The organism is Exiguobacterium sp. 9-2, from assembly GCF_036287235.1.
GTDB lineage: Bacteria > Bacillota > Bacilli > Exiguobacteriales > Exiguobacteriaceae > Exiguobacterium_A.
Genome location: NZ_CP142850.1, coordinates 2,443,329 through 2,674,014 on the forward strand (window position 1 = coordinate 2,443,329; position 230,686 = coordinate 2,674,014).

Annotated in this window: 220 protein-coding genes, 1 tRNA gene, 1 pseudogene, 2 riboswitches and 1 other annotated feature (1 of these 225 running past the window's edge); of the genes and pseudogenes, 69 read left to right on the forward strand and 153 right to left on the reverse strand. The window is 47.9% G+C overall.

The window, feature by feature from the left end:
- Window positions 1–99 precede the first annotated feature (99 nt).
- Together VJ374_RS12850 and VJ374_RS12855 are read right to left on the reverse strand one after the other, a co-directional pair.
- Window positions 100–360, reverse strand: a complete 261-nt coding sequence (locus tag VJ374_RS12850; RefSeq protein WP_023469219.1) for a glutaredoxin family protein — start codon at window positions 358–360, stop codon at window positions 100–102.
- Window positions 351–1,493, reverse strand: coding sequence for an RNA polymerase factor sigma-54 (locus VJ374_RS12855; protein ID WP_329468999.1), 1,143 nt, complete (start codon window positions 1,491–1,493; stop codon window positions 351–353). Before VJ374_RS12855 ends, VJ374_RS12850 begins: the two co-directional genes overlap by 10 nt.
- A gap of 153 nt (window positions 1,494–1,646) precedes the next feature.
- On the opposite strand from VJ374_RS12855, the gene VJ374_RS12860 reads away from it, so the two are divergent.
- Both VJ374_RS12860 and clpP read left to right on the forward strand, forming a co-directional pair.
- Window positions 1,647–1,722: transfer RNA gene (locus VJ374_RS12860), tRNA-Arg, on the forward strand.
- Window positions 1,723–1,904: 182 nt separating this feature from the next.
- Window positions 1,905–2,489 (forward strand): annotated as a pseudogene (gene clpP, locus VJ374_RS12865) (ATP-dependent Clp endopeptidase proteolytic subunit ClpP); the annotation flags it as partial.
- 120 nt (window positions 2,490–2,609) lie between these two features.
- Here clpP and VJ374_RS12870 read toward each other — a convergent pair.
- From VJ374_RS12870 to hprK, 11 genes are all read right to left on the reverse strand, one after another.
- The gene (locus tag VJ374_RS12870; RefSeq protein ID WP_035409978.1) at window positions 2,610–2,846 is read right to left on the reverse strand and encodes a hypothetical protein; all 237 of its coding nucleotides are present in this window, start codon (window positions 2,844–2,846) and stop codon (window positions 2,610–2,612) included.
- Between the two features lie 82 nt (window positions 2,847–2,928).
- Entirely contained in the window at window positions 2,929–3,885 is a 957-nt protein-coding gene (whiA, locus tag VJ374_RS12875) for a DNA-binding protein WhiA (protein WP_035409981.1), read from the reverse strand.
- Window positions 3,882–4,880: a gluconeogenesis factor YvcK family protein gene (locus tag VJ374_RS12880; RefSeq protein WP_035409984.1), complete on the reverse strand. Its 999-nt coding sequence runs from the start codon at window positions 4,878–4,880 to the stop codon at window positions 3,882–3,884. Before VJ374_RS12880 ends, whiA begins: the two co-directional genes overlap by 4 nt.
- Complete coding sequence (rapZ, locus tag VJ374_RS12885; RefSeq protein WP_035409987.1) at window positions 4,880–5,749, reverse strand: RNase adapter RapZ; 870 nt, start codon at window positions 5,747–5,749, stop codon at window positions 4,880–4,882. The genes VJ374_RS12880 and rapZ overlap by 1 nt, the downstream gene beginning before the upstream one ends.
- Window positions 5,750–5,861: 112 nt before the next feature.
- Window positions 5,862–6,824 (reverse strand): thioredoxin-disulfide reductase, encoded by a 963-nt coding sequence (gene trxB, locus VJ374_RS12890; RefSeq protein ID WP_023469225.1) that lies wholly within the window; start codon window positions 6,822–6,824, stop codon window positions 5,862–5,864.
- Window positions 6,825–6,885: 61 nt separating this feature from the next.
- The gene (locus VJ374_RS12895; RefSeq protein ID WP_329469004.1) at window positions 6,886–8,370 is read right to left on the reverse strand and encodes a tetratricopeptide repeat protein; all 1,485 of its coding nucleotides are present in this window, start codon (window positions 8,368–8,370) and stop codon (window positions 6,886–6,888) included.
- A 96-nt stretch (window positions 8,371–8,466) separates the two neighbouring features.
- Window positions 8,467–8,847 (reverse strand): sporulation phosphorelay system protein KapB, encoded by a 381-nt coding sequence (gene kapB, locus VJ374_RS12900; RefSeq protein ID WP_023469227.1) that lies wholly within the window; start codon window positions 8,845–8,847, stop codon window positions 8,467–8,469.
- A 30-nt stretch (window positions 8,848–8,877) separates the two neighbouring features.
- A complete protein-coding gene (locus VJ374_RS12905) occupies window positions 8,878–9,360 on the reverse strand; it encodes an acyltransferase (protein WP_290752368.1) in 483 nt (160 codons plus the stop codon).
- Window positions 9,344–10,000, reverse strand: a complete 657-nt coding sequence (gene ppaX, locus VJ374_RS12910) for a pyrophosphatase PpaX (RefSeq protein ID WP_329469006.1) — start codon at window positions 9,998–10,000, stop codon at window positions 9,344–9,346. The genes VJ374_RS12905 and ppaX overlap by 17 nt, the downstream gene beginning before the upstream one ends.
- Window positions 10,001–10,003: 3 nt before the next feature.
- Window positions 10,004–10,834, reverse strand: coding sequence for a prolipoprotein diacylglyceryl transferase (gene lgt / locus VJ374_RS12915; protein WP_329469007.1), 831 nt, complete (start codon window positions 10,832–10,834; stop codon window positions 10,004–10,006).
- The gene (gene hprK / locus VJ374_RS12920) at window positions 10,834–11,769 is read right to left on the reverse strand and encodes an HPr(Ser) kinase/phosphatase (RefSeq protein WP_329469009.1); all 936 of its coding nucleotides are present in this window, start codon (window positions 11,767–11,769) and stop codon (window positions 10,834–10,836) included. Before hprK ends, lgt begins: the two co-directional genes overlap by 1 nt.
- 123 nt (window positions 11,770–11,892) lie before the next feature.
- On the opposite strand from hprK, the gene VJ374_RS12925 reads away from it, so the two are divergent.
- Window positions 11,893–12,279, forward strand: a complete 387-nt coding sequence (locus VJ374_RS12925; protein WP_329469012.1) for a hypothetical protein — start codon at window positions 11,893–11,895, stop codon at window positions 12,277–12,279.
- A 200-nt stretch (window positions 12,280–12,479) separates the two neighbouring features.
- Here VJ374_RS12925 and VJ374_RS12930 read toward each other — a convergent pair whose 3' ends face one another.
- The 16 genes from VJ374_RS12930 to VJ374_RS13005 all read right to left on the reverse strand — a co-directional run bounded on the left by VJ374_RS12930 (window position 12,480) and on the right by VJ374_RS13005 (window position 32,394).
- On the reverse strand, window positions 12,480–13,589 hold the full coding sequence (locus VJ374_RS12930; RefSeq protein WP_056062976.1) for a DUF4097 family beta strand repeat-containing protein: 1,110 nt from the start codon (window positions 13,587–13,589) through the stop codon (window positions 12,480–12,482).
- A 100-nt stretch (window positions 13,590–13,689) separates the two neighbouring features.
- On the reverse strand, window positions 13,690–16,545 hold the full coding sequence (gene uvrA / locus VJ374_RS12935; protein WP_329469015.1) for an excinuclease ABC subunit UvrA: 2,856 nt from the start codon (window positions 16,543–16,545) through the stop codon (window positions 13,690–13,692).
- A 1-nt stretch (window position 16,546) separates the two neighbouring features.
- Complete coding sequence (gene uvrB / locus VJ374_RS12940) at window positions 16,547–18,514, reverse strand: excinuclease ABC subunit UvrB (protein WP_023469235.1); 1,968 nt, start codon at window positions 18,512–18,514, stop codon at window positions 16,547–16,549.
- Between the two features lie 207 nt (window positions 18,515–18,721).
- Window positions 18,722–19,885 carry a PDZ domain-containing protein gene (locus tag VJ374_RS12945; protein ID WP_329469018.1) on the reverse strand — a complete coding sequence of 388 codons (1,164 nt, stop codon included), beginning with the start codon at window positions 19,883–19,885 and terminating at the stop codon, window positions 18,722–18,724.
- 22 nt (window positions 19,886–19,907) lie between these two features.
- Window positions 19,908–21,332: a S41 family peptidase gene (locus tag VJ374_RS12950; RefSeq protein ID WP_056062985.1), complete on the reverse strand. Its 1,425-nt coding sequence runs from the start codon at window positions 21,330–21,332 to the stop codon at window positions 19,908–19,910.
- A 93-nt stretch (window positions 21,333–21,425) separates the two neighbouring features.
- Window positions 21,426–22,847, reverse strand: coding sequence for a peptidoglycan DD-metalloendopeptidase family protein (locus tag VJ374_RS12955; RefSeq protein ID WP_329469021.1), 1,422 nt, complete (start codon window positions 22,845–22,847; stop codon window positions 21,426–21,428).
- 40 nt (window positions 22,848–22,887) lie between these two features.
- Entirely contained in the window at window positions 22,888–23,787 is a 900-nt protein-coding gene (ftsX, locus tag VJ374_RS12960) for a permease-like cell division protein FtsX (protein WP_329469022.1), read from the reverse strand.
- The gene (gene ftsE, locus VJ374_RS12965) at window positions 23,777–24,463 is read right to left on the reverse strand and encodes a cell division ATP-binding protein FtsE (RefSeq protein WP_035410018.1); all 687 of its coding nucleotides are present in this window, start codon (window positions 24,461–24,463) and stop codon (window positions 23,777–23,779) included. Before ftsE ends, ftsX begins: the two co-directional genes overlap by 11 nt.
- Before the next feature lie 194 nt (window positions 24,464–24,657).
- Window positions 24,658–25,032: a cytochrome c551 gene (gene cccB, locus VJ374_RS12970; protein WP_329469025.1), complete on the reverse strand. Its 375-nt coding sequence runs from the start codon at window positions 25,030–25,032 to the stop codon at window positions 24,658–24,660.
- Window positions 25,033–25,147: 115 nt separating this feature from the next.
- Window positions 25,148–26,017 (reverse strand): YitT family protein, encoded by an 870-nt coding sequence (locus VJ374_RS12975; protein WP_023469242.1) that lies wholly within the window; start codon window positions 26,015–26,017, stop codon window positions 25,148–25,150.
- 97 nt (window positions 26,018–26,114) lie between these two features.
- Window positions 26,115–26,618: a GNAT family N-acetyltransferase gene (locus tag VJ374_RS12980; RefSeq protein WP_329469028.1), complete on the reverse strand. Its 504-nt coding sequence runs from the start codon at window positions 26,616–26,618 to the stop codon at window positions 26,115–26,117.
- Window positions 26,618–27,385: a class I SAM-dependent methyltransferase gene (locus tag VJ374_RS12985; RefSeq protein WP_329469030.1), complete on the reverse strand. Its 768-nt coding sequence runs from the start codon at window positions 27,383–27,385 to the stop codon at window positions 26,618–26,620. The genes VJ374_RS12980 and VJ374_RS12985 overlap by 1 nt, the downstream gene beginning before the upstream one ends.
- 60 nt (window positions 27,386–27,445) lie before the next feature.
- Window positions 27,446–28,546 (reverse strand): peptide chain release factor 2, encoded by a 1,101-nt coding sequence (prfB, locus tag VJ374_RS12990; RefSeq protein WP_023469245.1) that lies wholly within the window; start codon window positions 28,544–28,546, stop codon window positions 27,446–27,448.
- A 68-nt stretch (window positions 28,547–28,614) separates the two neighbouring features.
- Complete coding sequence (secA, locus tag VJ374_RS12995) at window positions 28,615–31,134, reverse strand: preprotein translocase subunit SecA (RefSeq protein ID WP_329469032.1); 2,520 nt, start codon at window positions 31,132–31,134, stop codon at window positions 28,615–28,617.
- A 216-nt stretch (window positions 31,135–31,350) separates the two neighbouring features.
- Window positions 31,351–31,914: a ribosome hibernation-promoting factor, HPF/YfiA family gene (hpf, locus tag VJ374_RS13000; RefSeq protein ID WP_035410035.1), complete on the reverse strand. Its 564-nt coding sequence runs from the start codon at window positions 31,912–31,914 to the stop codon at window positions 31,351–31,353.
- Between the two features lie 279 nt (window positions 31,915–32,193).
- Complete coding sequence (locus VJ374_RS13005) at window positions 32,194–32,394, reverse strand: cold shock domain-containing protein (protein WP_023469248.1); 201 nt, start codon at window positions 32,392–32,394, stop codon at window positions 32,194–32,196.
- Between the two features lie 251 nt (window positions 32,395–32,645).
- On the opposite strand from VJ374_RS13005, the gene VJ374_RS13010 reads away from it, so the two are divergent.
- From VJ374_RS13010 to VJ374_RS13040, 7 genes are all read left to right on the forward strand, one after another.
- Complete coding sequence (locus tag VJ374_RS13010) at window positions 32,646–33,152, forward strand: competence protein ComK (protein ID WP_029342501.1); 507 nt, start codon at window positions 32,646–32,648, stop codon at window positions 33,150–33,152.
- 108 nt (window positions 33,153–33,260) lie between these two features.
- Window positions 33,261–35,114, forward strand: coding sequence for a hypothetical protein (locus VJ374_RS13015; RefSeq protein WP_329469034.1), 1,854 nt, complete (start codon window positions 33,261–33,263; stop codon window positions 35,112–35,114).
- A gap of 14 nt (window positions 35,115–35,128) precedes the next feature.
- Window positions 35,129–35,419: an EscU/YscU/HrcU family type III secretion system export apparatus switch protein gene (locus VJ374_RS13020; RefSeq protein WP_029342503.1), complete on the forward strand. Its 291-nt coding sequence runs from the start codon at window positions 35,129–35,131 to the stop codon at window positions 35,417–35,419.
- A complete protein-coding gene (locus VJ374_RS13025) occupies window positions 35,416–35,808 on the forward strand; it encodes a flagellar export chaperone FliS (protein WP_290752416.1) in 393 nt (130 codons plus the stop codon). Before VJ374_RS13020 ends, VJ374_RS13025 begins: the two co-directional genes overlap by 4 nt.
- A complete protein-coding gene (locus VJ374_RS13030; RefSeq protein WP_329469035.1) occupies window positions 35,805–36,695 on the forward strand; it encodes a flagellin N-terminal helical domain-containing protein in 891 nt (296 codons plus the stop codon). Before VJ374_RS13025 ends, VJ374_RS13030 begins: the two co-directional genes overlap by 4 nt.
- A gap of 13 nt (window positions 36,696–36,708) precedes the next feature.
- Window positions 36,709–37,149, forward strand: a complete 441-nt coding sequence (locus VJ374_RS13035; protein WP_058705025.1) for a YaaR family protein — start codon at window positions 36,709–36,711, stop codon at window positions 37,147–37,149.
- A 24-nt stretch (window positions 37,150–37,173) separates the two neighbouring features.
- On the forward strand, window positions 37,174–37,836 hold the full coding sequence (locus VJ374_RS13040) for a DUF2225 domain-containing protein (protein ID WP_329469037.1): 663 nt from the start codon (window positions 37,174–37,176) through the stop codon (window positions 37,834–37,836).
- A 78-nt stretch (window positions 37,837–37,914) separates the two neighbouring features.
- Here the strand turns inward: VJ374_RS13040 and VJ374_RS13045 are convergent, their stop codons facing one another.
- The 11 genes from VJ374_RS13045 to VJ374_RS13095 form a co-directional block, all read right to left on the reverse strand.
- Complete coding sequence (locus VJ374_RS13045) at window positions 37,915–38,091, reverse strand: hypothetical protein (protein WP_290785581.1); 177 nt, start codon at window positions 38,089–38,091, stop codon at window positions 37,915–37,917.
- Between the two features lie 27 nt (window positions 38,092–38,118).
- Window positions 38,119–38,472, reverse strand: coding sequence for a hypothetical protein (locus VJ374_RS13050; protein ID WP_329469040.1), 354 nt, complete (start codon window positions 38,470–38,472; stop codon window positions 38,119–38,121).
- Window positions 38,469–38,837 (reverse strand): flagellar export chaperone FliS, encoded by a 369-nt coding sequence (gene fliS, locus VJ374_RS13055; protein ID WP_035410054.1) that lies wholly within the window; start codon window positions 38,835–38,837, stop codon window positions 38,469–38,471. The genes VJ374_RS13050 and fliS overlap by 4 nt, the downstream gene beginning before the upstream one ends.
- A gap of 15 nt (window positions 38,838–38,852) precedes the next feature.
- Window positions 38,853–40,424, reverse strand: a complete 1,572-nt coding sequence (gene fliD, locus VJ374_RS13060) for a flagellar filament capping protein FliD (RefSeq protein ID WP_329469043.1) — start codon at window positions 40,422–40,424, stop codon at window positions 38,853–38,855.
- A gap of 17 nt (window positions 40,425–40,441) precedes the next feature.
- Window positions 40,442–40,798, reverse strand: coding sequence for a flagellar protein FlaG (locus VJ374_RS13065; RefSeq protein WP_035410058.1), 357 nt, complete (start codon window positions 40,796–40,798; stop codon window positions 40,442–40,444).
- Between the two features lie 505 nt (window positions 40,799–41,303).
- The gene (locus VJ374_RS13070; RefSeq protein WP_329469046.1) at window positions 41,304–42,668 is read right to left on the reverse strand and encodes a flagellin N-terminal helical domain-containing protein; all 1,365 of its coding nucleotides are present in this window, start codon (window positions 42,666–42,668) and stop codon (window positions 41,304–41,306) included.
- 214 nt (window positions 42,669–42,882) lie between these two features.
- The gene (locus VJ374_RS13075; RefSeq protein ID WP_329469047.1) at window positions 42,883–44,166 is read right to left on the reverse strand and encodes a methyl-accepting chemotaxis protein; all 1,284 of its coding nucleotides are present in this window, start codon (window positions 44,164–44,166) and stop codon (window positions 42,883–42,885) included.
- A 164-nt stretch (window positions 44,167–44,330) separates the two neighbouring features.
- A complete protein-coding gene (locus tag VJ374_RS13080; RefSeq protein ID WP_329469049.1) occupies window positions 44,331–45,839 on the reverse strand; it encodes a peptide ABC transporter substrate-binding protein in 1,509 nt (502 codons plus the stop codon).
- Window positions 45,840–45,937: 98 nt separating this feature from the next.
- Window positions 45,938–46,175 (reverse strand) — a binding site (T-box leader).
- 62 nt (window positions 46,176–46,237) lie between these two features.
- Entirely contained in the window at window positions 46,238–46,630 is a 393-nt protein-coding gene (locus tag VJ374_RS13085; protein WP_035410070.1) for a hypothetical protein, read from the reverse strand.
- Between the two features lie 184 nt (window positions 46,631–46,814).
- The gene (locus VJ374_RS13090) at window positions 46,815–47,645 is read right to left on the reverse strand and encodes a GNAT family N-acetyltransferase (protein ID WP_035396223.1); all 831 of its coding nucleotides are present in this window, start codon (window positions 47,643–47,645) and stop codon (window positions 46,815–46,817) included.
- 63 nt (window positions 47,646–47,708) lie between these two features.
- Window positions 47,709–48,191 (reverse strand): hypothetical protein, encoded by a 483-nt coding sequence (locus VJ374_RS13095; protein WP_035410076.1) that lies wholly within the window; start codon window positions 48,189–48,191, stop codon window positions 47,709–47,711.
- Between the two features lie 137 nt (window positions 48,192–48,328).
- On the opposite strand from VJ374_RS13095, the gene VJ374_RS13100 reads away from it, so the two are divergent.
- Entirely contained in the window at window positions 48,329–48,832 is a 504-nt protein-coding gene (locus tag VJ374_RS13100; protein ID WP_023469278.1) for a hypothetical protein, read from the forward strand.
- Between the two features lie 258 nt (window positions 48,833–49,090).
- Here the strand turns inward: VJ374_RS13100 and VJ374_RS13105 are convergent, their stop codons facing one another.
- Both VJ374_RS13105 and VJ374_RS13110 read right to left on the reverse strand, forming a co-directional pair.
- Window positions 49,091–50,356: a HAMP domain-containing sensor histidine kinase gene (locus VJ374_RS13105; protein WP_329469055.1), complete on the reverse strand. Its 1,266-nt coding sequence runs from the start codon at window positions 50,354–50,356 to the stop codon at window positions 49,091–49,093.
- Window positions 50,353–51,009: a response regulator transcription factor gene (locus VJ374_RS13110; RefSeq protein ID WP_329469056.1), complete on the reverse strand. Its 657-nt coding sequence runs from the start codon at window positions 51,007–51,009 to the stop codon at window positions 50,353–50,355. Before VJ374_RS13110 ends, VJ374_RS13105 begins: the two co-directional genes overlap by 4 nt.
- A 130-nt stretch (window positions 51,010–51,139) precedes the next feature.
- On the opposite strand from VJ374_RS13110, the gene VJ374_RS13115 reads away from it, so the two are divergent.
- The 5 genes from VJ374_RS13115 to VJ374_RS13135 all read left to right on the forward strand — a co-directional run bounded on the left by VJ374_RS13115 (window position 51,140) and on the right by VJ374_RS13135 (window position 57,388).
- Entirely contained in the window at window positions 51,140–52,294 is a 1,155-nt protein-coding gene (locus VJ374_RS13115) for a hypothetical protein (RefSeq protein WP_329469057.1), read from the forward strand.
- A 197-nt stretch (window positions 52,295–52,491) separates the two neighbouring features.
- Window positions 52,492–55,317, forward strand: coding sequence for a sensor domain-containing protein (locus VJ374_RS13120; RefSeq protein ID WP_329469058.1), 2,826 nt, complete (start codon window positions 52,492–52,494; stop codon window positions 55,315–55,317).
- Window positions 55,318–55,403: 86 nt separating this feature from the next.
- On the forward strand, window positions 55,404–56,285 hold the full coding sequence (locus VJ374_RS13125; RefSeq protein WP_035410093.1) for a YitT family protein: 882 nt from the start codon (window positions 55,404–55,406) through the stop codon (window positions 56,283–56,285).
- Window positions 56,286–56,308: 23 nt separating this feature from the next.
- Window positions 56,309–57,205, forward strand: a complete 897-nt coding sequence (locus tag VJ374_RS13130; protein WP_290752469.1) for an alpha/beta hydrolase — start codon at window positions 56,309–56,311, stop codon at window positions 57,203–57,205.
- Window positions 57,206–57,220: 15 nt separating this feature from the next.
- Entirely contained in the window at window positions 57,221–57,388 is a 168-nt protein-coding gene (locus tag VJ374_RS13135) for a hypothetical protein (protein WP_329469061.1), read from the forward strand.
- A 49-nt stretch (window positions 57,389–57,437) separates the two neighbouring features.
- Here VJ374_RS13135 and VJ374_RS13140 read toward each other — a convergent pair whose 3' ends face one another.
- From VJ374_RS13140 to VJ374_RS13205, 14 genes are all read right to left on the reverse strand, one after another.
- Window positions 57,438–58,262: a squalene/phytoene synthase family protein gene (locus VJ374_RS13140; RefSeq protein ID WP_035410098.1), complete on the reverse strand. Its 825-nt coding sequence runs from the start codon at window positions 58,260–58,262 to the stop codon at window positions 57,438–57,440.
- 194 nt (window positions 58,263–58,456) lie between these two features.
- On the reverse strand, window positions 58,457–58,681 hold the full coding sequence (gene csrA / locus VJ374_RS13145; RefSeq protein WP_035410102.1) for a carbon storage regulator CsrA: 225 nt from the start codon (window positions 58,679–58,681) through the stop codon (window positions 58,457–58,459).
- A complete protein-coding gene (gene fliW, locus VJ374_RS13150) occupies window positions 58,681–59,121 on the reverse strand; it encodes a flagellar assembly protein FliW (protein WP_056063060.1) in 441 nt (146 codons plus the stop codon). Before fliW ends, csrA begins: the two co-directional genes overlap by 1 nt.
- Window positions 59,122–59,125: 4 nt before the next feature.
- On the reverse strand, window positions 59,126–59,704 hold the full coding sequence (locus tag VJ374_RS13155) for a DUF6470 family protein (protein ID WP_329469067.1): 579 nt from the start codon (window positions 59,702–59,704) through the stop codon (window positions 59,126–59,128).
- Between the two features lie 13 nt (window positions 59,705–59,717).
- Entirely contained in the window at window positions 59,718–60,656 is a 939-nt protein-coding gene (gene flgL / locus VJ374_RS13160) for a flagellar hook-associated protein FlgL (RefSeq protein WP_214852452.1), read from the reverse strand.
- Window positions 60,657–60,663: 7 nt separating this feature from the next.
- Window positions 60,664–62,190 (reverse strand): flagellar hook-associated protein FlgK, encoded by a 1,527-nt coding sequence (flgK, locus tag VJ374_RS13165; RefSeq protein WP_329469069.1) that lies wholly within the window; start codon window positions 62,188–62,190, stop codon window positions 60,664–60,666.
- A gap of 12 nt (window positions 62,191–62,202) precedes the next feature.
- A complete protein-coding gene (locus VJ374_RS13170; protein ID WP_329469071.1) occupies window positions 62,203–62,610 on the reverse strand; it encodes a flagellar protein FlgN in 408 nt (135 codons plus the stop codon).
- A gap of 96 nt (window positions 62,611–62,706) precedes the next feature.
- Window positions 62,707–62,955, reverse strand: coding sequence for a flagellar biosynthesis anti-sigma factor FlgM (gene flgM, locus VJ374_RS13175; RefSeq protein WP_035410118.1), 249 nt, complete (start codon window positions 62,953–62,955; stop codon window positions 62,707–62,709).
- Between the two features lie 36 nt (window positions 62,956–62,991).
- Window positions 62,992–63,270 (reverse strand): hypothetical protein, encoded by a 279-nt coding sequence (locus VJ374_RS13180; RefSeq protein ID WP_155960182.1) that lies wholly within the window; start codon window positions 63,268–63,270, stop codon window positions 62,992–62,994.
- A gap of 144 nt (window positions 63,271–63,414) precedes the next feature.
- Window positions 63,415–63,891: a ComF family protein gene (locus VJ374_RS13185; protein ID WP_329469074.1), complete on the reverse strand. Its 477-nt coding sequence runs from the start codon at window positions 63,889–63,891 to the stop codon at window positions 63,415–63,417.
- Window positions 63,892–64,052: 161 nt separating this feature from the next.
- Window positions 64,053–65,264: a helicase-related protein gene (locus VJ374_RS13190; RefSeq protein WP_290785632.1), complete on the reverse strand. Its 1,212-nt coding sequence runs from the start codon at window positions 65,262–65,264 to the stop codon at window positions 64,053–64,055.
- Window positions 65,265–65,507: 243 nt separating this feature from the next.
- A complete protein-coding gene (locus VJ374_RS13195; protein ID WP_290752500.1) occupies window positions 65,508–66,356 on the reverse strand; it encodes a DegV family protein in 849 nt (282 codons plus the stop codon).
- 134 nt (window positions 66,357–66,490) lie between these two features.
- On the reverse strand, window positions 66,491–67,183 hold the full coding sequence (locus VJ374_RS13200; protein WP_029342537.1) for a response regulator: 693 nt from the start codon (window positions 67,181–67,183) through the stop codon (window positions 66,491–66,493).
- Window positions 67,180–68,322 carry a sensor histidine kinase gene (locus tag VJ374_RS13205; protein ID WP_329469080.1) on the reverse strand — a complete coding sequence of 381 codons (1,143 nt, stop codon included), beginning with the start codon at window positions 68,320–68,322 and terminating at the stop codon, window positions 67,180–67,182. The genes VJ374_RS13200 and VJ374_RS13205 overlap by 4 nt, the downstream gene beginning before the upstream one ends.
- 129 nt (window positions 68,323–68,451) lie before the next feature.
- Here VJ374_RS13205 and VJ374_RS13210 point away from each other — a divergent pair, with 129 nt between their 5' ends.
- From VJ374_RS13210 to VJ374_RS13220, 3 genes are all read left to right on the forward strand, one after another.
- Window positions 68,452–69,093: a YigZ family protein gene (locus VJ374_RS13210; protein WP_329469082.1), complete on the forward strand. Its 642-nt coding sequence runs from the start codon at window positions 68,452–68,454 to the stop codon at window positions 69,091–69,093.
- A gap of 135 nt (window positions 69,094–69,228) precedes the next feature.
- Entirely contained in the window at window positions 69,229–70,194 is a 966-nt protein-coding gene (locus tag VJ374_RS13215; protein WP_329469084.1) for an LCP family protein, read from the forward strand.
- Window positions 70,169–70,585, forward strand: a complete 417-nt coding sequence (locus tag VJ374_RS13220; RefSeq protein ID WP_329469086.1) for a GNAT family N-acetyltransferase — start codon at window positions 70,169–70,171, stop codon at window positions 70,583–70,585. The genes VJ374_RS13215 and VJ374_RS13220 overlap by 26 nt, the downstream gene beginning before the upstream one ends.
- 49 nt (window positions 70,586–70,634) lie before the next feature.
- Here the strand turns inward: VJ374_RS13220 and chrA are convergent, their stop codons facing one another.
- The 4 genes from chrA to VJ374_RS13240 are packed head-to-tail and all read right to left on the reverse strand — an operon-like array spanning window position 70,635 to window position 74,505.
- Entirely contained in the window at window positions 70,635–71,786 is a 1,152-nt protein-coding gene (gene chrA / locus VJ374_RS13225) for a chromate efflux transporter (protein WP_329469088.1), read from the reverse strand.
- Between the two features lie 52 nt (window positions 71,787–71,838).
- On the reverse strand, window positions 71,839–72,942 hold the full coding sequence (locus tag VJ374_RS13230; RefSeq protein ID WP_290785647.1) for a DUF418 domain-containing protein: 1,104 nt from the start codon (window positions 72,940–72,942) through the stop codon (window positions 71,839–71,841).
- A gap of 58 nt (window positions 72,943–73,000) precedes the next feature.
- Window positions 73,001–74,044 (reverse strand): glycosyltransferase family 4 protein, encoded by a 1,044-nt coding sequence (locus VJ374_RS13235; RefSeq protein ID WP_035410148.1) that lies wholly within the window; start codon window positions 74,042–74,044, stop codon window positions 73,001–73,003.
- A gap of 59 nt (window positions 74,045–74,103) precedes the next feature.
- The gene (locus VJ374_RS13240; RefSeq protein ID WP_035410150.1) at window positions 74,104–74,505 is read right to left on the reverse strand and encodes a Rok-like winged helix domain-containing protein; all 402 of its coding nucleotides are present in this window, start codon (window positions 74,503–74,505) and stop codon (window positions 74,104–74,106) included.
- Between the two features lie 293 nt (window positions 74,506–74,798).
- On the opposite strand from VJ374_RS13240, the gene VJ374_RS13245 reads away from it, so the two are divergent.
- A complete protein-coding gene (locus tag VJ374_RS13245; protein WP_329469094.1) occupies window positions 74,799–76,283 on the forward strand; it encodes an N-acetylmuramoyl-L-alanine amidase family protein in 1,485 nt (494 codons plus the stop codon).
- Between the two features lie 91 nt (window positions 76,284–76,374).
- On the opposite strand, the gene pgmB is transcribed toward VJ374_RS13245, so the two are convergent.
- A complete protein-coding gene (pgmB, locus tag VJ374_RS13250) occupies window positions 76,375–77,046 on the reverse strand; it encodes a beta-phosphoglucomutase (protein ID WP_035410155.1) in 672 nt (223 codons plus the stop codon).
- 278 nt (window positions 77,047–77,324) lie between these two features.
- Here pgmB and secA2 point away from each other — a divergent pair, with 278 nt between their 5' ends.
- The gene (secA2, locus tag VJ374_RS13255) at window positions 77,325–79,688 is read left to right on the forward strand and encodes an accessory Sec system translocase SecA2 (protein ID WP_329469096.1); all 2,364 of its coding nucleotides are present in this window, start codon (window positions 77,325–77,327) and stop codon (window positions 79,686–79,688) included.
- Window positions 79,672–80,433, forward strand: a complete 762-nt coding sequence (locus VJ374_RS13260; RefSeq protein ID WP_329469099.1) for an SLAP domain-containing protein — start codon at window positions 79,672–79,674, stop codon at window positions 80,431–80,433. Before secA2 ends, VJ374_RS13260 begins: the two co-directional genes overlap by 17 nt.
- Before the next feature lie 38 nt (window positions 80,434–80,471).
- Here the strand turns inward: VJ374_RS13260 and VJ374_RS13265 are convergent, their stop codons facing one another.
- Together VJ374_RS13265 and VJ374_RS13270 are read right to left on the reverse strand one after the other, a co-directional pair.
- Window positions 80,472–80,804: an Asp23/Gls24 family envelope stress response protein gene (locus tag VJ374_RS13265; RefSeq protein ID WP_029342549.1), complete on the reverse strand. Its 333-nt coding sequence runs from the start codon at window positions 80,802–80,804 to the stop codon at window positions 80,472–80,474.
- Between the two features lie 56 nt (window positions 80,805–80,860).
- The gene (locus tag VJ374_RS13270; RefSeq protein ID WP_035410164.1) at window positions 80,861–81,922 is read right to left on the reverse strand and encodes an acyltransferase family protein; all 1,062 of its coding nucleotides are present in this window, start codon (window positions 81,920–81,922) and stop codon (window positions 80,861–80,863) included.
- 42 nt (window positions 81,923–81,964) lie between these two features.
- Between VJ374_RS13270 and VJ374_RS13275 the strand changes: the two genes are divergently transcribed.
- A complete protein-coding gene (locus VJ374_RS13275) occupies window positions 81,965–82,705 on the forward strand; it encodes an SGNH/GDSL hydrolase family protein (protein ID WP_214852417.1) in 741 nt (246 codons plus the stop codon).
- A gap of 344 nt (window positions 82,706–83,049) precedes the next feature.
- Window positions 83,050–83,517, forward strand: a complete 468-nt coding sequence (locus tag VJ374_RS13280) for a hypothetical protein (protein ID WP_329469103.1) — start codon at window positions 83,050–83,052, stop codon at window positions 83,515–83,517.
- Window positions 83,518–83,576: 59 nt separating this feature from the next.
- Here VJ374_RS13280 and VJ374_RS13285 read toward each other — a convergent pair whose 3' ends face one another.
- Together VJ374_RS13285 and VJ374_RS13290 are read right to left on the reverse strand one after the other, a co-directional pair.
- Window positions 83,577–84,173 carry an alpha/beta hydrolase gene (locus VJ374_RS13285; RefSeq protein ID WP_290752535.1) on the reverse strand — a complete coding sequence of 199 codons (597 nt, stop codon included), beginning with the start codon at window positions 84,171–84,173 and terminating at the stop codon, window positions 83,577–83,579.
- Window positions 84,170–85,108 carry a VOC family protein gene (locus tag VJ374_RS13290; protein ID WP_329469105.1) on the reverse strand — a complete coding sequence of 313 codons (939 nt, stop codon included), beginning with the start codon at window positions 85,106–85,108 and terminating at the stop codon, window positions 84,170–84,172. Before VJ374_RS13290 ends, VJ374_RS13285 begins: the two co-directional genes overlap by 4 nt.
- A gap of 179 nt (window positions 85,109–85,287) precedes the next feature.
- Here VJ374_RS13290 and VJ374_RS13295 point away from each other — a divergent pair, with 179 nt between their 5' ends.
- From VJ374_RS13295 to VJ374_RS13305, 3 genes are all read left to right on the forward strand, one after another.
- Window positions 85,288–86,181 (forward strand): ABC transporter ATP-binding protein, encoded by an 894-nt coding sequence (locus tag VJ374_RS13295; RefSeq protein WP_035410178.1) that lies wholly within the window; start codon window positions 85,288–85,290, stop codon window positions 86,179–86,181.
- A complete protein-coding gene (locus VJ374_RS13300) occupies window positions 86,171–87,370 on the forward strand; it encodes an ABC transporter permease (RefSeq protein ID WP_035410182.1) in 1,200 nt (399 codons plus the stop codon). The genes VJ374_RS13295 and VJ374_RS13300 overlap by 11 nt, the downstream gene beginning before the upstream one ends.
- 66 nt (window positions 87,371–87,436) lie before the next feature.
- On the forward strand, window positions 87,437–87,868 hold the full coding sequence (locus tag VJ374_RS13305) for a hypothetical protein (protein WP_035410184.1): 432 nt from the start codon (window positions 87,437–87,439) through the stop codon (window positions 87,866–87,868).
- A 47-nt stretch (window positions 87,869–87,915) separates the two neighbouring features.
- Here VJ374_RS13305 and VJ374_RS13310 read toward each other — a convergent pair whose 3' ends face one another.
- The 8 genes from VJ374_RS13310 to VJ374_RS13345 form a co-directional block, all read right to left on the reverse strand.
- Entirely contained in the window at window positions 87,916–88,545 is a 630-nt protein-coding gene (locus tag VJ374_RS13310; RefSeq protein ID WP_035410187.1) for a helix-turn-helix domain-containing protein, read from the reverse strand.
- A gap of 30 nt (window positions 88,546–88,575) precedes the next feature.
- Window positions 88,576–90,507: an FtsX-like permease family protein gene (locus VJ374_RS13315; RefSeq protein WP_329469107.1), complete on the reverse strand. Its 1,932-nt coding sequence runs from the start codon at window positions 90,505–90,507 to the stop codon at window positions 88,576–88,578.
- The gene (locus tag VJ374_RS13320; protein WP_035410192.1) at window positions 90,473–91,237 is read right to left on the reverse strand and encodes an ABC transporter ATP-binding protein; all 765 of its coding nucleotides are present in this window, start codon (window positions 91,235–91,237) and stop codon (window positions 90,473–90,475) included. Before VJ374_RS13320 ends, VJ374_RS13315 begins: the two co-directional genes overlap by 35 nt.
- Window positions 91,230–92,222, reverse strand: coding sequence for a sensor histidine kinase (locus tag VJ374_RS13325; protein WP_329469109.1), 993 nt, complete (start codon window positions 92,220–92,222; stop codon window positions 91,230–91,232). Before VJ374_RS13325 ends, VJ374_RS13320 begins: the two co-directional genes overlap by 8 nt.
- The gene (locus tag VJ374_RS13330; RefSeq protein ID WP_035410198.1) at window positions 92,219–92,905 is read right to left on the reverse strand and encodes a response regulator transcription factor; all 687 of its coding nucleotides are present in this window, start codon (window positions 92,903–92,905) and stop codon (window positions 92,219–92,221) included. The genes VJ374_RS13325 and VJ374_RS13330 overlap by 4 nt, the downstream gene beginning before the upstream one ends.
- 94 nt (window positions 92,906–92,999) lie before the next feature.
- Entirely contained in the window at window positions 93,000–94,919 is a 1,920-nt protein-coding gene (locus VJ374_RS13335; RefSeq protein WP_308101939.1) for an ABC transporter permease, read from the reverse strand.
- Window positions 94,906–95,667 carry an ABC transporter ATP-binding protein gene (locus VJ374_RS13340; RefSeq protein WP_035410204.1) on the reverse strand — a complete coding sequence of 254 codons (762 nt, stop codon included), beginning with the start codon at window positions 95,665–95,667 and terminating at the stop codon, window positions 94,906–94,908. Before VJ374_RS13340 ends, VJ374_RS13335 begins: the two co-directional genes overlap by 14 nt.
- 157 nt (window positions 95,668–95,824) lie before the next feature.
- A complete protein-coding gene (locus VJ374_RS13345; RefSeq protein ID WP_035410206.1) occupies window positions 95,825–96,328 on the reverse strand; it encodes a PTS sugar transporter subunit IIA in 504 nt (167 codons plus the stop codon).
- Between the two features lie 178 nt (window positions 96,329–96,506).
- Between VJ374_RS13345 and VJ374_RS13350 the strand changes: the two genes are divergently transcribed.
- A complete protein-coding gene (locus tag VJ374_RS13350; RefSeq protein WP_442899609.1) occupies window positions 96,507–98,210 on the forward strand; it encodes a M3 family oligoendopeptidase in 1,704 nt (567 codons plus the stop codon).
- A gap of 290 nt (window positions 98,211–98,500) precedes the next feature.
- Here VJ374_RS13350 and VJ374_RS13355 read toward each other — a convergent pair whose 3' ends face one another.
- Together VJ374_RS13355 and VJ374_RS13360 are read right to left on the reverse strand one after the other, a co-directional pair.
- Window positions 98,501–101,287 carry a putative bifunctional diguanylate cyclase/phosphodiesterase gene (locus VJ374_RS13355; protein WP_329469115.1) on the reverse strand — a complete coding sequence of 929 codons (2,787 nt, stop codon included), beginning with the start codon at window positions 101,285–101,287 and terminating at the stop codon, window positions 98,501–98,503.
- A gap of 138 nt (window positions 101,288–101,425) precedes the next feature.
- On the reverse strand, window positions 101,426–101,848 hold the full coding sequence (locus VJ374_RS13360) for a CBS domain-containing protein (RefSeq protein WP_035410212.1): 423 nt from the start codon (window positions 101,846–101,848) through the stop codon (window positions 101,426–101,428).
- Window positions 101,849–102,019: 171 nt separating this feature from the next.
- On the opposite strand from VJ374_RS13360, the gene VJ374_RS13365 reads away from it, so the two are divergent.
- From VJ374_RS13365 to VJ374_RS13375, 3 genes are all read left to right on the forward strand, one after another.
- Window positions 102,020–104,227, forward strand: coding sequence for a methyl-accepting chemotaxis protein (locus VJ374_RS13365; protein ID WP_329469117.1), 2,208 nt, complete (start codon window positions 102,020–102,022; stop codon window positions 104,225–104,227).
- Between the two features lie 115 nt (window positions 104,228–104,342).
- Window positions 104,343–105,500, forward strand: coding sequence for a helix-turn-helix domain-containing protein (locus VJ374_RS13370; protein WP_035410218.1), 1,158 nt, complete (start codon window positions 104,343–104,345; stop codon window positions 105,498–105,500).
- A 102-nt stretch (window positions 105,501–105,602) separates the two neighbouring features.
- Entirely contained in the window at window positions 105,603–107,744 is a 2,142-nt protein-coding gene (locus VJ374_RS13375; protein WP_081780410.1) for a bifunctional glycosyltransferase/CDP-glycerol:glycerophosphate glycerophosphotransferase, read from the forward strand.
- Between the two features lie 123 nt (window positions 107,745–107,867).
- Here VJ374_RS13375 and rlmD read toward each other — a convergent pair whose 3' ends face one another.
- From rlmD to VJ374_RS13420, 9 genes are all read right to left on the reverse strand, one after another.
- Complete coding sequence (rlmD, locus tag VJ374_RS13380; RefSeq protein ID WP_308101944.1) at window positions 107,868–109,226, reverse strand: 23S rRNA (uracil(1939)-C(5))-methyltransferase RlmD; 1,359 nt, start codon at window positions 109,224–109,226, stop codon at window positions 107,868–107,870.
- A gap of 25 nt (window positions 109,227–109,251) precedes the next feature.
- Window positions 109,252–110,214, reverse strand: coding sequence for a diacylglycerol kinase (locus tag VJ374_RS13385; protein WP_035410224.1), 963 nt, complete (start codon window positions 110,212–110,214; stop codon window positions 109,252–109,254).
- A gap of 147 nt (window positions 110,215–110,361) precedes the next feature.
- Window positions 110,362–111,795, reverse strand: coding sequence for an Asp-tRNA(Asn)/Glu-tRNA(Gln) amidotransferase subunit GatB (gene gatB, locus VJ374_RS13390; RefSeq protein WP_329469121.1), 1,434 nt, complete (start codon window positions 111,793–111,795; stop codon window positions 110,362–110,364).
- Window positions 111,796–111,809: 14 nt separating this feature from the next.
- Window positions 111,810–113,252, reverse strand: a complete 1,443-nt coding sequence (gene gatA, locus VJ374_RS13395; RefSeq protein WP_329469123.1) for an Asp-tRNA(Asn)/Glu-tRNA(Gln) amidotransferase subunit GatA — start codon at window positions 113,250–113,252, stop codon at window positions 111,810–111,812.
- Window positions 113,253–113,267: 15 nt separating this feature from the next.
- Window positions 113,268–113,558, reverse strand: coding sequence for an Asp-tRNA(Asn)/Glu-tRNA(Gln) amidotransferase subunit GatC (gatC, locus tag VJ374_RS13400; protein ID WP_023469336.1), 291 nt, complete (start codon window positions 113,556–113,558; stop codon window positions 113,268–113,270).
- Window positions 113,559–113,758: 200 nt separating this feature from the next.
- Window positions 113,759–114,976, reverse strand: a complete 1,218-nt coding sequence (locus VJ374_RS13405) for an Nramp family divalent metal transporter (RefSeq protein WP_329469126.1) — start codon at window positions 114,974–114,976, stop codon at window positions 113,759–113,761.
- A 140-nt stretch (window positions 114,977–115,116) separates the two neighbouring features.
- Window positions 115,117–116,628, reverse strand: a complete 1,512-nt coding sequence (gene putP, locus VJ374_RS13410; protein WP_308101946.1) for a sodium/proline symporter PutP — start codon at window positions 116,626–116,628, stop codon at window positions 115,117–115,119.
- Window positions 116,629–116,706: 78 nt separating this feature from the next.
- Complete coding sequence (pruA, locus tag VJ374_RS13415; protein ID WP_029342578.1) at window positions 116,707–118,251, reverse strand: L-glutamate gamma-semialdehyde dehydrogenase; 1,545 nt, start codon at window positions 118,249–118,251, stop codon at window positions 116,707–116,709.
- A gap of 130 nt (window positions 118,252–118,381) precedes the next feature.
- Window positions 118,382–118,669: a HesB/YadR/YfhF family protein gene (locus VJ374_RS13420; protein WP_035410238.1), complete on the reverse strand. Its 288-nt coding sequence runs from the start codon at window positions 118,667–118,669 to the stop codon at window positions 118,382–118,384.
- 121 nt (window positions 118,670–118,790) lie between these two features.
- On the opposite strand from VJ374_RS13420, the gene VJ374_RS13425 reads away from it, so the two are divergent.
- The 4 genes from VJ374_RS13425 (at window position 118,791) to VJ374_RS13440 (ending at window position 122,993) form a co-directional block, all read left to right on the forward strand.
- Window positions 118,791–119,630, forward strand: a complete 840-nt coding sequence (locus tag VJ374_RS13425; protein ID WP_056063160.1) for a hypothetical protein — start codon at window positions 118,791–118,793, stop codon at window positions 119,628–119,630.
- A gap of 13 nt (window positions 119,631–119,643) precedes the next feature.
- On the forward strand, window positions 119,644–120,093 hold the full coding sequence (gene bcp / locus VJ374_RS13430) for a thioredoxin-dependent thiol peroxidase (RefSeq protein ID WP_329469129.1): 450 nt from the start codon (window positions 119,644–119,646) through the stop codon (window positions 120,091–120,093).
- 330 nt (window positions 120,094–120,423) lie between these two features.
- Window positions 120,424–122,073 (forward strand): peptide ABC transporter substrate-binding protein, encoded by a 1,650-nt coding sequence (locus VJ374_RS13435; RefSeq protein WP_056063166.1) that lies wholly within the window; start codon window positions 120,424–120,426, stop codon window positions 122,071–122,073.
- Window positions 122,074–122,342: 269 nt separating this feature from the next.
- Complete coding sequence (locus VJ374_RS13440) at window positions 122,343–122,993, forward strand: homing endonuclease associated repeat-containing protein (RefSeq protein ID WP_035410251.1); 651 nt, start codon at window positions 122,343–122,345, stop codon at window positions 122,991–122,993.
- 97 nt (window positions 122,994–123,090) lie between these two features.
- On the opposite strand, the gene VJ374_RS13445 is transcribed toward VJ374_RS13440, so the two are convergent.
- Window positions 123,091–124,788 (reverse strand): GGDEF domain-containing protein, encoded by a 1,698-nt coding sequence (locus VJ374_RS13445; protein ID WP_035410254.1) that lies wholly within the window; start codon window positions 124,786–124,788, stop codon window positions 123,091–123,093.
- Between the two features lie 134 nt (window positions 124,789–124,922).
- Here VJ374_RS13445 and VJ374_RS13450 point away from each other — a divergent pair, with 134 nt between their 5' ends.
- Window positions 124,923–125,531, forward strand: coding sequence for a YktB family protein (locus VJ374_RS13450; protein ID WP_035410258.1), 609 nt, complete (start codon window positions 124,923–124,925; stop codon window positions 125,529–125,531).
- 31 nt (window positions 125,532–125,562) lie between these two features.
- Here VJ374_RS13450 and VJ374_RS13455 read toward each other — a convergent pair whose 3' ends face one another.
- The 6 genes from VJ374_RS13455 to VJ374_RS13480 form a co-directional block, all read right to left on the reverse strand.
- Window positions 125,563–126,075, reverse strand: coding sequence for a hypothetical protein (locus VJ374_RS13455; RefSeq protein ID WP_035410262.1), 513 nt, complete (start codon window positions 126,073–126,075; stop codon window positions 125,563–125,565).
- 162 nt (window positions 126,076–126,237) lie between these two features.
- Window positions 126,238–127,308 carry an ABC transporter substrate-binding protein gene (locus VJ374_RS13460; RefSeq protein WP_056063175.1) on the reverse strand — a complete coding sequence of 357 codons (1,071 nt, stop codon included), beginning with the start codon at window positions 127,306–127,308 and terminating at the stop codon, window positions 126,238–126,240.
- Window positions 127,309–127,311: 3 nt separating this feature from the next.
- Complete coding sequence (locus VJ374_RS13465) at window positions 127,312–128,112, reverse strand: ABC transporter permease (RefSeq protein WP_035410268.1); 801 nt, start codon at window positions 128,110–128,112, stop codon at window positions 127,312–127,314.
- Complete coding sequence (locus VJ374_RS13470) at window positions 128,112–128,918, reverse strand: ABC transporter permease (protein ID WP_081780411.1); 807 nt, start codon at window positions 128,916–128,918, stop codon at window positions 128,112–128,114. Before VJ374_RS13470 ends, VJ374_RS13465 begins: the two co-directional genes overlap by 1 nt.
- Window positions 128,918–130,012, reverse strand: a complete 1,095-nt coding sequence (locus VJ374_RS13475) for an ABC transporter ATP-binding protein (protein ID WP_035410273.1) — start codon at window positions 130,010–130,012, stop codon at window positions 128,918–128,920. Before VJ374_RS13475 ends, VJ374_RS13470 begins: the two co-directional genes overlap by 1 nt.
- 13 nt (window positions 130,013–130,025) lie before the next feature.
- Complete coding sequence (locus VJ374_RS13480) at window positions 130,026–130,571, reverse strand: helix-turn-helix domain-containing protein (RefSeq protein ID WP_081780412.1); 546 nt, start codon at window positions 130,569–130,571, stop codon at window positions 130,026–130,028.
- A 187-nt stretch (window positions 130,572–130,758) separates the two neighbouring features.
- Here VJ374_RS13480 and VJ374_RS13485 point away from each other — a divergent pair, with 187 nt between their 5' ends.
- Genes VJ374_RS13485 through VJ374_RS13495 form a run of 3 tightly spaced genes read left to right on the forward strand, consistent with a single transcriptional unit; the run spans window position 130,759 to window position 132,791 of the window.
- Window positions 130,759–131,604 carry a DegV family protein gene (locus VJ374_RS13485; protein WP_329469135.1) on the forward strand — a complete coding sequence of 282 codons (846 nt, stop codon included), beginning with the start codon at window positions 130,759–130,761 and terminating at the stop codon, window positions 131,602–131,604.
- Window positions 131,605–131,663: 59 nt separating this feature from the next.
- Window positions 131,664–132,392, forward strand: a complete 729-nt coding sequence (locus tag VJ374_RS13490; protein ID WP_329469137.1) for a tryptophan-rich sensory protein — start codon at window positions 131,664–131,666, stop codon at window positions 132,390–132,392.
- Window positions 132,393–132,443: 51 nt separating this feature from the next.
- On the forward strand, window positions 132,444–132,791 hold the full coding sequence (locus VJ374_RS13495) for an iron-sulfur cluster biosynthesis family protein (RefSeq protein WP_035410282.1): 348 nt from the start codon (window positions 132,444–132,446) through the stop codon (window positions 132,789–132,791).
- Between the two features lie 233 nt (window positions 132,792–133,024).
- Here the strand turns inward: VJ374_RS13495 and VJ374_RS13500 are convergent, their stop codons facing one another.
- The 3 genes from VJ374_RS13500 to VJ374_RS13510 form a co-directional block, all read right to left on the reverse strand.
- Window positions 133,025–135,067 carry a bifunctional diguanylate cyclase/phosphodiesterase gene (locus VJ374_RS13500; protein ID WP_329469140.1) on the reverse strand — a complete coding sequence of 681 codons (2,043 nt, stop codon included), beginning with the start codon at window positions 135,065–135,067 and terminating at the stop codon, window positions 133,025–133,027.
- A 179-nt stretch (window positions 135,068–135,246) separates the two neighbouring features.
- Complete coding sequence (locus VJ374_RS13505) at window positions 135,247–135,984, reverse strand: anti-sigma factor (RefSeq protein ID WP_329469142.1); 738 nt, start codon at window positions 135,982–135,984, stop codon at window positions 135,247–135,249.
- Window positions 135,965–136,528: an RNA polymerase sigma factor gene (locus tag VJ374_RS13510; RefSeq protein WP_029342596.1), complete on the reverse strand. Its 564-nt coding sequence runs from the start codon at window positions 136,526–136,528 to the stop codon at window positions 135,965–135,967. The genes VJ374_RS13505 and VJ374_RS13510 overlap by 20 nt, the downstream gene beginning before the upstream one ends.
- Window positions 136,529–136,754: 226 nt before the next feature.
- On the opposite strand from VJ374_RS13510, the gene VJ374_RS13515 reads away from it, so the two are divergent.
- The 3 genes from VJ374_RS13515 (at window position 136,755) to VJ374_RS13525 (ending at window position 138,860) form a co-directional block, all read left to right on the forward strand.
- Window positions 136,755–137,018: a metal-sensitive transcriptional regulator gene (locus VJ374_RS13515; RefSeq protein WP_035410294.1), complete on the forward strand. Its 264-nt coding sequence runs from the start codon at window positions 136,755–136,757 to the stop codon at window positions 137,016–137,018.
- Window positions 137,019–137,198: 180 nt separating this feature from the next.
- Window positions 137,199–138,005: an SMP-30/gluconolactonase/LRE family protein gene (locus VJ374_RS13520; RefSeq protein ID WP_329469146.1), complete on the forward strand. Its 807-nt coding sequence runs from the start codon at window positions 137,199–137,201 to the stop codon at window positions 138,003–138,005.
- 126 nt (window positions 138,006–138,131) lie between these two features.
- Window positions 138,132–138,860: an MBL fold metallo-hydrolase gene (locus tag VJ374_RS13525; protein WP_329469150.1), complete on the forward strand. Its 729-nt coding sequence runs from the start codon at window positions 138,132–138,134 to the stop codon at window positions 138,858–138,860.
- 62 nt (window positions 138,861–138,922) lie between these two features.
- Here the strand turns inward: VJ374_RS13525 and VJ374_RS13530 are convergent, their stop codons facing one another.
- Window positions 138,923–140,533, reverse strand: a complete 1,611-nt coding sequence (locus tag VJ374_RS13530; protein ID WP_329469152.1) for an alpha-glucosidase — start codon at window positions 140,531–140,533, stop codon at window positions 138,923–138,925.
- A gap of 148 nt (window positions 140,534–140,681) precedes the next feature.
- Between VJ374_RS13530 and VJ374_RS13535 the strand changes: the two genes are divergently transcribed.
- The 4 genes from VJ374_RS13535 (at window position 140,682) to VJ374_RS13550 (ending at window position 144,632) form a co-directional block, all read left to right on the forward strand.
- Window positions 140,682–141,869: an aminotransferase class I/II-fold pyridoxal phosphate-dependent enzyme gene (locus VJ374_RS13535; RefSeq protein ID WP_329469153.1), complete on the forward strand. Its 1,188-nt coding sequence runs from the start codon at window positions 140,682–140,684 to the stop codon at window positions 141,867–141,869.
- Window positions 141,870–141,931: 62 nt separating this feature from the next.
- Window positions 141,932–142,036, forward strand: a riboswitch (SAM riboswitch).
- 84 nt (window positions 142,037–142,120) lie between these two features.
- Window positions 142,121–143,134: a methionine ABC transporter ATP-binding protein gene (locus VJ374_RS13540; RefSeq protein WP_329469154.1), complete on the forward strand. Its 1,014-nt coding sequence runs from the start codon at window positions 142,121–142,123 to the stop codon at window positions 143,132–143,134.
- The gene (locus tag VJ374_RS13545) at window positions 143,124–143,789 is read left to right on the forward strand and encodes a methionine ABC transporter permease (RefSeq protein ID WP_056063199.1); all 666 of its coding nucleotides are present in this window, start codon (window positions 143,124–143,126) and stop codon (window positions 143,787–143,789) included. Before VJ374_RS13540 ends, VJ374_RS13545 begins: the two co-directional genes overlap by 11 nt.
- A gap of 27 nt (window positions 143,790–143,816) precedes the next feature.
- Window positions 143,817–144,632 carry a MetQ/NlpA family ABC transporter substrate-binding protein gene (locus VJ374_RS13550; RefSeq protein ID WP_056063203.1) on the forward strand — a complete coding sequence of 272 codons (816 nt, stop codon included), beginning with the start codon at window positions 143,817–143,819 and terminating at the stop codon, window positions 144,630–144,632.
- Window positions 144,633–144,692: 60 nt separating this feature from the next.
- Here the strand turns inward: VJ374_RS13550 and VJ374_RS13555 are convergent, their stop codons facing one another.
- Complete coding sequence (locus tag VJ374_RS13555; RefSeq protein ID WP_329469158.1) at window positions 144,693–145,190, reverse strand: GNAT family N-acetyltransferase; 498 nt, start codon at window positions 145,188–145,190, stop codon at window positions 144,693–144,695.
- Between the two features lie 88 nt (window positions 145,191–145,278).
- Complete coding sequence (locus VJ374_RS13560; protein WP_329469159.1) at window positions 145,279–146,157, reverse strand: CAP domain-containing protein; 879 nt, start codon at window positions 146,155–146,157, stop codon at window positions 145,279–145,281.
- 350 nt (window positions 146,158–146,507) lie between these two features.
- Here VJ374_RS13560 and VJ374_RS13565 point away from each other — a divergent pair, with 350 nt between their 5' ends.
- On the forward strand, window positions 146,508–146,864 hold the full coding sequence (locus VJ374_RS13565) for a hypothetical protein (protein ID WP_329469161.1): 357 nt from the start codon (window positions 146,508–146,510) through the stop codon (window positions 146,862–146,864).
- A 17-nt stretch (window positions 146,865–146,881) separates the two neighbouring features.
- Here VJ374_RS13565 and VJ374_RS13570 read toward each other — a convergent pair whose 3' ends face one another.
- Together VJ374_RS13570 and VJ374_RS13575 are read right to left on the reverse strand one after the other, a co-directional pair.
- Window positions 146,882–149,632 (reverse strand): FN3 associated domain-containing protein, encoded by a 2,751-nt coding sequence (locus tag VJ374_RS13570; protein ID WP_329469162.1) that lies wholly within the window; start codon window positions 149,630–149,632, stop codon window positions 146,882–146,884.
- 129 nt (window positions 149,633–149,761) lie between these two features.
- On the reverse strand, window positions 149,762–149,941 hold the full coding sequence (locus VJ374_RS13575) for a DUF2188 domain-containing protein (RefSeq protein ID WP_035410333.1): 180 nt from the start codon (window positions 149,939–149,941) through the stop codon (window positions 149,762–149,764).
- Window positions 149,942–150,541: 600 nt separating this feature from the next.
- Here VJ374_RS13575 and VJ374_RS13580 point away from each other — a divergent pair.
- Entirely contained in the window at window positions 150,542–152,572 is a 2,031-nt protein-coding gene (locus VJ374_RS13580; protein ID WP_329469165.1) for a thioredoxin domain-containing protein, read from the forward strand.
- Between the two features lie 201 nt (window positions 152,573–152,773).
- Window positions 152,774–156,361, forward strand: coding sequence for an SH3 domain-containing protein (locus VJ374_RS13585; RefSeq protein ID WP_329469167.1), 3,588 nt, complete (start codon window positions 152,774–152,776; stop codon window positions 156,359–156,361).
- Between the two features lie 331 nt (window positions 156,362–156,692).
- Here VJ374_RS13585 and VJ374_RS13590 read toward each other — a convergent pair whose 3' ends face one another.
- The 6 genes from VJ374_RS13590 to VJ374_RS13610 form a co-directional block, all read right to left on the reverse strand.
- Window positions 156,693–157,781, reverse strand: coding sequence for a universal stress protein (locus tag VJ374_RS13590; RefSeq protein ID WP_056063215.1), 1,089 nt, complete (start codon window positions 157,779–157,781; stop codon window positions 156,693–156,695).
- Entirely contained in the window at window positions 157,778–158,299 is a 522-nt protein-coding gene (gene kdpC, locus VJ374_RS13595) for a K(+)-transporting ATPase subunit C (protein ID WP_290784486.1), read from the reverse strand. The genes VJ374_RS13590 and kdpC overlap by 4 nt, the downstream gene beginning before the upstream one ends.
- Window positions 158,300–158,313: 14 nt before the next feature.
- The gene (gene kdpB, locus VJ374_RS13600; RefSeq protein WP_442899610.1) at window positions 158,314–160,380 is read right to left on the reverse strand and encodes a potassium-transporting ATPase subunit KdpB; all 2,067 of its coding nucleotides are present in this window, start codon (window positions 160,378–160,380) and stop codon (window positions 158,314–158,316) included.
- A gap of 20 nt (window positions 160,381–160,400) precedes the next feature.
- Entirely contained in the window at window positions 160,401–162,041 is a 1,641-nt protein-coding gene (gene kdpA / locus VJ374_RS13605; RefSeq protein WP_329469171.1) for a potassium-transporting ATPase subunit KdpA, read from the reverse strand.
- A 23-nt stretch (window positions 162,042–162,064) separates the two neighbouring features.
- On the reverse strand, window positions 162,065–162,145 hold the full coding sequence (locus VJ374_RS16005; RefSeq protein WP_081780413.1) for a potassium-transporting ATPase subunit F: 81 nt from the start codon (window positions 162,143–162,145) through the stop codon (window positions 162,065–162,067).
- Between the two features lie 221 nt (window positions 162,146–162,366).
- Window positions 162,367–162,520: riboswitch (cyclic di-AMP (ydaO/yuaA leader) on the reverse strand.
- A gap of 241 nt (window positions 162,521–162,761) precedes the next feature.
- Entirely contained in the window at window positions 162,762–162,956 is a 195-nt protein-coding gene (locus tag VJ374_RS13610; RefSeq protein ID WP_023469379.1) for a hypothetical protein, read from the reverse strand.
- A gap of 170 nt (window positions 162,957–163,126) precedes the next feature.
- Here VJ374_RS13610 and VJ374_RS13615 point away from each other — a divergent pair, with 170 nt between their 5' ends.
- Complete coding sequence (locus tag VJ374_RS13615) at window positions 163,127–163,606, forward strand: glutathione peroxidase (RefSeq protein ID WP_035410348.1); 480 nt, start codon at window positions 163,127–163,129, stop codon at window positions 163,604–163,606.
- 46 nt (window positions 163,607–163,652) lie between these two features.
- Here VJ374_RS13615 and VJ374_RS13620 read toward each other — a convergent pair whose 3' ends face one another.
- Both VJ374_RS13620 and VJ374_RS13625 read right to left on the reverse strand, forming a co-directional pair.
- Complete coding sequence (locus tag VJ374_RS13620; protein WP_329469172.1) at window positions 163,653–164,222, reverse strand: hypothetical protein; 570 nt, start codon at window positions 164,220–164,222, stop codon at window positions 163,653–163,655.
- Window positions 164,223–164,285: 63 nt separating this feature from the next.
- On the reverse strand, window positions 164,286–165,359 hold the full coding sequence (locus tag VJ374_RS13625; protein ID WP_329469174.1) for a glycerate kinase: 1,074 nt from the start codon (window positions 165,357–165,359) through the stop codon (window positions 164,286–164,288).
- 133 nt (window positions 165,360–165,492) lie between these two features.
- Here VJ374_RS13625 and VJ374_RS13630 point away from each other — a divergent pair, with 133 nt between their 5' ends.
- Together VJ374_RS13630 and VJ374_RS13635 are read left to right on the forward strand one after the other, a co-directional pair.
- On the forward strand, window positions 165,493–166,182 hold the full coding sequence (locus tag VJ374_RS13630) for a hypothetical protein (protein ID WP_035410353.1): 690 nt from the start codon (window positions 165,493–165,495) through the stop codon (window positions 166,180–166,182).
- Window positions 166,179–166,799: a hypothetical protein gene (locus VJ374_RS13635; protein WP_329469175.1), complete on the forward strand. Its 621-nt coding sequence runs from the start codon at window positions 166,179–166,181 to the stop codon at window positions 166,797–166,799. The genes VJ374_RS13630 and VJ374_RS13635 overlap by 4 nt, the downstream gene beginning before the upstream one ends.
- Before the next feature lie 67 nt (window positions 166,800–166,866).
- Here the strand turns inward: VJ374_RS13635 and VJ374_RS13640 are convergent, their stop codons facing one another.
- Window positions 166,867–167,778: a Gfo/Idh/MocA family protein gene (locus tag VJ374_RS13640; protein WP_035410358.1), complete on the reverse strand. Its 912-nt coding sequence runs from the start codon at window positions 167,776–167,778 to the stop codon at window positions 166,867–166,869.
- A gap of 172 nt (window positions 167,779–167,950) precedes the next feature.
- Between VJ374_RS13640 and VJ374_RS13645 the strand changes: the two genes are divergently transcribed.
- Together VJ374_RS13645 and VJ374_RS13650 are read left to right on the forward strand one after the other, a co-directional pair.
- Window positions 167,951–169,204 (forward strand): SH3 domain-containing protein, encoded by a 1,254-nt coding sequence (locus VJ374_RS13645; RefSeq protein ID WP_329469177.1) that lies wholly within the window; start codon window positions 167,951–167,953, stop codon window positions 169,202–169,204.
- Between the two features lie 145 nt (window positions 169,205–169,349).
- Complete coding sequence (locus VJ374_RS13650) at window positions 169,350–169,955, forward strand: AmiS/UreI family transporter (protein WP_329469179.1); 606 nt, start codon at window positions 169,350–169,352, stop codon at window positions 169,953–169,955.
- Window positions 169,956–170,230: 275 nt separating this feature from the next.
- Here VJ374_RS13650 and VJ374_RS13655 read toward each other — a convergent pair whose 3' ends face one another.
- Genes VJ374_RS13655 through VJ374_RS13715 form a run of 13 tightly spaced genes read right to left on the reverse strand, consistent with a single transcriptional unit; the run spans window position 170,231 to window position 184,665 of the window.
- Window positions 170,231–171,121, reverse strand: a complete 891-nt coding sequence (locus VJ374_RS13655) for an LCP family glycopolymer transferase (protein WP_329469181.1) — start codon at window positions 171,119–171,121, stop codon at window positions 170,231–170,233.
- Between the two features lie 29 nt (window positions 171,122–171,150).
- Complete coding sequence (locus VJ374_RS13660; RefSeq protein ID WP_035410371.1) at window positions 171,151–171,894, reverse strand: hypothetical protein; 744 nt, start codon at window positions 171,892–171,894, stop codon at window positions 171,151–171,153.
- Between the two features lie 23 nt (window positions 171,895–171,917).
- Complete coding sequence (locus VJ374_RS13665) at window positions 171,918–173,069, reverse strand: aminotransferase class I/II-fold pyridoxal phosphate-dependent enzyme (RefSeq protein WP_329469184.1); 1,152 nt, start codon at window positions 173,067–173,069, stop codon at window positions 171,918–171,920.
- Entirely contained in the window at window positions 173,066–174,136 is a 1,071-nt protein-coding gene (locus VJ374_RS13670; protein ID WP_290752710.1) for a lipid II:glycine glycyltransferase FemX, read from the reverse strand. The genes VJ374_RS13665 and VJ374_RS13670 overlap by 4 nt, the downstream gene beginning before the upstream one ends.
- On the reverse strand, window positions 174,117–174,737 hold the full coding sequence (locus VJ374_RS13675) for a sugar transferase (protein ID WP_035410380.1): 621 nt from the start codon (window positions 174,735–174,737) through the stop codon (window positions 174,117–174,119). The genes VJ374_RS13670 and VJ374_RS13675 overlap by 20 nt, the downstream gene beginning before the upstream one ends.
- Window positions 174,738–174,752: 15 nt before the next feature.
- Window positions 174,753–175,862, reverse strand: coding sequence for a glycosyltransferase family 4 protein (locus tag VJ374_RS13680; protein ID WP_329469188.1), 1,110 nt, complete (start codon window positions 175,860–175,862; stop codon window positions 174,753–174,755).
- Window positions 175,850–177,193, reverse strand: coding sequence for a nucleotide sugar dehydrogenase (locus VJ374_RS13685; protein WP_308101972.1), 1,344 nt, complete (start codon window positions 177,191–177,193; stop codon window positions 175,850–175,852). Before VJ374_RS13685 ends, VJ374_RS13680 begins: the two co-directional genes overlap by 13 nt.
- A gap of 12 nt (window positions 177,194–177,205) precedes the next feature.
- The gene (locus VJ374_RS13690; protein ID WP_290752719.1) at window positions 177,206–178,555 is read right to left on the reverse strand and encodes a phenylacetate--CoA ligase family protein; all 1,350 of its coding nucleotides are present in this window, start codon (window positions 178,553–178,555) and stop codon (window positions 177,206–177,208) included.
- On the reverse strand, window positions 178,545–179,579 hold the full coding sequence (locus VJ374_RS13695) for an NAD-dependent epimerase (protein WP_035410391.1): 1,035 nt from the start codon (window positions 179,577–179,579) through the stop codon (window positions 178,545–178,547). The genes VJ374_RS13690 and VJ374_RS13695 overlap by 11 nt, the downstream gene beginning before the upstream one ends.
- Window positions 179,569–180,855, reverse strand: a complete 1,287-nt coding sequence (locus tag VJ374_RS13700) for a hypothetical protein (protein WP_329469191.1) — start codon at window positions 180,853–180,855, stop codon at window positions 179,569–179,571. The genes VJ374_RS13695 and VJ374_RS13700 overlap by 11 nt, the downstream gene beginning before the upstream one ends.
- 12 nt (window positions 180,856–180,867) lie before the next feature.
- A complete protein-coding gene (locus VJ374_RS13705) occupies window positions 180,868–182,127 on the reverse strand; it encodes an oligosaccharide flippase family protein (protein ID WP_329469193.1) in 1,260 nt (419 codons plus the stop codon).
- A gap of 15 nt (window positions 182,128–182,142) precedes the next feature.
- On the reverse strand, window positions 182,143–184,008 hold the full coding sequence (locus tag VJ374_RS13710) for a polysaccharide biosynthesis protein (protein ID WP_290752731.1): 1,866 nt from the start codon (window positions 184,006–184,008) through the stop codon (window positions 182,143–182,145).
- Between the two features lie 21 nt (window positions 184,009–184,029).
- A complete protein-coding gene (locus VJ374_RS13715; protein WP_231496901.1) occupies window positions 184,030–184,665 on the reverse strand; it encodes a YveK family protein in 636 nt (211 codons plus the stop codon).
- Between the two features lie 338 nt (window positions 184,666–185,003).
- Between VJ374_RS13715 and VJ374_RS13720 the strand changes: the two genes are divergently transcribed.
- Together VJ374_RS13720 and VJ374_RS13725 are read left to right on the forward strand one after the other, a co-directional pair.
- Window positions 185,004–186,272 (forward strand): O-antigen ligase family protein, encoded by a 1,269-nt coding sequence (locus tag VJ374_RS13720; protein ID WP_329469195.1) that lies wholly within the window; start codon window positions 185,004–185,006, stop codon window positions 186,270–186,272.
- A 29-nt stretch (window positions 186,273–186,301) separates the two neighbouring features.
- On the forward strand, window positions 186,302–187,060 hold the full coding sequence (locus VJ374_RS13725) for a homing endonuclease associated repeat-containing protein (protein WP_290752739.1): 759 nt from the start codon (window positions 186,302–186,304) through the stop codon (window positions 187,058–187,060).
- Window positions 187,061–187,125: 65 nt separating this feature from the next.
- Here the strand turns inward: VJ374_RS13725 and VJ374_RS13730 are convergent, their stop codons facing one another.
- On the reverse strand, window positions 187,126–188,121 hold the full coding sequence (locus tag VJ374_RS13730; RefSeq protein WP_329469197.1) for an ATP-grasp domain-containing protein: 996 nt from the start codon (window positions 188,119–188,121) through the stop codon (window positions 187,126–187,128).
- 16 nt (window positions 188,122–188,137) lie between these two features.
- Window positions 188,138–188,662, reverse strand: coding sequence for a VanZ family protein (locus tag VJ374_RS13735; RefSeq protein ID WP_290752745.1), 525 nt, complete (start codon window positions 188,660–188,662; stop codon window positions 188,138–188,140).
- Window positions 188,663–188,869: 207 nt separating this feature from the next.
- Here VJ374_RS13735 and VJ374_RS13740 point away from each other — a divergent pair, with 207 nt between their 5' ends.
- Complete coding sequence (locus VJ374_RS13740) at window positions 188,870–189,289, forward strand: helix-turn-helix domain-containing protein (protein ID WP_035410414.1); 420 nt, start codon at window positions 188,870–188,872, stop codon at window positions 189,287–189,289.
- A gap of 36 nt (window positions 189,290–189,325) precedes the next feature.
- Here VJ374_RS13740 and VJ374_RS13745 read toward each other — a convergent pair whose 3' ends face one another.
- From VJ374_RS13745 to VJ374_RS13760, 4 genes are all read right to left on the reverse strand, one after another.
- Complete coding sequence (locus VJ374_RS13745) at window positions 189,326–189,637, reverse strand: hypothetical protein (protein WP_290752749.1); 312 nt, start codon at window positions 189,635–189,637, stop codon at window positions 189,326–189,328.
- Between the two features lie 141 nt (window positions 189,638–189,778).
- Window positions 189,779–190,516, reverse strand: coding sequence for a class I SAM-dependent methyltransferase (locus tag VJ374_RS13750; protein WP_329469199.1), 738 nt, complete (start codon window positions 190,514–190,516; stop codon window positions 189,779–189,781).
- Window positions 190,509–191,714, reverse strand: coding sequence for a hypothetical protein (locus tag VJ374_RS13755; protein ID WP_329469200.1), 1,206 nt, complete (start codon window positions 191,712–191,714; stop codon window positions 190,509–190,511). Before VJ374_RS13755 ends, VJ374_RS13750 begins: the two co-directional genes overlap by 8 nt.
- A 79-nt stretch (window positions 191,715–191,793) precedes the next feature.
- Window positions 191,794–191,940, reverse strand: a complete 147-nt coding sequence (locus VJ374_RS13760; RefSeq protein ID WP_290756601.1) for a hypothetical protein — start codon at window positions 191,938–191,940, stop codon at window positions 191,794–191,796.
- Between the two features lie 147 nt (window positions 191,941–192,087).
- On the opposite strand from VJ374_RS13760, the gene VJ374_RS13765 reads away from it, so the two are divergent.
- The gene (locus VJ374_RS13765) at window positions 192,088–192,966 is read left to right on the forward strand and encodes a helix-turn-helix domain-containing protein (RefSeq protein ID WP_329469202.1); all 879 of its coding nucleotides are present in this window, start codon (window positions 192,088–192,090) and stop codon (window positions 192,964–192,966) included.
- Window positions 192,967–192,970: 4 nt separating this feature from the next.
- Here the strand turns inward: VJ374_RS13765 and VJ374_RS13770 are convergent, their stop codons facing one another.
- Entirely contained in the window at window positions 192,971–193,405 is a 435-nt protein-coding gene (locus tag VJ374_RS13770; RefSeq protein WP_329469203.1) for a hypothetical protein, read from the reverse strand.
- 292 nt (window positions 193,406–193,697) lie between these two features.
- Complete coding sequence (locus VJ374_RS13775) at window positions 193,698–193,871, reverse strand: hypothetical protein (RefSeq protein ID WP_200934380.1); 174 nt, start codon at window positions 193,869–193,871, stop codon at window positions 193,698–193,700.
- A gap of 78 nt (window positions 193,872–193,949) precedes the next feature.
- Here VJ374_RS13775 and VJ374_RS13780 point away from each other — a divergent pair, with 78 nt between their 5' ends.
- Complete coding sequence (locus VJ374_RS13780) at window positions 193,950–194,531, forward strand: LOG family protein (protein WP_329469206.1); 582 nt, start codon at window positions 193,950–193,952, stop codon at window positions 194,529–194,531.
- Window positions 194,532–194,683: 152 nt separating this feature from the next.
- Here VJ374_RS13780 and VJ374_RS13785 read toward each other — a convergent pair whose 3' ends face one another.
- The 3 genes from VJ374_RS13785 to VJ374_RS13795 form a co-directional block, all read right to left on the reverse strand.
- The gene (locus VJ374_RS13785) at window positions 194,684–195,637 is read right to left on the reverse strand and encodes an ABC transporter ATP-binding protein (protein WP_035410435.1); all 954 of its coding nucleotides are present in this window, start codon (window positions 195,635–195,637) and stop codon (window positions 194,684–194,686) included.
- A gap of 15 nt (window positions 195,638–195,652) precedes the next feature.
- Window positions 195,653–196,450 (reverse strand): ABC transporter permease, encoded by a 798-nt coding sequence (locus VJ374_RS13790; RefSeq protein ID WP_290784557.1) that lies wholly within the window; start codon window positions 196,448–196,450, stop codon window positions 195,653–195,655.
- Between the two features lie 334 nt (window positions 196,451–196,784).
- Window positions 196,785–196,907 carry a hypothetical protein gene (locus VJ374_RS13795; RefSeq protein WP_290752773.1) on the reverse strand — a complete coding sequence of 41 codons (123 nt, stop codon included), beginning with the start codon at window positions 196,905–196,907 and terminating at the stop codon, window positions 196,785–196,787.
- A gap of 371 nt (window positions 196,908–197,278) precedes the next feature.
- Here VJ374_RS13795 and VJ374_RS13800 point away from each other — a divergent pair, with 371 nt between their 5' ends.
- Window positions 197,279–199,375, forward strand: a complete 2,097-nt coding sequence (locus tag VJ374_RS13800; protein ID WP_329469208.1) for a 5'-nucleotidase C-terminal domain-containing protein — start codon at window positions 197,279–197,281, stop codon at window positions 199,373–199,375.
- Between the two features lie 62 nt (window positions 199,376–199,437).
- Here VJ374_RS13800 and VJ374_RS13805 read toward each other — a convergent pair whose 3' ends face one another.
- Window positions 199,438–200,871, reverse strand: coding sequence for an ankyrin repeat domain-containing protein (locus VJ374_RS13805; RefSeq protein WP_329469209.1), 1,434 nt, complete (start codon window positions 200,869–200,871; stop codon window positions 199,438–199,440).
- 387 nt (window positions 200,872–201,258) lie between these two features.
- Between VJ374_RS13805 and VJ374_RS13810 the strand changes: the two genes are divergently transcribed.
- On the forward strand, window positions 201,259–201,453 hold the full coding sequence (locus tag VJ374_RS13810; RefSeq protein ID WP_290774616.1) for a hypothetical protein: 195 nt from the start codon (window positions 201,259–201,261) through the stop codon (window positions 201,451–201,453).
- Window positions 201,454–201,505: 52 nt separating this feature from the next.
- On the opposite strand, the gene VJ374_RS13815 is transcribed toward VJ374_RS13810, so the two are convergent.
- From VJ374_RS13815 to VJ374_RS13825, 3 genes are all read right to left on the reverse strand, one after another.
- Window positions 201,506–202,018 carry a VanZ family protein gene (locus VJ374_RS13815; protein WP_329469213.1) on the reverse strand — a complete coding sequence of 171 codons (513 nt, stop codon included), beginning with the start codon at window positions 202,016–202,018 and terminating at the stop codon, window positions 201,506–201,508.
- Window positions 202,019–202,173: 155 nt separating this feature from the next.
- The gene (locus VJ374_RS13820; protein ID WP_035410452.1) at window positions 202,174–203,193 is read right to left on the reverse strand and encodes a Delta(5) desaturase DesA; all 1,020 of its coding nucleotides are present in this window, start codon (window positions 203,191–203,193) and stop codon (window positions 202,174–202,176) included.
- 234 nt (window positions 203,194–203,427) lie between these two features.
- Window positions 203,428–204,885, reverse strand: coding sequence for an FAD-dependent oxidoreductase (locus tag VJ374_RS13825; protein ID WP_329469216.1), 1,458 nt, complete (start codon window positions 204,883–204,885; stop codon window positions 203,428–203,430).
- A 271-nt stretch (window positions 204,886–205,156) separates the two neighbouring features.
- Here VJ374_RS13825 and VJ374_RS13830 point away from each other — a divergent pair, with 271 nt between their 5' ends.
- Window positions 205,157–205,603, forward strand: a complete 447-nt coding sequence (locus tag VJ374_RS13830) for a hypothetical protein (RefSeq protein ID WP_329469218.1) — start codon at window positions 205,157–205,159, stop codon at window positions 205,601–205,603.
- A 44-nt stretch (window positions 205,604–205,647) separates the two neighbouring features.
- Here VJ374_RS13830 and uhpT read toward each other — a convergent pair whose 3' ends face one another.
- The 7 genes from uhpT to VJ374_RS13865 form a co-directional block, all read right to left on the reverse strand.
- Window positions 205,648–207,057, reverse strand: a complete 1,410-nt coding sequence (gene uhpT, locus VJ374_RS13835; protein ID WP_329469221.1) for a hexose-6-phosphate:phosphate antiporter — start codon at window positions 207,055–207,057, stop codon at window positions 205,648–205,650.
- A gap of 35 nt (window positions 207,058–207,092) precedes the next feature.
- Window positions 207,093–208,082: an ABC transporter substrate-binding protein gene (locus VJ374_RS13840; RefSeq protein ID WP_329469223.1), complete on the reverse strand. Its 990-nt coding sequence runs from the start codon at window positions 208,080–208,082 to the stop codon at window positions 207,093–207,095.
- On the reverse strand, window positions 208,079–208,855 hold the full coding sequence (locus tag VJ374_RS13845) for a DUF3919 family protein (RefSeq protein ID WP_290788546.1): 777 nt from the start codon (window positions 208,853–208,855) through the stop codon (window positions 208,079–208,081). Before VJ374_RS13845 ends, VJ374_RS13840 begins: the two co-directional genes overlap by 4 nt.
- Before the next feature lie 95 nt (window positions 208,856–208,950).
- Entirely contained in the window at window positions 208,951–210,336 is a 1,386-nt protein-coding gene (locus tag VJ374_RS13850) for a sensor histidine kinase (RefSeq protein ID WP_290788548.1), read from the reverse strand.
- Window positions 210,333–211,004, reverse strand: a complete 672-nt coding sequence (locus tag VJ374_RS13855; RefSeq protein WP_214805523.1) for a response regulator transcription factor — start codon at window positions 211,002–211,004, stop codon at window positions 210,333–210,335. The genes VJ374_RS13850 and VJ374_RS13855 overlap by 4 nt, the downstream gene beginning before the upstream one ends.
- 122 nt (window positions 211,005–211,126) lie before the next feature.
- On the reverse strand, window positions 211,127–212,032 hold the full coding sequence (locus VJ374_RS13860) for a hypothetical protein (protein WP_214805524.1): 906 nt from the start codon (window positions 212,030–212,032) through the stop codon (window positions 211,127–211,129).
- A gap of 18 nt (window positions 212,033–212,050) precedes the next feature.
- The gene (locus VJ374_RS13865) at window positions 212,051–213,274 is read right to left on the reverse strand and encodes a hypothetical protein (RefSeq protein ID WP_056063343.1); all 1,224 of its coding nucleotides are present in this window, start codon (window positions 213,272–213,274) and stop codon (window positions 212,051–212,053) included.
- A gap of 86 nt (window positions 213,275–213,360) precedes the next feature.
- Here VJ374_RS13865 and VJ374_RS13870 point away from each other — a divergent pair, with 86 nt between their 5' ends.
- The gene (locus VJ374_RS13870) at window positions 213,361–214,116 is read left to right on the forward strand and encodes a zinc ribbon domain-containing protein (protein ID WP_214805526.1); all 756 of its coding nucleotides are present in this window, start codon (window positions 213,361–213,363) and stop codon (window positions 214,114–214,116) included.
- The gene (locus VJ374_RS13875) at window positions 214,113–214,796 is read left to right on the forward strand and encodes a hypothetical protein (protein WP_214805528.1); all 684 of its coding nucleotides are present in this window, start codon (window positions 214,113–214,115) and stop codon (window positions 214,794–214,796) included. The genes VJ374_RS13870 and VJ374_RS13875 overlap by 4 nt, the downstream gene beginning before the upstream one ends.
- A gap of 46 nt (window positions 214,797–214,842) precedes the next feature.
- Here the strand turns inward: VJ374_RS13875 and VJ374_RS13880 are convergent, their stop codons facing one another.
- From VJ374_RS13880 to VJ374_RS13890, 3 genes are read right to left on the reverse strand one after another with little or no spacing between them, the layout of a single operon-like run.
- On the reverse strand, window positions 214,843–216,573 hold the full coding sequence (locus VJ374_RS13880) for a zinc ribbon domain-containing protein (RefSeq protein ID WP_329469232.1): 1,731 nt from the start codon (window positions 216,571–216,573) through the stop codon (window positions 214,843–214,845).
- Entirely contained in the window at window positions 216,570–216,992 is a 423-nt protein-coding gene (locus VJ374_RS13885; RefSeq protein ID WP_313122259.1) for a zinc ribbon domain-containing protein, read from the reverse strand. Before VJ374_RS13885 ends, VJ374_RS13880 begins: the two co-directional genes overlap by 4 nt.
- A gap of 20 nt (window positions 216,993–217,012) precedes the next feature.
- Complete coding sequence (locus VJ374_RS13890) at window positions 217,013–218,398, reverse strand: TcaA 3rd/4th domain-containing protein (RefSeq protein WP_329469235.1); 1,386 nt, start codon at window positions 218,396–218,398, stop codon at window positions 217,013–217,015.
- A 498-nt stretch (window positions 218,399–218,896) separates the two neighbouring features.
- Between VJ374_RS13890 and VJ374_RS13895 the strand changes: the two genes are divergently transcribed.
- From VJ374_RS13895 to VJ374_RS13905, 3 genes are all read left to right on the forward strand, one after another.
- A complete protein-coding gene (locus VJ374_RS13895) occupies window positions 218,897–219,502 on the forward strand; it encodes an Ltp family lipoprotein (protein WP_329469237.1) in 606 nt (201 codons plus the stop codon).
- A gap of 340 nt (window positions 219,503–219,842) precedes the next feature.
- Window positions 219,843–220,277 carry a sigma factor gene (locus VJ374_RS13900; protein ID WP_029342674.1) on the forward strand — a complete coding sequence of 145 codons (435 nt, stop codon included), beginning with the start codon at window positions 219,843–219,845 and terminating at the stop codon, window positions 220,275–220,277.
- A complete protein-coding gene (locus tag VJ374_RS13905; protein WP_329469240.1) occupies window positions 220,274–221,107 on the forward strand; it encodes a tyrosine-type recombinase/integrase in 834 nt (277 codons plus the stop codon). Before VJ374_RS13900 ends, VJ374_RS13905 begins: the two co-directional genes overlap by 4 nt.
- Here VJ374_RS13905 and VJ374_RS13910 read toward each other — a convergent pair.
- Window positions 221,088–221,906 (reverse strand): tyrosine-type recombinase/integrase, encoded by an 819-nt coding sequence (locus VJ374_RS13910; protein ID WP_329469242.1) that lies wholly within the window; start codon window positions 221,904–221,906, stop codon window positions 221,088–221,090. The two genes, VJ374_RS13905 and VJ374_RS13910, sit on opposite strands and share 20 nt — an antisense overlap.
- Window positions 221,907–222,136: 230 nt before the next feature.
- Here VJ374_RS13910 and VJ374_RS13915 point away from each other — a divergent pair, with 230 nt between their 5' ends.
- Complete coding sequence (locus VJ374_RS13915) at window positions 222,137–222,580, forward strand: hypothetical protein (protein ID WP_329469245.1); 444 nt, start codon at window positions 222,137–222,139, stop codon at window positions 222,578–222,580.
- Between the two features lie 426 nt (window positions 222,581–223,006).
- Here VJ374_RS13915 and VJ374_RS13920 read toward each other — a convergent pair whose 3' ends face one another.
- The 4 genes from VJ374_RS13920 to VJ374_RS13935 all read right to left on the reverse strand — a co-directional run bounded on the left by VJ374_RS13920 (window position 223,007) and on the right by VJ374_RS13935 (window position 227,912).
- On the reverse strand, window positions 223,007–224,227 hold the full coding sequence (locus VJ374_RS13920; protein WP_329469246.1) for a phospholipase D-like domain-containing protein: 1,221 nt from the start codon (window positions 224,225–224,227) through the stop codon (window positions 223,007–223,009).
- A gap of 11 nt (window positions 224,228–224,238) precedes the next feature.
- Window positions 224,239–225,261, reverse strand: a complete 1,023-nt coding sequence (locus VJ374_RS13925) for an exodeoxyribonuclease VII large subunit (RefSeq protein WP_329469248.1) — start codon at window positions 225,259–225,261, stop codon at window positions 224,239–224,241.
- A gap of 402 nt (window positions 225,262–225,663) precedes the next feature.
- Window positions 225,664–226,236, reverse strand: a complete 573-nt coding sequence (locus VJ374_RS13930; RefSeq protein WP_214805550.1) for a zinc ribbon domain-containing protein — start codon at window positions 226,234–226,236, stop codon at window positions 225,664–225,666.
- 38 nt (window positions 226,237–226,274) lie between these two features.
- Window positions 226,275–227,912: an Ig-like domain-containing protein gene (locus VJ374_RS13935; protein WP_329469249.1), complete on the reverse strand. Its 1,638-nt coding sequence runs from the start codon at window positions 227,910–227,912 to the stop codon at window positions 226,275–226,277.
- A 245-nt stretch (window positions 227,913–228,157) separates the two neighbouring features.
- Here VJ374_RS13935 and VJ374_RS13940 point away from each other — a divergent pair, with 245 nt between their 5' ends.
- The gene (locus tag VJ374_RS13940) at window positions 228,158–228,427 is read left to right on the forward strand and encodes a hypothetical protein (protein WP_329469250.1); all 270 of its coding nucleotides are present in this window, start codon (window positions 228,158–228,160) and stop codon (window positions 228,425–228,427) included.
- Between the two features lie 71 nt (window positions 228,428–228,498).
- Here VJ374_RS13940 and VJ374_RS13945 read toward each other — a convergent pair whose 3' ends face one another.
- Both VJ374_RS13945 and VJ374_RS13950 read right to left on the reverse strand, forming a co-directional pair.
- Entirely contained in the window at window positions 228,499–229,713 is a 1,215-nt protein-coding gene (locus VJ374_RS13945) for an EpsG family protein (protein WP_329469251.1), read from the reverse strand.
- 37 nt (window positions 229,714–229,750) lie between these two features.
- On the reverse strand, window positions 229,751–230,686 hold the 3' portion of the coding sequence (locus VJ374_RS13950) for a nucleotide sugar dehydrogenase (RefSeq protein ID WP_329469253.1). Its footprint extends 231 nt past the window's final position; only the last 936 of its 1,167 coding nucleotides appear in the window; its start codon lies beyond the right edge, outside the window; the stop codon is at window positions 229,751–229,753.

Below are 230,686 nucleotides of genomic sequence, written 5' to 3' on the forward strand. Positions count from 1 at the left end.
TCAAGTAGCTGGACGCTTTTTGTCCCGCATGTCATAACGTGTCCCACTTGGTACACCGTTATCATAACAGTCCATTTCTCGCCTTGCAAGTCTCGTTTCTCAAGTTTTTTGAAGTAAGCGGTTTCTTATCGTTTCCGTCTCAAATTTGCCATAACTCCAGATTTCCTCGTCATGCATGACGACCGGAATTTCATATAAGAACCGTAGACTGAGCGCTTCATCCTGATCGATGTTGACTTCCTCGAATGTCCATTCCGGAAACTCATCGAGTACGAAGTCGAGTAAGATGGCGGCCTCTTCACATAGCGTACATCCCGGACGTGAATAGAGTGTTAAGTGTCTGTGTCGTTTTAATCCCATTCTGATTGCGCCTTCCTTTGCTGCATCGTTTTTTTCGTTAAACCAAGTGCTGCCCGATATTTCGCAACCGTCCGTCGCGCGACTGTCAGACCGTCTGCTTGCAGACGATCCGTCAATTGCTGATCACTTAACGGACGATCGCTATGTTGAATGTATTCGGCGATCCGCCGTTTAATTAAAAAACTCGAATCTCCGGTTGTCGTCCGTGAGACGAACAAGTCTTCTAAAGCAACGAGACCATGAACCGTCTCGACATACTTCGCAGCAATCGCTCGACCAATCGTTGACGGATGATGCCCCGTCGCCTCAGCGACTTGTTTTTTCGTCAGTGGCTCAAGATGCAGTTCTCCCTTGAACCAGCGTTCTTGTCGCTCAAGCAAGACCGAGAGGATAGCATGCATCGTAACGCGACGTCGTTCGTACGCGCGCAAAAAAGGCGTTGCCTCTTTTAATCCGAGCCACTTCTGATCCATGTCGAGTGTCATCCAGTCGATCTGAAGTTTTCCATCTAACAGGTGAATCCGTGCTTCTGCCATGACCGGTCGTTCTTCTTTAGGAAGATCCGGTGTCCGGCTCAGGCGCGTCAATCGTTTTCGCAACCGTGCTCGATCCTGTTCACTGAACTGCGCGAACACTTGACTCGCCGGTTCATGTCGTAACCGATCCGTCAGTCCGATCAATTCTGCGTCGTCTAGCTCGATCGCCTGTAACCATTGGCACTCGCGCTCCGAGCGGGCAGCAATGCCGACTGGTTCACATTGTTGTAAGAGTGTCCGTGCTTCTGTAATCGTTGCGACATCGGTCGAGAAGGATGCAGCGAGCTCCTCGTCCGATGTCCGCAATAAACCGTCCGCTTCTAAATACACGATGAGTTGTTCCGCCATATATCCTATTTCCTGTCTGACTGATTCTAAACGTATTTGTGCAAGAAGCTCGTCTTCATAGGATGCCAAATGTCCTGCCATCTGCTCGGCCTCTAACGAAACCTGATTCGGGTAATGGCGGTGCAATCGTCGTTTTAACCGCCGCCATTCCTCCTCGAGTTCTGCCGCTGGTTGCTCAAGTACGTGTAACTGATACTGTTGTGACGCCGATAACGTCATCTGTTGCGTTTGTTCCTGGCGTTGATCCATCGATTTCCCTCCCTCACTTCTTATTATAGAAGAAACGTTTTGAAAAACATGCTCTGAACCCCTTTTGAGTCGCTAGAGAAAAGAAAAGTCATCCTTCCCTATTGCTTTTCTGAAAAAATGTCGCTATACTATTAATTGTTCAGTACATCAGATGCACCCGTAGCTCAGGGGATAGAGCACTGGTTTCCGGTACCAGGTGTCGGGAGTTCGAATCTCTCCGGGTGTACCATTTATTCAACCACAAGGCAATGCCAGCAATGGCATTGCCTTTTTTCTATACTGATATGTTTCGTTTGCCCTTGTAATGGAAAAATACCTAAAAGTCGCATCGTATCTTTTGACCAATATTGACCAAAGGATTATGATAAGGATAAGTCGAATAGGAAGCTACATACCAACTATAAGGAGGCAAAGACTATGTTAATTCCAACAGTCATCGAACAAACAAACCGCGGGGAACGTGCTTACGATATCTACTCACGTTTGCTAAAAGACCGCATCATTCTTCTCGGGAGCGCGATTGACGACAACGTCGCCAACTCAGTCGTTGCCCAACTTCTGTTCTTAGCAGCAGAAGATCCAGATAAAGAAATCTCGCTTTACATCAATAGTCCAGGTGGTTCGATCACTGCCGGTATGGCGATTTACGATACAATGAACTTCATCAAACCACAAGTCTCAACGATTTGTATCGGTATGGCAGCATCGATGGGTGCGTTCTTGCTACAAGCAGGCGCAAAAGGAAAACGTTTCGCGTTACCAAACGCTGAAATCATGATCCACCAACCGCTCGGTGGTACACAAGGTCAAGCATCGGATATCAAAATCCATGCGGAGCGTATCATCAAAATGCGTGAGCACCTCAACAAAATCATGGCTGAAAACACAGGACAACCACTTGAAGTCATCGAACGCGATACAGAGCGTGACAACTTCATGTCAGCACAAGCTGCTGCTGATTACGGTCTCATCGACCGCGTCATGGAACGTGCATAAGTCATCCAGAGTGTCTTCTTCGGGAGGCACTTTTTTTGTATCCATAGAAAATCGAAGCCTTGTCGGTTATCGTTACATACAAAAAAACCTCCCGTTCCTTATAGAACGAGAGGGCGATGATCAGTCGATCAAGTCTGTGATGTCTGAAACGATATCGTGGTTTTCACGAATCAGCGAGTAGATCGCGTTCGCATGTGGCGAAAGCTCTTCTTCTGCTTGTAATTGTTTCAGGAATAAAGATGTTGCGAACGCAACGAGTGTGCTTTTCGGTACACCGATTGCTTTTGCTTTTTTTGTTAACACTTCATCAAACTTCGCATCGACTGTCAGCGAAATACGTTTCTTTTCGTTAGCCATTTCAAAAACTCCTTAATTCGAACATTTAGTTGCATCGACTATATATTATAGTAGACTATGGTTCATCCCGCAAGCGACCCTCTTATATGGCCCCTGTCATCGACTCGCCATTTCGTACTTTTTCAGCGATTTGATCAATCTTCCGCAACCGGTGATTGATCCCTGATTTTGAGATGGAGCCGCTTTCGACCATCTCACCAAGCTCTTGCAACGTGACGTCTTGATGTGTCACGCGCAAGATCGCGATCTCTTTCAATTTATCCGGTAAGACATCGAGTCCGACCGTTCGCTCGAGGAACTTAATATTTTCGACTTGGCGTAATGCTGCGCCAACCGTTTTGTTGAGGTTCGCTGTCTCACAGTTGACGAGACGGTTGACCGAGTTACGCATATCTTTTAAGATCCGGACGTCCTCGAACCGTAGCATCGATTGTGTCGCATCAACGAGCTTGAGGAAATCAGAAATCTTCTCGCTCTCCTTGATATAAAGGATATGTCCCTTTTTCCGTTCGATTGCCTTTGCGTTCAAATCAAAAACGTTTGATAGACCGCGGAGCGCCGCATTGTGTTCTTCATATAAGCTGAAGATCTCCAAGTGATACGACGACGTCGCCGGATTGTTGAGCGAACCCCCGGCGAGGAACGCCCCTCGTAAATACGCGCGTGCTTTTCGTTCATCGTTTAAGATCGTGTCACTGATGGAACGAATCATCGTGAATCCTTCTCCTAAAATCCCGAGGTCTTGCAAAATCTTATCCGCCTGTTGTTTGACGCGGACGATGTAGACATTATTCTTTTTCAGACGCATTTTCTTCCGAACGAGCAGATCGAGATGAACCCCGTATGCTTTTTTCAAAAGCGAATAGATCCGACGGGCAATCGAGGCATTCTCGGTCGAGATATCGAGTGTCAGACCACGTCCGAGACCGAACGAGATCGCACCGTTCATCCGGGCAAGCGCCGCGAGTTCCGCCTTCATCTCGTGATCGGTGATCGGAATCTGCGTTAATTCTTTTTTGACTTCTGAGGCAAAGCTCATGTCAGCTCCTCCTTTCCTTCGAGTTGACGCATCCGTCGAATCGACAACACTTTTCGCATGACGAGGCTTGCGACAGCATCTGAGTCATGACGGATGAAGTGATGATTGTAATCGACGATATCGTCCGCAAGCACTTCAACGCCTGCTAACTCGAATTGTTTTTCATTATAGGTGACGATGTCAGCGTGATCCTTTTGGTATTTCTTCAGGTAACTCGCATCGATCGATTCATTATTAACGATGATCGTATCGACGACTCCTTGTCCGAGGAAGCGTTCGAGTGCCGCTAAATGTTCATTGGCTGTGAACGCCGTCGTCTCACCGGGCTGCGTCATGACGTTACAGATGTAGACGACTGGAGCTAGCGATTGCTGGATTGCTTCCCGGATTTCGTCGATCAGAACGTTCGGGATGATACTCGTATAGAGACTACCCGGACCAAGGACGATGACATCGGCATCAAGAATCGCCTGAATCGCTTCCGGTACTGGACGGACATCTTGTTCTTCAAGGAATATCCGTTCAATCTTCTTACCGACCTTCGGAATCAACGACTCGCCTTTGACGATCGTCCCGTCCTCAAACTCGGCACAAAGTGTGATCGTCCGTTCCGTCGCCGGATAGACTTTTCCTTCCGCGTTCAACAGTTGCCCCATGACACCGATCGCTTCAACGAACGAACCGTTACAAAGTTGGGTTGCTGCCGTCAACATCAGATTTCCGAGTGAATGACCATGCAGTCCTTCCCCGGTCTCGAACCGGTACTGCATGATCCGGTCCATCAATGTCTCTGACTTCGATAAGGAGACGATGACGTTTCGGATATCGCCCGGCGGCAACATATTGAATTCCGTCCGCAAACGACCAGAACTGCCCCCGTCATCAGCAACGGTGACGATGGCTGTGATGTCAAGCGGGTAATGTTTCAGTCCACGAAGAAGCGTCGAGAGTCCTGTTCCACCACCGACAGCGACGACTTTACGTTCCCATTTCATCACTTCTCCCCCTTCGCATACACATAATCCCGGTGATTCGTCTCAATATGATACTGCGTCGCAAATTCTTTACTGATCGCTTCTGCAAACGTGATTGAGCGATGTTTCCCACCTGTACAACCGAGGGCGATGACGAGTTGCGACTTCCCTTCCCGCTCGTATTGCGGAATCAGGAATTCGAGCAGGTCGACGAGTTTTTTATAGAACAGCTTTGCTTCCGGCCATTGCATGACGTACGATGCCACTTCCTCGTCAAGTCCAGTTTTTGGACGCAACTCTGGAATGTAGAACGGGTTCGGTAAGAAGCGCAGGTCAAAGACAAGATCCGCATCAAGCGGTAAGCCATGTTTAAAGCCGAACGACATGACGTTGACCGTGAACGGAATCCGTGTGCCTTCCGTGAACTCCTTTAAGAGACGTTCTTTCAGTGCAAGCGGCTTGATGTCACTCGTATCAATCAGCATCTGTGCTTTATCGCGGAATCCTTCGAGCAACGTCCGTTCACGTTCGATTCCAATCAATGGTGAATCCGTCGGGGCAAGTGGATGCGAACGACGCGATTCCTTATAACGGCGGACAAGGACATCGTTTCGTGCATCAAGGTACAGCATCCGGATTTGTAAGTCCGTTTTCTTTAAATCCTCATAGACGACAAAAAAGCTGTCGATGAAATCACGCGCGCGGGTATCGATGGCAACGGCGATTTTAGGACGCACTTGTCCAATGACTTCGATGAGATGCGGCAGTAACGTCGGGGGTAGATTGTCGACACAAAAATAGCCTAAGTCCTCAAAGCTGTTCATTGCGACAGTCTTCCCAGCCCCACTCATACCCGTGATGATGACAAGTTGCGGTTGATTCTGTTCCATCTTTTCGCCCTCCAGACAACAGTTCCGTGTGTATTTTTTCGCTTCTTTTTCAGTATATCATAAAAAAAGAGCCAGCTTCACTGAAGTCTCCTTCAGTGAAACTGGTTCGATATTATGCGTGTGAGGATTCTTGTAATTCTTCAAGCAACGCTTCAATGAAATGCTGTGCATTTTGCGCGGCAATCGAACCATCGTTCGTTGCTGTAACGACTTGGCGCAATGTTTTTTCACGCACGTCACCAGCAGCAAAGATACCTTTGATGTTCGTTTCCATCGCTTCGTTCGTCACGACGTAACCTTGGTCGTTCAAAATACCGAGATCTTGGACGTAACCTGTGATTGGGTTCATTCCGATGTAGATGAAGACCCCATCAATCGGATGCGTCGTCACGTCAGCTGTTTTTGTATTAATTAGCTCGATACCGCCGACTTTCCCGTCTTGTTCGTTGATCTGTTTAACCGTATGGTTCCAGATGAAGTCGATTTTCGGGTTGTCGAACGCACGTTTTTGAAGGATTTTTTGAGCGCGGAGCTCATCACGACGGTGAACGATCGTGACTTTTTTCGCGAAACGTGTCAAGTAGACACCTTCTTCTACCGCAGAGTCCCCGCCACCGATGACGAAGAGTTCTTTTTCTTTAAAGAATGCGCCATCACAAACGGCACAATACGAGACACCGCGACCGCCGAGCTCTTCTTCTCCCGGTACGCCGATTTTTTTATATTGTGCACCAGACGCGATGATGATTGCCCGTGCGTAGTAATCTTTGTTGTGTGCATGAATCGTTTTGTATGCTTTACCGTCTTCGATGCTTCGAACATCTCCGTACGCATATTCTGCGCCGAATGCTTTCGAGTGGTCGAACATTTTTTGTGAGAGATCTGGTCCGAGGATGCTATCGTATCCTGGGTAGTTCTCGATATCTTCTGTGTTCGCCATCTGACCGCCCGGAATCCCGCGTTCGATCATCAATGTCGAAAGGTTCGCACGTGATGCATAAAGTGCGGCTGTCATCCCAGCAGGACCTGCCCCGATGATGATGACGTCATAAATTTTTTGTTCTGTTTCCGCCATGATTCCACCCCATTTATCGTAATCGTTGTAGTTTGAGTATAGGTGAGAATCCCCTAAACGTCTAACACTTTGCTTGCAGCGGTGCCAGCATCCGTTCATGTGTCCGGATCATTGACGCGACATGATCGAACGAACAATCGACGAGCGATGCGCATTCCTCGATCAACATTCCGTCTCGTAAATCATGGAACAGGTAAAGCAGTGATGCCGCGGATGCTTCAATTGAATCGAACGATTCTCCACTTAAGACGAGATGTGCGAAACGCTCATAAAAGTCCCCTTCAAGACTCATCCGTTCTTCGTCTGAAACGAATCGTTCTGCAAGACGGATCGTCTGCAATGCCCGGTGAATGCGTTCATCCACGACATCGGTCCGTCCTTCCATCTCGATGACAATCTGTTCCGTCAGTAACAGGACGTCTTCCCGGTCCGTTACTTCTGGCATCATCGACAATGCAAGCCGTGCTTCGGCATCGTTCAGCTTGCCAAGAAGAAGTGCCGTGAAGATTCGCGAGACGTCATCTTCCGTCTTCAACGCTTGGATGAGTGCCGAGCGAAACTGTAGGTTGTGGCGGATGTCATACGTATCCGTTTCTTCCTTTAACGCTTGTGCTTCGTCTGACTTTAAGAAAGCGGCTGCCTCTTCGACATGTCCTGTCTTATAAGCAGAGATCGATAACCAGTGCCCAAAGAGGGGATCTCCTCGGTACCCGCGACGCTCGAGTAATTTCAACTCTTCATAGGCGATATCGTACCGTCCGATGATCGCAAGTGTTGATGCGACCTTATAACGTGTCTCAAGATGCACGGAACGGACGTGTTCGAGCTGACGAGAGAGACGATGCGCCTCTTCATCCTGTCCCATCTCGTGTAGCAAGACGAGCGTGTTACAGAGGGCATGCAAATTCCCCGGGTTTCCTTCAAGGACCCGTTCGAGGGAAGCGAATGCCTGATCATTCTCTCCTAAATAAAACTCGACGATCGCGAGGTTGTTGTAGGCAGGCCAGAACGTCGGGTACTGGGCAATCAGTCCAGTCAACGTCTCCTGTGCCGCGAACAGCATCCCTTTATCGATCTGGCGTTGTGCTTGACCGTGCAGACGAATCAATTCGTCCTCTTCGTCGTCTTCCATCTCTTGTTCGAGATCAATCAGTTCCACGAGTGCGGCCGATGCCTCCGCGTGTTTACCGTTTGGTGCTTGCTCTAAATATTCCATCGCATGCTGTCGCGCTTCTTCATAAAGTGAGACGTGTGCGTAGTTATTCGCTAAATAAAAGAGTGCTTCCGTATTTGATGCGTCGAGTGCGCGTACTTGTTTCAAGACATCATTCGCATGATTGATTTCTCCTGTCTCGAATAAGACACGGGCATAACGGAGCAAATAACGGATGTCCGCTGGCTGAAGTGTCGTCGCCTCATCTAAATGATAGACGGCTTCATCCAGTCGCCCTTCCCGGTGCGCCTTCCGTCCGCGGAAATAAAAAAGTTCCGCTTGGCGCGCTGTTATCGCAAAGGGGTCTGCTTTGTATTTGGTTAATTCCATCATGATTCAAGCCCCCATAAATAGTAAACTGGTTTCGTAGTTGCAGACACAAGAATACCCTATCTCTAGAAGGCATGCAACAGAAAAAAACGCCGGAGTTCATCCCCAGCGTTTCGCATAAATCGATTCTAGTTCTTTGTAATTCTCTAAGCATTTTCGTACAAAAGCATCCGTCTCTGGATTCAGTCCTTCAAGACGTGCCACGTCCTTGTCATATGCCTGCCGTAAGCTCGTCGCATAATCGGGAATCTCTCCGTCATACGCATAAACGACTGCGGGCGAAACCGTGATCTTTTCGTGCTTATGCAAGGCGGTCCGAATATGAAAGAGCGGGACATCGACTTGGTTCGGTTGATGAAGATCTCCTTGAACCGGATGCTTTTCGACAGCCAGCACCTCCACGACGAGACCTTGTGGACGTTCGGCGAATAATCTTCCGAAATACTTTCCTGTCTTATACGTAAAGCGGATGTGCGTCATCTTTTTTCCTTCTTCCTTCTCACAGTTTTGTCACATTTCGTGCCGGCGAAGCGGCTGACTCGAGACGCGTTCGTTCGGAGCGATGTCCCGATGAACGACCGATCCGGCACCAACGACGGCACCATCTCCGATCGTCACGCCCGGTAGGATCGTCACGTTCGCACCGATCAAGACGTTACTTCCGATGACGACGTCACCTAAACGGTACTCCGTCGTCAAATATTCATGACAAAGAATCGTCGTATTGAAGCCGATGATCGTATTGTCACCAATCGTGATCCGCTCCGGGAACATCGTGTCTGGCATCACCATCAAGGCAAGTGCCGTCTTCTCCCCGATTTTCATCCGAAGACAAGTCCGGTAGAGCGTGTTCTTGAAGCGTAACGACGGGGCAAACCGACCAATCGTGACGATCGTAAAGCACCACATCACTTTAAAGAACGACACCGTCCGGTACATATGCCAGAGTGGATTCGTCGTTCCGACCTGAAACCGATCAGTTCGCCGTGCCATTTTGTTCCTCCAGCCAAGCTGCGAGATGATCCATCGAATCAATGATGACATCCGGTTCGAGAGCTTCTAAGTAAGCACGTCCTTTGATCGCCCAACCAACCGCGACCGTCTTCACTCCTGCGTTCTTGCCCCCAAGGATGTCCGTATCGTTGTCACCGACCATGATCGTCTCGTCTGGTGTTGATCCAAGTAACTGCATCGTTTTCTCAAACGGCTCGACGGCTGGTTTTTCTTCCGTTACGTCGTCCGCTGCGATGACAGCGTCAAAGAGTGACGTCAATCCGAATAACTCGATCCCGCGTAAGGCAACGCGACGACTCTTCGACGTCACGACCGCCATCTTATAGCCTGCTTCATGCAAACGGCGTAATCCGTCAAGCACACCTGGATACTCGAGTACAAGCGCGTCATGCATGGCAATGTTGTAGCTCCGGTAAAAAGCAACCATCTCTTTCCACTGTTCCGCGTTCATTGCTGAGAATGACTTTTCAAGCGTCGGACCGATGAACGGAAGCAGTTCCGCTTCCGTGAACGTCCGGTCGGGGTAATAGTAACTGAGCGTATGCTCGAAGCTTTTTAAGATCAATGGATTCGTATCAATCAACGTTCCATCTAAGTCAAACAAAAGTGTGCGAATCATCGATTACTTCGCCTCCTTTTTTGAACCGTCCAAGTAACGAACGGCATTGCGACGAATGACAAGCATGATCACACCGAAGATGACTAAACAAATCGAGACGACTTGCGCCGTCCGCAGTCCGTCAGCCATCAGACTATCCGTCCGGAGTCCTTCGATAAAGTAGCGTCCGATCGAATACCAAATCAAATAACCGAGGAAGACATATCCACGACGTGGGTTGAACTTCATCCGCCAGACGATTAATAGAATGACACCAATGATGTTCCAGACGCTTTCATAGAGGAATGTCGGTAAGTAGTATGTCCCGTCGATGTACATCTGATTGACGATCCAGTTTGGTAAGTGCAACGTATCTTGTAAGTACGACCATGTCGTCTCGCCGCCGTGTGCCTCTTGGTTGAAGAAGTTGCCCCAGCGTCCGACGGCTTGACCGAACAAGAGCGACGGTGCCAGGATATCAGCGATCTGCCAGAACGAGATCTTTTTCTTCCGCGTATAGATGATGACCGTCAAAATCGCGCCGATGATCGCGCCATGGATCGCGATCCCACCTTGGCGGATGTTGATGATTTGATCGAGATGCTGACTGTAGTAGTCCCACTCGAACGCGACGTAGTAAATCCGGGCACAGATGATACTGATCGGAATCGACCAGATGACGACATCGACCGCATACTCTTCATTGAAGCCGATCCGCTTCGATTCGAAGATCGCGATCAACAGGCCGACGACCGCACCGAGTGCGATGACGATCCCGTACCAGTAAATCGGTACCGGTCCGAGATTGATTGCGACGCGATCAAATGTTGGTTGTACAGAGGCTAGAGTTCCCATCAAAGACCACCATTCCCATCTTCAATTGCTTGCGCGAGACGTCCCGCGAATTCTTCTGCTGTATTAATGCCCATGTTTTTCAGGCGATAGTTCATCGCTGCCACCTCAATAATGACGGCGAGGTTTCGTCCGGGACGAACCGGAATCGTCAAGAACGGGATTTCCGTATCGATGATTTGAAGCGTCTCTTGATCCAGACCAACGCGGTCATAGATTTTCGATTGATCCCAAATCTCGAGGTTACAGACGAGGCTGATCTTCTTGTGCGAGCGAACAGCACCTGCACCGAACAACGTCATCACGTCGATGATCCCGATTCCACGAATTTCAAGCAGATGTTGAATCAACTTCGGTGCCGTTCCGACGAGAATCCCGTCACCCGTTTGACGAATCTCGACCGAGTCGTCTGCGACCAGACGATGACCCCGCTTGACGAGTTCGAGTGCTGTTTCCGATTTACCGACGCCACTTGCTCCTTTGATGAAGACGCCGACACCATAGATATCAACAAGGACACCATGCATTGCCGTCGTTGGCGCGAGTTCCGCTTCGAGGAAGTTCGTGATCTGTGACTCGACCGATGTCGTATGCCCTTTTGTCGTCAACAGTGGCACGTTCGTCTCGTCCGCAGCTTGGATGATCGCTTCCGGCACTTCAAATCCACGTGTGATCAAAATACCAGGTGTTTCATCTGTACAGAGGACGTTCGCTCGTTCACGTTGTTCCTCGTACGTTAAATTATTGAAGAACGTCAATTCTGTTTTTCCGAGAATTTGAAGACGTTCTGCCGGGTAATAAGCATAATAACCGGCAAGCACAAGGCCAGGTCGGCACAAATCAGCCGTTAGAATCGGGCGATGTAAGCCTTCTTCTCCCGTGACGATGTGGAGATTGAATTGTTTTACGATTTCAGCTGTTCGCACTTTTGGTTGCACGCTTCGTCAGCCCCTTTCACTTGAAGTATTGTACCATATTTTTATTCGGTTCATGGAATTGGATTAGAAGCATGATTTCTTGGGAATGGAATAAAGAGTTAATATTTTGAAGGAGGTTTTGCCATGATGTCAGGTGGCGGTATTTGGTTCGTTTTAATACTTATTTTATTCGGAATCCTCGCGATCGCCGGTTTCGTTTATCTCGTGATTTCGCTGATCGATATGTGGAAGGCTTACTCCCGGAATCAAGATCAAACAGCTCTCTTATTCTTTATTATTTCCATCATCGGGGTCTTCATCAGTGGGTCTTTCATCTCGTACGTCTTAGCCATCATTTTCTATTGGAATCGCGCACGCGGAAAGAGTTGGCTCGGCATTGGTCTGATTCTCGTTTCGATCGTTCTTGCAATCATCGGTGTCATCGCCTTACTCTCGTTCGGTTACGATATGAATAATATCGAGAACATGAACTTCGATGAACCGATGATGGATCAAGACTACAACTATTGATTTATGCTACACCCATCCACTTATGAGGATGGGTGTTTTTACATGTGCAGACGAAGTCGTTCCGCATGTGTGACTCCTACAGGAAAAAGCGCGGTCATCCACGCTGTCAGAAACAAACGAGCCTGAGGAAAGCATGCACAGCGGATACGATGTCATAAGAAAAGCGCAACCTCTTTTTCAAGAAGTTGCGCCGAGTATGCTTATAACGCTTGTGGACTGAGGTGAACACCGTGCGTGACTGAAATCGTACCAGTCTTCGTATCCGCTTCGACCTCAATTTTAGGTGAACGACCGCGCCCTGAGACGAAATGGAGTTTCCGGTTGACGATCTCTTTTTGATCCCGAATCAATTCCATATCGTCAAGATTGCAGTTGAGACCACCAAAGTTCGTCTCAAGTTCTCCGTAGACTTCAGCGCCATGCGGCAACATCAAGGCGATGCTTCCAGCAAGTGACGAGGCTTTGACTTTCGCATTTTGCGCTGTCTTCAGCTCGCAACGTACGTTTCCGTTCGCTGTTTTCAATTCTGAACGTTCGAAGACACCAGTCGTGATGATTTGACCGTTGGCTGTCTTCGCTTTCAAGACCTTCAACTCCGACTCTTCGATTTCGATCGAGCCGTTCGCTGTCGATACTTTGACATCTTCACTGAAGAGGTCACGGACGTTGACCCGACCGTTCGCCGTCATCAGTTGAGCGGACGTCGTATCGAGTGACGATAACGAAATCTCCCCGTTCAACGTCTGTAAGACGAATGACTCGTAATGACGGCGTGGTACTTTCAGGTGGACTGTCGCACGAACACTCTTATCCTTCAAACGAATTGAGAGTGTATTCGCCGACACTGCGTGCTGAACAGCAGCTTGTAGTTGCTCAAGCGCCTGTTCTTCCGTCACCTGTTGGCGGCGGAGCGGACGTCCTGTCACCGTTAATTCGCATTCTTCGAGATCACTCGGTTCAACGACCAAGTTCGCATTGAACAGATCGACGTGAACCGTCTCACCGCTGAACGGGAATTGTTTGACGTAGGTGACGTTCGGACCGGACGCCTGATTAAGCGAAAGATCACTGTCCTTGATCCGGCTGACGAGATTATCGAACGCTGACATGACTTTCGTCGTCAACGAATCGACGGAATACTGGTCGACCCGATCATATTGTTCTGGTTCATCGACGTACTTATGTTCACTGGCAGAAGTTGCACGTTCGTCGATCGCTTCGAGCCGCTCGAGTTTATCGAGTGCCTCATCAATCGTTAACTTTCCTTCTTTGACTTGCTCCAATATCAATTGACGCATATCTTGCTTCATGAACCGTTCCCTCCTATTCTTGAACCTCAAACGTGTGTTACATGATACTTTCGTTTAAGTTCCCTTAGTTCCTTCCTACGAATCCTCATCCACAAAAGTTTCACGATTCAATTCGTGCCGCGTCGCGTTCAAGGACAGGCGCGAGGTATCGTCCCGTATAAGACGCTTCGACTTCGGCGATGTGTTCCGGTGTACCGGCAGCAACGATTGTTCCGCCACCGTCGCCACCTTCAGGTCCGAGATCAATCAAATAGTCTGCTGTCTTAATGACGTCTAGATTGTGTTCGATGACGAGTACTGTATCACCATTGTCGACGAGTCGTTGTAAGACTTTCAGGAGGCGCGCGATATCATGGACATGCAGTCCTGTCGTCGGTTCATCGAGGATATAGATCGTCTTCCCGGTCGAACGTTTATGCAGCTCGGATGCCAGTTTAACGCGCTGCGCTTCCCCACCAGACAGTTCCGTCGCGGGTTGACCGAGACGCATGTACGTCAGACCGACGTCAGCGATCGTCTGCAGTTTCCGCGTGATTTTCGGAATGTTCTCGAAGAAGGCGAGTGCATCTTCAACCGTCATCTCAAGCACGTCGGCAATCGTTTTGCCTTTATATTTCACTTCGAGTGTTTCGCGGTTATAACGTTTACCGTGACAGACTTCACACGGAACATAGACGTCCGGTAAGAAGTGCATCTCGATCTTGATGATCCCGTCGCCACGACACGCTTCACAGCGTCCACCCTTGATGTTGAAACTGAAACGTCCTTTTTTGTAACCACGGAGTTTCGCTTCGTTCGTCGAAGCAAAGACGTCCCGAATATCATCGAAGACACCCGTATACGTTGCAGGGTTCGAACGCGGTGTCCGACCGATTGGTGACTGATCGATATCGATGACCTTATCGATTTGATCCAGACCGGTGATCCCTTTATGGGCGCCTGGTTTTTCCTTCGCCCGGTTCATCTCGTGGGCGATCGTCTTATAGAGAATTTCATTGATCAACGTCGATTTACCAGAACCGGATACTCCGGTGACGGCGACGAACAGCCCTAGCGGAATGTCGACATCGACGTTCTTCAAGTTGTTTTCCGATGCTTTGTGGATATGAAGCATCCGACCGTCTGGCTCTTTGCGTGTCGACGGAACAGGAATGAACTTCTTCCCGGACAAATATTGACCAGTCAACGAGTTCGCATCCTGCATCAACTCTTCCGGTTTTCCGGCTGCTGTGACGAATCCACCATGATCCCCGGCACCTGGTCCGATATCGATCAAGTAGTCGGCTGCCATCATCGTATCTTCATCGTGTTCGACGACGATCAGCGTATTGCCGAGATCACGCATCGCCTTCAGCGTATTGATCAGACGATCATTATCGCGTTGGTGTAAGCCGATCGATGGTTCATCCAGAACGTAGAGGACGCCCGTCAGACGCGAACCGATTTGTGTCGCAAGACGAATCCGTTGCGCTTCCCCACCGGATAATGTCCCCGCTGCGCGTGAGATCGTCAGGTAATCGAGACCGACGTTCTCAAGGAACGACGCCCGTTCATGAATCTCACGGACGATCATCCGCGAAATCGTCTGATCCTTCTCACTTAATTTCTCCGGTAGTTCGTCGAAGAACATGACCGCTTGTTTAACAGACATCTTCGTCACTTCACCGATATGGTGATCGGATACTTTGACGGCGAGCGATTCCCGTTTCAAGCGATGTCCTTTACACGTCGGACACGCCTTCTTCGCCATGTAGCCTTCCATCTGTTCCCGGATATAATCAGACGACGTCTCCTTGAAGCGACGTTGTAAGTTATTGAGAACTCCTTCGAAGTAGAGGTTCGTATTTCGGACCATCCCGAAGTCATTCTCATAACGGAAGTGAATCTCTTCCTTCGTGTTTCCGTTCAAGATCGTTTCGCGATGTTCTTCTGACAATTGTTCGAACGGTGTATCCATATCGATTTTAAAGTGGTCACACACCGCTTTGAGCAATTGTGGATAATACTGCGAGCTCGTTGGTTCCCACGCCACGATTGCCCCTTCGTTCAATGACTTATCGGGATGCGGCACGACGAGATCAACATCGACCTCAAGCTTCGTTCCGAGACCATCACATGACGTACAAGCACCAAACGGTGAGTTGAACGAGAACATCCGTGGTTCGAGTTCGCCGATTGAGAAGCCACAAATTGGACAAGCATGATGTTCACTGAACAATAGTTCGTTGCCGTCCATCGTATCGACGATGACCCGACCATCCGCGAGGCGAAGTGCAGTCTCAAGTGAGTCCGCAAGACGGGCTTCGACGTCTGGTCGCACGACGACACGGTCGACGACGACTTCGATCGAGTGTTTCTTGTTTTTCTCAAGCGTGATCTCTTCGGCGAGATCCATCGTCTCTCCGTTGACACGGACGCGGACGAAACCTTCCTTCTTCAAATCGTCGAGCACCTTGACGTGCGTTCCTTTGCGTCCGGAAACGATTGGCGCGAGAATTTGCAGACGCGTCCGCTCTGGTTGTTCCATCACTTGGTCGACCATCTGACTAATCGTCTGGCTCGAAATCTCGATTCCGTGATTCGGACAGATCGGCTTCCCGATCCGTGCGTATAACAGACGCAAGTAGTCATAAATCTCCGTGACCGTTCCGACCGTCGAACGTGGGTTTTTACTCGTCGTCTTTTGATCGATCGAAATTGCCGGACTCAGTCCTTCAATCGTATCGACATCCGGTTTATCCATTTGTCCGAGGAATTGACGAGCATAGGCAGACAAACTTTCGACATAACGACGTTGTCCTTCAGCATAAATCGTATCGAAGGCAAGCGACGATTTCCCCGATCCAGACAAGCCCGTCAAGACGACGAGCTGATCGCGGGGGATTTCGACATCGATGTTTTGTAGATTATTGACGCGAGCGCCTTTGATGATAATCTGATTCTTCTTTTCTCCCAACTTAGGCACCTGCTTTCAATTCTAATATGAGATCGCGGAGCTCGGCAGCTCGTTCGAACTGCATGTCCTTCGCCGCTTGACGCATCTCTTGGTCGAGCTGTTCAAGCAACGTTTCGCGCTCCGGTTTTTTAAGTTTGTTGAACTTCTCGAGTTTTTCGACGGTATCGTCGCTCTCGATCGTCGTACTGATAACACCACGCACGTCTTTTTTGATCGTCTGCGGCGTGATGCCATGTTCTTCGTTGAACGCCATCTGGATCGCGCGACGACGTTCCGTCTCATCGATCGCCCGTTGCATCGAATCGGTGACTTTATCAGCAAACAAGATGACGTGTCCTTCCGAGTTCCGAGCCGCCCGACCAATCGTTTGAATCAGCGAACGGTCCGACCGGAGGAACCCTTCCTTATCAGCATCAAGAATCGTCACGAGTGAGACTTCCGGAATATCGAGTCCTTCTCGTAACAAGTTGATCCCGACGAGGACATCGTATTTCCCGAGCCTCAAGTCACGTATGATTTCAATCCGTTCCAGCGTCTTGATCTCCGAGTGCATGTAGTTGACCTTGACGCCATTCTCTTTCAAGTAATCGGTCAAATCTTCTGCCATCTTCTTCGTCAGTGTCGTGACGAGAACACGTTCGTTCTTCGCGACCCGGTCACGGATGTTATCCATCAAGTAATCGATTTGTCCTGTGATCGGATGAATCTCGATCGTTGGATCAACGAGACCGGTCGGACGGATGATTTGCTCGACCATCTCTTTCGAATGTTCGAGTTCATACGGTCCTGGTGTCGCCGAGATATAGATCGCCTGACTGACTTTTTCCTCGAACTCCTCGAACCGTAACGGACGGTTGTCTTTTGCCGACGGAAGACGGAAACCGTGATCGACGAGGACTTGTTTCCGTGCCTGGTCCCCGTTATACATCCCGCGAATTTGTGGCAATGTGACGTGTGACTCATCGGCAACGAGTAAAAAGTCCTTCGGGAAGTAATCGAGCAATGTATACGGTGTTGCCCCTTCCGGCATCAAGTTCAAGTGACGCGAGTAGTTCTCGATTCCGGAACAATAGCCCATCTCACGCATCATCTCAAGATCGTAGTTCGTCCGTTGTTCGAGCCGTTGCGCTTCAAGCAACTGATTGTCTTCACGTAACTTCGCAAGCTGCACTTCAAGTTCCTTCTCGATGTTCGCGATCGCTTTCTGTAGACGGGTATCCCCCGTCACGAAGTGGGACGCCGGGAAGATCGAGATGTGCTCGCGGTCCGCGACGATCTCACCTGTCAGCGGATCCATGTCACGGATCCGTTCAATCTCGTCACCGAAGAACTCGACCCGGACACACTGTTCGTCGCGTGACGCCGGGAAGATTTCGACGACGTCTCCGCGGACGCGGAACCGTCCGCGCTGGAAGTCGATGTCGTTTCGCTCATACTGGATGTCGATCAGACGGCGAAGCATCTCGTTTCGCCCCATCTCATTGCCGACACGCAGGGATAAGACGTGGTTGTTGTACTCTTCCGGATTACCGAGACCATAGATACACGAAACGGACGCGACGATCAAGACGTCTTCCCGTTCGAACAAGGCGGACGTTGCCGAGTGACGCAACTTATCGATCTCATCGTTGATCGAAGAGTCCTTCTCAATGAACGTATCCGTCGACGGAACGTACGCTTCCGGTTGGTAATAATCATAAAAACTAACGAAGTATTCGACCGCGTTGTTCGGGAAGAATTCCTTGAACTCCGAGTAGAGTTGTCCCGCTAGTGTTTTGTTATGGGCAAGGACGAGCGTCGGTTTCTTGATTTCCTTGATGACGTTCGAGACCGTGAACGTCTTCCCGGTACCGGTCGCCCCAAGCAACGTCTGATGTCGTTCGCCTTGTTTTAGCCCAGTCACCAATTTTTCGATTGCCGTTGGCTGATCACCGCCTGGTTCAAATGGTGAAACGAGTTCAAAATCCATCGTTTGCTTCCCCCTCATCACGTTAAAAAATCTATTTCTATTGTATCACTTTACGAACAAACATTCGATTATGAAGTGCTCCTTTTAGGAAGTTACCCTTTTTTTCGAAAATGCAAAAGTTTCTTTTTACTTCGAGTGCTGATCTTCGATTTTTCTGCCGACAAAAAAATCCCTGTCACGGCTGTTCCGTGACAGGGATGTACTAGTTTAATGCAAAGAGCGTACCTTCGTCCGACCGTGGACCGGTTCGTTGACGAAGAGGATACCGAGCTCATGATGATCTTGTTCATAAAAGGCACGTTGCGCAAAACGGATGTCTCCGTTATGGTTCATGACTTCAAGACGCAGATACGGTTTGTGTTTTTGGATGGCTTCATAGAACGATGCTTCCGAGTCGACCTTTTCACCGTTGACCTTATAGATCGCTTCACCCGGAATCAAGCCCATCTCGGCAGCTGGTTTATCAGGTAGCGTTCCGAGAATGACGGCACCACGCGTTCCATTGAGGAACAACGGCGTTTGCGCCCGGTTCAAGCGTTTGACCCGCTGGTGCAACAAAATGTGCAGGACGAGCAACAAGACGATTCCGTAGAGCCATTCAGCTTGACCAGTCACGTACGCAAGAACCGTCAATAAAACTGCAACAAGACTCGTGATCAAACGTCCTTGAACGAGCGGACGCATCAATTCTTTCGGCAACTTACCCGTAAAGAGGAAACTGAAACCGATCGGTAACCAGAGAACGACCGGAACGAGTTCCGGGAAGCTGTAACGTGGCCACCAGGCTTCAAGCACGTCGCCCGGAACAAAGACGAGCAAAGGCAATAGCCAAAGTTTATTTGCCGACAGCCCACCGATGAAGCGACCGCGCTTTGAGACGACGAGTGACGGTGACAGACGCCGTTGCCCGCGCCACCAGACGAAGAGACATTCCGCGACGAGCGTTAACGTCGCAAGCAATAAAATCATTTTCGGCTCAACCGCTCGAACCGGATCAAGACGTGAATCCATTAGGAACCAGCCGGCAAGTCCAAGCAAGACGATCGGCCAGAGTGGCAGGTTCAAACGAACGACACCAATCAACAGCAGGACGCTCGAAAGTCCAAGCAACAGTAGAGCGTACTGCGGTGTCACTGTCAATCCGAGCCATCCGCTGACGACGGACAAGACGAGACCGACGAGTAGGCCTGGTAAAAGTGTTTCGAGGACATCGCTTCGTTTACCGTGTGTCCGGGAGCGAAACAGTCCGCGTTCCCGTTTGACACGCCGGATGCCGATGACCCAACTGACAAGGAGTGCTAACCACAAGGTCGGACTGGCGATGAGACTAATCGCGGTCCAACCAATTTCATCGAGTAATTCCACGCGCATTCAGACCTCTTTCCATTCCTTATTATTGAGCAGCGACCTCGAGTGCTTTTTTCCGCTGGACGTCATTCTTATCGTCCTGGAGTTTCTTCAGGAGACGCGTCTCCATCTCACCCGCTGTCTGCTGATCGATTTTTCCAGTGACGTCAAGTTTCGCATCCTTTTGCAAAGCCTCGACAGCTTGTTTCATCGTGTCACCGAAATAGCCGTCCTGTCCTTTTGGCTCATAACCGATCGCTTCGAGGACGAGGTGGGCATTCTCGACTGATTTTCCGTAATCGCCGACAGCGAGTGACTTTTGATCAGTCAAAATTTTCGTGACGTTGAAGTACGCCGGTTGTTTGACTTCGACCGTCGGCTTGACCCCTTTTTTGTGGATCCAGTTTCCGTCTGGTGTCAGCCATTTGTTCGTCGTTAACTTCAGGTCGCTACCGTCCTTCAAATCATACGCACTTTGGACGATCCCTTTCCCGAACGACTTCGTACCGACGACTTCGGCGCCAGCTCCTTCCTTCAGACCGGCTGCAAGGATCTCGGACGCTGAGGCCGATCCGCCGTCTTCTAAGACGACGATGTTATATGGTTTCTTCTCGTCTGCCTTCCCGAATTCCTGCTGGCGCTCGCCTTTATTGTTCTCGACTTGATAAATCGGCACGTCTTTCGGAATGAACGGAGCGATCATTTTCGAGACAGCCGTCAAAAGACCACCCGGATTTCCGCGTACATCGATGACGAGTCCATCAATGTTCTGACTCTCGAGTTTCGTCAACCCCTTCTCGAACTCTTCTGCTGTCGGTTCCGAGAACTGTGTTACTTGTAAGACACCGATCTTCTTGCCGTTGACATTCTCCGTTGACGTATAGACCGTCTCGATTGGAATCGTATCGCGTTTAATCGTGATCTCCATCGCGTCTTGTCCGCTACGCTGAATCGTCAGGACGACATTCGTTCCTTTTTCACCACGAATTTTTTTAACGGCTTGATCCGTCTTTTGACCTTTTGTCGACTTACCATCGATTTCTAGGATGACGTCGCCTGGTTTGATACCAGCTTTTTCAGCAGGTGATCCTTTGATCGGCGAGACGATGACGATCGACTCACCTTTTTGTTCAAGCGTCGCACCGATCCCTTCAAACGAAGACGACAGATTTGTGTTGAACGAGGTCGTTTCCGACTCATCCATATAAACGGAATATGGATCGTTAAGCACTTCTGTCATGCCAGATAACGCACCATCGAGTAACTCTTTATCTGTCACGTCTTTTAGATAATTTTGTTCGATCATCTGCCGGACCTGGTCGATTTTTTTCCAATCACCTGTCGCATTCGAAGATGATGACTGCGTTGCAACGGAATCTGTTCCGCCAGCCGCTAACATACCGACGGCACCTGCCCCTAAACCAAGCCCGAAGGTACTGACCGCAATCACTGCTGTTGTAGATTTTTTCACGCTTGATTCCCCACTTCCATTAAAAACGCATTATTTTTTTCAGTATAGCAAAAAAAGATAGGTTACCCTATCTTTTCAGTATTCTGTGGGATGTCAAAAGATGTACGGTGCTGGGTCAACTGCATTCGGTTGTCCGACTGCCCACTCTCCCTTATGCAATTCGAAATGCAAATGCGGACCTGTCGACCAGCCCGTTGTACCTAATGTGCCGACCGTCTTACCCGGCATGACTGTTTGACCGGCGGAGACGCTGATCGAATCGAGATGTGCATAGACGGTCGTGTAGACCTGTCCATCAATCAAATGCGTCACCATGACGACGTTCCCGTAACCTGTTGCACTACCGGCACGTAGAACGATACCACCTGCCGCTGCATGAATCGGTGTTCCTTTTGCATTTACGAGATCAATCCCTTTATGAATCTCCGGCTTCCCTGTCAACGGATTGTTTCGGGGACCGAACGGCGACGAGACATATCCTTGAACCGGTAAATGGAACGGACGACTCGTCACGGCATCTGCCGGTTGCTCCGGCGTTGCAGTCGGTGACTCGACTTCAGGAATGGTCGGTTCCGCACTTGGAGCATCGGATTTTTTCTTTTTTGCCTCTGCTGCACGTGCCGCTTCTGCCGCTTCCGCTTGACGTTTTGCTTCTGCTGCCCGCGCCGCTTCTTCCGCTTCCGCTTGACGTTTTGCTTCTGCTGCCCGCGCCGCTTCCTCCGCTTTCCGTTTCGCTTCTTCTTTTGCTTTCCGTTCGGCTTCTTGCAGGGCAATCAATTCGTTTTGAATCAGACGGCGCTGATCCGCGAGAATTTCTGCTTCCTCGGCTTTAGAGAACTGCTCTTGTTGCAGTTCCTTGACCTTCGTGTTCAACTGGACGACAAGCTTTCGCTTGAGCTCAGATTCCGCAATGATTCGTGTCTGGAGCACGAGCAACTTCCGTTGTTCCCGTTTCATGCTTTCAAGCAATAGTGCTTGTTCCGACCGTTGTTCGCTCAGTTGTTTGACGTTCCCCTTGTAAGCTTGTAAGACATGATCATCTTGTTTGATGATCTCACTGACCGTACTGAAGCGCGAAATCAAATCACCAAAGTCTTTTGCGTCGAGCAAGACCTCGATGTATTTGACGTCTCCTTTTTGTTGGACGGCACGCAATCGGCTTCCAAGCAACTCTTCTTGTTGATGCAGTTCCTTGAGCGTCTCGGAAATCGCTGCTTCCGTCAGACGCAATTGTTCTTTAGATGCAGCAACAGCCGCTTGTTGATCGGCTATCTTAAGCGCTAAATCATCCAAACGGCTGTTGACTTCATTCAGTTGCGCACGGGCTTCCTTACGCTCCTGTTTCGTCAAGTTCAACTTCTCTGATGTCTGATTCTGTAATCGTTCCGTCTCTTTCAGACGGCTTTCGACCTCCTGTTGTTCCTTCAGCAAATCTTCTTTCGACGTGGCATCAACGGACACACTAGTTCCAATCAAAGCTAAGCTCAGGACGGCAGAATAGAATCGGACTTTCATGAGAAGCATCTCTCCTCTATTTTATTTTTGGGTAACTGATTTAAATCTTCAAGAAACGACCGAGTGATGTCGTTGATCCCCATACACCGATGAATGCACCGAGTCCGAGCAGGATTAAGACGACTTGTGCCGACAATTCACCTGGTGGAATCAACGAGAATATTCCCGCATTCACGGTAGAAAGTTGGGGTTGGATCGCGTTGTATGAGACTTCGTAACCGAAGTAGACGACGACGATCGGGATGATGGCACCTAATATGCCCATCAATAATCCTTCGACGAAGAACGGTGCACGGATGAATCCGTTTTTCGCTCCGACGAGGCGCATGATCTCGATTTCCCGGCGACGGGAGAAGATCGTGACTTTAATCGTGTTCGAAATAAGGAACATTGCCATGAACGTCAATCCGACGATCAGGATGATTCCACCGATCCGAACTCCTTCAAGGAAGTTAAACATCTTTTTAACATAGTCCTTACCATATTCGACACTATCTACATTTTCCATTTTTTTGATGGAATTTGCAAGTGTTTCTGTCTCTTTTGGTGAGGTAGCTTTGACGATATATCGGTCGTGAAGCGGATTGTCTTTTTCAACCGACTGGTAGGCTTGAGAACCTTCGCCAAGTTGCTTCTTGAAGCGGTCCAGTTCTTCTTCTTTTGAACTGTAACGAACAGTGTTGACGCCCGGCATCTGCTTGAGTGCTTCACCGACTGCATCGATCTTCGACTGGTCTGCTTCTCGTTCGACGAATACTTGGATTTCAACGTCTTTTTCGACGTTATCGGAAATCTTGTTGACGTTGAACATGAGCATCGCGAATATTCCTACGAGAAGTAACGTGACGGTAACGGCACTGACAGAAGCGAATGTCATCCAGCCGTTCCGGACGAGACCTTTTGCCCCTTCCCGTAAATGACGGAATCCATTAAACTTCATAGCCGTACATTCCTTTCTCTTCGTCTCGGACGATTTTTCCTCCATCGATCGCTAAGACACGATGACGCATCTTGTTAACGATGTCCCGGTTGTGTGTCGCCATTACGACCGTTGTCCCACGGCGATAAATCTCTTCGAATACTTCCATGATCTCCCATGCTGTATCCGGGTCCAGGTTTCCAGTCGGCTCATCGGCGATGACGAGTGACGGACGGTTGACGATGGCTCTCGCGATCGAGATCCGTTGTTGTTCGCCCCCAGATAATTCGTCCGGATAGTTGCGCTCTTTATGCTTGAGCTTAACGAGATCGAGTACTTCGAGTACTTTCTTCCGGATTTGTGCTTTGTCTTCCCCTACGACTTCTAGCGCAAAGGCGACATTTTCATAAACCGTCAGTGACGGGAGTAATTTAAAATCTTGGAAGATGACGCCGATTTGGCGACGAAGTTCGGGGATTTGACGGTTCTTCAACTTACCGACTTCGATTCCTTTAAACAAAAATGAACCGCTCGTTGGTTTCTCTTCGCGGTACATCATTTTCATGAATGTTGATTTACCCGCACCCGACGGACCGACGATATAGACGAATTCGCCTTGATTGATCGTCAAATCGACCTCACGGAGTGCCGTGACGCCGTTCGGATAAATCTTACTGATTCGTTGCATCTTGATCACGTACTTCACATCCTTACTTATTTACTGATGCTAAATGAATAGGTCCAAAAACCTACCGACCACCATTATAACAGGGACAAAATTGAACGCACATTACAATCAAATGTCATTTCAGGCGATTATACCATAAAAAAGAGGCACGAATGACGAACACATGTCGTGTGTGTCATCTCGTACCCCATCATATCCCATAATCATTTTTTAGCAGCGAGCCAGTCGGCAACAGCCGTGATTTCTTTATCATCTTTCAGGATACCAGCAGGCATTTGCCCTTTCCCGTTCTTGATGATTTTTTGAATCTCTTCTGAAGAATATTTCGATCCAACCTTCGTCAAGTTCGGTCCGACGTTTCCTTCAAGGTTTTTACCATGACACGTTGCACAGTTGTTGGCGAAGATTTTCTCAGCATCTACACCGGATTGTGTCTTCGACGAATCATCGTTCATCGTTGACTCATCCTTCGTGCCTGACGATGAATCATCAGAACTCGAATCGTCACTACCACCACATGCCGCGAGCGCAAGTGTCGTTCCTAAGCCTAACGCGAGTAACAAGTTTTTCAGCTTCATCCGGATATCCCCCTCTTGTAAGTATCTACATAAACGCTACTGACCTAGTTAGAGTATAACCGTTATCCGGATGAGTTAAGCGTGATTTCACAAAAACTTCACGTTTTAAGAACGATTATGGCACATTACGGTAGCGTTTATCGTCTGTAAACCCGAGTCCGAGCACCTCATGGGCTTCACTGACGACGAGGAATGCCGATGGATCGATGTGTTTGACGATTTCTTTGAGCGTCGTGATTTCCCCTTGACGAACGACGACCATTAGCATCGGTTTGCGTGTCCGCGTGAACGCTCCTGCTGCCTCGATCTCCGTCGCCCCGCGATCGAGTGTCTCGAAGATTTCTTTCACTAACGCTTCCCGTTGATCGGAAATGATATAGGCAAGTTTGTCGTTCGTGATTCCGAGCTGGACGACGTCGATCATTTTGATCGTGATGAACAAAGCAACGAGTGCATACAGCCCAATCTCAAGCGAGAAGATCGTCGCCGCACTGATGACGATCGTGCCGTCAAGCAAGGCGATACACAGATGAAGTGGCAATTTCGTGAAACGATGCAGGATTTGCGCAATCAAATCCATTCCTCCGGTCGACGCTCGCCCCCGGAAGATCAGACCGAGTCCAATCCCGACCCCGGCACCACCAAAGATTGCAGCAAGCATCGGATTCATTGTCGCAGCCGGAACATCGAACCGCTCATATACGAGGATGACGACCGGTAAGAAGATCGACCCGACGAGTGATTTGACCCCAAAGCCCATCCCGAGGATCATCCAACCGATCGCAAGCAAGACGACGTTCGCGACGAGTTGGAACAATCCTGGCGAAATTCCGAACAAATCGTTCAAGACGATCGATAAGCCACTGACCCCTCCCGAGGCGAGTTGGTTCGGTGCTAAAAATAAACTAAAGGCACTTGCGACGAACAAGGACCCGATTAACAAATACGCATAATCGCGCACGACTTCCTGACGTGTCGATGTCATGACATTCCATTTCCCCTTATCAATTGATTCTCGTGTTTCATTTTAGCGGAAAAGTCAGACAACGACTAGACAGGCGGAACAACTCACAGTGTTCCCTTTATACCGCACTAAAGGGTGGACTGTAGCGAACGATACCGCTAACGCCACGTAATCCATTCCGTTCGAGTGCAAGAACGAGAAAGACCTCCGGCGGAACGGGGAACGGCGGCTTGATACCGTAGTCAATCGCCCGTTCAAAGCCGAACTGTGGATAATAGCTGTCGTGACCGAGGACGACGATGTGGGATTCCCCGGCGTCCCGCGCATCCTCGATCACTTGACGGATCAATTCAGAGCCGATACCCTTTCGCTGCCAGGTGGGTAGGACACCGACCGGCGCTAAGGCAAGCGACGGGATGTCATCGATATGGATCCGGCTCAAGAGGACATGACCAACGATTTCTCCTTTATCAGTCACCGCGACGCGACCGAAGACCGGTTGCGCCGCTTCCTCCTCGCGTAAGGCATCAACGAGATTCGCTTCGTTCGGTTGTTCGAATGCCGCTTCATGGACGAGCCGAATTCCCGTTGCGTCCTTAAAGCCTTCTTTACGGATGATCATCAGTTATTGCTCCCTTCAAATGGTTTGGTTGCGAGGAGCGTGAACTCGGACGGGATGTTCTCACCATTCCAGCCACGATGCTCGTCGAATCGATCTAATATGAAACGTGTTTGAAGAATCCCGTTTAAGATCTCACTCAATGTAAAATAGCGGACAGAAACGTCTGGAAAATCGACTTGCTCCTCATTCGTAAAGTGCGTCTTATACGCCAAGTCACCCGCTTGCAAGGCTTGATCGAAGTAGCGTGGTGTATACTTCAAATCAGCATCGATCCAGCGTCCGACCGGATGAAAATCGCTAAGGATCAGCTGTCCACCAGGTTGCAAGATTGCAAAGAGAATCTGTAAAAAACGCTTGAGATCAGCAAAATAATGCAAAATCCCGCCTTCTAAGTAAAGGATATCAAAGGTATCGCGATATCGTTCAAGATCGATCGCATAGAGATCACCGACGACATACGTGATTCTTGTCTCAGCATGGTGCGCCAGTTCAAGCGCATACTTGGCATTCTCCTCTGAGATATCGAACACAGTGACGTCTGCCCCGAGTAACGCTAACGGAACCGCCTTGCGTCCGTTTGAACCACAAATATTCGCAATCGCCTTCCCCGCGACGTCTTCGAGATCATGTCGATGCTTCTTCAGGCATGCGGCTGGATCTTGTTTAATACGTGCAGCATATTTGGCTGGTGTCCCATCGCGTTTCTCCCAAAATTCATATGCTCGGTATTCCCACGCCTGTTTGTTGACCCGACTTTGCTTCTTCATCACGCTTCCCCCTTTGACGGTCAAAAAACCAGTCGAACATCGTCCGACTGGTTGGTTGTCTTACATATTCATGAGACGGAGGTACGCATCGATGAAGCCCATGATGTCACCATCCATTGCCCCTTGCGTGTTCCCGACTTCATAGTTCGTCCGGTGATCCTTGACCATGCTGTATGGGTGGAAGACGTACGAACGGATTTGGCTACCCCATGCGATATCCGATTTTTCACCACGGATTTCGTCGAGTTTCTTTTGTTGCTCTTCGATTTCGCGTTGGTAAAGTTTCGCTTTCAACATCTTCATCGCCGCTTCACGGTTCTTGATCTGCGACCGTTCTTGTTGACAAGAGACGACGACGCCTGTCGGAACGTGGGTGATTCGGACAGCTGAGTCCGTCGTATTGATGTGCTGACCACCGGCACCAGAAGCACGGTACGTATCGATCCGCAAGTCTTCCGTACGGACTTCAATATCGATGTCATCGTTGAACTCCGGCATGACGTCACACGAGACGAACGATGTATGACGACGGCCTGACGAGTCAAACGGTGAGATCCGGACAAGACGGTGGATCCCTTTTTCGGCTTTCAAGTACCCATAGGCATTATGCCCTTGAATACGAAGCGTGACCGATTTGACACCGGCTTCATCACCTGGTTGGTAATCCATTGTTTCGACTTTCCAGCCCTGCTTATCGCAGAAACGTTGGTACATCCGGAGAAGCATTGATGCCCAGTCTTGTGACTCAGTACCACCCGCACCTGGGTGTAACTCGAGAATCGCGTTGTTCGCGTCATACTCGCCGTTCAAGAGGATTTGTAATTCGAAGTCTTCGAACTTTTTCTTGAGATCGCCGAGTTCTGACTCGAGCTCTTCTTGAAGATCCGCATCCGGCTCTTCCTTAATCAATTCATATGTCAAGGCAACGTTCTCGTGACCTGCTTCGAGTTCTTTATACTTGTCGACCATCGCTTTTAAGCCGTTCGACTCATCGATGACTTTTTGTGCCGATTCCTGGTTGTTCCAGAAGTCCGGGTACGTCATCTCGTTTTCGAGTTCTTCAATCCGAGCAATCTTCGACTCAAGGTCGAGTGATGCCTTATATTCGTCGAGTTTCTTTTCCATCCACTCGGCGGTGTTGCGAATTTCTGCTAATTCCATGTAATCCACCTTCTCTTTCCGTGAAAAGAGGCAGGAATCTCCTGCCCCTCTTTCAGTCGATTCATCACTTATGCCTGACGGCCGTGACAGTTCTTATATTTCTTACCGGATCCACACCAGCACGGATCGTTACGTCCGATTTGGTCGTTTGGATTTTTCCGGACCGGTTTTTTCTTGACCGCTTTGTCTTCCTTACCAGAAACCGCGACTTCGTCTTGGACGACTTTTTCGCGTTTGAGGTTCGGGTCGAGATCCGCACGAAGGACGAATTGTGTCACTTCTTCTGCGATCGCAGCGTTCATCGCATCAAACATCATCGAACCTTCTGATTGGTATTCACGGAGCGGGTCGTTTTGACCGTATGCCCGGAGGTGAATCCCTTCACGGAGTTGATCCATCTGATCGATGTGGTTCATCCAGTGTTGGTCGACGGCACGTAGGACGATGACTTTTTCGAACTCATCGAATGCTTCTGCTGGGACTTCTGAGCGCTTGTGCTCGTAGTGCGCGAACGTGCGCTCTTTGAGCAAATCGATGATTTCTTCACGTTCTTTTCCGAAGAGGTCACTTTCCGTGACTTTCTCTTCGATCGCAAGCGTCTGGTTCGCCCATTCCGCAAGCGCACCGATGCTCCATTCTTCCGGTACGAACTCGACCGGCGTGTACTGATGGACGCCTGCTTCGATCGTCTGCTCGATCATCGGACGGACGATATCTGACACGGAACCGGCATCGAGAATCGCTGCCCGGTCCGCGTACATGACTTTCCGTTGATCCGCCATGACGTTATCGTATCCGAGGACTTGTTTCCGCGCATCAAAGTTATTTCCTTCGACGCGTTTTTGAGCCGATTCAACGGCACGAGACACCATCCGACTCTCGATCGGTTGCGAATCATCCATTCCGAGACGATCCATCATCGACTGCAGCGAATCAGAACCAAAGCGACGCATCAATTCATCTTCAAGTGAGAGATAGAATTGTGATGCACCTGGATCCCCTTGACGACCGGCACGACCACGGAGTTGGTTATCGATCCGGCGTGATTCGTGACGTTCTGTCCCGAGGATATAGAGACCACCTTTTTCTAAGACACCTTGACCGAGCTTAATGTCGGTACCACGACCAGCCATGTTCGTTGCGATCGTGACCGAGTTCGCTTGACCCGCGTTCTCAATGATTTCCGCTTCACGTGCGTGGTTCTTCGCGTTCAAGACTTCGTGACGAATGCCACGTTTTTTGAGGATGTTACTCAGCAACTCCGACGTCTCGACGGCAACCGTACCGACGAGGACTGGTTGTCCTTCACGGTGGGCACGTTCGATTTCGTCTGCGACAGCAGCAAACTTCCCGTTCATCGTCTTGAAGATCAAGTCCGGCATATCATTTCGGACGACCGGTTTGTTCGTCGGAACCGGTACGACGTGCATGTTGTAGATGTTACGGAACTCTTCTTCCTCCGTCTTCGCTGTACCGGTCATTCCGGCAAGCTTCGTATACATCCGGAAGAAGTTTTGGTACGTGATCGTCGCAAGGGTCATGGATTCGCGTTGAATCTCGACGCCTTCCTTCGCTTCGATCGCTTGGTGCAGACCTTCCGAATAACGACGACCTTCCATGACACGACCTGTGAATTGGTCGATGATCATGACTTCGTCTTCGCGAACCATATAGTCGACGTCGCGATGCATGACAGCGTTCGCCCGCAGTGCGAGGCTTAAATGATGGTTGAGCGCGACGTGTTCGAGACCAAACAAGTTATCAATACCGAAGTATTTTTCAGCACGGTCGATTCCTTGCTCCGTCAACAGGACACTCTTCGTCTTGATGTCGACCGTGTAGTCCTCCTCTGCCTTCATGATTTTTGCGAACGCATCGGCTTGTGAATAGAGCGCTGTCGATTTTTCGGCCGATCCTGAGATGATGAGCGGAGTCCGCGCTTCATCGACGAGAATCGAGTCGACTTCATCGACGACGGCATAACTGAGTGGACGTTGAACGCGGTCTTCTTTGTAGAGGACCATGTTATCACGCAAGTAATCGAAACCGAACTCGTTGTTCGTTCCGTACGTGATGTCACAGCTGTATGCTGCTTGTTTTTCTTGACGCGACATGCTTGAGAGATTCAAGCCGACCGAGAGACCAAGTGCTGCATAAAGCGGCTCCATGATGTCACGGTCACGTTTTGCGAGATATTCGTTGACGGTAACGACGTGTACGCCGTTGCCTGCGAGAGCATTCAAATAGACAGGGAGTGTTGCTACGAGCGTCTTACCTTCCCCGGTCTTCATTTCGGCGATATCCCCATTGTGCAGGACATATCCACCAATCAACTGAACGCGGTAGTGGCGCATGCCGAGAACGCGTGTTGACACTTCGCGACAGACCGCGAAGGCTTCCGGTAAAATATCATCTAAGTCTTCTCCGTTAGCGAGACGCTCACGGAATTCAACGACTTTCCCTTCCAGTTCTTGATCCGATAACGCACCGATTTGTGTCTCGAGCGCTTCTACAGCGTCTGCTGCTTTTTCGGCTTTCTTCAGGACACGTTTCGTTGGTGCAAATAATTCTTTTAGAAAATTAGCCATGCCTTACAGTCCCCTTACTTCGAACGATTCTTTGAACGAACAGAATTCCGAGATTTTTCCTTTATTCAGTGTACCGAATACAACGTCAAATTTCAACAAGCGGACCGAGCAGCGGTCTCGGTCTTTTGTCGTAGAGCAAACGTACCTTGTTTAGAAATAGTTTTTCATCATATCAAAAAGGGACTCGCCCGTAAGAGCGAGTCCCTGTTGCATTCATTATTCTGGTTCAATCAAACCGTAACGACCATCCTTACGACGGTAGACGACGTTCGTGTTGCCCGTTTCTGCGTCTGAGAAGACGAAGAATGCGTGTCCGAGCATGTCCATCTGAAGAATTGCTTCTTCCGTGTCCATTGGTTTGAGTGTGAAACGTTTCGTCCGAACGAGTTCGAGTTCTGCCTCGTCCTCTTCATAGACTGGCGCTTCCGCTTCCGGTCCTTCGAGCGTTTTGAAGTACTCTCCGATGCCGCCTTCTTTAGCGCGCCCTCTCCGGTTCAATTTCGTTTTGTGTTTCCGGATCTGACGTTCGAGCTTATCGACGACGAGGTCGATTGCTGCATACATATCGCCATTGACATCCTCAGCACGGAGCAAGAGGTTTGGCATTGGAATCGTCACTTCGACTTTTTGTTTCTCATTATTGACTTTGAGATTGACATAAGCCGTTTGCGCTTCCGTAGGAGTTGTAAAATAACGAGTTAACTTTTCAAGCTTTTTCTCGACGTAATCCTTGAGAGCATCTGTGACGTCCAAGTTTTCACCGCGAATGTTGTAGATCATGTAAACTCCTCCTTAAGTAACCGGTTGAACCTATGAATTCGAGATGCTCCAGTCGTTTCCTTCTGAATATTCGAAATTCTTTGGTTCGTTTTTATTATAGCACGATAAGTGAAGGAAGACCATGAGAACAATGACATTCTCATGAACGTTCGCTACTGTTCTTAGCGTACGATAATATTGAAGCATGTTGATGTTAACGTATATACCCGTTTTATTCGAACTCAAAACAAAAACCGCTTTTAGGCGAATAGCCTAAAAACGGTGGCGGCTGCTATTGGATTAGATCTTTGAAACGTTCGCAGCTTGTGGACCACGATCGCCTTCAACGATTTCAAATTCCACTTCTTCGCCTTCTTCAAGTGATTTATAACCATCGACTTGAATCGCTGAGAAGTGTACGAATACGTCTTTCGCGTCAGACGTTTCGATGAATCCATAACCTTTTTCAGCATTAAACCATTTTACTTTACCTTGTTCCATTCGAATTCACGTTCCCTTCGCAAACCAGAGTTCGAGAGCAAGCTCTCTACGGCTTAGTCTATCAAAAGAAGGAATTATTGACAATTAAAAATTCTGATTACTTTGAATTCATTCTAAAAAATGAATAATATTCCCTACTTATTGCTCTATATTTTAAAAAATTACATTGTCATTACAGTTGTATTATTGTATTATATCGTTAGTAATTACCTATTTTATCCATTGTCCTATCTTAAGGAGGATGTAGTCGAATGCGACCATTCCATAATGACGAAAAGTATCGAATCACGAAACGGACGGTGGCGATTCTCCCGTGCTACGATATGATGAAGCAATCCATCATCGTACTCGAGGATGGCTCGACCATCATGACCCCGCTTCGACCGTATCAACTACTGCAGCTTTCCTGCAGGCAATACAACAGTTCCATTGAGGAACGCATCGTGACAGCAAAACGTGTCGCATCTGTAAAAGGAAAAGTCCCAGTCGTCATTGAACCGACACTCGGCCTCGTGTTTTTCCCAACGAAATCACCGAAACGTGATGATTGCGAGTGGTATGCTTGGAGCCACATGTCTGAAGTCATCGAGGAAGACGGACAGACGAAGCTCAAGACTCGTAATGGCATGATCCTTCCCGTAAACGCCTCTCCTTACATCGTCCGCAACCAAATGAAAGCAACTGGCGAGCTGATGGCTCGTTATCAACAATTGAACGCGATGACATTAGAGGAACGCTTTAATGCAATCAAATCTTAAAGAGTAACCGTAAAAAAATCAGGGTTGGGCGATGAATTCGCTCAATCCTTTTTGGTTTCTGCCGATATATAATGAGATGACAGTTTTAAAAAACAAGGAGGCTTCTCGATGAACATCCAATTGAATCCGGCACGTCCGGCACAATCCCCTGGTCAGACGCCGCTTTTGGACACAAAGACCTATAAAGGAACGGTCCTTGAGCAGACTGGTCCGCATACGGCTCTCGTCCAGGTCGGTCGGGATAAGATCGAGATGACCTTCACAGGCGACGTTCCGACAGGTGATTTCCAGTTCAAGGTCAAAGGACAGACAGCAGAAGGTTACCTGATTGAACAACTAACACCAGCGACACCGGATGCGGAAACGCCACCTGTCCTGTCTGTTCCATCAAATGTCAATCCCGCTTTGCTTGAAGGTGTGCCTGCAGAACTGAAGCAAGCCGTCGCGAAGTTACTCGCGAGCGGTCAACTGCCACAGACACCGGAAATCGTCGCCCAACTCGTGACGGCACTGCAAGGAACGTACAAGGACTTAGCACTCGAACTCGTGTCGCGACCGGATACTGCACTGCCCGTTGACGCCGACGTCTTGATCGCAAGTCTCCTTGCGACGACGGAAGACTATCGGAACGTCCTGCCGGAACGAGACGCCTTAAAGGAGCAGCCGACGTTCGAAAAAGCCGTCGCGCTTGACGTCGCCCGTGTGACGCTACCGACGCAACGCGAGATCGAGACAGCGTCGCCCTTGCATATCCGACAATACATTGAACACATACCAGCAGAGAAACGCCCGGCACTCGTCGCAACGCTCGAACAAGGCGAGATCGAGACTGTCCGCAAACAACTGGCGCCCTATTTCCCGCAAGCGCCACTCGAGCCGAAGACGAGTGTCCGTGAGCAATTGATCGGTCTGACGGCACGGGCAAGTCAATCGGAACCAGTAACAGGGCAACCGGCACCGGTCCGCTCTGCCTTAACGCTCGTCCGTGAAGTGACGCCACGGCTTGCTGAGATCACGAATGATTTCAAGAGCCAACAGCGAACGATCGTCTCCCAACTCCGGCAAATCGAACCGCTCGTCGAGACACGTCCGGTCCAGATGGTCGCCGTCATCGAGAGTACGGCGCAACGCTTAAAACAAGTCTTCCAGCAAACGGACGCCTTATTACATACCTCGATGAAGGATGAAAAACAGCTGATCCATTTCTTATCGAAACTTGAACGGGGTGCGGAACTGGCGTTACTCGGACGCGGAACAGAAGCAAAAGCCGTTTTACAGGAAGTCCGAGTCGCCTTTGAAGCCTTCCGCTATGCGCCAGCAAATGTCCGTCCGACCTACTTACCAGAGATGCAGGGACTGCCGCCACAAGCGCCGTTTCCTTCGTCACAAACGGCACAAAAAGCCGTTCCATATGAGCCGCAACAGAACAGTCCACGCCTCTTGCAGGAGACCGTCCAAAAGACGCTCCAGCTCCAGACGGCGGAACTGAAACTGAGTACGCCGGCAGCAAATCCGGAAGCTGCCAAATTGCAGACATTCCTTGCAGCACAACAGCAAGTTAATAAACCGGACAGTCAGCAACAGTTGAACCAGATTTTACTCGCCTTACCGGTCCAACTTATTGAAGCGACGGCAGGACTCCACGTCCACTTACAAAACAAACGGCCGGACGAAGTGATCGACTGGGAAAACAACATGTTGTACGTCCAGCTCAATACGCCACGCCTCGGGGAGATCGGTGTCCGGGTCGAGACCGTCAATCGCAAGATGCAGATCACAATCGAAAACGATCATCCGGTCCTTGAACAACTGGCAACACCGTTCCTCGACCGGACGACGGACGCTCTGCAAGCAACCGGTTACCAAGACGTCCGAATCCAGTTCCGTCCATTCACGCGCGAACAAGTCACAGAAACCGTCAAACAAAACGAGACACCAGGTGGCTACGACTACCGTATCTAAAAGGAGAGACCGATATGTATCAGAAAATCGACTTAACCGGACGCAAGACTGCTGCTGTCCTCCGCTACGATGAAGCATCCGGTCAAGCACCGGTCGTCGTCGCTAGAGCTAGCGGTCAAGCCGCCGATCGAATCCTACAAGAAGCACGGGCGAACGGGGTCGCGATCGAACACGATACGTCCCTTCTCGGTCACTTGCTTGATCTCGACCTCGGGACAGCGATCCCACCGCAACTTTACGACGTGATGGCAGAACTGCTCTTACTGATCGAAGAACTCGACAACGCGAAAGGACGGCAGACATGACAGAACAAGAACTCTACGCGATGACCCCGCAACAGCTGACGGAAGTGATGTTGACGGGACTCGTCCTTCAATACGATCGCGCCATTCTCGCACGTGATACGAACCGTTTTGACGAGGTCAACGAACGCTTACAAAAAGCCTATCAGTTACTAGACAAATTGCAGGCGGGGTTACACGACGACGGTGGCATCATCACGGCACAACTGGACGCGCTCTACCACTATCTTGCTGAGCAAACGTTACAGGTTTATAAGACGCCGCGTGTCTTAGACGAACTACTCGAACTGGCAGAAGACTTACGCGTCACTTGGCAAGCGGCACAGACCGTCGATCGACCACTCGTGCGCGCCGCACATCATCAACGATACGAAGGGATGGAATACGAATGAGAATCACGAACAACGTTCAAGCCTTAAAGGCTTATCGCAATCTCAGCATCAACCAGACGAACGTCAAGACGACGATGGATAAACTATCGAGCGGTCAAAAAATCAACCGGGGTGCGGATGATGCAGCTGGTCTCGCGATCTCGGAGAAGATGCGCAACCGTTTGAAGGCGCTCGATAAAGCGGAACAGAACGTCCTTGACGGCGTCTCGATGATTCAAACGGCTGAAGGCGGTTTGAGTGAGACACATAACTTATTACAACGTATGCGCGAACTCGCCGTCCAAGCTGGTAACGGTACACTCGCGACGGAAGACCGGACAGCGATTCAAGAAGAAATCAACCAGCTGACGAACGAGGTCTCGCGGATTGCAAAGACGACCCAGTTCAACGGCAAAGAATTGTTGAGCGGCAAGTTCAACGATGCCGACAGTGCGCTGTTCATCCAAACGAATGCTGGCGCCAACGAAGGCATCTCGATCACGATTGACGACATGCAAGCTCTTGCGCTTGATATCAGTTCAACGACACAAGCTGATCCCTCGATTCGTCCGCTTGATTTCTCGAGCAGTGACGCACCCGAATACGCCCTCAGCGTCATGACGGCAACGGATGCGAATGATGCGATCAGCCATTATACGAAAGCAATTGATACGATCTCTCAGCAACGTTCACAACTCGGGGCAATTCAGAACCGGTTTGAAGCGACGTCATCCGTCCTCAGCGTCAGCGTCGAGAACTTGACGGCTTCAGAGTCGCGGATTCGCGACACCGATATGGCGCGTGAGATGATGGAATATGCGAAGTACAACATCCTTAACCAATCGGGGATGGCGATGATCGCTCAAGCGAACGCCTTGCCGCAAGGCGTCTTACAATTACTCAACTAAGGAGGCAGATCCGATGGATATCCGCCGCATCCAAGAAACGCAAAGACTCCAGTCCTTAAAAGGCGGTCCCCGTGAAGTCGAAGCGTCGACGACGTTCTCTGCCTTGATGCAGGAGAAACGGGACCACAAAGGTTATGAACGCTTGCAACAAAAGCTCGCGCTCGTCGAAGAACATGGTCAATTGCTCGCTGAGAGCCAGACGATCGAGCACCTCGAAAGCTATAAAGAAAAAATCAAGGACTTCTTAAAAGATGCCCTCGACCAATCGCAACAACTCGAAGAGAAGCGCGGCTTCAATCGCCGCGGTCGGACGAAAATCTATAAAGTCGTCGAACAAGTCGATGCGAAGCTCCTTCAGTTGACGGATACGGTCATCTCCGGCGAATCGCGCCGGCTTGATATCCTCGATCAAGTTGGCGAGATCAAAGGAATGCTCGTCAACGTCTTCGTGTAATCTAGATTAGAGGAGTTCCCCAACATGCCAGACTTATATCTTAAAAAATGCACCTGCCCCTACTGCTTGAAGACGACGGAGACGAAACGTGTCCTGTCGCGACATATCCGTGTCGCCTCGACTGACTTTGATGGCTTCATCCGCCATCAAGGCGTCAACGTCTACCTCTATGAACCGGTTCAGTGCAGCCATTGTCGGTTCTTCTTCCACGAGTCGTTCGGAAAATTGTCGCCGGACGTTCGGGCGACCTTGCAAGATCACATCCTGTCGACGCTTCCCGTATTGCCGTTCGCTAGCACGGAGCGGACGATCGAGCAGGCGATCCAGCTCTATAAACTCTGTCTCTATACGGCTCAAGTGACGGAGCAAAAACCAGCCATCCAAGCAATGCTGGGCGTTCGTCTGTCCTGGTTGCATCGCTTGACCGGTCAATCAGCGGAAGAACAACTGTGGGCGAGCCGAGCGATCGAGAAGTATGTCTCGCTTTACGACAACTACACGTCCGTCAAAGAGAGCGGGCTTCCGGAAGACGTCCTCCTACTTCGGATCGCCGACCTGCATGCTGTGACGAAAGATAAAGAGCAGTCTCGCCTATGGTACAGCCGCTTATTCCAAAGTAAGACGGCGACCGATAAAATCAAAAAAGAAGCACGGACCCACTGGGAATGGGTCCAGGAACAAGAATGACGTTTTTTATAAAAACAACACAAATACCGGTCAGACGAGGAATTGCTCCACGACCTGACCGGTATTTGTGTTGTACGCTTACGACTCACGACGGTATTTTTCTTCTTCATAGGCATCTGGTGTATCGGAGATAGGGCGTTCGAATTCTTCCCATGATTCCGATTCAACGTCCGGTTCAATGAACTGATCGTACGAGCCGTCCGATTGGAAATACGGCTGCGGTACGGGACGCTTCTTGTCTTCCCGCTTGGTCACGAAAGATCCCTCCCTCACACAAGAAAGTTACTGACGAGAATCAAAATACGGTGAAAAACTATGATCGACTTCTTCGTACGGATCGACGTACGATTTACGACTCGTTTGCGTCTGACGCAACTGACTGATTTGTACCCCTAATTTAGCCGTTTCCGCTGATAATTTCAAGTCGATTTTCCGACTATCAGCGACGAGTTCTTGGATGATGGCTTGATTGGCACCAGCTAGCAGATTCGAGTGTGCGGCAATGAATGCTTCCCGTTCGTTCAAGAGACCATGAATCTTCTCAATCCATTCGTCATATGTCTCTTCATTTGGTGTTTGATCAAGCAGTTCAATCAATCGTTTTGTCTTCAGGCGAAGCGGATCGAGCGGACTCATCGTTGCCGTGCGAGTTTCATCGCTTCTTTCCACGTCTCACGGAATTCTTCGGCAAAGCCAATCACTTCGTCGATTGCCACTAAATCGTTTTTGACGTTGGCATCAATCAGGCGTGTTTGCATGTAGTCATAAAGACTATTCAAGTCTTTCGATAGCGCAATCGATTGATTGAGCGTCAATTGTAACTCCGAAATGATTGCTTGTGCTTTTTGGATGTTCGTATTTTTTTGCTCGATCATCTTCTGTTCGATCGCTCGTTTCGCAAGCATCGAGAATTTGATCAGTCCTTCGTATAACATCAGTGTTAAATCTTGAGGTAACGCTGTCGTTACCGAGTTCGTTTGATACGTCGCATAAGGGTTCATCGCGTTTCCTCCTTTTTATTGTCCTTGTCCGAGATAGCCAGCAAGCGTTGATGACTGACTGTTTGCTTGGTTCATCGCTTGTTCCATCGCCGCAAATCGACGATAGTAGCTGTCTTCTTTCCGCTTTAACTTATCTTCCCATGACAGCATGCTCTTATCGAGATCAGCGAGTGATTTCCCGAGCCGATACGTCGTCGCAACCGCTCCATCTCGTCCGGCGACTCCAGAAATCTTATCGCGAAGCGTCGTTGCAAAACCTTGAATCTGACGGACGAAACCGTCGAGGCCATTTGGATTGGGAATCGTATTCCCTTGCGCATCCTTTGTCGGTTCCGGAGCGTCAGCAGTGAATAGTTTATAGACGCCTTCCGGCTGTTCTTCAAGCATCTTCTTCAGTTTCGTTTCATCGATTTTCAGCTTCCCACCATCCCGGAAGTCACTTGTTGAAGTGATCCCGATTTGCGACATGTACTGGAGTTGAATCGTATCCGTTCCTGACGTGTACGAATACCCGGTATCGATTTTCGACGAGATTGCACTTCGGAACTGATTCAGTCCGTCCTGTAAGTAGCTATCGTTCTTCAGCACACCACTCATCGCTTTTTCTTCCCACTTCTTGACTTCATCCTCACTCAGTTCCTTACGCTGGGCATCCGTCAGCGGCTGATAATCACGATATTTTTCTTCTCGGACTTTTTTGTTCATCTTGTCGATGACGTCATTGTATTTATCGACGAAGTTCTTGATCGAATCAAAGTTTTTCTGTGTGTCGAGCACTGTATTGATCGTCGTCGCTGTCGTCGAGACGTTATTCAACGTGATCGTCAGACCGTTCTGAGTGAACGTATTCGTCGTCTGTTCAAGTTGTTGTCCACCAATCGTGTACTTGGCGTTTTTCCCTTCGCGACCGAATATACTGTCTTGTGAATTCACCTTCGCAGTATTATCTGATGCATCAACGATCGAAATATCTGCTCCTACGGGGTTTAAGTTACCGGTACTCGTTTTTGTTAAAACGAGTTTTCCTGTTAAATCATTGAAGACCGCGTTCATCCCAAGACTGGCTTTACCATTGATTGCCGCTGTCAAATCCGAGATTTTTTGTGTTGCATCCAGCTGCAAAGTTTCCGTCACTGCAACACCGGCTACATCGAATGTATTGATTTGGACGTTGATTTTGCCATTCGCGTCCTTCGTGAACAATCCACTATCTTCAAGCGTTGCATCGCTCTTCTTACCACTTGCCGCAACAAGTGTTACCGATGCAACACTTGCGAGTTGATCGATACTATCAATCGTCACACTACCTGCTGATGCTGCTGGACTTGCCGTTACGGTCAATGCAGTCGGGTTTGAACTCGTGACGGTCTTTGATTGATAGTTCTTCGATAACAGCATATCGCTTGCGGCTGTCCGGAAATCAAGCAATGCCCGGTTCATCTCCCGGTATGCATCGCGTTGCCACGTCAACGTCTGTTTCTTTTGTGATAACCGGTCGACCGGTGCCCGTTCCGCCTGCATTAATTGTTTGATCATCGTTTCTGTATCAATTCCACTTGCTAAACCACTCAGTCGAATTCCTGACATCCAATCAGTCCTTTCTGTTAAATCCGTTTATCGATTAATTGATTAAATTCCATGAATGCCGCAAAGAAATCGAGTTCTTTTTTACTTGGAATTTCCTGGACGACGTTATTATTCGTATCAACGACTTGGATATAGTATTCGTTTAATTTTTCATGCTTGACGAATTTAAGTCCTGTCCGTTGCAGTTCGAGCTTGATATTCGCTTGTTCCATCGCTGTTTCAAGTTTCGTAACGTGTTGAGGTGTCGGTAGGACAACGACTCCTTCTTCTGCTAGTGCTTCCTGATTCGCTTCCACAAACACATTCCGTGTCGCTTCGTACGGTAGGACGTTCGAAGGCAGATGAAGGCGAATTTCCGTATTGATGGAATTCATAGTCGGTCACTCCTTATTTATTCTCTATGTAGTATATCGGTCAAATCATCTGATTTGTTAGAGTTCGAATACAACAAAACAAAAAAGGTCACGGAACGAGTCCGTGACCTGAACAATCGATATGTGCCAATTATGATTAACGGAGTAATTGGAGAACGCCTTGCGGCTGTTGGTTCGCTTGCTACGCGCATTAGCTTTCGCTAATGATAAGACTATATCTTCATCCTAGATTTACTAGGAGCTGGGCACTTCCCCCGCCGTTTACGGAGTACGGATTTCATAACCATCGGACAAGTCCATTAGGTCGTCTATCCTAGTCGTTGAACCTTCACCAAGGTTTCCCTACAGGTGCTTGGCTGCTGATTGTCCAATCCTTGATGTTTTTCAGAACGGTCACGCTCGCCGTTTCCAGCCACGTTGTCGTACATCAAGGCTCTCAGGAGTTCCAGCAATTCACCCAGTCATGATCTAATCCGTTACCAGATTAGACGCCCGGTAGAATCGATCATCGAAGGAGTTGGAGAACGCCCTGCGGTGTTTGATTCGATTGAGCCAACATTGCTTGTGCAGCTTGTGCAAGAATCGAGTTCTTTGTTTGGTTCATCATTTCTTTCGCCATATCAACGTCGCGAACGCGAGATTCAGCGGCTGTTAGGTTTTCAGAAGATGTTTTGAGGTTGTTGATTGTATGATCCAGACGATTTTGCGTCGCTCCTAATTTAGAACGTTCAGAGGACACAGTTTCAATCGCTTTATTGATTGAAGTAATAGCCGCATTAGCCCCTACTTGACTTGTTACATTTAGAGCATCCACTCCCAGAGCAGCCGCACCCATATCATTGACTGAAAGAGTTGTATTTTGATCAGCATTTGCTCCAATTTGTAGTTTCACTGCATTATCTTTTACATTTAATACCGTTGTATCATTAGTAGTAGCTTGTCCCCAAGTCATCTTAAACTCAAGACCACCTACGTTTAATGATTCACCTGCATAAGAAGAAATTGCTGCTGTTGTTACAGTTTTTGCACCACTTAAATCAACTTTTAGTCCTGCATTAGTCAAACTAAAGTTAATGTTTCCAGATGTATTTGCCGCTAAATCAAGTGCATGAGTATCAAAATCAAATGTAATACCACCAATTGCTAAATCACTGTTTAAGGCAACGCCAGAAGCAGTTGTTTGCTTTCCGTCTGGACCTGTTAACGTTACATCAGCAGTACTACCAGCACCGCGAGTAACCGCTAATGAGTAGTCACCATAGTTAGTACCTGCTGCTGCAGTAATATCTCCTGCAACAAGAGTACTTGCAGCTGTTTTTGTGTTAACTGTTGTAGTGTCAGTACCACCTGCAGTTGCAGTTAGCGTGTAAGTCCCATTAGTAATATCATTCCCAGTAATTTTTAAATCAGTAGGTCCTAAAGTATTTGTAGAAGATGAAAAAGTTTTGCCCATTTGACCATTTAATAATTTCTTAGTATTGAACTCTGTATTTGTTGAAATTCTAGTGACTTCTGTAGAAAGTTGATCCATTTCTTTTTGAATTTCAGAACGATCTGAGCTAGTGTTTGTATCAGTCGCTGATTGAACAGCTAACTCACGCATACGCTGTAAGATATCATGCGTTTCATTCAATGCACCTTCAGCCGTTTGAATCATTGAAATACCATCTTGTGCATTTCGTGAAGCTTGATCAAGTCCGCGAACTTGAGCACGCATTTTTTCAGAGATTGCAAGACCAGCTGCATCGTCGCCTGCTTTATTGATGCGGAGACCTGAAGCAAGTTTCTCCATTGACTTGCTTTGTGCTGCAGAAGCTGCAGACAATTTGTTGTGCGTGTTAAGCGCAGTTACGTTGTGATTGATAATCATTGTAATTTCCCTCCATAGTATAAGTTTTTTGTCTCTTCGAAGATCCGTCTTCTCCGAGATGTGCCCCCTGGCCGGCCCAAGGGTGACACGGTGGATGAAGTCGATGACTGCTTCCACCCTATATATCGTCTTCCACCCGAAATGTTTAACAACTTTCTTCAAAAAAATGCAAAAAAATCGTACATCTATATCGGACGTACGATTTTCTCGTAATTTAGAGACGCGTCGCACCAGTCTCTTCTTGTAATTGTTCCGCTATCGCTACAAGTTCTTCCATCGCCCCATTTACTTCACCAAGTGAAGCCGCTTGATGACTAGACGCTTGTAAAACTTGCTCAGCGTGCTTCGATGCTTCCTCGACCATTGCAAGGATATTCGCTGTCGTTAAGCCAACTTGATCGATTTCTTGATCAGATTTGACTACGAGTTGATCAACCGATTTAACGCGTGAGTAAACATTTTCTGTCGAATGATGAATTTCTTCAAATGACGAGCCTGCTTGTTCTACGAGTCCAACACCAGTTGCGACTTCACTCTGAACATCCGTCATCGCGTTCGCCGTGTCATTAACAAGACGTTTGACGCCGGAGATCAAATCGGTAATTTCTTTTGCTGATGTCGCCGTCTGTTCAGCAAGTTTTTTAACTTCTGCTGCAACAACGGCAAATCCACGTCCTGCTTCTCCTGCTCGTGCCGCTTCAATCGATGCATTCAAACTGAGTAAGTTCGTTTGTGCCGAAATGTCACTGATAACATCCGTAATTCGTGAAATCTCACCTGTCATATCTGTCAAACGACCGTTCAGTGTTGCCGACTGTTCCATCTTCTTCGAAATCATATGCATTGCTTCAACAGAATCTGTCGCGAGTGTTTTCCCGTTTTGGGCTTCCGTCTGCATGACCGTCGCCGATTTCAAGGCTTCGTTCATCTCTTTTGCGACTTCATCCATCGTCCGTTTAACGGCACCAAGAGCATCCATCGATAGGTAGGCTTGATCGACGTTTTCGTTCATCTTCGCTGACAACTCTGCCATCGCTGAACGAATACTCTCCCCTGATGCATTGCCTTCCTGGACTGCTGCTGCGATTTCTTGCGCGGACGCTGTCAGCTTATCGCTTGAACTGCCCATCTGTGTCGCTTGTTTGCGGATATGTAGAACCATGACTTCGAGTTCATGCATCAATTGGTCGACTTCATCGCCGCGCTTCGCTTCCTCGAAATCGACGTTGAAGTTGCCGTTCGCGACTTCGCGTGCCGTCTCTGTTGCCTTTTCGATCGCTTTGATCGGTTGACGTAGGATTAATTGCGTCAACGACGTTCCAATCAACGATAACAATAAGCCAATCCCTGCTCCGAACCAAATTGCGTTCGTATCCGCGACATCAAGTCCGCGGTGGAGATAGAGCACGAGCTGGGCTGAGATACCACTCGTGATGACTGAGATCGCTAAGACCCAAAAGAATAACCGTACCTTCAAGTTGCTTCGTAATTTACGCATAACCGAAACTTCCTTTCCTGTATCTTCTTTCACCGTCCTCTCTATCGGTTTCTTTTGTAACCGTTTTAAGTCAGTTGACCCGATTTTCAAAAACACTTACCAGTGAACTGACAAAAACACACCAAAAAGAGTGATGGACCAAATCGTCCATCACTCTCTCTTTCTTATTTCCGCTCAATCTCAACATACTTATATGAGATATCCGTTCCGACATTGTGTCGTGCGAGATTTTTGACTTCCGTGTTTTGCAAGAAGGCATTCTTCCGTTGGTAGACCGGTGAGATCGCTTGATCGTCGAGCAACAAGCTTTCCGCTTTACTGAGTAAGGCGAGACGCTTGTCTTGATCGAGTTCACTTTCAGCCTGTTTCAAGAGACGGTCATACTGTTTGTTCGAATAACCCATCATGTTGAACGGGTTACCCGTCGTGAACAAGTTCAGGTATGTCGTTGCATCCTGATAGTCTGGTGCCCAGCTCGCAAGTGACAGATCGTAATCCCCTCGTCCTTCACGGGCGAGACGCTCTTTCTTCGGTAGTGATAACAATTTAACGTCGACATTCTGCTTCTTCAACGCCCCTTGGATATACTCCCCGATTTTTTTCGAGACGTCGTCATCTTCGATCAACATCGTCAACTCAAGGTTTTGCTTTGCCAGCACTTTGTTTGCCGCTGCTACATCATATGACGATTCGATTTGACGCGCACTATCGTATTTCGGATCAAGTTCTTTTGGCACGATGTAGTCAGCAGGGAGTGATCCGTTTCCGAGCAACGTTTCCGTCATCGCTTTTTTATCATATGCCGCATCGATCGCTTGGCGTGTTTCTTTATCTTTTAAGGCATCTGTTTTTTCGTTCATCCGGATGAAGAACATCCGCGAATCACTGAACGTGTTGTACTCTTTTTGATCCTTATACGTGACGACGTTCTCCGAGTTGAGTGGCGCGACATCGAGCTCTCCTGACTCGAACAAGTTGATCGCAAGCATCGGATCCTTGATGATTTTAACGTCGACTTCGTCGATTTTGACGTTCTTCCGGTCTGCGTACTCAGCGTTTTTCGCGAGCGTATAACCTTGTTCCGCTTGATATTTCTTGAACGTGAACGGTCCGTTGTAGACGTTCGTCTTTGGATCCGTTCCGAACTGGTCGCCTTCTGCTTTGACGATATCTTCCCGGACCGGCATATATGTGCCGAACGTCGTCATGCTGAGAAAGTACGGTGTCGGACGTTTCAGTTCGATTCGGAGTGTCTCGTCGTCGACTGCTGTCGTTTTTTCGACCGGCTCAAGCAAATAAGCGAACGGTGAGTTCGTTTTGACGACACGCTCGAACGCATAACGGAAGTTCTCCGCTGTGACGGGCTTTCCGTCTGACCATTTGGCATTCGGGTCGAGCTTGAACGTGTAGACTTTTCCGTCCTCTGATACGCTATGCGATTTGGCTGCTGCCGGAACAAGTTCGTTCTTCTCATCAAAACGATAGAGTCCTTCGTAGATTTGATTGAAGATGTTTGACGTGATGGCATCTGCCGGGTCGACCGACAGGAGGTCGTAACTTTCCATCGTATGCAAGACCTTTTTGTCCGCTTGTTTGTCTTCTGCTGGTTCTGTCGTTGCACATCCTGCTAATAGGACTGCCGTACTCGCCGCTGCGATCAATGTCTTTTTCATGTGTAGTGCCTCCTGAGAAATATGATGAGCGTTGGATGATTCGGCATACCTTGACGTACAACAAAAGGCGTCCTCTACGCATAGCTAACAGCTAATGCATAGAGGACGCCTGTATCCGCGCGGTGCCACCTCTGATTGAGACGAAGAATCGTCTCCCCTTGTCGCTGGTCCAACAACCAGCTAGCCCGGTAACGGGGGCAACCGTCCTGTCTACTCGAAGGTTCAACAGGCTCTCAGCGGTCCATTCTCGTTCAGCTTACCGTGTCAGGCTCTCACCATTCCTGACTCGCTTGGTCGGCAGTGTTGACGATACTTACTCCGCGTCGTCGATGTAATTGATATGGCTTAACTTGTTGTTTACTTTACACGGCTTGTTTTTCGCTGTCAACGAAAAAAACTCAGAACGGATGGTCTTCTTGTTTTTCTTGTTCCCGACGGACCGGTCGTGGTTGAATCGGTTCGACGTGTTTGACATGTGTTCGTGTAACGATGCGGTTACTGAGTGCTGCATCGACCAAAATCGTGATCGCTGCTGCCATGTGTAAGAACATCCCAACGACGGGAATGACACCGACCGTTGATGCGACGATCCCGACGATGTTCCCTTTTGAAACATTTCCAGCACGTGCCGTCAATACGACAACGACGATGTGGAACGCGAGCATCAACCACAGGGCATTATAACCTGAGAAAATAACGATTGAACCACCTAAAAGCGGAATCCCGAGCACCGCTTCCATTCCACCTGATACCCACTTCAACGTCCGCAATGAATCCTGTCGACTCTCCATGACGTCGCCTCCTCTTTTTTTCCATATGTTTAGTATACGACGGATCGCAGAAAAGGTTCCAACGTTTTTGTTTAGTTTCTGTAATAATCATCATAAAAAAGAACGATCCGGAGACCGTTCTTCGATGAGGCATCACACGTCCACTCGACTTCTGCGAGCCGAAAAGTCGTAATGCTTGCTTCAATTAAACCGCCAACACATGGAACTGATAACCACGATGGACGACGAATCCTGCTTCTTTATAAAGATCAAGCGCCCGGTCGTTATCCGTCTCGACGTCGAGCTCCAGTTGTGTCCGCCCTGTCCGGAACAACGCTTGAACCATCAGCTTCAGCATCTTCTTCCCGTAACCATTACCTTGGGCTTCCGGACGAACGGCGAACGCATGAATGCTCGCTTGCGTATCAGAAGCAAGGTAAGCACGGATGACGCCGACCGGTTTGCCGCTCGCGACACCGATGAACGTAATCCGATCATCAGATTCGATTGCTTGATAGATCGACTCTGCTTCTTCGTCCGTATTCCCGAACGATTTACCGAGCGTCTCGACGATGAACGGGCGGTCGTCTGCTGTCGCTTCACGTAATTCGAAATCCGGATCGGCTTTCAAGAACAACTGCGCCTTTTTCAAGATCATGTTGTACTCGGTCATCCGGTACTCAGCACCCAATCCTTCGAGGACAGCTTGACCTGACTCACTTGCATCGTCAATAACGAACGTAAATGCTTCAACGCCTGCTTCCGTCGCCCGCGCCCGTGCTGCTTCAACGAGTGCCGTGAAAATGCCTTGTTTCCGGTAATCCGGATCAACGAAGACATTCAATTCCCACTCCGTCGGTAAGTACGCGAATGCTTGTAAATATCCAATCAATTGTTCGCCATCATAGATTGCGAAATCGTTCTCGCCGACCCAATCGGCTGCGACTTTTAATTCAATGCCATCGTGATCGTTGACACATTTTTCGAGTTGTAATACATCTGTTGTTTGTTTGACGTCTGTGACGTTCCATTCCATATTCATTCACCTCATTTTCAACTATACCGAACGAACAAAAGAAGCACTAGCAAAAGCTAGTGCTCATTGCAGTTTGAATGTCTTCATCATCTGCGGGACGTCCTTGACGATCAAGTTTTCGATCGCTTTCTTGCCGACAGCACCTTTAACGGCTTCCGTCGGTAAGACGTAGTAGTAGGTTTTACTACCTTTCGTCCCGAGATATGTACCATATCCGATTTCACGGTCGAACTGTTTTTTCGAGAGCTTCTTCGGCTCGTAGTTCAAATTGACGAGCAGCTGATCCGCTCCTTTGACTTTATAATACAACGCGAACGTACCACTCCGCGTGACGACACCGTATTTTGATTTAACGGTCTTATTCTTGACGAATTCGACCTTGTCTTGCTGGATTGCCTTTTTCAACGCATCCGTCGTCTTGACCGTATAGCCGAACGTCTTGTTCGCGACGACTCCTTTGCTATACGTTACGTTGCTTGCAGCAAAGCCCGTCACTGGAGTCAGACATGCTCCGAGTAAGACTCCTGTCATTGCGATTCGTTTCATGCTGACTCCCCCTTAAAATGATCGATAGTTATGGATTCCCTTTTGTGAAATAGGTAAACTCTATTCTCGAAAAAGATTTGACGGAATTGTCTAAATTTCTTACGATAGGGATAACGAAACGAAATGGGGTTAAAGCGATGACTGAACAAGAACAATTAACGCAAGAACAGCTCGATAACTTGCTCAAGAATGCGTTTGCAATGCAGGTTCCGATCCTCGAGAAGTTCATGAAGGATACACACGATCGTTATGCACTCGCAACGACGTCGTTCAAGCGTGACATGGAAGCAATGAAAGAGACGGAATGGCATCAGTTCTTCGCTAGTAAACTGTTACCGCACTTCTTCCTCGAGCACCTCGGATTCGGTGCATCGTTCCGCTTCAATGGACACGACAAGGAAGTCGATCTTCCGGAAAACGTCGTGCCGGTCCGCAATGATGCCGATGAGCAAATCGACAAGGTCGTCCTTGGGGTCAAAAAGGCGATGCAAGATGAGCACATCAAGAATCACGATCTCGTCGCGAACTTCTATAAGGAAACACTCGAACTCGCTTGTCAAATGGGCAGCCGTGTCGGGATGAGCGATGAGTTCTATACCCTCGTTAAACCAAGTCTCGTTCATGCGAACGAAGGCGAATGATCTTTAACTTCTACCAACATTAATAGGAGAATAGCTTCTGTGTGATACGGAAGCTATTCTCCTTTTTCGTGTGCCTATTCCAGAACGAAGTAGCTCATCCGCGACTCCTACAGGAAAAGAAAGTGCCAATAGCACTTTCGTCGGGGATTAGTAAGACCCTGCAGATGGCACGGAGTGCAAGATGCCGCGGCTTACTCCCGCCTGTGGAAAGCAAGGATGACGGAATCGTTTGTCAAAACCCTCTACCCTTCTATCCAATCAAAATCGTACGTAGAACACCGCTCCGCCACCACTTCGGTCGCGGACACCGTAGTCAAATTGATGACTATCAAGAATCATCCGACTGATCGCAAGACCGAGTCCATGCCCGGCACTGCCTTCTTGTTTGACGTAGACGTCCCAGATCATCGCCCGGTCTTCTGCTCGGACACCCGCTCCTTCATCCTCGACCGTCAATTCGTCATGCGTTAAACGAACGGTGACCGTTCCACCGACGGGTGAAGCAAAGCGGGCGTTCATCAAGAAATTAATCAGGACACGTTCGAACATCCGTGGATCAAGGGATTGCCTTATCGGTTGCAGCTCCATCGCCAGCGTCAGCCCTGCCTGTATGAACGTTCCACGGAGTCGTTCGACTGTCTCAAGTACGAGCTCGTCGAGTGACACATCCGTCTTTTCAAGCGGCATCCGTCCACCGGCAAGCTTCGAATAAAGTAACGTCTCGTCAATCAGATGACCGAGTCGATCCGTCTCCTCGATGATGCTCGTCGTTACGTCGGGCAGTTCGTCGACGGGAATGACACCTGCCGCGAGCGCCTCGGTCTCGTTTCGAATGATTGCGAGCGGCGTCCGCAAGTCATGGGTGATACCGGCGATGAACGTCTTTTGCAGATGATCCTTTTGTTTGAGTTGTGTCTGCATCTCATCGACGGCGTCAATCAACTCCCCGACTTCATCCTTCGGTCGTGCCGGCAGGACGACGTCCGTTTCGCCAGCACCAATCTTTTGGGCGACGGACCGGAGCGTCACGATCGGTCGTGTCAAGTGTCGTCCCATGTAGTAAGCAAGCAGTGATGCGAGCAGCAACGTCACGAGTAATGCGAGTCCGATCGCGATGTAAACACCGTCGAGGGCGCTACTTGCTAATGGCGCTTGCCGGACCGTCGTAATCCGCGTTCCGTCAACGGTCAGCTGATATGTCAGCAACCGTTCGTCTTGCACTTCGATGACGTCTTTTTTCTTCAGCCCATCTAAAAGTGGTAACCGTCCCGCTGGTCCACGCGCACCGATCCGTTGCGTTAATCCATCGGTCGTCAAAAAACCTTGAATGTCACGCGGAATCGGCGTGTCGGCTTCAATCGCCTGTTTGATGATGTTCGCTTCCCGCGCGAGTTGATCGTACCGTTCACCTTCCGCGAACCGATTGACGAGGAACGCCGTCAAGACGAAACTGAGGACGCCCATCACCAGCAAGGGACCGATGACGGCGTATAAGAATTTTCGGATCAAAGGGCGTCGTTTCATTCAATCGCCTCCAATCGGTAGCCGACCCGGTGGACCGTTTTCAATTGTTGTTTAATGACAGGTAACTTATCGCGCAATTGTTTGACATGTGTATCGACGGTCCGGGTATCGCCTCCGAATGCGTACCCCCAGACGTCATCAAGAATCTGATCCCGGCTCAGTGCTTCCCCGAGATGTTCGATGAAGTAGAGCAACAGTTCGAATTCCATCTTCGCGAGACTGACTGCCTGTTCTCCTGTTTTGACTTGGCGTCCCTTCTCATCGATCGTCAAGTCACCGAACGCATGGCGGGCGACCGGCCGGACTTTCAATGCCCGTTCGAGCCGGATCGTCAATTCCTTCAGGACGACCGGTTTGACGAGATAATCATCGGCACCGAGTTCAAGTCCGAAGACACGATCATCTGCCTCCCCACGCGACGTCATCATAAAGACGACCGGCGGTTGGACTTGTGATTTGATACTTGGTACGAGCGACCAACCGTCACCGTCCGGCAAGCGGACGTCGATTAAGACAGCGTCAAACGTTGTCGTTAAGCACTGTTTCGCCTCCGCTAACGAACCAGCAATCGTTACCTCATACGCATGGTGACGGAGGAAACGTGCCGTCACCTGCGCTAATTTTTGTTCATCTTCAATCAATAGTACATTCATGGTCATCCCTCCACTCTTAGTGTAGCGCCTTTTTATCCAGATTTTCCTTTCTTCGCAGTTTCTTTGCAACTTCCTCACAACTTTTCTTTCGTGACCCTCTACCATAAAAGGTGAAAGGAGTGATCATCCCATGACATTTAAAAAACAATGGATCACTGCATTGACAATTAGCGCATTAACCGTCGGAGGCGCATCAGCATACGCTGCGACGAACGACGACTCAAGCACGACAAAACAAGCGAAACACGGACACCACTTCGAAGGTATGAAAAAGCACGACATGACGTTACTCTTGAAAAAATTGAATCTGACACGAGCCGAGGCAGATGCTGCCCGGGAGAAAGGGCAATCAATTGCCGATCTCGCAAAAGCAAAAGGCATCTCGTTCGCTGATTATAAGAAAGCAGAACTCGCAGCAGCGAAGGAACAGCTCGCTAGTCTCGTTAAATCCGGTGACTTAACACAAACGCAAGCAGACGACATGTTGAAGCGCCAAACGGAACGCTTCAGTGGCGTCAAGAGCTACGATGAACTCAAAGACAAAATGCCGATCGGTCGTCACGGCGGACCCGGCTTCTTCAATGAATCATTGATCGCTGACGTCTTGAAGGCACTCGGACTGAGCCAGTCGAAATTCGACGCCGCGAATCAATCGCTTGCGGCTTATGCGAAGGCACAATCGATCAAGTTCGCTGACTACAAAAAAGCATTACTTGCGGCGCAGACAAGTGAACTCAATCAACTCGTCAAAGACGGGAAGATGACGAAAAAACAAGCAACGGAAATCAAGTCTCGACTGACAGAGGAATATAAGGATGCAAAGAGCTACGACGATCTTCCGGATCGCGGCGAACACGGCAAGCGCGGTGACCATGGACCCGGCGGTGTCTTCGGCGACGCGACGTCAGCAATCCTAAAGGCACTCGGACTCGATGAAGCGAAGTTCAAGAAAGCGGATCAACCCTTACCTGAATTCGCGGAAGCGAACAAGATCACTTATGCCGATTTCGAGAAAGCCGTTCTCAACGCTCAAAACGCTGCCGTCGATCAACAAGTCAAAGATGGCAAGCTGACAGAAAAACAAGCGAAACAGATCAAGGAACACATCCAGTCGCGCGCAGATGAGGTCTCAAGCTACGCTGACCTCAAAAAAGGTCCAGCACGGGATGGTCATGGTCCAGGACACGGACATGGTCCGGATGGTGACATGGGACCAGGCGCACCGGATCAAGGACCGGATACGGATCCAAATACGAGTGACACGTCCGTTGATTTAGCGATTTAAGATTTAGACCGAAGCTCCTTCATGAGAGCTTCGGCTTTTTTTATTCACTTTAGGACAGATGTCTTTTAATCGTGATTTTCATATACTGGTTCACTTTTTTGAAAAATAAGTCTATTCCTTGAACGAATGTTGCAATTTCCATTTCCTACACCCGATACTAGTAGAGAGAACGTTAGTATCGTAAGGAGGTGACGTGGATGGCTTTTCATGAAGCGATGAATCGGATTCGTCAATCCGACACAGCCCCACTCTATATCGGTGGACTTGAAGTATCCCGTCCGGAAACGGCGGAAGCCTTCTTTCAGCAACAGACAGATGCAATCTTTTTATTTGATGCCTCTGGCACGATCATCTATTTCAACGAACAGTTACCAGACATGCTCGGCTATTCCGCTGAAACGCTCTATGAGCATTTTGCCGTCTTCAATCCGCCAGATCAGGTCGAAGCGGTGACATCCTTTTTCAATCGTGCGCTACATGGTGAGACCGTTCATTATACGGCACAAGGACTCCATGCCGATCAACACCGGGTTACGTTAAAAATTACGAACATGCCGATCGAACAAGACGAACAAGTCATCGGTGTCTACGGGGTCGCCCGCGATATCACACGTGAGAAACAACTCGAACAAGATGTCTCGTCGATTCGCTCTCAACTCGAACTGACGGAACAGATTCCAGAACTCGTCGTTTTCCACTTCGACGTCAACACACAAACGATCGAGTTTTCTCCCGCTTTGTTGCATTTTTTAGGTCTTTCAGAAGTCGACGCGACGACGCTTGATCAAGAACAGTTATTTAGTCGGATTCATCCACGTGACTTCGATCCGCTCCGGTTCGAGATGGAACGTTTGATTGCGGGTGAAAAAGAACGTTTTGAAATGGAAGTCTCCCTGCTGACGGCTGACGAAACGTATCAGCTGTTGCGCTTGAAAGCCTTCCATCGTCCGCATCATCCAAATCATCTGTCGGTCGTCCTCTATGACTTATCAGAAGTCGACGAGGCGCGGCGTCAACTCGTCACGGAACGGGCACAGGCACGTGAAATCTACGAAGCCGTCAATGCCGCGATCTCACAAATCGACTTGTTCTCGGGACGAATCCTGTTTCACTCACAAGGATTTCTGCATATCTTCGAAGAATTGCCAGAGAATTTAATCCTTAGTCGCGAGTGGTTGTACGAACGACTAGACGCGCGCGATCATGTTGCAATGAAACAATTCATCGGACGATTGGTTGACGGTCAGGCTGATACGATCCAGTACCGCCTTCACTTCCCGGATGGTCGCGTCAAATGGATTGAGGATCAACAGATCCCTGTCTTCCAACTGGACGGTACGATTGCCTATACGAATAGCATCATGCATGATATCACGCTTCAAAAAGCGTACGAGGAACGATTGCGGCAGCTCGCTTTGCGTGACGCTGTGACGCATCTGCCGAACCGGCAAGCACTGATTGAGACGATCGATGTGTGGCAACAGAAGGACCACCCCTTCTTCGTCCTGACCGTCTCCTTCAACCGGATTGCTGAGATCAATAATGCCTTCGGACATGGCTCCGGTGATCAGTGGCTAAAAGGAACGGCTGCCTTATTACAACAAACAAAGTCAGATGGAATGTTTCTCGGACATCTTGGTGGTGATGAGTATGCCTTGCTCGTACCGACAAGCTTTAAACAGGATGTGACGGCATGCGCTGAGGCACTACTCGATCTATCGGAAACACCGATCTCGATCGAACCATACGCCTTGTTCGCACGTATTTCCGTCGGGGTCAGTCGTTATCCGGAAGACAGTACGGACGCCGTCGAATTATTGAAGCATTCCTATACCGCCTTACGACGATCGCGTCGTGAAAATCACAGTACGATACACCACTACGCATCGAATCTCGATATCGATTATTACCGGCGCTACCGGCTCGAGCAGGACTTACATTACGCGATCGAACGTAATCAACTGTTTCTCGAATATCAACCGAAGGTCGACAGCTGGACAGGAAAGATTGTCGGTCTCGAAGCACTGATTCGCTGGCAACACCCGGAATGGGGACGGATTCCACCGAACGATTTCATTCCGCTTGCCGAAGAGAGTGCCTTACATGTCGCAATCGGAGACTGGGTCGTCGAGACGGCGTGTCGTTCGATGCAAGACTGGAAGGCGACTGGAGCAGAGCTTGTTCCAATTTCCGTCAACGTCTCACCGAAACGCTTCTTGATCCCCGGCTTCGAACACCATATCGAGCGGATGCTGTCGACGTACGATCTCGCGCCTGAGTTACTCGAACTTGAGATCACGGAAGCGGCTTTAATCATGGATGATCCGATGACGAGTCGGACACTCGAATACGTCAGCCGGATCGGTGTTCGGATCGCACTCGACGACTTCGGGAAAGGCTATTCCTCAATGGTCTACCTGCAACGCTATCCAATCGACGTCATCAAGATCGATCGGCAGTTCGCGACCCACATCACGGATGACGCCAAAGCCCAAGCAATCGTCAAAAGCATTCTCTATATGGCAGGTGAGTTCAATCTGACCGTCGTCGCAGAAGGCATCGAGACGCTCCGTCAGCTCGATACGTTCCGGACGCTCAATTGTCCGAGTATCCAAGGCTATCTATTCAGTCACCCGGTTCCAGCGGATGTCATGGTATCGTTCCTCCTGCGGGAGATTTTGTATCCAATCGAAGCCTGTTCCTTGTCGAGCGATACCATTCCCCGTTTTTCCGTCTCTGGGAAAGTTCGCATGCTGACACATCATGCCCAGTCGTTCGAACTGCCCTTCTCAGACATTAAAGCGCATCAAACGAGTACGCGGGCACTCTATTTTTCGTCAAAGACGTTGTTACCGTTGTCGGACGCAACGTTTGAGATTCGCTTGAGTGAAGGAGTTCAACTCGTCTCCTGTACGGTGACGATCACCGGACAACAAGATCATCAATACATCGGTGAATATACGAATCCGGCAGAAGCAGAACAGATCATGCGTTTCTTCCAGTCGTTACGTTATCGCCCTTGACCTCTCCACGAAGACGTTCACACACGTCTTCGTGCTTTTTTGTTATAGTAATCCTAAAGCGTTTTACTATAGAAGGGAGGAATGGCATGCAGTCACCACTACCTACGAAACATCATCGCCGCTCTACGAAAGGTCAGCTTTTTCGACGATTACTGATGCTGACAATCGGTGCCATCATCTTCGCACTCGGACTCAAAGGGTTCCTTGTTCCCAATAACATCATCGATGGCGGGATCGTCGGAATCTCGATCATCGGCTCAAAGGTGACGGATACGACGCTCGCTTTGTGGCTGTTCTTCTTGAACATCCCGTTCATCTTTTTCGGCTATAAGCAGATTGGAAAGACGTTTGCCCTGTCGACGTTATATGCGATCTTCGTCATGGCAATCGCAACGAAACTCCTCGAACACATCGGTCCCTTGACGAGTGTTGATCTGCTCGCGACCGTTTTCGGTGGCTTAATTCTCGGAATCGGCGTCGGGATCGTCATCCGTTCGAGTGGATCACTCGACGGAACTGAGATTCTTGCTGTCTCTTTCAGCCGCTCGACACCGTTTTCAGTCGGTGAGATCGTCATGTTCTTCAACGTCTTCATTCTCGGTGCTGCTGGATTTGTTTTCGGTTGGGACCGAGCAATGTACTCGTTGATCACCTATTTCGTCGCCTTCAAGACGATTGACGTCGTCATCGACGGACTCGATCAATCGAAGAGTGTCTGGATCATTTCGGAGAATTACGAAGAGATCGGTCTTGCGATCATGGACCGACTCGGTCGAAGCATGACGTACTTAAACGGGGAAGGTGCCTTTACCGGTGACGGCAAAAAAGTCATTTTTTGTGTCATCAGCCGGCTCGAAGAATCTAAACTGAAGGATATCGTTCGTGACTTCGATGAACAAGCCTTTATTGCGATCGGCAACATCCATGATGTCCATGGCGGTCGCTTCAAGAAAAAAGATATCCATTAACCGAACGAAGGGAAGGAACGCGGGTGTGGAAAAAACATCGTAAGAAAATCATCGGCGGCGTGATCGTCATCGTGACGCTCGCTGTCATCGTTGTCATCGGGATTTCCGGTTATGTCGGATCATCGTTGACGCAACCGGAACGCGAAGCCTTGACGACGACACCCAAAAAAGCAGAAGGACTTGACTATGAAGATGTCACCTTCCGTTCTTATAAAGACCGGACACGTTTGTCTGGCTGGTGGATGCCAAGCGAAGATGCGAAGTTGACGATCGTTTTCGCTCACGGCTATGGCAAGAACCGGGAACAAGATGATGTTCCTGTCTTCCCGCTATTTAAGAAGTTTCACGATGCCGGATACAACGTCTTGACGTTCGATTTCCGAGGATCGGGTGAATCGGACGGGAAACGCGTTACGGTTGGTGCCAAGGAACAAGATGATCTACTGACAGCTGTTCGTTACGCGAAGTCACGTTCTTCAAAACCGGTCGTCCTCTATGGTATCTCAATGGGCGCAGCGACATCACTCGTAACGGCACCGAAAGCGGATGTCGTCGGTGTCATCGCCGACAGCCCGTTCAGCGACTTAGAGAATTATCTCGCAACGAACCTGCCCGTCTGGAGCGGGTTACCGAACTTCCCGTTCACACCGATCATCCTTGAAATCACGCCACCGTTGACAGGTCTTAATCCAGAACGAGTCAAACCGGTCGAAGCGGTCCGGCGCATCGAGTACCCGATTCTGTTGATTCACGGGAAGGATGATGATGCGATTCCCGTCACGGAAAGCATGAAGATCCAAAAAGCTGCTCCGCGCTCGGAACTCTACGTGACGGAAAACGGCGGACACGTCCAGTCATACGCGCATGACCGGAAGGCGTATGAAGATAAAGTGTTGACCTATCTGTCTGACTTGCATTGATTGAAGGAGAGACACATGCAACAGCTATCTGTGTTCTTGACCTGGTTTGTCGCGTTGACGGTGATGGCGATCGGACTACTCGTCTCCCGTCGCGCTGGCTATCGTTTGCCCCATGGACGGACGATCGCTTTGATTTGGACGGGTTCTGCCTTGATTGGACTCGCTTTTTATCTATTACGTTAAAAACAGCCGCCCACTTCCTTGACGGAAACGGGCGGCTGTTCGTTTGTGCTTATCGTTTTAATACGGCGGCGCCGACGATCTTCAAGACTTCCGGACGACTCAGTTTTTCTTTCCCTTTTGCAAGGGCATCCAGCGTTCCATGTGCGAGTGCAAGTGGAATGTGACAGAATTCATAAATCGTCGTCTCCTTCGGAATGGACGCAAGGTACGCATCGGCTTCTGCAAGGTTCTCACGCGCATAGGCGAACATCGTATCCGTCGTCCAACCAGGTGGGAAGTAGCCGACACCACGCTCCGCATCTTCCTGTTGGTTACGAAGGATGTTGACGGCTTGCAAACCACGACCGAATCCGATCGCTTGCTGTTTATCGGTGACGATACCAGCCTTCCAGTACCAGATGTCGGATAACATAACACCGACAAGTCCCGCGACATAGTATGTGTACTCATCAAGATCCGCTTCCGTCTCGACCGTCCAGTCACGCTCAGCCCAGACCGCCATGCCTTCTGCCATCTCAGCCGTCGAATCGAGCACTTTCGGACGAATCGCAGCCGGACAATAGGCGATCCACTCCGGTAGACGAAGGGTCACTTCTGGTAGGTGTGCCGTATACGGCGCAATCAACTCAAGATAGGCGGTAGCGGAAAATGTGCCCCGCATCAACAATGCCGTCTCCCGGAGCAACATCGTCTTGACGTCCGTCGCCAAGTCTTCATGATCTTCAATCTCATCGATGGCGCGCATGCATAGATAAGCAGCACCGACCGCTTCCTGTAAGTCTTGCGATAGTCGACTAATCGGGATATAGAAGGTGCGACTCGTCGCTTTCAATACTCGGTTCGCGTCTTTTTTCAGCTGCTTCGTCTCATTCATTCCTGACAACTCCCTCTTTGGCTCAAAAGGTTTCTTTTCTCTCCATTACTATACACGATTCAACGCGTTTCAGCATTCGTTTCATGATAAGAAAGACTCCCTTTGCGCTAGATTCAGGCAAAGGGAGTCTTTTCATCCTCGTTTGAAGCGTATCGTTCACAAGAAAAATACGTTCCAATGACATTCAAATGGAATCATTTTTCCTGTTGTTTCAAGAGTTGTCCGATCAACCCTGTGCTACGGGAGGCTTCCGTGTTCTCTTCTTGGATCGACAAGTAGACTTCCTTCCGGTGGATGTCGACCTGTCGCGGTGCCTTGATACCGAGCTTGATTTGATCGCCTTCAATCGCAAGAATCGTCAGTTCAATGTCGTCACCGATTTGAATCGCTTCTCCCGTCTTTCGTTTGAGTACGAGCATCAGCGACCACCTACTTCCGTCAGGCTGCCGATCAGATGACGATTCGTATAGGTATCGTCTAAGATGATTTGTTTCGCGAGTCGTTGTTTCGTCTCCATGACGAAGGGTGCCCGTAAGTTCGTCGTCGACGTCGTGAACGGATCTCGTAACGTGACCGTCGTATAGACAGCGACTTGCGCCGTATCCTCGATCCCGAGCTGTTCTTTCGCTGCGTCTGGTAACTCGAAGACGTATTCCGGATCAATCCAGAACGGGTTCGTCACGACGAACGCACACTCCGGCTGATCAATCGATTGAAACGACCAGAATGGTACGCCCTCTCCAAATGGGAGCAGGATGAAGCGCTTCGCGTCCGGAAAACCTGGTAATTCGGACGCGAAAGTGATGATTTCCGTCTCGTCAATCGTGATAGTTCCAAAAAAATCGGTTTCGATTTGCATGTCGTTATCCTTCCCCGTCGAATATGCCACCAACCGGCCACATATTCAATTGATTTTGTTCTTGTAAGAAAATCTCGACCTGTCCGTCTTTTACGGTCAGCTCCGGTTGATGCGTTTCGACATCGATCTTCGGACGATTCGCGGTGTAGCTCAATCGGACTTCCGCTGGTGTAAAAGTCGTCTTGACCCGATCAAGACTCCGCGGGATGAATCCGAGTGTCGTCACTTCGGCAGGCGGTGCGTCGTTAGTTTTTGCAATCCGCGCGACCGTTCCCCCACCTTGCTCGATCCGCATCAGTTGATCCCCTTCCGATGCTCTCTGCGCGACCGCTTCCTGTCCCTTTTGTCGACCGTAGGCAGCGTACTGCCGAACGGACTCGAGCGCAGGAACACGCCCCATCTCGATCCAGGCTTGTGTCGAATCGATCTCAAGACGTGCCGCGACGGTTTCAATCGACAGTTCCCCGCGAGGCTGTTCGATCGAAAGGGAGGCAGGTGTCTGCTTCTGCTCGATTTGCGGACGCGTGATGTTCATCCCGATTCGTGCTGCCGTCTGACGCATTTCAAGATGTGGAAGATTCATCTGCCTTCACCCCTTATCGTAGGAAATCGAGTAACGTTGGTTGAATGATTCGTGCTCCGGCGCTGAGAGCCGCTCGGTGTAACGTTTCGTACGACTTCAGTTCCATGATGACTTTTTCCGCCTCGATGTCTTCGTTATCCGACATGACCGTCTTTGCGATGATTTCCTGATCCTCGAGCCGTGACGTGTTCAAATCCATCCGGTTGACCCGTGCCCCGAGATCCGCACGCGTCTCGACCGTGCCGTTCACCATCTCATCGATATCCTTCAACATACCGGATAAAGCAGCTCCATTATTGTCAGCATTCGTCCCTAGGGCATCGTAGACTTTTTTCAACGTCTGGAACGTTCCCGGTCCAAAGACGCTAAGTGGCGAGATGTTGACTTGGACTTCGATACCGGAAGAGACTTCATATTGAATTGATTCCGTCTCCTTACCTGTCGGATCTCCATCCGTGAAGACACCATCAACAGGACCTGAAGCACTTGCTAAGTAATCACGCAATCCGTCCATCGAGACGAATTCCGTATCCGTCTTCGTCCCGTTGAAGATCCCTTTTTCATTGTATTTCGTATTCGCGAGCGTCCCGATGTGTTCGATCAATTGACCGACCTCGCTCTGGATCGCTTTACGCTGTGTCGCATCATACGTATCCGTCGCCGCCTGTGTTGTCAACTCACGAATCCGGCTCATCGCCGACGTGACTTCGTTAAGGGCCGAATCCGTCAAGTCCATCCAGCCCGTTGCTTCACTGGCATTTTTCTTGAACTGTTCGACTTCTCGTACTTCCGTCCGGTAACGCACGCCCTGCATCGCGACGACCGGATCATCGGATGGACGCTGAATTTTCTTCCCGCTGATCAATTGCTCTTGAAGCGTGCTCAAGCGCTGGTAGCTAGAGGATAAGTGCCCGATATTCGTTTTCGTCAACATCGTTTGTGTTACTCTCATCTATTCATCACCGTCCTACGAGTCCCATACCGTTGATGATTTTATCGAGCATCTCATCGACGGTCGTAATATTTCGTGCTGCTGCATTATAAGCGTGTTGATACTGAATCATCATCGTCATCTCTTCATCGATCGAGACGGCAGACATCGACATACGCCGCTGGTCCGCACTCTCCATCAAGACAGCGGCACTTTTTCCGAGGCGCGCGACTTGGTCGGTCGAGACCGCCATGTTGCCGATGACGTTTTGATAAAACGAGCCGATCGTCGTCGTCGTGTTCGACTTCGTAAACGTAATGCTTGCTGTCTTCATCTTCGCCAGTTTCAGCGCCCCTTGGCTGTCACCGATGTTCCCGTCCGTCGACGTTGCAATGTTATCGAGACTCGCTTTGATGTCCGCACCGACGGAAATCGTTGCTGCCGTGATGTCGCCACTTGTCGAAGCAAAGAACGCATTCGATCCCGCTGTCCCGTCTTTTTTCAAGTTCGTCGCGTGCGCGGCGTTGAACGCATCGGCGAATGTTTTCGCCATCTCATCAAGTTGACTCTCCATCTTGACGTATTCACCGACAGCTTGACCGTTTCGTTCTTGACCATACATCTCGAGCAATCCGGATAAGCGTCCCGTCGTAAATCCCTTGGTCGTATCAAACGTTTGTGCTACTCCGTTCACTTCAAGACCGTTGTAAATCCCGTCGGTATTTTCGGTAAATCGGAGCGTCACGGCTGATGCAGCTTTTGCGTCAACGACTTTGATTTTCGTCCCGTCAGGCATCTTCAGCTCAATGTCGATTCGTCCTTCCGCGTTGCGTAACGCATTCCCCATCTTGCCATTCCCGATGTCCTGCGCGTCGACAGCTACTTTCTCGAAGTCGGTATATTGTGCGAGCTCATCTAAGTAGCGGTCACGTTCATCATAAAGCGCATTCGGAAGAGCACCGAGTGGTTCGACCGTATGAATCTCGATATTGATATTATTGATTTTTTGCAAGAGATCGTTGACTTTTTTCGTCGAGACATCAATTTCACTTTTTAAGTCTGATTTGACTTGATTGATTGCCTTCGACATATAATTGAAGGTCTGTGCGAGCGTCTCTGCTTTTTGCCGGACGACACTGCGTGCACCCGAGTCCTGCGGATTCGTCGACAAAGTCTGAAGTGATTCCCAGAATCCGTCGAATGCCTTCGCAAGACCCGTATCCGACGGTTCATTGATGATATCTTCCATCCGTCCGAACGCCGCTTCCTTCGTGCCGTAATAGGAAACTTTCGTCACTTCATCCCGGTATTGCTTATCGAGCATGATGTCACGAATCCGCTCGATCATTTCTCCGCGGACACCCGTTCCGACTTGACCATTTCGGCCAGATCCAAGCGATATCGAAAGCTGTTCTGTTGTTCCCATGACGAGACGCTGACGAGAGAATCCTTCCGTACCGGCGTTCGCAATGTTATTTCCAGTCGATTGCAGGGCCCACTGGTTCGTCGTTAATGCCCGACGTCCTGTCTCAAGCCCCATGAAAGTCGATCCCATCCGTATTCCTCCTTACGCGTTTCGGTTAAAGTGTGTCTGGTTCAGTGCGGACTGACCATATGTGAAGTCGTCTGCTTCTGGAATCAAGAGTTGGAGATGCCAATCCAAATAGTGCAACGATTGCTCGAGCAGCTCTGCGTTCAGTGCATTCAGCTGCCGCAACTGACCGATCGTCTGCAACAATGTCCGGAGTGAGTCGACATCTTCCGGATGCGTCGCGATCCATTCCGTCATCGTCACGCTCCCCATCAGTGCGAGCCGCTCTTGTTCTAGTCCTTCGATCCGTTTGATATGTACGGGTTCTTCCTTGACGATTTCAGACAAGCGACGCATGTCATTTGCAACCAAGACTTGCTTCTTTTCTTCTGCGAGCGCAAGTAAATGAGCATGCGCCTCGTTAAGCTGATTGATGAGTTGCATTCGGTTTCTCCTTCCGAATTAAAAAGGTTCCATTCATATAAAAAACGACCCGCGCATCCGTGCCCCGAGTCGCCTCCATTTTCTACGATGTTCCGCTTACAGGTTCAAGAAACGTTCCGCGATTTTTTTCGCGTCCGGTTTATAGGTTCCATCCTGGATCGCCTGCTTGAGGGATTCAATCTTTTCAGTCCGTGACGTCTGTGTCTCATTAAAACGCGCGCGCGCTTCTGTTGAGATACTGACTTCGTCCGGACGGTTCGTGCGTTGGTTTTTTGTTCCTTCTACTGATTGAGTTCTTTCGTACGTTTTGGGCATGTTCACCCATTTCGTAGAATCAATTCGCATGTGAACACCTGCTTTCTAGACTACAAGATTCTTAGTTCAAGTCCGATACGTCCTTGGTTTCGAAGAGTCAGAAGAGTCAAGCATCGCCTGGGCGAGGTCACGTCGTAAACGATCACGACATGCGGCACAAATCGTGCCTTCACGGGAGGGCTTCCCGCAATTCTCACACATGATTTCCATTTGGGAAATCTCGGAGATCAATAAGCGCCCTTCCTTGATGTAACGGAAGACGGTATCTCGACTGACACCCGTTCCGATCTCGACATCTTTAGGTGAAGTCCGGATTTTTCGTCGTTCTCGCAGAAATTCGCGCACCTTCTCAAAATCCGTATGATCCTTTCGTATGCAATCAATACACAGTTCTGAAGATTGACGCACGACTAACTTTCCGCAAGATTTACAATTGATGACATCCATTTCTTTCACCTCATATAGAGTATCGGCAGGATTGTCGCTTTCTTAAACACTTCGAAATAAAGTTACAGCAGAAATTTCTTTTGCGCCTGCCTCCTTCAGTCGAGACATTGCCTGCCGAAGAGTCACACCTGTCGTGTAGACGTCATCGACGAGCACAATGTTCTTCCCTTTGACGTCATTCGTCACGCAAAACGGATTACTTCGCGCAAGACGAGCCTGTCGTCCTGCCTTACTTTGGGCAGGACCCTCCAAACGATTCAAATACGGCGCGATTTTCCCACGCATCTGGCGTGCGATCAACTCCGCTTGATTGAAACGACGGTCTGCGAGACGCTCGGTGCTTAACGGTATCGGAACAAGAACAGCTTGTTTGATTTTTACCTTCTTCAAGTCATCGGTAAACATCTCAAGCAACGCAGTATCTCCGAGAAACTTGAACCGACGCATGAATTCCTTGGCTGCATCATTGTACAGATAAAGAGGTGTCGTCTGGAGCGTCAGCCCTTGCTGCCGCCACACCGTACAATCTGAACAGCATGGCGAACCCGGCTTTCCACAATCGACGCATTCCCCTCTTTTTACAAACTTTATTTTACAGGTCGGACAGGTCACTTGCCTAGTCCATAGATTTCCGAGTTCCCAACTAGGTAGATAGACCTCTTGACAGAATAAACATCGATTCATGGTTGCACGGCATTCGCTTTTTTAATGTGATGGATCGCTTCATACATCGCATCACTTCGGTCATTGGCGCAAAATAAAATGTCACCATCTGGATACGCCGACGATCGTCCGACACGTCCGCTGATTTGAATCAAGGCTGCCGTACTGAATCCTTGATCGGCATCAAGAATCGCAACCTGGACGTTTTCGATCGTCACACCCCGCTCTAGAATCGTCGTTGTCAGTAAGATTCCTGTCGATTGTCGAAAGCGTCGGACCTTCTCGACTCGTTCTGAATCCGCGGCATGGACCGTCTCGACGGTATAGCCTGCATCTGCGAATCGGTTCTGCCATCGCTCAAGCTCCGCAATACGCGAGACGAACACGAGCCGTGGTACAGCAGCATGACGCGCCAACCAATCGAATACGATCTGTTCGGTATAAGGTACGACGAGCTTTGGTACCGGTAACGGATACCCGTGATAGCGCCGCATCAGTCGGACTATCGGAAAGCGTCGATGCCAAAACGAAGGGGTGGCGCTTAATAAAATCAAGGCAGCGTCTTTCGTCATTGCTCGTTTGACGTACCGGTGCAACGTCCGGTCCATCCGGTAAGGGAAGGCATCGACCTCATCCAAGAAGACGACATCGAAACAATGCCGGTAATGAATCAATTGGTGTGTCGTACTGACCGTGATGTCACCTAACTCGAGACGCTCCGACGAACCACCGTATAAAGAGACAATGGACGTATTTGCGAATGCTCGCTTCAAATGTCCTGTCAATTCTCGGACGACATCTGCCCGAGGTGCTGCGACAAGAACACGTCGTCCGTTTGTAAGGGCGTCGGCGATTCCTGGAAAGAGCATCGGCGTTTTTCCGGCACCACACACGGCATGGACAAGAAGTCGTTTCGGACGCAAGACGGTCTGCTGGATTGCTTGTGCGATGCGCAGTTGCGCCGGCGTCAACAACAATGGTCCGTGTTGCGACGGGATCACTGGATCAAGCGCCTCCAAATCCGTCACGAGCCTCCCGCAGCTTCGCAATTTGCCATAAGCGAGACATTTTCGACAATAATAACAGGCTTTTCCACATGTACAGGCACCTCGTACTGGTAGTGCACCACACCGTTGACAACGCCATGTTACGGCTGGCATGTATCGATATGTTTCGTTTGGTGTATCTATCCATTCAGCAGGTACGAGTCGTCCTCGAAGATCCATCATCATGACCTCTCCTTTCTGTGACGTTCCTTTCTCGCATATGCCTGGTATCTCCTTGTCCGCATACGTTCCTGCTCCATCGCTTTTTTCCTCAGTCAATTTAAGAGAATAGCGTACATTATGCCTCTAAAAGTCCTCGTAAGTAGAATCATTCATGAAAATCGAGGATTTTGACAAAACAAAAGCAACAGGTATTCTCAATGTAAGAGAATTCCTGTTGCTCATCTGTTTTATCGGTTATGTTGTTCATTCCGCTGCATGATACCACGTGATCCCAATTGCACCAGGTCCGAGGTGTGTCCCGATGACGGGTCCGAAGAAGCTCATCTCGATGCGCGCCTGCGGGAAAAGTGCCGTTAGTTCGGCAATTTCTGCTTCTGCTTTCATAGAATCCTCCGCATGGATGACACCGATGACATATCCTGCTCCGTCCCCTTTGATGTCTTCCTTCATCATTTCCTCGATTCGATTGACCGCTCGCTTGAACGTCCGGATTTTTTCGAACGGAACGATTTTCCCGTCGATGAAGTGAAGGACCGGTTTTATCTTCAGAAACGAGCCGACGAATGCCTGTGTGACACTCAAACGTCCACCACGCTGAAGGTGGGCTAGATCGTCGACGACGAAGTAGGCTCGAATCTGTTTTTTTAATGTCTCCAGACGATTAACGATCGTCTCTGCCGTCGCTCCTGCATCTCGCAAACGAACGGCTTCTTGGACGAGAAACGCTTGCGGCATACAGGAAATACGTGAATCGATTGGATGAACGTTAACATGCTCCACCATCATGTTGATCGTATGTAACGCTTGATACGTTCCACTGATCCCACTCGATAGTGTGATACCGATGATATCCGTTCCTTCCGGCAATTGCTCGAACGACGCAACGAGATCACCGATGTTCGGTTGTGATGTCGTCGGGAGGCTGCCCGTCTGGATGCGTTTATAAAATTCAGCTACTGAGATGTCAAACCCTTCTCGATAGGCGTCACCGTCGAAGATGACACTAAGTGGTGCGACGTGCACTTGATGTTCTTCACAATAGGTAGTTGGCAGATAGGCTGTGCTATCCGTTAAGATCACAATCTGGCTCATCCGTGAATTTCCTCGCTTTTATAGTTCCGTCGTGACGCTGCCGAATGTGACACGCCACAATCGTTTTTAAGTGTAGCATTTTTCCTTGGATAAAAAAAGAAAGACGGGAGCCCCGGCTCCTGTCTTTCGAGATATTAGACGACGACCCATCCACGGCGAATTGATTCGACGACGGCACCAGTTCGGTCCGGTACATTCATCTTCCGAAGGATCGATGAAACGTGGTTCTTAACCGTCTTTTCACTGATGTATAACGTATCGCTGATCGCACGGTTTGAGAAGCCGTCCGCCAGTAACTGTAAGACTTCGCATTCGCGACGTGTTAGAACGTGGAGCGGTGCTTCCGCGACTCGTTTTTCAACAGGCTGTGATGCCATCGTTTGTTTCATCTTCATCAAACGACGATATTCCTGTAACAAGTTCGGTGTGACCTTCGGATGGACGTAGCCACCTTCGCGGTATACGGAACGAATCGCATTGACGAGCTCATCGGTTGCCATTTCTTTTAAGAGATAACCGACCGCGCCTGCACCGAGTGCATGCATGACATATGTCTCATCATCATGAATCGATAAGATGATGACACGGACGTCCGGATAGACTTCCATCAGACGTTTTGTTGCTTCGACACCATTGACTTGCGGCATGTTGATATCCATTAAGACGATATCCGGTTGGTGGGTTTCGACGAGCGAGATGACTTCCGCTCCACTTTCCCCCTCCGCTACGACGACGAACTCTTCTTCGAAATCAAGAATTCGTTTAACGCCTTCACGGAATAACTGATGATCGTCGACGATGACTACTTTCACTTGCTCGTTGTTCACAGTGTTTCCCCTCTCGCTTCGGATTCCTCGATTGGAATCTTTACCTTGATGACCGTACCTTTTCCGGGTTGCGTCTCGATTTCGAATTCACCATCGATCAATTCGATCCGTTCACGCATACCGACGAGTCCGAATGACTCGTCACACGACGCGACGATGGAATCAAAATCAAATCCAACGCCATTATCCTTTACATGGATTCGTACGGAATGTTGATATTGTTCTATGATAATACGAATGTCACTCGCTTTGGAATGCTTAACTGCATTTTGAACGGCTTCTTGCACGATTCGGAAAACGGCGACTTCATACGTCGAATCGATTCGTTCACCGCCTCCGAGATAGTTGAAGTGAACCGGAATATTCGAAATTTCTTGAATATGACGAAGATAACGTTCGAGCGTCGGAACGAATCCGAGATCGTCAAGCGTCATCGGACGTAAATCGTATATGATACGACGGATATCAGCAAGCCCATCCCGAATCAACGTCCGTAAACGGTGAATCTCTTCAAAAGCTGCCTCTGCCCCATTGTGCTGGTGAATCTTTTCAATCAAATCTGCCCGGATCAAGACATGGGCAAGCGTCTGTGCCGGACCATCATGCATATCGCGCGACAGCCGGCGGCGTTCATTTTCGGCGGACTGGAAGACTTTTAGACCCATCTCCTGCTTTTGCATCGCCTTTTCATATTTTTCATTCATCATCTGCATATCGTCCGTCAAGAAGTTCAAGACGACCGAGACACGTCCAATCAATTGATCTGCTCGTTCTATCGTCTCATCGAGCTGAATCAGTCGGCGCTCGAGCTCATCACGTCGTTTTCGGCAATTCATCTCGTCTCGTTGATTGATGAACGATTCGAGCTGCAACGCGTTTGCAGTCTCATAGGCCGACCGGACATCCTGTTCCGAGTAGCTGTCGAAGTTTTTACTGACGACGACGAGTCGCGCCTTCGCATCCTTGATGTGCCGTTCAAGTCGTTCTGCTTCTTTTATATAGTCGTGCACCCGAATCTTCAGGTCGCGTAGTTCTTGCTGAATTTCGGCATACTGTTCGCGAGAACTTTCCGTAATCCGGACGATTTCTTCCCGACTCTCTTCTACGACGCCGATGATGTTCTGTACGATATCATTCAAGGATAGCCGCTCCCTCATCTCATTCGTCATGGTACTCCCTCCATTCCTTGCCAGTCGTCTACGGTTGTCTCTCTCTTGGAACGTCGTTATGCTAGAAAGAACTAGTTAACGAGGAGGACATTTTTGATTATGACATTATCTAATTATTATACAGTAAAAGAAAACGGTTTCCACGAAATCATTATCCAAAAGTCACGATTCATTACCTATTTAGCGCGTGCAACGACGGAAGAACAAGCCCAGGCGTTCATTTCCGAGCTGAAAAAAAAACACCACGATGCGAACCATAATTGTTCCGCCTACGTCATCGGTGAACGCAATGAGATCCAAAAAGCGAATGATGACGGTGAACCGAGCGGAACGGCCGGTGTTCCAATGCTTGAAGTATTGAAAAAGCGAGACTTACGCGATACGGTCGTTGTCGTGACACGATATTTCGGCGGTATCAAGCTCGGTGGCGGTGGATTGATCCGCGCTTATGGTTCGAGCGTTTCTGAAGCACTGAACGCAGTCGGCGTCGTCGAACGGATCGAACATACTGTCGTCTCCGTCACCGTCGATTATACATGGCTTGGAAAACTCGAGAACGAACTGCGGACAAGCGTCCATCCAATTGATCAGATCCATTACCTCGATCAAGTCCAGATCGACGTCCTCGTCAAGACAGCCGATGTTCCGGATTTTCTCGACTGGATGACGAATATGACGAATGGTCAAGCTGAGTTGTCAAGCGGCTCTAAACGCTACCTCGAACGTGACATTATTTCCTGAACTGCTATACTGATTGTAAAGAATTTTAAAGTTTTTCAAAAATTCAGATAAAGTTAGGAGTTAATGAACGTGGAAGAGCGAACCCGAAGCAATAAAAAAAAAGATAAAGAAAAACGTTCTTTGTTCAAAGTGTTCGTGATCAGTTTTCTTATCGTGCTTATTGGCGGAGGGGCGACCTTCGCGTATGTCGCGTACAAGACATTTCAGACTGCAAACGACTCAAAAGTCGATTTAGCTCGTGGTGACAAGTCTGAGAAACGAAAAGCTGCGATTGATTTGACGAAAGACCACTTTTCTGTCTTGCTTGTCGGAACGGATGAACGACCTGGCGATACCTCCTCACGTGCTGACACGATGATCGTCGCGACATTCAACAAGAATGATCAGACGGTCGATATGGTCAGTATTCCTCGTGATTCACTTGTCCAGATTCCTTCGGTTGGTTATGAAGATAAGATCAACCATTCCTATGCCTTCGGTGGCATCGATTCAACGATTGAAACCGTCGAGACATTACTTGATATCCCAATCGACTATTATGCCTCGATCAACTTCAATGGTGTCGTCGCGATCGTTGACGCCTTAGGTGGCATCGATGTCGACGTCAAATTACCAATCGATACGCTCGACTCATCCGATAAGCGCAATGGCGTCAAATTGGAGCCGGGGAAACAAACGTTGAACGGGGAGGAAGCACTCGCTTATGCCCGAATGCGTTATCAAGATCCTGAAGGTGATATCGGTCGAACAAAACGCCAACAACAAATCGTCGAAGCGATCGTCGATCAATCCACCTCATTCGGTTCCATCACGAAATTGAACAGTCTGATGGATGCGACCGGTGATAACTTCAAAACGAACATGTCGTTGACGGAAGCATTCCAATTGCAACCATTCATCAAAAAAATCGGTTCGATCAACCGGATTGATTTAAAAGGAACGGATACGAAAATCAATGGCGTCTACTACTACCAACTTGATCCGACTTCACTTGCGGATGCAAAAACGACGTTGAAGGAACAACTCAACCTACCGACTGACGAGACGACGGACGGTACGACGACGGAGGCTGCAGATGATTCGGCCGCTTCAACCAACTGATCACGCGTCACTGTTACAGGTGCAACGTCGTGCATATCATGTGGAAGCTGCGTTACTCGACGCGATTGATTTCCCACCATTACGCGAAACATTGGAGGAGATCGACGTTGAAGCACCGACCGGCTTCGTTTTTCTTGTAGGCGATACGCTTGCTGGTGCCGTGACGGTTGACGACCTGACGATCACACGTCTCGTCGTGGATCCGGCATACTTCCGCCAAGGGATCGCACGATCCTTGTTGCAACATCTATTCGAACACAGTCACGCGAAACATGTCATGACCGGTGCGCGTAACCGACCCGCGCTCGTTCTTTATGCTCGCTTCGGCTTCACGGAAGTTCAACGCGTATTCCGCGATGAGATTGAACTCGTCTTCTTGACGCGCATGTGACGTCTAATAACAAAGCAGCAGTGGACAAATGTCCGCTGCTGCTTTGTTATTAGAAGAAAAGAAACCCGAGCACTGCACCGATCAGGACAATGCGAAGTGGTGACTGCTTGTAAAAACGTAACAGACAAAATAATCCGAAAGCCATCAAGAAGTCGAGTCCACTTTTAATACTCGATGTAAAAATCGGATCGTACAATGCCGCGAGTAAGATACCGACGACGGCAGCGTTGACCCCGATCAACATCCGACCAACCGACTGATTTTTTCGGATGCGATCCCAGTACGGCAAAACACCGATGACGAGTAAGAAACCGGGTAAGAAAATCGCAAGCGTCGCAAGGATGCCTCCAGAAATACCAGAGATGATCGTACCGAGATACGTCGCGAATGTGAAGAGAGGTCCTGGTACCGCTTGTGCCGCTGCATATCCGGCAAGGAACGTATCCGTATTCATGAGTCCAGGTACGAGCGATTGCTCAAGAAACGGCAAGACGACGTGCCCGCCACCAAAGACAAGAGCTCCGGCACTGTACATGATACTCGTCAGCTGGATGGTTCCAGTTGTCGCTTGAGCGAGAAGCGGTGTGACGGTGAGTAAGACGAAAAACAAGGCGAGTGCGGTGACGCTAAACATTCGTGGTACGCGAATTGACAACGAACCACCTGTCTCCGTTCCTTCTTTGAACCAGAAGAAGGCAATAAGACCTGCGAGTAGTAAAACTCCGACTTGCACCAATGGATGGGCAATCAAGAGCACGCCTGCGAGCGCCAGTAACATCAAGGTCAGGCGTTTGGCACCTGTCGCAAGCTTCATTCCCATACCCAGAACGGCGTCAGCGACAATCGCGACCGCAACCAGTTTTAATCCGTGAATGAATCCAGCTTCTGCAACGTCGAACCGTGTCGCAAGAAGCGCGAACAGAATCAAGGCGATACTCGACGGCAACGTGAAGCCGATGAAGGAAATAATTGCTCCTGCTACCCCACCACGGATCAGTCCGATGCCCATTCCAACCTGACTCGAGGCTGGACCAGGTAAGAATTGACAGAGCGCGACTAAGTCAGCATAGGCTTTCTCGTCGATCCATTTTTTCCGTTTGACATATTCTTCATAAAAATACCCGAGATGGGCGACCGGACCACCGAACGACGTCCATCCGAGCTTAAACGACACTAGAAAGATTTCGATTAGACGATGCATGTTTCACCTCCATCTTTCATTTTACATAAAAATTGTTAAGTTCTCGTGAACTTCAATGATTTTTCTTCCCGTATGTTCCCTTTCGCCACAATTTCTCCATGGGACCTTGTGCATGATGCTTTAGATATCTGTTTGATGCGATACCTTGCGTAATCAAAAGCAGGAACACAAGTAACAGACCTTGCCATAAAGGCGTCGTTTCAAACTGACCGCTCAGGAAGATGAAACATGTAAAGACGAGTGTGTGCATTAAATAGTTCGTCAATGCCATCCGTCCCAGTCCAGCAAACCACCGCATTCGTCCAGCACGGACGAGTAATGCGACAGCACAAGCATAGGTGATAGCAAGCGTCCGACCTGATAACCAGACATAAAAGAGATTAGATGAACCGTCTGGTACGTCCATATGTGAATGAATGATTCCTACGAATGATGGCACCGTCAGCAACAGGCTGATTCCGAGCGTCCACCAGAGAAAACGATTCGTCGGCGGTCGTGTGCTGAAACGTTCCATCAACAATGCCCCGATTAAGAACAGCGACAGAATTTGCGGCCATATGATACCGGTGTTCAGAAAGGATTGCGGTAGTTGAACGGTTATCTCATCGTGAATGAAGCCGACAATATCCCGGGAAGCGACCAACGATTGCAAGAAATCATTCTCTTCGATACTCGATTCATCTCCGAATTCGTTAGCATATTGGTAAATCGATATGTAAATCAGGAAAGTATACACTTGACCGACGACTGCAACTAACACTTTCGTAATCGGCTTTGCTTTCGTAAATAATAACAAGATGAAACCAGTCAACGCATACGTATGTAAAATATCGCCCTGCCACAAGCATAAATGTACTAGTCCAATGAGAAAAAGAATCCCTAGACGACGCGCAAAAATCATCTTCGATAATCCTTTTTGTCGCAAACGCTGGATGAACAAATAGAATCCTGCTCCGAACAAGGCACTAAACAGCGTATAGAATTTCGTCTGGATGAAAAGGTCAAAAAACAGACGAATCCATTGGTCCGCTTCTCCCATCATCGCATGTGATCGATCCCCAAGAAAACTTGGCATATTGACGAATAGGATTCCGCATAATGCAAAACCCCGTAACACATCTAAATAAATAATGCGTTGATTCAACTGTTGTTCCAACCTAACACTTCCTTCCTAAAAAAAGACCGCTCATTTTCTGAGCGGTCTTTATCATACGCTATCTCGATGTAAAACGTTCCAACAAATTCAATAATGGACGATAGCGTTCACCGAGCAAACCAAGCGACTCGACTAAAATATCGAGAACAAGCAGTAACATGACGAGGGAGACAAGTGCCCCAAGTGAGTTCGTCTGAGAAAAGAGAACTGCCGTCATCCCAAAAATTGCACAGAGTCCATAGATGACAAGGACCGCTTGGCGCATTGTAAAGCCAAGATCAAGTAACCGGTGATGCAAATGAGCTTTGTCCGGTGCGAATGGCGGTTTTCCTTGCAACACCCGGCGGACGATCGCAAATAACGTATCGGAAATCGGGATACCAAGCAAAATGACCGGGACGGCAAGTGAGAACAGCGTCACGTTCTTGAATCCAAGTAACGACAACACACCGAGCATATACCCGAGGAACAAAGCACCCGTATCGCCCATGAAAATCTTCGCTGGGTAAAAGTTATGGAACAAGAAGCCGAACGTACTCATCAATAAGAGAATCGCGACGATCGTCACGTAGACGTTTCCTTGGATGACGGCAAGACTGATCAATGTCAACAAGACGATACTTGAGACACCGGCTGCTAAACCATCTAATCCATCAATCAAGTTGACGGCGTTCGTGATCCCGATGACCCAAAGGAACGTCAACGGAACACTCCACCACCCGAGATATAATTGTTGGTCGAACGGTAGATTGATGAACTCGATCCGAATCCCACCGTTGAGGACAATGACGGCGGCAACGATTTGCCCCATCAGCTTTAAACGGGCATTGAGCTGGAATCGATCATCAAAGGCACCTGTCAAAATAATAACGAATCCGCCGACTAGAATATGCGTCGCATACGGACTCGAAGGTTGTAAGATAAAATAACCGATCATGAACGCGATATAGATCGCAAGTCCGCCAAGTCGCGGCATGATTCGGACATGTACTTTTCGCGCGTCTGGACTGTCAACGGCACCGACTGCAATCGCAAAGCGTTTCACGACGGGTGTGATCAGTAAGGCGGCGATAAAACAGACGATGGACGCAGTCCATAACATAGTAACATCACGCTCCTGCGCGAATTATATCATAAAAAAAAAGAGCCGACGAGCGGCTCTTACATGAAGATCGGTACTTCAGCAGCTGGATCATATGTATAGATACCGCGTCCGACTTTCTTAATGGCAGGGTTTGCCTGTTCGACTTTCGCCATCAATTGATAGATATTGCTGATTTGGTGGCGATAACGTAACTCGAGTTCCATTTGGATATCACGTGCTGTCATCGATTCACGCTCGCGCATTAAATCACTGATTTGGTGCACGTAGACTTCTAGTGGATACCGTTGATTGACGCGACGTTGCTTTAACGGACGCTCATGCGTGACGGCGATTTCTTGCGAATGTTCTCCCGTTCCACGGCTTAATTCCGAGATCAAATACTCGGCGCGTCGTTGCAGACGACGGTATTCCTCTTCGATTTCCATTAGTTCGCGGTAGATGTGTTCACTGTTCCCCATTCCTTGCCCCTCTTTCCTATTTTATACATTAATGTTTCAGTTGTGTTTCAATTGTATGTATTTTGAAATATGTTAAACTATAATTTGCCTCGATAATATATAATTTCTTTAATTATTTAATTATCCTGTAATATTTTCATATCCTTACCGATAAATTGGCTACACTTCATATTAACAGAAAGGAATGAAAACGGAACATATAATTTCGAGATTTAACTATTTTAATAATACTTAAGTTCTATTAATACAAGATATATCTTTCTTATTTTAACGAAAAGGAGACTGGAAATTTAATGGGCAAATTACCTAAAACATTTCAGACCGCTTTAGTACTTTCGTTGGTATCCGGTTGCTTCGCTTCTACTTCTACTGTATCGGCTGCGACCGGCACAACCTTTACGAAAACTTCGTATCAGACGACGGATGCTTTGAATTTACGTAGTTCGAATTCGACCTCTTCGAAGAAACTACTGACGATCCCGAAGACGACGAACGTCACGTCAAACTACCGTAAAGGCTCTTGGTATAAGTTGTCATATAAAGGAAAGACGGGTTATGTGACGGGATCTTACCTGAAAAAGATTGAGAGTGGTACGTCCTTTACGAAGACGTCCTATAAGACGACCGATGCGTTGTCCTTACGTAGTGCGGCAACGACATCTTCTAATCGCTTGTTGACGATTCCTAAAGGGAAAGGCGTACAATCGAGTTTTAAAAGCGGAAATTGGTATAAAGTGACCTATGCGAACAAGATTGGTTATGTTTCGGGTTCTTATTTGAAGAAAGTAGCTGCACCAGCTAAAACCACGGTCTATACGACGACCGATCGCTTGAACTTCCGTTCGTCCCCTTCGACGTCCGGGAAAGTACTTACAACGATTCCGAGTGGAACAGCAGTCAGCTCCCTCGCCGTTAAATCGAACTGGCATACGGTGCAGTACCAAGGGAAGACAGGTTATGTCATGGGGACATACTTGAAGAAAGGGGCTTCCGTCCCTGCCTCGACGACTGGAAACGTTGACTACAGTGGTTCGAAGATGTATGTCTTGATCTCGTCCGGTAACAGTGTCGCTCTTCGTGCGAATACTTCAACGCTCAGTGGTCAAATCGCCCGTCTCGGTCGGGGGACCCCTGTCGTCGTCACGAATCCGTGGCATCAAACGAAAGGCTTCGTCGCCGTCCGGACAGCGAGTGGTCAAAGCGGTTATGTCGATGCGACGTATCTGACACTGTTCCAACCGGCACCATCAAACCGTCCATTGCTTGTCCTTGACCCAGGTCATGGTGGACATGACGCAGGCGCGGTTCGTTACGGCGTTACGGAACGTGACATCGTCCTTGCAGTCACGAAACAAGTCGCTGAACGTCTTGCCGGAAAAGTCGATGTGACGATGTCACGTTATACAAACGATTACTACCCGTCACTTGGAGAACGGAGCGCCCTTGCGAACAGTCATGCGACGACTGCTTTCGTCAGTGTTCATATCAATGCTTCAACGAGTGAACAGGCATATGGAGCAGAGACCTTCTACTATAAGGGTGCTTCTTCGATCAACCTCGCTCAGAACGTTCAGCAACGTCTCGTCTCGTATGCTGGCATGCGTAACCGAAGCGTTCACTATGCGAACTATGCTGTCATTCGCGGCACACAAGCGCCATCGATTCTAGCAGAACTCGGTTTCCTCTCGAACAGTTCGGATCGTGCGAAACTTACGAATCCGACATATCAATCCCGCTACGCGCAAGCAATCGCGGACGGAATCCTCGCTTCGCTTTAAATCAACCGCATATTAAAAAGGATCGCTCAGGGAAGCGATCCTTTTTAAATACATAACTTTCAAGGAATGTCCTTCACCATCAGGGAATGGTTCAGACAAGGGAGCGACTAGCGAGGATTTGCTCAAGGGAAAGCAAATCTGTCGAATCGACACGATAGTCTGCCTCATGGAGTGCCGACTCCGGTCCGACTCCGACGGCATACATGCCGGCAGCGTGGATGGCAGTAATGCCAGCCGTCGCATCTTCTACACCGATGCAACGACTCGGTTCGACGTCGAGTGCTTCTGCAGCACGGAGAAACACTTCAGGGTGTGGTTTCGATTGTGCAACAGTCGCAGCGTCTACGATGTCATCGAAATAGTGTCGAACCTTTAATGCCTCAACGACCATCAGCGCATTTTTAGAGGCGGACGCCATTCCGATTTTCAGCCCAGCGTTTCGGATTTCATCGAGGAATGCAGTGATTCCAGGAAGAAGATCCTGTTCAGAGATGTGCTGGATCAATGTGACATAGTGTTCATTTTTCTTAGCGGCGAGTGCTAGCTTCTCATCCTCTGAAAAAGCGTTTTGTTTTCCGCCAAGCGCAAGGATACGCTCGAGTGAATCCATCCGGCTGACACCCTTTAATGTCTCATTAAATTCCCGGTCGAACGGGATATCCAAATCCTCTCCTAATTGTTTCCACGCTAAGTAGTGATACTCTGCTGTATCGGTAATTACGCCGTCTAAATCAAAAATGACCGCTTCGATCGTTGGTGCCATCCGACATCCATCCTTTCTTCCATCGTCCATGCAAGGCAAGAAATCGAATGACTTTGCGCAAACGATTGCACTTGCCTCATGAATAATTTTACTGGTTCTCTCGACTCTTTGCAAGCGTTATCAAATATTTCTGATTCTTTGTTTTTAAAGCTAATATACCTTCTTTTTGATAACGCTTTCAATTTTAAGGGAATGTTTTACTTATTTCGTTTTTTACTATTCGTTTTACAATTTTTAACTGCTATAATGACTTCATAGCATATGAGGGAGTGACGAAGATGTTTCAACGTGTTAAAAAGTTGTTGAATGATCAAAGTCGAAGAGTTCATCGTTATGAAAAAATCGTAACGACGATCAATAGCTTAGAACGAGAAATGGAGCACACATCTGATGAAGCGTTACGGGAGTTGACGATTTCGTTGCGGGAACGGCTACGAAACGGAGAACGGATTGATGCAATCTCACCAATGGCGTTTGCACTTGTTCGAGAAGCGAGTAAACGGACGCTCGGCTTACGACACTACGATGTGCAGCTCATGGGCGGACTCGCACTACTGGAAGGACAAATCGCCGAAATGGCGACAGGTGAAGGAAAGACGCTCGTCGCTTCACTCGCGAGCTTCACCCAAGCGTTATATGGAAAAGGCGTTCACGTCATTACCGTCAATGAGTATCTAGCACTGCGCGATGCTGAACAAATCGGTCAGATCCACCGTTTTTTAGGATTGCAGGTCGGAATCAATTCCGCTGAAGCAACGTTTGAGGAAAAACGGATTGCCTACGCAGCAGATATTACATACGGTGTCGGGACTGAATTCGGATTCGATTACCTGCGGGATCATCTGATCATGGAGCCGACGGAACGTCTGCAACGGCCCCTGCACTTCGCCTTAATCGACGAAGTCGATAGCATTTTAATCGATGAAGCGAAAACGCCACTCATCATGGCGGAACGAGACAGTGTCCACGAAGGATTACAACAACTCGTCCGTCATGTCGTCCAGACGTTTGAAGACGAGCGGGATTATACGTTTGATGAAGAAATCAAAGCCGTCGCCTTGACCGATCATGGCATCGAAACAATCGAAGAGGCGTTTGCGATTGATCATCTGTTTGCCGCCGAGCATTCCGTCCTCTTCCATTACGTCATTCAAGCCTTACGTGCCCATGTCGTTCTCAAACGAGATGTCGATTATATCATCAAGGATCAAAAAATCGCGCTCGTCGACCTCTTTACAGGTCGTCTGATGGAAGGACGCAGTCTATCTGATGGTTTACACCAAGCCCTCGAAGCAAAAGAAGGGGTTCCGGTCACGGAAGAGAACCGGACGACCGCCCAAATCACGATCCAACATTACTTCCGTCTCTATCATCAGGTAGCTGGAATGACCGGTACGGCGGCGACGTCACGGGAAGAATTTCAAAAGACGTACGGTATGGACGTCGTGACGATTCCATCGAACCGCCCGAAAATTCGGATCGATGCAGAGGACGTCGTCTTTGCAACACGCGACGAAAAGCTAGAAGCCATCGCGCTGGCAACAAAATCGGCACACGTCACGGAACGACCGGTTTTGATCGGGACTTCATCGATTGAACAGTCTTTGCGCGTCGCGAAGACACTTGATGCGCACGGACTCACCTACGAGATCCTGAACGCTAAAACCGTCGATCAGGAAGTTCGGATCATTGCGGCTGCCGGACAAGCTGGTCGAATCACGATCGCGACCAATATGGCAGGTCGCGGAACGGATATTTTACTCGATGAAGCGGCACGACAACAAGGCGGCTTGTTCGTCATCGGTACCGAACGCCATGAATCGATCCGGATCGACAACCAGTTGCGTGGTCGGGCAGGTCGCCAGGGTGATCCTGGATTGACGCAGTTTTATCTTTCGCTCGAAGATGAACTGCCACGCCGTTTCGCGCGCGATCGCCTCGAGCGTGTGCAACAAAAAGTACGAAATACTGCCGGTCCGCTCACTTCGCGTGACGTCCGGGATCTATTGCAGTTCGCTCAGTCGACATGTGAATCTGTCAACCGAAGTGTTCGGGATGAACTCGTTCAGCTCGAAGAAGTCATCAGTGAACAACGGCAAGCGATCTATCATCTCCGAAACAGAATCGTTGATGCGACGTCACTCGAGGATATCGTTCAGCCATTTGCAGGACGTGTCTTGCCGTCGATCCTCGACCAAACACTCTCTGACGATCTCGTTCCAGAAGAATGGCCACTGGCTCTCGTCATGACAGAACTCGAGCAACTGTTACATCAACCAGTCACGTTAGAACGACTGGAGACGATCGACGAGATGAAACGACAACTCGAGCCGCTGATTGCTGAAACCGAAGCTCTACTCGTTGCCCATGTCACAGCTGAAAAAGAGACCGTTAAACGTTTCATCCTCCTTGCACTGGACGAGCAATGGACGCGCCACCTGACGGCGATGAACACTTTAAAAGAAGGGATTCATCTCCGCAGTTACGGACAAGAACAACCGGTCCGCATCTTCGAACGGGAAGGCATGGATTATTTTGAATATACCATTGCAAGTTTCGAGAAACAGGTCCTTTCAGGCATCTGCCGCGCCGAACAGACACACGATAGCGAAGGAGAACTGCACCATGCACACGTCGAATGAAGTGTTCCGTCCCCCGCTCTACTTCACGGAGGACATGCCGATCGTCAAGGAAGATGAATACGTCTTTCGTCACGTCGTGAAACAACTGCCTGATCTAGAAGCCAATCAGATGGCAATCCATCTGTTTCAAGTCTTATCACACCGTCCGCTTCATGTCATCGCCTTGTTCCAAAACACGTTGTCTCGGTCGTTCCACCTGAATGACCTCGTCGTCCTTGCTTTATCCGGTGATGAACTTGTTGCTCGTAAAGTTCTCAGTATCGAGGAGGTCCCGGTCATCCTTCCGATGGCGACGTTACCGCTCTGGTTGACGTTTGAAGAAGACGAATGTTTCGTCGACCTCGAACAGTTGACGGAGCCTCTACAACTCGTCTTCTCAAGCGAGACTCTGACGGAGCTCTTCATCGAAGACGACTCCACGGAACTCGAGCAACGGATGATCCGCCAAGTCGCTTATTCGCATCCGACACCACCCGCAGACGGTTGGTCCCTCTTACCAGTTTCAATCACGCGCGAGCTAGACACTGTGACAGCAATCATTCTCGTCCGTAATGCGAGCGATCAGACGCTGACACTCGAGGCGCTAACACTTGAACTAATGGATGACGAAACGCCAATCGCAGATGTCACCCATCCCGGACTCTCCTTACCTGCTTATAGCCAACAAGCAATCCGTCTCCGTTTTTCCTGCACTGCCCCGCACGTCGATGCTCTCGGACTCCGCTATCTCCCACCTTCTTCATAAAAAAACGTCTCGGCACACAAGATGCCGAGACGTTTTCCTTATCCTTTTAAGAGTCCGATGACACGGACGTTGATTGCTTTGGGTTGGAACGCGAGCATGTTTTCCATGTCTTGCGCGATTCGTTCTTGGACTTTTCCAGCTGTCTTGATGATCGACATGCCGTATTTGATATGCACAGATAAACTGACCGTGATGTCGCCGCCGACATCTTCGACTTTTACAAGTTTGACCATCTGTTTTTCCTGTAATTTCGAATCGTCTGCTGTAAAGGCAATGCCTTCTGTTTCTTGAACGGCTACACCTGCGATGACCTCGATGACTTGTTGCGAGACGTTCACGACACCATCCGCATTATTTAAATTATATGACATACCTTCCACGCCCTTCGTCTAGTAATCCATCTATCTAAAGTGTAATGCATTCCGCTTTATTTTGAAAGGTCTTCCCGCTTCTCGACGATCGGACGAATGTCGATCTCAATCAAAGGACGGAGGACACGGACGACGAGCGGGTGTATGATGATGCCAACGATTAGTAAGGCGACGCCAATCATGATCAGTAAGGCAAGCCATGCTTGCGGAACGAACGCATCCGTTACGTATTGGCGCCACGCCATGACGAAGAAGACGTGAAGCAAGTAGACATAGAGACTGAGTTCCCCTGCTCGCGTGATGAGCGGCAAACGACGCATTGGAATTAACATCATGAAACCGAGCGAAGCCGCAATCGATAAGAGGTAGATGACGCTATGCTTGAGTACACCAACCCACGCGTCACTATCATATTGTTCGACATATGGGAAACGATGCTTGAACGCATTTGCAAAGTCGACGATCTCTTTCGGCGTATCACGCCATGCTTCGAATAACAGGAAGCCCATGACGGCTGCGAACGTGATACCACCAATCAAACGGACGTTCATCCGCCGCTTGAAATTCTTCGGCATCTCGAAAATCCGGATGAACTCGTGCTCCGATAGATAGTTCCCGAGTAAGAAATACGGATAGAACATGATCAACTTGCGAAGTGCTAAGAAGCCCGTGTTCTCAAGCTCGAACCCATATAACAAAGCGAACGCGAGACCAAACCAGACATATCCTCGCAAGCGGACGACATACGGCGTTACGATATACCAGACGACCATAACGAACAAATACCAAAGTGCCCAGTACGGACGTAGTAGATGTGTTCCGATATTTTCCCCGGACAACAGTGGTAGTCCTTCTCCAAGTGTCGCCCAAGAACCAATTAAAATTTGCCAGACACAATAGACGGCAAATAATTGGATGACGCGTAAGTATTTATTTTCGCGGAAGAAATAACCGCTTAAGATAATGAATAATGGCATATGAAACGAGTAAATTAATAGATAGACCGTCTCGAGCAACTTTCCGTCATAATCAAACCGTAAATCCGTCAGCATGTGACCGATGACGACGAAAATGACAAGAAAACCTTTGATATTATCAAACCAAGGATTCCGATTCATGTTACACTACCCCTTATACTCCCTCGAAAGGAACGAATGTTTATGAAAAAGACACTCCTGATTCTATCCATCGTCTTGAACGTCGTTCTCCTTGCATTGTTACTGGGACGTAAACCGCTCGAAACCTTCGGAAGCGTCTTACCTGCAAAGAGTACGACTCCAGTCACGACATTCCAATACGATAAGAACCCGAACTATGTCCGTTTGAATAGTCTATTCCATACTTATCAATACCCAAAATCAGCGAACGCTGTCATGTTAGGTGACTCGATGACGAATTTTGCCGATTGGCGCATCTTGATGGAGGATCCGACAATCATTAATTTCGGGATTCCTGGCGATACGACAGAAGGCTTTTTGACTCGCCTCGACTTGATTCTCGAGATGAAACCAAAACGCGTCTTCTTGATGGGTGGCATCAATGACATCCGTCACTATACGCCGATTCCACAAATTACTGAGAACATGACGACGATCGTGACGACACTTCGAAAAAATAACATCGACGTCGTCCTCCAGTCAACCGTTCCTGTGGCTCCAAAATATTCGGACTCTGTCCGAATCAATCGTGATGTCGAAGCGTTGAACCGAAATTTACAAAATCTCGCTCAATCGCTTAAAATCCCATTCGTCGACTTGAGACCTGTCTTGACGAACAAACAAGGGTATCTTCAAAATCGCTTGACGTATGATGGATTACACCTCGTCGGTGGGGGTTACCTGCGCTGGAGTGATGCCTTAAAACCTTATGCGTTGCAAACAAATATAACAGCAAACAAATAAGCGATGGCGCATTAAAAAAACGGCGCATCCCGGCAATCGGGATGCGCCGTTTTTCGATTCTTAGTCTTCTTGGTTTTTAACACCCATATAAGCTGCAACGCTTGATGCTGAGAAAACAGCAACAGCAACGATTCCGACAGCGATCCAGATAACCTGATCCATCATTTCTTCATATCCTCCTTTATGTAACCGCTCACTTCTACATTTAGCGTACACGAATTTCGTCAAGAAAGAAACACATTTTCCATGTCTAATGACTAGACGATTCGGGAAAAAGTAACTATAGTAGAAGGACAACTATAAATTGTCAGAAAATTCGATTATTTAACAAGGAGGTGTTTCTGATGGCCACTTCATTGCTTACGCCGAGAGTGACGTTACGACATCGAAGTACTCTCAACTTTGGATATTGGCTTGTCATCGGATGCATAGGATGGGTGATGCTTGCCCTCGTCACGAATGTTGGTACCGTTCTTGGTCGTCTTCCTTTATATGAAAGCATTCCCCTCGCGATCCTTGTACTGGGGCTCACAGGTATCGTACTAAAAATGGCGCGTGACGAGTGGTGGATTCATTATCTTGAACGTCAGACCCAGTATTATATCGGACATGAGACCGTCACCAGTTGGTGCACGACGATCGATAGCATGTGGCTGATTCGTAAGACGATGCGTCGTGAACTTCGCCTACTTTACCGGCAGCTCGCTCAGACGAAGGCATCGGAAGAAGTGAAACAGATCCTTGCCCTTCAGCTTGTCGAGCGTGGCGTGCTCATCGTCTACTCCCGTCCAAAAAGTGATCATCCCGCTTGAAGCGAAAAGAGGACTGCCCCATTACCTTCTAGAAGAGAAGCAGATGGGACAGTCCTTTTTTAGTGTTTTAACCAATCGGTTGCTGCTTCGATCGTCGGCATGACAAGTTGGTGTCCGTAGTTCGACCATGTGACATCGACTGATGCACCAGCCTCCTTCAAGAGTGCTGACAACTCTTCTGTTTCCTGAGCGGGACAGATTGGATCATTACTACCGGCGCCGATGAACACACGAACGTTTGATAAGTCCGGTAACGTCACACCGCGACGTGGTACCATCGGATGCAGTAAGATGGCTTGTTTAAATAGTGCTTCTTCAAACAACATGTTCGCTGCGATGTTGGCTCCGTTCGAATAACCGACCGGAATGAGGCGATCGAGTGCGAAGTCTCGTTCCGCTGCTTGTTCCTGTAAAAATTGAATCAATCGTGCTGTCCGTAAAGCGAGATCTTCTTCATCGAAGACGCCTTCTGCGAGCCGTTTGAAGAAACGTGGCATCCCGTTTTCCGAGACTTCTCCACGGACAGACAAGTAACCGGCTTCCGGGTCAAGCAGCGAGACGAGTCCGACGAGGTCTTGTTCCGTTCCGCCTGTGCCGTGTAAGAGTAAAAAGATCGGTGCATCCATTGTTTTTGGCGCTTGATATAAATGAATCATATGAGTCTCCCCTTCGGTACTGTAATAGGTGTTACGTGATTCGTGATCGCGGTGCGATGCGCTTCAAATTGTTCCGGCAACTTCAAGTCTTCTCCAAGCATCTCGAAGTCTTCATCGATCGCGAACCCTGGATTGTCAGTTGCGATTTCATGGAGGATGCGTCCACGGTCATGGAAATAGATCGACGTAAAGTAATTGCGATCTTTTACTTCAGTCGTCTGCAAACCGAACGCGTTGATCGCCTTCATCCAGTCGAGTTGTTCCTCTTGATCGGTTGCGCGCCAGGCGATGTGGTGAACGGTTCCCGTACCCGGACGACCAACCGGCATCTGACCATGGACGACATCAATGACATTTCCAAACTCCCCTTCCGCAATGTACCGGTCAACGGTTTCCGTCCGTTTACTGAGGGTGAGCCCCAATGTATCGGTCAGTAATTTGGCTGTGTCTGATGGATCTCGCGACAGTAATGTCGCTCCCGCAAATCCTTTGATGGCGACGTCACGCGTGACACCGTCGATTTCATAGCGACTGCCTCGTCCCGCCTTGCGTTCGACGAGCTCGATTTGAAGACCATGTGGATCTTCGAACGCGATCTGTTGCTCTCCGAAACGAACTGTTTCTTCAAACGAGACGTTCTTTTGCGTCAGCCGTGCTTTCCAGAAATCCGATGCACCGACCGGAATCGCATAAGCTGTCGTTCCGACCTGTCCGGCACCGACCTGTCCTCTCGCCATGCCTTTAAATGGGAAGAACGTGATGATCGTTCCGGGTGCACCAGACTCGTTTCCAAAATAAAAATGGTACGTCCCTGGATCATCGAAGTTGACCGTTTTTTTGACGAACCGTAGTCCGAGAATCGTCCCGTAAAAATCAAGATTTTCTTGAGGATCGCCGACCATTGCTGAGATGTGATGGATACCTTGCGTTTTCATAGAATAGGTCCCTCCTTCAATCGTTACTGTTAACACAATAATAGTAACTAATGAACAAAAAGTAAACTAATTAGACTTGTTTCCATTTTCCCTGGAACCTTTACCCAATTTTGACCGTAGGACACTATGTAACAATGGTACACTTGTCGTGCAACAGACATCTTTATAAGGAGGTTCTTATGTTAGAAATCAAACACATCACGAAGCGTTTCGGCGATTTCACTGCCGTTGATGCGTTGACGATCGAAGTGCCACGCGGACAAATCTTTGGTTTGCTTGGTGCGAACGGTGCCGGCAAGACAACGACGTTCCGGATGCTACTCGGTCTACTCCAACCGACCGAAGGTTCGATCACATGGAATGGAGAGCGTATTCCGACTTCAAAGATTGGATATCTTCCGGAAGAACGCGGATTGTATCCGAAAGTCCGAGTCGACGAACAACTCTTATTTCTTGCTGAACTCCGCGATATGAAACGGAAGGATGCAAAACGAGCACTGACCGAATGGCTCGAGTATTTCCAAATTCCTCAATATGAAAAAATGCGTGTCGAACAACTCTCAAAAGGAAACCAACAAAAAATCCAGTTGATCTCCGCCGTCCTACATAAACCTGAACTGCTGATTTTAGATGAACCATTTAGCGGACTCGATCCAGTCAATGCGGAACAATTAAAACGTGCCGTTAAAAAATTGACCGTCGATGGAACGACGATCGTCTTCTCGAGTCACCGAATGGATCATGTCGAAGAACTCTGCGAGCATGTTGCGATTCTCGATCATGGTAAGCCCGTCGTCGCTGGTTATCTTCCTGATATCAAGGCGAGCTATGGGAAGACCCGTGTCCTCTTGACGACGGATGCCCCACCACTCTTATGGGATAGCTTACCGGGTGTCCTTCAAGTTGAGTCGGACAATAATGGGCATGTCGTCCAAGTTTCTTCAAAAGAAACCGCTGACCAACTTCTCCAACATATCGTCAGTGAAGGACACCATGTTGATCGTTTCGTCTGGGATCAATTATCCTTGCAGGATATCTTCATCGAGGAGGTCGGAAAACGTTATGAACCGTAAATTCCTGACTTTATATCGCTTCAATCTATTACAGAAACTACGTGCCAAAAGCTTTTTGATCTCAACTGTTCTGATGGTCCTGTTTCTCGTCGGCTTCGGCAATATCGAACGGATTCTCGACTGGTTCTCGGGTGACGATCCGAAAGTCGCCCTCGTCAGTGAATTATCGACAGACCTTCGCCCTGCCTTGAAAAAGGCTGGTGTCACCTCAGACATCACACCGAAGGAGTATACGGTCGCAGAAGCACGTAAAGCGGTCGATCGGGGCACATTTGACGTCGTAGCGATTGTTCAAGACTCTTATGACGTGACGCTCGTTAGTGCTAGTCCTGAATCCGAGTTACAGACACAAGTCGCGACGGTCGTCAAACAAGTCCGTGATCAAGCGGTCATTACGGATGCGAAGATTGACCCGAACGTTCTTGCGTCACTCGCTAAACCCGTTCCCGTCAAACAAGAGTTGACGTCGACAGGTGGAAAAAGTGAAGACGAACTCTTTGCTGCCTCCGCGCTCGTTTATGTATTGTTGTTTTTGATGTACTTCACGATCGCGATCTACGGTGGAATGATCGTCACGGAAATCGCGAATGAAAAATCATCACGGGTCATGGAGTTGCTGATCTCTGCAGCGAGTCCGATCCAGCACATGCTTGCGAAGATTCTTTCAATCGCTACCGTCAGTCTCGTACAATTGTCGATTCTCGTCGGTGTCGGCTACTACAGTGCTCAAAGCAGTAGTTTATTCAATCAGTTATCACTCGACTCCTTAAGTGCCCGAACAATCATTTATCTGTTCGTCTTCTTCTTGCTCGGATACTTTCTGTACGCGACGCTCCTCGCGGCACTTGGTTCGCTCGTCAGCCGGGTCGAGGATGCGCAGCAAGTGACGTTACCGGTCATCTTGTTAATCGTTGCTGCCTTCATGATTTCAATGTTCAGTCTGAACGCACCGACGAATCAAGCCGTCGTCGTCTTGTCATTCGTTCCGTTCTTTACACCGATGGTCATGTTCTTGCGTGTCATGTTGACCGATGTACCGCTATGGCAAGTTTCGATTTCCCTCATTTTAATGCTGATCAGCATTTCGCTCGCCTTATTTGTCGGAACGAAATTCTACCGTGGTGGTGTTCTGTTCTACGGATCGAATCCGCTTAAACAATTACGCCGGATCTTAAGCGGACGCCGGTAACAGTTTACAAGACGAATCGTTTCCGCTATCGTTAGGTGAGAAAAAGCCTTTAGGAGGAACTACGTTATGCGGTCTCGTTTTTGGGCAGCGATCCTTTTCACAGCTGCTGCCATGGTCTCGTCACTTGTCATGTTCACGAAATTCCCGCAAGCGAGTGCGACATGGGAACTCGTCATTGCCTACGGAGGCATGGCGTTCGTCTCTAGCCTCTTTTGCTGGTCCTTCGTCGCGGTGCGCCGCCAGTCTTCCCGTTTATACGGTAGCTGGGTTGGTGTCTTCATCGCCGGATTGACTGTCTTACTTGTCTGTCTCGCGCGATTCGTCTTGCGTGGTGATGTGATGATGATTTTCAAGTGGCAAGCGATGCTCGGTAGCTTAACTCTCAATTTCGGCTATGTCGGTTGGGTACTCGTCATTGCGAATGCGATCATCGGTTTCATCATCGGTCGGACACGTCAAAAGACGCGTCGTCCACGTCCGATGCCACAACGTCAATAAAAAAGTCGCTGTCTTCTGAACGTCAATCAGAAGATAGCGACTTTTTTTCATTTTCGGTGATAACGAGAGCGGCTTTTCCGGTCGCTATAATCCGCATAATAAGTCGAACTGGACAAAGAAATCCCGTCCGTCATACGATCGAGGTATTCATCCAGTTGCATCATCGATGGTAATTTATCCTCAAATAACTCATACGTCTCTTCAGCTTGATCGCGTTGCAACTCTCCTGCTTCCATGACGGCTTCGACGAGCTCATGAAAGATCCGTTGCTCGGTAGCACTCATCGTCTGCTCGATCCGTTTGACATCCTCATCATACATTAAATCAAATAGACGCATTCGCTCCTCGAGCTGTTCCTCGACCCACGTTCCGTCTTGTCCGAGCGTCTGTTCATAAGCAAGCTTCATCTCTTCGAGCGGTGTGTTCTGTTGCATGATGAACTTTAACGACTCTCCCGTCCAGATATGCCGTGCCAAATAACTGGCATCGATGTTCAAGACGTCCGCTAATGCTTCGATGTAAGGTTTAGTTGGATAGACTTCGCTGAGTTCCGTCCGACGGATGAAATACGGTGCGACACCAAGGCGTTCAGCCAATTGTTCGATCGTAATCCCGGCACGCTCTCGTAAGATACGGATCCGGTCACCGTAACCCCGATATGGTGAATGGTCTAGCATACGATTCCCTCCCTTGTTCCTATGGTATCATCATACCCTTGAATCCGGTGTCGGATACATCGAACTTTTGGATGAATTCCGGAACAGATGGCGTGGGTAGCGTAACCAAATCGGTAGGACACTTAAAAAGTATCCGATCGTGACGATACTGATCCAAAATGCGGCTAAGTTGAGGAATGATCCGACCTGTAGTCCGGCTCGGGTCACAACGACTTGGAACAATAAGAAAGCATGAAAAACCGAGATCAGGTACGGAATGAGTAAGACCGCACCATACTTCATGAGCAAGTAACGGCGGATATTCCCGGAATCGAACCCTAACGCAAACAATGTCTTCATTCGTTTTTGTTCTTGTTCCGCTGTCATCTGCATCCACACATGCAGGAAACTTGCATTGATGACGAACAACCAGATTGTCAGGAGGATGACGACGAACGTGACGAGGCGCACGATCCGGATGCCGTCGATCTCATCCTCCGTCTCATTGATCAACTGATAAGGAACCGACTGTTTTCCATCTAGCTTTGCTGCAGACTGGATGTTGCGGACAATCTTCATCCACTGTTCCCAGTCCTTTGTTCCGTAATCATGATAGGCTGGCGTATCAAAGACGACAATTTGACGGACAGGTTGCTTCAGTGTTTGAAAGACGGCATCACTGACGACAAACATCGTCTCGATCCGGTAGTTGTAACCGAAGACTAAATCATGGGAAGCAGCGGGAAGCAATTCAAAGTCGGCTTTTTCCATCGCCTGTTTCGCTTTTTTCATCGTCGGCGTGTTCTCTTCCAGTTGTACTGGACGTGCCGGTACGAAGAAACTCTGTCGACCGGTCGCTGTCCGCTCCTGAAAATGCAGTTGACGCATCATCTTGTTGTACGCTGAAATCGGCAAGAGCACCCGTGTTCCATCTGCCTTCACTTGAATATCTTGCTGGTAGCGATCCGGGAACGCCTTGGTCATCGTCTGCTTGATATCCTTCAATCGTTTCGTCGGCTGAGCGGACTCTTCATAATAGACGAGACCGAATTGGTTTTGTGACGATAAATCGAGTCCGACCAATTGAAATAAGAAAACGAGACCGACTGCTGTCAGCGCACACGACGTCAAAATCGTTCCGAGAGCAATCAACGTACTATTCGTACGAAGTTGATTGGCGATTTCCGAGACGATCAGCTTCCGAAGCGACAGACGACGAGGACGGTATAATTGGGTCAACCACGGTAAGACATACCGGCAAATGAAGAACGATCCGATGAAGATGACGAGGGGAAATACGATGTAAAATTCGTACATCCGAATGAATGCGAGCGTATACCCGTAGATCAGAGTCAACAAAGCAATGACTTGTATCAGAATCCAGATCCGTCGTCGAAACGGAGACCGTAATCGAACCGGTCGGTCGGGACGAAAGCGATAGATCGCGAGAACGGTTGCCGTCAGTAAGACGATGAGGGCACCACCAATCAAGGCGAGGATTGCATAAAATGATAACTCGAATTCAATCGGTGGCAAGAACATGACCTTAACGACAGAGAGTAATAACATCTTCGTCAAGACGTTTCCAAGCACTAGTCCTGCCGTAATCGCAAATCCACCGACGATCAAGACCTCAATCAAAAAATATTTTAAGAAATGCGACAGTCCACTGCCGAGTGTTCGCATCGTCCGCAAATCATTCTTACGGTGCTCAAGCATCGTGTACGTCGTCGAATAAATGAACAGGACACTAAAGAGTAAGATGATCAGCTCCGCGGTGAAGACGAAGAAAATCGTCAGCTCGATGACCTGGTTCAATTGACTCAATACCTTGGCGACATTTTGGAACGATCTATTCGTCAACAAGTTCCAATAACTCGTCACGATTGTCATCGCGATAATAATTGTCAAGGCGTAACCGTAGTACAACCGCTGATAGCGGCGGATGTTACGTAGGGCGTATTGCAGATAATTGATGCTCATCCCCTCCTAATAACGATAATGATTCGATGACCCGTTGGAAAAAGATACGTCGTGGCTCATCACGGAATAATTCCGTCTGAATGCTACCGTCTTTGAGAAACAAGACATGATTACAGTACGACGCGACTTGCGGATCATGCGTCACGATGACCATCGTCATCCCGGTCGCATTCAACTCGGCTAGGACGTCCATGACATGTTTCGTCGATTGAAAATCGAGTGCTCCGGTTGGTTCATCCGCGAGTATCAGACGCGGGGTATGGATCAAGGCACGACCGATTGCCGTTCGTTGTCGTTGTCCGCCACTTACCTCATCGACCTGTTTATCGAGCAGATCGTCAATCTGTAGACGACGTGCCAACTCTTCCATCTCTTCCCGCGCGAGCTTCGCCTTTTTCCCCGACAGCATCAACGGAACGAGCATGTTTTCACCGAGTGTCAACGAGTCGAGTAGATTGAATTCCTGAAAGATGATCCCGAGCGTCTCGCGCCGGAAACGTGTCATCTCTTTTCGCTTGAACGTCGCTGTATCGACGCCATCGATCAGAATCGATCCCCAGCTCGGTTCGTCAAGTGTCGCAAGCAAGTTGATCAGTGTCGATTTGCCACTACCGGACGGTCCCATGACGGCAACCATCTCACCTTCCTCCACCCGAAAGTTCAAATCGGTCAACGGTTGCTCCGTCACCTTTCCAGGATAGACCTTCCCCAATTGTTTGACTTCAATCATGTGCGCGACCTCCTACTAATCGAATCCGGCATGTCGTGCCGACACCTTCTTCACTCTCGAGTTCGATCTCGTGCCCGAGCTTCAAGCAAACTTGTTGGACGAAATACAAGCCCATTCCGGTCGATTCCCCGTAGCGGCGCCCATTCTCACCCGTGAAGAACGCATTAAAGACACGCGGAACATCTCGTTTCGGAATTCCAACACCATCGTCTTGAATCGACAAGACGACCTGCCCCTTTGTCACCTCTGCCGTCAGAACGACTTCTCGACCATGCCCCGTTGTATACTTGATCGCGTTCGTCACGAGCTGTAAGACGAGGAAACGAAACCACTTCGCATCCGTATAGACATACACGTCCTCGGCGATGTCGAGTTTCGGGTAGACCTGGTTTTTGACGAACAATCGTTTTTCTTGATTGATGATGCTCGTCACGAGCGGCTTCAACACCAGTCGTTCCGCCTTCAAGTCTGTCTCGATTGCTTCTAAGCGTGACGAATAGAGCATCTGATCGAGTCCACTGCGTAACCGATCAACCTCTTGACGTAAATCTGCTCGATAGTGTTCCCCTGGATGTTCGAGGATCAGTTCGATGACAGATAATGGTGTCTTCATCTGATGAATCCATTGATCGACATACCGATGTCGTTCCTTTTCTTTTCGTCGCTCAGCAAACAGGCTATTGCGAAACAATGTCTGTTGCCGCTCTAAAAATTGTTCGACGGCAACGGAAATCGGTTCTTCGCTATCACTACGAATCGGTTCTGCGACTGACTGGACCGGTTGTTGCATCCGTCGTAACAGCGGAAGCATGCTGAAGAAACGATAGCTGAGATAAATCAAGAAACCGATGCTGTTCAAGAGGACGATGTAAAAAAATGCTGCCGGACGATAGAGGTCGTAGAGCCATAAAATAGCGTATAAAATGAGCATCTGTCCGGTAAAGAAGATGGTACCCGGTATCACGTGCCGTAAAAAAAGCTTCATGGCTCAAGAACCAGTTTATAGCCGACACCTCGAACCGTCTCTAGACCAGCAACTCCGATTTCTGCAAGTCGTTTACGGACACGGGTGATATTTACATTCAATGTATTCTCATCGACAAATGCTTCGTCATCCCAAATCCGTTCGAGTAAGTCACCCCGACTAACGATTCGTGGACTTGCCGTCAGCAGCATCTCAAGGATCAGCCCTTCTTTTTTCGACAGCTCAATCGACTGTTCCCCGTACTCGACGATATAACGGTCTAAGTACAGTGTGACACCCTCTTTCGTCACCGTCCGCTCATCCGCCTCGTTCGACAACGTGCCATACGCCCGGCGAATCTGACTTTTAATCTTCGCGATGACGACCGCTCCTTGGAACGGTTTGACGATATAGTCATCAGCACCATATTCGAGTGCCATGACTTGATCCATCTCGCCGACACGTGCCGAGATAAAGAGAATCGGTGCCCGTGTCTTCATCCGTAATTGCCGACACCAATAGAAACCGTCGAACTTCGGTAAATTAACGTCTAATAAAATGACATCAGGATTCGTTTCCTCGTAGGTCGCGATGACATCCCCTCGTCCATCCTCGACGACGACCTTAAAATCATAACGTTCGAGTAGTTCCTTTAATAATGTCGCGATTTTCACATCATCTTCGACTAATAAAATCGTATGCATCGTTCACGTCAACTCCTTCTGTTTCTATCATAACGAACTCAAAAAGGACTGGAAACGATTATTCCGTTTCCAGTTCTGTGTATCCGTATTTAGTTCATCCCGTCACGATGCGGCGGTAAGCACGAACCGTGACGATATAGTAGATCAGATAGACGATCGTATAGCAAACAATCGCAAGTAATGTCGGACGGACGATATTGTAGTTCAACAGTTTCTGCAGGACTTGCATCGCAACTAGACTATGAACGAGTCCGAGGACATACGGTAAAGAGAAGACGAATCCGACGAGGCGACGGATGATACCCGTTTGTTCCTTTTCATCGACACCAATCTTTTGAATGATCGCAAACCGTTGTTTCGATTCTTCTGCTTCCGCGAGCATCTTAAAGTAGATGATTGAACCTGTCGCAAGCAAGAAGACGAGACCGAGGAAGCCGGCAGCAAACGCAAGCAAACCGGTCGTTGCCGTCGTCATCGTATAGACCGGATAGTACGCTGCCATCTCTGTATCCGCTTGTTTTCCATACAGTTGCGTTAATTGCTTTATCAGTCCATCGTCATGACGTTCATCCGAAAACTGATAATTCGTCAGCGTAAAACCTTTTTCCGGCATCTTTGCAAACGCATCGTCGTTTACGACGAGGGCAAGCCGCTGTTTCTCATAAAGTTGAGCGATCGGTAGATTCGTCGCAGCGGTGATGCGAAAGGACTCATGGACATCCTTGATTTTGACACCGACCGGCGATTTGACTTTCATCTTCAACAAATCGTTTCCTTTAAATGTTTCAAGGACGATTGCTTCGCCTCGTTTTGGTTCTTTAATGACCGTTTGACCGTTTGCTTTCGCAAGCTTCACGTAATCCGAGTAATTGACGTAACTGAATTGCCCTGGCTGATCTTCGTAAGCATAGGTTTGATAATAGCGTGTGAACGTCAGCGGGTTCGGAAGCTCAGTCATCTTGTGATCGACGTTCTTGACGTTGACCATCGTCCGGCTGTCGATCTTCTGGTCGGACTTTGCAATCAGCTGTTCCGCTTCCGCTTGTTTACTCGCAATCGACAGACTGTACGGGACTTGCTCCTCGACAGTCTGATCGATGAAGTAATAGATCGATGTCGCTGTACCGACTGTCGTCAATGTCACGGCAGTAATGACCGTGATCGTCGACAGCATGACAGCGTTCGATTTGATTCGTGACAGCAATTGTCCGTGCAGAATCAAATTCGTTCCTTTGAAATGTCGCGCTTGATTACTTAAGAGGCGTAATAAGAAGATCGTGAAGTAACTCATCGTTCCAAATGTCCCGAGGATCACACACAGCATCAAGAGCGGTGCGACAATCGTAAAGTGATCCATCAACGGTTGTCCCGTCAAATAGTAACCGATACCAATCAAAACGACCGAAAGCACGGCTAGGATCGGATGGACTTTCGGAAGGGATTCCGCTTGTTGCTCTGCCTTGAACAATTCAATCAATGTAAAACGATAGATCGTCCGGGCTGAACGTAAGGCAATGATCAGGAAGATCAAAAGGAAGACGCCGATCGTCTGCATGACGGAAGCCCCGCTGATCGTAAAGGTCGCATCGACTCGCATCGCCATGACGGAAGCCAGCAACTGTACGAAATATTTCGATGCGACTGTTCCAATTGCAATTCCGAGGATTAGACCGATCACTCCATACCCCATCGTCTCAAGGAAGATCAGTCGGGCAATCTGTCCCCGCTCTAAACCGAGCAATGCGTAGAGACCGATTTCCTGCTTACGGCGGCGTAAGAAGAAGTCACTTGAATACCAGATGAAGATAGCGGAGAAAAGTGCTAGAATCACACTTGCTCCAGTAAAAACCGTTCCTAATTTTCCGTACAATTCATTCGCCTGAAGCATGGCTTCGTTTGATCGAATCGCAAGGAACGTGTAGTAAATGAGAATCGCGAACGTGACCGCACCGAGGTACATCACGTTTTGACGGATGTTTTTTAGATTTTGAAACGCCAGTTTAGACAAACTCACGGACGGCACCTCCGAGTTCGCGTTGGACTTCCATGATCTGCTCGAAAAAATCCTTCTGTGAACCGAAGCGATGGACTTCCTTGAACAGCTCTCCATCCTTGACGAACAGAATTCGTTCTGCATAAGACGCCGTCATCGGGTCGTGTGTCACCATTAAGATCGTCGCGCCTTCGTCGTTTAGTGACTGCATCGCTTCAAGCAATCCTGTCGCTGACTTTGAATCAAGCGCACCGGTCGGTTCATCCGCTAAGATGAGTGACGGATCATGAATGATCGCACGGGCGGCAGCTGTCCGTTGTTTTTGTCCTCCCGATAGTTCGACCGGACGTTTATCGAGTAGGTCCTGAATACCGAGTTGATGCGCCACACGATCGACACGCTCTAAGATCATCTTTTTATCGACGTTCGCGAGTGAGAGCGGTAAGGCAATGTTTTCCCGGACCGTCATTGTATCGAGGAGATTGAAATCCTGGAAGATGAAGCCAAGTTGTTCCCGGCGGAAACGTGCCAATTGTTTTTCCTTCATCGCCGTCACGTCTGCTCCATTGATTAAAATCGATCCGTCCGTCGGCTGATCGATTGTCGACAGCAGATTAAGCAACGTCGATTTCCCGGCACCGGACGGTCCCATGATACTGACGAATTCCCCTTCATGGACGCTGAGCGTCGTCGGACGTAGTGCTTCGTGGCGTGCCGTTTTCGTGTGATAGGTTTTTGTGATCTGTTCTGCTCGTAAGATTGCTTTCATCTGTAATGCCTCCTGTGTTTGATTCGTTACACTCAGTCTAGTCCTTCCATGCTTTTCTCAAAATGGACTTTACTTTCACTTCTCTTACAAAACGGTAAGACAAGGGAGGAGACATCAAAAAAACCCCCATCCGTAAGGGATGGAGGCGTGTCGTATCTTATTTATGTGTTGCTTTGAAGAGCTCTGTGTCGCCTGCGACAACAGAAGTTCCTTCAGCTGGTACAGCTGAAAGCGTGAATTGATCGTGATTTGTCACGATGATCGGTGTGATCGTCGATGGTGCGTTTGCACGGATGTACTCGAGATCGAACTCGACGAGGACGTCTCCTGCTTTGACTTTATCACCTGACTGGACGTGAGCCGTGAAGCCTTCGCCTTTGAGGTTAACTGTATCAAGACCAACGTGGATCAAGAGTTCAAGACCATCTTCACCTTTTAGACCGATTGCGTGTTTTGTCGGGAAAATCGTTTCAACCGTTGCGTTGATCGGCGAGACGACTTTACCTTCTGTTGGCTCGATCGCGACACCGTCGCCCATCATTTTTTGAGAGAAAACTTGATCGGGTACGTTCTCGATGTTGACGATTTTACCTGTAAGTGCAGAAGCAATTTTCGTGTTTCCTGCGTCGTTACCACCAAACAATTTTTTTAAGAATCCCATGATACTATCCCTCTACTTTCTCGATCGTTTTTCTTCCGAATGGAAGTTTCGATTTTTTATAGGAGTAAGCTGTTAGACAGCTCGCTCACGTTCTCACAAAAAGCATACGTTTGTCCCTCTGGTTTTGCAAGTATTTTTGTGTGATAATAGTTAGAAATCAAAAGGAGGCGCTTACATGTTGCCATTTTCAGAAATTACATATGTCCGTCCTGATCTTGCTTTGCTTGAAACATCGATGAATCAAGCAATCGCTCGACTAACGGAAGCCACACAGGTAGATGAAGCAAACGCAGCCATCACTGAGATTAATACCCTCAGAAATCAATTTGAAACGGCAAGCCAGCTCGTCGAAATCCGTCATACGATTGATACACGCGATACGTTCTATGAGACGGAACAAGGGTTCTTTGATGAAGCAAGCGCGATCTATCAGGGATATGTCTCAAGCTATTATCAAGCGTTGACGACGCATCCGCTTCGCAATGAACTCGAACGGACGCAAGGCAAACAGTTATTCCTAATCGCGGAAGCGAGCCTAAAGACGTTTTCGGAAGAGATCATTCCAAAGCTCCAAGAAGAGAACCGTCTCTCAAGCGAATATACGAAACTGATGTCTTCTGCTCAAATCGAGTTTGACGGGAAGACGCTTAACTTATCGCAGTTCGGTCCTTACCTCCAATCACCAGACCGGGCTGTTCGTAAAGCAGCTTCAGAAGCCCGCTATGGCTACTTAAAAGAGCAAGGGGAAACGATCGATACAATTTACGATAAACTCGTCCGTATCCGGACAGACATCGCAAAGACACTCGGTTTCCCATCGTTCGTCGAACTCGGATACGCACGGATGCTTCGCGTCGATTACAATCAATCGATGGTTGAACAATATCGCGAACAGATCCTTGAAACGATCGTCCCGCTCGCGACACAACTTAAAGAACGCCAGCAACGACGCATCGGTGTCGATCACTTGTACTACTACGATGAAGGATTCGCCTTCAAGTCTGGGAACGCGACACCTAAAGGCGAAGAGTCATTCATCATCGAAGGCGGCAAAAAGATGTATGCGGAGATGTCACCGGAGACGAACGAGTTCTTCAACTACATGCTCAACCGGGAAGCACTCGATTTAACGGCGAAGCCTGGAAAAGCGGGCGGTGGGTATTGTACCTACATCGCAGACGAAAAACTCCCGTTCATCTTCTCGAACTTCAATGGAACGGCAGGCGACATCGATGTCCTGACACACGAAGTCGGACATGCGTTCCAAGTCTATGAGAGCCGTCACCTGACTGCTCCAGAGAGTGCCTTCCCGACGTATGAAGCGTGCGAGATTCACTCCATGTCGATGGAGTTCTTTGCTTATCCATGGATGGAAGAATTCTTCGGTGAAGAGACGGCGAAATACAAATTCAATCACCTCGCAGGAAGCGTCACGTTCCTTCCATACGGCGTTGCGATTGATGAGTTCCAGCACGTCATCTACAACCAACCGGAATTGACACCAGCTGAGCGTCGCGAAGCATGGCGGACGATCGAGAAGAAATATTTGCCGCATCGTGATTACGAAGCGAATGATTATCTCGATTCAGGTGCCTGGTGGCATCAGCAAGGGCACGTCTTCGGAAGTCCCTTCTACTACATCGATTACACGCTCGCTCAAGTCTGTGCCTTCCAGTTCTATGCTTGGATGGAACAGGACCGGGAAGCGGCTTGGACATCATATCTCGATCTCTGTCGTGCCGGTGGATCGGAAAGCTTCCTCACGCTCGTCGAGCGCGCTGGATTAAAGTCTCCGTTTGCACCAGGTACGGTTGAAGCAGCGGTCGCACCGGTCAAAGCGTATCTCGAACAAGCAGACGACCTCGTACTCGATCGCGTTTAATAATTATTTTCATCAATCTAAAGTTTACGCTTACAACGAACGTTTCTGTCATCCCCGCTTTCCACAGGCGGGTGATAAGCCGCGCCACCTCGCATTTCATGCGGTCTGTCGGGTCTTATCTAGCCCTGACGAAAGCGAAAATCGTGCTTTCTTTTCCTGTAGGAGTCGAGGGTGAATATTCACGTTCTCTATTTATCGAATGAAAAAAGGTGACTTTCCGGACTGGAAACTCACCTTTTTTCATTTTAAGACACATACATATTAAACTCATGAATCATAATAGACTAATTTCATTCAGATAGAAACTTTTGATGGTACTTCACGTACCAGACTCGAAACTCGTCGGCTGGAATCGGTCTTGAATAATAGAATCCTTGCGCATACTCACAGTCAAGCACTCGCAAATGATCAGCTTGTTCAAGTTCTTCGATCCCTTCAGCGACGACGTCATACTTCAGCGTATGTGCGAGCTTGATGATCGTCTCGATGAGCGGTGCGTTCGAGCATGCATCCGGACCACTGATGAACGAACGGTCAATTTTCAGTCGCTGAATTGGCAAGCGACTCAAGTACGACAAGGAAGAATACCCCGTACCAAAGTCATCAATCGCAAGACGATACCCCATCTGATGCAACTTCTGTAACGCATCAAACACGCGTGTGTCTGAAAAGACACCGAATGATTCCGTAATTTCAAGTTCCATCCGTTGTTCGATTCCCGGATGAACCTCTCGGACATCAGTCAGATAATCGACGATCCGACCGGAGACGAGTTCTTTGACGGATAAGTTCGCTGAGACGCGTAGTACTCCGAGTTCCGTATCCTTCCACTCTTCGACTTGTCGGACCGTTTCGGCAACGACCCACATCCCAATCTCTTCAATCAACATCGATCGTTCGGCAATCGGAATGAAGATCGCCGGACTGATCATCCCCCGTTCAGGGTGGAACCAGCGCAGGAGCGCTTCACAGCCATCGACTTGACCGGTCGCGAGATTGATTTGTGGTTGATAGAACAATTGTAGCTCGTTCTTTTCGATCGCGTCCCGCAGTTCTCCTTCGAGGACGACGGATTCGAGATACTCGGCACTCATCCAGGATTCGAACCAGACCGGTCCGCCTTCTGTCTGTTGCTTCGCATGCTGCATCGCGATATCAACCGAAGATAACAAGGACGTGACGGCTACTGCATCATCGGGGTACCGCACCATACTCATACTGATGCTGACATTGACATACTCTCCATCGATCTCATAGACGTGTTCGATGACTTGCTTCAATTTCTCGTAATCAACGATATCCTGTTGTGCAACCAACACGGCGAATTCGTCTCCCCCGATTCGTGCGGCTTGTCCCGTTCCGATGAAATGATGTTTGAGTCGATTGGCGAGATCTTTCAAAATCTGATCGCCTGCACCATGTCCGTAAATATCGTTGATCCGCCGGAATTGTCGAACGCTGATGGTGACGAGTTCTCCCGGCTGAGGTGCTTTCAACGCATCTGCCATCTTTTGTTCAAAGCCATTTCGGTTCAACAGTCCCGTCAACATGTCAAAGAGTGCGAGTTGTGTGATCCGTTCTTCGCGCCGGAACTGATCCGTTTCATCATGACAGGATAAGTAAAGTGCAACGCCTGTATCGTCTTCTTTGTTTGCGACATGGACGATGTTGACGAACATGCTTAAGATTTCTTCATCGAACAACATCTTGCAACGAATCGTTTGACTATGGCCTTCCAATGATTGCTTCAACGCTCGCCGCATCCGATTCAAATCTGCCGGATGGATCAGTTCTTCGATCGTCCATCCCGCCGTCGCTTTCGTCAATTGTCGAAAGCGTTCGTTTCCGTTCACAATCGTATAGTCAGATGACATCGCAAGAATCGGATCTGTATTTTGTGAAAAGAGCGACTCGATTTCCGCTTTTTTCTGCTTGATTTCTTTTGTTTTGGCATCATTATGATCGATCAACCCGGCGATGATGGCCGTCATCGTCCGAAACGCTTGGACGACAGGTTGAAAATCATTTCGCTCCGGTACGTCATAACCGGATTGCCGGCGGTCTTCTGCAAAGGTATTCGCTTCTCCTTTCAGTAAGGATAGATCTTGGCGAAAGGCGCGTAATAACGATAAGGTCAAAATCAACAGTCCAAGAATTAAGACACTGGTTGCACCAAAGAGAAGCCAGGCATTGCGAATGATGTGATGGCCTCGATCCTGCATTTCTTGTGCGACTTGGTTGAGTTCTTGATCGTACAGACGATACATACTCGATTCATATTCTTCCGCTTGTCCTGCCAAAGCAGCGTAGGTCTCGACTTTCGGAGCACGTAATAGATCATCGAGCGTTTGTGTATAGGCAGCCATCTGTTCCCGCATTGTTGCGACATCTTGCCGTCCCGTATCGTCCTGAAGAGGAATCACATCATACAATGATTTGATGAGTGATGCCTGGCGTATCGGTAAATCAATCCGCATCTGCTGAATCCGTAATCGATCAATCGAGCTCGGTTCTTCCTTTTGACGAGCATCTTTTAAAATTTCAGCTGATTTTCCAAGTTGTTCCTCCATCAGAATCAAATTGGAGAAGACATTATAATAAGATCCTGTCTCTTTGCTCAGTACGAGTTGATTGAAGATGATTTCACTCTTGAAATTCGTCATCGTCGTGAAGAAGCGATGGTTCGATTCATATCCTTGCCGTTGAAGCTTCTTGACTTCCGCCAAGACTTCTTCCTGTGCCGACCCAGTCGCTTTCATGTTCGGTAGACGATCCGTTAGTTGTTCCAATGCACGATCGGATTGTTTGGACGCTTGTAGAACATCCGTGTCCTCATTCAATGATGAAAAATAATAGCGTGTCACTTCTTGTTCAGCATGATTAAATGGTGTCACTTCAGCAATCGTTTTTCCTGATGCTTTGAAGCGATAACCTTCTTCGAGTGTTTTCATCAAATGTTGACATGCGACGATCAATGCTAATAACCCGATGATCGCAATCATCCATGAGAACGTTTTATAGTAGGAGCGTCTTCGAAAAGCTTCTACGATGAAGACTGGTGATAAACGTCGCAACACATCGTCCTCCCTAAATTGTCATTATGTTTCTATATCGTCGTCTCATACCGTTTCCTGAAGTCGTTTTGGGTCAATAAAAAGCACGTCTTCCCACATTTCTGCGAAAATAAGTGCTTTTTTTACTAGTTTTATTCTTTTTTAATAACTGACGTTCTCACGCGCTACTTTTTTAGCAAAATAATCGATGATGTCACGTCGTCGGATAATCCCGATGAAATGTCTTCCGTCATCGATGACGGGTACGAAATTTTGATCCGTGATGACTTCAATCATCTCTTCCATTTGCGCTGTGATCGAGACCGGTTTATAACGGACGCGTTGTTTGATATCGGTTAAACGTGTCTGCAAGACATGGTCATAATCAGCATGCTCGAGATTTGCTTCGAGCGCCCACAAGACATCGCCTTCTGTCAGCGTTCCTGCGTATTTCCCTTTATTATCAACGAGTGGGACTGACGTAAAACGATGATGTTTCATCTTTTCTAGTGCTTGTCTGACCGTTGACTCAGGATCTAAATATTTCACCTCATCTTTAGGTAATAAGAAAAAAGCAATATTCATTTCTGTTCCTCCCTAGCCACTCTGTGACACCCTTTTCATTTTATCATGAACCCTGCTCCGATTCATTTCTCAAATGATGAAAATCTCTACATAATTCCTTCATATTTGGTCATACTATTCCGATATTCCAAGTAGACAGAATTTAAAGACTATTTAGTTAGGAGAATACATATGCGCCTCCCGATCACGCGTCGCCTGTTCATCGGGCTTATTTTATTGCCCGCTCTCACTCTCGGTGCCTCGACCTGGTTTTCTTATGATCAGACGAGCCAAACCGTCGATCAGCTTGTAGACTCGACGTCACAAACCGCTTTGAAGCAACTCGAACAATCCTTTACACGAATCATTGATGATACGAAGAAGGATACGACCTTACTCGCAGGTCTTCCGTTCAACCGAGCGGACGGCGCTTTACCGAACTACACGGATCAAACGAAACAACCCGATCCGGCTACTCCTCCGACGCAAAAAGCGAGCGATATCTATAGCGTCCTAGAAAAGTACGGTTCATCGAAAATCGAAAACTCCTTCATTCAGTATGCGGATACCGCTGGTGGTTATCTCAACTGGCCAAAACAAGCGGCAGCACCTGGATACGATCCACGCAAGGAAGACTGGTACAACCAAGCACTCGATAACTCTAGCACCGTCATCATGAGTGAACCGCATTATGATGCGGCAACGAAACTATCCATCATCGGCTTCTCAAAAGCAACACTAGATGCACAGGCGAATATCAAAGGTGTCTTATCCATCTATAAAAGTATCGATCGCCTAGCAGAAGACATGAAGCGGATTGAAATCGGACAAAAAGGATTCGTCTTCAGCTATACCCAAAACGGAAAGATTGTCACCCATCCAAATAAAAATTATTTCTTCAAAAACGTAACGCAGATGAAAGAAGACGGAAAACCTTATTTCTCTGCTCCTAAAGCAATGATGGAACAAGAGTCGGGTTCGAACATCATGGACGTCGCCGGTACAAAATCCGTCGTCATCTGGCAGACCTCGTCAAAAACAGGCTTTAAGTTAGCTGTCGTTCTTGACTATGCTTCCTTGTATGCACCGAAAGAAGAAATGCTCAGTCAATCGTTGATCAACTTCGTCATCGCGATCGCCTTAGCCACGTTGATTGCTTGGTTGATTGGTCGATCAATCAATCGTCCTTTATCAACACTCCGTCAAGAAGCACTTGCCATCGCCTCTGGTGATTTACGGACGCCAAAGCGTCCGACACGTTTCATCCAAGACGAGTTGACGGATCTCACCGAGAACTTTGACGCGATGCGGGCTCGACTACGTCAAACAATTCTCGCTTTGACGACTTCAGCGACGACCGTCCGGGATGCATCTGCCGAACTCTCCACGAATGCAACGCACGTCCAAACAGCTTCTCTGAAAATCGGACGAACGATGGAAGAGATCGCGGCGGCTGGTGAAACACAGACGAAACAAGCAGAGCGCTCGTCCCATGCCGTTCATGGCGTCAAGGAACGGTCGACGGCCATGCAACACGTCGCGTCAACGACATTATCGGAAGTCTCGACCGTCGCTTCCGCAGCCGTTCGCGGAAGTGATGTAACGAAACAGACGATCGCCGATTTACTTGATCATTCCGTCTCACTCGAACAGGAAATCCAAAATACGTCCGACTTCCTCGGTAAACGATCGGATGAGATTGCCAAAGTCCTTGGCACACTACAAGCAATCTCGAGTCAGACGAACTTGCTCGCCTTGAATGCCGCCATTGAAGCAGCACGCGTTGGCGAACAAGGACGCGGATTCGCTGTCGTTGCGAGTGAAGTCCGAAAGCTTGCGGAAGAGAGTGACGCTTCTGCGAAGCAAATCAAACAACTCCTCGATCATATCCAAGACGAGACACAGACCGCGATGGGTGCGATGCACCATGTCATGGATGATTTGAAACGATCGCTTGATTCCGTCAAGACGACCGGTGACGATTTCGAGCAAATCGCGGGTTCCGTCCAACATGTCTCACGCCGGACAGAAGAACTGACCGGTGACATCCATGCGTTGACGCAAGCGACGGAAGAAGTCTCAGACGCCATGGGGACGATTCTCGCTTTGACGGAAGAGAATGCCGCAGGTCTTGAGACGAGTAGTGCGAGCATTCAAGAAACGAACGCAACACTCGAATCCGTGACGTCTGCCGCTACGCATCTTGCAAAGATTGCTGGTAATCTCCATCAACTGACGCTTGATTTCCAACTCGACGATACGAAAACATTGGTTCACGACTCCGTTGAAGAGGTCATACATTCGGAAGAATCCGTCTTGTATGAGGAAGCAGCTGTCGCATCACTTGACGAGGAACGACATGATTCGGATTTAAAGGTTCCTTCGTCTTCATCCGAATGATTTTTCAGCGAAGTCTTTTTTGAAAGGCTTCGTTTTTCATTGTTTCGTTCTCGACTATCCGCGAAAGAGGACATACACTAGAAGCAATCCACTATATTTCGAAAGGAGTCGTGTCATGAATCGCTTGTCGACGTCTGACTTGACGCAAATCGCAGAGCACCTCTACGGGATGACTGGTTTTTTCGTCACGTACCGAGATCATCACGGTACTCCGCTGTCGTTACGTCCAGAAGCTCCATCTCATCCGGGAACCTTACTGATTGAGAACGAATGGCCAGTACTAAAAAAGACTCCTCTACTCTATACCCTGAAAGATGGTACAGCTTACCTCTTTTTAGATGTTCCGGAACAAGGAATGTACCGAATCGGTCCGGTTTTACTACAATCGGCTCTTTTTCGGGCACACATCCAAGATGAAGCCTACCATCAGTTCTATAAAGCCTTACCACGTACGACGGAGAATCGACTGATTGACTGTGCTCACTTGATGTATCGCTTGTTACACGGGGAAGCTCTACCGAAGCGCGAGATCGAACAACAGTCTGATATTCAGGAAGCCGAAATCCCTCTCGTCGCAGACGCCCCTTCCCATACAGGCGTCACGGCATATCGAAAAGCCTGGCAACGGGAACAACAAATCATTGATTGGATCGCGACCGGTCAAAGTGAGCGCCTCGCTACGACCTATTCCCTGCCGGCCTATGGCGAGTTCGGAACACTCGCCCGTCATCAGCCGTTACGTGCAGAAAAGAATCTGTTGCTCGGGACTGTCCTCTTAAGCGCGCGTGCTGCGATTCGAGGCGGACTGGAACCGGATGAGGCATTCTCACTCAGCGACCGGATGATTGAGACGATTGAAGCGGCGACGAGTATCGCTGAGCTCCGGAATCGGCATGTCCGGATTACCGTTTCGTTTGCCGAAGCCGTCAAGGAGCTCCAAGCATTACGTCATTCGCCACATGTGTTGGCAGCCATTCGTTATATTCAGCAACACCTCTATGAACCTTTGTCCGTCTCGTCGATCAGTCAAGCCATCCATGTCTCGTCTAACTATCTGTCCGTCCTATTCAAAGATGAGACCGGTCTACCGCTCGCCCGCTACGTTATCCGGGAACGGATCCGGGAAGCGAAGCGCCTCTTGCGTTCTTCGGACGATTCCTTGCTGACGATCTCGAACAAGTTACACTTCTCGAGTCAAAGCCACTTCAGTCAAGCCTTCAAGCAGACGACCGGTGAGACCCCGACACATTATCGACAACGAAGTGAATTTTAAGAGAATCGTGCCTTTTTTTCGTTTTGTGATATCCTATTCAACAGGAACTATTTTCGTGAATCCGTCTTGAGCGGATTCTTTCAACAAAAAAGGAGAATCAACATGAACTCAATTAGTGTCATCATTCCTGTCTATCAAACCGAATCACAAACGAAGGCAGCCATTCAATCCGTTCTTGATCAGAAGGTGTCTATTCCGGTAGAAATCATCGTCGTCTTTGATGGACCAAGCCCATACATCGATGAGCTTCGCTCCCTCTATCCGACTTGTACGATCTTGGAACAAGCACATCAAGGAACATATGCTGCACGCCGTCGCGGCCTTGAAGTCGCGACAGGTGACTACGTCACATTCCTCGACAGTGATGATATCCTCGCACCACGTGCGCTCTATACGTATATCAAAGCCTATGAGAAATCACGCGGTGAAGTCATCATCGGTAAAGTCTCACCTGTCTACAACAAGAAAAAATGGCTTATGCCGATCGATGATGATCGTTATTTCTTCTACACTCGCACGAAATTCAATTCGCGTCATTTGACGACGATTCACGGCTGGATGATCAAAAAGGACTTGCTGAGCGATTTGCCGGTTCTTGAGACACGATGGTTTGCTGATACGATCATCGCGCATACGATTATCGCGAAACTGACGAACCTGACATCGGTCAGTTATGTCGTCTACGGTCGAAACTCACGCAGTACACCACTCGAGGGACAATCACTCTATCAAGCACGCGATATCACGACATTGACTGATATCTCACGAATCTATGGTATGTTATCTGCGCATACGATGGATAACACTGTTCAAAAGTTCTTGAATACATGGTACAAACGATTCATCTCAAAACGTGGTCGTGCGTTGCTTGAACGAAGCACGTCAAAAAGTCAGCAGGCAGATGTATTCCGTCACGTCGCTTACGATTTAAGACGGACGAAGACACGAAGTAAGTATCTACAAGCATGGTCGACGGGTTCCTACTTCATGTTCCGTTCATACATCACTGCCGTGAAGACAAAACGAACTCTACGGACGGCACGACGTAAAAAGATCAAGAACGGTCTGATGCTCTATCGCCTATTCCAAAAGATGCCGGTCAAAGAGAACCTCGTCTTATTTGAGAGTTTCCTCGGTCGGAGCTATTCTGATAATCCAAAGGCGCTTTACCTGAAATTAAAAGAACAACGCCCTGAACTTGAACTCGTCTGGATTTTCTCGAAAGAACCTTCAGATGACGTCAAGGAAGCTTGTCCGAACTGGGTGCTCAAAAATAGCTTCGCGTACTACCAAGCGATGGCACGCGCGAAGTATTGGATCTTCAACACGCGTCAGCCACTGAGCTTGAAAAAACGTGAAGAGACAATCTACCTTCAGACATGGCACGGTACACCATTAAAACGACTAGGTCTCGACATGGAAGAAGTCCATATGGCGGGAACGAATGCGACACGCTACAAACGGAACTTCTACAATCAAGCACAGGAATGGAACTACTTGATTTCTCCGAATGCGTATTCGAGCGAAATCTTCAAGAGTGCGTTCGGGTTCCAAAACACGATGCTTGAGACGGGTTATCCACGAAACGATCTCTTGTATGCGGACGATCAAGCTGGTTTAATCAGCGAAATCAAAGCGCGTCTTGATATTCCAGCCGACAAGAAAGTCGTTTTGTACGCACCGACATGGCGGGATGACGAGTTCATTGCGCGTGGAAAATACCGCTTTGATCTCCAACTCGACTTGAACGAGATGCAAGCCCGACTCGGTGACGATTACGTCGTCTTACTCCGGATGCATTACTTGATTGCACAAAACATGGACATCAGTGGACATGAAGGATTTGCCTATGACGTGTCGTCATACGGTGATATCGCAGAGTTGTATTTAATCAGTGACGTGCTAATCACCGACTATTCGTCTGTCTTCTTCGATTATGCGCACTTACAACGTCCGATGATCTTCTTTACGTACGACTTAGAGAAATATGCATCGACGTTACGTGGATTCTACTTCGATTTCGAAGCAGTCGTTCCGGGACCACTCCTAAAAGAAACGGATCAAGTCATCGATTATATCGAACAGATTGATACGAAGTCTGTCGCTTACCAAGAAAAATATGATCGCTTCCTCGAACGGTTCTGTAGCTTGGATGACGGCACGGCAAGTGAACGTGTTCTTGCTGAGTTGTTCCCGAGCACAGCACAGTCAACGATGGAGGATGAAACAACAGAAACAGAATGACGATTATCAAAATGAGAAATGGCTTAATAAAGCCGTTTCTCATTTTTTGTTCCCACCCATTAATTGCTAAGCGTAAAGACAAAAAAGCCTCCTTCCTTAGCGGAAAGAGGCATTCAAAGCGATTTAGTTACGGACGAACAAGGCAACGCTCTCAACGTGTGTCGTATGCGGGAACATATCGACCGGTGTCACTTCAACGAGTGTATAACCGAGCTCCGTCAACAACTTCGCGTCACGTGCTTGTGTCGACGCATTACATGAGACGTAGACGATCCGCTTCGGTGCGACATCTGCTGCAGCACGTAAGAACTCTTCGTCACAGCCTTTACGTGGTGGGTCGACGACGATGACGTCCGGTTGGATACCGGCTTTAACGAGATCAGGCATGACCTTCTCAGCTGCACCGTACTCGAACGTCACGTTCTCGATACCGTTCGCTTGTGCGTTCCGGCGTGCGTCATCGATTGCTTGCGGTACGATTTCGATACCGTAGACGTGCTTCGCTTGTTTTGCGAGTGACAATGAAATCGAACCGATTCCACAGTATGCATCAACGACTGTCTCCTCTCCTGTCAACTGAGCATACTCGAGCGCTTTCGCGTAGAGTTTCTCTGTTTGCAACGGGTTGACTTGGAAGAACGAATGCGGTGAGATCTCATATGTCAAACCAGCGATTTGATCGCGAATGACGGACGGTCCGTACAAGACGACGTTCTTTTTCCCAAGAATGACGTTCGTATCATCCGGGTTGATGTTGTGCTGGATCGAAGTGACGTTCGGTAACGCCTTTAAGATCCCTTCGACGATTTTATCGATACCGCGAAGTTGTTTGACCTTCGTGACGAGAACGACCATCAACTCGTTCGTATGGTAGCCATGACGTGCCATGATATGACGAATGACACCTGCTTTTTTCTTCTCGTCGTATGCTGGGACTTTTAAGTCAGCGAGGACTTTACGAACCGCTTGGACAGCTTCATCGTTTTCTTTGTTTTGGATCAAGCAGTAGTCCATATCGATGATCCGGTGGCTCCGTTTTTGATAGAAGCCAGCCATCAATTTGTTCGATTGGAACGCGACCGGTACTTGTGCCTTGTTGCGGTAACCCCATGGATCTTCCATACCCATCGTCTCGTGGACCGGAATCTCAAGGCCTGCTAGGCGCGCGAAAGCGTCACGAACGCGGTTGTGCTTGAATTTGAGTTCTGCGTCGTATGACAAATGTTGCAATTGGCAACCGCCACACTGGTTGTAAACTGGGCAAGGTGGCTCGACACGATCGGCACTCTTCGTCTTTTGACGGATGATGCGACCGAATCCGTAAGACTTCGTCGTTTTCGTGATCTTGATCTTGACCTGCTCCGTCGGCAATGCGCCTGGGATGAAGACCGTATATCCATCGATGCGCGCGACCCCTGATCCTTCATGTGTCAGGTCGACGATCTCGACGACGTGTTCATCGTTCTTTTGTACTGGAATCATGAATATCCTCCTTAAAAACCTCGCTTCACGCGAGGTTCATTTCTGCTTCTTGTAGTTGTGTATTAATCTGTTCCATTTCTTCGATCCGGAACTTTGGTGTCATGACTTCGAAATGAGAGCGAAGATTCGTCATCTCGCCTTCGCAGATGCCGCCAAACTCACCATCAATGTTCAAACTCATCTCTGATGTGTTCTTCATACGGACGAATGAGGTCGTGACATGCTCGATGCAAGGGTCCGAGAAATGATCCCCTTTCAAGGCAAGACGCATGACACGAATTAATTCGACGAGGTTACATTTCTTCAGGATGAAGAGATCAAACCGACCATCGTTAAGTGACGCGTTCGGTGACAACTTCTCGAATCCACCGACAGAGTTCGTATTGGATGTCAAGAACAACATGACTTCTCCTTTGAATATACCCTTTTCATGCTCCAGTTCGACATATGTTGGTCGGATTTGCGGAAGTTTCTCCATCCCTTTGACATAGTACGCGAGCTGTCCAAGTGCCGTCTTCAGCTTTGAAGGCACTTCGTACGACAGTTCTGTCATGATGCCGCCACCAGCGATGTTGATGAAGTAATGGACGCCTGTCGACCCTTCGATCTTACCGATATCGACCGGCATCGTATGTCCTGTGCAGATGACATCCATCGCCCCTTCGATCGTCAACGGAATACGCATCGCTCGACCAAAGTCATTCGTCGTTCCAACAGGTAGTACACCAAGCTTTGGACGTTTGCTATAAGCTGCCATTCCGCTGATCACTTCATTCAACGTACCATCGCCGCCTGCAGCGACGACAAGATCAAAGTCTGCTTCGCATGCTCGTGCTGCTTCATACGTCGCATCGCCGACCGCTTTCGTCGAGTAAACAGATGTCTCATAACCCGCTGCTTCGAGTCGGTCGAGGATATACGGTAAGTTTCGTTTAACCATCTCTTTCCCGGAAGTCGGGTTATAAATCACGCGCGCTCTAGGTCTCATAAGATTTTCTCCTTTTTGACTCAACCGTTCATTTGATACATAACTGTTTTATTCTACATGAACTCTCGAGACATTACAAAGCCAAAAAAGACAGCGTCCGTTTCTTCACCTCAGCGAGGGAGAGACAGACGCCATCTTAAGTGGAACTTATTTCAGTTTTTCGAGCTCTTCGTAGAAGAGTTGATCAAGGAGAGCAGGGTTTGCCATTCCTTTTGTTTTCTTCATGATCTGACCGATGACGAAGCCTTTCTTCCGATCACGTCCACCGAGTAACTCCTCGACGACGGCTGGGTTCGCTTCGAACATCTCGACGATGAGACCACGCAACAATCCTTCATCCGAAATTTGTGCAAGACCGTTTGCTTCAACGTATGCACGCGGCTCGACACCTTCTTCGATGACTGCCGTGAAGACTTGTTTGGCGATTTTCGAAGAAATCGTGCCGCTTGCGATCAAGTCGATCATCTCTGCCAAACGCGCTGGTGTCATCTTGACTGTTTCGAACGTTTCCGTCGATTTATTCAAGTGACCTTGGATCTCACCGACTGTCCAGTTGGCTGCTGCTTTTGGCTCTGCACCAGCTGCAAGTGTCGCTTCGAAGTACTCTGCCATTTCACGTGTGACCGTCAATTGTTTCGCGTCATACGCTGAAAGACCGAGTTCTTCTTGGTAACGAACACGGCGTGCATCTGGAAGTTCCGGGATACCGGCACGAATCGCTTCTTTCCAATCGTGATCCAGTACGAGCTTGACGAGGTCAGGCTCTGGGAAGTAACGATAGTCCGACGCCCCTTCCTTGACACGCATGAGGACGGTTTGTTTTTTCGTCTCATCGAAACGGAGTGTTTCTTGACGCATCACACTACCCGCAAGCAATAGTTTACGGTGACGATCTTCTTCAAACTCAAGCCCTTTTAAGACGTTTCCGAATGAGTTTAAGTTCTTGAGCTCTGTTTTCGTACCGAACTTCTCTTGTCCGTATGGACGCACCGAGATGTTACAGTCGCAACGGAGTGATCCTTCTTCCATCTTGACGTCTGAGACGCCTGCATATTGCAAGACTTCTTTGAGACGTTCGAGGTAGGCGACCGCGTCTTTCGGTGAACGCATATCCGCTTCACTGACGATCTCAATTAGCGGTGCGCCTGTCCGGTTGAAGTCGACGACCGAGTGGTTGGCACCCGTGTGGTTCATCTTACCAGCATCTTCTTCCAGATGGACACGTTCGATTCGGAAGCGTTTCGTTTCGCCATCGACTTCCGCATCGATGTAGCCATCAAAGCCGATTGGTTGATCAAACTGCGAGATTTGATACGCTTTTGGCGTATCCGGATAAAAATAGTTCTTCCGGTCGAATTTTGTTTGATCGGCTACTTGGCAGTTGAGTGCCATCGCTGCACGAACGGCGAGTTCGACGGCTTTTTCGTTGATTTTCGGCAAGACGCCCGGGTGTCCAAGACAAATCGGACACGTTTTCGTGTTCGTCTCTGCGCCATATTCCCGCGCACAACCACAGAACATCTTCGTGTTCGTGCTCAGTTCGGCGTGGACCTCGATCCCGATGATCGTTTCAAAGTTCATGATACATTCGCTCCTTATAACTTCGGAAGCGCGAATCCACCTGTCGCAAGCTCAAACGCATGCGCAGCGCGATAGATCGTCGCCTCATCGAAATGTTTTCCAATGATTTGTAAGCCGACCGGAAGACCGTCGACGAATCCAGCTGGAACCGAGATCGCTGGGACACCTGCTAAGTTAATCGGAATCGTCAAGATGTCATTCGCATACATCGTGACCGGGTCATCGAGCTGTGCACCGAGTTCGAATGCTGGTGTCGGTGCTGTTGGTCCGATGATGACGTCATAGTTCGCAAGGACATCTTCGAAATCTTTTTTGATTAACGTCCGAGCTTGTTGTGCTTTTTTATAGTAGGCATCGTAGTAACCAGAGCTGAGTGCATACGTTCCGAGCATGATCCGGCGTTTGACTTCGTCTCCGAATCCTTGTGAACGGGAATACTTGAAGACATCTTCAAGTGCGTCCGCCTCCGCGCGGACACCGTAACGAATGCCGTCAAAGCGTGCGAGGTTCGATGATGCTTCTGATGAAGCGAGTAAGTAGTACGTCGCAAGCGCATATTTCGAGTTCGGAAGTGAGACTTCGTCAACAGTTGCACCGAGTGCTTCGAGTTTTTGGATCGCTTCACGGATGTTGGCTTTGACGCCTTCACTGACACCTACGCCGAAGTATTCTTTCGGAACAGCGATCTTCAAACCTTTGATATCACCTGTCAACGCTTGTGTATAATCCGTTGCTGCAACGTTCGCAGACGTCGAATCCATCTCACAATGTCCTGCGATCGCGCTCAAAAGATACGCGTTATCTTCGACTGTTCGTGTCAACGGACCAATTTGGTCAAGGGACGACGCGAACGCAACGAGACCAAAGCGTGAGACGAGACCGTATGTCGGTTTCAACCCAACGACACCACAATAGGCAGCCGGTTGACGAATCGAACCGCCTGTATCCGAACCGAGGCTGAACAAGACTTCGCCTGCTGCGACAGCAGCTGCTGAACCACCCGAAGAACCGCCTGGAACGTGTTTTGTATTCCATGGATTGCGAACCGGTTTGTACGCTGAGTTCTCGTTTGAAGAACCCATTGCGAACTCATCCATGTTCAACTTCCCGATTGTGATTGCCCCTGCTTCATGCAGACGCTCGACGACCGTCGCATCATGTGCTGGTACGAAGTTCTCAAGGAATTTCGAACCACATGTCGTCGTCATTCCTTTCGTGACGATGTTATCCTTGACGCCGATTGGAAGACCAAACAGTGGGTTCGCTTCGTGTTTCGCGACATCATCCATTCGTTTCGCTTGCTCGAACGCTTCTTCATTCAATGAGAGAAACGCACCGATTTTTCCGTCGACGCGGTCGATTTGATCAAAGGATTCCTTGACGAGTTCAGAAGCTTTGACTTCGCCATCCTGAATGAGTGTGTGTAATGTTTTGACACCATGTTCAAAAAGTGACATCGGGTCATTTCCTCCTTATTCGAACACCGCTGGGACGCGGACTTGTCCGTCTTCCCAATCGGGTGCGAGTCGTTCTACTTCCGTACGCGGAAGTGATGGACGTACTTCGTCCTTACGTAGGACGTTCTTTAAATCGAGGACATGAGTCGTCGGTTCGACGCCTGTCGTATCGAGTTCATTTAATTGTTCAGCGAACCCAAGAATCTTCTCGAGTTGTCCTGTGAATTGTGCTACTTCTTCATCTGTCACGGCAAGGCGTGCCAAATGCGCCACGTGGCGGACTTGCTCCTCATTAATCTTTGCCATGTCATTCCACCTCCGGAACTTTTGCGATATATTTTACACTATTTCTAATCATAGCACTTTTTGTCCAGACAAAAAAGACGATGGTGCATCGGGGGGAGGTCCGCACCATCGTCCTTATAGGGGTAGCAAAGCTTCCGGGCGGAAAGCTTCTAGTTATGAAATACCCGGTTTAAATCAGACGAAACAAAAATACTGAATATTCATACTAAGACATCAAAGAGTAAATAGATATTGAAGACGATGACGATCGAGACGATGATCCATGCCAACGCGTTCATGAAATGACTGTTTCGATGTTCCTCCATGTACCGTTCACTCGCTGTCGCCCGAATCAAAGGGATTAGCGCGAACGGAATCCCGAACGATAAAGCGACCTGACTCAGGACAAGTGCTCGTGTCGGATCAAAACCGGAGAAGAGCAACAAAATCGCCGGTAACATCGTCACAGTCCGTCGAACGAACAACGGCAATTGAAGATGGAGGAATCCGCGCATGATCGCGTCACCTGACATCGTACCGACACTCGATGATGCAAGACCTGAAACGAGTAAGGCAATTGCAAACAGATACGGCGCGATGCCACCAAGCGTGACATGAAGTCCCTCATAGATCGCTTCAAGTGAACCAGCTTGATATTTCGTACCGTAAAATACACTGGCCGCGATGACGAGCATTGCTCCGTTGACCGCTCCGGCGATCAGCATCGCTCCCCAAATATCGAAGCGTTGGATTCGTAACAGCGGTATTTTGTTTGCAACATGTCCCATCCGTCGCTTCGTTAAATCGGAATGGAGATAGATCGCATGTGGCATGACGGTTGCTCCGAGCATCCCGGCAGCAAGCACGATGCTCGACGTACCCTCAAATCCCGGTACCAATCCTGCCGATAGATCGCGAAAGACCGGATGAACTTCAAACACTTCAATTGCAAAAGCGGCAGCGATGATTAAAACAAGCACCGCGATGACGGCTTCGAAATGTCGAAGTCCCTTTTGCTCGAATCCGAGGATGACGAATGATAAGACTGCCGTCAACAGCGCCGCCATACGTAAGTCGATCGCAAACAGTAAATGAAATCCGAGTGCGGCTCCGACGAACTCCGCGAGATCGGTCGCCATTGCGACGAGTTCCGCTTGTACCCAGTAAAAGAAGCGATAGACCGGCGATAACTCTTCTCGAATCACCTCCGCTAAACTAAGATTGCTGACGATTCCAAGTTTGGCTGATAGGAACTGAATGACGACGGCCATCAAGTTCGAGGCAACGATGACCCAGAGCAGTAAATAGCCATATTGAGCACCTGCTGTCATGTTCGTTGCAAAGTTTCCCGGATCGAGGTACGCGACGGCAGCAACGAACGCCGGTCCGATATATGTCCGTTTTTTGGGTACATCTTGTGTAAGTGGCTGTGTCACCATCTCATTCACCTCACTTTTTTGTTTTTATTATACGCTCATTTTGCGTAAGCGCAACAAATATGTTTATGGTAAATAATAACGTATCAAGTAAACAAAAAAAGGAGTGTCTCCTTTACTCAGGAAACACCCCTTTCCGTTATTTAGACGATTTTCCGCTCAGGCTCTGCACCTTTTAGTTGCGCTTGTACTTGATCGAACTCATCATAGATCGCTTGACTCGGTTCCTTCGTCACGAGACTACCGATAACGAGCGCGATCGTCGAAGCGATGAATGCTGGAATCATCTCATACATTTCCGAAATGTACGATGGTAATCCCTCAACATTCTGGTTAATGAGAATCCAAGCAATGACAACGACGGATCCCGTGATCATTGAAGCGAGTGCTCCCGTCTTGTTCATCCGGCGCCACAGTAAGCTGAACAGCACGACCGGACCGAACGCTGAACCAAAACCAGCCCACGCGTATCCGACGAGTGTTAAGATCGACTTCTCCGCACCGAATGATAAGAGAATCGCAAGAAGCGCTACGACAAGAACCATAGCACGCCCCATCAACATCAATTCACGGTCTGAAGCATCACGTTTAAAGAAACGGTGATAGAAATCATTCGTTGCCGCACTTGAAGAAACGAGCAGCTGCGTCGAAATCGTCGACATGATCGCAGCAAGTAAGGCTGCAAGCAACAACCCTGTAATGAACCCTGGGAAAAGGTCACGTGATAATTGAATGAAGACATTCTCTGGATTTTTTAATCCCGCACTTTGTTGCGTGTAATAGGCATATCCGATCAAGCCCGTCACCATTGCACCAACGATCGAGAACGTCATCCAAATCATCCCGACACGACGCGCCGACTTCATCTCATGTAAGTTACGAATCGCCATGAAACGAACGATGATATGCGGCTGTCCAAAATAGCCGAGTCCCCACGCGAGAAGCGAGATGATACCGATCGTCGTCGTCCCTTTGAACAGTTCCAGTTTCGAGCCGCCTGTCGACCGGATCGTCTCCAGTGTATCATTAATCCCACCACTTAAAGTCAGCGCGACAGCTGGTACGATCAGCAATGCGATGACCATGATCATCCCTTGCACGACGTCCGTCCAACTGACGGCAAGGAAACCACCGAGGAAGACATACGCAATGACGACGCCTGCGAGAATCCAAAGACCTGTTGTATATTCAAGACCAAAGACAGCTTCGAATAAACGACCACCTGCGACAAAACCACTTGATGCGTACATTATAAAGAATATTAAAATAACTCCAGCTGAAACGGTACGCAAAACACCACTTTTATCGTGGAATCGTTTTTCAAAGTAATCGGGAATCGTGATTGCATCCCCTGCATGTGCCGTATACGCACGCAGACGAGGCGCGACGAGTAACCAGTTGGCATAGGCGCCAAGTAATAATCCGACGACAATCCATCCACTGGACAGACCAGTTGCATACATCGCACCCGGTAAACCCATCAACAGCCACCCACTCATGTCACTTGCTCCTGCAGAGAGCGCCGTGACGACGGGACCGATCGTACGTCCTCCAAGCATATAGTCATTCATGTTCTTCGTCCGATAATACGCAATGACGCCAAGTGCGACCATCAGGCCGAGATATAGCAAAATCGCGAACCACATTCCGTTCATCCTTGCTCCTCCTTTTTCCGTGATATAAGAAAAACGGGTGTGCAGGTCGCACACCCGTTTCATCTATTAAACACCATTTCAGAACATTTCTGAAGTAGTTTTTGCTTGAAGATGTAAAGTCAAGTAATCCGGTCCGCCCGCTTTCGAATCCGTACCTGACATGTTGAACCCACCAAATGGTTGGTAGCCAACGATTGCGCCTGTGCAACCCCGGTTGAAGTAGAGGTTACCGACGTGGAAGTTCGCACGTGCGTACTCTTGATTCGTCCGGTCTTGCGTGATGACAGCACCTGTCAATCCGTATTCCGTGTTGTTTGCGATATCGATTGCTTCTTTGAAATCTTTCGCTTTCGTGAAGGCGACGACTGGTCCAAAGATTTCTTCTTGCATCAAACGATCCGTTGGTTGAACGTCCGCGACGACTGTCGGTGAGACGAAGAATCCTGTTGAATCGTCAGCCGTACCACCTGCGACGATGCGTCCTTCTTCTTTTGCGACGTCGAAGTACGACGTGATTTTCTTGAAGGCTGCTGCATCGATGACTGGTCCGACATTGTTTGAGACATCCGTCGGGTTACCGATGCTGAGTTTGTTTGTGTTCGCGACGACTTTTTCGAGCAACTCGTCATAGACAGAGTCGAGTGCGACGACACGTGAACAAGCTGAACATTTTTGACCTGAGAATCCGAATGCCGCTTTCGTGATCATGTCCGCTGCGTAATCGAGGTCAGCCGACTCATCGATGACCATCGTATCTTTTCCGCCCATTTCCGCGATGACACGTTTGAGCCAGATTTGACCTTCGTTCAGTTTTGATGCCCGCTCATTGATGCGAAGACCGACATCACGTGATCCCGTGAAGCTGATGAAACGTGTTTTTGGGTGATCGACGAGGTAGTCGCCGACTTCTGCTCCTGAACCGGGTACGAAGTTCAAGACGCCTGCCGGAAGACCAGCTTGCTCCATCACTTCAACGAATTTCGCTGCGACGACCGGTGTCGTCGATGCTGGTTTCAAGAGGATCGGGTTCCCTGCCACGATTGCTGCGACGGCTGTTCCAGCCATGATCGCGAGTGGGAAGTTCCATGGTGAGATGATGACACCGACACCGAGTGGAATGTAATCGTAACGGTTGTATTCGCCTGGACGACTCTCGACTTTCTTACCGTCTTTTAAGACGAGCATCTGGCGTGCGTAGTATTCGAGGAAGTCGATTGCTTCTGCTGTATCCGCATCCGCTTCATTCCAAGGCTTCCCTGCTTCTTTGACGAGGTAGGCAGAGAACTCATGCTTCCGCTTACGGATGATGTTCGCTGCTTTGAATAGGACGTCCGCACGTACAGACGGATTGACGAATTTCCATGTTTCGAAGGCTGTGACTGCTGCTTGCATCGCTTCTTCTGCATGTTCCTGTGTCGCTTTTGAGACACGTCCGACGATCTCTTCTTTGTTGGCCGGATTGACGGAGACGATTTTATCTTCCGTCGTCACATGTTTTCCACCGATGACGAGCGGATAATCTTTGCCGAGTTCTTGCGTGACGAGTGCAAGTGCCTCTTCGAACGCTTTCTTGTTTGCTTCTTGTGAGAAGTCCGTGAATGGTTCGTGTTTGTACGGAATCATCTCTATTCCCCCTTTAATCTCTACTTTAAATCGCTTACATTCTCCATTGTACAGAAGCATGAGTCCGCTTACAATTATTCTAGTCAAAAAAATAAAGGAGCGACCGATTCGGTCTCTCCTCGTTCCTCTATCATTCCTTCGCTTGTGAAAAAACAATCTCTTCGTTTTCGATCGAGACTTTGACGTCTTGTCCTTGGAATAACCAGTCATCTTGGTCAGATACGACGAAATGAATACCGTCGACGACTTCCTCGACCGCTGCCCGTTCGACTTCTTCCATATGAACGCCGACGGAGAAACCTTGCGTTAAATCCGTTGATCCACCATATTTTGCGAAAAAGCGAATCGTATCGCCCGATTGTGCTTCCATCTCATTTTTAAAGTATTGCAATGCCTCGTCTGTAATATGAATTTTCATATCTATCACTCCCCTTTCGTTTAGTGTACCGATATCCTACTCAAAAAAGCGAATTTCCTGTATGGTAGAGACAAGATTAGCTATGAAATCATCAAGGAACACCCATCTAGGAGGAATTCGAATGAAACGATCGCTCGTAGTGCTGCTTGCGACCAGTCTCGTACTCGTCGGTTGCGGAAACGATTCCCCGTCTTCTACAAATACCAAATCCCCGAAGACGACGGAAACGAAACAACAGAAGGCTGAACAAGCCGTTCTCGATATCTATCAAACCTATGAAAAAACGCTCGGTCAATCGGGACGAGCAGATGCGAAAGACCTCGCATCGATTGAATATACAGGTGATGCAAAACAACTTGAACCCCTCGCCGTTGGTGCGAAGAACTTGAACGTCATTCCTGGTAAAATCGTCAAGTCGTTCCAAAAGGGCGACGTCGCTTATATCATCCATGAATTCAAGGATGCGAAGGGAGCAATTCTCCCGAACCGCGGATCGAAGCTGTTATTGAAGAAAGACGATGAGTGGAAGATCGTCCTGACACCGACGACGTTCGACCCGGCCGTCTTCTCGACGCTTGGTGATCTGTTCACTGGGTTTAACGCCGATGAGTATGGTGTCAATGCGAAAGCAGCAGACGAAATCGGGAAAACGGATGAAAAAGAACAGGATGCCGTCTTCTCTCGCGTCAATGCGCAAACGGATTATATGGCGCTTGAGATGAACAGTAACATTCTGATGATTTACGGTGAGGCGCTGAAGAATGAAGGAAACCCTGAGACGCTTGTTGATTACTATCAAGACTATGCGGATTGGTATGAGGAAGAACAGCCTCTCCTCATGAAGACAGCGAAAGCCGGTACGGATTATGAGAAGTACTTGATCGCACTCGATCCGTTAAAAGAAAGCCTTCAAAAGAAGCTTGAAAAATATGCGGATCAATTAAACATGGAATTAGGATAAGGAGGAGTTTTTCATGCAAGCACCAACATTCACCCTTCCAAATGCACAAGGAGAACCAATCTCCCTTGAGGATTATCGCGGAAAAAAAGTCGTACTTTATTTCTATCCAAAGGATTCAACGCCGGGTTGTACGACCGAGGCATGTGATTTCCGAGATGCGACGCAAGCTTTTGAAGAGAACAACACCGTCATTCTCGGCGTCTCCGCCGATAGCCAGAAGCGTCATCAGAACTTTATCGCGAAATACGAATTACCGTTTCAATTGTTATCAGATGTCGATCACGAAGTCTGTGAACAATATGGCGTCTGGCAATTAAAGAAGAACTACGGTAAGGAATATTATGGAATCGTACGCTCGACTTTCTTAATCGATGAATCCGGTGAAATCGTCAAGGAATGGCGTAGTGTGAAAGTAAAAGATCACGTCGCAGAAGCACTTCAATACGTACAAGAACAGAAATAATTCGAAGAACCAGTTGAATCATTCAACTGGTTCTTTTTGTATGTGCAGATTATTAATATTCCTAATTTTATCCTTACATAAAAATAATTTCATGTAAGAAAACGTTGGTATCACACACAAATTTAATGATTTTGAAATAATCTGAAAATATTCTATTGATTTTTCTGAATATTGTATTTATTATTGATAACAAGTTGATCCGGTGCTTTCCATAGCTTAAGAATAAAAGGCGATGACCCCTCTTATTTTTAGTCGGACACCGGATCGCTATCCTATCGGTTCTTTTCGTTTCACCATATATATCTATTTCTTTTGGGAGGGATTTACTTTATGAAGAAGAAAAAGGCACTCGCACTCGTCGGAGCACTGACAATCGCTGGATCAAGTCTTGCGGCATGTTCGACGACAGATGAAGGTAAAAAAGAAGGCGGCTCGACGTCAGGCGACAAAACTTCAGACAAACAAGTCTTGAACTTAACGAGCGGTTCAGACATTCCGGCTCTTAGCCCGACAGTCGCAACGGACTCTGTATCCTTCACGGTATTGAACAACGTTCAAGAAGGTCTGTTCCGTCTTGACGACAAACAAGAAGCAACACCAGGTGTTGCTGAGAGTGTAGATGTTTCGGAAGATGGACTTACATACACGTTCAAACTTCGTGATTCAAAATGGTCGGATGGCAGCGATGTCACAGCAAAAGACTTCGAATATGCGTGGAAACGCGTCCTCGATCCGAAGAGCGGTTCGCAATATGCGTATATCATGTATATCATCGACGGTGCGGAAGCGTACAACACGGGTAAAGGGAAAGCAGATGACGTTGCAGTTAAAGCGGTCGACGACAAAACACTCGAAGTCAAGTTGACGCAACCGGCTGAATACTTCAAATCATTGACTGGTTTTGGTTCATTCATGCCGCTCAAGCAAGAATTCGTCGAAAAACAAGGGAAAAACTTTGCGACGAAGCCGGATACATTCCTCTACAACGGACCATTCACCCTCTCGGATTGGAAGACGGAAGTCGGCTGGAGCTTTAAGAAGAACGACCAGTACTGGGATAAAGACAACGTCAAGCTCGATGACATCAACTTCAAGATCGTTAAGGAAGTCTCAACGAGCGTCAACCTTTACGAAAAAGGTGATGTCGACCAAGTCGGTCTGACGAGTGAGTTCGTTGATCAGTACAAAGATAGCAAAGAGTTCGATACGCGTCTTGATGCGTCAATGTACTACATCCAAATGAACTTCAAGAATGAACTCTTGAAAAACAAGGATATCCGTAAAGCGATCGATTCGGGATACGATAAAGCGCAGATGGCGAAAGTCCTCTTGAACAACGGTTCGATCCCTGCGTACTACTATGTACCAAAAGACTTCGCAAAAGGTCCAGACGGTAAAGACTTCCGTGACGGCAACGAAGGCTTCGGTTCATACGACGCTTCTTCAGCCAAAGCATCGTTCGAAAAAGGTCTCAAAGAAGTCGGTAAGAAATCGGTGAAACTCGAGCTTCTTTCGTACGATGATGACAACTCGAAGAAAATCTCTGAGTACCTCAAAGGCGAGTGGGAGAAAAACCTTCCAGGTCTTGAAGTCACGATCAAACAACAACCGTTCAAGAACAAATTGGATCTTGAATCAAAAGGTGAGTTCGAACTGTCATTCGCAGGATGGGGACCTGACTATCAGGATCCGATGACGTTCCTCGATATGTGGGTAACAGGTGGACCATACAACCGTGGTAAGTACACAAGCGATAAGTATGATTCACTCATCAAATCGGCTCAAAAAGAAGTCGATGCAGCAAAACGTTGGCAGTCACTGAAAGATGCTGAGAAAACACTCCTTGAGGATGATCAAGCCATCTCAGTCATGTACCAACGTGGAGCATCCTTCCTACGTAAACCGTATGTCAAAGGAGTCGTCAACCACAAAGTTGGTGCGGATACTTCGTACAAATGGGCTTCCATTGAAGGAAAATAAGTTATATCCGAAGACCAGATTCGCTGACGAGCGTGTCTGGTCTTTTTTTCCATATGAGCCGTTTGTCCTATTTTTCTGAATAGAATTAAAATTTCGTGTCATTCTGTTTTCATTTCCATGACTTCCATTTATACTAAGCAAAGAATCCGATTCACTTTATTTACAATATTTTGCGGGAATTATTCATAATTAATGGAAATGTACCGATATATCTAATACAGAGGACTTTTGCCTCAATATTACATCGAACTAGGAAGGAGGACTCACTCATGAAGCAACGTGTACTTACGAGTCAACAGAGTTATACAGAAGAGCAACTTGAGATGATTGAAGCCATCCGCGCGGTCGGTGAACTCATCCAGGATCGTCCACGCCGCACTGTCTATCGCCGTTATGCTCTCGTGAATGACTGGCCTCAGCCAGAAAACATCATTCGTCAATTCGGTTCATGGCCAGAAGCCTTATCTGCTGCTGGATACGAGTGGAATGTCGATCAACAGCCGGAGGAACTCGAGCGTGCACCTAAATACACGAAAGACGAGATCTTAAAGTCATTCGAACGGTATGCACAAGACGTCGGCTCGACGATCACGCTCAAAAAGTATCAAATGTGGCGTAAATCCGTCCATCATGCCCCGAGTCACTATCATATCGTCAAGATGTTCGGTTCATGGCATGACGCCTGTACCGCAGCAGGACTTGAAGCAAGTGTCACCTATTCAAAAGCTGAACTTGCTGCTTCCCTGCGTCAAGCAATCGAAGAAGTTGGCTTCTCCCTCTCCTTTGAAGCATATCGAGAATGGGCAAAGCGAAACAACAAACCATCGACGAAAGCCCTACTTCATCGCTATGGGTCTTGGTCAGCCGCGATCCATGCGATCGAAAACGAGATTCGCCTTAGTAAACAACAAGCCCAATGAACTTATACCTTCTTCAATCCTTCTCGTTCATTTGAACTGGAAGGATTTTTTACATCAAAAAAGAAGGTGACGCATCCGCCACCTTCTATTCGCTTCTTTAAATGACCTTCTCTTTCCACTCCTGATACGATGCGACACGATCGCGTCCTTGGAACTTGGCACCGACGTACATCGCCCGGTCCGCATTTCGAATCAGACTCGCGAGATCCCCAAGTTCCTTTAACGTATCGATTCCGATACTTGCTGTGATCTGAAGGGTGTGACCTTCAACTAAAATAGGATGCGCATGTAACGTCTCACGAATCCGTTCTGCAACGATTTGTGCGGAATCAAGATCCGTATTTGGTAGCAAGATGACGAATTCCTCTCCCCCGTAACGCGCAACGAGATCCGTGATACGTGTTGCTTGCATCAATAACTTCGCGACTTCAAATAAAACGACATCTCCGACTTCATGACCATACGTATCATTGATTTGTTTAAAGTGATCCAAATCAATCATCAATGCAGAGAACGGATACAGATCGCGTTGTTTAATACGACGATCGCCCCACTCTTGTAGCGCACGATAGTTTGGCAATTTTGTCATCGCATCTGTTCGACTATCCGTCAATAACCGCTCTCGCTCGTGCGCTCGTTCAACGGCCCATGATAGAACACGTAAAGCGCGGTATAACTCGTATCCGAAATCCTTCGTGAACTCTCCACTCGCATGGGACGCAAGGAATAAGGAGCAGTTAATCGTCTCCGTCGCCTCCGGTTGGATGAAGAGGACAGATTGTGTTTCTTCTGGCAGACAATCGTACAGACGAATATCCCATTCCTGTTGCATGCCGTAAAGAAGGACTTCTTCTTTTTCGATGATATCTTCAATGATTCGTCCTTCGACATGATCTGCTTTTAACTTTCGTCCATCCTTCAACGAATAGTAGACAGTCTGCTTGCCTTCTTCAAAATCAAACTTAATCCAAGCGATATCCGGTTTGACGAATTGATTGAGCTGTCGCAGATATCGCTCGATGATGAACTGTGCATCGCCGTCCTTCCAAGCTGCTTCTTTCAATCGCTCGATCTGCTCCCAATGTTCGATACGATCAGACGCTTCGACCGAACTCCCGAGTGCTCGTTTGATGATGAACAATGCAAATGCTGCCATGACGAGTCCACTATTCCCATTCCCTTGGACAACGAGTGTACTGAAGATCCCATATAACAGTTCTGCCGTGATGACGACTGCTTCAAAACGTAAGAGCTGGAACATGACGTCACTCGGAATGTTTTCTCCGAGAAGAAATCGAGATAACTGGTATTGTAACAAGAGTACGATCCAAAGGATCGCGACCATCGCTAGTAACGGAACGATGTTTTCTGTCAACAGGAATGCGTCTCCGTGTGTTCCACCTAGGGCATTATAGGCAAGACCTGCTGGCACGATCAGAAACAACTCGAGCGCGACATTGAACGGATAGTTGTGCAACATCCGACGACGTCCAATCGGCGTATGGATCGTCCGCAACTGATAGATGAGCATCGTCAGTTGACCGACGAAAATCGCTGATAACAAACCGTATGATAAAAACGTAAAGAGAACAAATCCAAAATGAAAGGTAAAACTCATATGACGACGGCGGACAGGATCGATGACGAAAATCGTCGACAAGACGGCAATCAATAAGAACGTAAACAAATCGATGCTGAGATTATAATCCTTTGACTTCGCAAAAAGATCGATGCCAATGACGATTACGAAAAAAACGACCCAGCTTCGGAGGAGATATTGTTGAAAACGACGCACAAAACATTCCCCTTCCTCTTAAGTATGTAGTTGTATATTACTGGAAATCGACATGTCCATTATTCTACTTTTCAAGCAAAATGTCGAACTTCGATAGTATCCTTTGATACAATTAATGTGAGGTGATATTTTTCATGACAAACACATTCACGCAACATGCATTTGATACATTTCAGATTGATGGATTAGAACCCCGAATGAAGGCGATTCGTGAACGGATTCAGCCTGTCTTCCGCGACATCGGTCAAGAAGTCGCACCTGACTTGACGGTCGCAACAGCAGAAGATGTCCATGTCCACATCGCTCAACATGCTCGGCGGAAGGTCAATCCTCCGAAAGATACATGGATGGCATTCTCACCCGATAAACGTGGATATAAAAAACATCCGCACTTTCAAATCGGTCTATTTGATGATCACTTGTTTATTTGGCTCGCTTATATTTATGAGTTACCGAACAAACAACAATATGCATCAAAACTGTTACAGCATACGGAACTGCTGACGACTCTTCCGGATGATTTCGTTGTTTCTTATGACCATATGAAAAAAGACGCGGTTCCTGTTCACGCGACGGATCTTCAAAAAGGTTTACAACGTTTCCACGACGTCAAAAAAGCAGAGTTCCTTGTCGGTCGCCATATTCCGGCAGAACAAGTTCATCAACTGTCACGCGAAGAATTACTCGAAATGATTCGAAATACCTATTCGCATCTCGTACCACTCTATAAAACGATTAAATAAAAAGGATGGCCGAATCGGTCATCCTTTTTCGTTAGTTATATTTTACTAGAATTGACATGACTTGTGTACGGTCGGAATTTAAATTTAGATAAATGTTGACCTGTTTCGAGGAAACAGTCATGACGTTGAATGTTTTATCGAGTTTCGCTGTCGGATATGCTTTTTTAGCTTCTTTGACCGTCACCGTCCGTTTGATTTGCTTTGGATCATAGACGATGGCGCTAACTTTAGCTTTTGTGTCCTTCACGCCATACGTTGAACAGTAATGAAGGGAGCGATCTGCTGAAGCAAGACCATTTCCACTTTGACACCAATTGGAGTTCTTTTCACCTTTGTACGCTTTATGTACTTGTGCAAGTGTCGTTTTTTCAAGTACGACTTTTCCATCGAGTGAGCGCGCTTGTTTCGCTTGTGTTTGAATTTCTTGAAGCCATTTGACGTCTGATTGTTTTGATGCCTCGACCGGTTGCTGTTTATATGAAGTGCCTGACACGATGCTGACAGTGAGAGCGGCAGTTAAGATGATTCCTAGAACTTGTTTCATGATGATGTCCTCCCCGGTGCCTGTAAAAAGGCGTTGATAATAAACTGATTCCCCTATTTCAAAAAATTATTCAGTTTTTACAGTTTTTTTTTGGGAACTTATATTTATTTTTATGAAGAGAAATAAAAAAGAACCTAGTGCCCCCTAGCACTAGGTTTTTCCTCATTTCTTATGCATCTTAAACTCTAAGAACAACTCATTATAATGCGCGAGCATCTTCTTCCCGAGGTTCTCATAGACTTCAAGCGTATCCGTGACTTGTTTATCAGGATAGAATCGTTTATCCGTCCGAACCGATTTGTCGAGTAACTTTAAGCCTTCTTTGTTCGGTGTCGAATAACCGACGTAGTCCGCATTTTTCGCTGAAATATCTGGGCGTAACATGAAGTTGATGAACTGATGTGCTCCCTTGACGTTTTTAGCTGTCTTTGGAATGACGATATTATCGAACCAGACGTTCGAGCCTTCTTTTGGAATGACGTAGTCAAGTTTGTCGTTTTCACTCATGATCTCGTTCGCATCTCCAGACCAGACGACACCAAGTCCTGCTTCTTCGTTCGCAAGCAATAACTTGATTTCGTCCCCGACGATCGCTTTGACATTTGGCGTCAAACGCATCAGGTTCGCTTTTGCTTCCTGTAGCTTCGACTCATCCGTCTCATTCAAGGAATAACCGAGACTGTTCAAACTCATACCTATTACTTCACGCGCACCATCGGCAAGTAGAATCTGGTTCTTCAGCTTCGGATCCCATAGATCCTTCCAGCTCGTCGGTTTTTTTCCGATCAAGTCTTTGTTGTAGACGATACCGACCGTTCCCCAGAAATACGGAATCGAATATTTATTTTTCGGATCAAAAGATAGATCCAAGAAACGTGAATCGATATTTTTGAGATTCGGGATTTTTTGATGATCAATCGGCAGGACGAGCTTCTCATCGATCATCTTTGCGATCGCATAGTCGGATGGAACGGCGATATCGTACGTCGTTCCTCCCTGTTCGATTTTCGTCAACATCGCTTCGTTCGAGTCGAATGTCTGATAGACGACCTTGATGCCACTCTCTTTTTCAAACTGTTTGATCAGTGCCGGGTCGATATAATCGCCCCAGTTATAAATGTTCAGGACATTCTTACCTGAATACCCTTGTGTCTCGTTTAACTGATTCAAGGTGAAGAGGATGACACCCGAGATCAAGAAAATCGCGACGAATAATTGAATCAATTTTTTCAACGGTCATTTCACCTCCGGTCGCGAAAGCTTCGTAGCAGCTCGTTGGTTCAAGAAGTAGTAGCCGATGACGAGCAAGAATGTAAACAAGAAGATGACGGTCGATAACGCATTGATCTTCATTGAAATCCCTTGGCGGGCAAGTGAGTAGATTTCGACAGATAACGTCGTAAAGCCGTTTCCTGTCACGAAGAATGTCACCGCAAAATCGTCAAGTGAATACGTCAATGCCGTAAAGAATCCAGCAAAGATACCGGGTGTGATGTACGGCAGGACGACCTTCGTTAAGACATCCCAGCGACTCGCGCCTAAGTCACGCGCCGCATCGACGAGCGTTGGACTCATCTCCTGTAATTTCGGCAAGACGAGAATGACGACGATCGGTACCGAAAATGCGATATGAGAGAGTAAGACTGACGTAAAGCCAAGCTGGATTCCAAGCATCGTAAAGAAGATCAAAAACGATGCTCCGATGATGACATCGGGGCTGACGATCAAGATACTGTTGAGCGTCAACAACGACGTCTCGACACGTTTCTTGCGGACCGCCTGGATCCCGATCGCTCCGAATACTCCGAGAATCGTCGAGATTGCAGCTGACAACAACGCGATGACGAGTGTGTTCAAGACGATGATCAACAAGCGTGAATCTTGGAAGACTTCCTTGTACCAATCCCACGTGAACGAATCGAAGTTCGTCATGTTATCAGCGCTGTTGAACGAATAGAACGCGAGATAGAAAATCGGAGCATACAAAATGATGAAGACACCGATCAAATAAAGATTTGCTAGTTTCAGACGTTTCATCAAGTCGTCGCTCCTTTCTTCCGTTTCGTACTTGTCAAGGCAAGGATGATTGCCATCGCGATGATGAGGAAGACGGCAATCGTAGCGCCCATGCCCCAGTTCTGTGTCACGAGGAATTGCTGTTCAATCGCCGTACCGAGCGTAATGACGCGGTTCCCGGCAATCAAACGCGTGATCATGAACAGTGACAATGCCGGAATGAAGACAAGCTGACAGCCTGATTTCACACCGTCAAGTGTCAACGGAAAGACGACACGACGGAATGTCGTGAAATTTGAAGCTCCGAGATCACGTGCCGCGAAGACGAGCGATGGACTCAGTTTTTCTATCGCGTTAAAGATCGGTAGGATCATGAACGGAATGAAAATGTAAACCGAGACGAAGACAAAACTGAAATCGGTAAACAAGATTTGCTTCCGTCCGATTCCGATCGCTTCAAGCGTTTGATTTGCGAGACCATACGTACTGAATAATCCGATGAAGGCGTAGGTTTTCAACAATAAGTTGATCCACGTCGGCAAGATGACGAGCAACAGCCAAAGTTGTTTATGTTTCGTCTTCGTCAGCAAATAAGCCGTCGGATAACCGATCAAGAGTGAAAACAAGGTGATCAAAAAGGCATACCAGAACGAACTAAGCGTCATCGTTAGATACGTCGATGTGAAGAAGTTCCGGTAGTTCTCAAATGAGAAATTGCCATCAAGATCAAGGAACGAATAATAGACGACGAGCACAATTGGTGCGATGACGAATAAGGCGATCCAGAATAGATACGGGATGAGATACCAGTTACGTGATTTCTGCATCATAACACCCCGTCGTAGGATTCCAGACGCTTATCAAATTCTTCTTCCGTCTCGTTCAATCGCATGACGTGAATCGCTTCCGGATCAAACGTCAGACCGATTTGTTCACCAACCGTCGCTTTTTTCGTACTGTGGACGAGCCATTCGTTTCCGACTTCATCCATACAGGCGATCTCATAGTGCACCCCACGGAACAACTGTGAGTCGACCGTAACCTTTAGTTTTCCTTGTGTCACGTTCGTAATTTCAAGATCCTCGGGACGAATGACGATTTCGACCGGTTCGTTCAGCTCAAGACCGCGGTCAACACATTCGAATTCTTTTTCTGCGAACCAAACTCGATAATCTTCGATCATACGTCCAGGAATGATATTCGACTCGCCGATGAAGTCCGCGACGAAGCGGTTGATCGGTTCATCATAAATATCTGTCGGCGTTCCCGATTGTTGAATGACGCCGTGATTGAGAACGAAGATTTCATCTGACATCGCGAGTGCCTCTTCTTGGTCGTGTGTGACGAAGATGAACGTGATCCCAAGACGACGTTGTAAGTCGCGGAGCTCATATTGCATCTCTGTCCGCAATTTCAAGTCGAGTGCTGAGAGCGGCTCATCGAGCAAGATGACTTCCGGTTCATTGACGATTGCCCGGGCAATCGCGACACGCTGCCGTTGTCCACCCGACATCTCGGTGATTTCCCGTTTCTCATAACCGGACAAGTTGACGAACTTCAATGCATCGGTCACACGTTGTGCGATTTCCGCTTCCTTCACCTTCTTGATCCGAAGACCAAAAGCAATGTTTTCGAAGACGTTTAAGTGTGGGAACAGTGCGTAATCTTGGAAAACGGTATTAACTTGACGTTTGTTCGCCGGCACATCATTGATCCGTTTCCCGTCAAAGATAATGTCTCCCTCTGTCGCTTCCGAAAAACCGGCGATAAGTCGTAAGATCGTCGTTTTCCCGCAACCCGATGGTCCGAGTAACGTATAGAACTTTCCGCGTTCGATTTCAAAGCTGACTTGATCAAGAACGGTCTGATCGTCATAACGTTTCGTGACGTCCTTGAATTGAATGATCGTAGTATCTGCCAATCTAGTTCCTCCTTTATAGGTATGAGTCGGTTGCGGTCACGAGGACCTTTGTCTCTTGCATTGACTCATTGCGTAATTGATGAATTTCTGAAGCCTTATAGTAAAGTGTCTCCCCTTGCTTCGCTAAAAAAGACTGACGTCCGAGCGTCAACGTGACGTTCCCCGCGAGCACATAGACAAATGTCTCCGCCCCCGACGGTTCATACGTCTTGAAGGCTCCCCCTGGCGCAAGTGTCAGCAGGACCGGTTCCATCTCTTTTTCATTTGATTCCGGGATGAGCCATGTGACATGATACCCTTGTTCTTCGTCCGCATATGTTGTGACATCTTCTTCTCCATAGACGACTTTTTGATTAAGTGCGTCCTCATCAAAGAAATCCTTCGGTGAGATGCCAAGGACTTCAAGGAGATGAAACAGTGTCTCGATCGATGGGGAACTGATTTCCCGTTCGAGTTGCGAGATGTACCCTTTACTCAGGTCTGTTCTTTCCCCGAGTTCCTCTTGCGTCAATCCCTTTTGAAGACGGAGGTTCTTGATTTTTTGTCCGATTGAGTACAATCGACGTCCTCCTCTCATCGGCTTAGTTTAGTATAAGATGACTAAAAGTTTACTAATCACGTACCGATTATAGCGTATTTCATTATTTAATCAACTAAAACGTTTGATATTTTTTAATGTTCATTTGACAGCGAGAACGCTTACACCTACAATTATTATCAGGTACTAATTTGAGGAGGAACTTGTAATGCGGATTGCTTGGATCACTGATAGTACGACGATTTTACCGGATACGATTGCAAAGCGCGACGATCTCTCGGTTGTCCCTTTACTCGTCATGAAGGATGGCGAAAGTTTCATCGATGGGGCCGATGTAAATGCGGAAACCGTCTATAGCTGGATTGATGCAAAACATAAAGTGACGACGAGTCAACCTTCCATCGGTAGTTTTACCGAACACTACGAACGACTAAAAGAAGATTATGACATCGGTTTTGCTATCCACCTGTCGAGTGAACTGAGCGGAACGTATAACGCGTCCGTCCAAGGCGCAGAAATTGCCGGCTTCCGCTTGATCGCGATTGATTCTCGTTGTGGGATTTATCCGGCTGGTCAGCTCTTAGCAGAGGCAATCGAGCTCGTCGAAGCGGGACATTCGATTGAATCCGTCGAACAGATCATTCTGGAGCGTCGTTTCGACCACCATATCGAATTCACTGTCGCGAACCTCGATCAATTGCAAGCCGGTGGACGGATCTCCTCGACGAAGGCATTCGTCGGTAACTTGTTGCAACTGCGTCCGTTGTTCCACTTCGAAGAAGGAAAGATCGTTCCATACCAAACCGTTCGGACGTTCAAGAAAGCCCATTCGAAGATTTTTGATCACCTTGTTTTGATTCTCGAGCGCGGTCAAGTGACGGACATCTCGTTGTTCCACGCGACAGCGTATGAACTGGCGCTCGATTGGAAAAATCGACTCGAAGCACAGTTCGACGTCCGGGTCCGAATCGATGATTTAACGCCGGTTCTCGGTTCACATACCGGAAACCCTGCCATCGGCATGTCCTTTTTGAACCCGACGCGTCGACCATGATGACTAATGAAAATGATTTTTGGGTAAACCTTCTTTAGAGAATAAAGGAGGTTTTTTGTTTGAAAAATAAATGGATTTGGCTTAACTGGGTCGGCTTCATCTTTACGATTGCTGTGAACGCCCTCGATGGTGGAAAGACAGGACGGATTTCTGACTCCATCTTTACGTTATTCAAACCGGCTGGTTATGCGTTCTCGATTTGGGGATTGATCTATACGATTTTACTCATTTGGTTGATTCTCCAAACGATCCCAAAATTCAAGGAACATGAACTGGCGAAAAAAATCGGACCATGGTTCCTGATCAGCTGTTTATTCAATGCTGGCTGGATTGTCTCATTCACCTTCGAATTGTTCGTCGTCTCTGTCGTCGTCATCGTTGGTCTCTTGCTGTCATTGATCGTCATCTACTCGAAAATCGACCGCGAGACGAAAGGCTTACGCTTCAAGCTACCTTTCTCGCTTTATCTCGGCTGGGTATCGGTCGCAACGATCGCCGACATCTTCCTAACGATCAACGCAGAGGGCGTGACGTCGTGGCTTGGAATCGGAGATGCCGGTTGGACGATGATTATGCTGGTCGTCGGTGTCATCGTCGCCCTTCTCTTCATGTTCGCAAACCGCGATCCGATTTATCCGCTCGTCTTCGTCTGGGCGTACATCGCAATCAATTTCGAGTCGGATAACGGTCTCGTCGATACGGCGGTTCTCGGTAGCGTCGTCTTATTGTTAGCGGGGTATATCTTCCTTCTTGTACGGATGCGCCGTCGAGTCATCGTGAGCAAGTGACGTTCCTTTCTCATTCGAACGGCGTATACTAGAGAAAAGGAGTGAATGACCATGAACATCACATTTACACCATCTGCTCAGGAACGAATCAATCAATTACGCGGTGAAGTATCCGGTCAACTACACCTCTACTACGATACAGAAGGTTGCGGTTGCGGAAACTCTGGTATTTTCAGTATTCGTCTCGTCGATGAAGCGACACCGGAAGACATGACGATCGACTCGAATGTCGGACCCGTTCTTGTCAAACGATGGTCGAGTCATTTCCTCGATCAAGACATGACGCTCGATTACAACGCGGAGAAAAAAGCGTTAATCCTTAAAAGCGATGGACAATACTTCAATACGAACGTGCTCGTTACGGATCAAACAGGCTGTGTCCTGACAGTTCGTTCATAAGCACAGACGAAAAAGGCAACTTCCGCGATGGAAGTTGCCTTTGTTTGTGTTCGAACAGACAGGTGCTACGTTAAAAGCTTGGATGGTCTGAGTATGATTGAATGTACTAGATGTCTGTCTGCGTCGTGCACAAGCTGGTGAGAAAATCCAGCGCTTTGCGTCCCCCCAGACGTCGCATGCATCATCCTAGCATGCTTATCTAGTATACGAACGAAAGTCGTGTTTGGATTGCTTTATCCGACATTTAGAACGGTCTCTTCAATCGTCCGCTGATTCAGATCCTTCACATGCATCGGCTTACTGTAATAATAACCTTGTCCATAATCACAACCGAGACGTTTCAGGAAAAGATGCTGTTCGAGTGTCTCGACGCCTTCCGCGACGACTTCGATCCCGAGACTCTTCGCAAGCTGGATGATCATTTCCGTGATTGCCGTTCCGCGTTCGTCATGCGGGACTTCATCGATGAACGATTTATCGATCTTCAGGATATCAATCGGGAGATGCTTCAGGTGTGTCAATGATGATAGACCCGTTCCGAAATCATCAAGTGCGATCGTCAGACTGAGTTGTTTCAGTTCACCGAGCATCATCATTGCCCGGTCGAGGTTCTCCATGACGGATGTTTCCGTGATTTCAAGCTGTAGCTGTAGTTCGCTCCCATTCTTCAATGAATGGTGGACGATTTCCTTAATCATTAAGTTGTGTGACTCGGACCGGAAATGCATCGCCGATAAGTTCACCGAGACTTGGCGAATGAAATAATCTTCCTTCTTCCAAATCTCCATCTGGGCGACGGTCTCTTTGAGTACCCACTCAGTTAAACGGTGAATCAAACTGTATTTTTCTGCAAGCGGGATGAACTCCGCCGGTGAGATGAAACCAAACTTCGGATGATTCCAGCGGATCAAGACTTCCGCTTGATCAACTTTTCCCGTCGCAAGGGCGATCTTCGGTTGATAGACGAGGGCGAACTCCTTGAAATCCGTCATCGCCCGGCGTAAGGATCCGACAATCAATTGCTCTCTACGATCCGAGTGTAGTGAGTCATCATACACGATGAAGCGATCACGCCCCTCATTTTTGCCAGCCCGAAGCGCACTCTCCATCTGACCGATTCGCATCTCAAGTGATTCCTTCGCATTCGGGAGGATCACGCCCATCGTTGCTGTCAAATGAACCGGTTGATCTTCGAGATCAATCGGAAGACGTACATCGTCTAAAATTTGTTCGAAGACATCTGTCATGTCTTCTTGTGAGACACGTTTGATGAGGAAGAACTGCGTCCCGTTATAACGAATACACGCTTCATCTTCCTTCAACGTCTGTAACATCCGTTCTGCGAATTGGCGGATGACCGCATCTCCCTTATCGAATCCGAATGTGTCATTGACCCATTTGTATCCATCAAGATCAAGTAACGCCATCGCCATCTCCTGCTTAGCACGACCATACTGGGCATCGACTTTTGTCATGTGATGATCGAGCCATCGTCGGTTGTGTAATCCCGTCAGATGATCGGTATACGCCATCATCTGCAGTGCACGACGTTCGAGGTGAATGTAGAGACCTGCAATCAACACGAGAATCAAGAAGACCGGTATCGCGACTTCATTCAAGATGTTCGACGTGATTGGAGCATCACCGATAAGTCCGGCATCTGAGGCTGGAATACAGAACGATGTGCCGAGCATTCCGACATAATGCATCGAAGAGATGGCAAACCCCATCACGACTGCGATGGGAATCAAGATCCGTTTCTTATCGACATGTCTCAAGCGATGAAGCAGTAGCAAGGCGATATAGGCGACAGTGACTGCAATCAGGACGGATAAAAAAAATAAACTCTTCTCATACCGAACGGCTCCACCGAACTCCATCGCCATCATGCCAAGGTAATGCATCGTAGCGATTCCGCTCCCCATCAGGGATCCTGCTAAAATGACCTTCTTTCGCGTAATCGTCGACGAGTACAACAAATGAAAGGCAATGAAAGCAGCCAAAATAGCGGGAATGACGGATAAGAACATTAAAAACCAATCATAGCGAACCGTGACGGACAGAGCGAATGCTCCCATCCCGACGAAATGCATTCCCCAGATCGATAACCCCATCGTCAACGACGAGAGGAACAAGGCACGCTTCTTTAAGGAAGTCGCTTTCGCTAGACGACGATTTAACTCCAGTGAACCATATGAGCCGAGGATGGCAACGAGCACCGATAACACGACCAATGTCACTTCGTAGTGTTTCGTTAAGATGATCCATTCATTCATTGTATGAGGTCTCTCCTTATGAAATGTCATTCTCCTAACTATCGTCTGCTCTGACTCTTTTTTTCAGTGAAATTTAGAAATTCGTTTGATTTCTTATCATTCCATCACTTTTTTACCTAATCACTCGACATCTTACACAAAGACGGATCCGCTCGAGACGGATCCGTTAAACATCATTTTTAGAGTGCTACCGATGCGACGATTTCACCCGTCGGTTTTTCTAAATCCGGTTCGGGTTCAACCGTGATGGCGACGGCATCAACTTTTCCGTCTCCTTTAAGCGGGAAGACAGCTGCTGCCTCTCCATCTTTTTCGATGACACCGTTCGCAGTAGGTGTCTCTCCTTCGAGCGTCCACAATTGATAGAGCTGACCTTTTTGAAGCGGTGGTAAATCTTTCAGTTGAACGAGCATATACGATTTATCGTTTTGCGTGAAAATCATGCTTGATCCTTTAATGGACTCGGTACTTTCAAAGTTCCCCATCCCTTTGATCTCATCCATGGCTAATGTCTCTGGTGTATCTGTGCTCTCTTCCTGTGACAGGAAGTAGGCATTCGCACCAAGCGAGAGAATCAAGGCGGCGGCGATACTCATCAACCAACCGATTGGCACACTCTTCTTCTTCGTTTGTTGCTGACGTCCTTGTTTAATGTCTACCGGAGTAGTCATCGGTGCTTCCTTCGGAGACGCTGCCTCTGCTGAACCAAGGACTTCTCCAAGAATTCGTGCTTTCATACCTGCAGGAACGGGTCGCTCCGGAAGCGATTCAGCGATGGGAAGCATGAGTTCTTCCATTTCTAAAAGCGCTTCACGACATTCTTCGCACGTCGAAAGATGCGCTTCGAACGCGTCGCGATCAGCTGCGGATAATGTTCCATTAAAATAATCGATTAAGTCATGACAACGTTCTTCCATCTCGTTCCCTCCCATCCATTCGTTTTCGTAATGCTTGAATCGCGCTCCTGATTCGCGTCTTGACCGTTCCAAGAGGTAAATCGAGCTGCTCTGAAATCTGTTGTTGCGTCATCCCTTGGAAGTAAACGAGTTCAATCAGCTCTTGCTGTTCTGGCTTCAATTCACTGACCGCGCCGCGTACTTCAGCAGCCGTTTCACGCTGCATGACCGTCCGCTCGACCGGCTCGTCGTATCCACCATCCCGCTCTTCGACTTCGATCGTCGGTTGTCGTTTTTCACGACGGAGACAATCGAGTGCCGCGTTACGTGTAATCGTTAAAATCCACGATGAAAACTTTCCTTTTTGTGTATCAAAATCAACACGACCGTTCCAAATCTTCATCCATACTTCCTGTATGACTTCTTCGGACAACCGGTCATTATTCGTAAAGCGATGGGCGAATGAAAACAATAACCTCTCGTACTTATCGTATAATGTCTCGAGAGCTTGCTCGTCACCGCTACGCATCAGATGATAAAGCGATTCATCGGATTGAGTGTGCATCCTTCTCCTCCTTCTGACGTCAGCCCTATCATATAGTATACGCAAGCTGACACCAAATCGTTTTCGATTTCATCCATTTTCTAAGTAAAAAACTTCATCACATCCATATTCCCTCATTCTATTAAAAGTATAGCTTAAAATTCTGCTGAATTGACAGCGATACCGTAATGGGCATAGCATAAAGATACTACATGACGTCAGGTCAACGGGAATCGGAGGAATAAAGATGGATTATGATCGGAAGATGAAAAACCGTGTTAGTCGGATTGAAGGACAGCTACGAGGTATTTTACGGATGATGGAAGAAGGGCAAGATTGCCGCGATGTCATCACCCAGCTCTCCGCTGCCCGTTCTGCGATTGACCGGACGATCGGCGTCGTCGTTAGCTCGAATTTGATCGAGTGTGTCAAGGAAGCAGAACAAAACGGCGATGGACAAACAGAAGAACTCGTGAAGGAAGCGGTCAACCTACTGGTGAAAAGCCGCTGACGTCACGTTCGTACCGATAGTCTGCTTTGGAAGCAGGCTATTTTTTTTTAACGTTTCTTTTCCCAAAGTCGTTGCGAGTGTACACCTTGACTTAGGTTTGATTGCGTATCAAAACAGGTATACTAAATTGTTATTACTTGGACAGCATGTAGAGCCGTCCGCTTAGGAGGAAGAGTACTCATGACCGTTTCCCTATTCATTGATATCACCTGCAAGACAGGTGAATCCCCTGTTTACGACGCAAAAACAAAACGCTTTTATTTCGTCGATATTCCGAATCAACTGCTCTTTTCATATGATCTTGTTACAGAAGCACTTAAACCATATACGTTGCCAAGCGCTATTACATCGATTGCCTTGACGGACGCTCCGGACTTATTGCGTGTCACATCAGCACATGGCTTTGGCACGTTCGATCTTAAGGAAGGACATCTGTCTCTCGAACATCAATTGTCATTACCGGATTCTGATCGGATGAACGATGGTAAGCTCGATCCGACCGGACAATATGTCGCTGGTAGCATTAATGAAGAAGACGGTAAAACAGCTGGGCTGTTCCGTCTGCGTCATGACGGTTCCATCGATGTTTTACACGAAGACTTGACGAACTCCAATGGACTCGTCTGGTCAGAAGATGGCAAGACGCTCTATCATATCGATACACCAACGAAAAAAGTCTATGCCTTCGACTACGCTCCCGATGCCCCACTTTCGAATAAACGCGTCGCCGTTGATCTCGAAAAGGAAGAAGGATTCCCGGATGGTATGACGAAGGATGCTGAAGGTCATGCATGGATCGCACATTACGCCGGATCATGTATCACACGTTGGAATCTTACGACGGGCGAAAAACTGGATCATGTCGACTTCCCTGTCTCGAATCCGACATGTCCGATTTTTTACGAAGATCGCTTACTCGTTACGACAGCTGCCAACGGAGATGATGCACCACATGCCGGTGCTGTCTTCGCTGTGAAATTTGAATAATTAGCAAGGGAGGGATCATCTAGTAATAGATGGTGCCTCTTTTTACACATAATCCGTCTAGACGCCTATTCAAAAACAGACGATACTAAAGAAGAAGTCTATTTACTTTTTGAAGGAGTGAAGCCGATGCGTGTCACGATCATCGAACGTTTACACCAATTGCAGACGACCCCATCCTTTTTCCCGGTCAATTGCTACCTGTTTGAAGAAGCAGACAGTTTGACATTGATTGACGCCGGACTCGGAATCAACGCAAAGGCGCTTTATCACTATATTCGAAAGCAAGAAAAACCGCTCGGCGCGATTATCCTGACACACGCACATGCCGATCATGTCGGCTCGCTCGATTTCCTTGCGAATGCCTTTCCTCTCGCTCAAGTCTGCATCAGTTACCGTGATGCCGCATTGCTCAGTGGGGACGAGACGCTACGCGAAGGCGAAACGACTCCTTTAAAAGGCGGTATTCCTAAAAACATCAAAACACGTCCAGATCGATTGCTCGAAAGTGGTCAACAAGTCGGTAGCCTCAGCGTCATCGCCTCGCCAGGTCATACACCTGGTTCGATTTCTCTTTGGCATGAAGGTAGTCGGATGCTAATCGCCGGAGATGCCTTTCAGACACAAGGGGGACTCGCTGTCTCCGGTGACGTCCGTTGGCAATTTCCGTTCCCAGCACTTGCGACATGGGATCCGGACGTTGCTCTTCGCTCCGCCGACCAATTAACGGAACTGTCTCCGGATATTCTTGCCGTCGGACATGGTCCCCTCATCCTTGGACCAAGTTACGAGATGCGCCAAGCCGTCGATCGATTCACGCAAATCTTACAGACGAAAAAATCGTCACCTTTCAAATAACACACGAAAAAACATCCGCGACGCGTTCCTGACACGTCGCGGATGTTTTTTCGTCCAGTAGTTCAATTCTGTCCTGTAACAGTATATCGATATACACGTGCTTCATAAGGACGTAGTTCATCCGAGATATCTGGATAGTTCGACACAAGCAACTTATCTTGCGATAAAACGAAGGCAGTTTGCATCGGTTCGTCATGCACGTTGAGAACGATCCGCCACACTTCTCCTTCTAGTTCCCGCTCATAGATATAGAGATACGGATCATGAAGGGCTAAGTCGCGATACGTACCATAGACCATGATTGGATGATCCTTTCGCATCTGAATCAATGCTCGGTAGAAGGCAAGTACGGATGATGGATCGGCTTCTGCTTGTGCGACGTTGATGTCCGTGTAATTCGGATTGACCGCTAACCACGGTTTCCCACTCGTAAAGCCTGCCGCATGCGTGCCGTCCCACTGCATCGGCGTGCGGGAGTTATCGCGTGCGAGTAACTGCATTGACGAGAGTACGACCTCCGGATCCTCGCCGCCAGCGACGCGCTCTTCGTATCGATTGCGAAAGGCGACGTCTTGATAGAGCGACGGATCCGAGAAGCGAATCCCCGTCATCCCAATCTCTTCTCCTTGATACACGTATGGAATGCCAGGTAATGTATGCAACATCAAACCGAGTAGTTTCGCACTCTCGACTCGGTATCGTTCACTGCCGAAGCGGGTCACTTGTCGCGTATGATCGTGGTTGTTGAGAAACTGTGAATTGACGCCTAACGGATACAAGACGTCATACCATCGTTTCTGAATTTCCTTGAAACGTAAAAGATCCATCGTCTCCATGTCGTCCGCGATTTCGAAGTGAAACAGTGTCCGAAGTTCTTCACGTTCTTCACTGACATATAACAGACCGTCTTCTGGACCGACGAACGGAATCTCACCGACCGTGAACAAGTCTTTCCCGGCAAGGACGTTCGCATGCATTTCCTGAAGGAAGTCGTGCACACCTGGTTGATTTCCGAGATACGATAGATCAAACGGATTGACGACATCCTCAAGTGAACGTTTTTTGATCAAGTTGATGACGTCCATTCGGAAACCGTCAATCCCTTGAGCGATCCACCAGTTCATCATGTCGTAGATCGCTTGCCGGACAGCCGGTTGTTCCCAGTTCAAATCGGGTTGTTCTTTCGCAAAAGAATGGAAATAATATTGTTCGCGCTCTTCACTCCACGTCCAAGGGCTCGGCGCAAAGTACGACCGCCAATTGTTCGGGGGAGTCTCTTTCGTTCCATCTTTCCAGATGTACCAATCATCCTTGTCGTGGATTCGGTCCCGCGACTGACGGAACCAGTCATGCTGGTCACTCGTATGATTGACGACCAAATCAAGAATTATCTTTAAGCCGCGTGCGTGAGCCGCTGTGATCAACTCTTGTAGATCGCCCATCGTCCCCGCCTTGTCCATGATCGTGTAATAATCGGCAATATCATAGCCATTATCGATGTCTGGAGAACGGTAACATGGATTTAACCAGACGATATCGACACCAAGCGATGCGATGTAATCTAGCTTGTCGATGACACCTCGCAAATCACCGATGCCGTCCCCATTCGAATCCTTAAAACTGCGCCAATAGACTTGATAGACGACTGCTTCTTTCCAGCTAGCTCGCTTCATCTCCTCACTCCTCTCCCTACTCTCTATTCCCGCTCCACATATCTGTACCTGTTTATTGGACGATTTTTTTGAATTTCAAAAAAGTTCTTTTCTTTTGACTGAATATTCGTTATCCTTGACGACAATACTACGAAGGAGGCACACATCCATGAAACATTTCGCTCCATCCATCGCCATCGATCGGCTTCCTGCTCCCGTTTTCGCTGAACTTGCGAACCGGATCGGCGCTGTGAAAGCTGCCGGACATGATGTCATCACCCTTGGTCAAGGAACACCCGATCAAACGACGCCCGTACATATTCTCGACGCCTTGAAACAGGCGATCGATGAGCCAACAAACCTTCAATATCCACCATTTCGTGGACATGATTTTCTAAAGCAAGCCGTCGCGAGCTTTTATACGAACGAATTCGGCGTCACGATCGATCCGGCAACCGAGGTCGCAATTCTTCTCGGTAGTAAAGCCGGAATCGTCGCCTTACCACAAACGATCGTCAATCCTGGAGAAGGTGTCATCGTCCCGGATCCGGGGTACCCGGATTACCTGTCTGGAGCAGCACTTGCTGGTGCTTATCCGATTACGCTTCCACTGCTTGAGAAAAATAACTTCCTGCCGGATTACGATTTACTTGATACGACAGATGTCGAGCGCGCCCGGATGTTGTTCCTCAATTACCCGAGTAATCCGACAGGTGCGACAGCGACAGCAGAAGCCTTCGAACAGACAGTTGCCTTCGCGGATGCCCATGATATTTGTGTCGTCCATGATTTAGCCTACGGTGGCATCAGCTTTGATGGTCCCACACGAAGCTTCTTGCAGACAGAAGGGGCGAAAGATGTCGGAATCGAGTTGTTCTCACTCTCGAAACGCTTCAACATGTCTGGCTTCCGAATCGCTTTCGCGATCGGAAATCCGTCCGTCATCTCAAGCATCGAGACGTATCAGGAACATCTCTACGTCAGTGCCTTCACACCGATCCAACATGCAGCGACCGTTGCCCTGACGAGTGACCAAACATGTGTCCGTGAGTTAAGTAGCTTATATGAAACACGACGCGATGCATTGTTTACGAAACTCGATGCAATCGGTTGGAGCGGACCACGACCGGGCGGTTCCTTCTTCGTCTGGCTCCCCGTGCCGGAAGGATACACGTCCCAAAGCTTCACGGATCATCTGCTTGACGAAGCACACGTCGCCGTGACCCCTGGATCATTCTTTGGTGAATACGGCGAAGGATACGTGCGGATCAGCTTAATTGCTGACGTCGAACGACTAGAGGAGGCCGTCGACCGAATCGGAACGCTCAACCTGTTCCGGACACCTGTTGCGGAATAATTCTGAAAAAACATTTGACAGATGGGAATCATTTCCGTTAAAGTAAATCCCAACAGCATAACTACTTATCGAGAGCGACCGAGGGATTAGGCCCAACGACGTCCGGCAACCACCTATCAGGAACGGTGCCACATCCTACAGAATGGATTCATTCTGAGAGATAAGTTACGAAATCTTACACTTTCGTCGCTTTTTTCTGGTTGCTCTGCTACTAGGAAAAAGCGACTTTTTTTGTATGAGGAGATGAGCAGATGATTGAATTCAAACAGATTACGAAACGGTTCGTCCGAGACCGGACTCCAATTTTTGCATTACGAGATGTCGATTTGACGATTCAAAAAGGAGAAATCTTTGGGATCATCGGTGAATCCGGTGCCGGTAAGAGTACGTTGCTTCGTCTGATCAACGGTCTCGAGCATCCGACACAAGGAACGGTCAAGGTCGACGGTGTCTCACTCGGCGGGATGTCAAAAGCAGATTTGCGTCAACTTCGTTTGCGGACAGGAATGATCTTTCAGCATTTCCAATTGATCCAGTCGCGTAATGTCGCAGATAACATTGCTTTCGCACTGAAGGCTGCTGGCGTCAAACGAGCAGATTTTCCAGAACGGATCCGTGAACTCGTCTCACTCGTCGGACTCGAAGGATTCGAAACGAACTTCCCGAGTCAGTTGAGCGGTGGACAGAAACAGCGCGTTGGGATTGCCCGGGCACTCGCGAATGATCCAACCGTCTTGTTATGTGACGAAGCGACCTCTGCCCTTGATCCGGTCACGACGCTGCAGATTTTGGATTTGTTGAAAGATTTGAATGAACGACTCGGATTGACGATCGTCCTCATCACGCACGAGATCGATGTCGTCAAACAAATTTGCCATCGTGTCGCGGTCATGTCGCAAGGGGAAGTCGTCGAAGTCGCCTCTACATACGATTTGTTCAGTCAAGCCAAACATCCGGTGACACAACATTACGTCGACACGGCACTCCAGATCGAGCTACCGGAACGCATCTTGCAAGCGACACCGGGAAAGATCATCCGCCTGCAGTTCACGGGCGAGAAGACCGGTGAAAGTACGTTGTCGGAAGCCATCCGTCGATACGATATCTCGGTCAGCATCCTGCACGGAAAAGTCGATTACATCCAAGACGTCGCTTTTGGTGTCTTAATCGTCAGCTTGACGGGATCCTCCGATCAAATCTCACCTGCCCTCGACTGGCTTGCGGCGGAACTTCATACACTCGAGGTGATTCAGGATGTGGCTTGATCGTATACAAACGATGTTACCCGAGTTGTTGAAGGCACTTGGTGAGACGGCGTGGATGGTTGGCATTTCACTTGCCTTCGCATTGGTCGTCGGGATTCCACTCGGGATTCTCCTGTTCGTCACCGACCGCGGTTTATTCTTTCAAAACATTGCCATCCGACGTGTCCTTGACTTCGTCGTCAACATCGTCCGGTCCTTGCCGTTCATCATCTTGCTTGTTGCCCTCATTCCATTAACGAAGTTCTTGCTTGATAATACGATTGGTCCGACGGCAGCATCCGTCAGCCTCAGTGTCGCAGCGATTCCGTTTCTCGCGCGCCTCGTCGAAACATCACTCCGTGAAATTCCACCTGGTTTGATTGAAGCAGCGGAAGCGTGCGGAGCGAAACCATTACGGATCATCGTCAGTGTCCTCTTACCGGAAGCACTCCCTGGCATCATTCAGGGCATCACATTAACGACGATCAGTTTGATCGGCTTCTCGGCGATGGCTGGTATCGTCGGCGGCGGAGGTGTCGGTGACCTCGCGATCCGTTTCGGTTACTATCGCTACGATAATCTCATCATGATCGTGACGATCGTTGTCCTCATCGTCATCGTCCAGAGCATTCAAGCACTCGGCAATCAACTAGCGCGAAAAACAGACAAGCGCTAATCATACATATAAAGGGAGAGTTGAATCATGAAAAAACGATATGCCTTTTTAGCGACAGCCTTACTCGGTGCAGGAATCCTCGCAGGATGTGGAGACAGCAGCGCTGATGAAAAAGACAAGACGATCAAGATTGGGGCGACAAGCGGTCCTTATAGCGACATGGTCAAACAAGCGATTCAACCGCAACTCGAAAAGAAAGGCTATAAAGTCGAAATCGTCGAATTCAGCGATTATATCCAACCAAACATCGCACTCGGTAGTGGCAATATCGATGCTAACTTATTCCAACACTCGATTTACCTGAAGACGTTCTCTAAAGAAAAGAAGCTCGACCTTAAAGGACTCATCACTGTCCCGACGGCACCGATGGGACTGTATAGTAAAACGGCGAAGACACTTGACGACGTCAAGACAGGCGCTGAAGTCGCGACACCGAACGATCCAACGAACCAGGCACGCGCGCTGAACCTCTTGGCAGAACAAGGCTGGATCGAACTGAAGCCAGATGTCGATCCACTGACCGTCTCAGAGAAAGATATCGTCAAAAATCCGAAGAAACTCGTCATCAAGCCGCTTGAAGCAGCGCAACTGCCACGTGCCATCGAAAGCGTTGATGTCTCAGCAGTTCCAGGAAACTTCGCGCTTGCTGCAAAATTCGATTTACTCGATGCGTTAGCACTTGAGACAATGGACGAGCAATACCGGAACCTCATTGCTGTCCAAACGAAAGATGCAGACTCACAAGTCGCAAAAGACCTGAAGACAGCTGTCGAATCCGATGCATTCAACACAGTCATCGAAAAATCATTCAAAGGTTTCAGCAAACCAAATTGGGCAAACTGATTTTAAAAACGACCGGAATTCAAAAGAGATCATCTCTCATTGAATTTCGGTCGTTTTGTGTTAGAACCGATACCACATGAGTTCTTCATCATGATAGGTACTATCGATTTTCAACGCCCGCGGTTCAATCGCGTACGATTCGAAGCCAAGCGACCGATACAAGGCTTTAGCAGCTTCATTCGTCCGAACGACCGAGAGATGAACCTGCTCGATCCAAGGACGTTCCTCTAATGCCCGTAATGCCTCTTGTACCAATTGCTGTCCGACCTGCTGTTTTCTGATGCTTGGAGTGACGTACATCGCAAATAAATTGGCTCGATGTCGCATCTTGTCTAGCTCGGAGCAGACAACGGTGACGACCCCAACGAGTTGCGCTTTATGAAAGGCACCGAACGTCGCTGCCTGTTCGCTCTGAAAACGTGCAGCATACTGGTCGACCGGTCGATCTTTTTCCGCTTCATAATCGGAGCCGAACGCTTCCGGATGATTCTGTAATGCTTCTAATCGCAATGCTTTATAGAGTACTGCATCTTCTGGATTCAATCGACGGATTTCCAATCGCCCCACCTCCTGCCTTTAGTATAAAACAAACAATCTCATGAAAAAGAGAACGACATCGTGAAATGTCATCCTCTTTTTTACATACTTAAGGTGTTCGGAAATTGATCGTGAAGTACGGTGCGTTGTCTCGGAATGCCACACCGACATCAGCTTGCTTGTACTCTTTTTTCAAAATATTTTCTCGGTGTCCTTGTGAATTCATTAGACCCCAATGCGCGGCAAAGACGTTCGGATACCCCATCGAGAGATTTTCGCCAGCATAGCTGAACATGATTCCCCCGCGTTTCATCCGGTCGAACGGATCACGACCTTGTGGATCCGTATGCGAGAAGAAATTATGTTTCGCCATGTTTTCGCTATGACCACGGGTGACCGGCTTCAATGCTGTGTACGGTGCTAACGGATTCAACTTATAGTCAGCGCGTTCCCAGTTCATCAAGCGAAGCATCAATTTCTCATCCGTCGTCCGTAGCGCATTTGACGACGTACCGTAGAAGCCTTTTTTCTTCGCTTCGACGTCTTTCGGAATCGCAAGTGTCGCTTTGACTTTATTGCCGTCATGTTGATCGAAAAAGTACGTCACATAGTTGCCTTTCTTCTCATAAACGGCGGCATGGTCCAGATTCAGCATGTAGTTTGTGTTGCCTTTACGATAGGATTTCACTGCGGTCCAACCCTTTTTCTTCAAAGAGGATTCCGTATCCTTATTCAATACTGCACCTTGTGTCGTCACACCGTTTTTGAAACGATATTTTCCGTAGTCCTTACCATCCTTCGTTAAGGCGACGAATTCTTCCGTTGAAGTCCGTCTGACTTCCCAGTCATATCCGGGATACTCACTGCTATATCGATCAATCAGCTTGCCGCCACTTTTCGGGTAATCGGCTTCTGCCTGTTCCATTGGAATGTTTTCGTAGCCGAAAAAGGCTACCGCTGCTACTCCGATGATCAACCATTTTTTCATGTCGTCGTTTCGCCTCCTTTAATCTCATTACCTTTATTTTAAAAGAAATTGTTTCCCCCGAACAGTCATTGGCTCTCATTTGTCTAAATCACATCTTCTGTCCACAAACCTGACACATTTCATGAGAACGCTCTTCCTTTAGTGAAATGCTTTCTTTTAAACGATTCTTGAAAACATTTAGTACAGAGACTAAAGTATATTCCCCTTTTCTTAAAATGTGTGAACATTCTTTTATTTCATTCTCAGCGAATTTTGGTTGCTCTCCGAATCTTGACTCGGTATCATTAAAATTCGTAAGCCAAACTTTCAATGCATTTCTAAATAACATAATGATATGAAGGAGCTGACCTATGGTTTTACTGTATTTCATTTATGAATCCATTGCCTTTTTACCCATTCAACAATACTTATTCTCCGGCTGGATGATCCTTGTCGCCTTGACTGTATCCTTTAGCTTAGCCAATGCCCACGAAGATGTTCGTCTCAATCAACGACTTGGATTTGAAATACTCGTTCCAGGTTCCGGTATGTTGCTCTCAAAACAATTCATTCCTGGTCTCGCTATCATTCTATTATTGATCATCATTCACTTCACGTATATGTTCCGTGCCATCCTGTTACCCGTTGCCTTAATTTCCACACTCTCGATCAGTACACTCTCACTTCTTTTACTCTTTATCCCAGCACGCAAAAAAGCGGACCGCTAAGTCCGCTTTTTTTGATTTTATTGGTATTTCGTTGTTTCAGCTAGTTTGTATTTGTTCGACAATTCAAGCCAGATCGTTTTGCCTTTGATTGTCTTCACTTGAATGTATGGACGCCCTTGTGACACGCGAAGTGCGAGCAATTCACCTTGTTGATCGGCGTGTGTTTCACTGGCTTTATCCCAGTTGCGACCCAATTTACGTTCAATGAAGATATGTTTTCCTTTTTGAACAGCACGCCAGATACCGACTTCTGCCGTTCCTTTGACCGGTACTGCCGTTTGTGCACCTTGAATCGAGATGATCGCTGGATCGTGGTCACTCGCGCTACCGTCTGCTTCCATGTAATCCGAGTTGATGTTGACGATATCCGACGATGTATACGACTTCAAGTTATTCGAAATTAAGATATGGTCGAGTACTTGAGCATTTCCGTTGTAGACGTACGAGTAACGCTCAGATTTTGGAAGATCATCGACTGTGTTCCAGAGATTTTTCCCTTTCAGGATGTCTAACGTTTCTGAAAACTGGAAGTCGTTGAGGTCACCAAGAACGACGACATTCGAATCTTTGACTTCCGTCTTCAATTCAGAAACGAAGTTTTGGACGATGTTCGCAATCGCATGACGCTGGACTTCACTCTTACGAACGACCGGTTGGTTTTTACCGAAGTCAGCTCCATCGCCACCTTTTGAGTTGAAGTGGTTGACGATGACATGATATGAATCACCATTAAAGAGGAATTCCGCGACGAGCGGTTTCCGCGAACTCGCGAAGTTCGGATCCGTCGGCTGAATGCGACCCGGGTTTTTCGTCAGCTTACCATTTTCAACTGACACGGCTTCCGTCGCTCCACCTTTTTCTCCTGGTGCGAGTGATACACGCGCTGGATTGTAGAGGAACCCGACACGGATGTTTCCGCCTGGTTGCCCGCCGTCCTTTTTATCTTCTGGTGCGATGTCCGTATACGCATACCGGACACCTGTTTTTCCTTCGATCGCTGCGATCAATGTCTCAAATGATTTCGAAGCGTCGACTGTGCCGCTATCTGTTGCGCCGTCGTTATCCTGCATCTCTGTCAAACCAACGATGTCTGGTGTCTTCAGGAATGTCGCGATGCCTTCCGAGACACGATCGACTTTTCCGGCATCCGCTGTCGAAGCAAAGTTCTCGACATTGTATGAAGCGACAGTCAGGCGTGATTCACCCGTTTCGATGTTCGTCGGCTGACGTTCCGCTTCGCTCGTAACGAGTTTCGGAAGGTCTGCTACTTTTGCGAGTACTTTGTAAGCCGAATAGTTGTAGCTCATGACACCCTCAATCGTTCCATCGAATGTGTCTCCGGCTTTCGCACGATACGATGAACTTCCCATCTCCACGAACAAGCGCTCCGGATTGACGTTGTCCTTCGTCAGAATCGGTGTGCCACGTTTCGTGTAGACCTTGTTTGCGTCTGTTTGTGTACGAACTGGGATCGTCCGGTTCGCTTGTGGTCCTGTGACGATCGCGTTCGGTAAAGCAACACGCATGCCTTCTAAGCTTTCGTATAAATCAATCGCATCTTCTTCCGGGTCAAACTGAGTGAAGGAATCGTTATCGACGACTTGAGTCGGAATCAAGACGCCTTTATCACCAAGGACGATGCTCGCTGGTAACCCTTCGTTGAGCGCACCCTTTACGAGATTGACCGTACTGATTTCCGTAACGGCTAGATCCGTATCGAATTTATCGCTGTATCCGCCAAGGATCCATTCCTTGACGTAACCTGTCGTCGCGACCTTTTGTCCAACGGCAGCACCGTGGTTTTTCGCGTAGACGAGAATACCTTCTGATGTCCGGCTGTCGTTATCCGGATTTGGATCCTGCATGTAGAAGTTGTTCGCATCAACGACATACGTGACGACACCCGTCGTCCGGACGAGTTGATCTGCGTATGATGATGTGTGCGCGACGCCTTGGATACTGCTGATTTTAGTGATTGGTGGTGCGATGTAGTACTTGAATGTCGAGACAGCTGACGTTTTCCCGTCCTTGACAGCAACCGCTTGAATCGTCACTTCGTCATTGATCGTAATCGGTGATGTGTAAACCGGACTGTCAACAGTCGGTGTCGTACCATCAACTGTATAATGGATCGTTCCTTCACCTGACAGTGTCACTTGATCCCCACGCTCGACCTCACCGACTGGAGTAGCCGTTGGTGCAACGAGAATATCGCCGGCTTCCGTCTGATGGCTACCGAGATTCGTCAGTGTATCGACAGGAAAGCTCGTCCACTGTGATGGTTCATACGTCTTAACACCTGATGTAACACCTGATTTCCGAACAAGTGTCGTGTCTTTTGCGAAATCAACGGATGAACCGATCGGTCCGATGATATCAAGGACAACGTCGCCCTTTTTTAATGCAACCGGATCATTTCCGTTGAAGTTCAACGAACCCGTCGTCATTTGCGCTTTTGCTTTGATGTCTGCATTCGCACTTGAATTCGCGATAACGAATGTTTTACCTGGATCTACTTTCCCCGATAATGTGATTTTGGACTCAGATGGTCCACCGTTCGTGTATTGAACGAGTGTATAGTCTGCTAAATCAATGATTTGCCCCGATCCATTGTATAGCTCGATTGCCTTGTTGTTACTTGTTCCTTCTATGTATTCAGACAAGATGACGCCTTCGCCTTCTGCCCCGACAAGACCCGCTTGTGGAAGGATTCCTGCAGTCAATACTCCGGCCAATGCCCACTTTCCAAACGTACTGCCGTATTTCATGATGTGACCCCCTATTGAATTTTCTGACACTTCTTTATAATATCAGATTATATTCAAAAGAGTGTATATTTTTCGTAAAAAAAGATACCATCCTTCGTAAATGAAAGAAATGGTATCGCTTACAACATTTTATTGTTCGTCTTTGTGACTTTCGTACCATTTTTCAGCTTGTGATGTCGCAATCGGAATAGCGCGTCCCTCTTCATACCCTTCTTCTAACAAAGCGTTCGCGATCTCAATCGCTTTTTTTCGAAGCGGTGGATCAAAGTTCTTGAATGAATCCGGATAGTTGTTCTCATTCCATGGCATGTCGTCACCCCCTTCTTTCCGCTTTACCCGAAAAAAGGCATAAAAAAAACGCCTCATCAGCGTGTCGTTGTTTTTGGTTGTCATGAGAATCGAGGATTACAGGTGATCAAAACACCTGAAACGACGAAAGCCCTACCTCTCTTTCGTTGTTACGGCTCCTTGGCCGCGCCAGCTGAATCAAGCATTTTAGCAAGAATCGTGATGCGTCTGCAACGGACGCATGATACTGGGATTTTTAGAAATAGCTCGGGAATGAGCGGAAAAGTATCGATTGGAAGGTTTATCTTGCTGGGTCGACTTCTTCCCGTAGTATGAAGAAGGACAAAATAAAAGCGATGACTTATGTCTGACTCATTTGTCAGTAGCGGTCTAAAAATCCTGACCTGTCGATTTAATTGTATGATATGGATTGAAGATTCTCACATGAGTGATCATCCCCGATTCATGACTTATATTAATTTATCATACTTTCTTTTATAAAGTCAATCTTTCTTTTAGAAAATCGTTTTCCCTCGTCTTGGAATCAGAGTTGCACCTGCTACAAAAGCCGAGTATCGTGAAGAGGACTCATTACTATAGAAGAAACGAGGGAAATCCATCATGTCGAATCGACTTATCCATGAAACGAGTCCCTATCTATTGCAACATGCCCACCACCCTGTCGATTGGTACCCCTGGGGTGAGGATGCCTTCACTGCCGCGCGTGAGACTGGTAAGCCAATCTTTTTATCAATCGGGTATTCGACGTGCCACTGGTGCCATGTGCTGGCACACGAAAGTTTCGAAGATGAAGAAACGGCACGACTCTTAAATGAACGCTATATCTCGATCAAAGTCGACCGAGAAGAACGTCCCGACATCGATCATTTGTACATGACGGCTGCTCAAGTCATGAACGGACAAGGCGGCTGGCCGCTGAGCGTCTTCATGACAGCGGATCAACAGCCATTTTATATCGGCACGTATTTTCCAAAAACGCCTCAGTTCAATCGTCCGAGTTTTCGTCAAGTGACACTCCAGCTCAGCGAACAATTCCGCCGTTCACCAGAGAAAATCGCACAAGTCGGTCAGAATATGTCGCAGACGCTTCGCGACGTATTGCAGCCTGCGACGTCTACCCGTACTTGGGATGAATCGATCATTCATGACACTTTCGATCAAGCGATGCGACAATTTGATCGTCAACATGGCGGATTCGGAGAGGCGCCGAAGTTCCCGTCGCCTGCCCTGCTCCGTTTCTTGCTCGATTATTATCAGTTCGCGGAAGACGAGACGGCACTTCATATGGTCATGCGATCGCTGATCGCGATGCGTGACGGCGGGATGACGGACCAAGTCGGCTACGGTCTATTCCGCTACACGGTCGATGCCAAGTGGGAAATTCCTCATTTCGAGAAGATGCTCTATGACAATGCCTGGTTTGCGACAGTATGCATCGAAACGTATCAAGCATCGGGTCAAACTCGCTTCCGTCGCTACGCAGAAGAAGTGCTGACGTTTGTAGAACAGGAATTGACCGCACCGGACGGCACCTTTTATGCTGCACTGGATGCAGATAGCGAAGGGGGCGAAGGACATTTTTATACGTTCACGGAGCGTGAGCTGACCGACTTGCTCGGACCAAACGCGCTGTTCCCCCGCTTCTATCATGCTTCAGCATCGGGAAACTTTGAGGGACGGAACGTCTTTTACCGGACAGGACGAACACTCGAGGCATTCGCACGTTCTATTCACTTATCGCTTGCTGAAACAGCGTCGCAACTCGAACACGAGCGCCAAATTCTTCTTCGTGCGCGAAATGAACGCATGCGTCCATTCCGTGATGATAAACGGTTGACATCGTGGAATGCGATGATGATTTCGACGTTCGCTAAAGCCGGCCGTGTCCTTGGCGAACCGCATTATACGCATGTCGCAACGCGTGCCATGACGTCCCTCGAACGATTCGTTCGTACTGAACAGCATCTTGCAGTCCATTACCGCGATGGACAAGCGACCGGTCACGGTTTCCTCGATGACTATGCGTACATGATTGATGCACATCTTGAACTATTCCAGTCTACACACCATGCTCTCCATCTAAAGGAAGCTTTAGCATTTGCAGATGTGCTGCAGGACCAGTTCCAGACAGCAGATGGTTATTTTTATCTGACGTCGTCACGCTCCGACAAACTACTTGTTCGTCCACTCGATCTGTATGATGGCGTCACACCTGCCGGAAATAGCATTGCCTTGAACGCCCTTTTCACGCTCAGTCGTCTTACTGGTCGTCTCGTTTATCAAAAGAGTGCTGAACGGGCTCTCGCAACCTTAATAGAGGAAGTCGAGCAACAACCGACTGGATTCGCCTCACTTGTCAGTACCTTCACCTACCGGCAGATGGAACCGAAGGAATTGATTATCTTGCTTCCGGAAGAAGTAGCTATCCCGCTCGAAATCGAGCAACTGCAACAGTTACGCTTACCGGAAGTTGCTTTGTTGATCGGTACAAAGCGCGACCTTCTTCCGCACGTCCCACTGCTTGCGGAGTATCCAGAACCAGACGCACCAACGGCTTATCTCTGTCATGATTTTTCCTGCGAACGTCCGACGACGCGTTTAACGGAAATCCTCGCACGTCTCAATATCTAACCATATCCCCTCTTGTTTAAAAAAACAGGAGGGTTTTTCAAAAAACCAGACCCCTTTTTTCAAAATTATTCAATCTTTTGTTCATAAAAATCCGATATTGTCGATAGTAAGGATAGGCAATAGATTTTACAACTTAGACTTAGACATCCTAGAAGCCGATTCCGTCCATCCGGACGAATATCTACTAGGAGGAAAGATACTTTGAACACGACATCATTCTCGAAGACCTTGAAGGTGTTCGCAAGCTTTCTCATCGTTTTTAGCATCGTTTTGACATCTCTTCCGATGGCTGAAGCAGCAACGACGAAAGCGACGACCTACCGTCTGTCTACCGATAGTTATCTGTACGATAAGACGGCATCTTCTCGGAAACGCTTGTTGACGATCAAGACCGGAACTGTCGTTTCATCCACGTATGCTTCTGGCTCGTTCAGAAGGGTCACATATGCTGGAAAAACGGGATATGTCGCGTCGAAATACCTCACGCTGTATGAAAAGAAACAAACCGTTTCAGGACAGCGCTACCTCGTCCTCAAAAAGACACCGATCAAAAAGACAGCAGTGGATACTGCAACGACGATCGGCACGTTGAACGAAGAGGATGTGTACTACACGTCACAACGTGTGACGAATCCATATGGCGAGACATGGTACCGCGTCAAATATGACGGCAAGACAGGCTATGTCGCAGCTGGCGCAAAAGCGGTCGCGTATAAAAAGGTGACGAACACGACCTTAAAAACGATCGATGCTTACATCTTGCGTCAGTACGCTGGAACAGGTTATCCCAAAGTTCAGACCATTCCATCTGGAAAAGACGTCAAAGTCGTCGGTCGGATCGAAAAATGGGTCAGTATCCAGTACGACGGGAAGACAGGCTACATGCATCAAGATGCGTTCGCCTCTTCTGAAAAGCAAAATGTGACATTAATTCCACAAACACGGTATCAGACAAAAAGTGTGACACCACTTTACAGTCAAGCCGAGGCAAAACAAAGTCTAGCGAGTCTACCAAAAGGTACGGTCGTCACCTCGAATGCTAAGACGGCAATCTATCACCAAGTCACATATGCCGGAAAGACAGGGTATGTCTTATCCGCTACGTTGGCAGAATACACAGAAAAAACAAAGCTTCCGTCTTCACGCTTCTTGTTGACATCACCACTCGTCATCAGAACGACACCTGCTGCGAATGGAGAAGCACTTGCGACACTGAGTGCCGGAAACGTCTATTATACGAAAACACGTGTGACGAATCCGCTCGGCGAAACATGGCATCAAGTATCGAAGGAAGGTAAAATCGGATTCGTACTAGCCAATCAAGGGACAGCGATTGCATACGAAACTGAATCAAACCTCTCTTTAAAAACGACGGCATCGACGGCGATTCGTTCGTATGCTGGTCCATCGTATGCAACAGTACAAACGATTCCGAGCAATACCGTCATCAAAATTTCTGGACGGATCGGGAATTGGTACCGTGTCAGTTATAACGGTAAAACGGGATATGCCGCATCAAACACGTTTACGACACTTGCGACGAAACAAACGATTTCAGGCGCCCGCTTCGAACTGGAAAACACGGTTTCCATCAAATCTTCACCCGACGCACAAGCATCGACACTTGCAACACTGCAGAGCGGTGACATCTATTACACGACACAGCTCGTCACGTCAAAAGGACAGCAATGGCATCGTGTCAGTAAGGATGGAAAGACGGGCTACATTCCTGTCAACCAAGGCAAGAGTGTGCAGTACCAATCGGACCGGATCGTCATGCAGACGACGGCTTCGACTCCACTTCGCTCGTATGCCGGAAACACTTACGCGACCGTTAAAACGATTCCTTCTGGTACAAGCATTACTGTCACTGGAATGATCGACGACTGGTATCGTGTGACGTACAGCGGGAAGACGGGTTATATCGCTTCACGTTACGCTAAGGAAAAAGTCATGACGCAATCGATTCCTTCTTCTTATTATCGCCTTGAACGTACCGTCGAAGTGAAAGCATCGCACCATGCGACAGCAGAAACCGTCGTTCGCCTTTCTTCTGGAGACGTCTACACGACGAATCAAGTCGTCACGAATGGTCGTTCCGAGCAATGGCATCAACTGACAGTCGATGGGAAGACCGGCTACGTTCAAATCAATCAAGGTTCACCGGTCACCTATGAGAGTGTTAATAACCATCGCTATCAAGCAACGACGGATACGACACTCCAGTCGGATGCCGGTTCAGCCTATGCGACAGTGACGAAGCTGCCAAAAGCAGCCGTCGTTCAAGTAACAGGCAGTCTCGATCAGTGGTTAAAGATCAGCTACGCTGGGAAAAATGGCTATGTCTTAAAATCAACACTGACACCGTATACCGAAACGAAAAAGATCACAGGTGCACGCTTCTTGGCGAATGAATCGCTCGTCGTCAAACAAGCACCGGACGATCAAGCATCGAATGTCACGACACTCGCGTTCGGAAATGTCTATTACACTTCTGCTTTGATCACGTCGTACACGAACACGTCGTGGCATAAAGTAACGATCGACGGGAAAACGGGTTATATCCGTACCGGACAAAATACGTCATCGATCAAATATGAATCAAAGGACAAAATGTATGTACGGGCAACATCAGACGCTGCCTTACGGTCTTACGTTGGTAGCTCCTATAATGTCATCAAGACGATTCCGAAAAACCTCGTCGTTACTGTCTCCGGTCAAATCGGTGATTGGTATAAGATTTCTTATGATGGAAAAAGTGGGTACGCGTATAAGGGGGCGTTCGTGACGACTTCTTCGAAATTAAACGTCTATAACTCTGTCGCGACACCGTATACGTTCGATACCTTCATCAGCGCCCAGATGAAACTGAACCCACCACCACAAACGGATATCTATAAAGATAAATTGATGTATGTCAGTACGGGTTACGTCCGTCTCGGCGGCGCACTTGATCCAGTCAATGGAACAATTGCGACTGTCACAGCGACGACACCACTTAACATCCGCTCTGGTGCTTCGACGGCGAGTCACGTCTACGGTCAGTTCCAACCTGGTCGAATGATTCGCGTCTATCAATCAGTCAGTGGCTTCTATACGACAAAGCCACGTGTCTACACGAGTGCGACAAGTGGTTACTCAACGATCCAATGGTTGAATGCACTGGAAACGGACGTCCGTGATGTTGCCGATCCACTGAAAGTCGACCGCAACTCTTCTGCCTTCTATCAGTTCCTCGATCTCTCGAAAACGACAGGAGCATCGGCTGCGACACTTGATAAGATGTTAGCGAACGTAACAAAAGGACTCGGGATCTTCAACAAGTGTAGCAACGGTAGTTGTGGACAAGCGTTCATCGATGCTGGTCAAAAATACAGCGTCAACGAAGCTTACTTGATCTCACACGCTTTACTTGAGACAGGCAATGGACAATCGACACTCGCAATGGGTGTGACATGGAATGGACGTAAAGTCTATAACATGTACGGAATCGGTGCGTATGATTATGATGCGATCAACACCGGAGCTGCTTATGCCTATAAAATGGGCTGGTTTACACCAGAAGCGGCAATCGTCGGTGGTGCTGAATTCATCAGCACGAAGTACATCCATAATGAATACGGACAAAACACGCTCTACAAGATGCGTTGGAGTCCGATGCGTCCTGGTAGCCATCAATACGCAACAGACATGGGATGGGCCGTTAAGCAAACGTCTCGAATCTATTCACTCTATCAACAGATGGATAGCTACACAGCTGTCTTTGATATTCCAGTCTTCGCTCGTTAAGGAGACGATGAACCAACGTCTTTAAATCAATGAATGTGTTCCAACATCAAAAAAAGGAAAGACCGTTCTGGTGATCCCACCGGAACGGTCTTTCCTTTTTCATTAGTAGCGAACGAGCAGGATCATCCTCAACTCCTGCAGGAAAAGAAAGCGCGCTCGACGCTTTCGACAGGGATAGGTAAGACCCGGTAGACCGCATGAAATGCGAGGATGTCGCAGCTTACCTCCCGCCTGCGGAAAGGGAGGATGACCAACTGACTCGTTCGTCTTATGAAACGATAGACTGATGATGGTGCGAAGAAAACCCCTGCATTTACGCGGAAGGGCTCCCCTAGCGTTCCATGTCATCGGCGACGATTTGGATATCGATTCCGCGGACATGACGCATGATTTCATTGATGATCGATCCGCGTCGGATTTCCTGCCAGCGGGTCCGCGCGGATTGACCGAGGACGATTTGCGTGATGCGATGATGTTTGGCAGCGGCGGTAATCGCTTGAGCAATCGAACGTTCGCCTTGAATCCGGATCAGCACTTCTGCTCCGAACAAGGCACCACTCTCCCGCACCATCGCAAGCACTTCCTTCTGTTTCGCATTCAATTGATTTTCCGCTGCCGGTAAAATCGTCAGAACATACAGTTCCGCCTTTAATCGACTTGCCATGCGAAATCCGCGATAGATCAACTTTCGCGCGTTATCATTAAGCTGGATGCAGACGAGAATCCGTTCTTGTAACGTCGCTGGGTCTTTTTCAATCAACAAACGTGATTGATAGACTTGATCGTCGACTTCGTCCGCGACTTGTCGTAACGATAACTCCCGTAAGCTCGCGAGATTCTGAAGCGAGAAAAACGAATTCAGACTCTGTTCAATCTTTTCTTTCTTGTAGATTTTCCCTTGCTCGAGTCTCTCCCGTAACGTTTGCGGCGTCACGTCGACGAGTAAGATCTCATCGGCCTCTCCGAGAAATGGATCCGGGATTCGCTCCCGGACCTCGACACCCGTCACTTCTTTGACTTTAAAGAGTAAGCTTTCGAAGTGCTGGATGTTGACGGCCGAGTAAACGTTGATCCCGGCGTCAAGGAGTGCCGCGACATCTTGATAGCGTTTTTTCCGTTCTGATCCGGGAGCATTCGTATGCGCCAGTTCATCGATCAGGACAATATCCGGGTGACGGGCAATGATCGCGTCCACGTTCACCTCAGGAAACACTTTCTCTTTATAGACGACTTCAAGTAACGGGACTTGTTCGAGCTGTCCGACCATCTCCGCCGTCTCTTTTCGACCGTGTGTCTCGATCAGACCGATGACGACATCCTTGCCTTCAAGCGTCAAGGTTCGTGCATCGGCAAGCATCTTATACGTTTTTCCGACACCGGGAGCTGAGCCGATATAAAGCTTCAGCTTTCCCCGTGTCATGATTTGCTCCGATCAAGTGCTAGGTTCAAAAGGAGGACATTGACGTAATCATGCGTCCCGGCTTCTTTCGTGATTAGCTTGCGTACCTCGTCACGCGATAGGTCGCGTGCGGTTGCGATACGCTTCGCTTGATCCAAAGCATAAGCGACTGAGATATGCGGATCGAAACCAGAACCGGATGTCACGAGGGCATCGTCCGGAAGCGAAGCGCCGTCCTCTCGATTCTGTTTCTGCAATGCCGCTATCTTCGTACCAAGCTCCGGGTTCGATGCTGCCAAGTTATCCCCAGCAGATGATCCCGCTAATTGATCGACCGCTGATGGACGTCCGTGAAAATACTGTTTCGACGTGAACGGTTGGGCAATCAATTCCGATCCAATGAATTTTCCGTTTTCCTGTACGAGTGAACCGGCTGCTTTATCCGGTACGAGAATCTGACCAAACAGCGTCAACAAGGCGGGAAAGACGATCCCGCATAATGCTGTGATGAAGATCGTCACACGAATGGCTTGTTTCATGATTCGTTTTCTCCTTAAAGGATGCTTGCAAGCAAGACATCGATGATTTTAATCCCAATGAACGGTACGATGACACCACCAAGACCGTAGATGAGTAAGTTACGCCCGAGCAATTGATCGGCTGTCATCGGTTTATACGAGACACCTTTCATCGCGAGCGGGATCAGCATCGGGATGATGATCGCGTTAAAGATTAGAGCCGACAAAATTGCTGTCGTCGGGGAATCGAGTCGCATGATGTTGAGTACTTCCATCTGCGGAATCGCGACCATGAACATCGCCGGGATGATCGCAAAATATTTCGCGACATCGTTTGCAATCGAGAACGTCGTCAACGCTCCCCGTGTCATCAAGAGCTGCTTTCCGATTTCGACGACTTCGATGATCTTCGTTGGGTTCGAATCAAGATCAATCATGTTCGCTGCTTCTTTCGCAGCTTGTGTCCCACTGTTCATCGCTAGACCTACGTCCGCTTGAGCGAGTGCTGGTGCATCATTCGTACCGTCCCCTGTCATGGCGACGAGGTGACCAGCTGCTTGTTCTTGCTGAATGACACGAATTTTATCTTCCGGTTTACATTCGGCGACGAAGTCATCAACGCCTGCTTCGCGAGCGATCGTTGCTGCCGTCAACGGGTTGTCGCCGGTACACATGATCGTTTTGATCCCCATCTCACGCAACCGATCAAACCGTTCCCGCATTCCTGGTTTGACGGTGTCTTTCAAGTAGATGACTCCAAGAATCGTCGCCTCTATCGCAACGACAAGTGGGGTTCCACCTAAGCGTGAGACGGAATCGATCGTTTCTTGCAAATCATTCGGAATCGTTCCGCCTTGTTCTGTCACCCATTCTTGAATTGCTTGACCCGCCCCTTTCCGTACACGGCGACCATCCGTCAAATCAAGACCTGACATCCGTGTTTCCGCGCGAAACGGAATGATTTCTGCGCCATCTAACCACTGGCGCTCGACTGGCATGTCTCGTAGTTCTGCGAGTTCTAAGACGGATCGTCCTTCTGGTGTCTCATCGGCTAACGAAGCGATGATTGCCCCTTCGAATGCTTGCTCGGAAGAGCGTCCACCGACAGGCGTGATTTCCGACGCCATCCGGTTCCCGAACGTGATCGTTCCCGTTTTATCTAAGATGATCGTTTGGATATCCCCTGCTGCTTCGACCGCCTTCCCGCTCATCGCGATGACGTTAAAACGGGTGACACGGTCCATCCCGGCGATGCCGATCGCGGACAGCAAACCACCGATCGTCGTCGGAATCAAACAGACGAGCAAAGCGATCAAGATTGGACCAGAAAGATTGAATCCAAGATAGTTCGTAAAGACTGGTAACGTCATGACGACGAGTAAGAAAATCAATGTCAAGCTCGTCAACAGTGTTGATAAAGCGAGCTCGTTCGGTGTCTTTTGACGGCTTGCGCCTTCGACAAGCGCAATCATCTGATCGAGGAACGATTCCCCTGGATTACTCGTGATTCGGACTTCAATCTCATCACTAACGACGAGTGTTCCACCGATGACCGACGAGAAATCACCCCCCGCTTCCTTGATGACTGGTGCCGATTCCCCTGTGATCGCCGATTCATCAATTGAAGCAAGACCTTTGATGATTTCACCGTCACCTGGTATATATTCACCGGCCCGGACGAAGACGATGTCGCCTTTCCGGAGTGTCGCGGACGAGACACTCTCAATCAATTGTCCGACACGTTTACGAGCCATGACGTCCGCTTTCGACGCTTTTAGCGAGTCTGCTTGTGCTTTCCCGCGTCCTTCGGCGATCGATTCTGCGAAGTTCGCGAACAAGACCGTCAAGAAGAGTATGATGCTGACCGTCAAGTTAAAACCACGCATCTCATCAATGAAGATCGTATAGCCGATTGCGAGCAAACAACCGATCCAGACGACGAACATGATTGGTTGTTTGATCATGTTGACGGGATTCATTTTTTTAAAGGCGTCCATTGTCGCCTGGCGGACAATCGAGCCGTTGATTGCTGATTTGGATTGGTGTTCCGGCTGCCCATTCGGTTGGTGTTCGTCGGACGTCGGATGCATGATACGTTCCATCATATGCTTTTATCTCCTGTTCACATCGTCAGCCAGTCCGCGACCGGTCCAAGTACGAGCACTGGCAAGAATGTCAATGCACCGACGAGTACGACCGTACCGAGGAAGACTGTTCCGAAGAGTGGTGTGTCTGTTTTGAATGAAAACTCATCTTGCGGCACGGATGGCTTCGCCTTCAGCGAACCAACGATCGCAAGCATTAAAATCAATGGGATGTAACGTCCGAAAAATAACGCAAACGATGTCGAGACGTTCCAGTAGACATTCGCGTCCCCGAGCCCTTCAAATCCAGAACCATTATTGGCTGTCGCCGACGTGAATTCGTACAAGACTTGTGATAGCCCGTGATAGCCTGGATTCGAGATGCCAGCGACGCCTGGTGCAACGTACATGGAGATTGCCGTTCCGACGAGAATCAAGAATGGTGGCACAAGAAGTGCGATAGCGATCATCTTCACTTCGAACGTCTCGATTTTCTTACCAAGGAACGTTGGTGTCCGACCGATCAAGAGACCTGTCAGGAAGACTGCGACAAAAGCATAAAGCAAGACATTCAAGAATCCAGCGCCGGCACCGCCGTACACGACGTTCAGCATCATGTTGCCGAGCTGAATCAAACCAGCAAGCGGATGAAGCGAGTCATGCATCGCGTTGACGGCACCCGTCTCGGCTGCTGTCGTAATCGAGCTGTAGAGCGCTGTACCGACTTGACCGAAGCGTAATTCCTGACCGTGCGCGGTCGGGTTCGCAAATAAGCTACCTGCCATGCCGAATGTCATCATGACGAACAAAATCGTCATGACGCCAAGGAAAAGACGTCCTTGTTTCGCAGAACCGATGATTTTTCCATACGCGACAGGAAGTGACATCGGAATCAATAACATTAAGAACATCTGGATGAAGTTAACGAACTGGTTCGGGTTCTCAAACGGATGGGCACCGTTTGCTCCGAAGAAACCACCGCCGTTGTTACCAAGCTGTTTGATGACCTCAAACGCTGCGACCGGTCCACGGTAAATCAACTGCTTCGCCCCTTCAAGCGTCGTGACGCTGATTGCGCCACTAAACGTCTGTGGTACGCCGAGTAAAATCATCAACATCCCGAAGAACAATGAAATCGGAAGCAGGATGCGGAAGATGAAGCGAACGAAGTCGGCGTAGAAGTTACCGAGCGGTTTATTCGCAAGACCACGGATGACAGCGATACAGACCGTGAATGCCATCGTCGGTGCAACGAATAACATCGTTCCAAGGACGAACGTTTGTGAGAGATACGATAAAGCTTCACCCGAATAGTGTTGTTGATCGGTGTTCGTCATGAAGCTGATCGTCGTATGGAGCGCTGTCGACCAGTCAAGATTAGCGGCGCCGTTCGGATTGAGCGGTAGACTTCCTTGAAAGCGAAGCAACAAATACCCACCGATGAAAAACAGTAGATTGACGACTAATAGACTTTTTGAATAGCCGACCCACGATTGATCTTGTTTCTTTTCATCGACACCGAGTAACGATAGAAGGCGTCGTTCGACCTTACCGATTGTATCGACCCGACGCTCTGCGATCGGCGCAAAGTACATCCCGATGTAGCGACCGAGCAAGACCGCTGCACAAAGTGCAATGACGAGTAGGATCCAAAATTGGATCAGGAATTGAGTCCACATGTTTTTCTTTTCTCCCTATGCGATTAGAATTTTTCTGGATAGATCAGACAATAACCGAGATACAAAAAGACGAGACATCCCATTGCTAGTAAAAACCACGTCATTTCCGGTCACCCGCTCTCCACTGGACACGTTCGATCAGTCGAATCATTCCGAACGTCGTACCGAAGAAGAAGACGAGCAGTACGATACTCCATAGTTCTCCCATTATGAAATTACCCCCATATTATTCAATATTTTTACAATTAAGCACGACAAAAAGACGATGTGAGGCGAAAAACGGCCCCAGCATCGCCTTTATAACTTGGCATACTGAAAAAGAGTCGTTCCCTCCTAAAAACGCCTGCGAGGTTAGCTGTCGGATTCGGGCATACCTAGGATTTCGCCCTACCTTTCCCGTTCGGAAAGGATTCACCCCGTGTCACATGTCGTGACGATTGGGTCCCCCGCTTCAATCATGAATTCGGCGTACTTTGAGATCGAAGCATTAACATGTTAGTGTTCGTTGATGAGATGGATATTACTCCGATTTTTTAAGGTTGTAAATAGAAAAAATGAAAAAAAAATAGTCTGATTTTTTAATGACTTACTTTCGAAAAATAGTGTTTTTTGACTCTATGCTATAGAAGAAAAAAAACCACAGAAATCGATTCTTTCATCTAAAGTGGAGGAGCTCCTTTTTAGATCGAATCGCTCTGCGGTTTCATAAGCAAATCAGAATTATGATTGCTGATTCATTTTGGCATGGACCGTCAAAGGAGCTAGCATCGTCACCCATAGGGCAACCACTCCAGAAACAAGAATCACAATATCGCGTTCGAATCCAAGCGTCAGTAAGGTAATACAACTTCCGACGAGGACGAGACAAAGCGTCGCGATCATGACGAACCGCGATTGTTTCAACATTTTTCTCATGTGGCATCTCTCCTTTCCTTCCATATTCCTTTTCATCGTAACAAAGATTGACATCAAATGCGTCGTTGATACTTGATTGTGATGTTTCTGTCATCACGCAAGTAATGATAGCAGACGACAGGAAAACGGATTTGTTACACTAGAGAAGTACTTAAAAAGGGGGAATTGATATGTTACAAGATCATTCATTTCAACGCGTCGACGGAACGTCGGCATCCTTAAGTGACTACCCAGCTCAAGCATGGCTGATCGTTAATACAGCCAGTAAATGCGGCTTGACGCCACAGTTCGAAGGACTGGAACAATTGCATCAAGACTATCGTTCGCAAGGATTGACCGTACTTGGTTTCCCATGTAATCAGTTCGCGAACCAAGACCCCGGAACGGACGAGGAGATTCAGTCGTTCTGCCAAGTCAACTACGGCGTGACGTTCCCCGTTTTCTCAAAAATCGATGTCAACGGTGAGCAAGCACATCCGTTATTCGAAGAACTGAAAGCACAAGCACCGACGACGGACGGTACAACAGACATCGAGTGGAATTTCACGAAATTCCTCGTGACTCGTGATGGAGAAGTGACGCGGTTCTCTCCAAAAACGAATCCAACGGATTTGACGGCAGCGATCGAACGATTGCTCGTTCAAGTCTAAAAGGTAAGCTTCCCTCCTTCTCCCTTGAAGGAACGGAAGCTTATTTTTATGTTGTCCCCGGCTCAAGATGACGACTGATCATCTCTTCCGCCAATCGTTTGACATCATCGATATCGCGCATTTCCGTGAACGGATGCCCCCAGACGATCAGCTCTTCGATTTCTTCAATCAGTTGCGTCGTGTATCGTGTACCATCGGCAACGAACTCTTGCGCAATCGTCGATTCAAAGGCAGCATACTTCAGGAGCCACGGTTTCTCACTCAAGATTTTGTGGGCATGCTTCGCCTGCTTGAACGTCACATCGCCGACGAGGACGACGGGATCGAATCGTTCATGGAGAGGATGCGTATATTGAACAGAGATCAGTAATCCATGTTGGTTCGTTTTTTCCTGTTGTCGGACATACGTCCGCGTTAGGAAATGTGGAACGAGTGACTCAGCACTCTCTTTCGTCTGATGGATGCTCAAACCATGTTCCGTTTGGACGACATCCGGTAGGACTGGTTCGTATCCACGGTTCACTAATTGTTGATCGAGCTCTTTGAATAACAGCAAAGTATGTTCGACAAGCGCTCGGACTTGGCGAAACGATAATTGGATCGATTGATTGATCATAGGATGACCTACTTTCTCTAAAAGTATGGCAATATACAGTTATTTACCCAAACTTTTCCGACTTCATCCCTGTTTCAGCGAAAGTTCCTCGAGCCACTTACGTGTTTGCTCCTGTATACGCGTTTTCGTCTGTTCCGGGTCGAGGGTGATCTTCTGATCGACATGAATCGATCGACAATCAAGTGCCTGCGGGATGTTTTCTTCGACGATTCCTGCAAGGATCAGACAAGGAACGCCAGCTGTTCTCGCCATCCGCGTGACCTCACCTGGCAATTTACCGATTTGGCTTTGACGGTCGACCCGTCCTTCCCCTGTCCAGACATAATCCGCTTGTTGCATCCGCTCTGCTACACGAAGGTGTTGCAAGATCATCGATGCGCCCGGAACGATCCGTCCACCAAGCGCATACACGGCTCCACCGAGTCCGCCGGCTGCCCCTGCTCCTTTGACGCCCTCTAATCCAAGTAACTTTCCAATCTGTTCGAGTTGTTGATCGAGTTTTATGATGTCATCCGGAAGCAGTCCTTTTTGTGGACCAAACAGATAAGCCGGACCATCTAGACCACGATAGGGAGCTGTCACATCTACGAGGGCTTCCAGCTGAACCGGATACGTTGAACAATGAATGGCTTGCGTCTCAAGTAACGGATTTGTACAAAACAAAATCGGCTTACCCGAGGCATCTTGAAGACGACAACCGACTTCCGCGAGTAAACCAAGTCCCCCATCCGTCGTACCTGTCCCCCCTAACGCCAGTCGAATACGTGTTATTCCTTGATTGCGTAACTGTTCCATCAAACGCCCGACGCCACGCGTATTCACTCGAACAGGATTATCTCCGCTTTGTCGCATCGGCAGTCCACAAATACGCGCGACTTCGATGACGGCGTCTGAATCTTTTACGGCATACTGTACTTCACACGGACGACCTGCTAGATCAATCGTCATGGTCGTCTTTTCCTCATATCCAAGCGCGAGATAGACTTCAAGCGTTCCTTCCCCACCGTCCGCGATAGGTGAGGAATCGATGATCGCGGTTGGATCATGTGCCAGTATTCCAGACGTGACGGCTTCTGCTGCCTCCTTCGAAGAAATACTACCTTTGAACGCATCCATTAAAATCAAGTGACGTTCCATCTGTAAGCTCTCCCTTCAAAAATCTCATATCAAGTTTTGATTGCGTTTCCAATTAATGTTACGATGATACTAATTTCAAATTACCATTCCCTTATCTGACATTTCATTTTACATACACAGGAGGTCTTATCCCATGGAACGCTGTTCGTTATGTGGAACACCACTTCGTCAACACGATACGACTTGTTCGCATTGCCAACATCCTGTTATCAAGAAAGAACAACTCGCCGAACCACCCACTTCGTCCACTTCACGGACTTGGCTCATCAGTACCTGCCTTTTGCTCTTTCTCGTCGGAGGAGCCGGTTTCCTGTGGTATTCGCTACAAGATCCCGTTTCCCCTGAAGCGGGTCCGACACCTAGTGTCGAAGCACTCGCGCTTTCGGAATGGTCCGATGAACAAACAGCGTACAATCAAACGTACTCGAAAGACCGTCCTCCAACGTCCTATGATGTCCTTCGCTTTGTCCGTCAATATACTCGGACGATTCCGGAGCTTGCGACATTCTCGAAGAAATACGATTCCATCGAGACGTTTTCTGCGATCCAGTTCACGACTTTGAACGTCTTTGAATCAGAGTTCAAGCATCTCCATCGTATAACGAATGCCGTTGATGCCCCTGTCGCTCCAAGTGTTCTCGCCGTGACATTCCAAAAATTCACGTCAAAGGGAGTTACGTATCATTTACGTACACAAGAAACGTACCAAATTGCGACAGCAAACGGTTCAGAGCCTGTGACGTATCGCGTCCATTATCGTCTGAAAGTGCATACGGATCATCTTCAAATCATTGATGTCAATCGAACGGAGGTGACTTCATGAAACGAGTGCTCCTTTGTCTGCCTCTTTGTCTTCTGATGGCGTGTTCGCCAGAAACATCTAGGATTCAAGAACAGCTCGAGCAGCAAACCTACACCCGTGCCGTCGAACGATCGGAACAAGATATCGATGAACCGGCTGCTCAGCTGATGGTTCAGCTTGAACGACAGCTTGCTGGTTATCAACTGCGTGATGTCTTAAAAACAGCGGAAGCAATCGAACGTCTTCAACTCACAACAGATCATCCTGTTCGAAAAAGGGCAGAAGCCATTGCCCTCAGTGCAAAAAAGATGTTGAAGCAAGTCAAACAGTTCGAAGGTACGTATGAAGTCGAACGAAGTATACTCGAAGACGAGCCGTTCGACGGAACCGGACGTATTCATGTGTCTTTTGACGAGCAGGACACATTCATCGCGATGATTCGCTTTGAGCAGTTCGGTCTCCCGGACGCACTGCGAAACGACGAAGAGATCATTCGTTTTGAACCGGATTTCTCTGCTCGTATCAACTTATCCGAAGGACAAGTCAGTTACCGCTTCGCCCGCTCGACACTTCGTGTGACGTTCGAAGGACCGAGCGGTAAGCGAATCTATCAACTCAAACAACTATCAAAGAAGTAAACGCTAAAATGCCGCTCCACTCTGAGAGAATATCCTCGAGTGAAGCGGCATTTTTGACGATTCCTACTCAGCGCGCAGCTTGAACGTGTTCATACACCTGTTGGCATAATTCATGTGTCGCGAGGCTATCAGACGCTACGACCGATTCGGAATGTTCCCCTTTGATCGTCCGAAGGAACGCGTCTAACATATCGACGAACCCGCGTCGCTTTAACGTCGCTTCCCAGTTATCGAGCGGATACCGGAGCGTCCCTTGCTTCGTCAATTGATCGAGTGTCGTCACGTCGGTTGCGACCCGTTTTTCCTCCGGTCCCATCACTTCGACGCGTTCTTCCGTCATACCGTTATCGCGGTTCATGACACCGATTGCCGTGATGCCGTTTGAGACGAATTGAATCGTCACGTGATGTAGCCCGCTTTCGTCTTGCTTACTCTTGACGTGTAAGTCTTCAATCTCACCACGTCCCGTCAAAAAGCGAAGCGTGTCCGCGACATGGATGAAATCATCGAACAGAAATGGCTTGGCGTCTTCGATGAACGACGTCCGATTCTTTTGCATGAGGACGAGATTCGGATCGTTCACTTCAAGTAAGCGCTGGTGTGCTGACGCAAAGCGACGATTGAATCCCGTGATGAACGGTAACTGCTTCTCTTCCGATAGACGAGTCAGTTCACGAATTTCTTCAATTTCCATCGAGACTGGTTTATCAACGTAGACGGCGATTCCTGCTTCTAGCGCTTGTCGCGCTTGCTCGGCATGGACGACGGTCGCTGAGTGGATCATGACCGCGTCGATCCCTTCCTGTACAGCATCAGTAAACGTCGCGTATGTCCCCGCAAAGCGATAGTCTGCTTGCAATCGTTTTGCTTTCTCTTCATCTCGTGAAATCAAATATACCTCGATATCAGATCGTTCAGCATAGACCGGTAAATAGGCTTTTTGAGCGATGTCCCCTAAACCAATGACGGCTAATTTCATATGAACTCCTCCTTTTCGACTGTTGCTTACATTCCCTATGATACGTTAATTGACACGAAAAGATGAGAAACAGCCCTTTACAGGCATCAAATTCCTTTTTTTGAAAAGAAGTGAATTTCCTTTTTTTGTTTTATGATAAAACCATATTTGAACAAGGAGGGAATGAGTTTTTATGAAGCGCTTGCTCCGTACTAGTCTTACGCTCTTATTATTGTTCGCTTTGTGCCTTCCCGCCATTCCGGCTCAGGCAGCCAGTTACCAAGTCGTCGTCACTTCGACGATTGGAGCGAACATCCGCTCGAAGCCGAGTACCGCCTCGTCCGCAACGATTGTAAGACGTGCTGCGTACAAGGCAAAATTTACAGCCGTCTCGTATACGAATGGCTGGTACAAGATCAAGGACGGAGGTACATATCGTTATCTATCGAACCAGGTCGCTCAAAAAGTATCGAGTAGCTCAGTGAAGACGTACAAAATCGTCGTCTACTCGAAAGCTGGAGCGAACGTCCGAACATCCCCAAGCACGGCATCGTCAAAGAATATCAAGCGACTCGCACCTTACAACTCGAAGTTCAATGCGGTTTCGTATTCGAATGGTTGGTATAAGGTCAAAGGTACGACCAATTACTACTATGTGTCGAACCAAGTCGCTAGAAAAGTGACGACGAGCAGTCCAAAACCATCGAGTGGTAGTTATCCTGTTGCGTCGATGCGGTATTTTAAGCTTGGATCGTCAAGTTATCAATTGACGAAAGAAAGTTTCGTTCGCCGTTACCCAGCGAGTACAACGAAACTATTGACGGGGATCGTCGCTTATGACGAAGCAGTGCGTAAAGGCACACTCGATCAAACGTTCACCCTGACGTCTGCGATGTTATCTGTCCCTGCTGGCAGTAGCGTAGCGGGTTTCCGTGTTGGCGACAAAGTGACGATGCGCCAACTCTTGAACGGGATGCTGATCCGCTCTGGCAACGATGCAGCAAAAGCGATCGCCGTCCGGACAGCAGGTTCTGAATCGAAGTTCGTCTCGTACATGAATAACCGCGCCCGTTCGATCGGGATGAGTGCGAGCCATTTCATGAACCCACACGGTTTCTATCATCCAAGTCATTACACGACAGCTGCTGATATGCAAAAACTCGCGAATACATATGCGAAGTACAGCACACTCATGACGATCAGTGGACGAAAATCATACCAGACGACCGTTAAAGGACCGTATGCACGGACATTGACGTGGTATCATACGAATACGTCGCTTCCAGGAGATACACGTGTTTATGCGAGCAAGACTGGTTACACACCGGAATCTGGCTACACACGCGTCTTCTTCATCAAAAAAGGATCGACACGATATGGTCTCGTCACACTGAAAGGAACGTTGTCCCAAACCGAGACGACACTTCGCTCCGTCTTAAATCAATAATCGACTCATCAACAGTCTGGTTTTCCGTTTCGGGAGCCAGACTGTTTTCTTTTTCCTTCAAATTATACTTGCGCTGAAAACGAATTCATCTTAGAGTTGAAATTAGAATCAGACGTCTGACGTCTTAATGAAGGAGAGTTTTTACGTGGGAAATGTCAGTTTGTTATTTGGGGGCGTTGCGCTCTTTTTAAATAGTTTGACCTTGTTCGGAAAAGTCGATCTCCGTAGCGCTGGTGTGTTCAGTCTCATCACGGGTCTACTGCAAACGTTCATCGCAACGTATCTCGTCATCGATGCTGCAGGTGATCCAGCGTTGACGTTCGGGTACGCGAGTATTTATCTGTTTTCCTTTACGTATGTTTATGTCGGGATCACGTTCTTATTTAACCTCGACGGAAGCGGTGTCGGTTGGTTTTCCTTGTTCGTTGCGATCGCCGCTTTGTTTTATGCATTTGTCAGCTTCACGACAGCAGACATCATCGGCGGGGTGACATGGTTGTTCTGGGTATTGCTCTGGAGCCTGTTTTTCCTTGGGATGGGAATGAATCGCCCGATTGACGCGATCACTGCCCGCGTCGCCCTCGTATTAAGCTGGTTGACGTTGATCGTCCCGGCACTGATCGGTCTTCGATTCGGCTACTTTAGTACGGCATATCAATGGTTATGGAGCGGTGCTGCCATTTTGACTGTCGTCTATTTCCTCTATACGATGATGAAATTCTCGATGCTTCGGACGATCCGCTCGTCGTGACATGCTAATCGATTCATCAAAAAAGATGTCTATTTCCAGTTATGAATCGGAGATGGACATCTTTTTTGATTGATGGAGAACGCTATCGTTCATCCGCGACTCCTACAGGAAAAGAAAGTGCCATTGGTACTTTCGTCAGGGATGAATCAGACCCGGCAAACAGCATGAAATGTTGGTTGCCGCGGCTGATTTCCCGCCTGAGGAAAGCGCGGATGAGAGTAGCGTTCGTTTCGTTATCAATCAGTCCTGATATCGCAATTTCCTCTCCATTCCAATCATTTGAGCGCTTCCTGCAGTTGAGCTTGAACTTCTTTTAACGACTTATCCGTCGGATGCCAGTAATAGATGCCGTCCGATTCGATGCCTCCTGATCCGTCAAGCGACAAGGTCTTGACGTTACGTAAGGCATCCCGGTAGTCCGTCGCGACCGTCCGGGCAACGGAAAATGGTACGTTCGTCTTGACGTTTTTCCCGAGGGCATCGAGGATAGCGTTGAAACGACGAATCGAGAAGTCTTCTGTCATTTTATCGGCAACTGCCTGAACGACTTGCCGTTGGCGGATTTGTCGTCCGAAGTCCCCACGTGGATCATCGTGCCGCATACGGGCATAGGCGAGTGCTTCCTTCCCGTTCAGTAATAGTTCTCCTTTTGGGAACTGCATCTCATAGTACGAAAAATTGATATCGTTCTTGACTCTGACCCCATCCACCGCATTGACGAGATCCGTAAAGCCCGCTAGATTGATCTCAGCGAAATAGTCGATCTGGATCTTTAACAGATGACTGACCGTATCAAGCGCCATCTGTGGACCACCGAAGGCATAGGCATGGTTGATTTTATCATTCGAACCATTGCCGATGATGTCTGTCTTTAAGTCGCGCGGGATGCTGATCATCTGACTGGTATTCGTTTTCGGATCAATCGTCACGACGATGATCGTATCACTCCGTCCTGTCTCATTTTTTCGTTGATCGACGCCGAGTAAGAGAAACGAGAGTCCTTTTTTCTGCTCGACGGTTTTTTCCGTCTCAACGCTTGCTTTGACCGGTACCTGGACTTCTTCGAGTGTCTGACTCGCTTTATGATACACATATCCGCCTGAACTAAAGAGAAGGAGCAGGCAAATCCCCGTAAGTGTCAGTACGATCCATTTCCATTTCTTCATCACCCATTCTCCTTTTCTTCAATTTGAATTCAGGACGGTCGTTGTGCTTCGAGTACCAGCAAAGCATTGCGCCAGCTACCGAACAAGGCAGTGATGACTCCGATGCTTGGCGCATCACGTCCGATACTGAACCGTTGATAACTTGCGATCGTCAGATGCTCCGTCTCTTGTGCGGCTTCAGCAAGTACGTCGAGCACTTCTTCTTCCCGCCAGCGTTTACGTGGGAATTCGATCCCAATGATTTCAAGTGCGTTTGACCAAGAGCCGTACCGGCGGGCAATCGTTGCGACGGTCGGACGATTTTGACCAGCCGCCCACTTCGTGTAGGTCTGACTCGTCAAGACCGGCAAGACCCCTTGCGCTTCCAGTAATGACTCGATGATCCGTTGTTCCATTTCCTGGACGCGTTCCTTTAAGATGTCCGCTTCTGACAATGCCTGCTGCCACGAGTTGAATTGATGGACGATATCCGTCAGGCTTGGTGCTTGTTTCTGTTGTGCCCATTCGCGGTACGTCGCACTCGTGAAAGGATGGAGTTCCTCCCGTGCCTGACGCAAGGCGTCAATGATTTCCGATTTCGTGAACGTCAAGCGGGCATGCCCGATGCCTGCTCGTTCCAAGGCGATTTGCCACGATCCAAACAGCATCAGGATTTCCGCGACGCTTGGATGAGTGGTGTGGAGTTGCCAGCGGAAATAGGTATTGGCCGTCAATTCATTCTTCCCGTTCGCAGCGAGACGGAGTGCGTGGATCGCTTCCTCCATATCGCGCATGACGATGTCCCCTTCCCATATATTCATGACTGGACGTTCCGGCGTACGGTCGTCTGTAAAGCATGACGAACGTTTCGGATGACGACGGCTTGTTCAGTGAACGTCATTTGTGAAGCAGACGGAAGGCAGATACCGTCTTCAAACAAGCGACGGCTGACGTCAACCCCTTCTGCTGTGACAAATGGTACGTCGCGATAGACGGGCTGTAAGTGCATCGGTTTCCAGACCGGGCGAGACTCGGCATTCGCTTGTTGCAGTGTCTGAATCATCGCATCGCGTTGCGCTTGACCACCCGGTAAAAGAAAGGCACTGAGCCAGCGGTTGGCGAATGTTCTAGGCTGCTCGACTTGCGACGTGACGCTGTCCGGTGCAAAGGCACGGTCGTAGCGATCAAAAATTTTCCGCCGTGCATCGACGCGTTGATCGAGAACCTCAAGCTGTCCCCGTCCGATCCCAGCAGCGACATTACTCATCCGGTAATTGTAGCCGACTTCCGTATGCTCATAATGCAAGACCGGCTGTCGCGCTTGTGTTCCGAGATAAAAGGCACGCTCGATCAGAGCCGGATCATTTGCGACAAGCATTCCGCCGCCTGACGTCGTGATGATTTTGTTGCCATTGAACGAATAGATTCCGAACGTTCCGAACGTTCCTGTCATCCGCCCGTTGACACGAGTCCCGAGTGATTCTGCAGCATCCTCGATCAACGGAACATCGTATTCTTCACAGAGCGCAGCAATCTCCTCGATTTGCGCGGCGACACCGTACAGATGAACGACGATGACAGCCTTCGGAAGTCGACCACGCGTCGCCGCCTGGATCAAGGCCCGACGGAGTGCGACGGGCGACATGTTCCAGGTCTCTTCTTCCGAGTCGATCAATACAGGTCGCGCTCCGACATACCGAATCGGATTCGTCGAGGCAATGAACGTCAAGGACTGACAGAAGACATCATCCCCCGTCGTGACACCAAGTGTCGCGAGCGCCAGATGGATCGCTGCTGTCCCACTGCTCGTCGCAAGCGTTGCACCAGCTCCCGTGTATGCTTGCATATCTCGTTCAAAGGCATCGACATTTGGTCCAAGAGGGGCGACCCAGTTCGTCTCGAGTGCCTCGTTGACGTAACGGGCTTCCTGACCACTTAAATGCGGGATGGAGAGTGGGATGTGTTTCATGATGTTTCCTCCCTTCGAGGTGACAGATGACGAATCGGTGTTCGGTAGAGCGGGAACCAGTGACCCATTTGAGTTTCCGGATGTTGTCGTTCGAATTGTCGCGTTAGACGCTCATAGATCGTGGCATCAAGAATCGACGTACCGAGTCCAAAAAACGTTTGATTCGCACTAAAGGATCGTTTGTAGGCAAGTAAGCTATCCGTATTCGATCGTGTCGTGCCTCCCCCGAGATGAAGCGCTTGAAAACCGGCTTGTTTTGCCCAACGAATCATCTCTGCGAATAATAGATGGTTGGGTCGAAGTGCTAACGACGCGGGATCGGAAGCACCGAGATGATAATGCGCGAACTGGCGACCAGTCAAGACGATGCATCCGGCGATGATCCGTCCGTCATGTTCAGCAAGCAACAGGACATTTTTGATTCGTCCGTCCGCGAAGTGATCGAAGTAGGTCTGATCAAAGTAATACCGGGCATCGGCTTGATGTTTGTCCATCGTCATCTGATAGAGACGCGCGAAGTCCCGGTATTCTTCCGGGCGTCCCAGACGAATCGTGACGCCTTCGCGACGCGCCTTCCGGATGTTGCGTCGCGTCATTTGCGAAAAGTCGCTTTCGATCATCTCGAACGGGTCCGTTAGTTCCAGTGTCACGGTCGGCTGCAGGATCTCCGTTTGATGGCACCAGTATTGACCCAGTTCTTGATTGTGCAAGAGTGGATGGAAGCGAACCGTCTCTGTGACGATTCCCGTCTCATTGCAATAGCGTTCGAATCGCTCGCGCGCTTCGCGAATCTGATCGAGTGACCAGATGCCTTTGAAAGAAGGACCACCGTAGCCGTAAGGTGTCGTGATATCTTCAAAGAGTGTGCCTGGAATCCGTCGCCGCAAGTACGGATAGATCAACGTCCCAAACTCCGTCGGATAATAAAATAACTCAGGAATCTCGTCGTGTTCCTTCGCGAGTTCGAAGTAAGCATGTTCGTAGTAACAATCGAGCTGATAGGTCGCAACGAGTGCATCCCATTCGCGCGGATCCCGGATCAACCGTTCATCGCTTAACGACATCATGGGGAACACCTCCGTCGAGACCCTTGAACTCACCCATCCCAGTCTGATGAGCCGTCGAGTTCCCTTCTGACGAGATGACCATTTTGAACGTCTTGAACAAGATATAGAGATCGAGTCGGAATGTCTGATTCGCTGCGTACCATTGATCTTGCTCGAGTCGTTGTTGCCACGTCGTCGCGTTCCGTCCATGAATCTGCGCCCAGCCCGTCAGACCAGGAAGGACATCATGCCGTGTCATCTGCTCCTTCGTATAGTGGTTCAAGTAACTGACGAGTAATGGACGCGGTCCGACGAAGCTCATCTGTCCGCGAAGAATGTTAAAAAACTGCGGAATCTCATCAAGGCTTAAGCGACGAATCCACTCGAGTGATGCGGGAATCCGGTCTGCATCCGGGAGAAGTTTTCCCTCAGTATCCATTTCGTTCGTCATCGTGCGGAATTTGTAGATTTTGAACAACTCCCCCTTGTAACCTGGGCGGACTTGATTGAAGAAAATCGGACGACCGAGCTTCGTATAGATGACTAAGGCGACGAGGGCGTAGACGGGAATCAGGATCAAGATAGCGATAAGACTAACCGTGAAGTCGAATGTGCGTTTCATGATGACGTCCTCCTTTTACATAGCTGAAAAGAGATCAAGTTGTCGTTTGATGACGTCGGCTTCGTTGAAATGTTTCATGGCACGGTCAAATCCGTTCCGTCCCATCTCGTTGGCACGGTCAGGATGTTCGACGAGTGTGTTCATCCGTTTGGCAAGCTTCGTGATATCGCGGACTTCGATGAGATAGCCTGTCTTCCCCTCGACGACTTCCTCACGACAGCCGCGGATGTTTGTCGCGATGACCGGTTTTGCGCTCGCCATCGCTTCGATGATTGATCGTGGTACGCCTTCACGATGCGACGGTAAGACGAAGGCATCGACTTGTTGGAACAAACCCGGTACGTCTTCGACGAATCCAAGGTAGTCGACGTTTGGAATCTCGCGGATCCGCCGTAAGAATAAGTGTTTCGTCGTCTGATCGCGCTCGCTTGCCATCATCTCACCGGCAATGACGAGACGGGCTTCCGGGTGACGATAGACGACATCCTCGAATGCATCGAGCAGTTCGAGAATTCCTTTCTCTTCGACGATCCGACCGATGAATAAGAACGTAAACGGCGCTCCGGCTTCACGTGGTCGTGGGTAGAAGCGGGTCAAGTCGATTCCATTTCCGAGATGCATCAGCCGGGTATTCGCTTTAAAGCGTTTGCGCTGGGCGAGTTGATAATCTTCCTCGCTTTGAAGGAGCAGATAATCGGTCGCGAGACGTGCCAACCACTTTTCGACTGAATACGTTAGCTGATACGTCATCCGCCCCATCTTCTCGTGGAAGTAAAAACCGTGTGCCGTATAGACGATATGCTTCGTCCCGGCACGTTTGGCGGCGACCCGTCCAAGGGCAGCGGCGACTGGTGTGTGGACATGGACGACGTCGTAACCATCCTCTTTCAAGATTCGCGTGATTTCACGGATCGTCCGCCAGTTACTCGTCCAGTCGATTCGCCGCTCGATCGGAATGTCATGCATCCGGAATCCCTTTGCTGCCAGTTTCACCGAGGCACCCGTGTCGGCACAGGCGATGCCGACGTCGTGCCCCGCATTTTGCAAAGCGAGTAAGAGCGGCTGCAACATCGTCTCTGCCGTCGTATCGAGAGCACAGACTTGAAGGATTTTTAGAGGCGCCATACGTGGACCCCCTCCGGTTGTTCTGCTCGTGGCAACATGCCTTTGATGTCGACGACGATGCCGCGACCGACCTTCAGTAAGTGTTGTGCTAGATTCCAACCACCTTCAACGTATTCTTCGTGTGAGACGGCAAAGATGACGACGTCGGCTGGTTTGAGTTCACTCATCTCGAGTAAGTCGATCCCGTACTCACGTTTTGCCTCACTCTTTTCGACGAGTCGGTCCGTCACTTGGACGTCGATTCCGAACTCTTCGATTTCATGAACGAGGTTCGCAACTTTCGAGTTGCGGATGTCGCTGACGTTTTCTTTGAACGATAATCCAAGAATTGTGACCCGGGCGCCGAGCACCGGCATGTTCTGTTTGATCAAGTTCTTAACGAGCGCTGTTGCGATGAAACGCCCCATCGTATCGTTGATCCGGCGACCGGCAAGGATGACTTCCGGATGGTATCCAAGTGACTCCGCCTTCATCGTCAGATAGAACGGATCGACACCGATACAGTGACCGCCGACGAGACCCGGACGGAACGGGAGGAAGTTCCATTTCGTACCGGCTGCTTCGAGGACTTCGAGCGTATCGATGTTCATCCGGTCGAAGATGATTGCGAGTTCGTTCATCAAGGCGATGTTGAGGTCGCGTTGTGTGTTTTCGATGATTTTTGCTGCTTCCGCGACCTTGATCGATGAGGCACGGTGGACACCGGCTTCGACGACGGCTTCATAAACTTCCGCGACGATATCCAGTGTCTGTTCATCTTGGGCGGAGACGATTTTTTTAATCGTTTTAAACGTGTGCTCATGGTCACCCGGGTTGATTCGCTCCGGTGAGTAGCCGACGAAGAAGTCGACACCAGCGCATAAGCCGGACGCTTCTTCAAGAACCGGGATACAATCTTCTTCCGTAGCTCCAGGGTAGACGGTCGACTCGTAGACGACGATGTCGCCTCTATTGAGTTGGCGACCCACGAGGTGCGACGCCCGTAAGAGTGGTGTCAGGTCCGGCTGGTTCTGTGCATTGATCGGGGTCGGAACGGCGATGATGATGAAGTCGCTCGCCTGCAGTGCCGATGGATCTGAGACATAATCGACGGTTGCGTTCTTCAACGTGAAGGGACTCAGTTCGAGTGTCGCGTCGATGCCTTCTTGAAGTTCTTGGATTCGTTGTTCCTTGATGTCAAAGCCGATCACGCCCGTCTTTTCACCGAACGCAACGGCAACGGGAAGTCCGACGTAGCCGAGTCCGACGACGGCAATCGAACGGTTGGCAATGGGAAGTGCACCAGTATGGGCTGCTGTCGTATCTACGATGTGTTTGACTGCCTTGTTCATGTTGGGTTCCTCCTATTTCATCGACTGTTTGACGATCAACGTTTTTCCGTTTGGCTCTTGTTTGACGTGTTCGACTGGTTCGAGGACGATTTTCATGTCGGAGCCGAGTAACTTGCGCATCTCGTTCAAGAGAATCTGTTCGTGCTTCGGTTGGAAACGTTTCGCATCCGGAATATAGCGGAGTGTCACATGATTGAGCGCATGCTGTTCGACTTGGAGTCGTAGAACTGAGTTCGGTAGCTCCCGGGCAATCGTCGTGATGTCTCCTTCGAAGACTTTGCCACGCTTCTCGCTGACGATGTAGCTCGTTCCCCGACCATCGATCGAGGCGATGACGGGACCATTTAATCCGCAGCCGCATGTCTCGTCACTGAGTGTCATCCGGTCACCGATCCGGTAACGAATCAGCGGTGTGCCGCGTGTCGTAAAACAGGTGACGACGACTTCTCCGTCCTCTCCATACGGTTCGATGATGCCAGTTTCGTGGTGCAGATGCAGTTTATGATGGCGGCACTCCGAGATGATTGGTGCTCCTTCCGAGGAACCGTATTGATCAAAGACCGGGACACCGAATGCTTCCTCGAGGATGGAGCGCATCTCCTCCGTCACCGTTTCTGATGTCGGGAAGATGGCGATCAGCGGGATATCCAGTTGAATGTGGTGCTTCAGCATATAACGGGCGATTTCGACCATCGCCGTCGGTGTTCCGTCGAGTGCGCGTGGTTGAAAACGATTCAGCTCTTCAATATAGGCTGGGAAGTTCTCTTCTTTCATATGAAAAATCGAGAGTAACAATTGATTGAGTGGTCGATTCATCCGCCAGAAGATCGGTTTCGTTTGATCGACGGCTGTCAGCGTCCGACCGGTGAAGCTTGCCCGGCGCATTCCGGCCTTGAAACCGTGGAGTTCCTTGAAGTAATCAAGATGGGCCATCCGTTCCTGGACATCTTCTCGCATGAAGGCGACCTGGAGTGACTTTCCGCTCGTCCCTCCCGTCCGTCCGCGAACCGGCGCATCGACACGGGACATGAACGCATCATTGTTTTGGCGAAGCGTCTCTTTTTCAAGGATCGGAATCGTCTTCAGCTGCTCGAGTGACGTAAACGGTAACTGGATGTCATGTTCGTGAAAGAGTTGTCTGTAATACGGTGTATGCGCCACGGCGAAGGCAAGGAACGCATTCAGACGGTCGAGTTGTTCCGCTTGGTAATCCCGCGTCCGGTCCTTCATCCGGAGCTCCTTCATCTTTTGCTCATAGAAGCGACCGTAGCGTTCTTGCATCAACTTCCGACCGTATAACGAGGTCAGCCAATTTTGGATGAAAATTGGAGAGCGATAGTAGATATTCTCTTTAAGCGCCATCTTGGATTTCCTCCTTCATCAAGTAATGGCTCTCGTACCAGTCGATGAATGCATGGACACCAGCTTCGACCGTCGTCTGTGGTCGGTAGCCGATTGTCTCAAATAGTGAGGAGACATCGGCGAAACTTTCCGGGACGTCACCCGGTTGTAACGGCATCCCGTTCTTGATCGCCGTCTTACCGAGGCGTCGTTCAATCAAGGCGACGAATTCACTTAAGCGAATCGGGCTATGACTACCGATGTTGTAGACGCGATACGGGACGTTGCTACGATCCGGTAAGGGATTTGACGCGTCAAACGTCGCGTCGACTTCCGGTTCAGTCTGGAACAGACGATAGATGCTTTCGATGATATCGTCGACGTAGGTGAAGTCTCGTCCCATCTCGCCGTAGTTGTAGAGATCGATTGGTTCGCCCTTCGCAATCGCCTCTGTGAACTTGAACAATGCCATATCCGGGCGCCCCCATGGACCGTAGACGCTAAAGAAGCGAAGCCCTGTCGTCTTGATGCCGTAAAGGCTGCTATAGGTGTGTGCCATCAATTCGTTTGCTTTTTTCGAGGCGGCGTAAAGACTTAGCGGATGATCGACGGCATCCGTCGTCGCAAACGGCATCTTCGTATTCGATCCATAGACGGAACTCGATGAAGCGTAGATCAACTGCTCGACGGGATGATGGCGACAGGCTTCTAAAATCGAGAGAAAACCGACGATGTTTGATGTCATGTAGACATCGGGTCGGTCGATGCTATAGCGTACGCCTGCCTGCGCTGCCAGGTGGAGAACGAGATCAATTGATTCTTGTTCAAAGATTCGCGCGACGACTTCCGTCTCTTCGAGTGAGACCCGGTAAAATGTATAATTCGTGCCGAGTTCAGCGAGCCGGGCTTCTTTTAACGTCGGGTCGTAATAGTCGTTCACTTCATCGAGTCCGATGACTCGGTAACCCTCCCGGATGAAACGACGTGCGGCATGAAATCCAATGAAGCCTGCGATACCAGTGATTAAGATCGTTTTATTCGGCACGGTGTTCGACCTCCTCGAAGTAGTGGCGCGCTTGCAGGCGCATGTAGTGAACGGATGTATAGACGATGAGTAACATCGGGAACAACTTATACCGGTGTCGAATGGCCGTTCCGACGTTGCCGGTTCCAAGACCGAAGATCAACGCGTTGAGTGCAAAAAGAAGGAAAAAGAAGAAGAGGACGCTGCCGAACGGATGCTGACGAATCAGTTTGAACGACCGAATGATGGTAAAACAACCGATGAAGTAGAAGATGGCGTCAAGGAAGAAAATCAGGATGTTCATGACACTCGACCATTGCCACGGGAATGGTGAGAACAGGAAGTAGATCATCCGGATCGGTGAGTAGAGAATCATGTCGCCTGGACCTGTCACCGTCAATCCATTCAAGTAAGCGGAGCCGCCACGGTCATAGCTCATCCCGCTGAACAACTGTCCGTTTTCCGATACGTGGGTGAACTTCGCGAACAAGACGTCTTGGAAGCTGTAGACGATGAAGCCGACGACGAGTACTTGGAAAATCAGTCGCTGTACCTTCGTCGGTTCAAAGTCCATGCGTCGTGTCTCATGGCTATAAAACGAGAAGTAGACGAGTAAGACGGCGATTCCAACGGCAAGACCGGAGTGGAACATCGTACTGACGAAGTAGCCGAGATACGCGAGAACCATATGTCTGCTGGACTTCTCTTCCGTCCAGCGGACCATGTAATAAAGCGTATAGACGATTCCAAGGGCGACGATCTGATCCCGTAAGAGAATCGGTGAGAGCAACAATCCTTGCGGGAAGAACGCGAAGATGAGTGTTGCACCGAAGACGTATCGTTCCGGTAAACGTAATCGCTGTAATGTCTTTGCTAGAATGACGACGGCGACGACGCCAAGGATGACGTTGAAGAACTGAGCTAGGATTCGTTCCGGTCCGAACATCAGATAGAAGATTCCGAGAAACTTGGAATAGGTGCCGCGGACGACATCATTGAAGGTCGACGGGTCGGTGAAGATTTGGACACCTTCGAGATGAAAGGCTTCCGTATCGTCCCCACTGTGCGGTGGTAAGCGGAACAGTTCGAGATCGATGAACATCAAAACCAATCGGACGAAGAAAGCGGTGATGAAGACAAGATAGAGCGGCGTCGTCTCGGCTTGGCGGAGTAGGTAATAGAGAAACAACACCGAGTTGATGAGCAGCAAGGCGGTCACGTACGTGTCCGGGAAGAGCGACCGGGCGAATTGACAAACGAGCGCTTCAATGACGATGAGTAAGAGAATTGGTCGCATCTTCTTCCCTCCTTAACTGCTTTGTTCGACAACGAGGGCGACGTTTCGTGGATACAAGGAGCGATAGAGCGCGGGTAACAGTAGGACGATCTGAGTGACTGCGCAAAGTGTGTATGCAATCGTCGCTCCGTATAGTCCGTACAACGGAATCAAGAGGCTACAAGCGACGAGATTGACGACGACACTGCCGAAGATCGAGAGTGTCTGGATTCGAAACTGCTGGAAGCCGGTCAGTAGTGCTTGAATGACGGTCGAATTATAGAAGAACAACGACGCGACCATCATCAAGACGAAAATCAGATGATATTTGACGAACGACGCATTGTAGAAAATCGTCAAACCCCACTTTCCGAAGAAGATTGCTCCAAGAATCAGGAGGATCCCGACAATGTTCGTCATCAGTAACATCGACCGTGTCAGCTTGCGCAGTTCCGGTAAACTTTGGCGTTCACCAGTCTCTGACGAGAAGTTCGGCAATAAGACAGCAATCAAGGAGTGGATGAACAGACTACCGAGTACGAGTAGATAGGCAATGCTTGCATAATATCCGAGTTCTTCCGTTCCGATCGCATGTCCAACGAATAATCGTGGGATGTTTGCGTTCAAGGCGATCAGTAGAGCGACGAACCCGAGTGGCATCGCTTTAAGGAACAACTCCTTACCGGATCGATATCGTAAGTCGAGCGCTTGATTGTCAAAACCACGACCGACCCGGCGAATCGTCGGGAGATCGTAGACGAGTAACATGATCAAGTTACCAGTGATCAAGGCGATGACGAATCCCTGGATCGAATGGGTCGTAAAGAGGACGAGTGCTGCGCCTGAGACATTCAGGAGACTGCGAAAAATCTTCGAGATGGCGACTTCCTTGAAGGCAGTGTGTCCCTGTAAGAAGCCGTATCCGAGATCAGCGAACGACTCCATGTATTTATTGAGATAGACGAGTAACGTCAGCAGTAAGATGTTCGCTTCACCGAAGAAATAATAGACACCAAGGAGGACGAACACACCTGCCGAGAGGAGCGAAAAACGGGTCTTGATGAAGAGCCAGAAGTTCGTCAGTCCAGCCCGTTCTGCCGTCAGGATCGTACTGGCATTCAGCCAACAGAACATGACGATTGGTGCGGTGATGGCAAGGGCGTAATTAAAGTAGCCGATATTGAGCGGCGTACTCCATTTGATCAGGAGCGTCAAAATCATCCATTGATGTAACGAATATGCTGTATCTGCAATGAAGATGAGATTGAAGCGAGACAGCCGAACCGTTTTCATCGTTCTCCCCCCTCTCTATTTACGAGCGATCCGCATCGTTGGTGCGACTGGATCGGCATCGGTCTCGTTCGTCGCTTCTAATAAATACTGGCGAAGTGTATCGTCCCGATCGAGCGCTTGGGCGATCTCACGCAAGTACGGATCGACGGAGCCGAAGGGGCGTGTTTTTCCGACGAGGATCTTATCGAAGACGAGTTCGTCATGCACCTCATCACGAGCGAGCAGTTCCTCGTAGAGTTTCTCCCCTTTTCGAATCCCGCTGTAGACGATCGGGATCTGTTCTTCTGTAAATCCACTCAAGTGAATCAAGTTTTTCGCAAGTGTCGTAATGTGGACCGGTTCACCCATATCAAGGACGAACACTTCGCCTCCTTTTGCGAGGACACTCGCTTGAATGACGAGACGACTCGCTTCCGGAATCGTCATGAAGTAACGTGTCATCCGAGGATCGGTGATCGTGATCGGCCCGCCTTTCGCGATTTGTTCCTTGAAAAGTGGGATGACGGAACCGCGGCTACCGAGGACGTTGCCGAACCGGACGACGGCGAACGTCGTTTCGCTATTTCTTGCCATCTGCTGGATGACCATCTCAGCGATTCGTTTCGTCGCGCCCATCACGCTCGTCGGGTTGACTGCCTTATCGGTCGAGATCATGACGAAGCGTTTGACTCCAGCCGCTTCTGCTGCTCGGGCGACGTTACGTGTTCCGTAGATATTATTCTTGACGGCTTCGCTCGGATTATCCTCCATCAGCGGGACGTGCTTATGGGCTGCCGCATGATAGACGAGGTCCGGTTCGAAGCGTCGCATGACTTCAAGCATCCGGTCACTGTCCTGTACATCGGCGATGACGGATTCGAACTGGATGTCCTGGCTGAGACACTCGAGTTCCCGGCGAATCAGGTAGATACTGTTTTCACCGTGTCCAAGAAGAACAAGTCGTTCAGGACGAAAACGAATCAGTTGCCGGCAAATCTCGGAACCGATTGATCCACCGGCACCGGTGACGAGGACCGTCGCTCCATGCACGCTTCGTTCGATTTCCGTGATATCAAGCTCGACTGGTTCCCGTCCGAGTAAATCAGCGATTGAGACTTCACGGATTTGTTGAATCGACACCTTACCGGAAGCGAGTTCGACGAGCATCGGTAACGTATGCGCCTCGACTTGCGTCTGTTTAATTCGATTCAACAGTTCGATTCGTCGCGGATACGATAAGGACGGGATCGCGAGGACGACCGCTTCAATCTTTTGTTCCTCGATGATGCATTCAAGTTGCTCGATCGCTCCGATGACAGGAACACCGTGAATTCGCATCCCGCGTAGTTCAAGCGAGTCATCGAGTAATCCGACGACGTTTAAGATATGCGATTTCTTTTGTTTCAGTTCTTTCGTGATCATCTGTCCGGAAGCTCCGGCACCGATGATTAGCGTCCGTTTGCCGAGCGTCTTATGCTCCGGAACGAGTCTGAGACTACGGCCACGAATCAACAACCGGACGAATAAGATACCGTTCAAGACAAGTCCTGTCTGCAAGAAGATCGCCCGTTCGACCGCAAAGTCGAACAACGCATATTCAAGACCAAGTAAAACGAAACTGCTGGCAAGGACGACGACGAGGAGAACGGCGAGATCACGTAAACTCGCGTAGCGCCAGATGATTTGATAGAAACGCATCCAATGAGCGACGAAGGTGAGGGCAATCCACTGGATGAGTGCGATTTCGAGCGCATCCTGTAACTCGAAATTGACGGTGAGATGGAGCGGATTAAAGAAGTAGAACGTTACTACGGTTGCGAGTGCGATGACTCCGGCGTCGATCAGGCGAAGGAGTCCAATCTTCAACTGCCGACGATACGGGGTAAGCGGGGAATGCTGCATGATGGTGTCTCCTCTCCTCTCTCATGAGTGCGTCCGGGGAATGACTTTCGGATAACTGTCGGTCGCTTCACGTGTCACTTCTTTTTTGCTTAACGAGCGCGAATAGACGATCAGGAGTCCGAGCATTAAACCAAGGACACCACCGATTCCCGTATTCATCAAAATGTTCGGGGATACGGGCTTCGTTGGAATTCGTGCACTGGAGAAGACTTCCGTCTTACTCGTGTTAATCAGTTGCGGGAGATAATCCTGGAAGACTTCCGTCATCGTATTTGCCTGAATGGCTGCCTGCTCCGCTGAACGATCCGTGATGGATAAGGCGATGACTTGCGAATCGAGATTGCTCGAGACCGTCAGACGATCCGTCAAATCGAATAATCGCTTGTCGGTGACGTTCATCTTTTGGGCGACCTGATCGACGACCTCTGGGCTTCGCAAGATATCTTGATAGGTACTGACGAGTGTCGGCGTCGATGTCGCCTCTGCGTTTGCTTGAGGAACGACGAGGATGTAGGCCGTCGCTTCATATGTCTTCGGAATGACATACGTGCTGAGTGCATATCCGGCACCTGCGAAGAGCATCGTGAAGAGTGCCAGTAGCCACCAGCCGCGTCGGAGTGTCGTCAGATGATCTCCAAAGGTTTTTCTTTGATGCATCGAGCTCACTGTTGTTCACCTCTTTCTAGCTTGACCGAATGGATGGACATTGGTTATGTCTACACCTTATTTCCAATCGAATTCCAAAACAATTAGAGCTTGGTGAAAATGATTATATTTTTTTCGGTAGCTATCTCGTTTGCGTGACGCGAGTTCACAGCAGGAATTCATGTCACAAAAAAAACGCGATTCACGAAAAAATGATTGCGTTTTTCTTAATATTTTTTCATTGGTATGCATGATTTTTTAAAATATGAGGGTAAATACAAATTTGACGATTAAAAAGTATTTGAATCGGTAATAAGTCCTATATGAAGGGTGGATAGTCTTTAGAAATCATGTTAAAATCAGTCAATATACCCACATCGTTTGCCTTATCCATCCTAGTCATTTGGATCATGCTCGATGCTTGGATTCGTCCTCTATCCTTTACGGACGAAGTGTTACCTAAACAGTGGTCACTTTGGTTGCTTCCTGCCTACATCGTTCTGTTCAGCGTCTGTTGGTTCATCTTACGACCGTTCTATCGCGTCAATCGCACAACTGGACATCAAATCGGATTTATTTTTCTGATTTATCTGACATTTCATATCGTATTTTTCTTTTTTAACGCGAATACGGATCGTGTCCTTGCTTCGCTTTACCTCATTTCGACTTGGCTTTTCGTCGGCATCGTCTCTTCGCTCTCACGTACATCGATCGATCAATGGCATCGTCTTCTGTATTACTTCCTTTACGGACAAGCCGTCTTTCTCGCTTCCTACGCACTCATCGTCTCGTTTGGCACAGAGTATGTTCCGGTCGAAAACCTACAATGGCTTCGAATCGGTCCTTTGTCGTTTCCTCAGCTGTATGTCGGAGAGCAAGGTTCATTCCTTCGCCTTGCTGGACTGATGAACAATCCGAATACGTTCGCAGCGTGGCTCGTTCCGGGAGGACTGCTTGCTTGGGTCTATCTACTGCGACAGTTTCCACGTTGGCAAAGTCTTCTGCACGCTGTTTTCTTACTCCTGATCGTCATTGCTTTGCTAAGGAGCGGTTCGCAGACAGGAATCTACTCCTTCGTCCTCCTGGCACTCTTGACGAGTATTCGAATGGTTCCGGGAACGAGACGCCGGATGCAGGTAGCTGCCTGTTATGTGACAGGAAGCCTGATCTTATGTGCCGTCTTCGCATTTCAAGGTCTGCTTCCCCGTCTGCTCAGTCTTAACGGACGATTTACGCTTTGGCAAGCAGGATGGCACGCTTCCGCTGACGCGCTCTGGTTCGGTCACGGGATTGGAAGTGCCCCGCGTGGACTGCAGGAACAACTCGGGGAACGGATTCTTTATACATTTCACAGCACACCGATCACGTTTCTCTACGAATTCGGTCTCATTGGTTGTCTGCTGTACGGTGCAGTCTTTCTGTATCTGTTTTATCGACTGCTTCGCATTCAGACGACGGATCTCGCTTTCCTCGCGCTCTTGCTAGCCAGCTGGCTCGGGTTACTCCAATTCACGGAAAGTGTTCTCGTCAGACCGAGTGGATTTTATTTCATTTGGCTCAGCCTTCTTGCTTATGCGTCGCTTCGTCGACTTCCACCTCACGACAGTACCCACACCTAGACGCACCTACACGAAAGGGGTATGACATCATGAAGAAATGGACAGAACAACAAGTCATCGATAGCCTGATCGAAGCTAGTATCGAATATCCCTCTCTCGACGCAAAGACATATGCGCGCTGGTCGGTCGGAAAAGACATTCCATCGATCACGACGATCATCAATGTATTCGGCTCTTGGCGTGAAGCACTCCAAGCTGCTGGTCTCTCATCAATTCGTCCGTATTTTTCAGATGAAGAGATTCTTACTTTCATCAAGGAAGCATCGACACGTTTACATCCCTTCCATAGTAATAGCTACCGGGAGTGGGCAAAAGCCAAACACGGACCATCCTTGACGCTGATCAACTTACGTTTCGGTTCTTGGTCACGTGCGCTTGAAGAAGCACAGATCGAGATGACACGCTCCATCTCGATGACGGAAGAACGGATCATCACTGCTTTACTTGAAGCTTCCGATGTCCTTTCGCGTCTGACAACACAGACGTATGCGATTTGGGCACAGGAAAATGGACATCCGACAGTCGCGACGATTGCCCGTAAATATGGTTCGTGGGCAGATGCTCTCGCTTGCCTTGACATCGCTCCACCTCGCCGGAAATGGGTCGAAGAAGACGTCCTTGAAGCACTGCGGCAGGCACAAGAAGAATTACCTTCTCTCAGCATCATCCATTACCGAAAATGGGCAGAAGGTCGCTCGGTTCCGAGCACCTCGACGATCAACGCCCTCTTCGGCAGCTGGACCTCCGCCGTGCAATGCCTCAAGCGTGCACGCGTTTCTCTTTCCTAATCCTTTTCTTCCATCTAAAAAAGAGTGACCCGGTATGTTACCGGATCACTCCTTTTTCGTGCGTATCATGATTTTTCGATCTGCTCAAGTAGAGATGCCGGCAATAGTGTCACCGTATCGTGCTTCAACAAATAGATGTCTTCCGTATACGCCCCGATTCGTCGAGGATTGCGTTGCCCGTGGAGATTGTTTCGGATCGCTTTCGGAAAATTGACCCCACATTCATAGGCATGAAGATACCCCCCACCAAATCGTGGATTGATTTCCGATAAGTAGAGCGTTCCGTCAACATCGAACAGATCAAAATCTAGTGGACCGACGAGACGAGTTCCCGCTAATACCTGCTCAATCAATTCAAAGACGTCGTCGCGTTTGACGGAGCGACTCTTATCCGTTTCTCCTGCGCGCATGACGAGTTTCTCCTTAATGAAGATATCCGTCACTTCATGCGTCAGCCAATCGACATACACATCAACGCCAAGTTCTTGTCCTCTTAAGTATTCCTGAATCAATAAATTCGGATGGACAGCGAACAATCCTTCGACGACCTGAAGGGAGGAGACAACCTGGACATGAAGACTAGCACTGCCGTTACGTGGTTTTACGAAGACTGGAAATGCGACTTCCCCTTGCGCGAGCGCATTTTTAAATGCGTCGAGTGTCGTATATGTTCGTGCATGGGCAATCCCTTCCGTGACACAATACGTATACATAGCGTATTTATCAAAGCATAACTGGCACGCATCCATCGGTGAGACAAGGACCGTGACACCGATCGCTTCAAATCGTTCTGTTGCCGCTGCGAGCAACTCCAATTCGGGATCGATCAATGACAACAGCGCCGTTACGCCTTCCCGCTGACACAACTCTAGTAGATGATCGATATACCCCGGTGCGTCGATGCGCGGGACAAGATGATGACGCTCCGTCATATAAAGACCCGGTGCAAGTGGATTACAATCCGCAGTACTGACGTGACCGTCCGGCATCTCACGAACGAAGTACTCGACCAGTTTCGTTCGGCGACCGACGCTTGTCATCAACAAATGGGCAGTCTTCATAGGGCCATCTCCTTCGTTAAAAGTGATGCCTTTTCTTTTCGTGCCAGAAAGAAAGACTTCCTGCTTGGCGCTGTACTTTTTTCCTACGAACGAGCAGATAGCATCCGATTCCGATCAATGCTCCGGTTCCGTCGAGTAACACATCTTGGACGAGACCAGTCCGGTCACCCGTTAAAATTTGATGAAACTCATCAAACACAGCGATGGTGATTGCTAATGAGTAAGCGAACAAGACGGCAAGACCCGGTGTCAAACGACGACGCGTCAAATCAATCAAACCGATACCTAATACGAGAAACGTCGAGACGTGCGCTGCTTTACGAATGAAAAATTCAATGAATCCACTGCGTCCGAGTGCCGCTACACTGACTTCTCCATGATACGAGAAGGAGATGAATCGCAGATGATCGACGAATCCTAATGGGATATAGCGAGATAGACCAGGTTTGATCGATTGTGCCTGATAAGGCATCGAACTTGAGATGAAGAGGATCAATAGGACGGCAAAGACGACATAGCCGGACCAGGTGATTTTTTTCATGAAGACACTCCCTTATGTGATATCACTTTAGAATAGCACGGACAGAAACGATAGGCGATTATCTCCGAAAATCAATTTCTATTTTAACCCAGTTCATTTTTTTAGTTTCCTTGAAAAACGATATTTTACATTTATCAGGTTTCTTTTATAATGAAAGTGGTTAATTAGTACTATAAAGAATGAGCTGAAGAATAGGAGTGGAGTGCCATGAATCGTGCACTAGGTAAAAAAATTATGCAATTGCGCAAACAACACAAGTATACTCAAAAATTTTTAGGTGAACGGTGTGGTGAATCAGCAACGGACATTTCCGCTTACGAACGTGGTCAGCGCATTCCCTCTGCTCAAGTTTTGGAACGATTGGCTCTTGCTTTAGACACGACGATCATTGATCTCATCGATCCGAAGTATGTACAGCATCCTTCATTGAGTGAATTCATGCAACAAGCGCTTGAACCATCGCAACCGCTTGATCTAAAGCTCATTCTTGAAGATTTACTGGTTCATCTCAGTCTATCGAAGGAAATCTATTTTGATGGTCGACTCGTCTCATCACCTGTCCGGGATGAGATGGCAACGTCCATTGATCAAGCATTAAAGCGGGGTCTTTCTTCTATCGAAGCGTAAAAAAGAGATCAAAATCAGCTGATTTTGATCTCTTTTTTATTCTGTTTGGACGATATGATCGATGTATAATTGATTGTCGTCATATGTTGCTTCTAATAACTGACGAAAAAACGTATTTTCGCTTGTTTTCTCGGATACGAATACACGTGCGTAATGCTTATGCGCCTGCTCGAGTACAGTGAATTTCAAAGTACGGGCAGATGAAGAGAAAAACAATTGACGACCGGGATAACCAAAGGCGTCCATCGCTTTCGATTCTTCTAAGAAATGAAAAGGTTCGTCTGGAAACAAGGTCTCAATGAACGATAGACAACTTTGTTGAAAGGTACTTCCGCTCTGATTTTCCATGATACATCCGGCTCCTCTTTCTTATGATGTACTTTGAATCGTGCAAAGGAAACTACTGTATCTCATTACCCAGTCTTTAGACCTATTCAAACCAATATATTACATATATTTTTTATTTTATTATTACATTATATTTTGTACTTATTGTTTTTCGAACTCCAATACCATCATTGTCTTTCCTTCATATAGAAATTGTCCATGATAACGCGATAACGTCGCAAATTCAAACAGCGTTTTTGGTTCGTATAGATATTCGACCGCATAACTGACTTTTTCCTCTTGTCCGGATTTGAGATAAGCGTTGAACAAAAGACGCTCCCCATCGATGTGATAGCCATAGAAAAGTAATGTCTTTTGAAAGCGTCGTGTCGCAATCGGATGGACAATTGATTTTAGGTGATCGATGTGATACAAGGACACAAGCAAGCGTCCGCTCGGTCGTAGCAACTGACGGATGTTTCGGAAGAACAACAGCAGTTCCCCACGCGTATAACGTAAAATCGTCGTTCCCGGTAAGATGATCCGGTCAAAATACTCAGGCCCGACGACGTCCGTCACGTCATGACTCCAGCCGTAAATCTTATGCTGATACTTCTCCGCGATCTGTTTCGTCCGCGAAGCTTCCGGTTCAATCAGATAAAGGTCATACCCCTCGTCCGACAAAAGATTAAAGAGCGATGGATCAAACGTTCCGTAAAATAGGATCTGCTCTCCTTTTTGTAGATAACGTCGATAGAGCATCAACTCATCGACTTCATTTAACTGTTGTGCTTCTTGGTACAATCGACCAAATCGTTCATCTCCCTGTACATGATCGAGCACTTGGACGCGGGAGTAGCTACCTTTACGCAAAAACGGACCAAATAAGACCTCACCCATGATACATCAACTCCTTGTAATGCTGAATCGCTTCCGCATAGTTTGCGCCGAGTCGCTCTGGCAACACGTCGAATTGTTCCTTTTGATCCGCTTCTAAAATCCAGAGGAATGCTTCGTTCGTCTCGAACAGGCGTAACGTCGTTCGATCGAACGCAAAACACCCTTCCTCATTTTGAATGCCGATTAGTGTTAACGGTCCAATCCGTCCAGACGTCCGGGGTAATTCAAGATCCGAGTAAGGGGTGATGAAACGGCTCGTCCCTTGAAACGATCCTGCCAGTTGATACAACAACGGAAACAACTCCAGTTCCGTTTGCGACGCGAGCGCCTCCGGTTGAAGTTGCTGTTCTCGAAGACATTCAATATCGCTTGAAATATCCGCACTCAACTGAATCGTTTTTTGTCGATCAGCGTAAATCCCATCCGCAAAAAAGAACAAGCGATGCGAGACGCATAATCCGCTTACTGTCGCATAATCGAGAATCCCCATCGTTTGATCGTTTTGAATGCGCCCCGTTTGCTGCCAGTCTTGTAACCGCTCGGCAAGTGCGTCGCGAGATAAGACCGTCAGCTGTGACGCAAGTGACGGAGATAAACGATCTGAGAATGTCAACAAAATCGGGGTCCGACTCATCAGCTCGATGATCGGCAGATCGTGCCGCATCGGATGATCAAAATAGATGACACTATTGATCGTCATCACTTGAAAACTGTCTACTGGAATCCGGTCCAACAATGAGCTGTCCTCGATGTAGACATGACGCAGCGGTTGCGGATGGTGTGGCACGGATGCCGGATAGACACCCGTCATCAAAGAAAGGAGAGCATGATGAACAGCCGGAACGGATGCCGAAACCGGTATTTCTTCCTGCGGTAAGAAGAGACCGTTCAGGAAATCCGGTTGACCAAACAGAACCTCCCCGTTCTGCCGGATCAAATGAAACTGGACGTGTAGCATCTCGTGTTGCAAATAGGCAACGAGACGCAACGTACGCTCCCCTTCTCCTTGAAGGACGAAGACGTAGTGCTCATATTCCTGAAAATTCATGTAATCGAGTAAATCATGAAACGTATGTGTATCATAATCAAAGGCATCAATTGATATACGGTGTGTCTCACAAAAAGTCTGCATCGCGATGGATGGCAAGGAACGTTGCAACCAACCGTCTTGTTCCGATATAAGTGATAATCCGATCATGTCCTCTCTCCTTTCTCTTCAAGTGATTGAAAAAAGGGCTTCATTCTCTACGATCCGAATGAAGTCCTTTTTGTGTGTATTAAGCCGATTTGATAGTTGCTTTTGGTTTCGTATTAGTCCGGTCCATTTCCCGATGAGCGAGGGGGGCGACGGAGACGGTAGCAGGATTGAGACACCAAGCGCAAGAAGTCATGTTACGTCGCGTTTCTTTTAATATGAGTGTCATGGTTGTACCCCTTTCTGAATCAAGTGAGATGGTCGTTGAAACATTGATACGAAATCAAGTAAATCAGTGGTATCCCGTTCCATTCGCTTCTATAATAGAAATTGGTACCCTGTACCAGTTCAATCTTTACGAAAGGACGAGGAGCCGATGGATCAATTCATGTCACCGCAAATCGGCTTAGCATTACGCCGACTGCGAAAGAAACATAATCTGACACAAAAAGATTTAGCAAACGGAATTTGCAGTCAAGCTGAGATCAGTAAGATCGAGAGTGGCACCCATTCGCCAACGGTCGAGTTGCTCTATGCGTTATCACGTCGATTGCAAGTACCGATAACTGCATTTCTTAATAACAATAATTCTCATGTTGACTCTCTACGTTTGACGGATGATCGGTTATTGACCGCTTTTCAAAATCAAGAGTATGAAATAATCTATCGAGAAGCTCAAGAAAAAGTAAACTCAATAAGTTTTGATGAAGAATTAAGATCACTTTACTCATACTATCTCCATATAAGTGCATATCGCATGAATAAAATAGATTACCGAACTTGTATAGTAGAATTGCAATTACTTGCAGAGAAATATTCAACCATCTATTTTTCACCTAAAATGTTGGTTCGATTAAAGTCAGCAATCGCTACTCTTTATTATGAAAAAAAGAACTATTTGTATGGTCTTAAAGTATACGAAGAATTAATCAACTTAAAATTTGATAGCGACGAACTTTTAGTAGAAAAGATACGAATTTTATATAACACTTCAAAAGTATTAATTGATTTAAGACGACCAACAGATGCTTTAAAATATATCAATGATGGTATACTGCAATGCTTACGATTTAAAGATATGTCTTTATTAGGTCAACTTTATTATCAAAAAGCTTATGCCTTAGAACTCATGGAAGAAGAATTAAGTTTGATAAAAGACTCTTATCAAAAAGCTTATCTTCTATTTGACATATTACAAATGAATGAGTATAAGCAAATTCTTTCAAATGGAAAAAGTCAATTCCTTGAACAGTAACTAATCAAACAAGTGGTTTTACTAAGAACTCTGCTGGAAGATCATTCTTCGCAACTTGTTTCACTGAAAACTCTGCTGGAAGGTCGTTCTTCGCAACTTGTTTCACTGAAAACTCTGCTGGAAGGTCGTTCTTCGCAACTTGTTTCACTGAAAATTCTGCTGGAAGGTCGTTCTTCGCAACTTGTTTCACTGAAAATTCTGCTGGAAGATCGTTCTTCGCAACTTGTTTTACTGAAAATTCTGCTGGAAGATCATTCTTCGCAACTTGTTTCACTGAAAATTCTGCTGGAAGATCGTTCTTCGCAACTTGTTTCACTGAAAATTCTGCTGGAAGATCGTTCTTCGCAACTTGTGTAGTGCTATTTGATACCGTTACACCAAGTCCTAATACTAATAAAGCACTTGTGCTTGCTACGACTAATTTCTTTTTCAAGTTCATTTAAATAACCTCCTATTATTTTTCGTATGGCTTCGTAACAACATCATATAACCTTAGACCCCCTCTGAATATTCGAATACGAATAATTATGGTATTTTACACATTTTTTTCATTTTCTATTACTTTTGGCTCGGGTCATATGTCCCTAAAAATGCGTTTTTCTTACAAATCATCCATCAATATGTAGAACTTGTGTATGAAAATAGATTTTTCTGAATATTTAACTATGATAAAATTTTGTAACAGACAAAAAGAGAGCTAGTCCAACTCATACGAGTCGAACCAGCTCTCTTTATTTTGATGATTGTCGTAACGCGATGACATAAAATATACCGAGTATGAGAATCACACCTAGTAGTATCGAACTAATTGTCGTCCGAGTCGATGTATCCGGCATCCATATCCCGAGTCCCAAATTGATTGCTGCGATAATTAGGACGAGCCAAACGATCGTACGTGGTCGCATACCGATCTCCTTCCTGGTCTCCCCTGCCGTCCGATCACCGAATATGCTATGGTGACACTAACAAAGGAGGTTCTGTTCATGAATAGACTTGCAGTGTTTTGTGGTTCTAAAGATGGCGCGCATCCCGTCTTTCGCGAGGCAGCGGGCACACTTGGTCAAGCGCTCGCCGCACGCGACATCGGACTCGTATACGGCGGTTCCCGCGTTGGGACGATGGGGGCTGTCGCGGATGCTACGCTTGCGGCTCAAGGTCAAGCGATCGGTGTCTTACCCCACTTTCTACAAGAAAAGGAATTAGCACACCCCGGACTGACTGAATTGCATCTCGTCCACTCGATGCACGAGCGGAAAGCGAAGATGTCAGAGCTTGCCGATGGCTTCATTATTCTTCCTGGCGGACCCGGGACGATGGAAGAGTTTTTCGAAGTCTTTACGTGGACACAACTTGGTCTGCATGAAAAACCTTGTGGTGTACTCAACATTGACGGGTACTATGACTCCTTGATTACCCTGTTCGACACGATGGAACGTCAAGGATTCTTGATTCCCGAACACCGAGCGATGCTGGTCGTCGAGTCGGATCCGGATCGTCTCTTAGAACGCTTCGCCACATATGAAGCACCACGCGTCAAAACGTATATGGATCGCTCACAAACCTGATGAAAGCGGAGTCCTCGACTCCGTTTTTTTTGATGCATTCGCATACTCTTCCGATATTTCTTCTCTCACTTACTAGTTTTCTCCACTCCGTTTCAGGATTCCTACTCTTTTGGCACAAAAAAACCAGATGCACAGAGGCATCTGGTAAAACGTTAGAAGAACTTCATGATTGCGTCGCTAAGATTCGTCAAAGACGGTGTCTCGTCAATGACCATCAAACTACCTGCTGCAATCGCGAGTAATCCGAGACCTGATAAAATCCAGCCAGGATGTTTTACGTTGACGTCAGCATCGACGTTTTCTTTTCCGGACCGCGCATTTGCTGCTTGTTCCTTCAAGCGATCGCGACGGTACTGATGTTGTTCCTCTTTTGACCATTTCTTATATTCTGCGAGGAACTTCTTATATTCTGGTAAGACATCCTTCGTCGTCCCGTCGAGTCGAACTTGACCGTATTCGAGCCAGACGACACGCTCACAGAAACTCTTGATTTGCGAGAGCGAGTGACTGACGAAGATGATGGTCTTGCCTTCGTCCTTGAATTCGTTCATCTTATCGATACAACGGTTATAGAAGGTTTGGTCACCGACCGATAATGCTTCATCGACGATCAAGATGTCGGCATCGACATTGACAGCGATTGCGAAGCCAAGTCGTGACTTCATCCCACTCGAGTATTTCTTGATTGGCTGATCAATGAAGTCACCGATATCCGCGAAATCGATGATTCCAGGCATCCGACGTTCGATTTCCGCATCGTCCATCCCAAGCAGGAGACATTTTAAGCGAATGTTCTCGCGTCCTGTCAGCACGTTCTTCAATCCTTGGGATACGGCGATGATCGCGACTTCTCCGTTGATCGCGACGTTTCCTTCGTTCGCGTAGATGATCCCTGAAATCAGGTTCGAGAGCGTCGATTTACCCGAACCGTTGATTCCGACGAGACCGACGACTTCTCCTTTTCCGATCTCAAGTGAGATATCGCGTAAAGCTGTAAATGTTTTAACGCTCTTGCTTTGATTTTTGAACAAGAGCTTGAATTTTTCTTTCGTAGTCGTGACCATGTCGAAGCGTTTCGTGACATGGTCGAGTTTAATCATAGACATGGCGATTTCCTTCCCTTAAACGAGCTCAGTGAATGATTTACGGAACTTGATGTGCAAGAACGTTCCGGCTGAGAATAAGAGGAGCGTGACACTCCAGAAGTACAGACCCGTTGGCCATTCTTGCCAGACCCAATGTCCGCCGAGCAAGCTCGCCCGGTATCCCTCGACGAGATAGTAGACTGGATTCAAGCGGAGGACACCATGCAAGACGTCCGGGAACCGCTCGATGTTCCAAAGGATCGGTGTCATATAAAAGAGCATCCGCATCATCGATTGCAAGAAGAGCTGGATGTCCTTGACGAGTGTGACGAGTGTCGAAAAGCAAAGCGAGAATGCATAGACGAAAATGTATGTGGCAATCATATAATACGGCAATTGAAGCAGTTTCCATGTGATCGGGATGCCGTTTGCAATGATGACGACGATGACAATGGCAAGCATCGCAAAATGTTGATACATCCGTGACAAGATGACATACGATGGAATCGCACTCATCGGGAAACGCATCTTTGTTACCATTGCGAGACGGCTGTTGATCGAATTCGATCCCCGAAGCAACGCATCGTTGATGAAGAACCAGACGACGATTCCGCAAAGGAGCCAGACGATGAACGGAATGTTTCCATCGACGTCCTTATTTCCGCGAAGACCGACCCCGAAGACGAACCAGTAGATGAAGATTTGGAGACCGGGATTGAGGAGCTCCCATAAAAGGCCAAGGCGCTGCTCTGCATGCGCTGATTTGATTTCATATCGCGCCAACCGGCGAATCAGGGGGAAATTATCGACCTGTTCCCGGATGATACTTCTCATTTCTTTCAGCATAAGTGTAAGTTCCTTCCGATTCATGATACATGTATTTTATTTTCATATTCGTTGATTCCACTCAAAAAAGACGGATGCCGTCCGCGATTGCTCAAACGAACGCTCCCTCCGCGTGAACGGGACCTTGCCCGGTCGATTCTGACTCGCCTCCTTCTTTGTATACTCGTGCATAATAGAAGCAATACTTCCTATATACACTTAATCAATTCTAGCCATCGGGAAAAAGCGTGTCAATGTATTGGACGAACCGACACCAAACTGTAGTTTTTCAGACACGAAAAAACCGGCGGGTAACCACCGGTCATCTCCTAGTTTGTTTCCTTTAAGCATGATTAAAATGTGGAAATTCAATCGTCGTCGGTGGAGAAGCGAGTCCCCATACGAGGAGAACCGTAATCACAAAAATAATGCCGACAAGAACGCCTCCTCGAACCTTATCATTCATCCAGCGTTGCCCCTTTTCATCCGAACTACTTGTATACTGACATCATACAATATTTAGCAATTTCGGACCACTAAAAAATCGACATTTAATGGGAATGTTTAACGATTGTTCATATTATTTCGTTTCATTTTTATTCAAGACAAGATATAATGAAAGCGTTATCATTTGGTTGAGAAAGCGAACGTTCGGATTTAAATTACATCGAACGAACGACTCCCGTAGGTTGTCATGTTGTCGGACCTAAGAATTTACGTTATTTACAAAAGGTTCATCCCACGAAGCTTTCCGAACCCTTTATAGTAGAAGAAGAGGTCAACGATCGCAGCTCGACCTTGCATTCATACCCCACTCTTGAAGGAGGATTTTTACGTATGTACAAATCAAAACCGCTTTACGCGGCAGCTGTGGCTGTCGCCCTGACGACATCGGCAATCGTGCCGGTTGCCCAAACGACAGTTTCGGCTGCAACGCATGTCAAAGTCAAAACGGTCAAACTCAAGTCACTCGTCTTCACGAAAGGTGCTCCGGTCAAACTCCCTGCTACATATAAAGGTGAGAAGATCACATGGAAATCTTACGATCGCCATGCGTTCAACCGTTACCAAACGGTCAAAGGCACATACGGTAAGAAAAAGAATCCAATCGAAGTCAAGATCTACATCCAGAACTATGCAGTGAAGTTCGTCGAGAAAGTCGCGGATCAAACGATTTACGTTGATCAAAAGCCAGAATTGCCAAAAACATTGGCTGTTCTCTACGCGACAGGTCGTATCTATGACAAACCAGTCCGTTGGTCGAAGGTCGATACGAGCGAAGCGGGTGTAAAATATGCGGTCGCAAGTTATACACGCCTCGGAAAGACAATTACATTAAAAGCAAAAATCACAGTTCTCGACGTCAACACGGATGACTTCTCGATCGGTTTGATGCACACGAACGATACGCACGCGAACCTCGATAAGACACCAAAACGTGCGACAGTCATCAAAGAACTTCGCGCAGCTTACCGTGCAGAAGGTAAACCATCGCTTCTCTTAGATGCAGGTGACGTCTTCTCTGGAACACTCTACTTCAACAAGTTCCTCGGTCAAGCAGATCTTGAACTGATGAACTACATGAAATACGACATGATGACATTCGGTAACCACGAGTTCGATCTTGGGGATACTGACAATAACATCGCCTTGAAAAACTTCGTCACGGCTGCAAAATTCCCGTTCATCACGGCGAACGTCGATTTCAGCAAAAATAAGTCGTTCAATGGTCTACAAAAGAAAACAATCACTGCAGGACCGGAGCGTGGCAAGATTTATCAAGGCATCATCAAGGAATACAAAGGTCAAAAAATCGGTTTCTTCGGTCTGACGACAGAAGAGACGAAAGATATCGCAAGCCCAGGTACGGTTGCGTTTGCAAACTATATTGATAGTGCTAAAGCTGCTGTCAAAAAGCTTGAAGATCGTGGCGTTAATAAAATCGTTGCGTTGACACACATCGGTTTTGATGACAATGAAGCAATCGATAACGATCAATTGCTTGCACGTAATGTTGACGGGATTGATGTTATCGTCGGCGGTCACTCGCACACGAAACTTGAAAAACCGGTCGTCGTTGATGAGACGGTCGTTCCAGGCAAAGCAGAACCGACAATCATCGCTCAAGCCTACCAATACGGTGATTTCCTCGGAAATCTTGACTTGACGTTCGACTACAAAGGAAAATTGACTGAGTATAACGGTTCATTGATTGATGTTTCTACAGCAAAAGAAGATGTGCGTGCGGCTGAAATCCTTAAGCCATATGCGGATCAAATCGCTGAGTTGAAAAACGAAGAAGTCGGTGCGAATATCGTTAATGCCCTTCCAAACCCACGCGGCGAAATCAGTGTCCGCAACAGTGAAACGGCTCTTGGAAACTTGATCACGGATGGTATGCTCAAAAAAGCTAAAGAATACAATAAGGACACAGTCATCGCGATGCAAAACGGTGGAGGGATCCGTGCTGCCATCGATGCCGGACCACTTACTGTCGGTGAAGTCTTAACGACGCTTCCATTCGGTAACACGCTCGCGACAGCGAAGATGACCGGTGAAGAAATCAAGAATCTTCTTGAAATCAGTGTTGGGGTTGCGCCAAAAGAAAACGGTGGTTTCCTCCACGTCTCGGGTATGAAGTTCGAATACGACAGCACGAAAACAGCTGGAGAGCGCGTCACGAAGATCGAAGTCAACAACAATGGTACATTCGAAGTCATCGATCCAGCGAAGACATATGTCATCGCAACGAATGCCTTCACGGCTAAAGGCGGCGATGGTCTCACACCATTCGCGACGGCTTATAAAGAAGGTCGTGTCACGGACCTCGGTCTCTCTGACTGGGAAAACCTACGTGATTTCACGAAATCACTCGGCGAAGTCAATTACAAGATCGAAGGTCGTATCGTCGACACATCAAAATTACCAAACTAATTCAATACAACACACAACCGCAGGTCTTCTCGATCCATTCGAGAGAGCCTGCGGTTGTTGTTTTATAACGTTTGCGCGGAGTGTTGTTTCAACAGATCAATGATTTCATCGAGTTCATACTCCTGTGCCATCATCAGCGGCGTGAAGCCATCCGCATTTTTGATCGACGGGTCGGCACCGCGCTCGAGCAATAGCTTGACTGTCTGTTTCCCCTCACCCTCGACAGCATGATGAAGCGGCGTGAACTGATCGTCATCTTGTTGGTTGATTTTCTCGCCTCGTTTCAAATACAGATCGACGAGTTCATCGTTATTGCTGAAGACAGCTGTAATGAATGGTCGCTCGCCAAAGTCATTGACGGCATCGACATCACTCCCTGCTTCTAGCAGTTCCTTGAAGATCGATTCAAGTCCCTTGCTCGACTTCCGGTAACCGAGATAATGCAATGCCGTATCCCCATCTGCATCGACTGCTTTCATATCACTTTCCGGAATCAAGCGATGGATATCTTCGAGCTTTCCTTTTTGAATCGCTGCCATCAATTCCGTCTCATTTAAATCCTTATCGTTCGTTTTTGCCGTCGCCGTGTCGTTACTGGCTGCCATTTGCGTTCCCGCTTCGTTGAGCAAGATCCCTGCGCCTGCACTGACGAAGAACATGACCGTCAGAACACTAAGCGTGATGATGATTCCTTGACTATAACGTAGGAAAGGACGGGGTTGATCGAGCGGTTCACCCGTCAAGCGAAGCCGTTCCAGCATGGATAGATTGGTCTGTAGCTTCTCATACAATAAGACAGAAAACGTCCGTTGCTGACGCTTCTCCGCTGTATAGGAAACGATATCCGTCGTCGCAAGAAGTGTTGGTCCGAGAATATCCTCAAAGATCGCTTGCCGGGCACACTGGTTGGATACAAGCGGTAGAACCATCTGATAACGAGTCCGTTCGCATGCCCGCGTGTAAGCCGGACGTAAAAATGGAACCCAGCTTCCGATCCAAAGCAACACCTGCTTTTCTTGATGATTTCGTTTAATGCGTGCAAGTTCAAGCAGTAACTGGAACCGTCGTACCTCTGTCAATTCCAAATATGACGTCGGAAGGACGATCAAATATTTTTGAAATAATCCGATGACATATGGTCGTTTCACATCGTTCTGGAAATAGATTTCTGGAATCCGCCACAGCTGCAATTGTTCTGTATGCATGCCGATTTGCTCGAATAACTCCGGGAACTGCTTCGCACTCAAGCGAACCCCTTCACTTCGAATCCGCGATACTCGTCGCCATTGACGTAACCAGAGTAATAACAGCAGGATCACTAGCGTGAACATAGCATAAATACCGCTCTCGCCTGTTTCAAATACTAAGCCGATGATGCCACCCACTGTCAAAATAGCGACGCCTAATAACAAACTGAAATAAGCGGTCTCTTTTCGTGTCACTGCTTTCCTGATCCGTTGTGCGGGATCGATTCGTTCATTCGTCTCCTGCTCCATACGTCATCTCCTTCATTTATCGTTTGGTTCATTGTATTTTTTTATCCCTTCTTATCTTAACGGTTATTCCATCAAAGTTCCAAGGGAATCCTTTCCTGACATACCAAAAGAATATTCAGACAACTTATATTTTCAAACATATCTTGATAACGTAACTTTTTTTCCTGAATATTCATTATTTATGTAATGAAATTTCTAAAATTCTATTTTAGAGTGATTTTTGTTGATTTTTCAGCATTTATACGCAATTCACACAATAAAGCAACCTGTCATTCGAACCACTAACTATTTATTGATAGGTGGTACAATAGTCACTCTTTTATATTGCAGAAAAATTTGGAATCCCATATAATAACTAACAGGAAGAAGAATATGGGAGTGAAGAACTTGGGATTATTTAATTTTATGAAAAAGGACTATACCGTCCAGTATCACGTATTACGCGGAGATGAGATCATCGACACGGATCGATTGAATGTTCGAGCAGGCGATCATACGACAGCACGAAAAAAAGCCGACAACATGTTAAGAAGAGAATACGGACGCACTCAGTACAAAATCGAGTGGGTACAACGGTTCTAATCGCTAAAATAACCCATCGCCTCAATCCTAGGATTGGGACGATGGGTTATTTTCATGCGTGCTGTTGTTCTTGTTCGCGAACGATCCGATCAGCTTTCAAATAGAGACGGATGACAGTGTATAAGACGATTCCGACGAGTGCACCACTACCATCGATCAGTACGTCTCCAACGAGTGGTGTACGTCCGCCCGTCAACAATTGATGAAACTCATCCAACACACCGATCGTCATCGCCGTCGTGAAAGCAAAGAAGGCAGCTGGGAATGTTGCATATCCTCGACCGCGCAAAAAATGAACGAGACTGATCCCGAGGATGAAGAACAGACTGGCATGCATGCCTTTCCGAATGAAGAATTCAAGGAAGGCAGCAGGTCCGAGTGACGCGACGCTGATCGGGACTTCGTAATGGAACGACACGAACGAAAACGCATAGACCCAGTCGAGCGGCATATGTTGCGTCAAAAATGGAATCAGGGATTGTTGCTGGTACGTCATCGAACTGAAGACGAATAAGGAAAGTAAGATGGCTCCTCCTACATAAGCAGCAATGGGTATACGGCGCATCATGCACGCTCCTTTCTCTTTGTACATCCTACCATGGATGCTTATCGTGAACATACGCCAAAAGACGGACATACACTGCTCTCATTTACTCTTCATTCCCTCTTTTACAACTGATACAACAAAAACACCCCATCCATATGGATGAGGTGAAAAGCTTACAACGATGACGGTTTCGGCTCGCGTAAGAGGTGTTTGATATCTTGGAACGTCACGAACGTTTTGTTTTTCGCATCGTATAGCTTATACCGAAGCGATTTCAGACTTGAGAAGAGACCGATCTTCGTCGCCTTCTGAAGTGGTGGCGTCGAGACATGTGCTTTTTCAAGATGATAATTCGGGACACGTGGACTGAGATGGTGAACATGATGGAATCCAATGTTTCCGGTTACCCATTGTAAGACCTTCGGTAATTCGTAATACGAACTACCTTCAATTGCTGCCTTGACGTAATCCCATTCGCTCTCATCCTCAAAGTACGAATCTTCGAACGTATGCTGGACGTAGAATAACCAGATTCCGAGGACACCTGCTGTGAACATCGTCGTGCCTTGGATGATCAGGAAGGCTTGCCAGCCGATGAAGTAGATCAGGATACCGTATAAGACGACGAGCGACGCATTGATGACATGTGTGTTGATTCGTTCTTTTTTCCGAGCATCCTTCCGGTTGAAGCGGCTCGAGACAAGAATCAACAAGAGTGGTCCAAGACCAAACATGACGAGTGGATTCCGGTACAGACGATACTTGAGACGTGTAAAGCGTGATGCTTCGATATACTCCTCAATCGTCATGACCCAGATGTCACCGACACCGCGCTTATCGAGATTCCCACTTGATGCGTGGTGGATCGAGTGCTCCCGTTTCCATTTCTCATACGGGAATAACGTCAAAATCCCAGTGATCGTTCCGACGATGGCGTTCGCCTTCTTATTTTTAAAGAATGAACCATGGGTACAATCATGGAAGATGATGAACATCCGGACGACGAATCCTGCAGCGAGAATCGCAAGTGGGATCGCGAGAAACACAGATAGCTTCAGGGCCTCATATGCCAGAAACCATAGGACGAGAAATGGCAGAATCGTGTTGATCATCTGCCGGACGCTGGCTTTAATGTCCGCCTTCTCAAACGGCGATACATGTTTGCGCAGCTGGGCAATCTTTTCTTTACTCATAGTGGTGCTTCCTCCTCGGGTTGTTTCAGCGTTCACGACGCTAAGTAAAATAGTGAAACTAAAATATGAAACCAGTGAGCGGTGGTCGTGACGGTGCCTCTACAACACGATTCAAAAGCGGCACTCTAATTGTTTAGCGCTAAAATATTTTTGTTACCAGGTAATTATATCACATATCATAAATCGTCCACGGTTTATTTTTAAAATTAAAAAAGCAGAGACAAGCGTCTCTGCTTACTCGATCGATTTGAGTGGGTTGACGGCTGGTCCTTCTAGCACCTCTCCTGTTGGACCGAATCGTGAACCATGACACGGACAATCCCACGACCGTTCCGCCTCATTCCATTTCGTATCACACCCCATGTGGGTACAGGTCGTCGAGACGAGATGAAGCTTTCCTTCCGGATCCCGGTAACCACCGACCGTTTTCCCGTGATGCGTGACGAGTCCACCTTCGTCCGGTTGTAGCTCGTCAGCACGACGACGCGCTTTCGTCAGCTTTCCTTTAACGAGTTCAATCGCAACATCCGCATTGTTCTTGACGAACTGCGTCGCATCCTTTGTTTTTAGCTTCGAACGATTCGGATCGAACAGATGCCGAAAACGGTTGGGTGTTCCCGTCAATAAGTCGCTGAGTAACAGTCCGGCCGCGATACCATTCGTCATCCCCCACTTCGCAAAACCGGTCGCGACGAACACGTTCGGATCATTTGCCGTCATCTGTCCGATGTACGGGATCTTGTCGAGCGTGATCAAGTCTTGTGCTGACCAAAACTGTCCAAACGACTCGACGTGGAATTCACGCTTTGCAAAATCTGCAAGATGCTGATACCGCTGCATCGTCTCTGTCTCGTGACCAGATAGATGATTCTCACCGCCGAAGAGACCAAGCAGACGACCGTCTTCTGTCCGCGTGTGACGCAGAGAACGACTCGGTTGATCGGCACTCATGAACATCCCGTCCGGAAACGTCTCATCGACCTGACCCGATACGATATACGAGCGATGGACTTCAAGTTTTGAGAAGTACAACCCTTTAAAATCATGGAACGGAAAATGGGTCGCGATGACGACCTTCTTCGCCTCAATCCGGTGACCGTTCTCAAGGATGACTGTCGGAGTCCGGTTCGATTCGAGCGATACGGCACGTGTCTGTTCGTATAAGGCTCCCCCTTGGTGGACGATTTGTCGGGCGAGTCCTTGAAGATATTTGACGGGATGGAACTGCGCTTGATCGCGCAAGACGACAGCTTTTTTTATATCATACGGCAACTTACTTCGAACTTCTTCCGTCGCTTCGCCACCGTTCAATCTCAATCGTTCGTAGGCTTTTACTTCTCGTTCCATCGCTTGCTCTTTTGATGTCGCAGCGTAGAGATACGCGTCCTGCGTTTCAAGTTCACAAGCTATGTCGAGTCGTTCCACCTGATGACGTAAAAATATGATGGCTTCTTCATTTGCTTCATAATACAGTCTCGCCGATTCTTCACCGACCGTTTTGATTAACATGTCGTAAATTAAACCGTGCTGCGAGGAAACTTTCGCCGTCGTATAACCCGTCGTGCCAGCAGCGACGTTACCTGCTTCGATCACAGCGACATCATATCCCCGTTCAGTCAGTTGTATGGCCGTGACGAGCCCCGCAATACCAGCCCCGATGATGACGACATCATGCTTCGCATCTTGATCCAAAGTGGGATAAGAAGTGGCAGGTGTACTTTCCTTCCAATAAGATGACGGAAATCCGGATAAGTAAGACATCATAAAACTCCTTTCGGAAAACACGATAGGTCGACATGTTAAAAGTTCCCTGAACGATGCGAAAACATGCGTGAATCGTATAGTTTTAAAAAGAAGCTCTAATTAAGAGGGATTAATTTACTTTAATAAAAAATAAAATGGAATAAATAGGTTTATAATCCTTTATACTAAGGTTAAGAATAACAAGAGAGGAGTCCATTTTATGAAACTAGGCCGCCATATCATCGAAACCTTTCGTCGTTTTACCCTGGCAGCGAGTATGGATGAGTATGACTTAGCAAGCGTTCTAACAAAGGAGATTCCAGAGCTGACAGCTATCTGTGTCACGATTCGACCGACACATCTTCACCTTCAAGCCGCTGTACCGTTGACCCGTTATGGTTTAGAACGCGACTTACCGGTCGAGTTGACCCTCCAAATGCGATCCGTCGATAAACGCACCATCACGTTCGAAGTCTTTGACGTCTGTCCTCATGACACCGAATCCTTTAATGAAACCTACCTTATTCGTCCACCTTATCTGCGTTATGCAAATCGACTTCTGACCGTCGATCTTTCCTTCTATTTTCCTTTCCGTCATGCCCGTTACCGTTCGATTCGTCACGTTAAACTGGAAGAAGGTTTTCTGCTTGCTTATTTGTCTCATTAAAAAAGGGCACCCTCTCCTAAATAAGGCGAGGGTGCTCGTGTCTGTTACGAACTCAACTTATCCGCTTGACGCTCCAGCAGTCCGAGGCGACGAATCTTTTTCTCCTCGACGACAGCGACGATCGCAAGGGCGATCAAACCAAAGAGTAATGCTGCATTGAAGATGACAAACGTGTCGCTCCAGCCGTGCAAGGTGACCGAACCGATCGTTAGACCGTTCGTTTCCGGGTCAGCGATTTTTGCTAGACCGACTTTTGCGATCGAATCACCGAACAAGTAACCAAATGTCCCGACCATGCCGTTCGTGACCGTCGTTGCTTGTTTTGGTGCGAAGCTGATGACCGAGACCCCGATCAAGAGTTGTGGTCCGTAGATGAGGGCACCGAGTGCAAACAATGATGCATAGATCATGACTTCACTCGTACCGTAACGATAACCGAGGACCGCGACTGCCGTCAGCAAGAGACAGATCGCTGCGACGAGCGCCCGGCGTCCTTTCAGTAAATCGGACACGTAACCCCAAATCATACTGCCGCACAATGCGCCGATCTCAAAGAAGAAGATCGTATTGACAGCACTCTCCGTGCTGAAGTGTAAGTGTTCCGTGACGTAGAGCGGTGCCCAGTTATCGATTCCGATCCGGACGATATAGACGAAGACGTTCGCGATACAGAGCGTCCAGATCCAAGGGTTTGAGATGACATACGTCTTGAAGACTTGCCATTTCGTCATGCTGTCAGCAGCGATGTTCTCCGGTTCGATCGGTTCCTCGAAAATCTCTTCACTTCGGTTCCATCCGAGTTCCTCCGGGTCATCCTTCCCGATGAACAGACCGACGATCCCGATGACAAGGGCGATCACAGCAGGGAAGATGAACATCCCGACGACACTCCCGTTGAAGAAGACGTTCGCTCCCCACAGTGCGAGACCACCAGCAATCGCTCCACCGATGTTGTGCGAGACGTTCCAGAAGCCGAGGTAGCGTCCGCGTTTTTCAAACGGTGTCCAGCGGGCGATCGTCGAGTATGACGATGGTCCCCCGACCGATTGGAAGAACCCACTGAGTCCCCAAAGGACCATCAAGAGACCAACCGGACTTCCACCGGCACTCATCAAGAGTCCCATCGCGGTGACGATCAAGGACGAGAGAATCAATAAGAACGAGATGACACGTTTCGTATTTTTCCCGTCAACGAAGTAGCCGAGCAACGTTTTCCCGATTCCGTATGTAATCGAGAAGGCGAAGCCGATATAACCAAGTTCTGTCGTCGTGAAACCGAGCTCGTCCTTCAAGAGCGGTTGCGCCGCCTTGAAGTTGTTTCGGATGAGATACATCGCCATATATGAGAAGAAGACGACTAAGAAGGCCTTTAAGAATTGCTGTAACCATTGTTTCCGTTGTACTTCGATTGGTATGCCGGCATTCGGCAATTTTTTGATGCTGAAGAAGCCCATCTTCCATTTCCCCTATCTGAATCAGAGTCTTCGCATCATTTGTCCTGGAGCTGATTGAATCGACGGAGATAGTCCCGGTAATCGGCGACGATATCCTGCCCGACGTTTTGCTGGATCGGTTGTGTCTTCGCGATCGCATAGGTCGGCGTGCCGAACGAGACTTTCCGCAGGATCGCCTGACCGTCCGCTGAAAGCACGAAACGCATGAAGGCATTCGCCTGCTTCTGTTGCGTCCGTCCTTTCAGCTTTGAGATCGCGTTGATCGAGTACGTATCGAGCGGAATGCTTTTGACCGGGTAATACTTTTCGCGTAATGATTGTTGATCCCCGATGAAATTGACCCCAAGCATCGCTTCCCCACTCGCGACATACGACGTCGGCGCAAAGCCGTTCGCCGTGAATAGCCGCGTTCGCTCGATCAGTTGTTGTAAGACACGTTCCGCCTTCATCCCGTATCCGTCAAAGACCGCTTGCAGGATCGTCGCACCGGTACCGGAATGGTTCGGATCCGGCAAAATTAACTCGTCCTGATACCGTTTCGCTGTCAAGTCAGCGAGCGTCTTCGGATACGGTGCCGCCCCGAATCGGTTGTTCCAGACGTCCGTATTGATGACGATTGCGAGGCGTTCGACTTCGTAGCCGATCCAGTAGCGATCCGGATCCTGTAGTTCTGCTTGATCCAGATCAGTCGGGAACGGTGTCGACAAGCCGCGTTGCTTGAGCGTCTGGTGGGCATCCCACGTTCCACCGATGATGACGTCAGCGCGCGGATGATCCGCCTCCTTCGTCACACGCCGGACGAGTTCTTCTGTCGAGAGGCGAACGAACTCATACGTACAACCCGCTCGTTCACAGTACGATGACAGCAAGGCGCGACCGATATCCTCTTTCGCAGAGACATACGCCGTCAAATGCGGAACTGTTTCCCGCGCAGCTGTTCCCTGCTTCGTCTGTTCATTGTTGCGGACGATCCAAATGCTCATGAGACAAATGATACTCAGCAAGAAGAGCATTCCTTTTCTCATCGATCTGCCTCCTTCCCGGTCGGCAGGAGTTGTCCTTTTAAATAGAAGGTGTTTCCATTGTCATCATCCATGTACTGGACGCTGAACAATGTCTCATACACAGTAATATTCATTAAGTTGGCACGCGTGTTCTGCTCATTCTTGAACCGCTGGAGCTTGAGAATGCGCGGCTGTCCCTGACTGGCATCGAGTGCTTGACCGACTTCTTCATAGTCCGTCATCGGCTCCGCTTGCGTCAGGCGACGCTTGACGTCTTCTCGCTCACGTGCAGTCAAAGAACGAGATCGCTCTCCCGCATACCACGTCACGACTTCCGCCTCGGCGAACTGACGCGCGAGCTGTTCCGGTTCGTGATAGGCGTTCAAGAATCGTGCTTTCAGTGACGTCGTTTGGGTGCTGGGACGTTTCGCGACACATTGCCCGTTTAGTGTCATGCCTTCCCCGAGGGAGAACGTCCATGTCGTTCCGTTTAAGAAACGGAGCGTCCCGTTAAATGTCGCTGTACCTGCCGGACAGGTCCCCTTTGCCACCGTCTTCATTTGCTTCAAAAGAGTCGTGATGCGCTGGACTTCCGTTCCGTCTTCTACCGTCTGCTCACCCCATGCCCGGTGACGTAACGTCAACTCGGTCGGGAGCGAGTCATCGGAAGCATTCAGTCGTTTCGGTCCATCGAGGACGTGTAAGCGTCCGAAGACCGTCTGCTGAAGCAAAAGAAGACCGAGGGCAAACAAGATGCCCATCAAGAATAGATAAGCGATGGTCGATGCTTTCATGATTCCTCTCCTTGCTTGATTCTTAGATTACGGGGCAATTGTTTCGTAAATCCGGTCGAATTGTTTCGTAAATGTATCATTTGTAAGCGATTACATTAAGTCTGATTCGCTAATCGAAAAGTTAATGTGATACGTGTGCCGCTTACATCGCTTTCAAGTTCAAAATCGCCACCTTGTTCCTGCATCAGACGCCGGCAGAGCGGTAGACCGAGTCCATTCCCACTCGCCGTCGTCAGACTATGTTGCTCGTCCTCCCATTCGGTTAGGACGGCTGGATCCATACCAATTCCGTCATCCGTCATGAGGAGTCGGAGGGTCGTATCCGTACTGACGGTCGAAAATGTCACCGTCATCGCGTCACTGTATTTGACGGCGTTCTCGAGAAGATTCAACAAGACTTGTTTCGTCTGGTCCGGTTGCCCGAGCACGTAGATTGACGGAACATCCTGCTTCACTTGAATCCCTTGTCCATCGAGACGCAACTGCATGATGAATAAGGTATCTTCGAGCAGGGCATCGAGCGCGAACATCGTCGACGTCACGTGGCGTTCGTTCCGTTGTTGTTTCGCCTGTTCGAGATTATGCGAGACGAGTCGTAACAAGCGCTGGCTCTCGACCTCGATGTAGTGATAACAATGTGCCGCTTCGTCCGGCGGCAGCTTGGGGATCAACTCGACATAGCCCATGATCGCCGTCATCGGCGTCCGGAGTTCATGGGTGATGTGATCGATGAACGTCTGCTGGTCGCTTCGTTGTTGTTCGAGCTGTCCGATGTTGTGCTGGATCGCGTCTGCAAGCGTCGAAAAGTCCGCTGCCAGTCGGTTCAATTCCTCATATGGATACGCCGGTAGCGCATGCGCATAGTGTCCTTTCGTCAAGGCGTGCGAAACGCTTCGTAAATCGTCGATCGGTCCGATCAACGTCTTTGCCATCCGCCGTGCTGTCCAAACGGCAATTACGATCAAGATCAGAAAGACGCCCGTGAAAACATAGGTGAATTGCCGTAGCAGTTCGGCTTCCGTCCGCAGATCAACAAGAAAACGGACCGAGCCGATGACGTCCGTCTTACCGTACAGTGGGCTTGAGAAGAACAGTACGGGAACATCGGTTTCTTTCAGAAAGAGATAACTCGAATTTCCTTTTAACGCTTGATCGATGTCTCCTGCGAGAAGCGGCAATTGATCGCGTTCCGAATCAGCAAGTAGTTCTGCGTTTGGTCCAAACAGCTGGACGCGCGCGTCGAAGCGGTCTGCAAGATAGGAAGCGATCGGAACTGCCGTATCGGCGAGCGAGTCCGTCTCTTCACTTGCGAGGTAGTTCATCGTGTAGAGCTCCGCTTCCCGACTCAGTTTTTGGACGGAATCGACGGCGTTCTCATATAGATTCGATTGGATGAAGGCATAGAGAATCAAGAAGAGTACTAGCAGTGCCGGAACGAGGAGCAAGACGAAGTTTTCCGTGATGACCTGGCGTAACTTCATGCGTCGACCCACTTGTAGCCGACACCGTAAATCGTCTTGATCCGTTCGCCTTGCACTCCGAGTTTCTTCCGCAAGCGCTGGACCATGATATCGACGGCACGGGTCTGACCGGAGAAGTCAAAACCCCAGACTTGTTCGAGCAGTTCATCTCGCTCGAAGACCCGTTTCGGATGCGCTAAGAAGAGCGCAAGTAAGGCGTACTCCCGGTACGTCAGTGGTAACGGTTGTCCATCGAGTCGAATGACGCGTTCTTCGGGATCAACCGATAAGAAGGGATCAGTCACGACAGGCACGGGTGGTACGACCGCCTTCGTGCGTTTCAACAGATTTTTGACACGCAAGACGAGTTCCGTTCCGTTGAACGGTTTGGTCATATAGTCATCCGCTCCGAGCTGCAGCCCGATGATTTTATCGTTCATCTGATCACGCGCCGTCAGCATCAAGATCGGTAAGTCAGGTGTCGTCTGTCGAAGCTTAGGAATCAAGTCGAAACCGGTCGTATCCGGTAGCATCAAATCGAGGACGATCAAATCAAAGGGTTGTGTTGCCTGCAAGGCGAGTGCTGCTGCTCCGTCGGCTGCCGTCTCGACCGTCTGACCATCGAGCTCGAGTTGCAGTTTGACGAGATGCCGGATGCTCGCCTCATCATCGATGACAAGAATATGCATAGGAATTCCTTCTTTCTGGACAGGTTTTTCTGTCCCCTAGCGTATCATGAAATCGTTTGCAATCACACCAGCAGGACAAATGAAAAAACCAGATCCCGAAGTAATCAGGAACTGGCTTTTACTTATTTCACCGTAAATTTCACTGTGACAGAATTACCGTATGCTTCTGGTTCGAAATGCCATTTCTCGACACCCGTCTTGATTGCTTTGAAGCCATAGCCATCAAGTTTCAGTTTACTTTCTCCTGATGAGAGTGCCCGGTAGACATATGGATTCGTATCCTTCGTCGACTTACGGACGATTCCGAAACGTTGTCCTTTTTTGAGCGTCATCGACTTACTACTCGTAAGATGTGTAGTTCCGCCATATTCATCGAGCGTCATGTATTTCGAGACTTTTCCAACAGCATCTCGATCATCCGCCCCCGTACCGATGCGATGTTTTAATGTCTTTCCTTTATAGGAATAGACATCATGAACGATCGTCATCGAACCAAGATAGAGTTTTTTATCTTTAATCAACGCGCGACCGAATGGGTACGCTTCTTTTGCTTCAAACACCTTCTTGATTGCCTTACCATCCGTTGATCCAATTAAAATTGGTGTTAGAAAGCTACCACTTCCCTCGACTGGTCCGATGACGAGTTGTTCTTTTTTCGCATCGACCAATTTTCCTTTAGCCCACACATCATAATAAGCTGTATCTCGATCCGTATACGTATAGATCGTCGTCCATTTTTTCTTCTTCGCATCATACTTCTGCGCTTTACCGATGACATCATTCATATACGTCTTCGTATTGAATCGTTCATACAGCGTAAACGTTTCAGGATACTTGCCACCAAGTAGATAGACGGACCGGACATCGATTGGTTTATAACCACCAGATAGTTTACTTTTCTTTAACGCAGCAATTTGACGATCAACGATTGATTTCTCTGTTTTACTGAGTGCTGCCGCCGAATCATTCACTACTGGTAATGTGCTGATGATGAGACCAAGTGCTGTTGCTGCCACTATTTTTTTCATTGGAATTCCTCCTTATGATTAGTACGTCGTCGTATCGTTATGACTAAAGGTTTTTAGTGCTTGTGAGTCAGTGATGTACCAGCGTTCGTCATCTAAGTTGTACTTCAGGTAATATTTGAAAGGTACGTCTTTTCCAGGATTGCGTTCATCGAGTGAATCATCATCCTCTTTATAATAGCTACCTTCGTAATAGCAAATCGCTTCGACGGTCGCAGTCAAATCAGTCGCGACTTCGCTGACGGTGATGGATGCTGGGGAATATTCGATTTCATTCAAATATCCATCCCAGTAAACGCCATTCTTGTCCATGCTTGCATAATAACTTTGTTGTTTATTCAAATACGCAGACGACGTGAACAATGTGAAGGCTGACGTGTCTTTATCCATGTACGCCTGTTCCCACTCCTTCGCATGCTGGTGCACGGTATCGATGATGTCGCCTTTGACCGATTCTCGAACCTCCATGCCTCTACCTGTCGCTGAATCCGAGAGCGACTTTCGTTGATCAACGAGCCAGTCTTGTCCCGATTTCACAAGATTTAGTTCCCAGACGATCGTGCTGCCATCCGGACGTTCGTGTAGATACGGCTGATAAGACCGTGAGGAATAGTCGACCTTTACTTCGACCGTCGCCTTATCTCCTTTAATCGTAATATCGTTTTGAGGAATATCGTTGACCGTCAGCTCACCATCAAAGATGTAACCTCCTGTAACGAGATCATTCAAACTACTTTGGAAGTTCTGATTGTAAGTGTTCGTACTGACAGACAATCCTTTGACGCTCCGCTCTGTAAGAGCGTCTTCGAGTTCTCGGAAAAAGAGCGTTGAAATATCTTGGATATTCTTATAATCCTGATCGGACACTTCCTTCGAATCTGACTTTTTCGCCGCTTCCGTCGGTTTCGATTCCGATTTGTCCTGACTCGTCTTCTCTTCTTCACCAATGACGAATGAAGCATCCTGCTTCTTTTGTTCGACTGCTTGAGGCGTCTCTTCCTGGTTCAAAAAGAAATACGTCCCACCGCCCGCGGCGAGTAAGAGGAGCAGTGCGCTAATCCCGATCGTTCGCTTATTGCGTTTGTTCTTTTGTTTCTTTTCGTACTTGATGACGACGTATGCTCGTTCGATTTCTGTCCGTTCCTCGGATTCCTCCGGATGTGCTTCAAGCTTCTCAGCATACGCTCGCTCGAGCTCTTTCATCGATGAAGTACGCGATATCCCCAATCGTTCATATGGATCCATGATTCCCTCTCCTTTTGTTCAAAAATTTGTTATTTTTATCTTTATTTTACATTATAATGACGAAGTTAAGAAAGGAGTGCTTTTTAATGTCACATTGTTCGAATTGTCGAACCCCGATGAATGATCAGATGATCTATTGTCCGGTCTGTGGTCAAAAAAATCGTCCATCGCGATCCCGTTCCGCCAAAACATCATGGCTCATCGGATTGGTGATCGTAGTGCTTTGCATCGGTGGAGGTACGTTCGGTTATCTCAAATATCAAGCGGCACAACCGTTATTCAAGACGAGTCAACTGACACATGCAGCGGCTGATATCGATCAAGTTTTGCCGGAAGGTGCCTCAGCGATACAACGTAATCAACTGGCTGATGAAGACCTTAAGGATTACCTCATTTTTGATGCTGCCTCACCCGATTCCTTGTACGAGTTCCTCAATAGTTATGCCCAGCGCCTCCCCTTGCTCAACAACGGAGAAGATGGTGGTTGGGATTATTACGATCCTACCATCGAGGACTACAGCTCTTATGCTGATCTATTCTACGGTGAAGACGATTTATCTGAAGATGAGCGAGACCGTTTCGGTGATCGACTGAAGGTGTCTGAAGAAGACCCCTATAGTTACCTCACATTAAAGGACATGACCTTTGATCAGATAGAAGCCATCAGCAAAAATGAATTCAGAGTCGAAACGACCGAGACATACGCTCGTGTTCATTTCAGTAATGATGAAGACGAGAAACGATTCCATCGCGCCATCGTCGAATATGAGGTGACGTTCGATGACGACCGATACAGCATCACCTCTGTGAAACGAACCTTCAAGAAGGAGACGACATCATGATGCCACGCATACTTCCTTTTCTTTTAACAGCTAGCATACTAGGTGGTTGTAGTAACGACTCAGCGGATCTCTACTTGAAGCAAAGTGCTCAAAGCACGCTTGCTGGAGACCTTTTCGAAGAACAACAATGGCGCGAAAAAGCTCGGACGGAAGGTGCGACAGATAAGCGTCTGATCGCGCTGTCACAGCAGCAAGAGGCGTTTCACGATTTGAAAGCCGCCTTGTTCATGAATCAGACGACGGACGCCCTTCGTTACGCGGAACGAGTCATGAATCAGACGTTCGGTGACAAAGCACTCGCGGATGAAGCAGCTAGTTATCACCGCACTCTTGGTAAGGTCGAAAAAGCATTTCGTGACGTGGCAGGTACCTACACGTACTCGACGAGTGATCAGGGCGAAAACGAACAAGATTATAGCGATGCGACGATTGATGTCGTGACGCATCCGAATCGTGAGGCGACACTGACAATCCATGATGCTCGAGATTATGAAGGACAACCACTTGATGACTTTACGTATAGCGGACGTTTTAATTCCGATAATAGTCTGATGCTATATTTCTATGAGTCTTCTTTAGAAATCGAGTTTGATGACGACGGCGGTCTGACCTTCCGCGATTCCGGGATTGAAAAAGACTCGACGATTGATTTTGAACAGACGACCAAACAATCCTTATGATAAAACGCTTGTCTTCGAAAACGGAGACAAGCGTTTTTGTTTGGAATCATCCTTTTGTATCTTTAAAGCGATTCAATCCATATCCCACTAATCCACCGAGGAATGGGAAAAAGAAAAGCATGAACGCATTCCACCATGTCAAAGTGGAAACAACGACACCGGCTAGGATATCGTTATCCCATTGCAGTTCAAACCGCGTTTGTGTGAAGTACGCTAAAATGAGTCCACCGACCATAAAGACCCCGGCATAAATCGCAACATTCGGTAACGTCCGAATCCAGCGGAATCCGATTCCGATATGGATGACGAACATCAGAACAAGCACAATCAAGCCATACGGAGCAACACTTGAATTGAGCAGTTGTTCTTCTTCAAACGGAGTGGACGCATTCGCGATTTGTGCGAAGCGTGTCAGAAGCCCCACATCTACCGTCTCATCAAAGCGTGTCACTTTCGGATCAAGCGTTGGATCTTCTCCATTTTGAATCTGATTCCCGATGATTCCTTGGATTCGATCCAGATTCGAAGCATCATCCGCTTCATCGATTCCTTGCTTTAAGTCGTTCAAACGATCTTCACCATATAAGGCCGCACCTAAATGGAAGTCTTCTGTTAAAACCGTCATCTTGAAATCGACTTGCCCAGCTTGAGACATCGCGTAAAGCGGAGATGCACCGCTCAAGAGAACGAGACTGGCCGATTCACCAAATTCGACTTCGTCCAGTTCATCGAGCTCGTTTAGGTAATATAGTTGTCCGAATGATGTCAGCAGGACACCGAACAAGTAGACACTCATCAATGTCGTCGCGGCGATCCGTCCGACCTGCCAAGAACCGCGCAGATCCGTTTGACCGATGAATTGGAACAAAAGAACACCAGCGAGCGCCAAAAGGAAAATCCGAATCATTCCTGTGATCAGATGTAGATCGAAAACGCCGAAATCCGTCGCAAACAATCCGACGACCAATGTGATCACCGATAATGTCAGGGCAAAGACGACCGCACGTTCAATCCGTTCATTCCACGATGTCGCCTTGATTCCGATGACACCACCTCGTTCGAGCAACCATGCGCTCCCGATTAATAGGATCAATCCCGGCAAGGATAGTAAGAAATGCCCTGAAAAAATATGAAAATCAAGTTGATTGATTGCTTTTTGAATATCAGAGAACTGATCCGCATCGTTACCTATCACTTCGGTCAGGAAGCGTGATTTCAAGTCTTCACTTGATGTGAGATTTAGACCAGCAAGGGCGACGAAAGCAAGGAAGAAGAACATTCCGAACGTACTAAAGTCATTCCCTACGTTTTGTTGAACAGTCTTGATTCCATCTAATGCCGGGTTATCGCTGAGCAGACCGAGCATGATGAACAAGATGACGACGATCGCAGCAAAACAGATGACGGCGGCGATACTACCGATCGCAAGACTCGGATTCCCAAGCGAGAAATCGAATCGCGAGAAGAATGCGCGTCCGCGCTCTTTCCATGGAAGGTTCACGTTCCAATCCTGCGATTTCCACTTCTTACGAATGTCGTCCATACCCGGAAGACGGTCCACAAGTGAGCCTTCCGACGTCGCAGCGACGAGGCGCGAATGTCCACAATTCGGACAGTAGGACGCACGACCATCCATCTGTGTACCACACCCGACACAAAAATGCGCAGCTTGTTCGAAGCGGATCGGACGGGCTTGCTTATCAAGCGATGTTCCGTCTATCTCGCAATACTGGGCGTGTGGAGCATGTGCTTGACCACAGGTCGAACAATACTTCATACGCGTTGCCCCATTTCTGATCCACAGCATGTGCAAAAATGCTGATCATTACGTTGTGGCGTATGGCATGTCGTACATGCGACTTTCGCTTGTTCGTTCTCACGGGGAACAGACGTGCCGCATTTCCCACAGAATTTCGCACCCGGCTCAAGAGGTGTCCGGCATGACTTACATTGTTTTTGTGCAGCTTCGACTTCCATCTCGTCGATCCGTGATAAGGCACCGAACACGAGTACTTCCTGCGCGAGAATATCCTCAATTTCTTGACGACGACCTTCATTCCGCAGCTTCATATAATGACGCTCTCCGATTTCGTACAGTAAGCGTCCTTTTTCACGTCGCGCTTGCTCCGCCTGATCCTGTAATTCTTTTGCTGTCATCCCTTGAAAACGTGATTTGACTGATTGCCAATCCATCATCCGTGTAGCCTCCCTTTTTCTTATTTAATATTCGTCGCCTGTTGAATCCGAAACCCTTCCTCATAGCTATCTTCTGAACTGCCATATGTGAAGAGGTAGCGGAAAAGTGACTTCGATGTTGACTTTCCTGGTGATTCACTCGCATACGTATACAGCTCACCTCGGATATATGTCGTCGCCATGACTTCAATACCGACCGTATCCCCGTACTCGACGAATTTCGCTGACGAACGATCAATCGACGCATTCATGAACTCTCCGTCCCACTCCAAGTCCTTTCGACTCCAATCGTCATAGTTCTTTTGCTGTTTCGCAAGGTAGGACGCATCATCAACGAGCGAGAAATAACTCGTATCCTGATAGGTTGCCGCATCGACCCAGTCAGACGCGTGCTCCTCGACGACTCCTTGAAGTTGATTCAAAACGGCTTCTGACGGTGCGAACGTGAATGTCGCTTTTTTCGTATCTGGTTTGACGACGATCTCATCCGACGTTTCCTCTCCCCATGGGAATGAATTCTTAATCGACAGTTTGATGCCGTTCTTCGAGATCGGTCCGTAGTTCTTCAAATCGGATACTTGTTTCGATGTCGATTTTCCGTCGACGATTAAAAAGGCATCCGGATACGTTTGATCAAGCTCGATCGCATTTCCTTTTAACGTGATTTCGAATTTTCGGTCCGCGGCGTCGAGTGTCAACGGATTGATCGTGACATCACTCGACTCTTTACCGTATTCGCCATCGTAGGCAATCTTCGCATCCGTTAATCCCGGATAGACACCGTCCATCATGATCCCTTCCGCTGACGCTTTACTACTTTCCGTTCCGACAGGATTCACGAGTGTGACCTTCGTTCCTTTAAAGTTACTGATGACTTCCGTTTTGACACTATCGAGGCGTAAACGGTAATCCTTGAAGATTCCGATTTGACGACCACTGGCGACGATTTGACCCGGAACATCACTATCGTTTTCTGCTTGAATCGACGCACCCGCCATCAATAAATAATCCATGAATGATTTCTTTTGCTCCGGCGTCTCTTTCAAGGCATCTAAAAAGCGTTGCGCCATCTTCTGATCAATCGGTTTTCCGTTGAACTCTGTATGCTCAGCGAGTAGCGTAGCGTCACCAGATCGAATCGCATCGCGGACCTTATTCGTCGTCGCTTCGACCGTGAACCATTGTGTCGCGAGTCCATAGTAGGCACCACCAGCTACGACCAATAATCCGACGGTCAACAGAATCGCTTTTGCAGACTTACTCGCTTTTTTAGAGTGCACGGGTCTACTATTGTGTTCTTTTTCTACAGGTTCCCGGTGTTCAATATCCTGCTTTAAGGCATCACCGCAACTCGGACAAAATTTTAATCCACGCTTCGCAGCATCCGAACATTTCACACATGCCATATATCCTAATCCCCTTCTGTTTTTTAATTTCATTTGAGGTAAAAATAGCCATAAGAAATAATAACACAATAACCTATTATTTACTTTTTTTGTAAAAATAATTATGTTTTCTGAATGTTTATTGACCAAAAATTATTCTATGAAATTTATTTTATCTATAAAGATGGTGATTCATTCTGTCACATTGGCTCTTTTACGTCTGAATCAAAAAGAAATCAGATGTGATTAATATCTTATGATAATAATTAATTACCTATTTTATAAAATCAAAATTCCATTTTATAGTTATATATGATATTTTTTATCTATAAAAAAGTGTAAGGGGATAAAAGAATGCACGCATCTACTAAACCAAAACGTAAATTCTACAAGAAGTGGTGGTTTTGGGTAATCATACTTCTTATTTTTGCAGTAGCAGGAAATAATTCAGAAGATCAGGCGACTCCAACTAAAAAGGCAGAATCAACAAAATCAACTACAATAAAAGAGGACACGGAAATGACTGAGTCATCGGATGCAGAAGAGACAGAAGTTGCCCTAAAAGAAGATGATGCTGTAGAAGAAGACACCGCAGAAGAAGATACAGTTGCGGTAGAAGATACTTCTACAGAAGAGACTGGAGCGGAAGAACCATCGACACCTGATGTCCCGACAGAATATCTGTCAGCACTCGACAAGGCGGGATCATACGCGGAAACGATGAACATGTCGAAAGCAGCTGTTTCAAATCAGTTGACATCGGATTATGGAGAGCAGTTTTCAAAGGAAGCGGCAGCGTATGCGATGGAAAATATGAGTTTCGATGATTGGAAATCAAACGCCCTCAAATCAGCTGAATCGTATTCTGAGACGATGAACATGTCTAAAAAAGGCATTTATGATCAACTGACATCTGACAGCGGTGAAAAATTCACAAGCGAAGAAGCCCAGTATGCGATCGATACACTTGATGTCGATTACAACCAAAACGCTCTTCAAAAAGCGAAGGAATACCAAGAAACGATGAGCATGTCACCTGAAGCGATTCGAGATCAACTCTCATCGGATTATGGAGAAAAATTCACACCAGAAGAAGCAAATTTTGCAGTCAGTCAACTAAAATAAGAGTTATCACCCTATTTGAATTTTGAATAGGGTGTTTTGTATTTTCGAAGTTTAGAATCTTAGATGTCTCCTCTCCTGCCAATTCTCTATATCAGAATCTATCCCGAACACCCCAGCGGATAAGTAGAGTTATCCGCCGGGCGCAACGTTTCATTTCTTCAATCATGCCAACGGTTTCTTTAACTTTTAAGTAGCGTAAGTGATGCGATTCCTCGTCAATCTACCAGTTCTCTTCAGTTAACCCCGCATTCTAAAGCGACTGTCTTCAGGATAACTCTACTTATACTAAAACTACCGCGGAATACATAACAGATATGCATATCTGAAGAAACGGATACCCATGAACGACTTACTACGTAACTGGATTCCCCTCGTCAACTCCCTCCTGTCCCGCCTCTCGATCCACCCGAATGAACATGATGAATGCCGGCAAGCCGCCCTACTCCGACTTTGGAAATCAATTGAAGAAGGAAAGGTCATGACCGTCACCTTCGCCCGGATTCGAGCAAAAGGGGCGATGCTCGACTACTTAGCGACCCGTAACCGGACGCTTGCGACTGAAGTCGCAGTCGAGACGATGCCGGAGCTTCCTCGGACCCCGAACGTCTCCTTTCATTATCTCCTCAGCGAACTTAAACGGGATCTGTCGAATAAAGAGTACACGTTTCTCGAAGCCTTGATGCACGGTACGGAAGAGACACTCGGTTACTCCCCGGCGCGACTCCGTTCATTGAAGTCGGAACTCCGGCAGAAAGTCCAGTTCCTCCTCGGATGATGACTTACTATCAAGAACGCCTACTTGCGATCATCGAACAGGCGGACTATCGCCCCTTGACGAAAAAAGCCTATCGCTCCGACGTACGGCATCTCTGTCGCCACGTCGAACGGATCGACGTCCCGTCGCTCCAACGCTATGGTAAGCTCCTACGCGACACGTACGCTCCAGCAACTGCCGCTCGACGGCTACATGCGCTCTCCATCCTGTTCGATCAACTGGTCGCGGAACGTTCGCTCCAGACGAACCCGTTGGCACGCGTTAAAAAACCAGTTCCCGCACCCTACCGGCGCCTTGCCTTCACGTATGACGACGTCCACCGTGTCCTCGAGACGATTCGTGATGAGACCGTCTACGCCTTTAGCTTTCTTCTCCTGCACACGGGACTGCGGTTTTCGGAAGCCCGTGACTTACAGCTCGCAGATGTCGATTTTACACGCGATCAGTTATTCGTCCGAAGCGGTAAAGGCGATCAATCACGTCAAGTTCCGCTGCATCATACATTACGTGATGTACTGACGCGTTATATCGAGACGATTCGTCCTGATGTCCTGCCGCTGTTTTGCGAAGATAGTGGACGACCGGTCAATCCAGCAAAGCTTCGCCGTGTCTTAAAAGAAGCAAGCGAACGATGTCTCGGACGGATCCTGCGACCGCATGACATCCGGGTCACGTTCGCAACGACACTTTATCACGTGCATCAGACGGACATTCTAACCATCATGCGCTTACTCGGTCACAGCGATGTTCGGACGACTCAGCACTACGTCCTACCGTCGCACGACATTGCCCATACGTCAGTCAATCGACTCAAGCGGACAGACGATTAAGAACGTCCCGGACGTAATTCGTCTGGCTACGGATGTATCCTTCCGTCGTTGAGATGTTGGCGTGACCAAGCAGACGCTTTATATCGAGCAACTTCAACCCTGCCTGCTGATAGAGATAGGTCGCATAGGCGATCCGGAGCATATGCGGACGGACGTGACGCTTCAAGGACGTAAATCCGACCTCGCGCAATGCCTTTCTCGCCGCATGTTCGTTAACCATCCGCCCAGTAACGGACTGAAATAAGTAGCCGGTCGTGCGCTCCGCTAAAAATAGACTGATCTTATCGCGGAGTGCTTCCCCGATCGGAACGGTTCGTGTCCGCCCGCCTTTGCCGTAACGAATGTACAGTTCACCTTTTACTAAATCGAAATCCTGCACTGTCAACAAACGGGCCTCCATGAAGCGGAGGCCCGTTTGGCTGAGCACCTCGAAGAAGAGGCGATAGGTTGGATTTTGAATCTGTCGGATTATTGGGATTAACTCTTCACTATCGTGATACGTCTCATCCTGCAAACGTTGGTGGACAATCGGACGGATCTCAATCATCGGATTCTTTTTGATGCGTCTCTGCTCGACGAGAACATTACCAAGCCGACGCAAAACATGATATCGTCGCAAGATCGTCGATGGTTTATAGCGTGCCTTCATCAAGTGAAAATAACGCTGTAAGGACGCAACTGACCAATCGACGTGATGACTTCTCATTTGCCGAAGGTCGCTCCGATACGCCTTAATCGTGTGCGTTGCATATTTCGAATGCGTCAATAGATACTGATCGAGATAGTCATAGTGTGTCATGGATGGCTCCTCCTTTAGATGGCGACTGACGCGATGAACAATAAAACCGCACGACCAATTTCCAATGGATTATCAAGAATCGCTTTCCCTAAACACTTAATAAGCGAACAAAAAAATAAGGAAAAAAGTTACAATCTTATTGAATCCCTTTCCGTTTCGGATAGGAGAAACCACGTATATGTACTTACCCCGATTCACCCATCATTGATTCCACCCAAAGGAGCCTACTTATGAACACGGATAACGATTATCTCGGTAACCCCTCGGATATTCTCGTCACCACTCATGTCTTGGAAGAAGATTTACGTGACGTCATTGCGATTGAATTTAAAGACTTTTGGCACCCGAAATTACGGATCACCCCAAACGAGCTCGTCATCACCGGTTCGACTGTTTCAACAGAACATCGATTCGCCCACCATAAACCGTTCACCCTCACGATCGCCCCGTTTCGCATCTGTCATAACATCATCTCTTTCCACATCTACGACATCAGCCCGGCATCGCAAGAGCAGACAATTCTGAACATACTAAAGGCGCATCCGAATGTGTCTTACAGCTACCACATGATTCATATTCAACTCTTACCGTGTGATTTCGGTAATGAATTCTTCCATACGCTCCAGTATACGAAACTACTCGATCATAAAATCCTCGTCGGTCTCCATCTGTAGCTCACTTCCAACACATTTTTTATTTGAAATTAAAGTACGATTAGGTGTTTTTCCCCAAAAAATCAACTTAAAAATAAAGGCGACACACCGATTACTCACTAGTGTGTCGCCTTTCAAGCATCATTCTTCGTTTTCATCTAAAACTGATTTACTTGACTAACACATGAATCGTTTCCGTGTGAGCGGGTCGTTGAATATCCTCATGAAATATCGATTGTCATCTGATGTGATAAAAATAAGTACCGGGTGAAGTTGTTTGCGTTCTAATTCGTAAAGCTACCGGTTTATCACCATCTGTTCTTAGTGCGTTTAATATCCGCAATTTCATATGATTTCATCAATCACATTCGTGTAAACATCGCTCTCTTTGCCATGTGACGTGCTGAAATAGTCGTCACCTACTTAAAAGGTGACGTCTACTTTATTTCAAAACGAAAAATGAATCTCTTTTAGTTGACGAATCCGTTCTGTATCTTCAGCATACTCGCCTGCCTCATGCCAAGATCCTGACTCTCCAAACTTTCCTTGATTCGACAAGAAATTATAGCTACCGATGACTAAATAAGTCTCATCACACATCAAGAGTTTGAAATGGGTATTCGAAACATGTAACTTTACTTTCCCTGGGTAGCCTTTTTTCAGCCACCTATTCTTCAAGTCTTTCGCGACCTTTTCAGACGTGACTGCTCGATCGTCCCGCATTCCTTTATCCATTCCAATACCATAGACGATTTTGATATCCACGCCACGTTTGAGTGCCGCCTCTATTTTATTCTTCAGGTTTTTGTCTCTCAGTAGCCAATTCCCTAACCAGGGACTGACAATACAGATATCAGAGTGTGCTTCATCAAAAGCGCGATAGAATAAATCCTTCATCTGTTGGTTTTCAACGTAGTGCCGATTCATGGGTTTCACATCCTTCAGTTGTAAATCCTGAATGATTTGCCGCATCGTCTCGACGTCTAATCCGTCAGACGATTTTTCTTTCAACAGTTCCAAGACTTCTTGTAATGTCTCATCTTTGCTCTCATGAAGACGAAGAGCCGTCTGTAAATCAGCCATCATGGCTTCCGACTGTTCAGCTGTCACGTCTGCAGTTCGATCAATCTTCCCATTCAATCCTTCAAGATCTTTCCTCATGTGCAGCGAATGATTTTCCATCATGGCGTGCAGTTCAGCCATTTTTTGATTGGATGACGATTCCGTTCTTTGCATGACGTTCTCCATCGTTCGCAACACCTGCTCCATGTAATGATCCATCTGCATCATCAGTGCTCGTGTCAATTCGTGTTCTTGACGTGCCACGTCCATGGTAGGTGTTGATTTATAAGCAACTATTTCTGTAGCCTCAGGAGCAACTTGTACTTGCTTTGACAAAAGATTGATTACGATAAAGCTCATACATAAAAGGACGACATAGAGTGCCGACAGCAATTGATCAAATAAAAAGAAATGGAACATAGTCAAGAGTGTCATCACGGCAAGTGTCATATAGGCGGTTCGTTGATCATAGTCGCGCTGTATGTACCAGGTATAGACACTGATTAGACCGAGGATCAGTAACATCACTAAACTGATTCCCGCAGGAAATACCCATGGTAAAAAAGATACCAATACATTGACGATGAGTAATTGTCGTTGTGTCATGAGCGTCTCCTTCAATCTACTAAAACTTTATCAATGATGAGTTCGAGTTCATCTTGATAGACATCGACGGTCGCTACGACACGAATCGGAAAACGAGAAGTCATCGCATTTTCAATGCGCTCTTTTCTTCCCTTGATCTCATCATTGTCGGCTTTGAATAAGACCGCTTTAATCTGTGAATCGTCTTGCGTCAACTGCAAGAAGAGATGTCCTTTCTTCTCTGTTACTTGCTCGACCATTCCTTCGACGACGACTTGTGATCCACGGTCTGACGATTTAATGGATGAAATCTGACGTGTTTGCACCGTCTCTGCTTTTTTATTTGTGACCTCCACATCACCTAACGTCTCCGGTACGAGCTCTAACTCACCTTTGTATTCGGTTACTTTTCCTGTGATTATAGCTGTAGCATGAACGGGGTACGACGTAGCATCTGGTTGTAATGTCGAAAATAACGGAATTTTCAGTGACTGTCCATTTTCACTCTCGACCGTCAAGAAAATATGCCCCTTCGGATGAACATATTTCGAAACAATTTCGGCAGAGATCGTCTTCGTTTGTCCGATGTCGTCATTTGTGAGACGCTCGCTTTCTTTTGTCTCCATCACGACGAGATCCTTTGGGGCTTGAGGAATGATTTCAATCTTTCCTTGGTATTCATTCACTTCCCCTGTAACAGCAATCTTCTGACCGACACTCATTTCTGTCGCATCAATCGCTTTGTCTTTAAAAATGGGCACACTGATCGTTCCAGTCGTATCTTTGACTTTTAGAAAGACATGCCCTTTACTCATGGACCGATCTAGAATCGTTCCCGTAATGGTTTGTTGTTGCCCTTTCATCGAGGAATCAATCGTCGCAATCGTCGTCGTTTGATTCTCTTCCTTCGTTTCATCCGCTTTTACAGACGGGACGGGCTTTGTTGCGTTGTTTGAACTCGAATCAAACAGATTTAACTTATAGATCGCTCCCCCGACGAGTAATATCAGTATGCATGCAGTCACTACGATGAACGTTCCTTTTGATTGTTTCACCTAAATTCACTCCTTAAGAAATCTCTAGCTAATATTTATTTTTGTATTATATTTCTAATTTTACACAACCATCCAAATCCTCATATTTATTTTCTGTACAAGTGGTCAATGTCTATTTTTTCAATACAGTAACTTTCAAAAGTTCATTCTGCAGATGTTTTTTAGTCTAATACCTGTCCACATCTTTTATTATTAAGTAAGTCTATCTAGCGGAAGGTATCTTCGGTATCACTAGTATTATTTCCTTGGCAATGATTTCAGTAAAAGAAGACGAGTGATCGCTGCATACGAATGAACCTTACTCGACACACAGCACTTCACTTTTGGATGAACAATAAAAAGACATCATAATAAGCCTAAATCGGCTCGTTATGATGTCTACAGCATCCATGGGTACACTTCTTATCTTTTCTTTAATGAAATCATCACTGGAATGGTTAGAAAAAGAGCGCCTAACGCTACGTATATAATAGTCAAAGCTTGCATCGCCTCAACGACAATACTTCCTGAAATACCATAAGCTAGCTGCAATTGATCTAATTCTCGATACATATTGAAAAAGACGAGTGCAGATAGCAATGTAATACTACACGGGATGATCCATACTTTTTTCTGATTCGTTTTAATCGATGTCGAGAGGAAAACAAACTGTATCACCACAATAAGAAGAATCGGCACGAATACCGACATCACGTTCTCTTCGCTTTGGAAGAAAAATCCTCGATTGTGTTGCTCTTTAAAGTATGCAGAATAGATCCACAAGCTGATCAAGTAAACAATCAGACTTCCCCACATCATAAGTCTAATCAACGGACCATCTGATGTTCTGGTCACGATGTTTTGCTGCTCATAAAAATTAACCGGCTTTTCTTCGTTCAATTTTTTGAGTTCTTCATATTGAACCTTGTTTCCGCACTTCGGACAATACTCATACTGTTTTTGAATACTCGTTTGGCAACTCGAACATGTCGTCATCTTCCTGTCCTCCTCATCCTTATTAAAGATACGATTCATTATTCAGGAGCTGACTCAAACAGATGCAAATATCGGACATATCCTTTTTCATCGTAGACTACTTCTAAAGCATTCTTCTTTTTGACAGTATAGAGACTTATTTTTTTGATTTGATGTTGATCAAGCGCGCTGTTCCCTCGCATCAATTTCGAAGACAACGCCGGGTCGAATCGGTAAGACTTCTTCGGTTTTCCGAAAACATCCATTATTTGTTTTTCACTAATATCGTTCCGTTTTTCCGTACTCATCGGTAAAAGTATTTCGTCCACAGTTTTCTTATTGCGATATGTTCCGTACAACGCATTCCCTTTAAAAATACCACTCGTATAGACTTTTCCTTGGTAATAGAACTTTCCATTCGTTCCTTTTACTTTAGAGTAAGAATCATACAACTTATGCGAAGCCTTCACGAACGTTCCGGTTTGATTCAACATATTCTTCTGAGACGTTAACCATTTCACGTTCGTTATGTTTGATGCTTTTTTGACGGTTAATGAAAGTGTGGCCGTGTACCCTTCATATGTCCCTTTGATTGTTACTTTACCAGGCGATTTTCCGATTAACTTCCCATTTGAGAAGTAAGCGATTTGTGAATTATCCGAGCGCCACGCGACTTGATTCGTCAATTTCGTTTTCGTACCGTCTTTCGCTATTGCGACAAACGTCGGCGTCATATCATTTCGAACAATCAATGAATTAAAGTCTGTACTAATCTGTGCGTTCACAGTTCGCTTTTTTAAGTTTTTCGTATCGTAGACACGAACCGGGTCACCTGTCGTAATGATTCTAGACGAGTTTTCGTTAAAGGCAATCCGTGACTCGTCTAGATTTGTATAAATCCGCTTCGCTGTTTGCATATCATATAAGATTCCTTTAGAAGTACCAAGGAACATGCCACTCTCGTCTAAATCAATATCATCGTAGGTTTTCAGTGTCGAGAGGACCGACTTATTGTATGGACTCTTAGACTGATAGATACGGGAGCTATACGTATTAAAAACAAGCGTATTCGATCGTGTCAGATCGTATGAGATGATATTTTCTGATGGTAACACTTCCGTTATCAAATCTAAGTTATGGTTCATGACACGAATCGAGGTGTTATCACCAATCATGATGTAATCATTCGATACTTTTAGCGCACCATATGTGTCAATCCCGCGAGCAGCTAATACCTTTTCACTATTCAGGTCATATAAGAAAATATGGTCGTCTGATGCGATGACGAGTTTCGAGGAGTTCGGCAAAAAGTTCACTTTGATCCCGCTATTGAATCGATACGTCTCTCCATTGTATTCAAGACTGTCAATCGTACGAATTTCGTCTCCGAACGCATCATAAATCGTAAAGTACGTGTGCCAAAATTCTTTGGCGATGAATTTCGACTCGTCCTTACTAACATCTAGCAATGTGTCCCCCGTAGGATTTTTCCGTAATAATATACCTGTTTTTAAATCAAAGAGCTTCGTTCCTTCGTAATCAGAGTGATACATCGTATTGCCTCGAATGATCATGTTATTTTCAGTCACATCGTTTTCTTTAATCTGAGCGACAGTTGGCAGACTGACACTTGCTGATGCTGACATTCCAGGGTACAACAGCGAAATCACTACAGCTCCTGCTATCATTTTTTTCATTTTTTCATCTCCTTATTCTTCAACGGCTATCCTACATATTATAGAAAAACTAATAAAAATAAAGGATTAATTTGAAATATAAGGAAATAATATTATTGAGTGTAGATTTTATATACTTTAACCAAATAAAATTTAACAATAAATTGTAATAATGTTTTTTATTGTATAATATATAGGCGAGATACAATGTTTCGCATGGATCAAAGGATTTATTTCGACACTTATTCTAATAGAGGAGGTCTTGTATGAAAGGACTACACACAGTTCCATCGTTCAAAGAAATTTTGATGGAAAAACGTAGAGAACTATTAGGTACATCTCTTGTCGTTCTTATCATTCTGATGCAAGTAACGACACAACTAGTAAACTTTTTAAAAAAGGATGAAGTACACGGTTTATATACCTGTGTAATGCAGAATAGGAGTGCAGACTTGTGTAACGAAAAAATTACACAGTTCTACACTCCTTTTGCAAAAAAGGAAACGGACTTTCCAGTATCCATAAATTCATTCTAACGTTTAAGTTGCGAAACAAGGAAATTAAGAATATTAAAAAATATAAATACTATTAATATTCCTAATTATTTTTAATTATCGAACAAATCGTAATTAATAAACAAGTTATTTTCAATAACAGTTTTAGTCGTTTCTATCATAATTATTTGGCGTGTTAATAAAACCAGCAATAAAAAGATAATTATTATTATTTTTTTTCTAAGTTTGAAAATGTGTAAGTATGATGCTATCAAGGCATAATTTATCAACATGATTGGTCTAGTATATCTTTCAAAATCTAACGTTATAAACATAAAAGGCATTAATAAAATATTAAAATAATTTAGCCAAAGTACTCTATTTACAATAAATTCATTAGTTTGAGAATTAATTAAGTTAATTATCCAAATTAAAACAATTATAAAAAATATTGTTAATAGAGAAGTTGTAGAACTTATTTCGTATTTTATTTCATTACTTGTATAAGTTTCAAAACTCGATATATTTAGTTTACTATAAAAGAAATCAATTAAGTTTATTTTGGTAAACAAACTTAATATAGTGACTCCACTGAAAACAGAAAAGACTAATTGTAGTATCAGTTTAATTCGGAAAAAAACTAGATTGTATATTAAAAAAAATAATATAGCTTTATGAAATAGTGATGCAAATAAAATTAAAAGTGTATACTTAAAGCCATTATTTTTTTTTGTAATAATATACTTTAACGCAAATATTACAATTGAGTATGCGAAAAAGTATCTTATTTGAAATACATCATAGAAAAATGGTGAAATCGAATAGCAAAGCAGAATCAAGTTATAATTTTTAGTTAATTCTTTTATTGTAGAAAATATTAGAAAAAATGAAGTTAAAGAAACTAAAATTAAAAAACCGTTATACTCAATACCAGTTAATGAAATTAATTTCATTAACGCCATATAAAAATAATCTGTTGTATATCCAGCGATATTTCCAATTGATCCACCGTTGCTGAAATGCATATATAATCCTTCATAAGCTTTGTAGTCACCATTTAATCCGTTTTTATTTCCTGTATTAGTCATAAAAATAAACAAAACAATAAGATACATAACAGAAATCAAGTTAGAATTTATTTTTTTAAATGAAAAATATGCATTAATAAAAAACAAAGAAATAGAGACAGGAAGTATTATGTTCTCTATTATACCAAATGCTAAACTTCCTCCAATTATTAAACTAGTTACTATCGAGAATACAATAATTGTTTCAATACGAATTATATCTGTAAATTTTTCTTTAGTATCCCCTTCTATGTTTTTCATATTAAAGCCCTCATTCCATCTCCACAATAAATTTCTATTAATCACGACTATATAAATCCCGTGTATAGACCTTCTCTTCCACATCACTTAACTCTGGATGCATACGATTCGAAATAATGATATCCGATTCTTGCTTGAACGCTTCAATGTCACGAATAACACGTGAGTTATAGAACGTATCTTCCGTCAACACTGGCTCAAAGACGGTCACTTCAATTCCTTTTGCCTTGATCCGTTTCATGATACCTTGGATCGATGACGCACGGAAGTTGTCCGAATCCGTCTTCATCGTCAAGCGATAGACGCCGACGACTTTCGGATTTTGTTTGATGATTGTATCCGCAATATAGTCTTTCCGTGTCCGGTTCGCTTCGACGATTGCACCGATGATGTTGTTCGGAACATCCTCATAGTTCGCAAGTAGCTGCTTCGTATCTTTCGGTAAGCAATATCCACCGTATCCAAACGAAGGATTATTATAGTGATTACCAATCCGACTATCAAGTCCAACACCTTCGATGATTTGCTTCGTATCTAAATTTCGCACTTCCGCATATGTATCAAGTTCATTAAAGAACGCAACACGCATCGCAAGATAAGTGTTCGAAAAGAGCTTGATCGCTTCTGCTTCCGTCGAATCAGTCAATAAGACAGGAACATCTTTCTTCACTGCCCCTTGTAGTAATAAATCAGCGAACTGTTGCGCGCGCTCTGAACGTTCTCCTACGACGATTCGTGATGGATAAAGGTTATCATGCAATGCCTGTCCTTCACGCAAGAACTCTGGTGAGAAGACGATGTTCGGTGTATCGAATTTCTCTTTTAATTCTTCTGTATAACCAACGGGTACAGTCGATTTGATAACCATCGTGGCATCCGGATTAATCGCAAGTACCGTTGCGACGACGCTTTCGACTGTCCGTGTATTGAAATAATTGCGTACTGGATCATAGTCTGTAGGAGTTGCGATGAC

What these genes read in the sequence shown, in the direction of transcription:
- VJ374_RS12850 (WP_023469219.1), bottom strand. Translation starts at nt 360, where the DNA reads ATGGGATTAAAACGACACAGACACTTAACACTCTATTCACGTCCGGGA.
- VJ374_RS12855 (WP_329468999.1), bottom strand. Translation starts at nt 1,493, where the DNA reads ATGGATCAACGCCAGGAACAAACGCAACAGATGACGTTATCGGCGTCA.
- VJ374_RS12870 (WP_035409978.1), bottom strand. Translation starts at nt 2,846, where the DNA reads ATGGCTAACGAAAAGAAACGTATTTCGCTGACAGTCGATGCGAAGTTT.
- whiA (WP_035409981.1), bottom strand. Translation starts at nt 3,885, where the DNA reads ATGAGCTTTGCCTCAGAAGTCAAAAAAGAATTAACGCAGATTCCGATC.
- VJ374_RS12880 (WP_035409984.1), bottom strand. Translation starts at nt 4,880, where the DNA reads ATGAAATGGGAACGTAAAGTCGTCGCTGTCGGTGGTGGAACAGGACTC.
- rapZ (WP_035409987.1), bottom strand. Translation starts at nt 5,749, where the DNA reads ATGGAACAGAATCAACCGCAACTTGTCATCATCACGGGTATGAGTGGG.
- trxB (WP_023469225.1), bottom strand. Translation starts at nt 6,824, where the DNA reads ATGGCGGAAACAGAACAAAAAATTTATGACGTCATCATCATCGGGGCA.
- VJ374_RS12895 (WP_329469004.1), bottom strand. Translation starts at nt 8,370, where the DNA reads ATGATGGAATTAACCAAATACAAAGCAGACCCCTTTGCGATAACAGCG.
- kapB (WP_023469227.1), bottom strand. Translation starts at nt 8,847, where the DNA reads ATGACGCACATCCGCTTTACGTATAAGACAGGAAAGTATTTCGGAAGA.
- VJ374_RS12905 (WP_290752368.1), bottom strand. Translation starts at nt 9,360, where the DNA reads ATGGCACGGCGAACTGATCGGTTTCAGGTCGGAACGACGAATCCACTC.
- ppaX (WP_329469006.1), bottom strand. Translation starts at nt 10,000, where the DNA reads ATGATTCGCACACTTTTGTTTGACTTAGATGGAACGTTGATTGATACG.
- lgt (WP_329469007.1), bottom strand. Translation starts at nt 10,834, where the DNA reads ATGGGAACTCTAGCCTCTGTACAACCAACATTTGATCGCGTCGCAATC.
- VJ374_RS12925 (WP_329469012.1), top strand. Translation starts at nt 11,893, where the DNA reads ATGATGTCAGGTGGCGGTATTTGGTTCGTTTTAATACTTATTTTATTC.
- VJ374_RS12930 (WP_056062976.1), bottom strand. Translation starts at nt 13,589, where the DNA reads ATGAAGCAAGATATGCGTCAATTGATATTGGAGCAAGTCAAAGAAGGA.
- uvrB (WP_023469235.1), bottom strand. Translation starts at nt 18,514, where the DNA reads ATGGATTTTGAACTCGTTTCACCATTTGAACCAGGCGGTGATCAGCCA.
- VJ374_RS12945 (WP_329469018.1), bottom strand. Translation starts at nt 19,885, where the DNA reads ATGCGCGTGGAATTACTCGATGAAATTGGTTGGACCGCGATTAGTCTC.
- VJ374_RS12955 (WP_329469021.1), bottom strand. Translation starts at nt 22,847, where the DNA reads ATGAAAGTCCGATTCTATTCTGCCGTCCTGAGCTTAGCTTTGATTGGA.
- ftsX (WP_329469022.1), bottom strand. Translation starts at nt 23,787, where the DNA reads ATGAAGTTTAATGGATTCCGTCATTTACGGGAAGGGGCAAAAGGTCTC.
- cccB (WP_329469025.1), bottom strand. Translation starts at nt 25,032, where the DNA reads ATGAAGCTGAAAAACTTGTTACTCGCGTTAGGCTTAGGAACGACACTT.
- VJ374_RS12975 (WP_023469242.1), bottom strand. Translation starts at nt 26,017, where the DNA reads ATGACATCGACACGTCAGGAAGTCGTGCGCGATTATGCGTATTTGTTA.
- VJ374_RS12980 (WP_329469028.1), bottom strand. Translation starts at nt 26,618, where the DNA reads ATGATCATCCGTAAAGAAGGCTTTAAGGACGCAACGGGAATTCGGCTC.
- VJ374_RS12985 (WP_329469030.1), bottom strand. Translation starts at nt 27,385, where the DNA reads ATGAAGAAGCAAAGTCGGGTCAACAAACAGGCGTGGGAATACCGAGCA.
- prfB (WP_023469245.1), bottom strand. Translation starts at nt 28,546, where the DNA reads ATGGAATTAGCAGAAATTCGCAACACCGCCGAGTGGATGGAAAAGAAA.
- secA (WP_329469032.1), bottom strand. Translation starts at nt 31,134, where the DNA reads ATGGCTAATTTTCTAAAAGAATTATTTGCACCAACGAAACGTGTCCTG.
- hpf (WP_035410035.1), bottom strand. Translation starts at nt 31,914, where the DNA reads ATGATCTACAACATTCGCGGTGAAAACTTGGACGTCACAGATGCTCTC.
- VJ374_RS13005 (WP_023469248.1), bottom strand. Translation starts at nt 32,394, where the DNA reads ATGGAACAAGGTAAAGTAAAATGGTTTAATGCTGAAAAAGGTTATGGA.
- VJ374_RS13010 (WP_029342501.1), top strand. Translation starts at nt 32,646, where the DNA reads ATGCGACCATTCCATAATGACGAAAAGTATCGAATCACGAAACGGACG.
- VJ374_RS13015 (WP_329469034.1), top strand. Translation starts at nt 33,261, where the DNA reads ATGAACATCCAATTGAATCCGGCACGTCCGGCACAATCCCCTGGTCAG.
- VJ374_RS13020 (WP_029342503.1), top strand. Translation starts at nt 35,129, where the DNA reads ATGTATCAGAAAATCGACTTAACCGGACGCAAGACTGCTGCTGTCCTC.
- VJ374_RS13025 (WP_290752416.1), top strand. Translation starts at nt 35,416, where the DNA reads ATGACAGAACAAGAACTCTACGCGATGACCCCGCAACAGCTGACGGAA.
- VJ374_RS13030 (WP_329469035.1), top strand. Translation starts at nt 35,805, where the DNA reads ATGAGAATCACGAACAACGTTCAAGCCTTAAAGGCTTATCGCAATCTC.
- VJ374_RS13035 (WP_058705025.1), top strand. Translation starts at nt 36,709, where the DNA reads ATGGATATCCGCCGCATCCAAGAAACGCAAAGACTCCAGTCCTTAAAA.
- VJ374_RS13040 (WP_329469037.1), top strand. Translation starts at nt 37,174, where the DNA reads ATGCCAGACTTATATCTTAAAAAATGCACCTGCCCCTACTGCTTGAAG.
- VJ374_RS13050 (WP_329469040.1), bottom strand. Translation starts at nt 38,472, where the DNA reads ATGAGTCCGCTCGATCCGCTTCGCCTGAAGACAAAACGATTGATTGAA.
- fliS (WP_035410054.1), bottom strand. Translation starts at nt 38,837, where the DNA reads ATGAACCCTTATGCGACGTATCAAACGAACTCGGTAACGACAGCGTTA.
- fliD (WP_329469043.1), bottom strand. Translation starts at nt 40,424, where the DNA reads ATGTCAGGAATTCGACTGAGTGGTTTAGCAAGTGGAATTGATACAGAA.
- VJ374_RS13065 (WP_035410058.1), bottom strand. Translation starts at nt 40,798, where the DNA reads ATGAATTCCATCAATACGGAAATTCGCCTTCATCTGCCTTCGAACGTC.
- VJ374_RS13070 (WP_329469046.1), bottom strand. Translation starts at nt 42,668, where the DNA reads ATGATTATCAATCACAACGTAACTGCGCTTAACACGCACAACAAATTG.
- VJ374_RS13075 (WP_329469047.1), bottom strand. Translation starts at nt 44,166, where the DNA reads ATGCGTAAATTACGAAGCAACTTGAAGGTACGGTTATTCTTTTGGGTC.
- VJ374_RS13080 (WP_329469049.1), bottom strand. Translation starts at nt 45,839, where the DNA reads ATGAAAAAGACATTGATCGCAGCGGCGAGTACGGCAGTCCTATTAGCA.
- VJ374_RS13085 (WP_035410070.1), bottom strand. Translation starts at nt 46,630, where the DNA reads ATGGAGAGTCGACAGGATTCATTGCGGACGTTGAAGTGGGTATCAGGT.
- VJ374_RS13090 (WP_035396223.1), bottom strand. Translation starts at nt 47,645, where the DNA reads ATGGAATGGAACGTCACAGACGTCAAACAAACAACAGATGTATTACAA.
- VJ374_RS13095 (WP_035410076.1), bottom strand. Translation starts at nt 48,191, where the DNA reads ATGAAACGAATCGCAATGACAGGAGTCTTACTCGGAGCATGTCTGACT.
- VJ374_RS13100 (WP_023469278.1), top strand. Translation starts at nt 48,329, where the DNA reads ATGACTGAACAAGAACAATTAACGCAAGAACAGCTCGATAACTTGCTC.
- VJ374_RS13105 (WP_329469055.1), bottom strand. Translation starts at nt 50,356, where the DNA reads ATGAAACGACGCCCTTTGATCCGAAAATTCTTATACGCCGTCATCGGT.
- VJ374_RS13110 (WP_329469056.1), bottom strand. Translation starts at nt 51,009, where the DNA reads ATGAATGTACTATTGATTGAAGATGAACAAAAATTAGCGCAGGTGACG.
- VJ374_RS13115 (WP_329469057.1), top strand. Translation starts at nt 51,140, where the DNA reads ATGACATTTAAAAAACAATGGATCACTGCATTGACAATTAGCGCATTA.
- VJ374_RS13120 (WP_329469058.1), top strand. Translation starts at nt 52,492, where the DNA reads ATGGCTTTTCATGAAGCGATGAATCGGATTCGTCAATCCGACACAGCC.
- VJ374_RS13125 (WP_035410093.1), top strand. Translation starts at nt 55,404, where the DNA reads ATGCAGTCACCACTACCTACGAAACATCATCGCCGCTCTACGAAAGGT.
- VJ374_RS13135 (WP_329469061.1), top strand. Translation starts at nt 57,221, where the DNA reads ATGCAACAGCTATCTGTGTTCTTGACCTGGTTTGTCGCGTTGACGGTG.
- VJ374_RS13140 (WP_035410098.1), bottom strand. Translation starts at nt 58,262, where the DNA reads ATGAATGAGACGAAGCAGCTGAAAAAAGACGCGAACCGAGTATTGAAA.
- csrA (WP_035410102.1), bottom strand. Translation starts at nt 58,681, where the DNA reads ATGCTCGTACTCAAACGAAAGACGGGAGAAGCGATTCAAATCGGTGAC.
- fliW (WP_056063060.1), bottom strand. Translation starts at nt 59,121, where the DNA reads ATGCAAATCGAAACCGATTTTTTTGGAACTATCACGATTGACGAGACG.
- VJ374_RS13155 (WP_329469067.1), bottom strand. Translation starts at nt 59,704, where the DNA reads ATGAATCTTCCACATCTTGAAATGCGTCAGACGGCAGCACGAATCGGG.
- flgL (WP_214852452.1), bottom strand. Translation starts at nt 60,656, where the DNA reads ATGAGAGTAACACAAACGATGTTGACGAAAACGAATATCGGGCACTTA.
- flgK (WP_329469069.1), bottom strand. Translation starts at nt 62,190, where the DNA reads ATGGGATCGACTTTCATGGGGCTTGAGACAGGACGTCGGGCATTAACG.
- VJ374_RS13170 (WP_329469071.1), bottom strand. Translation starts at nt 62,610, where the DNA reads ATGCAACTCATCAATCAGCTTAACGAGGCGCATGCTCATTTACTTGCG.
- flgM (WP_035410118.1), bottom strand. Translation starts at nt 62,955, where the DNA reads ATGCGAATTGATTCTACGAAATGGGTGAACATGCCCAAAACGTACGAA.
- VJ374_RS13190 (WP_290785632.1), bottom strand. Translation starts at nt 65,264, where the DNA reads ATGATGGATCTTCGAGGACGACTCGTACCTGCTGAATGGATAGATACA.
- VJ374_RS13195 (WP_290752500.1), bottom strand. Translation starts at nt 66,356, where the DNA reads ATGAGCCAGATTGTGATCTTAACGGATAGCACAGCCTATCTGCCAACT.
- VJ374_RS13210 (WP_329469082.1), top strand. Translation starts at nt 68,452, where the DNA reads ATGACATTATCTAATTATTATACAGTAAAAGAAAACGGTTTCCACGAA.
- VJ374_RS13220 (WP_329469086.1), top strand. Translation starts at nt 70,169, where the DNA reads ATGATTCGGCCGCTTCAACCAACTGATCACGCGTCACTGTTACAGGTG.
- chrA (WP_329469088.1), bottom strand. Translation starts at nt 71,786, where the DNA reads ATGCATCGTCTAATCGAAATCTTTCTAGTGTCGTTTAAGCTCGGATGG.
- VJ374_RS13235 (WP_035410148.1), bottom strand. Translation starts at nt 74,044, where the DNA reads ATGTTATGGACTGCGTCCATCGTCTGTTTTATCGCCGCCTTACTGATC.
- VJ374_RS13240 (WP_035410150.1), bottom strand. Translation starts at nt 74,505, where the DNA reads ATGGGGAACAGTGAACACATCTACCGCGAACTAATGGAAATCGAAGAG.
- VJ374_RS13245 (WP_329469094.1), top strand. Translation starts at nt 74,799, where the DNA reads ATGGGCAAATTACCTAAAACATTTCAGACCGCTTTAGTACTTTCGTTG.
- pgmB (WP_035410155.1), bottom strand. Translation starts at nt 77,046, where the DNA reads ATGGCACCAACGATCGAAGCGGTCATTTTTGATTTAGACGGCGTAATT.
- secA2 (WP_329469096.1), top strand. Translation starts at nt 77,325, where the DNA reads ATGTTTCAACGTGTTAAAAAGTTGTTGAATGATCAAAGTCGAAGAGTT.
- VJ374_RS13260 (WP_329469099.1), top strand. Translation starts at nt 79,672, where the DNA reads ATGCACACGTCGAATGAAGTGTTCCGTCCCCCGCTCTACTTCACGGAG.
- VJ374_RS13265 (WP_029342549.1), bottom strand. Translation starts at nt 80,804, where the DNA reads ATGTCATATAATTTAAATAATGCGGATGGTGTCGTGAACGTCTCGCAA.
- VJ374_RS13270 (WP_035410164.1), bottom strand. Translation starts at nt 81,922, where the DNA reads ATGAATCGGAATCCTTGGTTTGATAATATCAAAGGTTTTCTTGTCATT.
- VJ374_RS13275 (WP_214852417.1), top strand. Translation starts at nt 81,965, where the DNA reads ATGAAAAAGACACTCCTGATTCTATCCATCGTCTTGAACGTCGTTCTC.
- VJ374_RS13280 (WP_329469103.1), top strand. Translation starts at nt 83,050, where the DNA reads ATGGCCACTTCATTGCTTACGCCGAGAGTGACGTTACGACATCGAAGT.
- VJ374_RS13285 (WP_290752535.1), bottom strand. Translation starts at nt 84,173, where the DNA reads ATGATTCATTTATATCAAGCGCCAAAAACAATGGATGCACCGATCTTT.
- VJ374_RS13290 (WP_329469105.1), bottom strand. Translation starts at nt 85,108, where the DNA reads ATGAAAACGCAAGGTATCCATCACATCTCAGCAATGGTCGGCGATCCT.
- VJ374_RS13295 (WP_035410178.1), top strand. Translation starts at nt 85,288, where the DNA reads ATGTTAGAAATCAAACACATCACGAAGCGTTTCGGCGATTTCACTGCC.
- VJ374_RS13300 (WP_035410182.1), top strand. Translation starts at nt 86,171, where the DNA reads ATGAACCGTAAATTCCTGACTTTATATCGCTTCAATCTATTACAGAAA.
- VJ374_RS13305 (WP_035410184.1), top strand. Translation starts at nt 87,437, where the DNA reads ATGCGGTCTCGTTTTTGGGCAGCGATCCTTTTCACAGCTGCTGCCATG.
- VJ374_RS13310 (WP_035410187.1), bottom strand. Translation starts at nt 88,545, where the DNA reads ATGCTAGACCATTCACCATATCGGGGTTACGGTGACCGGATCCGTATC.
- VJ374_RS13315 (WP_329469107.1), bottom strand. Translation starts at nt 90,507, where the DNA reads ATGAGCATCAATTATCTGCAATACGCCCTACGTAACATCCGCCGCTAT.
- VJ374_RS13320 (WP_035410192.1), bottom strand. Translation starts at nt 91,237, where the DNA reads ATGATTGAAGTCAAACAATTGGGGAAGGTCTATCCTGGAAAGGTGACG.
- VJ374_RS13325 (WP_329469109.1), bottom strand. Translation starts at nt 92,222, where the DNA reads ATGAAGCTTTTTTTACGGCACGTGATACCGGGTACCATCTTCTTTACC.
- VJ374_RS13330 (WP_035410198.1), bottom strand. Translation starts at nt 92,905, where the DNA reads ATGCATACGATTTTATTAGTCGAAGATGATGTGAAAATCGCGACATTA.
- VJ374_RS13340 (WP_035410204.1), bottom strand. Translation starts at nt 95,667, where the DNA reads ATGAAAGCAATCTTACGAGCAGAACAGATCACAAAAACCTATCACACG.
- VJ374_RS13345 (WP_035410206.1), bottom strand. Translation starts at nt 96,328, where the DNA reads ATGGGATTCTTAAAAAAATTGTTTGGTGGTAACGACGCAGGAAACACG.
- VJ374_RS13360 (WP_035410212.1), bottom strand. Translation starts at nt 101,848, where the DNA reads ATGAATATTGCTTTTTTCTTATTACCTAAAGATGAGGTGAAATATTTA.
- VJ374_RS13365 (WP_329469117.1), top strand. Translation starts at nt 102,020, where the DNA reads ATGCGCCTCCCGATCACGCGTCGCCTGTTCATCGGGCTTATTTTATTG.
- VJ374_RS13370 (WP_035410218.1), top strand. Translation starts at nt 104,343, where the DNA reads ATGAATCGCTTGTCGACGTCTGACTTGACGCAAATCGCAGAGCACCTC.
- VJ374_RS13375 (WP_081780410.1), top strand. Translation starts at nt 105,603, where the DNA reads ATGAACTCAATTAGTGTCATCATTCCTGTCTATCAAACCGAATCACAA.
- rlmD (WP_308101944.1), bottom strand. Translation starts at nt 109,226, where the DNA reads ATGATTCCAGTACAAAAGAACGATGAACACGTCGTCGAGATCGTCGAC.
- VJ374_RS13385 (WP_035410224.1), bottom strand. Translation starts at nt 110,214, where the DNA reads ATGAGACCTAGAGCGCGCGTGATTTATAACCCGACTTCCGGGAAAGAG.
- gatB (WP_329469121.1), bottom strand. Translation starts at nt 111,795, where the DNA reads ATGAACTTTGAAACGATCATCGGGATCGAGGTCCACGCCGAACTGAGC.
- gatA (WP_329469123.1), bottom strand. Translation starts at nt 113,252, where the DNA reads ATGTCACTTTTTGAACATGGTGTCAAAACATTACACACACTCATTCAG.
- gatC (WP_023469336.1), bottom strand. Translation starts at nt 113,558, where the DNA reads ATGGCAAAGATTAATGAGGAGCAAGTCCGCCACGTGGCGCATTTGGCA.
- VJ374_RS13405 (WP_329469126.1), bottom strand. Translation starts at nt 114,976, where the DNA reads ATGGTGACACAGCCACTTACACAAGATGTACCCAAAAAACGGACATAT.
- putP (WP_308101946.1), bottom strand. Translation starts at nt 116,628, where the DNA reads ATGAACGGAATGTGGTTCGCGATTTTGCTATATCTCGGCCTGATGGTC.
- pruA (WP_029342578.1), bottom strand. Translation starts at nt 118,251, where the DNA reads ATGATTCCGTACAAACACGAACCATTCACGGACTTCTCACAAGAAGCA.
- VJ374_RS13420 (WP_035410238.1), bottom strand. Translation starts at nt 118,669, where the DNA reads ATGAAAATTCATATTACAGACGAGGCATTGCAATACTTTAAAAATGAG.
- VJ374_RS13425 (WP_056063160.1), top strand. Translation starts at nt 118,791, where the DNA reads ATGAAACGATCGCTCGTAGTGCTGCTTGCGACCAGTCTCGTACTCGTC.
- bcp (WP_329469129.1), top strand. Translation starts at nt 119,644, where the DNA reads ATGCAAGCACCAACATTCACCCTTCCAAATGCACAAGGAGAACCAATC.
- VJ374_RS13435 (WP_056063166.1), top strand. Translation starts at nt 120,424, where the DNA reads ATGAAGAAGAAAAAGGCACTCGCACTCGTCGGAGCACTGACAATCGCT.
- VJ374_RS13440 (WP_035410251.1), top strand. Translation starts at nt 122,343, where the DNA reads ATGAAGCAACGTGTACTTACGAGTCAACAGAGTTATACAGAAGAGCAA.
- VJ374_RS13450 (WP_035410258.1), top strand. Translation starts at nt 124,923, where the DNA reads ATGACAAACACATTCACGCAACATGCATTTGATACATTTCAGATTGAT.
- VJ374_RS13455 (WP_035410262.1), bottom strand. Translation starts at nt 126,075, where the DNA reads ATGAAACAAGTTCTAGGAATCATCTTAACTGCCGCTCTCACTGTCAGC.
- VJ374_RS13465 (WP_035410268.1), bottom strand. Translation starts at nt 128,112, where the DNA reads ATGAAACGTCTGAAACTAGCAAATCTTTATTTGATCGGTGTCTTCATC.
- VJ374_RS13470 (WP_081780411.1), bottom strand. Translation starts at nt 128,918, where the DNA reads ATGCAGAAATCACGTAACTGGTATCTCATCCCGTATCTATTCTGGATC.
- VJ374_RS13485 (WP_329469135.1), top strand. Translation starts at nt 130,759, where the DNA reads ATGCGGATTGCTTGGATCACTGATAGTACGACGATTTTACCGGATACG.
- VJ374_RS13495 (WP_035410282.1), top strand. Translation starts at nt 132,444, where the DNA reads ATGAACATCACATTTACACCATCTGCTCAGGAACGAATCAATCAATTA.
- VJ374_RS13500 (WP_329469140.1), bottom strand. Translation starts at nt 135,067, where the DNA reads ATGAATGAATGGATCATCTTAACGAAACACTACGAAGTGACATTGGTC.
- VJ374_RS13505 (WP_329469142.1), bottom strand. Translation starts at nt 135,984, where the DNA reads ATGGAAGAACGTTGTCATGACTTAATCGATTATTTTAATGGAACATTA.
- VJ374_RS13510 (WP_029342596.1), bottom strand. Translation starts at nt 136,528, where the DNA reads ATGCACACTCAATCCGATGAATCGCTTTATCATCTGATGCGTAGCGGT.
- VJ374_RS13515 (WP_035410294.1), top strand. Translation starts at nt 136,755, where the DNA reads ATGGATTATGATCGGAAGATGAAAAACCGTGTTAGTCGGATTGAAGGA.
- VJ374_RS13520 (WP_329469146.1), top strand. Translation starts at nt 137,199, where the DNA reads ATGACCGTTTCCCTATTCATTGATATCACCTGCAAGACAGGTGAATCC.
- VJ374_RS13525 (WP_329469150.1), top strand. Translation starts at nt 138,132, where the DNA reads ATGCGTGTCACGATCATCGAACGTTTACACCAATTGCAGACGACCCCA.
- VJ374_RS13530 (WP_329469152.1), bottom strand. Translation starts at nt 140,533, where the DNA reads ATGAAGCGAGCTAGCTGGAAAGAAGCAGTCGTCTATCAAGTCTATTGG.
- VJ374_RS13535 (WP_329469153.1), top strand. Translation starts at nt 140,682, where the DNA reads ATGAAACATTTCGCTCCATCCATCGCCATCGATCGGCTTCCTGCTCCC.
- VJ374_RS13540 (WP_329469154.1), top strand. Translation starts at nt 142,121, where the DNA reads ATGATTGAATTCAAACAGATTACGAAACGGTTCGTCCGAGACCGGACT.
- VJ374_RS13545 (WP_056063199.1), top strand. Translation starts at nt 143,124, where the DNA reads ATGTGGCTTGATCGTATACAAACGATGTTACCCGAGTTGTTGAAGGCA.
- VJ374_RS13550 (WP_056063203.1), top strand. Translation starts at nt 143,817, where the DNA reads ATGAAAAAACGATATGCCTTTTTAGCGACAGCCTTACTCGGTGCAGGA.
- VJ374_RS13560 (WP_329469159.1), bottom strand. Translation starts at nt 146,157, where the DNA reads ATGAAAAAATGGTTGATCATCGGAGTAGCAGCGGTAGCCTTTTTCGGC.
- VJ374_RS13565 (WP_329469161.1), top strand. Translation starts at nt 146,508, where the DNA reads ATGGTTTTACTGTATTTCATTTATGAATCCATTGCCTTTTTACCCATT.
- VJ374_RS13570 (WP_329469162.1), bottom strand. Translation starts at nt 149,632, where the DNA reads ATGAAATACGGCAGTACGTTTGGAAAGTGGGCATTGGCCGGAGTATTG.
- VJ374_RS13575 (WP_035410333.1), bottom strand. Translation starts at nt 149,941, where the DNA reads ATGCCATGGAATGAGAACAACTATCCGGATTCATTCAAGAACTTTGAT.
- VJ374_RS13580 (WP_329469165.1), top strand. Translation starts at nt 150,542, where the DNA reads ATGTCGAATCGACTTATCCATGAAACGAGTCCCTATCTATTGCAACAT.
- VJ374_RS13590 (WP_056063215.1), bottom strand. Translation starts at nt 157,781, where the DNA reads ATGACACGGGGAAAGCTGAAGCTTTATATCGGCTCAGCTCCCGGTGTC.
- kdpC (WP_290784486.1), bottom strand. Translation starts at nt 158,299, where the DNA reads ATGAAACAAGCCATTCGTGTGACGATCTTCATCACAGCATTATGCGGG.
- kdpB (WP_442899610.1), bottom strand. Translation starts at nt 160,380, where the DNA reads ATGGAACGTATCATGCATCCGACGTCCGACGAACACCAACCGAATGGG.
- kdpA (WP_329469171.1), bottom strand. Translation starts at nt 162,041, where the DNA reads ATGTGGACTCAATTCCTGATCCAATTTTGGATCCTACTCGTCATTGCA.
- VJ374_RS16005 (WP_081780413.1), bottom strand. Translation starts at nt 162,145, where the DNA reads ATGACGTGGTTTTTACTAGCAATGGGATGTCTCGTCTTTTTGTATCTC.
- VJ374_RS13610 (WP_023469379.1), bottom strand. Translation starts at nt 162,956, where the DNA reads ATGAGAAAAATGTTGAAACAATCGCGGTTCGTCATGATCGCGACGCTT.
- VJ374_RS13615 (WP_035410348.1), top strand. Translation starts at nt 163,127, where the DNA reads ATGTTACAAGATCATTCATTTCAACGCGTCGACGGAACGTCGGCATCC.
- VJ374_RS13620 (WP_329469172.1), bottom strand. Translation starts at nt 164,222, where the DNA reads ATGATCAATCAATCGATCCAATTATCGTTTCGCCAAGTCCGAGCGCTT.
- VJ374_RS13625 (WP_329469174.1), bottom strand. Translation starts at nt 165,359, where the DNA reads ATGGAACGTCACTTGATTTTAATGGATGCGTTCAAAGGTAGTATTTCT.
- VJ374_RS13630 (WP_035410353.1), top strand. Translation starts at nt 165,493, where the DNA reads ATGGAACGCTGTTCGTTATGTGGAACACCACTTCGTCAACACGATACG.
- VJ374_RS13635 (WP_329469175.1), top strand. Translation starts at nt 166,179, where the DNA reads ATGAAACGAGTGCTCCTTTGTCTGCCTCTTTGTCTTCTGATGGCGTGT.
- VJ374_RS13640 (WP_035410358.1), bottom strand. Translation starts at nt 167,778, where the DNA reads ATGAAATTAGCCGTCATTGGTTTAGGGGACATCGCTCAAAAAGCCTAT.
- VJ374_RS13645 (WP_329469177.1), top strand. Translation starts at nt 167,951, where the DNA reads ATGAAGCGCTTGCTCCGTACTAGTCTTACGCTCTTATTATTGTTCGCT.
- VJ374_RS13655 (WP_329469181.1), bottom strand. Translation starts at nt 171,121, where the DNA reads ATGAAGAAATGGAAATGGATCGTACTGACACTTACGGGGATTTGCCTG.
- VJ374_RS13660 (WP_035410371.1), bottom strand. Translation starts at nt 171,894, where the DNA reads ATGCGCGATATGGAGGAAGCGATCCACGCACTCCGTCTCGCTGCGAAC.
- VJ374_RS13665 (WP_329469184.1), bottom strand. Translation starts at nt 173,069, where the DNA reads ATGAAACACATCCCACTCTCCATCCCGCATTTAAGTGGTCAGGAAGCC.
- VJ374_RS13670 (WP_290752710.1), bottom strand. Translation starts at nt 174,136, where the DNA reads ATGATGTCGTTAAGCGATGAACGGTTGATCCGGGATCCGCGCGAATGG.
- VJ374_RS13675 (WP_035410380.1), bottom strand. Translation starts at nt 174,737, where the DNA reads ATGAAACGCACATTCGACTTCACGGTTAGTCTTATCGCTATCTTGATC.
- VJ374_RS13680 (WP_329469188.1), bottom strand. Translation starts at nt 175,862, where the DNA reads ATGGCGCCTCTAAAAATCCTTCAAGTCTGTGCTCTCGATACGACGGCA.
- VJ374_RS13685 (WP_308101972.1), bottom strand. Translation starts at nt 177,193, where the DNA reads ATGAACAAGGCAGTCAAACACATCGTAGATACGACAGCAGCCCATACT.
- VJ374_RS13690 (WP_290752719.1), bottom strand. Translation starts at nt 178,555, where the DNA reads ATGGCGCTTAAAGAGAATATCTACTATCGCTCTCCAATTTTCATCCAA.
- VJ374_RS13700 (WP_329469191.1), bottom strand. Translation starts at nt 180,855, where the DNA reads ATGCGACCAATTCTCTTACTCATCGTCATTGAAGCGCTCGTTTGTCAA.
- VJ374_RS13705 (WP_329469193.1), bottom strand. Translation starts at nt 182,127, where the DNA reads ATGAAAACGGTTCGGCTGTCTCGCTTCAATCTCATCTTCATTGCAGAT.
- VJ374_RS13710 (WP_290752731.1), bottom strand. Translation starts at nt 184,008, where the DNA reads ATGCAGCATTCCCCGCTTACCCCGTATCGTCGGCAGTTGAAGATTGGA.
- VJ374_RS13715 (WP_231496901.1), bottom strand. Translation starts at nt 184,665, where the DNA reads ATGCATCAAAGAAAAACCTTTGGAGATCATCTGACGACACTCCGACGC.
- VJ374_RS13720 (WP_329469195.1), top strand. Translation starts at nt 185,004, where the DNA reads ATGTTAAAATCAGTCAATATACCCACATCGTTTGCCTTATCCATCCTA.
- VJ374_RS13725 (WP_290752739.1), top strand. Translation starts at nt 186,302, where the DNA reads ATGAAGAAATGGACAGAACAACAAGTCATCGATAGCCTGATCGAAGCT.
- VJ374_RS13730 (WP_329469197.1), bottom strand. Translation starts at nt 188,121, where the DNA reads ATGAAGACTGCCCATTTGTTGATGACAAGCGTCGGTCGCCGAACGAAA.
- VJ374_RS13735 (WP_290752745.1), bottom strand. Translation starts at nt 188,662, where the DNA reads ATGAAAAAAATCACCTGGTCCGGCTATGTCGTCTTTGCCGTCCTATTG.
- VJ374_RS13740 (WP_035410414.1), top strand. Translation starts at nt 188,870, where the DNA reads ATGAATCGTGCACTAGGTAAAAAAATTATGCAATTGCGCAAACAACAC.
- VJ374_RS13745 (WP_290752749.1), bottom strand. Translation starts at nt 189,637, where the DNA reads ATGGAAAATCAGAGCGGAAGTACCTTTCAACAAAGTTGTCTATCGTTC.
- VJ374_RS13750 (WP_329469199.1), bottom strand. Translation starts at nt 190,516, where the DNA reads ATGGGTGAGGTCTTATTTGGTCCGTTTTTGCGTAAAGGTAGCTACTCC.
- VJ374_RS13755 (WP_329469200.1), bottom strand. Translation starts at nt 191,714, where the DNA reads ATGATCGGATTATCACTTATATCGGAACAAGACGGTTGGTTGCAACGT.
- VJ374_RS13760 (WP_290756601.1), bottom strand. Translation starts at nt 191,940, where the DNA reads ATGACACTCATATTAAAAGAAACGCGACGTAACATGACTTCTTGCGCT.
- VJ374_RS13765 (WP_329469202.1), top strand. Translation starts at nt 192,088, where the DNA reads ATGGATCAATTCATGTCACCGCAAATCGGCTTAGCATTACGCCGACTG.
- VJ374_RS13770 (WP_329469203.1), bottom strand. Translation starts at nt 193,405, where the DNA reads ATGAACTTGAAAAAGAAATTAGTCGTAGCAAGCACAAGTGCTTTATTA.
- VJ374_RS13775 (WP_200934380.1), bottom strand. Translation starts at nt 193,871, where the DNA reads ATGCGACCACGTACGATCGTTTGGCTCGTCCTAATTATCGCAGCAATC.
- VJ374_RS13780 (WP_329469206.1), top strand. Translation starts at nt 193,950, where the DNA reads ATGAATAGACTTGCAGTGTTTTGTGGTTCTAAAGATGGCGCGCATCCC.
- VJ374_RS13785 (WP_035410435.1), bottom strand. Translation starts at nt 195,637, where the DNA reads ATGTCTATGATTAAACTCGACCATGTCACGAAACGCTTCGACATGGTC.
- VJ374_RS13790 (WP_290784557.1), bottom strand. Translation starts at nt 196,450, where the DNA reads ATGAGAAGTATCATCCGGGAACAGGTCGATAATTTCCCCCTGATTCGC.
- VJ374_RS13795 (WP_290752773.1), bottom strand. Translation starts at nt 196,907, where the DNA reads ATGAATGATAAGGTTCGAGGAGGCGTTCTTGTCGGCATTATTTTTGTG.
- VJ374_RS13800 (WP_329469208.1), top strand. Translation starts at nt 197,279, where the DNA reads ATGTACAAATCAAAACCGCTTTACGCGGCAGCTGTGGCTGTCGCCCTG.
- VJ374_RS13805 (WP_329469209.1), bottom strand. Translation starts at nt 200,871, where the DNA reads ATGGAGCAGGAGACGAATGAACGAATCGATCCCGCACAACGGATCAGG.
- VJ374_RS13815 (WP_329469213.1), bottom strand. Translation starts at nt 202,018, where the DNA reads ATGCGCCGTATACCCATTGCTGCTTATGTAGGAGGAGCCATCTTACTT.
- VJ374_RS13820 (WP_035410452.1), bottom strand. Translation starts at nt 203,193, where the DNA reads ATGAGTAAAGAAAAGATTGCCCAGCTGCGCAAACATGTATCGCCGTTT.
- VJ374_RS13830 (WP_329469218.1), top strand. Translation starts at nt 205,157, where the DNA reads ATGAAACTAGGCCGCCATATCATCGAAACCTTTCGTCGTTTTACCCTG.
- uhpT (WP_329469221.1), bottom strand. Translation starts at nt 207,057, where the DNA reads ATGGGCTTCTTCAGCATCAAAAAATTGCCGAATGCCGGCATACCAATC.
- VJ374_RS13840 (WP_329469223.1), bottom strand. Translation starts at nt 208,082, where the DNA reads ATGAGAAAAGGAATGCTCTTCTTGCTGAGTATCATTTGTCTCATGAGC.
- VJ374_RS13845 (WP_290788546.1), bottom strand. Translation starts at nt 208,855, where the DNA reads ATGAAAGCATCGACCATCGCTTATCTATTCTTGATGGGCATCTTGTTT.
- VJ374_RS13850 (WP_290788548.1), bottom strand. Translation starts at nt 210,336, where the DNA reads ATGAAGTTACGCCAGGTCATCACGGAAAACTTCGTCTTGCTCCTCGTT.
- VJ374_RS13855 (WP_214805523.1), bottom strand. Translation starts at nt 211,004, where the DNA reads ATGCATATTCTTGTCATCGATGATGAGGCGAGCATCCGGCATCTCGTC.
- VJ374_RS13860 (WP_214805524.1), bottom strand. Translation starts at nt 212,032, where the DNA reads ATGAAAAAAATAGTGGCAGCAACAGCACTTGGTCTCATCATCAGCACA.
- VJ374_RS13865 (WP_056063343.1), bottom strand. Translation starts at nt 213,274, where the DNA reads ATGGATCCATATGAACGATTGGGGATATCGCGTACTTCATCGATGAAA.
- VJ374_RS13870 (WP_214805526.1), top strand. Translation starts at nt 213,361, where the DNA reads ATGTCACATTGTTCGAATTGTCGAACCCCGATGAATGATCAGATGATC.
- VJ374_RS13875 (WP_214805528.1), top strand. Translation starts at nt 214,113, where the DNA reads ATGATGCCACGCATACTTCCTTTTCTTTTAACAGCTAGCATACTAGGT.
- VJ374_RS13880 (WP_329469232.1), bottom strand. Translation starts at nt 216,573, where the DNA reads ATGAAGTATTGTTCGACCTGTGGTCAAGCACATGCTCCACACGCCCAG.
- VJ374_RS13885 (WP_313122259.1), bottom strand. Translation starts at nt 216,992, where the DNA reads ATGATGGATTGGCAATCAGTCAAATCACGTTTTCAAGGGATGACAGCA.
- VJ374_RS13890 (WP_329469235.1), bottom strand. Translation starts at nt 218,398, where the DNA reads ATGGCATGTGTGAAATGTTCGGATGCTGCGAAGCGTGGATTAAAATTT.
- VJ374_RS13895 (WP_329469237.1), top strand. Translation starts at nt 218,897, where the DNA reads ATGACTGAGTCATCGGATGCAGAAGAGACAGAAGTTGCCCTAAAAGAA.
- VJ374_RS13900 (WP_029342674.1), top strand. Translation starts at nt 219,843, where the DNA reads ATGAACGACTTACTACGTAACTGGATTCCCCTCGTCAACTCCCTCCTG.
- VJ374_RS13905 (WP_329469240.1), top strand. Translation starts at nt 220,274, where the DNA reads ATGATGACTTACTATCAAGAACGCCTACTTGCGATCATCGAACAGGCG.
- VJ374_RS13910 (WP_329469242.1), bottom strand. Translation starts at nt 221,906, where the DNA reads ATGACACACTATGACTATCTCGATCAGTATCTATTGACGCATTCGAAA.
- VJ374_RS13915 (WP_329469245.1), top strand. Translation starts at nt 222,137, where the DNA reads ATGAACACGGATAACGATTATCTCGGTAACCCCTCGGATATTCTCGTC.
- VJ374_RS13920 (WP_329469246.1), bottom strand. Translation starts at nt 224,227, where the DNA reads ATGACACAACGACAATTACTCATCGTCAATGTATTGGTATCTTTTTTA.
- VJ374_RS13930 (WP_214805550.1), bottom strand. Translation starts at nt 226,236, where the DNA reads ATGACGACATGTTCGAGTTGCCAAACGAGTATTCAAAAACAGTATGAG.
- VJ374_RS13935 (WP_329469249.1), bottom strand. Translation starts at nt 227,912, where the DNA reads ATGAAAAAAATGATAGCAGGAGCTGTAGTGATTTCGCTGTTGTACCCT.
- VJ374_RS13940 (WP_329469250.1), top strand. Translation starts at nt 228,158, where the DNA reads ATGAAAGGACTACACACAGTTCCATCGTTCAAAGAAATTTTGATGGAA.
- VJ374_RS13945 (WP_329469251.1), bottom strand. Translation starts at nt 229,713, where the DNA reads ATGAAAAACATAGAAGGGGATACTAAAGAAAAATTTACAGATATAATT.